The 224,302-nt window shown below is 62.6% G+C and carries 217 protein-coding genes, 1 tRNA gene and 1 pseudogene (1 of these 219 cut by a window edge); 130 read left to right on the plus strand and 89 right to left on the minus strand.

Features of this window, described 5'->3' with window-relative positions:
- The first annotated feature begins 555 nt into the window (after window positions 1-555).
- The 3 genes from JQ600_RS22620 to JQ600_RS22630 all read left to right on the plus strand — a co-directional run bounded on the left by JQ600_RS22620 (window position 556) and on the right by JQ600_RS22630 (window position 3,605).
- On the plus strand, window positions 556-1,764 hold the full coding sequence (locus JQ600_RS22620; protein ID WP_212490102.1) for a cytochrome P450: 1,209 nt from the start codon (window positions 556-558) through the stop codon (window positions 1,762-1,764).
- 250 nt (window positions 1,765-2,014) lie between these two features.
- On the plus strand, window positions 2,015-2,758 hold the full coding sequence (locus JQ600_RS22625; protein ID WP_212490103.1) for a dihydroxy-acid dehydratase: 744 nt from the start codon (window positions 2,015-2,017) through the stop codon (window positions 2,756-2,758).
- Window positions 2,745-3,605 carry a tetratricopeptide repeat protein gene (locus tag JQ600_RS22630; RefSeq protein ID WP_212392128.1) on the plus strand — a complete coding sequence of 287 codons (861 nt, stop codon included), beginning with the start codon at window positions 2,745-2,747 and terminating at the stop codon, window positions 3,603-3,605. The genes JQ600_RS22625 and JQ600_RS22630 overlap by 14 nt, the downstream gene beginning before the upstream one ends.
- 55 nt (window positions 3,606-3,660) lie before the next feature.
- Here JQ600_RS22630 and xth read toward each other — a convergent pair whose 3' ends face one another.
- Window positions 3,661-4,452 (minus strand): exodeoxyribonuclease III, encoded by a 792-nt coding sequence (gene xth, locus JQ600_RS22635; protein ID WP_212392127.1) that lies wholly within the window; start codon window positions 4,450-4,452, stop codon window positions 3,661-3,663.
- A gap of 157 nt (window positions 4,453-4,609) precedes the next feature.
- Here xth and JQ600_RS22640 point away from each other — a divergent pair, with 157 nt between their 5' ends.
- From JQ600_RS22640 to JQ600_RS22650, 3 genes are read left to right on the plus strand one after another with little or no spacing between them, the layout of a single operon-like run.
- The gene (locus JQ600_RS22640) at window positions 4,610-5,740 is read left to right on the plus strand and encodes an efflux RND transporter periplasmic adaptor subunit (RefSeq protein ID WP_212392126.1); all 1,131 of its coding nucleotides are present in this window, start codon (window positions 4,610-4,612) and stop codon (window positions 5,738-5,740) included.
- Window positions 5,741-5,743: 3 nt separating this feature from the next.
- Window positions 5,744-8,872 carry an efflux RND transporter permease subunit gene (locus tag JQ600_RS22645; protein ID WP_212392125.1) on the plus strand — a complete coding sequence of 1,043 codons (3,129 nt, stop codon included), beginning with the start codon at window positions 5,744-5,746 and terminating at the stop codon, window positions 8,870-8,872.
- A 17-nt stretch (window positions 8,873-8,889) separates the two neighbouring features.
- Window positions 8,890-9,729: an amidohydrolase family protein gene (locus JQ600_RS22650; RefSeq protein WP_249133105.1), complete on the plus strand. Its 840-nt coding sequence runs from the start codon at window positions 8,890-8,892 to the stop codon at window positions 9,727-9,729.
- A 6-nt stretch (window positions 9,730-9,735) separates the two neighbouring features.
- Here the strand turns inward: JQ600_RS22650 and erpA are convergent, their stop codons facing one another.
- Window positions 9,736-10,065: an iron-sulfur cluster insertion protein ErpA gene (gene erpA, locus JQ600_RS22655; protein ID WP_192739521.1), complete on the minus strand. Its 330-nt coding sequence runs from the start codon at window positions 10,063-10,065 to the stop codon at window positions 9,736-9,738.
- Between the two features lie 107 nt (window positions 10,066-10,172).
- Between erpA and JQ600_RS22660 the strand changes: the two genes are divergently transcribed.
- From JQ600_RS22660 to surE, 12 genes are all read left to right on the plus strand, one after another.
- Window positions 10,173-11,381: a deoxyguanosinetriphosphate triphosphohydrolase gene (locus JQ600_RS22660; protein ID WP_212392124.1), complete on the plus strand. Its 1,209-nt coding sequence runs from the start codon at window positions 10,173-10,175 to the stop codon at window positions 11,379-11,381.
- A 23-nt stretch (window positions 11,382-11,404) separates the two neighbouring features.
- A complete protein-coding gene (gene argS, locus JQ600_RS22665) occupies window positions 11,405-13,198 on the plus strand; it encodes an arginine--tRNA ligase (protein ID WP_212392123.1) in 1,794 nt (597 codons plus the stop codon).
- A 120-nt stretch (window positions 13,199-13,318) separates the two neighbouring features.
- Window positions 13,319-14,779 carry an SPOR domain-containing protein gene (locus tag JQ600_RS22670; RefSeq protein WP_212392122.1) on the plus strand — a complete coding sequence of 487 codons (1,461 nt, stop codon included), beginning with the start codon at window positions 13,319-13,321 and terminating at the stop codon, window positions 14,777-14,779.
- 47 nt (window positions 14,780-14,826) lie between these two features.
- The gene (nagZ, locus tag JQ600_RS22675; RefSeq protein ID WP_212392121.1) at window positions 14,827-15,849 is read left to right on the plus strand and encodes a beta-N-acetylhexosaminidase; all 1,023 of its coding nucleotides are present in this window, start codon (window positions 14,827-14,829) and stop codon (window positions 15,847-15,849) included.
- The gene (locus JQ600_RS22680; protein ID WP_212269933.1) at window positions 15,846-16,676 is read left to right on the plus strand and encodes a ScpA family protein; all 831 of its coding nucleotides are present in this window, start codon (window positions 15,846-15,848) and stop codon (window positions 16,674-16,676) included. Before nagZ ends, JQ600_RS22680 begins: the two co-directional genes overlap by 4 nt.
- A gap of 21 nt (window positions 16,677-16,697) precedes the next feature.
- Window positions 16,698-17,429 (plus strand): SMC-Scp complex subunit ScpB, encoded by a 732-nt coding sequence (gene scpB, locus JQ600_RS22685; protein WP_212392119.1) that lies wholly within the window; start codon window positions 16,698-16,700, stop codon window positions 17,427-17,429.
- 263 nt (window positions 17,430-17,692) lie between these two features.
- On the plus strand, window positions 17,693-17,932 hold the full coding sequence (locus JQ600_RS22690) for a twin-arginine translocase TatA/TatE family subunit (protein ID WP_192739514.1): 240 nt from the start codon (window positions 17,693-17,695) through the stop codon (window positions 17,930-17,932).
- A gap of 139 nt (window positions 17,933-18,071) precedes the next feature.
- Window positions 18,072-18,593, plus strand: a complete 522-nt coding sequence (gene tatB / locus JQ600_RS22695) for a Sec-independent protein translocase protein TatB (RefSeq protein ID WP_212392118.1) — start codon at window positions 18,072-18,074, stop codon at window positions 18,591-18,593.
- Entirely contained in the window at window positions 18,590-19,417 is an 828-nt protein-coding gene (tatC, locus tag JQ600_RS22700) for a twin-arginine translocase subunit TatC (RefSeq protein WP_212392117.1), read from the plus strand. The genes tatB and tatC overlap by 4 nt, the downstream gene beginning before the upstream one ends.
- Window positions 19,418-19,566: 149 nt before the next feature.
- Window positions 19,567-20,901 (plus strand): serine--tRNA ligase, encoded by a 1,335-nt coding sequence (gene serS / locus JQ600_RS22705; protein WP_212392116.1) that lies wholly within the window; start codon window positions 19,567-19,569, stop codon window positions 20,899-20,901.
- A gap of 11 nt (window positions 20,902-20,912) precedes the next feature.
- Window positions 20,913-21,419 carry a hypothetical protein gene (locus tag JQ600_RS22710; protein WP_212392115.1) on the plus strand — a complete coding sequence of 169 codons (507 nt, stop codon included), beginning with the start codon at window positions 20,913-20,915 and terminating at the stop codon, window positions 21,417-21,419.
- 91 nt (window positions 21,420-21,510) lie between these two features.
- Entirely contained in the window at window positions 21,511-22,278 is a 768-nt protein-coding gene (gene surE / locus JQ600_RS22715) for a 5'/3'-nucleotidase SurE (RefSeq protein ID WP_212269938.1), read from the plus strand.
- A gap of 173 nt (window positions 22,279-22,451) precedes the next feature.
- Here surE and JQ600_RS22720 read toward each other — a convergent pair whose 3' ends face one another.
- On the minus strand, window positions 22,452-22,829 hold the full coding sequence (locus JQ600_RS22720) for a response regulator (protein ID WP_212269939.1): 378 nt from the start codon (window positions 22,827-22,829) through the stop codon (window positions 22,452-22,454).
- A 256-nt stretch (window positions 22,830-23,085) separates the two neighbouring features.
- Here JQ600_RS22720 and JQ600_RS22725 point away from each other — a divergent pair, with 256 nt between their 5' ends.
- Together JQ600_RS22725 and JQ600_RS22730 are read left to right on the plus strand one after the other, a co-directional pair.
- Window positions 23,086-23,730 carry a protein-L-isoaspartate(D-aspartate) O-methyltransferase gene (locus JQ600_RS22725; RefSeq protein WP_409363352.1) on the plus strand — a complete coding sequence of 215 codons (645 nt, stop codon included), beginning with the start codon at window positions 23,086-23,088 and terminating at the stop codon, window positions 23,728-23,730.
- 110 nt (window positions 23,731-23,840) lie between these two features.
- The gene (locus tag JQ600_RS22730) at window positions 23,841-25,223 is read left to right on the plus strand and encodes a peptidoglycan DD-metalloendopeptidase family protein (RefSeq protein ID WP_212392114.1); all 1,383 of its coding nucleotides are present in this window, start codon (window positions 23,841-23,843) and stop codon (window positions 25,221-25,223) included.
- Between the two features lie 174 nt (window positions 25,224-25,397).
- Here JQ600_RS22730 and JQ600_RS22735 read toward each other — a convergent pair whose 3' ends face one another.
- Window positions 25,398-26,369, minus strand: a complete 972-nt coding sequence (locus JQ600_RS22735; RefSeq protein ID WP_212392113.1) for an ATP-binding protein — start codon at window positions 26,367-26,369, stop codon at window positions 25,398-25,400.
- Between the two features lie 178 nt (window positions 26,370-26,547).
- Between JQ600_RS22735 and yajC the strand changes: the two genes are divergently transcribed.
- The 5 genes from yajC to JQ600_RS22760 all read left to right on the plus strand — a co-directional run bounded on the left by yajC (window position 26,548) and on the right by JQ600_RS22760 (window position 30,982).
- A complete protein-coding gene (gene yajC / locus JQ600_RS22740; RefSeq protein ID WP_192739505.1) occupies window positions 26,548-26,913 on the plus strand; it encodes a preprotein translocase subunit YajC in 366 nt (121 codons plus the stop codon).
- A gap of 39 nt (window positions 26,914-26,952) precedes the next feature.
- Window positions 26,953-28,557: a protein translocase subunit SecD gene (secD, locus tag JQ600_RS22745; protein ID WP_212392112.1), complete on the plus strand. Its 1,605-nt coding sequence runs from the start codon at window positions 26,953-26,955 to the stop codon at window positions 28,555-28,557.
- A gap of 122 nt (window positions 28,558-28,679) precedes the next feature.
- A complete protein-coding gene (gene secF / locus JQ600_RS22750) occupies window positions 28,680-29,681 on the plus strand; it encodes a protein translocase subunit SecF (protein ID WP_212269943.1) in 1,002 nt (333 codons plus the stop codon).
- Between the two features lie 45 nt (window positions 29,682-29,726).
- Window positions 29,727-30,122, plus strand: a complete 396-nt coding sequence (locus tag JQ600_RS22755; RefSeq protein ID WP_212392111.1) for an Mth938-like domain-containing protein — start codon at window positions 29,727-29,729, stop codon at window positions 30,120-30,122.
- Complete coding sequence (locus tag JQ600_RS22760; RefSeq protein ID WP_212392110.1) at window positions 30,119-30,982, plus strand: phytoene/squalene synthase family protein; 864 nt, start codon at window positions 30,119-30,121, stop codon at window positions 30,980-30,982. Before JQ600_RS22755 ends, JQ600_RS22760 begins: the two co-directional genes overlap by 4 nt.
- On the opposite strand, the gene JQ600_RS22765 is transcribed toward JQ600_RS22760, so the two are convergent.
- The 3 genes from JQ600_RS22765 to JQ600_RS22775 form a co-directional block, all read right to left on the minus strand.
- The gene (locus JQ600_RS22765; RefSeq protein WP_212392109.1) at window positions 30,979-32,103 is read right to left on the minus strand and encodes a serine/threonine protein kinase; all 1,125 of its coding nucleotides are present in this window, start codon (window positions 32,101-32,103) and stop codon (window positions 30,979-30,981) included. The two genes, JQ600_RS22760 and JQ600_RS22765, sit on opposite strands and share 4 nt — an antisense overlap.
- 4 nt (window positions 32,104-32,107) lie before the next feature.
- Window positions 32,108-33,541: a methylenetetrahydrofolate--tRNA-(uracil(54)-C(5))-methyltransferase (FADH(2)-oxidizing) TrmFO gene (gene trmFO, locus JQ600_RS22770; RefSeq protein ID WP_212392108.1), complete on the minus strand. Its 1,434-nt coding sequence runs from the start codon at window positions 33,539-33,541 to the stop codon at window positions 32,108-32,110.
- Between the two features lie 135 nt (window positions 33,542-33,676).
- Window positions 33,677-33,829: a DUF1127 domain-containing protein gene (locus JQ600_RS22775; protein WP_016846063.1), complete on the minus strand. Its 153-nt coding sequence runs from the start codon at window positions 33,827-33,829 to the stop codon at window positions 33,677-33,679.
- An 840-nt stretch (window positions 33,830-34,669) separates the two neighbouring features.
- Here JQ600_RS22775 and JQ600_RS22780 point away from each other — a divergent pair.
- Window positions 34,670-34,933, plus strand: coding sequence for a hypothetical protein (locus tag JQ600_RS22780; protein ID WP_192739849.1), 264 nt, complete (start codon window positions 34,670-34,672; stop codon window positions 34,931-34,933).
- Window positions 34,934-34,990: 57 nt separating this feature from the next.
- On the opposite strand, the gene JQ600_RS22785 is transcribed toward JQ600_RS22780, so the two are convergent.
- Both JQ600_RS22785 and JQ600_RS22790 read right to left on the minus strand, forming a co-directional pair.
- Complete coding sequence (locus JQ600_RS22785; RefSeq protein WP_212269949.1) at window positions 34,991-35,806, minus strand: lytic transglycosylase domain-containing protein; 816 nt, start codon at window positions 35,804-35,806, stop codon at window positions 34,991-34,993.
- A gap of 275 nt (window positions 35,807-36,081) precedes the next feature.
- Window positions 36,082-37,011, minus strand: a complete 930-nt coding sequence (locus JQ600_RS22790; protein ID WP_212490104.1) for a DUF2189 domain-containing protein — start codon at window positions 37,009-37,011, stop codon at window positions 36,082-36,084.
- Between the two features lie 292 nt (window positions 37,012-37,303).
- On the opposite strand from JQ600_RS22790, the gene JQ600_RS22795 reads away from it, so the two are divergent.
- Entirely contained in the window at window positions 37,304-37,678 is a 375-nt protein-coding gene (locus tag JQ600_RS22795; protein ID WP_192739852.1) for a DUF3597 domain-containing protein, read from the plus strand.
- 81 nt (window positions 37,679-37,759) lie between these two features.
- Here JQ600_RS22795 and JQ600_RS22800 read toward each other — a convergent pair whose 3' ends face one another.
- Entirely contained in the window at window positions 37,760-37,924 is a 165-nt protein-coding gene (locus JQ600_RS22800) for a DUF1127 domain-containing protein (protein ID WP_212269951.1), read from the minus strand.
- 187 nt (window positions 37,925-38,111) lie between these two features.
- Between JQ600_RS22800 and JQ600_RS22805 the strand changes: the two genes are divergently transcribed.
- Window positions 38,112-38,900, plus strand: coding sequence for a fumarylacetoacetate hydrolase family protein (locus JQ600_RS22805; RefSeq protein ID WP_212392106.1), 789 nt, complete (start codon window positions 38,112-38,114; stop codon window positions 38,898-38,900).
- Between the two features lie 132 nt (window positions 38,901-39,032).
- Here JQ600_RS22805 and JQ600_RS22810 read toward each other — a convergent pair whose 3' ends face one another.
- On the minus strand, window positions 39,033-39,302 hold the full coding sequence (locus tag JQ600_RS22810) for a GNAT family N-acetyltransferase (protein ID WP_212269953.1): 270 nt from the start codon (window positions 39,300-39,302) through the stop codon (window positions 39,033-39,035).
- A 98-nt stretch (window positions 39,303-39,400) separates the two neighbouring features.
- Between JQ600_RS22810 and JQ600_RS22815 the strand changes: the two genes are divergently transcribed.
- On the plus strand, window positions 39,401-40,345 hold the full coding sequence (locus JQ600_RS22815; RefSeq protein ID WP_212392105.1) for a tetratricopeptide repeat protein: 945 nt from the start codon (window positions 39,401-39,403) through the stop codon (window positions 40,343-40,345).
- Window positions 40,346-40,489: 144 nt separating this feature from the next.
- On the plus strand, window positions 40,490-40,894 hold the full coding sequence (locus JQ600_RS22820; RefSeq protein WP_212392104.1) for an SPW repeat protein: 405 nt from the start codon (window positions 40,490-40,492) through the stop codon (window positions 40,892-40,894).
- 113 nt (window positions 40,895-41,007) lie between these two features.
- Here the strand turns inward: JQ600_RS22820 and JQ600_RS37265 are convergent, their stop codons facing one another.
- On the minus strand, window positions 41,008-41,136 hold the full coding sequence (locus tag JQ600_RS37265) for a hypothetical protein (protein ID WP_283813479.1): 129 nt from the start codon (window positions 41,134-41,136) through the stop codon (window positions 41,008-41,010).
- Window positions 41,137-41,349: 213 nt separating this feature from the next.
- Here JQ600_RS37265 and JQ600_RS22825 point away from each other — a divergent pair, with 213 nt between their 5' ends.
- Both JQ600_RS22825 and JQ600_RS22830 read left to right on the plus strand, forming a co-directional pair.
- Window positions 41,350-43,014 carry an acyl-CoA synthetase gene (locus JQ600_RS22825; RefSeq protein WP_212490105.1) on the plus strand — a complete coding sequence of 555 codons (1,665 nt, stop codon included), beginning with the start codon at window positions 41,350-41,352 and terminating at the stop codon, window positions 43,012-43,014.
- A gap of 35 nt (window positions 43,015-43,049) precedes the next feature.
- A complete protein-coding gene (locus tag JQ600_RS22830; protein WP_212392131.1) occupies window positions 43,050-43,907 on the plus strand; it encodes a PCC domain-containing protein in 858 nt (285 codons plus the stop codon).
- A 45-nt stretch (window positions 43,908-43,952) separates the two neighbouring features.
- Here JQ600_RS22830 and JQ600_RS22835 read toward each other — a convergent pair whose 3' ends face one another.
- Together JQ600_RS22835 and JQ600_RS22840 are read right to left on the minus strand one after the other, a co-directional pair.
- Window positions 43,953-44,210, minus strand: a complete 258-nt coding sequence (locus tag JQ600_RS22835; protein ID WP_212392102.1) for a hypothetical protein — start codon at window positions 44,208-44,210, stop codon at window positions 43,953-43,955.
- 1,147 nt (window positions 44,211-45,357) lie between these two features.
- On the minus strand, window positions 45,358-45,561 hold the full coding sequence (locus tag JQ600_RS22840) for a hypothetical protein (protein ID WP_212390565.1): 204 nt from the start codon (window positions 45,559-45,561) through the stop codon (window positions 45,358-45,360).
- 267 nt (window positions 45,562-45,828) lie between these two features.
- Between JQ600_RS22840 and JQ600_RS22845 the strand changes: the two genes are divergently transcribed.
- The 5 genes from JQ600_RS22845 (at window position 45,829) to JQ600_RS22865 (ending at window position 48,997) form a co-directional block, all read left to right on the plus strand.
- The gene (locus JQ600_RS22845) at window positions 45,829-46,041 is read left to right on the plus strand and encodes a hypothetical protein (RefSeq protein WP_212390566.1); all 213 of its coding nucleotides are present in this window, start codon (window positions 45,829-45,831) and stop codon (window positions 46,039-46,041) included.
- A gap of 157 nt (window positions 46,042-46,198) precedes the next feature.
- Window positions 46,199-46,741, plus strand: a complete 543-nt coding sequence (locus tag JQ600_RS22850; protein WP_212390567.1) for an SRPBCC family protein — start codon at window positions 46,199-46,201, stop codon at window positions 46,739-46,741.
- Window positions 46,742-46,743: 2 nt separating this feature from the next.
- On the plus strand, window positions 46,744-47,685 hold the full coding sequence (locus JQ600_RS22855) for a cytochrome D1 domain-containing protein (RefSeq protein WP_212390568.1): 942 nt from the start codon (window positions 46,744-46,746) through the stop codon (window positions 47,683-47,685).
- A 99-nt stretch (window positions 47,686-47,784) separates the two neighbouring features.
- Window positions 47,785-48,117 carry a PRC-barrel domain-containing protein gene (locus JQ600_RS22860; RefSeq protein ID WP_212390569.1) on the plus strand — a complete coding sequence of 111 codons (333 nt, stop codon included), beginning with the start codon at window positions 47,785-47,787 and terminating at the stop codon, window positions 48,115-48,117.
- A 181-nt stretch (window positions 48,118-48,298) separates the two neighbouring features.
- Entirely contained in the window at window positions 48,299-48,997 is a 699-nt protein-coding gene (locus tag JQ600_RS22865) for an alpha/beta fold hydrolase (RefSeq protein WP_212390570.1), read from the plus strand.
- Window positions 48,998-49,229: 232 nt separating this feature from the next.
- On the opposite strand, the gene uvrA is transcribed toward JQ600_RS22865, so the two are convergent.
- Complete coding sequence (gene uvrA, locus JQ600_RS22870; protein ID WP_212262791.1) at window positions 49,230-52,229, minus strand: excinuclease ABC subunit UvrA; 3,000 nt, start codon at window positions 52,227-52,229, stop codon at window positions 49,230-49,232.
- A 174-nt stretch (window positions 52,230-52,403) separates the two neighbouring features.
- Here uvrA and JQ600_RS22875 point away from each other — a divergent pair, with 174 nt between their 5' ends.
- Window positions 52,404-52,577 (plus strand): hypothetical protein, encoded by a 174-nt coding sequence (locus tag JQ600_RS22875; protein WP_212262792.1) that lies wholly within the window; start codon window positions 52,404-52,406, stop codon window positions 52,575-52,577.
- Here the strand turns inward: JQ600_RS22875 and JQ600_RS22880 are convergent.
- Entirely contained in the window at window positions 52,561-53,316 is a 756-nt protein-coding gene (locus JQ600_RS22880; RefSeq protein WP_212262793.1) for an outer membrane protein, read from the minus strand. The two genes, JQ600_RS22875 and JQ600_RS22880, sit on opposite strands and share 17 nt — an antisense overlap.
- Before the next feature lie 464 nt (window positions 53,317-53,780).
- Between JQ600_RS22880 and JQ600_RS22885 the strand changes: the two genes are divergently transcribed.
- The 5 genes from JQ600_RS22885 to JQ600_RS22905 all read left to right on the plus strand — a co-directional run bounded on the left by JQ600_RS22885 (window position 53,781) and on the right by JQ600_RS22905 (window position 60,180).
- The gene (locus JQ600_RS22885) at window positions 53,781-54,269 is read left to right on the plus strand and encodes a single-stranded DNA-binding protein (RefSeq protein WP_212390572.1); all 489 of its coding nucleotides are present in this window, start codon (window positions 53,781-53,783) and stop codon (window positions 54,267-54,269) included.
- Window positions 54,270-54,525: 256 nt separating this feature from the next.
- Window positions 54,526-54,924, plus strand: a complete 399-nt coding sequence (locus tag JQ600_RS22890; RefSeq protein WP_212490106.1) for a DUF2306 domain-containing protein — start codon at window positions 54,526-54,528, stop codon at window positions 54,922-54,924.
- Window positions 54,925-55,150: 226 nt separating this feature from the next.
- Window positions 55,151-57,880 (plus strand): DNA gyrase subunit A, encoded by a 2,730-nt coding sequence (gene gyrA / locus JQ600_RS22895; protein WP_212390574.1) that lies wholly within the window; start codon window positions 55,151-55,153, stop codon window positions 57,878-57,880.
- A gap of 797 nt (window positions 57,881-58,677) precedes the next feature.
- Complete coding sequence (locus tag JQ600_RS22900; protein ID WP_212390575.1) at window positions 58,678-59,346, plus strand: DUF1326 domain-containing protein; 669 nt, start codon at window positions 58,678-58,680, stop codon at window positions 59,344-59,346.
- 15 nt (window positions 59,347-59,361) lie between these two features.
- Window positions 59,362-60,180: a DUF2182 domain-containing protein gene (locus JQ600_RS22905; protein WP_212390576.1), complete on the plus strand. Its 819-nt coding sequence runs from the start codon at window positions 59,362-59,364 to the stop codon at window positions 60,178-60,180.
- A 596-nt stretch (window positions 60,181-60,776) separates the two neighbouring features.
- Here JQ600_RS22905 and JQ600_RS22910 read toward each other — a convergent pair.
- From JQ600_RS22910 to JQ600_RS22925, 4 genes are all read right to left on the minus strand, one after another.
- Window positions 60,777-61,418, minus strand: a complete 642-nt coding sequence (locus JQ600_RS22910) for a bifunctional 2-polyprenyl-6-hydroxyphenol methylase/3-demethylubiquinol 3-O-methyltransferase UbiG (RefSeq protein WP_212390577.1) — start codon at window positions 61,416-61,418, stop codon at window positions 60,777-60,779.
- A 114-nt stretch (window positions 61,419-61,532) separates the two neighbouring features.
- Window positions 61,533-61,889, minus strand: coding sequence for a hypothetical protein (locus JQ600_RS22915; protein ID WP_249136028.1), 357 nt, complete (start codon window positions 61,887-61,889; stop codon window positions 61,533-61,535).
- Window positions 61,886-62,062: a hypothetical protein gene (locus JQ600_RS22920; protein ID WP_192736102.1), complete on the minus strand. Its 177-nt coding sequence runs from the start codon at window positions 62,060-62,062 to the stop codon at window positions 61,886-61,888. The genes JQ600_RS22915 and JQ600_RS22920 overlap by 4 nt, the downstream gene beginning before the upstream one ends.
- Before the next feature lie 256 nt (window positions 62,063-62,318).
- On the minus strand, window positions 62,319-63,428 hold the full coding sequence (locus tag JQ600_RS22925; protein WP_249136029.1) for a phosphotransferase family protein: 1,110 nt from the start codon (window positions 63,426-63,428) through the stop codon (window positions 62,319-62,321).
- Between the two features lie 95 nt (window positions 63,429-63,523).
- Here JQ600_RS22925 and JQ600_RS22930 point away from each other — a divergent pair, with 95 nt between their 5' ends.
- Complete coding sequence (locus JQ600_RS22930; protein ID WP_212390580.1) at window positions 63,524-63,730, plus strand: hypothetical protein; 207 nt, start codon at window positions 63,524-63,526, stop codon at window positions 63,728-63,730.
- A gap of 409 nt (window positions 63,731-64,139) precedes the next feature.
- Here the strand turns inward: JQ600_RS22930 and JQ600_RS22935 are convergent, their stop codons facing one another.
- Window positions 64,140-64,397, minus strand: a complete 258-nt coding sequence (locus JQ600_RS22935) for a hypothetical protein (RefSeq protein WP_212262800.1) — start codon at window positions 64,395-64,397, stop codon at window positions 64,140-64,142.
- A 355-nt stretch (window positions 64,398-64,752) separates the two neighbouring features.
- Here JQ600_RS22935 and coaD point away from each other — a divergent pair, with 355 nt between their 5' ends.
- The 5 genes from coaD (at window position 64,753) to queA (ending at window position 67,951) form a co-directional block, all read left to right on the plus strand.
- On the plus strand, window positions 64,753-65,253 hold the full coding sequence (coaD, locus tag JQ600_RS22940; RefSeq protein WP_212490107.1) for a pantetheine-phosphate adenylyltransferase: 501 nt from the start codon (window positions 64,753-64,755) through the stop codon (window positions 65,251-65,253).
- 49 nt (window positions 65,254-65,302) lie between these two features.
- Window positions 65,303-65,866, plus strand: coding sequence for a peptidylprolyl isomerase (locus tag JQ600_RS22945; RefSeq protein WP_212262802.1), 564 nt, complete (start codon window positions 65,303-65,305; stop codon window positions 65,864-65,866).
- Between the two features lie 3 nt (window positions 65,867-65,869).
- The gene (locus tag JQ600_RS22950; RefSeq protein ID WP_212490108.1) at window positions 65,870-66,274 is read left to right on the plus strand and encodes a hypothetical protein; all 405 of its coding nucleotides are present in this window, start codon (window positions 65,870-65,872) and stop codon (window positions 66,272-66,274) included.
- Window positions 66,275-66,286: 12 nt separating this feature from the next.
- On the plus strand, window positions 66,287-66,751 hold the full coding sequence (locus tag JQ600_RS22955) for a peptidylprolyl isomerase (RefSeq protein ID WP_212262804.1): 465 nt from the start codon (window positions 66,287-66,289) through the stop codon (window positions 66,749-66,751).
- Window positions 66,752-66,874: 123 nt separating this feature from the next.
- On the plus strand, window positions 66,875-67,951 hold the full coding sequence (gene queA / locus JQ600_RS22960; RefSeq protein WP_212390583.1) for a tRNA preQ1(34) S-adenosylmethionine ribosyltransferase-isomerase QueA: 1,077 nt from the start codon (window positions 66,875-66,877) through the stop codon (window positions 67,949-67,951).
- 111 nt (window positions 67,952-68,062) lie between these two features.
- Here the strand turns inward: queA and JQ600_RS22965 are convergent, their stop codons facing one another.
- From JQ600_RS22965 to JQ600_RS22980, 4 genes are all read right to left on the minus strand, one after another.
- Window positions 68,063-68,653, minus strand: coding sequence for a DedA family protein (locus JQ600_RS22965; RefSeq protein ID WP_192736093.1), 591 nt, complete (start codon window positions 68,651-68,653; stop codon window positions 68,063-68,065).
- Window positions 68,654-68,894: 241 nt separating this feature from the next.
- Window positions 68,895-69,056 carry a hypothetical protein gene (locus tag JQ600_RS22970; protein WP_212390584.1) on the minus strand — a complete coding sequence of 54 codons (162 nt, stop codon included), beginning with the start codon at window positions 69,054-69,056 and terminating at the stop codon, window positions 68,895-68,897.
- 145 nt (window positions 69,057-69,201) lie between these two features.
- A complete protein-coding gene (locus JQ600_RS22975; RefSeq protein ID WP_212390585.1) occupies window positions 69,202-69,843 on the minus strand; it encodes a glutathione S-transferase family protein in 642 nt (213 codons plus the stop codon).
- 104 nt (window positions 69,844-69,947) lie between these two features.
- A complete protein-coding gene (locus tag JQ600_RS22980; protein ID WP_212262809.1) occupies window positions 69,948-70,973 on the minus strand; it encodes an aspartate-semialdehyde dehydrogenase in 1,026 nt (341 codons plus the stop codon).
- Window positions 70,974-71,248: 275 nt separating this feature from the next.
- Between JQ600_RS22980 and tgt the strand changes: the two genes are divergently transcribed.
- Window positions 71,249-72,382, plus strand: coding sequence for a tRNA guanosine(34) transglycosylase Tgt (gene tgt, locus JQ600_RS22985; RefSeq protein WP_212390586.1), 1,134 nt, complete (start codon window positions 71,249-71,251; stop codon window positions 72,380-72,382).
- Window positions 72,383-72,388: 6 nt separating this feature from the next.
- Here the strand turns inward: tgt and JQ600_RS22990 are convergent, their stop codons facing one another.
- The gene (locus JQ600_RS22990; RefSeq protein ID WP_192736088.1) at window positions 72,389-72,601 is read right to left on the minus strand and encodes a hypothetical protein; all 213 of its coding nucleotides are present in this window, start codon (window positions 72,599-72,601) and stop codon (window positions 72,389-72,391) included.
- Window positions 72,602-72,832: 231 nt separating this feature from the next.
- Here JQ600_RS22990 and cysK point away from each other — a divergent pair, with 231 nt between their 5' ends.
- The 3 genes from cysK to JQ600_RS23005 are packed head-to-tail and all read left to right on the plus strand — an operon-like array spanning window position 72,833 to window position 74,437.
- A complete protein-coding gene (gene cysK, locus JQ600_RS22995) occupies window positions 72,833-73,810 on the plus strand; it encodes a cysteine synthase A (protein ID WP_192736087.1) in 978 nt (325 codons plus the stop codon).
- Window positions 73,811-73,812: 2 nt separating this feature from the next.
- On the plus strand, window positions 73,813-74,052 hold the full coding sequence (locus JQ600_RS23000) for a BrnA antitoxin family protein (RefSeq protein WP_192736086.1): 240 nt from the start codon (window positions 73,813-73,815) through the stop codon (window positions 74,050-74,052).
- 22 nt (window positions 74,053-74,074) lie between these two features.
- Complete coding sequence (locus tag JQ600_RS23005; RefSeq protein ID WP_249136032.1) at window positions 74,075-74,437, plus strand: hypothetical protein; 363 nt, start codon at window positions 74,075-74,077, stop codon at window positions 74,435-74,437.
- A gap of 71 nt (window positions 74,438-74,508) precedes the next feature.
- On the opposite strand, the gene JQ600_RS23010 is transcribed toward JQ600_RS23005, so the two are convergent.
- Window positions 74,509-75,915: a caspase family protein gene (locus tag JQ600_RS23010; RefSeq protein ID WP_212390587.1), complete on the minus strand. Its 1,407-nt coding sequence runs from the start codon at window positions 75,913-75,915 to the stop codon at window positions 74,509-74,511.
- 198 nt (window positions 75,916-76,113) lie between these two features.
- Window positions 76,114-76,992 (minus strand): DMT family transporter, encoded by an 879-nt coding sequence (locus tag JQ600_RS23015; RefSeq protein WP_212262812.1) that lies wholly within the window; start codon window positions 76,990-76,992, stop codon window positions 76,114-76,116.
- Window positions 76,993-77,163: 171 nt separating this feature from the next.
- Here JQ600_RS23015 and JQ600_RS23020 point away from each other — a divergent pair, with 171 nt between their 5' ends.
- Together JQ600_RS23020 and JQ600_RS23025 are read left to right on the plus strand one after the other, a co-directional pair.
- The gene (locus tag JQ600_RS23020; RefSeq protein WP_212262813.1) at window positions 77,164-77,562 is read left to right on the plus strand and encodes a RidA family protein; all 399 of its coding nucleotides are present in this window, start codon (window positions 77,164-77,166) and stop codon (window positions 77,560-77,562) included.
- A 43-nt stretch (window positions 77,563-77,605) separates the two neighbouring features.
- Window positions 77,606-77,824, plus strand: coding sequence for a hypothetical protein (locus JQ600_RS23025; RefSeq protein WP_212262814.1), 219 nt, complete (start codon window positions 77,606-77,608; stop codon window positions 77,822-77,824).
- 88 nt (window positions 77,825-77,912) lie between these two features.
- Here the strand turns inward: JQ600_RS23025 and JQ600_RS23030 are convergent, their stop codons facing one another.
- The 4 genes from JQ600_RS23030 to JQ600_RS23045 form a co-directional block, all read right to left on the minus strand.
- Window positions 77,913-78,470: a hypothetical protein gene (locus JQ600_RS23030; RefSeq protein ID WP_409363326.1), complete on the minus strand. Its 558-nt coding sequence runs from the start codon at window positions 78,468-78,470 to the stop codon at window positions 77,913-77,915.
- The gene (locus JQ600_RS23035) at window positions 78,415-78,771 is read right to left on the minus strand and encodes a hypothetical protein (RefSeq protein ID WP_212037380.1); all 357 of its coding nucleotides are present in this window, start codon (window positions 78,769-78,771) and stop codon (window positions 78,415-78,417) included. The genes JQ600_RS23030 and JQ600_RS23035 overlap by 56 nt, the downstream gene beginning before the upstream one ends.
- Before the next feature lie 227 nt (window positions 78,772-78,998).
- Entirely contained in the window at window positions 78,999-79,598 is a 600-nt protein-coding gene (locus tag JQ600_RS23040) for a formyltransferase family protein (protein WP_192736080.1), read from the minus strand.
- Between the two features lie 148 nt (window positions 79,599-79,746).
- Window positions 79,747-80,385, minus strand: a complete 639-nt coding sequence (locus tag JQ600_RS23045) for a hypothetical protein (protein ID WP_212390588.1) — start codon at window positions 80,383-80,385, stop codon at window positions 79,747-79,749.
- 170 nt (window positions 80,386-80,555) lie between these two features.
- On the opposite strand from JQ600_RS23045, the gene JQ600_RS23050 reads away from it, so the two are divergent.
- Complete coding sequence (locus tag JQ600_RS23050; RefSeq protein WP_212490109.1) at window positions 80,556-80,951, plus strand: DUF5413 family protein; 396 nt, start codon at window positions 80,556-80,558, stop codon at window positions 80,949-80,951.
- Window positions 80,952-80,972: 21 nt separating this feature from the next.
- On the opposite strand, the gene JQ600_RS23055 is transcribed toward JQ600_RS23050, so the two are convergent.
- Window positions 80,973-81,215: a hypothetical protein gene (locus JQ600_RS23055; protein WP_212262989.1), complete on the minus strand. Its 243-nt coding sequence runs from the start codon at window positions 81,213-81,215 to the stop codon at window positions 80,973-80,975.
- Between the two features lie 149 nt (window positions 81,216-81,364).
- Between JQ600_RS23055 and JQ600_RS23060 the strand changes: the two genes are divergently transcribed.
- Entirely contained in the window at window positions 81,365-81,769 is a 405-nt protein-coding gene (locus tag JQ600_RS23060; RefSeq protein WP_212262819.1) for a hypothetical protein, read from the plus strand.
- Between the two features lie 60 nt (window positions 81,770-81,829).
- Here JQ600_RS23060 and JQ600_RS23065 read toward each other — a convergent pair whose 3' ends face one another.
- Both JQ600_RS23065 and JQ600_RS23070 read right to left on the minus strand, forming a co-directional pair.
- On the minus strand, window positions 81,830-82,012 hold the full coding sequence (locus JQ600_RS23065) for a hypothetical protein (protein WP_212262820.1): 183 nt from the start codon (window positions 82,010-82,012) through the stop codon (window positions 81,830-81,832).
- 452 nt (window positions 82,013-82,464) lie between these two features.
- The gene (locus JQ600_RS23070; RefSeq protein ID WP_212390590.1) at window positions 82,465-82,839 is read right to left on the minus strand and encodes a hypothetical protein; all 375 of its coding nucleotides are present in this window, start codon (window positions 82,837-82,839) and stop codon (window positions 82,465-82,467) included.
- Window positions 82,840-83,265: 426 nt separating this feature from the next.
- Here JQ600_RS23070 and JQ600_RS23075 point away from each other — a divergent pair, with 426 nt between their 5' ends.
- The gene (locus tag JQ600_RS23075) at window positions 83,266-84,867 is read left to right on the plus strand and encodes an alkaline phosphatase (RefSeq protein ID WP_212390591.1); all 1,602 of its coding nucleotides are present in this window, start codon (window positions 83,266-83,268) and stop codon (window positions 84,865-84,867) included.
- Between the two features lie 22 nt (window positions 84,868-84,889).
- Here JQ600_RS23075 and JQ600_RS23080 read toward each other — a convergent pair whose 3' ends face one another.
- The 3 genes from JQ600_RS23080 to JQ600_RS23090 are packed head-to-tail and all read right to left on the minus strand — an operon-like array spanning window position 84,890 to window position 87,483.
- Window positions 84,890-85,597, minus strand: a complete 708-nt coding sequence (locus JQ600_RS23080) for a DUF1045 domain-containing protein (RefSeq protein ID WP_212390592.1) — start codon at window positions 85,595-85,597, stop codon at window positions 84,890-84,892.
- Between the two features lie 27 nt (window positions 85,598-85,624).
- Window positions 85,625-86,818, minus strand: coding sequence for an alpha-D-ribose 1-methylphosphonate 5-triphosphate diphosphatase (locus JQ600_RS23085; protein WP_212490110.1), 1,194 nt, complete (start codon window positions 86,816-86,818; stop codon window positions 85,625-85,627).
- Window positions 86,815-87,483 (minus strand): chloramphenicol acetyltransferase, encoded by a 669-nt coding sequence (locus JQ600_RS23090; protein ID WP_212390594.1) that lies wholly within the window; start codon window positions 87,481-87,483, stop codon window positions 86,815-86,817. Before JQ600_RS23090 ends, JQ600_RS23085 begins: the two co-directional genes overlap by 4 nt.
- A gap of 198 nt (window positions 87,484-87,681) precedes the next feature.
- On the opposite strand from JQ600_RS23090, the gene phnC reads away from it, so the two are divergent.
- From phnC to phnE (JQ600_RS23110), 4 genes are all read left to right on the plus strand, one after another.
- Window positions 87,682-88,497 (plus strand): phosphonate ABC transporter ATP-binding protein, encoded by an 816-nt coding sequence (phnC, locus tag JQ600_RS23095; protein ID WP_192736070.1) that lies wholly within the window; start codon window positions 87,682-87,684, stop codon window positions 88,495-88,497.
- 76 nt (window positions 88,498-88,573) lie between these two features.
- A complete protein-coding gene (phnD, locus tag JQ600_RS23100) occupies window positions 88,574-89,512 on the plus strand; it encodes a phosphonate ABC transporter substrate-binding protein (protein ID WP_212262826.1) in 939 nt (312 codons plus the stop codon).
- Window positions 89,513-89,594: 82 nt separating this feature from the next.
- Entirely contained in the window at window positions 89,595-90,479 is an 885-nt protein-coding gene (gene phnE / locus JQ600_RS23105; protein WP_212390595.1) for a phosphonate ABC transporter, permease protein PhnE, read from the plus strand.
- Window positions 90,476-91,324 carry a phosphonate ABC transporter, permease protein PhnE gene (gene phnE / locus JQ600_RS23110; protein ID WP_212262828.1) on the plus strand — a complete coding sequence of 283 codons (849 nt, stop codon included), beginning with the start codon at window positions 90,476-90,478 and terminating at the stop codon, window positions 91,322-91,324. Before phnE (JQ600_RS23105) ends, phnE (JQ600_RS23110) begins: the two co-directional genes overlap by 4 nt.
- A 9-nt stretch (window positions 91,325-91,333) precedes the next feature.
- Here phnE (JQ600_RS23110) and phnF read toward each other — a convergent pair whose 3' ends face one another.
- A complete protein-coding gene (phnF, locus tag JQ600_RS23115; RefSeq protein ID WP_212262829.1) occupies window positions 91,334-92,062 on the minus strand; it encodes a phosphonate metabolism transcriptional regulator PhnF in 729 nt (242 codons plus the stop codon).
- A gap of 119 nt (window positions 92,063-92,181) precedes the next feature.
- Between phnF and phnG the strand changes: the two genes are divergently transcribed.
- Genes phnG through JQ600_RS23160 form a run of 9 tightly spaced genes read left to right on the plus strand, consistent with a single transcriptional unit; the run spans window position 92,182 to window position 99,109 of the window.
- On the plus strand, window positions 92,182-92,640 hold the full coding sequence (phnG, locus tag JQ600_RS23120; protein WP_212262830.1) for a phosphonate C-P lyase system protein PhnG: 459 nt from the start codon (window positions 92,182-92,184) through the stop codon (window positions 92,638-92,640).
- The gene (gene phnH, locus JQ600_RS23125; protein WP_212262831.1) at window positions 92,640-93,245 is read left to right on the plus strand and encodes a phosphonate C-P lyase system protein PhnH; all 606 of its coding nucleotides are present in this window, start codon (window positions 92,640-92,642) and stop codon (window positions 93,243-93,245) included. Before phnG ends, phnH begins: the two co-directional genes overlap by 1 nt.
- Before the next feature lie 2 nt (window positions 93,246-93,247).
- A complete protein-coding gene (locus JQ600_RS23130) occupies window positions 93,248-94,351 on the plus strand; it encodes a carbon-phosphorus lyase complex subunit PhnI (RefSeq protein ID WP_212262832.1) in 1,104 nt (367 codons plus the stop codon).
- Window positions 94,348-95,232 (plus strand): alpha-D-ribose 1-methylphosphonate 5-phosphate C-P-lyase PhnJ, encoded by an 885-nt coding sequence (locus JQ600_RS23135; RefSeq protein ID WP_212262833.1) that lies wholly within the window; start codon window positions 94,348-94,350, stop codon window positions 95,230-95,232. The genes JQ600_RS23130 and JQ600_RS23135 overlap by 4 nt, the downstream gene beginning before the upstream one ends.
- Complete coding sequence (gene phnK, locus JQ600_RS23140) at window positions 95,225-96,016, plus strand: phosphonate C-P lyase system protein PhnK (RefSeq protein ID WP_212262834.1); 792 nt, start codon at window positions 95,225-95,227, stop codon at window positions 96,014-96,016. The genes JQ600_RS23135 and phnK overlap by 8 nt, the downstream gene beginning before the upstream one ends.
- A 9-nt stretch (window positions 96,017-96,025) precedes the next feature.
- Entirely contained in the window at window positions 96,026-96,724 is a 699-nt protein-coding gene (gene phnL, locus JQ600_RS23145) for a phosphonate C-P lyase system protein PhnL (RefSeq protein ID WP_212390596.1), read from the plus strand.
- A 14-nt stretch (window positions 96,725-96,738) separates the two neighbouring features.
- Window positions 96,739-97,896, plus strand: coding sequence for an alpha-D-ribose 1-methylphosphonate 5-triphosphate diphosphatase (locus JQ600_RS23150; RefSeq protein WP_212390597.1), 1,158 nt, complete (start codon window positions 96,739-96,741; stop codon window positions 97,894-97,896).
- On the plus strand, window positions 97,893-98,483 hold the full coding sequence (gene phnN / locus JQ600_RS23155) for a phosphonate metabolism protein/1,5-bisphosphokinase (PRPP-forming) PhnN (RefSeq protein ID WP_212390598.1): 591 nt from the start codon (window positions 97,893-97,895) through the stop codon (window positions 98,481-98,483). The genes JQ600_RS23150 and phnN overlap by 4 nt, the downstream gene beginning before the upstream one ends.
- A 14-nt stretch (window positions 98,484-98,497) precedes the next feature.
- Window positions 98,498-99,109: a pyridoxamine 5'-phosphate oxidase family protein gene (locus JQ600_RS23160; protein ID WP_212490111.1), complete on the plus strand. Its 612-nt coding sequence runs from the start codon at window positions 98,498-98,500 to the stop codon at window positions 99,107-99,109.
- 465 nt (window positions 99,110-99,574) lie between these two features.
- Here the strand turns inward: JQ600_RS23160 and JQ600_RS23165 are convergent, their stop codons facing one another.
- Both JQ600_RS23165 and JQ600_RS23170 read right to left on the minus strand, forming a co-directional pair.
- On the minus strand, window positions 99,575-99,772 hold the full coding sequence (locus JQ600_RS23165) for a hypothetical protein (RefSeq protein ID WP_212262839.1): 198 nt from the start codon (window positions 99,770-99,772) through the stop codon (window positions 99,575-99,577).
- Window positions 99,773-99,936: 164 nt separating this feature from the next.
- Window positions 99,937-100,254 (minus strand): antibiotic biosynthesis monooxygenase, encoded by a 318-nt coding sequence (locus JQ600_RS23170; RefSeq protein ID WP_212390600.1) that lies wholly within the window; start codon window positions 100,252-100,254, stop codon window positions 99,937-99,939.
- 304 nt (window positions 100,255-100,558) lie between these two features.
- Here JQ600_RS23170 and JQ600_RS23175 point away from each other — a divergent pair, with 304 nt between their 5' ends.
- Window positions 100,559-100,732, plus strand: a complete 174-nt coding sequence (locus JQ600_RS23175) for a hypothetical protein (protein ID WP_212262841.1) — start codon at window positions 100,559-100,561, stop codon at window positions 100,730-100,732.
- 782 nt (window positions 100,733-101,514) lie between these two features.
- Here JQ600_RS23175 and JQ600_RS23180 read toward each other — a convergent pair.
- The 4 genes from JQ600_RS23180 to JQ600_RS23195 form a co-directional block, all read right to left on the minus strand.
- The gene (locus JQ600_RS23180; protein WP_212390601.1) at window positions 101,515-101,820 is read right to left on the minus strand and encodes a nuclear transport factor 2 family protein; all 306 of its coding nucleotides are present in this window, start codon (window positions 101,818-101,820) and stop codon (window positions 101,515-101,517) included.
- 467 nt (window positions 101,821-102,287) lie between these two features.
- Entirely contained in the window at window positions 102,288-102,632 is a 345-nt protein-coding gene (locus JQ600_RS23185) for a hypothetical protein (protein ID WP_212262843.1), read from the minus strand.
- A gap of 144 nt (window positions 102,633-102,776) precedes the next feature.
- Complete coding sequence (locus JQ600_RS23190) at window positions 102,777-102,944, minus strand: hypothetical protein (RefSeq protein ID WP_212262844.1); 168 nt, start codon at window positions 102,942-102,944, stop codon at window positions 102,777-102,779.
- 452 nt (window positions 102,945-103,396) lie between these two features.
- The gene (locus JQ600_RS23195) at window positions 103,397-103,582 is read right to left on the minus strand and encodes a hypothetical protein (protein ID WP_212262845.1); all 186 of its coding nucleotides are present in this window, start codon (window positions 103,580-103,582) and stop codon (window positions 103,397-103,399) included.
- A 274-nt stretch (window positions 103,583-103,856) separates the two neighbouring features.
- Between JQ600_RS23195 and cax the strand changes: the two genes are divergently transcribed.
- Both cax and JQ600_RS36965 read left to right on the plus strand, forming a co-directional pair.
- Window positions 103,857-104,960: a calcium/proton exchanger gene (cax, locus tag JQ600_RS23200; protein WP_212262846.1), complete on the plus strand. Its 1,104-nt coding sequence runs from the start codon at window positions 103,857-103,859 to the stop codon at window positions 104,958-104,960.
- A gap of 73 nt (window positions 104,961-105,033) precedes the next feature.
- Window positions 105,034-105,309: a hypothetical protein gene (locus JQ600_RS36965; protein ID WP_249136033.1), complete on the plus strand. Its 276-nt coding sequence runs from the start codon at window positions 105,034-105,036 to the stop codon at window positions 105,307-105,309.
- A 123-nt stretch (window positions 105,310-105,432) separates the two neighbouring features.
- Here the strand turns inward: JQ600_RS36965 and JQ600_RS23205 are convergent, their stop codons facing one another.
- Window positions 105,433-105,954, minus strand: coding sequence for a GNAT family N-acetyltransferase (locus JQ600_RS23205; protein ID WP_212262847.1), 522 nt, complete (start codon window positions 105,952-105,954; stop codon window positions 105,433-105,435).
- A gap of 160 nt (window positions 105,955-106,114) precedes the next feature.
- Between JQ600_RS23205 and JQ600_RS23210 the strand changes: the two genes are divergently transcribed.
- The 5 genes from JQ600_RS23210 to fabI are packed head-to-tail and all read left to right on the plus strand — an operon-like array spanning window position 106,115 to window position 112,507.
- Complete coding sequence (locus JQ600_RS23210; RefSeq protein WP_212390602.1) at window positions 106,115-107,263, plus strand: AI-2E family transporter; 1,149 nt, start codon at window positions 106,115-106,117, stop codon at window positions 107,261-107,263.
- Window positions 107,264-107,272: 9 nt separating this feature from the next.
- Entirely contained in the window at window positions 107,273-109,501 is a 2,229-nt protein-coding gene (locus tag JQ600_RS23215) for a DUF3141 domain-containing protein (RefSeq protein WP_212390603.1), read from the plus strand.
- Window positions 109,502-109,539: 38 nt separating this feature from the next.
- Complete coding sequence (locus JQ600_RS23220) at window positions 109,540-110,502, plus strand: phosphate acetyltransferase (RefSeq protein WP_212262976.1); 963 nt, start codon at window positions 109,540-109,542, stop codon at window positions 110,500-110,502.
- A 5-nt stretch (window positions 110,503-110,507) separates the two neighbouring features.
- A complete protein-coding gene (locus tag JQ600_RS23225; protein WP_212390604.1) occupies window positions 110,508-111,722 on the plus strand; it encodes an acetate/propionate family kinase in 1,215 nt (404 codons plus the stop codon).
- Complete coding sequence (gene fabI / locus JQ600_RS23230; RefSeq protein ID WP_212390605.1) at window positions 111,719-112,507, plus strand: enoyl-ACP reductase FabI; 789 nt, start codon at window positions 111,719-111,721, stop codon at window positions 112,505-112,507. Before JQ600_RS23225 ends, fabI begins: the two co-directional genes overlap by 4 nt.
- A 28-nt stretch (window positions 112,508-112,535) precedes the next feature.
- On the opposite strand, the gene JQ600_RS23235 is transcribed toward fabI, so the two are convergent.
- Genes JQ600_RS23235 through JQ600_RS23245 form a run of 3 tightly spaced genes read right to left on the minus strand, consistent with a single transcriptional unit; the run spans window position 112,536 to window position 114,309 of the window.
- Window positions 112,536-112,994, minus strand: a complete 459-nt coding sequence (locus tag JQ600_RS23235; protein ID WP_212262852.1) for a MaoC family dehydratase — start codon at window positions 112,992-112,994, stop codon at window positions 112,536-112,538.
- A gap of 13 nt (window positions 112,995-113,007) precedes the next feature.
- On the minus strand, window positions 113,008-113,658 hold the full coding sequence (locus JQ600_RS23240) for a 3-oxoacid CoA-transferase subunit B (RefSeq protein ID WP_212262853.1): 651 nt from the start codon (window positions 113,656-113,658) through the stop codon (window positions 113,008-113,010).
- 3 nt (window positions 113,659-113,661) lie between these two features.
- The gene (locus tag JQ600_RS23245) at window positions 113,662-114,309 is read right to left on the minus strand and encodes a CoA transferase subunit A (protein WP_212262854.1); all 648 of its coding nucleotides are present in this window, start codon (window positions 114,307-114,309) and stop codon (window positions 113,662-113,664) included.
- Window positions 114,310-114,571: 262 nt separating this feature from the next.
- Between JQ600_RS23245 and JQ600_RS23250 the strand changes: the two genes are divergently transcribed.
- A complete protein-coding gene (locus tag JQ600_RS23250) occupies window positions 114,572-115,030 on the plus strand; it encodes a potassium channel family protein (protein ID WP_212390606.1) in 459 nt (152 codons plus the stop codon).
- On the opposite strand, the gene JQ600_RS23255 is transcribed toward JQ600_RS23250, so the two are convergent.
- The gene (locus JQ600_RS23255; RefSeq protein WP_212262856.1) at window positions 115,008-115,691 is read right to left on the minus strand and encodes a helix-turn-helix domain-containing protein; all 684 of its coding nucleotides are present in this window, start codon (window positions 115,689-115,691) and stop codon (window positions 115,008-115,010) included. The genes JQ600_RS23250 and JQ600_RS23255 overlap by 23 nt on opposite strands.
- A 377-nt stretch (window positions 115,692-116,068) precedes the next feature.
- Between JQ600_RS23255 and JQ600_RS23260 the strand changes: the two genes are divergently transcribed.
- Complete coding sequence (locus JQ600_RS23260) at window positions 116,069-116,701, plus strand: response regulator transcription factor (protein WP_212465491.1); 633 nt, start codon at window positions 116,069-116,071, stop codon at window positions 116,699-116,701.
- Between the two features lie 35 nt (window positions 116,702-116,736).
- Here the strand turns inward: JQ600_RS23260 and JQ600_RS23265 are convergent, their stop codons facing one another.
- Window positions 116,737-117,294: an invasion associated locus B family protein gene (locus tag JQ600_RS23265; protein WP_249136034.1), complete on the minus strand. Its 558-nt coding sequence runs from the start codon at window positions 117,292-117,294 to the stop codon at window positions 116,737-116,739.
- Between the two features lie 97 nt (window positions 117,295-117,391).
- Entirely contained in the window at window positions 117,392-118,279 is an 888-nt protein-coding gene (locus JQ600_RS23270) for a S9 family peptidase (RefSeq protein ID WP_212390619.1), read from the minus strand.
- A gap of 187 nt (window positions 118,280-118,466) precedes the next feature.
- Here JQ600_RS23270 and JQ600_RS23275 point away from each other — a divergent pair, with 187 nt between their 5' ends.
- The 3 genes from JQ600_RS23275 (at window position 118,467) to JQ600_RS23285 (ending at window position 121,061) form a co-directional block, all read left to right on the plus strand.
- Window positions 118,467-118,703: a DUF1275 family protein gene (locus JQ600_RS23275; RefSeq protein ID WP_212390608.1), complete on the plus strand. Its 237-nt coding sequence runs from the start codon at window positions 118,467-118,469 to the stop codon at window positions 118,701-118,703.
- Window positions 118,700-120,430 carry a SulP family inorganic anion transporter gene (locus tag JQ600_RS23280; protein ID WP_212390609.1) on the plus strand — a complete coding sequence of 577 codons (1,731 nt, stop codon included), beginning with the start codon at window positions 118,700-118,702 and terminating at the stop codon, window positions 120,428-120,430. The genes JQ600_RS23275 and JQ600_RS23280 overlap by 4 nt, the downstream gene beginning before the upstream one ends.
- A gap of 196 nt (window positions 120,431-120,626) precedes the next feature.
- Window positions 120,627-121,061: a hypothetical protein gene (locus JQ600_RS23285; protein ID WP_212262862.1), complete on the plus strand. Its 435-nt coding sequence runs from the start codon at window positions 120,627-120,629 to the stop codon at window positions 121,059-121,061.
- Between the two features lie 42 nt (window positions 121,062-121,103).
- On the opposite strand, the pseudogene JQ600_RS23290 reads toward JQ600_RS23285, so the two are convergent.
- Window positions 121,104-121,693: pseudogene (locus tag JQ600_RS23290) on the minus strand (polyphosphate kinase 2).
- A gap of 71 nt (window positions 121,694-121,764) precedes the next feature.
- The gene (locus JQ600_RS23295; protein ID WP_212262863.1) at window positions 121,765-122,220 is read right to left on the minus strand and encodes a hypothetical protein; all 456 of its coding nucleotides are present in this window, start codon (window positions 122,218-122,220) and stop codon (window positions 121,765-121,767) included.
- Between the two features lie 194 nt (window positions 122,221-122,414).
- On the opposite strand from JQ600_RS23295, the gene JQ600_RS23300 reads away from it, so the two are divergent.
- The 9 genes from JQ600_RS23300 (at window position 122,415) to JQ600_RS23340 (ending at window position 133,963) form a co-directional block, all read left to right on the plus strand.
- Complete coding sequence (locus tag JQ600_RS23300; protein ID WP_212262864.1) at window positions 122,415-122,834, plus strand: hypothetical protein; 420 nt, start codon at window positions 122,415-122,417, stop codon at window positions 122,832-122,834.
- A gap of 166 nt (window positions 122,835-123,000) precedes the next feature.
- Window positions 123,001-124,908 (plus strand): HAMP domain-containing sensor histidine kinase, encoded by a 1,908-nt coding sequence (locus tag JQ600_RS23305; protein WP_212490112.1) that lies wholly within the window; start codon window positions 123,001-123,003, stop codon window positions 124,906-124,908.
- Between the two features lie 122 nt (window positions 124,909-125,030).
- Window positions 125,031-126,683 carry a DUF3300 domain-containing protein gene (locus JQ600_RS23310; RefSeq protein WP_212390610.1) on the plus strand — a complete coding sequence of 551 codons (1,653 nt, stop codon included), beginning with the start codon at window positions 125,031-125,033 and terminating at the stop codon, window positions 126,681-126,683.
- Window positions 126,680-127,612: a DUF2950 domain-containing protein gene (locus JQ600_RS23315; RefSeq protein WP_212262867.1), complete on the plus strand. Its 933-nt coding sequence runs from the start codon at window positions 126,680-126,682 to the stop codon at window positions 127,610-127,612. Before JQ600_RS23310 ends, JQ600_RS23315 begins: the two co-directional genes overlap by 4 nt.
- Window positions 127,613-127,631: 19 nt before the next feature.
- Window positions 127,632-128,060 (plus strand): hypothetical protein, encoded by a 429-nt coding sequence (locus JQ600_RS23320; RefSeq protein ID WP_249136035.1) that lies wholly within the window; start codon window positions 127,632-127,634, stop codon window positions 128,058-128,060.
- Window positions 128,061-128,229: 169 nt separating this feature from the next.
- Window positions 128,230-130,500 carry a formate C-acetyltransferase gene (gene pflB / locus JQ600_RS23325; RefSeq protein WP_212390611.1) on the plus strand — a complete coding sequence of 757 codons (2,271 nt, stop codon included), beginning with the start codon at window positions 128,230-128,232 and terminating at the stop codon, window positions 130,498-130,500.
- 13 nt (window positions 130,501-130,513) lie between these two features.
- On the plus strand, window positions 130,514-131,341 hold the full coding sequence (pflA, locus tag JQ600_RS23330; protein ID WP_212390612.1) for a pyruvate formate-lyase-activating protein: 828 nt from the start codon (window positions 130,514-130,516) through the stop codon (window positions 131,339-131,341).
- Window positions 131,342-131,366: 25 nt separating this feature from the next.
- Window positions 131,367-132,965: an aspartate:alanine exchanger family transporter gene (locus JQ600_RS23335; protein ID WP_212390613.1), complete on the plus strand. Its 1,599-nt coding sequence runs from the start codon at window positions 131,367-131,369 to the stop codon at window positions 132,963-132,965.
- 107 nt (window positions 132,966-133,072) lie between these two features.
- Complete coding sequence (locus JQ600_RS23340; RefSeq protein WP_212390614.1) at window positions 133,073-133,963, plus strand: formate/nitrite transporter family protein; 891 nt, start codon at window positions 133,073-133,075, stop codon at window positions 133,961-133,963.
- 213 nt (window positions 133,964-134,176) lie between these two features.
- Here the strand turns inward: JQ600_RS23340 and JQ600_RS23345 are convergent.
- The 3 genes from JQ600_RS23345 to JQ600_RS23355 form a co-directional block, all read right to left on the minus strand.
- Window positions 134,177-134,252: transfer RNA gene (locus JQ600_RS23345), tRNA-Lys, on the minus strand.
- A gap of 148 nt (window positions 134,253-134,400) precedes the next feature.
- Entirely contained in the window at window positions 134,401-137,217 is a 2,817-nt protein-coding gene (locus tag JQ600_RS23350; protein ID WP_212262872.1) for a glycosyltransferase, read from the minus strand.
- 189 nt (window positions 137,218-137,406) lie between these two features.
- On the minus strand, window positions 137,407-137,979 hold the full coding sequence (locus tag JQ600_RS23355; RefSeq protein ID WP_212262873.1) for a beta-1-3, beta-1-6-glucan biosynthesis protein: 573 nt from the start codon (window positions 137,977-137,979) through the stop codon (window positions 137,407-137,409).
- 343 nt (window positions 137,980-138,322) lie between these two features.
- Here JQ600_RS23355 and JQ600_RS23360 point away from each other — a divergent pair, with 343 nt between their 5' ends.
- Window positions 138,323-139,948, plus strand: a complete 1,626-nt coding sequence (locus tag JQ600_RS23360; RefSeq protein ID WP_212490113.1) for a beta-(1-6) glucans synthase — start codon at window positions 138,323-138,325, stop codon at window positions 139,946-139,948.
- Here the strand turns inward: JQ600_RS23360 and JQ600_RS23365 are convergent.
- A complete protein-coding gene (locus JQ600_RS23365) occupies window positions 139,908-140,288 on the minus strand; it encodes a hypothetical protein (RefSeq protein ID WP_212262875.1) in 381 nt (126 codons plus the stop codon). The genes JQ600_RS23360 and JQ600_RS23365 overlap by 41 nt on opposite strands.
- Window positions 140,289-140,429: 141 nt before the next feature.
- Window positions 140,430-141,854, minus strand: coding sequence for a hypothetical protein (locus tag JQ600_RS23370; protein WP_212390616.1), 1,425 nt, complete (start codon window positions 141,852-141,854; stop codon window positions 140,430-140,432).
- Between the two features lie 167 nt (window positions 141,855-142,021).
- Between JQ600_RS23370 and glmU the strand changes: the two genes are divergently transcribed.
- From glmU to JQ600_RS23390, 4 genes are all read left to right on the plus strand, one after another.
- The gene (gene glmU / locus JQ600_RS23375; RefSeq protein WP_212390617.1) at window positions 142,022-143,380 is read left to right on the plus strand and encodes a bifunctional UDP-N-acetylglucosamine diphosphorylase/glucosamine-1-phosphate N-acetyltransferase GlmU; all 1,359 of its coding nucleotides are present in this window, start codon (window positions 142,022-142,024) and stop codon (window positions 143,378-143,380) included.
- 988 nt (window positions 143,381-144,368) lie between these two features.
- Window positions 144,369-147,812 (plus strand): autotransporter domain-containing protein, encoded by a 3,444-nt coding sequence (locus JQ600_RS23380; protein ID WP_212490114.1) that lies wholly within the window; start codon window positions 144,369-144,371, stop codon window positions 147,810-147,812.
- Between the two features lie 204 nt (window positions 147,813-148,016).
- Window positions 148,017-149,843, plus strand: coding sequence for a glutamine--fructose-6-phosphate transaminase (isomerizing) (gene glmS / locus JQ600_RS23385; RefSeq protein WP_212390746.1), 1,827 nt, complete (start codon window positions 148,017-148,019; stop codon window positions 149,841-149,843).
- 97 nt (window positions 149,844-149,940) lie between these two features.
- Window positions 149,941-150,714, plus strand: a complete 774-nt coding sequence (locus JQ600_RS23390; protein WP_212390747.1) for a DUF502 domain-containing protein — start codon at window positions 149,941-149,943, stop codon at window positions 150,712-150,714.
- Window positions 150,715-150,855: 141 nt separating this feature from the next.
- Here the strand turns inward: JQ600_RS23390 and recG are convergent, their stop codons facing one another.
- The 3 genes from recG to JQ600_RS23405 form a co-directional block, all read right to left on the minus strand.
- A complete protein-coding gene (gene recG, locus JQ600_RS23395; protein WP_212390748.1) occupies window positions 150,856-152,964 on the minus strand; it encodes an ATP-dependent DNA helicase RecG in 2,109 nt (702 codons plus the stop codon).
- A gap of 168 nt (window positions 152,965-153,132) precedes the next feature.
- Window positions 153,133-153,756, minus strand: a complete 624-nt coding sequence (gene prfH / locus JQ600_RS23400; protein WP_212390749.1) for a peptide chain release factor H — start codon at window positions 153,754-153,756, stop codon at window positions 153,133-153,135.
- Window positions 153,753-154,943, minus strand: a complete 1,191-nt coding sequence (locus JQ600_RS23405) for an RNA ligase RtcB family protein (protein WP_212390750.1) — start codon at window positions 154,941-154,943, stop codon at window positions 153,753-153,755. Before JQ600_RS23405 ends, prfH begins: the two co-directional genes overlap by 4 nt.
- 385 nt (window positions 154,944-155,328) lie before the next feature.
- Between JQ600_RS23405 and JQ600_RS23410 the strand changes: the two genes are divergently transcribed.
- Together JQ600_RS23410 and mfd are read left to right on the plus strand one after the other, a co-directional pair.
- Window positions 155,329-155,619, plus strand: coding sequence for a succinate dehydrogenase assembly factor 2 (locus tag JQ600_RS23410; RefSeq protein ID WP_212390751.1), 291 nt, complete (start codon window positions 155,329-155,331; stop codon window positions 155,617-155,619).
- Complete coding sequence (gene mfd, locus JQ600_RS23415; RefSeq protein WP_212390752.1) at window positions 155,616-159,134, plus strand: transcription-repair coupling factor; 3,519 nt, start codon at window positions 155,616-155,618, stop codon at window positions 159,132-159,134. The genes JQ600_RS23410 and mfd overlap by 4 nt, the downstream gene beginning before the upstream one ends.
- Window positions 159,135-159,338: 204 nt before the next feature.
- Here the strand turns inward: mfd and JQ600_RS23420 are convergent, their stop codons facing one another.
- The 4 genes from JQ600_RS23420 to JQ600_RS23435 all read right to left on the minus strand — a co-directional run bounded on the left by JQ600_RS23420 (window position 159,339) and on the right by JQ600_RS23435 (window position 164,715).
- A complete protein-coding gene (locus tag JQ600_RS23420) occupies window positions 159,339-160,109 on the minus strand; it encodes a hypothetical protein (protein WP_212390753.1) in 771 nt (256 codons plus the stop codon).
- The gene (locus tag JQ600_RS23425; protein ID WP_212390754.1) at window positions 160,106-161,332 is read right to left on the minus strand and encodes a GGDEF domain-containing protein; all 1,227 of its coding nucleotides are present in this window, start codon (window positions 161,330-161,332) and stop codon (window positions 160,106-160,108) included. Before JQ600_RS23425 ends, JQ600_RS23420 begins: the two co-directional genes overlap by 4 nt.
- Window positions 161,333-161,423: 91 nt before the next feature.
- Window positions 161,424-162,929 carry a class I adenylate-forming enzyme family protein gene (locus JQ600_RS23430; protein ID WP_212490115.1) on the minus strand — a complete coding sequence of 502 codons (1,506 nt, stop codon included), beginning with the start codon at window positions 162,927-162,929 and terminating at the stop codon, window positions 161,424-161,426.
- Window positions 162,930-162,951: 22 nt separating this feature from the next.
- Window positions 162,952-164,715 carry an extracellular solute-binding protein gene (locus JQ600_RS23435; protein WP_249136044.1) on the minus strand — a complete coding sequence of 588 codons (1,764 nt, stop codon included), beginning with the start codon at window positions 164,713-164,715 and terminating at the stop codon, window positions 162,952-162,954.
- Between the two features lie 339 nt (window positions 164,716-165,054).
- Here JQ600_RS23435 and JQ600_RS23440 point away from each other — a divergent pair, with 339 nt between their 5' ends.
- The gene (locus tag JQ600_RS23440) at window positions 165,055-165,900 is read left to right on the plus strand and encodes an invasion associated locus B family protein (RefSeq protein WP_212270264.1); all 846 of its coding nucleotides are present in this window, start codon (window positions 165,055-165,057) and stop codon (window positions 165,898-165,900) included.
- 87 nt (window positions 165,901-165,987) lie between these two features.
- On the opposite strand, the gene hspQ is transcribed toward JQ600_RS23440, so the two are convergent.
- Window positions 165,988-166,320 carry a heat shock protein HspQ gene (gene hspQ / locus JQ600_RS23445; RefSeq protein WP_212031571.1) on the minus strand — a complete coding sequence of 111 codons (333 nt, stop codon included), beginning with the start codon at window positions 166,318-166,320 and terminating at the stop codon, window positions 165,988-165,990.
- Between the two features lie 134 nt (window positions 166,321-166,454).
- Between hspQ and JQ600_RS23450 the strand changes: the two genes are divergently transcribed.
- Complete coding sequence (locus JQ600_RS23450) at window positions 166,455-167,408, plus strand: AEC family transporter (RefSeq protein ID WP_212390756.1); 954 nt, start codon at window positions 166,455-166,457, stop codon at window positions 167,406-167,408.
- Window positions 167,409-168,314: 906 nt separating this feature from the next.
- On the plus strand, window positions 168,315-168,974 hold the full coding sequence (locus JQ600_RS23455; protein ID WP_212390757.1) for a hypothetical protein: 660 nt from the start codon (window positions 168,315-168,317) through the stop codon (window positions 168,972-168,974).
- A 49-nt stretch (window positions 168,975-169,023) separates the two neighbouring features.
- Here JQ600_RS23455 and JQ600_RS23460 read toward each other — a convergent pair whose 3' ends face one another.
- Window positions 169,024-170,214, minus strand: coding sequence for a UbiH/UbiF family hydroxylase (locus JQ600_RS23460; RefSeq protein ID WP_212390758.1), 1,191 nt, complete (start codon window positions 170,212-170,214; stop codon window positions 169,024-169,026).
- A gap of 134 nt (window positions 170,215-170,348) precedes the next feature.
- On the opposite strand from JQ600_RS23460, the gene pcsA reads away from it, so the two are divergent.
- The 3 genes from pcsA to JQ600_RS23475 all read left to right on the plus strand — a co-directional run bounded on the left by pcsA (window position 170,349) and on the right by JQ600_RS23475 (window position 172,877).
- Window positions 170,349-171,083, plus strand: a complete 735-nt coding sequence (pcsA, locus tag JQ600_RS23465) for a phosphatidylcholine synthase (RefSeq protein WP_212390759.1) — start codon at window positions 170,349-170,351, stop codon at window positions 171,081-171,083.
- Complete coding sequence (locus JQ600_RS23470) at window positions 171,080-171,814, plus strand: TerC family protein (protein WP_192736016.1); 735 nt, start codon at window positions 171,080-171,082, stop codon at window positions 171,812-171,814. The genes pcsA and JQ600_RS23470 overlap by 4 nt, the downstream gene beginning before the upstream one ends.
- 88 nt (window positions 171,815-171,902) lie before the next feature.
- Complete coding sequence (locus tag JQ600_RS23475; RefSeq protein ID WP_212438771.1) at window positions 171,903-172,877, plus strand: quinone oxidoreductase; 975 nt, start codon at window positions 171,903-171,905, stop codon at window positions 172,875-172,877.
- A gap of 174 nt (window positions 172,878-173,051) precedes the next feature.
- On the opposite strand, the gene JQ600_RS23480 is transcribed toward JQ600_RS23475, so the two are convergent.
- Both JQ600_RS23480 and JQ600_RS23485 read right to left on the minus strand, forming a co-directional pair.
- Window positions 173,052-174,248, minus strand: a complete 1,197-nt coding sequence (locus JQ600_RS23480; protein ID WP_212390761.1) for an acetylornithine transaminase — start codon at window positions 174,246-174,248, stop codon at window positions 173,052-173,054.
- A gap of 244 nt (window positions 174,249-174,492) precedes the next feature.
- Window positions 174,493-175,764 (minus strand): tetratricopeptide repeat protein, encoded by a 1,272-nt coding sequence (locus tag JQ600_RS23485; RefSeq protein WP_249136036.1) that lies wholly within the window; start codon window positions 175,762-175,764, stop codon window positions 174,493-174,495.
- Between the two features lie 155 nt (window positions 175,765-175,919).
- Here JQ600_RS23485 and JQ600_RS23490 point away from each other — a divergent pair, with 155 nt between their 5' ends.
- Both JQ600_RS23490 and JQ600_RS23495 read left to right on the plus strand, forming a co-directional pair.
- On the plus strand, window positions 175,920-176,876 hold the full coding sequence (locus JQ600_RS23490) for a hypothetical protein (RefSeq protein ID WP_212390762.1): 957 nt from the start codon (window positions 175,920-175,922) through the stop codon (window positions 176,874-176,876).
- A 577-nt stretch (window positions 176,877-177,453) separates the two neighbouring features.
- Window positions 177,454-177,984, plus strand: a complete 531-nt coding sequence (locus JQ600_RS23495) for a hypothetical protein (protein ID WP_249136037.1) — start codon at window positions 177,454-177,456, stop codon at window positions 177,982-177,984.
- Between the two features lie 8 nt (window positions 177,985-177,992).
- On the opposite strand, the gene rimO is transcribed toward JQ600_RS23495, so the two are convergent.
- The gene (gene rimO / locus JQ600_RS23500) at window positions 177,993-179,318 is read right to left on the minus strand and encodes a 30S ribosomal protein S12 methylthiotransferase RimO (RefSeq protein WP_212390763.1); all 1,326 of its coding nucleotides are present in this window, start codon (window positions 179,316-179,318) and stop codon (window positions 177,993-177,995) included.
- A gap of 113 nt (window positions 179,319-179,431) precedes the next feature.
- Here rimO and JQ600_RS23505 point away from each other — a divergent pair, with 113 nt between their 5' ends.
- From JQ600_RS23505 to JQ600_RS23525, 5 genes are all read left to right on the plus strand, one after another.
- The gene (locus JQ600_RS23505) at window positions 179,432-180,022 is read left to right on the plus strand and encodes an ANTAR domain-containing response regulator (protein WP_209837170.1); all 591 of its coding nucleotides are present in this window, start codon (window positions 179,432-179,434) and stop codon (window positions 180,020-180,022) included.
- Window positions 180,019-181,185, plus strand: coding sequence for a CmpA/NrtA family ABC transporter substrate-binding protein (locus JQ600_RS23510; protein WP_212264456.1), 1,167 nt, complete (start codon window positions 180,019-180,021; stop codon window positions 181,183-181,185). Before JQ600_RS23505 ends, JQ600_RS23510 begins: the two co-directional genes overlap by 4 nt.
- A 355-nt stretch (window positions 181,186-181,540) precedes the next feature.
- Entirely contained in the window at window positions 181,541-183,328 is a 1,788-nt protein-coding gene (locus JQ600_RS23515; protein ID WP_212390764.1) for a NirA family protein, read from the plus strand.
- 10 nt (window positions 183,329-183,338) lie between these two features.
- Complete coding sequence (locus tag JQ600_RS23520) at window positions 183,339-184,934, plus strand: sulfite reductase subunit alpha (protein ID WP_212390765.1); 1,596 nt, start codon at window positions 183,339-183,341, stop codon at window positions 184,932-184,934.
- Between the two features lie 198 nt (window positions 184,935-185,132).
- A complete protein-coding gene (locus JQ600_RS23525) occupies window positions 185,133-185,285 on the plus strand; it encodes a hypothetical protein (RefSeq protein WP_192736006.1) in 153 nt (50 codons plus the stop codon).
- 70 nt (window positions 185,286-185,355) lie between these two features.
- Here JQ600_RS23525 and JQ600_RS23530 read toward each other — a convergent pair whose 3' ends face one another.
- Window positions 185,356-186,267 carry a helix-turn-helix domain-containing protein gene (locus tag JQ600_RS23530; protein ID WP_212264464.1) on the minus strand — a complete coding sequence of 304 codons (912 nt, stop codon included), beginning with the start codon at window positions 186,265-186,267 and terminating at the stop codon, window positions 185,356-185,358.
- 168 nt (window positions 186,268-186,435) lie between these two features.
- Between JQ600_RS23530 and JQ600_RS23535 the strand changes: the two genes are divergently transcribed.
- The 6 genes from JQ600_RS23535 to JQ600_RS23560 are packed head-to-tail and all read left to right on the plus strand — an operon-like array spanning window position 186,436 to window position 192,455.
- A complete protein-coding gene (locus tag JQ600_RS23535; RefSeq protein ID WP_212490116.1) occupies window positions 186,436-187,662 on the plus strand; it encodes an amino acid ABC transporter substrate-binding protein in 1,227 nt (408 codons plus the stop codon).
- Window positions 187,663-187,692: 30 nt separating this feature from the next.
- The gene (locus JQ600_RS23540) at window positions 187,693-188,562 is read left to right on the plus strand and encodes a branched-chain amino acid ABC transporter permease (RefSeq protein ID WP_249136038.1); all 870 of its coding nucleotides are present in this window, start codon (window positions 187,693-187,695) and stop codon (window positions 188,560-188,562) included.
- Window positions 188,559-189,506: a branched-chain amino acid ABC transporter permease gene (locus JQ600_RS23545; RefSeq protein ID WP_249136039.1), complete on the plus strand. Its 948-nt coding sequence runs from the start codon at window positions 188,559-188,561 to the stop codon at window positions 189,504-189,506. The genes JQ600_RS23540 and JQ600_RS23545 overlap by 4 nt, the downstream gene beginning before the upstream one ends.
- Window positions 189,503-190,246: an ABC transporter ATP-binding protein gene (locus tag JQ600_RS23550; RefSeq protein WP_212390767.1), complete on the plus strand. Its 744-nt coding sequence runs from the start codon at window positions 189,503-189,505 to the stop codon at window positions 190,244-190,246. Before JQ600_RS23545 ends, JQ600_RS23550 begins: the two co-directional genes overlap by 4 nt.
- On the plus strand, window positions 190,239-190,964 hold the full coding sequence (locus tag JQ600_RS23555) for an ABC transporter ATP-binding protein (RefSeq protein ID WP_212390768.1): 726 nt from the start codon (window positions 190,239-190,241) through the stop codon (window positions 190,962-190,964). The genes JQ600_RS23550 and JQ600_RS23555 overlap by 8 nt, the downstream gene beginning before the upstream one ends.
- A 39-nt stretch (window positions 190,965-191,003) precedes the next feature.
- Window positions 191,004-192,455, plus strand: coding sequence for an aldehyde dehydrogenase (locus JQ600_RS23560; RefSeq protein WP_212390769.1), 1,452 nt, complete (start codon window positions 191,004-191,006; stop codon window positions 192,453-192,455).
- Here the strand turns inward: JQ600_RS23560 and JQ600_RS23565 are convergent.
- Window positions 192,443-193,396, minus strand: coding sequence for a helix-turn-helix domain-containing protein (locus JQ600_RS23565; RefSeq protein WP_212390770.1), 954 nt, complete (start codon window positions 193,394-193,396; stop codon window positions 192,443-192,445). The two genes, JQ600_RS23560 and JQ600_RS23565, sit on opposite strands and share 13 nt — an antisense overlap.
- Before the next feature lie 140 nt (window positions 193,397-193,536).
- Between JQ600_RS23565 and JQ600_RS23570 the strand changes: the two genes are divergently transcribed.
- The 3 genes from JQ600_RS23570 to ggt are packed head-to-tail and all read left to right on the plus strand — an operon-like array spanning window position 193,537 to window position 198,303.
- A complete protein-coding gene (locus JQ600_RS23570) occupies window positions 193,537-195,513 on the plus strand; it encodes a primary-amine oxidase (protein WP_212390771.1) in 1,977 nt (658 codons plus the stop codon).
- Between the two features lie 42 nt (window positions 195,514-195,555).
- On the plus strand, window positions 195,556-196,641 hold the full coding sequence (locus tag JQ600_RS23575) for a TRAP transporter substrate-binding protein (RefSeq protein ID WP_212390772.1): 1,086 nt from the start codon (window positions 195,556-195,558) through the stop codon (window positions 196,639-196,641).
- Between the two features lie 39 nt (window positions 196,642-196,680).
- Entirely contained in the window at window positions 196,681-198,303 is a 1,623-nt protein-coding gene (gene ggt / locus JQ600_RS23580) for a gamma-glutamyltransferase (protein ID WP_212390773.1), read from the plus strand.
- 5 nt (window positions 198,304-198,308) lie between these two features.
- Here ggt and JQ600_RS23585 read toward each other — a convergent pair whose 3' ends face one another.
- The 3 genes from JQ600_RS23585 to pxpB are packed head-to-tail and all read right to left on the minus strand — an operon-like array spanning window position 198,309 to window position 200,897.
- Window positions 198,309-199,079, minus strand: coding sequence for a LamB/YcsF family protein (locus JQ600_RS23585; protein ID WP_212390774.1), 771 nt, complete (start codon window positions 199,077-199,079; stop codon window positions 198,309-198,311).
- Between the two features lie 34 nt (window positions 199,080-199,113).
- Window positions 199,114-200,169 carry a biotin-dependent carboxyltransferase family protein gene (locus tag JQ600_RS23590; RefSeq protein WP_212390775.1) on the minus strand — a complete coding sequence of 352 codons (1,056 nt, stop codon included), beginning with the start codon at window positions 200,167-200,169 and terminating at the stop codon, window positions 199,114-199,116.
- On the minus strand, window positions 200,166-200,897 hold the full coding sequence (gene pxpB, locus JQ600_RS23595; RefSeq protein ID WP_212390776.1) for a 5-oxoprolinase subunit PxpB: 732 nt from the start codon (window positions 200,895-200,897) through the stop codon (window positions 200,166-200,168). Before pxpB ends, JQ600_RS23590 begins: the two co-directional genes overlap by 4 nt.
- Window positions 200,898-201,160: 263 nt before the next feature.
- Between pxpB and JQ600_RS23600 the strand changes: the two genes are divergently transcribed.
- Both JQ600_RS23600 and JQ600_RS23605 read left to right on the plus strand, forming a co-directional pair.
- Window positions 201,161-201,859, plus strand: coding sequence for a ribonuclease activity regulator RraA (locus JQ600_RS23600; protein WP_212390777.1), 699 nt, complete (start codon window positions 201,161-201,163; stop codon window positions 201,857-201,859).
- A 23-nt stretch (window positions 201,860-201,882) separates the two neighbouring features.
- Window positions 201,883-202,287, plus strand: coding sequence for a cupin domain-containing protein (locus JQ600_RS23605; protein ID WP_212390778.1), 405 nt, complete (start codon window positions 201,883-201,885; stop codon window positions 202,285-202,287).
- Window positions 202,288-202,501: 214 nt separating this feature from the next.
- Here the strand turns inward: JQ600_RS23605 and JQ600_RS23610 are convergent, their stop codons facing one another.
- Both JQ600_RS23610 and JQ600_RS23615 read right to left on the minus strand, forming a co-directional pair.
- Entirely contained in the window at window positions 202,502-203,350 is an 849-nt protein-coding gene (locus JQ600_RS23610) for a DUF2147 domain-containing protein (protein ID WP_212390779.1), read from the minus strand.
- A 187-nt stretch (window positions 203,351-203,537) separates the two neighbouring features.
- Entirely contained in the window at window positions 203,538-204,317 is a 780-nt protein-coding gene (locus JQ600_RS23615; RefSeq protein WP_212390780.1) for a transporter substrate-binding domain-containing protein, read from the minus strand.
- A 97-nt stretch (window positions 204,318-204,414) separates the two neighbouring features.
- Here JQ600_RS23615 and JQ600_RS23620 point away from each other — a divergent pair, with 97 nt between their 5' ends.
- Window positions 204,415-204,927, plus strand: coding sequence for a DUF1993 family protein (locus tag JQ600_RS23620; protein ID WP_212490117.1), 513 nt, complete (start codon window positions 204,415-204,417; stop codon window positions 204,925-204,927).
- 9 nt (window positions 204,928-204,936) lie between these two features.
- Here the strand turns inward: JQ600_RS23620 and JQ600_RS23625 are convergent, their stop codons facing one another.
- The 6 genes from JQ600_RS23625 to JQ600_RS23650 form a co-directional block, all read right to left on the minus strand.
- Window positions 204,937-205,464, minus strand: a complete 528-nt coding sequence (locus JQ600_RS23625) for a hypothetical protein (protein WP_212390782.1) — start codon at window positions 205,462-205,464, stop codon at window positions 204,937-204,939.
- Between the two features lie 248 nt (window positions 205,465-205,712).
- Complete coding sequence (locus tag JQ600_RS23630; RefSeq protein ID WP_212208656.1) at window positions 205,713-206,699, minus strand: hydroxyacid dehydrogenase; 987 nt, start codon at window positions 206,697-206,699, stop codon at window positions 205,713-205,715.
- Window positions 206,700-206,731: 32 nt separating this feature from the next.
- Window positions 206,732-207,832, minus strand: a complete 1,101-nt coding sequence (locus tag JQ600_RS23635) for an ABC transporter ATP-binding protein (RefSeq protein WP_212390783.1) — start codon at window positions 207,830-207,832, stop codon at window positions 206,732-206,734.
- Between the two features lie 4 nt (window positions 207,833-207,836).
- A complete protein-coding gene (locus JQ600_RS23640) occupies window positions 207,837-208,751 on the minus strand; it encodes a carbohydrate ABC transporter permease (protein WP_212031516.1) in 915 nt (304 codons plus the stop codon).
- Window positions 208,751-209,683: a carbohydrate ABC transporter permease gene (locus tag JQ600_RS23645; protein WP_212031515.1), complete on the minus strand. Its 933-nt coding sequence runs from the start codon at window positions 209,681-209,683 to the stop codon at window positions 208,751-208,753. The genes JQ600_RS23640 and JQ600_RS23645 overlap by 1 nt, the downstream gene beginning before the upstream one ends.
- 154 nt (window positions 209,684-209,837) lie before the next feature.
- Window positions 209,838-211,178 (minus strand): ABC transporter substrate-binding protein, encoded by a 1,341-nt coding sequence (locus JQ600_RS23650; RefSeq protein ID WP_212264495.1) that lies wholly within the window; start codon window positions 211,176-211,178, stop codon window positions 209,838-209,840.
- Between the two features lie 464 nt (window positions 211,179-211,642).
- Between JQ600_RS23650 and JQ600_RS23655 the strand changes: the two genes are divergently transcribed.
- Complete coding sequence (locus JQ600_RS23655) at window positions 211,643-212,392, plus strand: Spy/CpxP family protein refolding chaperone (RefSeq protein WP_212390784.1); 750 nt, start codon at window positions 211,643-211,645, stop codon at window positions 212,390-212,392.
- A 350-nt stretch (window positions 212,393-212,742) separates the two neighbouring features.
- On the opposite strand, the gene JQ600_RS23660 is transcribed toward JQ600_RS23655, so the two are convergent.
- From JQ600_RS23660 to JQ600_RS23670, 3 genes are read right to left on the minus strand one after another with little or no spacing between them, the layout of a single operon-like run.
- Window positions 212,743-213,144, minus strand: a complete 402-nt coding sequence (locus JQ600_RS23660; protein WP_212264499.1) for a VOC family protein — start codon at window positions 213,142-213,144, stop codon at window positions 212,743-212,745.
- A gap of 12 nt (window positions 213,145-213,156) precedes the next feature.
- Window positions 213,157-214,353, minus strand: coding sequence for an acyl-CoA dehydrogenase family protein (locus JQ600_RS23665; protein ID WP_212390785.1), 1,197 nt, complete (start codon window positions 214,351-214,353; stop codon window positions 213,157-213,159).
- A 27-nt stretch (window positions 214,354-214,380) separates the two neighbouring features.
- Window positions 214,381-214,536, minus strand: coding sequence for a hypothetical protein (locus JQ600_RS23670; protein ID WP_212390786.1), 156 nt, complete (start codon window positions 214,534-214,536; stop codon window positions 214,381-214,383).
- Window positions 214,537-214,746: 210 nt separating this feature from the next.
- Between JQ600_RS23670 and JQ600_RS23675 the strand changes: the two genes are divergently transcribed.
- Window positions 214,747-215,013, plus strand: a complete 267-nt coding sequence (locus JQ600_RS23675) for a PilZ domain-containing protein (protein ID WP_212390787.1) — start codon at window positions 214,747-214,749, stop codon at window positions 215,011-215,013.
- A gap of 9 nt (window positions 215,014-215,022) precedes the next feature.
- On the opposite strand, the gene JQ600_RS23680 is transcribed toward JQ600_RS23675, so the two are convergent.
- Both JQ600_RS23680 and JQ600_RS23685 read right to left on the minus strand, forming a co-directional pair.
- The gene (locus JQ600_RS23680; RefSeq protein ID WP_212390788.1) at window positions 215,023-215,991 is read right to left on the minus strand and encodes a tripartite tricarboxylate transporter substrate binding protein; all 969 of its coding nucleotides are present in this window, start codon (window positions 215,989-215,991) and stop codon (window positions 215,023-215,025) included.
- A gap of 87 nt (window positions 215,992-216,078) precedes the next feature.
- Entirely contained in the window at window positions 216,079-216,714 is a 636-nt protein-coding gene (locus tag JQ600_RS23685) for a DsbA family protein (protein WP_409363330.1), read from the minus strand.
- A gap of 138 nt (window positions 216,715-216,852) precedes the next feature.
- On the opposite strand from JQ600_RS23685, the gene JQ600_RS23690 reads away from it, so the two are divergent.
- From JQ600_RS23690 to JQ600_RS23700, 3 genes are all read left to right on the plus strand, one after another.
- A complete protein-coding gene (locus tag JQ600_RS23690) occupies window positions 216,853-217,911 on the plus strand; it encodes a M10 family metallopeptidase C-terminal domain-containing protein (protein WP_212490118.1) in 1,059 nt (352 codons plus the stop codon).
- A gap of 415 nt (window positions 217,912-218,326) precedes the next feature.
- Complete coding sequence (locus JQ600_RS23695; RefSeq protein ID WP_212264509.1) at window positions 218,327-219,040, plus strand: hypothetical protein; 714 nt, start codon at window positions 218,327-218,329, stop codon at window positions 219,038-219,040.
- A 75-nt stretch (window positions 219,041-219,115) separates the two neighbouring features.
- Window positions 219,116-224,302: part of a leukotoxin LktA family filamentous adhesin coding region (locus JQ600_RS23700; RefSeq protein ID WP_212490119.1), annotated on the plus strand (this coding region is incomplete at its 3' end). Its footprint extends 11,279 nt past the window's final position; the window shows 5,187 of its 16,466 annotated nt.

Consider the following 224,302-nt stretch of genomic DNA (forward strand, 5'->3'; position numbering starts at 1 on the left):
GGCAGCGACGGAGTCAACCAAGAACTCGTCTCCGGGGAGAGCACGGCATAAGCCGTAAAGCCATTGCGCAGGGAAGGCCGGGTGTTCTCCGCTGCCCTGTATGCTCGTGTGCAGCCTACTTAGTGCAAACCGCACACGGGACCGCGGGTGCAGCGCGCACCCGGTCTTCCCTGCGCCCTCTCATTGGAGGGCGGGAAGTTTCTGGCAAACCTCGGGCGCATCGCGTCGCGAGATTGCATAGACATATTCGGTTGTCGTCACCCGCCCGAGTGCGCAATTGCGCACGGGGTGCGGGTGACCCAGTATTCCAGAGACGCTGATGATTGAACCGATAAGCCGCGGCGTACTGGATCCCCGCCTGCGCGGGGATGACGGCATTGTGTGGAGCCGCTTTGTCGCCGTCATTGCGAGCGGAGCGAAGCAATCCATCGTTCCGCTCGGGAAGCATGGATTGCTTCGTCGCTATCGCTCCTCGCAATGACGTTACTCATTGGGGCTGGAATTATTACGTCGAGCTCGCATATCGGGCATCGGACTTCAGCGAAGGAACCGCACATGAGTTTACAGGCCGACTTCACCAGCCAGGAGTTCTTTCGCGACCCCGCCACCGCGATCGAGAAGCTGCGCACCACCGGGCCGGTGGTGGAAGTGCGCTTTCCCATCATCGGCAAGGTGTGGGCCACCACCACGCAGGCGCTCGCCGATCAGGTGCTCAAGGATACCGACACCTTCACCATCCGCCGCGACGATGGCAATGTCGCCGGGTTGCAGTGGTGGATGCCGGGCATCGTGCGCACGCTCGCCAACAGCATGCTGTCGATGGACGAGCCCGATCACAAGCGGCTGCGCGACATCGTCGACGAAGCGTTCCGCCGCCGTGCCGTGCTCGACATGGAGCCGCATATCCAGGCGATCGGCGACCAGCTTGCCGATGAATTGTTTGCCGATGGCACTCCGGCCGATCTCGTCGAGCGCTTTGCGCGCAGGCTGCCGCTGTCGGTGATTTGCGAACTGCTCGGGCTGCCGCTCGCCGACCGCGCCAAATTCACCGCCTGGGCCAGCGGCTTTACCCGCTTCACCGGCGCGCTCGGCTTTCTCGGCATGATGCCGAAGATTTTTGCCATGCGGCGCTACGTCGAGCAGCATCTCGAAACCGTCCGCCGGCAGGGCGGGCAGGGGTTGATCGCCGAGATCGTGCGCGTCGAAAAGGACGGCGGGAAGATCAGCCGCGACGAGATCGTGTCGATGGTGTTCCTGCTGCTGTTCGCCGGCCACGAAACCACGACGCATCTGATCAGCGGATCGGCGTTCGAGCTTCTGAAGAATCCCGGACTGCGCCACTGGCTTCGTGAGGACGAAAGCCGGCTCGATCTGGCGGTTGAGGAATTTCTGCGCTTCATCACGCCGGTACAATTCACCAAGCCGCGCTATGTGCGCCGGGATGTCGACCTCGGCGGCGTGCAGGTGAGGAAGGGCGACAAGGTCATGGCGATGCTCGCCGCCGCCAACATGGACCCGCAAGCCAATCCGCATCCCGAGCGGCTCGACCTGCAACGCAGGCCCAACCGCCACATCGCGTTCGGCACCGGGATCCATTTTTGCCTCGGCCATCAGCTGGCGCGGATCGAAGGCCGATGTGCGCTGAAATCGCTGTTCCGGCGCTGGCCCGAGCTGGCGCTGGCTGTCGATCCATCCGAAATCAAATGGCGCAAGCGGCCTGGCCTGCGCGCGATCGACCGGTTGCCGGTTGTGGTGATCAAGTAAACACGCGGTCCGGGTGGCGTAGGAGTGTAGCGGGTTTTTGGTTCCACAGCCTGTGCGGGTTGTGCCATCGATCGTTGCCCGCTTGCTACGATTGTTGCGTGGCCGCAACACTTCCTGAACATTTAACCGTCAAATCAGCCAGCTATTGCCTGCGCCGCTTTTTAGCCACACCCCTGCATGAAATCATGCCTTCATAGGCTGATGGCCACAGCGCTCGCCAAGACGAGTCGGCTGGGGAAACAGGTTCGCGATGCACGCAGGGACCAACATCAAGGACAGGCTGCCGAGCTGTCACGTGACGGCGGGACCCGCGCGCGCGCCGCAAGCCCAAGCCCAAGCCCAAGCCTATGTCGCAGCCGCCGTCATCGCGGCTTCCTTCGGCACCGGCAATGCTGCATCGCACTCGCCTGTGATCGCCAATCGCTGCCGCACCAGATTCGATTTGATCGACGGCGCCGAAATCTTCGCGGGAAAAATCTTCAAAAAGACTCCGTGTGCCGCGGGTTTGCAGCCGAGCGGCCGTTATGTTGCCAAAGACATGCAGGAAATTGGGAGCATATCGCTTCTGATGAAGACGCTGCTCGACAACGGCCACCTGCGCGGGAATTGCCTTACCGCCACGGGCCGGACGATCGCCGAAAACCTCAAGAGCGTAAAGCCGATGGCCGCCACCGGCGGTATCGTTGGCCAAAAAGATTTTGCGCAGGAAGGTGCGGTCGTGAAGGTCGCGGGCATGTCGAAGCCGATATTTTCAGGTTCTGAATTTTCAAGTTCTGTCCGCGGCTTGGACCGCGAAAAGAACGCCGCGGCGAGTCTTAACGTAAAGTTGACCGGCGCCGACGCCCCTGAACATGAGACCAAACGGCAGTCCCGAGCGACTAACTTCAAATCGGCTGCGCTGTGGAAGGACGCCCAAAGGACCGGGCAGGCGATGGATGGCGCTGTTTCCCATCCAGACGGTGCGCACGAGAAACAGTGTTATGCGGACATCTAGGCGTATCATTCTTGCGTTGATGTTAGGGGCCGCGCCGGTGGCAGGCTCCGGATTCGCGTTCGATGGTGCGCCGGTAAATCCCAAAGATGCCGCTCTTCCCGTGGTTTCCCAGCCCGCCGCACAGGCGTTGAACGCCCAGGCCTTGGGTATTCCAGGGGCAAAAAAGGCGATTCCGCCGGCAACCGCGGCGGCTGCCGCCTCCGCGCCGTCGCTGACCTCCCTGCAATACGCCGCTGAAGGCGGTCATCCCGTGGCCCAGTGGAAGCTCGGCCGGATGTATGCCAACGGCGATGGCGTCACCCAGGACGACCTGCGGGCGTTCGAATATTTCAGCCGCATTGCCAACCAGCACGCCGAGGATAGCCCGTCGGCGCCTCAGGCGACGATCGTGGCTAACGCGTTCGTGGCGCTGGGGCGGTATTATCTCAACGGCATTCCCAATTCGAAGGTCAAGGTCGACCGGGAGCGGGCGCGGGAGATGTTCTCCTATGCCGCGTCCTATTTCGGCAATGCCGACGCCCAGTACGACCTGGCGCGGCTCTATCTGAAGACCCCGGACGCTTCGCGGGAAGATTTCCGCTATGGCGCCCGCTGGCTTGGTCTGGCCGCCCAGAAGGGTCAGCATCAGGCGCAGGCGCTGCTCGGCCAGATGCTGTTCAATGGCGACCGGCTGCCGCCGCAGCGTGCGCGCGGGTTGATGTGGCTGACCCTGGCGAGCGAGAGTGCGGCGCCGGACGAGGTCTGGATCAAGGAAAGCTACACCCGGGCGATGTCGAAAGCCTCCGGCGACGACCGCGCGATGGCGCTGCAGATGCTCGAGCACTGGGTGCAGGGCCGCCGGGACTGAATTCCCGCCGCGGCTTGGTTGCTGCCGCGGCCTGGCTTGAGCGGCGCTTATTCGCTCAGGCGGTTTCGAGATCGAGATCGGCCCAGACCGGGACATGGTCCGACGGCTTCTCCCAGGCGCGCACGTAGCTGTCGATACCGACATTGGTGAGCCGGTCGCTGGCCTGCGGCGACAGCAGCAAATGGTCGATCCGAATGCCCCAGTTCTTCTGCCAGGCACCGGCCTGATAGTCCCAGAAGGTGTACTGGCCGGGGGCGTCGTTCACGGCCCGCAGCGCGTCCGTCAGGCCAAGCCCGAGCAGCGATTGGAAGGATTCGCGGGTCGCGGGGCGGAACAGCGCATCATTGGCCCAGGCGGCGGGATTGTAGACGTCCCGGGCTGCCGGGATGACGTTGAAGTCGCCCGCCAGGATCAGCGGCTCCTCCGCTTTAAGTCGCTCCCTGGAGTACTCAAGAAGCCGCGACATCCATTTGAGTTTATAGGGATATTTATCTGAATCCGCAGGATTGCCGTTGGGCAGATAAAGGCAAGCGATGCGCAGCACGCCCTTCTTCAGGGGAATCACGCCTTCGAGGAACCTGGCATGGGCATCCTCGTCGTCGCCGGCGAGGCCGGATTTGGTTTCCTCGAACGGCAGCTTCGACAACAACGCAACGCCGTTGAAGGTCTTCTGGCCGTGGGTGACGACGTTGTAGCCGAGTGCCTCGATCTCGAGCCGCGGAAAGGCGTCATCGATGCATTTGATTTCCTGCAGGCAGACGACGTCAGGCGCGCAGTCCTTCAGCCAGGTCAGGAGATGGTCGATCCGCTGCCGGACCGAATTGACGTTCCACGTAGCAATACGCATTGCAAAAGCCCGGATTGTAATCACACATTTTCGCTGCAGTGGCATACCATGTGCCGCGAGGCTGTGATAACTATCTAGAAATAAGGCGTAAAAGTCGCCGTCAAGGGGGTCGGGAGCAGCTGTCCCGCCCTTTGCGGACCGGCGGACGTGAAAAATTATGAAAAAGCGTAACTGGATACTTTTCGCCGGCATTATCGGCATTGCTGCCGTCGCGGCCTACACAACCCGCTCGTCGTGGATGGGGAGCAACGCCAGCGCACAGGGGCCGCAGCGCCCGCGCATGGTCTCGGTCGAACTGGCGAAGGCGGAGCGCAAGTCCGTGCCCGTCGATGTCGACGCCAACGGAACCGTCACGCCGATCTCCAGCGTGGCGCTGAAGTCGCGGCTGGAAACCACCATCGTGTCGGTCCATTTCCAGGACGGCGCCAAGGTCAACGAAGGCGACTTGCTGTTCACGCTCGATGCGCGCCAGATCGACGCCCAGATCGAGCAGGCCGAGGGGGTGCTGGCGAAGGACCAGGCCCAGCTCGAAGGTGCGCAGCGCGATGTCCGGCGGTACAGCGAACTGATCGGCAAGGGTGCCACCACGCAGGTCAATCTCGACAACGCGAAGACGACGGCTGACATCCTGGCTGGAACCATCAAGGCCGACCAGGCGGCGCTCGACAATCTGAAGGTCCAGAAAAGCTACACCACGATCCGCGCTCCGTTCTCGGGCCGGGTCGGTGCGGCTAACGTCAAGGTCGGCAATTTCGTGCGGCCGGCCGATCTCGCGCCGCTCGCCGTCATCAACCAGATGGCGCCGGTCTATGTGACGTTCGCCGTTCCCCAGCGCGTGCTGGTCGATCTGCGCGAGTCGATGGCGAAGGGGGCATCCGGGGTGACCGCGACGATCCCGGGTCATCAGCGCTCGGAAAGCGGCAAGATCGCGATGGTCGAGAACACGGTGGATGCCACCACGGGCATGGTCACCGTGCGCGGCATCATGAACAACGAGAACGAGACCTTGTGGCCGGGCACCCTGGTCGCGACCCGACTGACGATCCGCAGCGAAGATGCGATCGTGGTTCCGACGGTCGCCGTGCAGCGTAGCCAGACCGGCAACTTCGTCTTCATCGTCAAGGACGGCACAGCCAAGGTTCAATCGGTCACGGTCGATCGTACCTCGCAGGGCATGTCGGTGATTTCAGAAGGGCTCGCCGGCGACGAGAGCGTGGTGGTCGACGGACAATTGCTGCTGTCGGATGGAACGCGGGTCGAGCCGCGGGCGAAGAAGGCGGGGGCGTAGCCGATGACGCTCTCGGAGCTCTGCATCCGCCGGCCGGTCATGACGACGCTGATCACGGCGTCGATCATTGCGTTCGGCATCTTCGGCTTCCGCCTGCTGCCGGTATCGGCGCTGCCGCGGGTCGACTTCCCGACCATTGCCGTGACCGCGACCTTGCCGGGCGCGAGCGCGGATACGATGGCAGCCTCGGTGGCCGGCGTCATCGAGCGCCAGCTCTCGACCATCGCCGGCATCTCCTCGATGTCGTCGAACTCATCGCAGGGCTCGAGCCAGATCACGATCCAGTTCGATCTCAACCGCAATATCGATTCCGCCGCGCTCGACGTGCAGACGGCGCTGACCATCGCGCAACGCCGGTTGCCAATCGAGATGAGAATCCCGCCGAGTTTCCGCAAGGTGAACCCGGCCGATTTCGCGATCCTGTTCGTGGTGCTTGGCTCGTCCACGCTGCCGCTGTCGGCGGTCAACGAATATGGCGAAATCACCATCGGCCAGACTTTGTCGCAGATACCGGGCGTCGCGCAGGTCAGCGTCTACGGCGCGCAGAAGTTCGCCGTTCGCGTCCAGGCCGATCCGGAAGCCGCCGCGGCGCGCGGATTGTCGCTCGAAGACATTCGCGCCGCGGTTTCGGCCGCCAATTCGTCGACCCCGGTCGGCACGCTGAATGGACCAAAGCAGGACGTGGCGTTGCAGGCCTCCGGCCAGATGGACAAGGCGGCTGACTACAGCAAGATCGTGGTGGCCTGGCGCAACGGTTCGCCGGTCAAGCTCGATGAGGTCGCAAAGATCTACGACAGCGTCGAGAACGAGCGGATCGCAACCTGGCTGAACGACGAGCGCTCGATCGTGCTCGGCATCCAGAAACAGCCGGACGCCAACACGGTGGCGGTGGTCGATGGCATTCTGGCCAAATTGCCGGTGCTTCGGGCGCAGATCCCGCCATCGGTGTCGATCAACGTGCTGATGGATCGCTCGGTATCCATTCGTCAGGCGGTGGCCGACGTCGAGGAGACGCTGCTGATCGCGATCGGGCTGGTCATCCTCGTCATCTTCCTGTTCCTGCGCTCGGCGTCGGCGACCTTCATTCCGGCGCTTGCGGTTCCGATCTCGCTGTTCGGCACCTGCGCGGTGATGTACGCGCTCGACTATTCGATCAACAACATGACGCTGCTGGCGCTGACCCTTTCCGTCGGGTTCGTGGTCGACGACGCCATCGTCATGCTGGAGAACATCGTCCGCCATATCGAGCGCGGGATGCAGCCGTTTGAAGCCGCGCTGAAAGGCGCGCGCGAGATCGGCTTCACGATCATTTCGATCACGTTCTCGCTGATCGCCGTGTTCATCCCGGTGTTGCTGATGGGTGGCATCGTCGGCCGGGTGTTCCGCGAGTTTGCGGTGACGGTATCGGTCGCGATCATCGTGTCAGGATTCGTTTCGCTGACCTTGACGCCGATGCTGTGCGCGCGCGTGTTGCGGGCGCACGACCCGAACAAGAAGCCGAACATCGTGCTTCGCGTTTTCGAGGCGATGTTCGAATCCTGGCTGCGTGCCTATGAATGGACCCTCGACTGGGTGCTGGCGCGCAAGGCGCTGATGCTGGCCGTGACGCTGGCGACGTTGGGCGGCACCGTCTACCTCTATATGATCGTGCCGAAGGGCTTCTTTCCGCAGGAGGACACCGGCTTCCTGATCGGCGTGACCGAGGCTGCGACCGACACGTCCTTCGATGCGATGAAGGAGCGGCAGCAGGCGCTGGTCGCGGTGCTGAGAAGCGATCCCGCGATCGAATACATCAACTCCACCGTCGGCGCCGGCGGACCGAACACGACGGCGAATTACGGACGGCTGTTCATTGCGCTGAAGCCGAAGAAGGAACGCGACAACCTCACGACGATCATAGGGCGGCTGCGGGGCAAAGCCCGCCAGATTCCAGGCATGCAGGCGTTCTTCCAGCCGATCCAGAACCTCAATATCGGGGGGCGGATCTCCAAGAGCCAATACCAGTATGTGATGCAGAGCGGCGACACCGACTCGCTGTACCGGCTGGCGCCGGAAATGCGCGACAAGATCGAGAAGGTGCCGGGCCTGCTCGACGTCACCACCGATCTCTACATCAAGAACCCGCAGATGACGGTCGACATCGACCGCGAGAAGGCCGCGGTTTACGGCGTCACCGTCGACCAGGTTCGCAACCAGCTCTACAACGCCTACGGCTCGCGCCAGGTCGGCACCATCTACATGCCGTCGAACGACTACCAGATCATCCTGGAAGTGCAGCCGCAGTTCCGGGTCGATCCGTCCGACCTGTCCAAGCTCTACATGAAGACCCAGAACAACCAGACCATTCCGCTGTCGGCGGTGGCGAAGCTGGTTCCGACGGTGGGGCCGCTGCAAATCAACCATCAGGCGCAGCAGCCGGCGGTGACGATCTCGTTCAACCTCGCGCCGGGCTATTCGCTCGGGCATGCGGTCGACAAGATCACGACGCTCGAGCAGAGCTCCAACCTGCCGGCGACCATTGCCACCGGCTTCTCCGGCACGGCGCAGGTGTTCCAGGATTCGCTGCGCGGGCAGGGCGTCCTGATCCTCGCCGCCGTGTTCGCGGCCTTCGTCATCCTCGGCATACTCTACGAGAGCTTCATCCACCCGATCACCATCATCTCCGGCTTGCCGTCGGCCGGCATCGGCGCGATCCTGACCCTGATGCTGTTCGGAATGGAGATGTCCGTCATCGCGATGATCGGCATCGTGATGCTGGTCGGCATCGTCAAGAAGAACGCCATCATGATGGTGGACTTTGCGCTGGAACGCCGCAGCGTCGGCCTCAGCGCCGAGCATGCGATCCGCGAAGCCGCGCTGCTGCGTTTCCGCCCCATCATGATGACGACGTTCGCCGCGATCTTCGGCACGCTGCCGATCGCGCTCGGCGCTGGCGCCGGCGCCGAACTGCGCCAGCCGCTTGGCGTCGCCGTGGTCGGCGGTCTGTGCCTGTCGCAACTGCTGACGCTGTACATCACCCCCGTGATCTACATCTATCTCGACCGCATCGACCGCCGCCTGAAGCGCCGGCTCGAGCCGCAGCTCGAAGAAACCGACGGCGACAAGCGGCCGCACGTGGTCGCGGCCGAGTAATGGTCCCTGCGCGGGCAATGCAGACCGCTTTGGGGTGCGTTGTCGTCCTGATCGCGCTTGCGTGCAGTGCCGGGACCAAGGCCGTTGCGGCCGAGCCGATCGAAATCTTCGATGCGCATCTGCATTACAATTGGGAACCGAAGCCCTTTTACCAGCTCGACGAGGTGCTCGCGCTGTTCAAGAAGCATCGCGTCACCGGCATCCTCGCGACCAGCCGCCCGAACAGTGGAACGCATGCGCTGGTGGATGCGAAGGCCGATGGCCTGCAGGTCGTGCCTTTCATTCGGCCGTACCGCGTCCGGTCAGATATCCAGAGCTGGTTCGGCGATCCCGTGATCTTCGATCTCGTGCAGGACGAATTCAAGCGCGGCTACTACCGCGGCATCGGCGAATTCCATCTGTCGGGCAAGTCGGCGGAAAACGAGTGGGTGAAGAAGACCGTCGATTTTGCTGTCGCCAACGACCTCTATCTGCATGCCCATGCCGATGACGAGGCGGTCGAGATCCTGATGCGGCACAATCCGAAAGCCCGGATCATCTGGGCGCATACCGGCTTTGGGCTGTCGACCGATCGCGTCACGGCGATGCTGTCGAAATACCCAAAGCTGTGGGGAGAGTTGTCGTATCGCAGCGGCATCACCGACGGCGCAGGCAAGCTGACGGCTGAGTGGCGGACGCTGTTCGAACGCTATCCTGATCGCTTCCTGCTCGGTTCGGACACCTGGGTGCCGGAGCGCTGGGCGAGCTATGGTGAGATCATGGCGAGCTATCGCGCATGGCTGGCGCAGCTATCGCCAAAAATCGCCGAGCAGATCGCGAGCGGCAATGCGAAGGCGCTATTCGCCGCGCCGCGCTGATATCGCTCAGATCGAAAAACTGGTGCCGCAGCCGCAGGAGGCGGTGGCGTTCGGATTGACCACCCGGAACGACGCGCCGATCAGGTCGTCGACGAAATCGACCTCCGAGCCGGCCAGGAACGGCACCGATGCCGGATCGACCAGCACCACCGCGCCCTCGCGCGCAATCACCAGATCGTCCTCGGCCTGGGCGTGCTCGACGTCGAACTTGTACTGGAAGCCGGAGCAGCCGCCACCTTCGACGGAGATGCGCAGCATGGCGCCGTCGCCCTCGGTCTTGAGGATTTGCCCGATGCGGCGGGCGGCCCGCTCGCTGACGGTGATGGCAGTGGTCATGCGTGGTCTCCGGTCGAAGGCGTCATACCCAATTCATTTGGTATCCCGCGCTCCCCATAGTTAAGTATGTAATCTCGCAGAATCAAATGGATAAGGACTAAAAAAACGTGTCGGTCGGAATGGCTGCCCCCCGCGCGCTCTATGCCTGCGATCCCGATCGCAGCCGCGGCCGGCTGTTTACGGAGCCGCCGAGCAAGACCCGCAGCCCATTCCGGCGCGACTGCGACCGGGTGATCCATTCTACCGCCTTCCGCCGCCTGAAGCACAAAACTCAAGTCTTCGTGTTCCATGAAGGCGATCATTACCGCACAAGACTGACCCATTCGCTGGAGGTGGCCCAGATCGCCCGCGCGCTGGCCCGCCAACTCGGGCTCGACGAGGACCTCACCGAGACGCTGGCGCTGGCCCATGACCTCGGCCACCCCCCGTTCGGCCATGCCGGGGAGCGGGCGCTGGACAAATGCCTGCTGGCTCATGGCGGCTTCGATCACAACGCCCAGACCCTGCGCGTCGTCACCTCGCTGGAACATCGCTACCCCGAGTTCGACGGCCTCAATCTGAGCTGGGAATCGCTGGAGGGCATCGTCAAGCACAACGGCCCGCTGACGGAGCGGAGCGGGGCCCCGGCCGGGCGCTACAGCGACAGTGGGATCCCGGTCGGGATCGCCGATTTCAACCGCAAATATGATCTGGAGTTGTGGACCTACGCCTCGCTGGAGGCCCAGGTCGCAGCCTTCGCCGACGACATCGCCTATGACGCTCACGATATCGATGACGGCCTGCGCGCGGGCCTGTTCAGCGTTGACGACCTCAAGGTGATGCCGCTCACGGCCGCCATCATCGCCGACATCGGCAAGCACTATCCTGATCTCGATGACAGCAGGCGCGGGGCGGAATTGGTGCGCGAACTGATTTCCTACATGATCTCGGCTGTTGTGGCGGAGGCCGGCAGGCGGATCGAGGCCGCCAAACCGCAATCGGCCCATGATGTGCGCCACTGCGCTCAGCCGCTGGTCGCGTTTCCGCCTGCCGTGGCGGCGGAAGAGGCCGACATCAAGGCGTTCCTGAAGCTGCGGATGTACCGCCACAAGCGGGTGATGCGGGTGATGGGCGAGGCGGAGCAGATCGTGTTCGACCTGTTCGCGCGCTACCAGAAATCTCCGGATGACCTGCCGGCCGAGTGGGTCGAGGGCACCGAGCACGAGACCGAGGGCGAACGTATCCGCCGGATCGGCAATTTCATTGCCGGGATGACCGACCGTTTTGCCCTGACCGAGCATCAAAGGCTTTTTGACTCGACCCCGGATTTGCGTTAGGCGGCGGCCGAGGACTTCAAAAAATGGCCGAAAAACCCACTTCTCCGCACCTTTTTGCCGACGTGCTTGCGCGCGTGCACAGGATTTGTGCCGTGCTAGCGGCCGAGGAAAACTGGCCCGCCGGCATCGATTTCTCCCGCGTGGTGGTCGAGCCGCCGCGCGATGCGACCCATGGCGACATGGCGACCAATGCCGCGATGGTGCTCGCCAAGGACGCCAAGGCAAAGCCGCGCGATCTCGCCGACAAGTTCGCCGAAAAGCTGCGCGCGGACGATCTGATCGCCTCCGTCGAAGTCGCCGGGCCAGGCTTCATCAATCTCACCTTGAAGCCAGAGGTGTGGGCCGACGCGCTGCGCACGGTGCTGCGCGAGGGCGCTACGTACGGGGCGAGCGCGATCGGCGGCGGCGAAAAGGTCAATGTCGAATATGTCTCGGCCAACCCGACCGGGCCGATGCATGTCGGCCATTGCCGGGGGGCGGTGTTCGGCGATGCGCTGTGCAGCCTGCTGCAGTTCGCGGGCTATGACGTCACGCGCGAATATTACATCAACGACGCCGGCGCGCAGGTCGATGTACTCGGCCGCTCGGCGTATCTGCGCTACCGCGAAGCGCTCGGCGAAGACATCGGCGCGATACCGGAAGGCCTCTATCCCGGCGATTATCTCGTGCCGGTCGGGCAGGCGCTTGCCGCAGAGTACGGCGACAAGCTGAAGGCGATGTCGGAAAGCGCCTGGCTGCCGATCGTGCGGCTCAAGGCCATCGACATGATGATGGACATGATCAAGACCGATCTCGCCGCGCTCCACATCAAGCACGATGTGTTTTTCTCGGAGCGCTCGCTGATCGAGTCCGGCAACAACAAGGTCACCGAGACCATCGATTATCTGCGTTCCAAAGGCGATGTCTATGAAGGCCGCCTGGCGCCGCCCAAAGGCAAGGTGGTCGACGACTACGAGGACCGCGAGCAAACGCTCTTTCGGGCCACCGCATTCGGCGACGATGTCGATCGTCCGCTGATCAAGTCGGACGGCGCCTATACATATTTTGCGTCCGACATCGCCAACCACAAGAACAAATTCGATCGCGGTTTCACCAACCTGATCGACGTGTTCGGCGCCGATCATGGCGGCTACATCAAGCGCATGCAGGCGGCGGTGAAGGCCGTGACCTCGGGCAAGGCGGCCCTCGACGTCAAGATCGTGCAGCTGGTCAAGCTGCTGCGCGACGGCGAGCCTGTGAAGATGTCAAAGCGCTCCGGCGAGTTCGTCACCTTGCGCGAGGTGGTCGACGAGGTCGGCTCGGACGCCGTGCGCTTCATGATGCTGTTCCGCAAGAACGACGCGGTGCTGGATTTCGACCTCGCCAAGGTGATCGAGCAGTCCAAGGACAACGCGGTGTTCTACGTCCAGTACGGCCACGCCCGCGGCCATTCGATCTTCAAGAACGCCCGGGAACTGGTTCCCGACCTGCCGGAGAGCGATTTCGCCCGGGCGGCCTATCTCGGGGATGCCGCGGTGGAGCGGCTGACGGACCCTGCGGAACTCAGCCTGCTGAAGCAGCTGGCGCTCTATCCCCGGATGATCGAGGCGGCGGCGGTGGCGCATGAACCCCACCGAATCGCTTTTTACCTCTATGATCTCGCGAGTGAATTTCACGCGCTTTGGACCAGGGGGCGGGATTTGCCCTATTTACGCTTCATTATCACTAATGATGCACAGATTACGAAGGCGCGACTGGCAATGGTCCAGGGCGTCGTCTCGGTTCTGGCATCGGGCTTAGCCGTTCTCGGCGTCCACGCTCCGACCGAGATGCGGTAGGCAGGGGCGAAGGCCCTCACAATGGGGATTGTGAGGGTATCTGGCAGGGGCCAATTCGTATTTCATGGCTCGTATGGTCATGGCGGGTTGGCGCTGTCCCGAAGGGGATGCATCTTCACGATGGCTGATCGATATCAGGAACGACCTTTTCCTTCCGACGCCGACGATGATCGCGGCGCGAACCCGGCTGCCCCGGCGAGGGGCGACAGCGATCCGCTGGCGGAGCTGGCGCGGCTGATCGGGCAGTCCGACCCGTTCGACGGCAGCACCAAGACCCCGCACCCACTGCAGTCACGGGCCAACGTGCGTCCGCAATACGACACCGTGGACGAGGAAGAGGTCAGCGTGGCCGCGGGCCCGCCGCCATGGATGCAGCGCGCCAGGCACGATGCGCCGCCACCGCAACAGGAATACGAAGAGCCGGAGCCGGAATACCAGCCGAGCCCCGTGCATCCCTTGCACCGCTACGCCGCTCAGCAGCCGGCGGCACATGAACAGGACTATCACGAGCCGGCGCAGCAATACGCGGCTGAGCAGCCCGTGGATCCTTCGCGGTATGACGACGCGCTGTATGGCCAGCTCGAATCCGGGCAGCATGAATATGCCCGTGATCCGGCCTTTCCGGATGATCCCTACGCCTACCAGAGCGATTATGAGGAAGAGCCCGAGCCGCCGCGCAAGCGAAGCAACGGCTTGATAACGGTCGCCGCGGTGCTGGCGCTGGCTGTGGTCGGGACGGGGGCTGCCTTCGCCTATCGAACCTATGTCGGTTCACCCCGCAGCGGCGAGCCGCCGATCATCAAGGCCGACAACAGCCCGACCAAGGTCATGGCGACGCCCGGCGATGGCGCCGCTGGCAAGACACCGGACCGCATGGTGCCCGGCGATGGCGGCGAAAAGATCGTTTCGCGTGAAGAGGCTCCGGTCGACGTCAATTCCAGGTCCGGCCCGCGCGTGGTGTTTCCGCCGCTGAACCCGAATGGCAGCCCGCCCTCGGTCGCAAGCGTCTCTCCGGCCGCTCCGTCGCCCGCGACCGCCGCGAACGGCTCCCTGCCGAACAACGAACCGCGCAAGATCAAGACCCTTGCCGTGAAGGGCGACGCCGATAACGGTGGCGTTCCTGCAGGGGTTGCCGCGCCAGCCGCAAAGCCGGCGCCAGCTGCGCGTACGGCCGCGCCGGCGCCAGCCCCGGCCGCGGCGCCGCGCAACCCGTCATCCGCCAACGCCAGCGCCAATGGCCCGCTCGCTCTGACGCCGCAAGGCGGCGCAGCGCCTGATCCGGCGCCCACCCGTGTCGCCGCAACCAATCCGGCGCAGGCCGCGCCTTCCGGCGTCGGATACCTCGTCCAGGTCTCCTCGCAGAAGAACGAGGCCGATGCGCTGGCTTCCTACCGGGCGCTGCAAGGCAAGTATCCATCCGTGCTGGGGACACGTTCGGCTTCGATCAGGCGGGCGGATCTCGGCGAAAAGGGTGTCGTTTACCGCTCGATGGTCGGACCCTTTGGTTCGCAGGAGGAGGCGGCGCAGCTGTGCGGCAACCTGAAAACCGCCGGCGGACAGTGCGTCATCCTCAGGAATTAACGGCCGTTTCCTTGACCCGGGAGCTGTGAGGGGCCTAATCGGCCCCCATGAGCAGCCGCGCATTCATCACAGGCATATCCGGACTGGAATTGAGCGCCGACGAGCGCGCTTTTATCCGTGCCGAGCTGCCATGGGGCTTTATACTATTCAAACGAAACATTGAGACCCCCGCGCAAGTTGCTTCGCTTGTTGGCGAATTACGCGATTTGATCGGAAACGCCGAGGCGCCCGTCCTGATCGACCAGGAAGGCGGGCGGGTGCAGCGGCTCGGACCGCCGCATTGGCCGGTCTATCCGCCAGGCGCCGTCTTTGGGGCGTTGTACGACATTGACCCCAAGTTGGGCTTCAAGGCCGCCCGCTTGAGTTCACGGCTGATCGCAGCCGACCTGATCGACCTCGGAATCACGGTGGACTGCCTGCCGCTCGCAGACGTGCCGATCGCCGGCGCCGACGCTGTTATCGGCAACCGGGCCTATGGAACCGACCCGGGCAAGGTCGCCGCGATCGCTCGCGCCGTCACCGAGGGGCTCGAGCAGGGCGGGGTGTTGCCGGTCCTGAAGCACATTCCCGGCCATGGAAGGGCCACAGCGGACAGCCATTTTCGGCTGCCGACGGTTGATTCGACGAGGGAAGAGCTCGATCGGACCGATTTTGCCGCCTTCCAACCGCTGGCGGACCTGCCGATGGCGATGACCGCACATGTTGTGTTTAGCGCGCTAGACCCCGTCCATCCGGCGACGACTTCTGCGACAATCATCCGGCAAGTGATTCGCGGCGTAATCGGGTTCCAGGGTTTGTTGATGAGTGATGACGTGTCCATGAATGCGTTGGCGGGATCGATCGCCGAGCGGACCCGAGCCATCGTCAACGCCGGCTGCGACATGGTTTTGCACTGCAACGGCAAGCTCGACGAAATGCGCGATGTCGCAGCCGAGACGCCGGAACTGACGGGCGAGGCCCTCAATCGCGCCAACCGGGCGCTGGCCTCGCGAAAGGCGCCGCTGCCGCTCGACCGGCAGGCGGCGCGGGCTGAACTGGACGCGTTGATGAATCGGGTAGGGACGGTATGACGGCGGAGATTCTATCGTTTGAGACCGGACGGCCCGCCGCTGACGGCACCGACAGCGAGCCCTCGCTGGTTGTCGACGTCGAGGGCTATGAGGGGCCGCTTGACCTGTTGCTGACGCTGGCGCGGCAACAGAAGGTCGACCTGTCCAAGATTTCGATCCTGGCGCTGGCCGACCAGTATCTCGTCTTCATCGAGGCGGCGCGAAAGATTCGCCTCGAACTCGCGGCCGACTATCTGGTGATGGCGGCCTGGCTGGCGTTCCTGAAATCGCGGCTGCTGCTGCCCGAGCCGGCGACGCCGGACGGCCCGAGCGCCGAGGAGATGGCGACCGCACTGGCCAACCGGCTGCGCCGGCTGGAAGCCATCCGCGAGGCAGCCAACCGGCTGATGAACCGGCCGCAGTTCCAGCGCGATATTTTCCCGCGCGGCAATCCGGAATCGATCGCGGAAATCCGCCACCCCAAATTCACCGCGACCCTGTACGACCTGCTCACGGCCTATGCCACGCAGCGTCAACAGAAGGTGCTGGCAACGGTGCATCTGGCCAAGCGCACGGTGTGGTCGCTGTCGGAAGCGCGTGCCTCGCTGGAGCGGCTGGTCGGCGTGGCCGATGACTGGAGCTGCCTCGACGAGTATCTCCTCAGCTATGTCGTCGATCCCTCGCAGAAGGCGACGGTATTTGCATCCACCTTTGCCGCAGCGCTTGAGCTGGTGCGGGAAGGCGAGATGGAACTGAACCAGAAAGAGGCGTTCGCGCCGCTGTATTTTCGTAAGCGTCAGCCGCAGGCGTCCGGGGCGATGTCCGCTTCGGATCTCTCGGTCGAGTAAGTGGAAGAAGGAGACTTAGCCATGGCGAGCCTCGCGGAAAAGCGAATGGAAGAAGCCGAGGAACATTCCGTCGATCCCACGAACGAGCCCGAAGCGCGGCCCGAAGAATTGCGGCTGCTGGAAGCGCTGTTGTTCGCCTCCGCCGAGCCGGTCGATCAGGCGGCGCTGGCCAAGCGCATGCCCGACGGCGTCGACGTCAAGGTCGCCTTGGCGCAACTGCAGGCGGAATACGCCACGCGCGGCGTCAATCTGGTGCGGGTCGCGAACAAATGGACGTTCCGCACCGCCGGCGATTTGGCGTGGCTGATGACGCGGGAGAGCACGGAAACGCGGCGGCTGTCGCGCGCGGCCATCGAGGTGCTCGCGATCATCGCCTACCACCAGCCGGTGACGCGCGCCGAGATCGAGGAGATCCGCGGCGTGATCACCTCCAAGGGCACGCTGGATGTGTTGCTGGAGACCGGCTGGATCCGTCCCCGCGGCCGCCGCAAGACGCCGGGCCGGCCGTTGACGTTCGGCACCACCGACGGGTTCCTGTCGCAGTTCAGCCTGGAAGCGCTCGGCGATCTGCCGGGCCTGGAAGAGCTGAAGGGCACGGGCCTGCTGGATTCGCGGCTGCCTTCCGGCTTCAGCGTTCCGACCCCGTCGGACGACGTGGCGCTGCGAGAGGACGAGGATCCGCTGGATGCCGGCGACACCCTGGAACTCCTGCTGGCGCCGGCCGCCGAGCCGGAGACGCCGAGCGAGGGCTAGTAGGACTCGTCATTCCGGGATGGTCCGAAGGACCAGACCTCAGGTGCGCCATTGCGCACCATAGTTCGATGCTTCGCATCGCCCCGGAATGACGGTTATAGAAAAGCCCCGCTTATTCCTCGAAACCGGATTAACGGTAGCAATAATACGTAGTCGCGACAGCGATTTGCCGCGGCTTGGGTCCTTGTTTTTGACACCTCCCGGGCCTACCTTCCGGCAAAGCTTGGGCCGGTTGCCGGCCGTCTCTTTTGGAGGGTTGCAGGATGGGTTCGCTTAGCATTTGGCACTGGATCGTCGTGATCGCAGTGGTCCTGCTGTTGTTTGGCCGCGGCAAGATTTCGGACCTGATGGGCGACGTCGCGCAGGGCATCAAGTCCTTCAAGAAAGGCTTGCAGGACGATGACAAGCCTGCGGAAAAGCCTGCGGTCGAGCCGACCAAGACCATCGATCACAATGCGGCGCCGACGGCGGCACGCACCGATGTCGGCAGCAAGGCTGTCTGACGGTTTAGTCGTAGGCGCCCATCTGGCGTGGACCGGTGTCCGGGGAAGCCATGGACGCCGGTTGAGAAAAGACGTGGGCCGCCCCAAAATCTTGCTATTGAGATTTGGGTGGGGCGGGGTCGCGTAAGCGGAAATTTTCATGTTCGACATCGGGTGGAGTGAACTGGTCGTCATCGCGGTTGTCGCGCTGATCGCCATCGGCCCGAAAGAGCTGCCGGGCGTGCTGCGCATGGTCGGGCAATGGATGGGCAAGGCCCGCAAGATGGCCTCCGAATTCCAGGGCCAGTTCCAGGAAGCGATGCGCGAGGCCGAAATGGCCGACCTCAAGAAGAGCTTTGACGAGGTCAAGGACGTCGCGACCGGCATGTCTCCCACCAATCTGATGACTTCGCTGCAAAAGGACGTCGGCGACGCCTTGCAGATCGGCGACATCGACAAGCCCGTCAATTCGCAGGTGGAAACCTCGATCGGCGAAACCGTGACGCCCGAAATCGTCGCACCGACCACGCCGGCCGCCCCGACGGCCGAGACCTTTGTCGAGGCCGAAACCCATCAGGCTGCTTCCGAGCCGCTGGTGATTACGCGTGAAGTTCAGGCCGCGCAGCAGCAGGACATCGCGCCACCGGCGCCGGATATTCTCAAGGACGCCAAAGCGTCATGAGCGACGAAGACATCGAGGCCAGCAAAGCGCCGCTGATGGACCATTTGATCGAGCTGCGCTCGCGGCTGATCAAGGCGCTGCTGGCGTTCGGTATAGCCTTCATCTTCTGCTTCTTCTTCGCCAAGCAGATCTACAACGTGCTGGTGTGGCCGTTCGTCTGGGTCGCCGGCCCCGAGAATTCGAAGTTCATCTACACGGCGCTGCTGGAATATTTCCTCACGCAGTTGAAACTCGCGCTGTTCGGCGCCGGCTTCATCTCATTCCCGATCATCGCGACGCAGATCTACAAATTCGTGGCGCCCGGGCTCTACAAGCACGAGCGCGGTGCGTTCCTGCCGTATCTGGTGGCGACCCCGTTCTTCTTCGTACTCGGCTCGCTCCTGGTTTATTTCATCGTGCTGCCGATGCTGGTGCGCTTCTCGCTCGGCATGCAGCAGTCCGGCGGCGACGAGACCGCGCAGATCCAGCTGTTGCCGAAGGTCGGCGAATATCTGTCGCTGATGATGGGGCTGATCTTCGCCTTCGGCATCGCGTTCCAGCTGCCGGTGATCCTGACGCTACTCGGCCGGATCGGCATCCTCACCGCAAAACAGCTGCGCGAAAAGCGGCGCTATTTCATCGTGGTCGCCTTTGTCATCGCCGCCGTCCTGACGCCGCCCGACGTGCTGAGCCAGGCCTCGCTCGCGCTGCCCTTGCTGGTTCTCTACGAAGGCTCGATCCTCGCGGTCGCCCTGGTGGAGAAGCGGGCCGCCGCCGCAGCCAAGGGTGCGACCGGTACGCCGCCCTCCGCGACCCCGCCGCCCGCGGCCAATCCGGCCGAGTAGGGCCGCTTCGCCTGCGTTTGACCTGATCATCCCGACGGCGGTCCATGATTCGTCATGCCCGGGCTTGACCCGGGCATCCACGACTTGTTCTAAGGCAGCAAACACGTGGATGGCCGGGACAAGCCCGGCCATGACGCAGGAATTTGGCCATGCACGACATCAAATCGATCCGCGATAACCCGCAAGCCTTCGACGCCGGACTGAAGCGCCGTGGCCTGGCGCCGCTGTCGCCGTCGCTGCTGGCGATCGACGAAAGGCGCCGCGCGGCGATCCTGGCCTCCGAACAGGCGCAGGCACGGCGCAATGCGGCTTCAAAGGAAATCGGCGACGCCAAGAAGGCGAAGGATGAGGCGCGTGCATCGAAGTTGATGGCCGAGGTCGCCGAACTCAAGACCACGATGCCCGAGCTTGAAGCTGCGGCAAAGACGGCGGACGACGAGCTTGCAAAAGAGTTGGCCGCGATCCCGAACCTGCCGCTCGACGAAGTGCCCGACGGCGTCGACGAGCACGGCAATGTGCAGCGTCAGGTGTTCGGCAAGGCGCGCACTTACGGTTTTGCGCCGAAGCCGCATGACGATCTCGGCGGCGCGCTTGGTTACATGGATTTCGAGGCGGCGGCGAAACTGTCCGGCGCGCGTTTTGTCGTGCTGAAGAAAGGCCTCGCGCGGCTGGAGCGCGCGATCGGGCAATTCATGCTCGATCTCCACACCAATGAGCACGGCTACAGCGAGATCAATCCGCCGCTATTGGTGCGCGACGACGTGATGTTCGGCACCGGGCAATTGCCGAAATTCGAGGATGATCAGTTCTGGGCGATCAAGGGCGAACTGCTGGCGGCTCCGGATGATGGCCGCTTAAAGAGTGAACGTCTTGGCCTCATTCCCACGGCCGAAGTATCGCTCACTAACCTCGTCCGCGAATCCATTGTCGACGACAAGGAATTGCCGATGCGTCTCACGGCGCTGACGCCGTGTTTCCGTGCGGAGGCAGGTGCCGCCGGCCGTGATACCCGAGGCATGATCCGCCAGCATCAGTTTACCAAGGTCGAGCTGGTCTCGATCACCACGCCGGAGAACAGCCGCGACGAACACGAGCGCATGCTGTCCTGTGCTGAGGAAGTGCTGCGCCGCCTCGACCTGCATTATCGTGTCATGACGCTGTGCGCGGGCGACATGGGTTTCTCCGCGCAAAAAACCTACGACATCGAAGTGTGGATGCCGGGGCAGGGCGACGGCGGTGCTTATCGCGAAATCTCCAGCTGTTCGGTGTGCGGCGATTTCCAGGCGCGGCGCATGGATGCGCGCTATCGCGGGCCCGACGGCAAGCCGCGTTTCGTGCATACGCTGAACGGTTCCGGCACTGCGGTCGGCCGCGCGCTGATTGCGGTCATGGAAACCTATCAGCAACAGGATGGCTCGATTGCGGTGCCCGACGTGCTGCAACCTTATATGGGCGGCCTCAAAGTGATCGAGCACGACAAATAGCAAAGTCGAAAATGGCCCTGCATCGCGACATCCATTGGATCGGCCGGCAATGGGCTGTCACCGGCCTCGGGATGCAGTTGATCGACCAGAAGCTGAAGGGCTTCTTTGATATCGAGGTCCCGCAATTGTGGGACGAGGCGCTGATCGAAACCACGCGCGCAAAGGAATGGCTCAACGTCGCGGATTTCGACAAGGGGCTCGAGGTGGCGCGAAAGCGGTTTCCTCCGGGCAGCGTGACGTCGCCGCCGGCGGCGGCCACCCCAGCGCAGCCGGCCGCATTGGCGGCCGTTCCGGAGGCTCAGCCCGTTCCACCGTTGACATCAGTTGCATCCGCTCCGCCCATCGTAGCGGCTCCGGTTATCACATCGATCAAGCGGGTTATCACGACGCCTGCAGAACCGCTGCCGCAAGAGGCTGAAATGATCGAGCCGGCAAAATCGGCGCTGGGAAAATTTCAGATGCAGTTTCTAGGTTATGGCAAGTTCATTCGTCCCTGGCGGGTCCGAATGAAAGAGTGACGGTATTTTGGCGGTTTGCCTCGGCGGCGATAGCCGGATAATACGGCGCCCGGAAACCGGCCTCGACTCGAACCAGAAGGCATTTTGACGGATGCGCATTCTCTGCACCAATGACGACGGCATTCACGCTCCCGGTCTGAAGGTCGTCGAGGAGATCGCCCGCGCGCTGTCGGACGACGTCTGGATCGTGGCGCCCGAACTCGATCAATCCGGCGTCTCGCATTCGCTGTCGCTGAACGATCCGCTGCGGCTGCGTGAAGTCGGCCCGCGCCATTTTGCGGTGCGTGGCACGCCGACCGATTGCGTGATCATGGGCGCGCGCCACATCCTCGGTGAGAAGCTGCCGGACCTCGTGCTGTCGGGCGTCAACAAGGGCCGCAACGTCGCCGAGGACGTGGTCTATTCCGGCACCATTGCGGGCGCGCTGGAAGGCACCATTCTGGGCATCCCGTCATTCGCGCTGAGCCAAGAATTTTCCATCGACACGCGCCACGCGCCGCTGTGGGACACGGCGGTGAAATTCGGACCGGATATCGTGCGCAAGGTGATCGACGCCGGCGTGCCCAAGAACACCGTGATCAACGTCAACTTTCCGGCCTGCACCCCCGACCAGGTCAAGGGCATCCGCGTCACGCGGCAGGGCAAGCGCAATCTCGGTTTCCTGAAAGTCGACGAGCGTCACGACGGCCGCGGCAACCCCTATTTCTGGATCGGCTTCGAACGCGCCGCGGTGCTGGACACGCCGGCCGAAGGCACCGATCTCGCCGCATTGGCCGCGCGCTACGTCTCAGTGACGCCGCTGCGGCTCGACCGCACCGATGAAGCGTTTTCGGAAGCACTGACGACGACGTTGAAGTGAGACGAAGGCAGTCCTCCGTCGTCGTCCCGGCCTGGTGCGCAATTGCGCACGGGGGGCCGGGACCCATAAACACCGGCGATGATTGTGACGCTTGGTATTTGCTGCCCGGGGCAAACGATGGGACGCGGCGTATGGGTCCCGGCCTTCGCCGGGACGACAGCGGTTATATGCGGCTAAGCCGCAGCGCTCTTCAGCGCGCTGTTGATCATCTGCGCCAGCGTTTCCAGCTGAAACGGTTTTTGCAGGGCCGGGCGGTCGCGATATTCCTCGGGCAGGCCGGAGGAACCGTAGCCAGTCGCGAAAATGAACGGGCGGTTGCGCGCCTTGATCAGTTCGGCCACCGGCGTGATCACCTTGCCGTTGACGTTGACGTCGAGGATGGCGAGATCGAAGTCGGTCGATTGGGCGAGCTTGACGGCTTCGCCGATTTCGCCGGCCTCGGCGGCGACGCTGTAGCCGAGCTCTTCGAGCATGTCGGCCACCATCATCCGGATCATGACTTCGTCTTCGACGAGAAACACTGAACAGCCCTGCGGCCGCGTCGCCATCATGATGGAATCCTTGCCCTTCCCGAGCTCAAGGTTCGCAAATAACACCAGTCGGCGCAACGACAAGATGGGATAGGCCAAGGCCTGCGGCCCACCCGTCAAGAGTCCGATTTTCCGGGCTCTAACGCTGCTTCCGGACCCTGGTTCCGCGATCGGAACCCATTTTTGAGGAAATTCTTCCTTAAAGCTCTGGTGGCTATTGCATCCAATCTCTGCCGAAGCACTAGATGAATGGCCAGCCGTGACCCTTGAGTCGCTAATGTCGCAAGAACCGCCCGAAAAGATGATGTTCCAGCTGACCCTGCGGCGGCGGGGGATCAGCGACCAGACCATCCTGCGCACCATGGAAGAGGTGCCGCGCGAGACGTTCGTGACCGCTGCCGATCGCGGCCATGCCTATCGCGACAGCGCGCTCGGCATCGCCTGCGGGCAAACCATCAGCCAGCCCTTCGTGGTCGCCTACATGACCGAGCAATTGCAGCTGCAGAAGCAACACAAGGTGCTCGAGATCGGCACCGGCTCCGGTTACCAGGCCGCGGTCCTGTCCCGGCTTTGCAAGCATGTCCTGACCATGGAGCGGTACCGGACGCTGGCCGACAGCGCGCGCGCCCGGCTGGAAAAGCTGGGCTACGACAATATCGAGGTCCTGCTTGGCGACGGTTTCGATATCCCTGCTGGTGCGGGGGATTTCGACCGCATCATCGTGACCGCGGCAATGGAGCAAATTCCCGAACAGCTGCTGGCGCGGCTGGAGCCGGGCGGCATCCTGCTCGCGCCGGTGGGGCCGCATCAGGGCGTCCAGACGCTGGTGCGCGTCACGAGGACTGACGCAGGGTTCGATCGCAAGGCGCTGGTCGACGTGCGCTTCGTGCCGGCACTGCCGGGAATTGCCCGCGAACTGTAGAAGCACGGGATTGGCGGTTTCCGCCAACATCTTATTTGAAGGGTTAAGCGGTTATTTACTCGGGACGTGTTTACTCAAAAGAGTATTTTGTTGCGTACAAGTGAGTAACCATGTCCCGTGTCGCCGAGTTACTTCGCTCGCGTCGCATGCCGCAGATTGCGGTGCTGACGCTGATGTCGGTTGGCTTTGCCGGCTGCAGCGCCGATATGCAGACGCGCTTGTCCCAAAACACTTTATCAAACCCGTTCAACTATCAGCCGGACGCGACCGGTACGGTGCAGCAGGCGCCGGCGCCCCAGGTCGAGCGTCGCGAACTGCCGCAATATGCGCGGCCGCAAGCCCAGGCTCCGCAGTATCAGTCGCAATACCAGTCGTCGGCCTTGCCGCCACCGCCGCCCGTGGTCACGGCGCCGCGGTCCTATCAGGCCGCAGGCAACGGCGTGTCGGGAGGAGGCCGCGGGCTTTCGTCCTATACCCCGCCGGGTCAACCCAAGCTTGAGACCACCGCCACCGTTGCGCCGCGCTCGGTTGCCGCTGCGCCCGCACATGGCGGCACCACGATCATCGTCGGTACCAGCGACACGCTCGACATCCTGGCCAAGCGCTACAACGTTTCGCCGGCCGCGATCCTGCAGGCCAATGGTTACAAGGGACCGCGCGCGCTATCGCCCGGCCAGCAACTGATCATCCCGCGCCAGGCCGTCGCCGCCGCGCCCGCGCCGGCGGTAGCGCCGCCGGTCAGCAAGCCGGTCGCGGCCGTGGCAGGGCCGTCGAGCGTACACGTCGTCAATCGCGGCGATACGTTGATGAGCATTGCACGCCGCAACAACCTTCCGGTGGCGGATCTCGCCAAGGCCAACAACCTCGACACATCGGCCAAGCTCAGCCTCGGCATGAAGCTGACCGTGCCCGGCGCCAAGACCGCCGCCGCACCTGCGGCGCAGCCGGTTGCACCGGTGCAGCAAGTCGCAGCGGTCGCAGCGCCTGCCGCCAAGCCGTTGACACCCGCCGCACAGCCGCAAAGCGCGCGCCTGGCGCAGTCGACCGTCAATGTCGAGGAAAAACCGGCGGCCGAAGCGCCGGCGGTCAAGTCCAGCGAAGCCACTGGCGCGCTGCCGACCTTCCGCTGGCCGGTACGCGGCAAGGTCATCACGACCTACGGCGCCAAGACCAACGGCAAGGCCAATGACGGCATCAATCTGGCGGTGCCGGAAGGTACCCCGGTGAAGGCTGCCGAAGACGGCGTCGTCGCCTACTCGGGCAATGAATTGAAGGGTTACGGCAATCTCATTCTGGTTCGGCACTCCAACGGTTACGTCACCGCATATGCCCATGCGAGTGAGCTGATGGTGAAGCGCGGCGACACGATCAAGCGCGGCCAGATCATTGCCAAGTCGGGCCAATCGGGTGAGGTGGGGTCGCCGCAACTCCACTTCGAGATCCGCAAAGGATCTTCACCGGTTGACCCGCTTCAATTCCTGAACGGGGCGTGAGGCGCTCAAGAGCGTCCACATCCAGAACTGTCGTCGCCCGCCTTGTGCGCAATTGCGCACTGGAGCGGGTGATCCAGTATTCCAGAGACGCGTGATTGAGCCGAGAGGCTGCGGCGTACTGGGTCCCCCGCTTTTGCGGAGGACGACAGTCGTGTGCTGTTTGCGCGTAACGAACTATTTCTCCGTCAGCCGCACACCCAGCCGTCCCGCCAGCTCCTGCGTGAACTGCCAGGCGACGCGCCCCGAACGTGAGCCGCGTGTCGTCGACCATTCCAGTGCTTCGCGCTCCAGTTCCTCATCGGCAAGCTTGATGCCGTAATGGCCGCAATAGCCGCGGACCATCGCCAGATATTCGTCCTGGCTGCAGCGGTGGAAGCCGAGCCACAGACCAAAGCGGTCCGACAGCGAGACCTTTTCCTCGACCGCTTCACCGGGATTGATCGCGGTCGAGCGTTCGTTCTCGATCATTTCGCGCGCCAGAAGGTGCCGGCGGTTCGAGGTGGCGTAGAGGATCACATTGTCCGGGCGTCCCTCGATGCCGCCTTCGAGGACCGCCTTCAGCGATTTGTAGGAGGCGTCGTTGCCGTCGAAGGAGAGGTCGTCGCAAAACACGATGAAGCGGAATGAAGAGCTGCGCACCCGGTCCATCAGGCCCGGCAGGCTCTCGATATCCTCGCGATGGATTTCGATCAGCTTGAGTTTTTCGGCCGGCTTGCGCTTGAGGTTGATGTCGGCATGCGCGGCCTTGACCAGCGACGACTTGCCCATGCCGCGCGCGCCCCACAGCAGTGCGTTGTTGGCGGGCAGGCCGTCGGCAAACCGCTCGGTATTCTCGATCAGGATGTCGCGCATCCGGTCGATGCCCTTGAGCAACCCGAGGTCGACCCGGCTGACGCGCGGCACCGGCGCCAGCCGCCCGTCCGGGTGCCAGACGAAGGCGTCCGCAGCCCCGAACGACTCAGGCCCCGAGGTCGCCGGGGAGGCCGCGGAAAGGTGGTTCGCGATGGCCTCCAGCGCGTCCGCGATGCGCTCGGCGGTGGCGTCTTTGGAGGGGGCTGCCGGACGTTTTGTCGCGGATTTCGCAGTCCTCCGCGGGGCTGCTTTGAAGGTGGCGCGAGCCGCTGTTTTCTTGGGCTTTTTCGACATTTTCCCTGTTCCTGACCGCGCAGCCATAACGGGCCTTGGAAGCTCCCGCAAGCGGCCTAAATGAGGGGGCTGGCAGCGTTGCAATTGGGACGGCCGCCGCTATAGTCCGCGCGAATTTGCCCGGACCGGCCAGACGCTTGCGTCGCCGGTCGTTTCCCGTCTCACGAGGATTGTTCGAATGCTGATTACCCCTGCGTACGCCCAGGCTGCAGCCGGTGGCGATGCCAACAGCATGTTGATGTCGCTACTGCCGTTCGCACTGATCTTCGTCATCATGTACTTCCTGATTCTGCGCCCGCAGCAGAAGAAGATCAGGGACCATGCCGAACTGGTGAAAAACATCCGGCGCGGCGACACCGTCGTGACCTCCGGCGGCCTGGTCGGCAAGGTGACCAAGGTTGTCGACGACGACCAGATCGAGTTCGAGATTTCCGACGGAGTTCGCGTGCGCCAGATGCGGCAGATGATCTCCGGCGTTCGCGCCAAGGGGGAGCCGGCCAAGGAAAAGGCCGAAACCGCCAAGGACGAGACGTCCGCGAGCTGATTTGCGCTCTGCATACTCCTGATCTGACGGGTCAACTCGATGTTGTATTTCACGCGGTGGAAGGCGCTGGCGATCATTCTGACCGCCTTGGTGGTGTGCCTGTGCGCCGTTCCGAATTTCTTCCCCGAGGCCAAGGTAAAGACCTGGCCGAAATGGGCGCAGCGCCACATCGTGCTCGGCCTCGACTTGCAGGGTGGCTCGTCGCTGCTGCTGGAAGTCGACTCCAATTACGTCAAGAAGGAAAAGCTCGACCAGGTGCGCGACGACGTCCGCCGTGTGCTGCGTGAGGCCAAGATCCAGTATACCGGCCTCAGTGCCCGTGCCGATGTCGTCGAAGTGCGCATCACCAAAGACACCGATGTGCCGACCGCGCTGACCAAACTGCGCGAACTGTCGCAACCGCTTGGCGGCCTATTAGGGTCGAGCGGCCAGCGTGGCCTCGAGGTCGCTGACGGTGGCGGTGGGGTGATCCGGCTGACAGTCCCTCCGGCCGCGGTCACGGAGCGCATCCGCCAGTCGGTCGAACAATCGATCCAGATCGTCGAGCGCCGCGTCAACGAACTTGGAACGGTCGAACCCTTGATCCAGCGTCAGGGCATCGACCGCATCCTGGTGCAGGTGCCGGGCCTGCAAGATCCGACGCGACTGAAGGACATTCTTGGCAAGACCGCCAAGATGGAATTCCGGATGGTCGATCTGACGGTGCCGCCGGACCAGGCGCAACGGGGGAGCGTACCGCCGGACTCGGAGTTGCTGCCCAGCGCCGACCCGCAGTATCCGCAGCCCTATGTGATCAAGAAGCAGGTGCTCGTCTCGGGCGGCGACCTGATAGACGCCCAGCCGGGCTTCGACCAGCGCACCAACCAGCCGATCGTTTCGTTCAAGTTCAACAGCTCCGGATCACGGAAGTTCGCGGCGGCGACAACAGAACACGTCAAGGAACCGTTCGCGATCGTGCTGGACGGCAAGGTGATCTCGGCGCCGGTCATCCAGGAACCGATCACTGGCGGCTCCGGACAGATATCCGGTAACTTTACGGTGCAGGCCGCCAACGACCTGGCGATTCTGCTCCGCGCCGGCGCGCTGCCTGCGCCGCTGACCATCATCGAGGAACGCACCGTCGGTCCGGGCCTCGGTCAGGATTCGATCGAGAAGGGCGAGCTTGCGGCCTATGTCGGGTCGATCCTGGTCATCGTGTTCATGCTGGTGACGTACCGGCTGTTTGGCGTGTTCGCCAATATCGCGGTCGCCATCAACGTCGCCATGATCTTCGGCATCCTGTCGCTGCTGAACGCCACGCTGACGTTGCCGGGCATCGCCGGCATCGTGCTCACGGTCGGTATCGCTGTCGACTCCAACGTGCTGATCTACGAGCGCATCCGCGAAGAGTTGCGCGGCGGCCGCACCGCGATTTCGGCGATCGACGCCGGCTTCAGGCGCGCGCTGTCGACCATTCTCGACTCCAACATCACGACCTTCATCGCCGCCGCGGTGCTGTTCTATATCGGCACCGGGCCGGTGCGCGGCTTCGCCGTGACACTCGGCATCGGCATCATCACCACCGTGTTCACCGCGTTTACCCTGACCAGCCTGATCGTCGCCGGCTGGGTACGATGGAAGCGGCCGAAGACCGTGCCAATCTGAAGCATGATCCCGAAAAGTGGACACCGGTTTTCGGAACAGATCATGCTTCCAAACAGAAATAGAGCGACGAACATGATCCAGCTACGCTGGATCATGTTCGTGCTGACAATGCGGAGCCAGCTTTGACACAATACGTCCTCATCGGGCTGGGCATTCTGATTGCCGTGCTTACCGTGGTCGCCATATTCGATCTGCTGCCGCCGCTGCGGATCGTCCCCGACGATACGCATTTCGATTTCACGCGCTTTCGCCGTATCAGCTTTCCGATCTCGGCGGCGCTTTCGATCGTGGCGATCATCCTGTTCTTCACCCACGGCCTGAATTTCGGCATCGACTTCAAGGGCGGAACGTTGCTGGAGGTGCAGTCCAAGTCGGGCTCCGCCGACATCGCCACGATGCGTGCGACCTTGAGCAATCTCGGCCTCGGCGAGGTGCAGCTTCAGCAGTTTGGTGGTCCGGCCGACGTCCTGATCCGGGTTGCCGAGCAGCCCGGCGGCGACAAGGCGCAGCAGGATGCGGTGACGAAAGTCCGCACCGCCCTCGGCGACAGCGTGGAGTATCGCCGCGTCGAAGTGGTTGGACCTCGCGTTTCAGGCGAATTGCTGGCTTACGGCATGCTCGGCCTGATGCTCGCGATCTTCGCGATCCTGATCTATCTCTGGTTCCGGTTCGAATGGCAGTTCGCGCTCGGCGCCATGATCGCCAACGTCCACGACATCGTGCTGACGATCGGCTTCATGTCGCTCACCCAGGTCGATTTCGACCTCACCAGTATCGCGGCGCTCTTGACGATTCTCGGCTACTCCCTGAACGACACGGTCGTGATCTATGACCGGATCCGGGAAATGCTGCGGCGTTACAAGAAGATGCCGATGCCGCAACTGCTCAATGAATCCATCAATTCGACGCTGTCGCGCTCGATCATCACCCACGTCACGGTGACGCTGGCCTTGCTGGCGCTGCTGTTGTTCGGCGGGCACGCGATCCACAGCTTCACGGCGGTCATGATGTTCGGCGTCGTGCTGGTCGGCACCTACACCTCGATCTTCATCGCGGCGCCGATCCTGATCTATCTCGGCGTCGGCGAGCACCGCGACGCGCCGGAGAAGCCTGCAAAGAAGTAGGCGGGCATGATCCCGAAAAGTGGGAGCCGGCTTTCGGACAAGATCATGCCAGATCAAAACAAACCTTCCTCGGACGTACCGCATTTTCCGAGGTCGGCGCCGATCGAGGCCTACGGCAAGGGCGGTTTTGCGTTTGCCGACATGTCGCATCGCGGTTCGCTGCTGTGCCTGCCGGACGGCATCTGGGCCTGGGATGTTACAAAGCCCAGCGAAATCGATGAGCACTCGCTGGCGCGCGTCTTCAAGTCAGCCAATGCGATCGACACCCTGGTCGTCGGCACCGGCACCGACGTCTGGATTCCGCCCAAACATTTGCGCGAGGCGTTGCGTGCTGTGCGGGTGGTGCTGGACCCGATGCAGACCGGGCCGGCGATCCGCACCTACAACATCATGATGGGTGAGCGCCGGCGCGTTGCCGCCGCGCTGATCGCGGTGCCATGAGCGCAAGCGAGGCACCTAGGGATTCCGCCGGCTTCTGCGCCGACCTGGTGCGCACCCATGATTTCGTCCGCTACGCGTCGACGTTGTTCATGCCGGCTGCCCAGCGCCGCGCGCTGCTCGCGATCTACGCTTTTAACGCGGAGATTTCGCGGGTGCGCGAGCAGGTCAGCCAGCCGCTGCCCGGCGAGATGCGGCTGCAATGGTGGACCGACATGCTGGCCGGCGCGGGCCATGGCGGCATCGAAGGCAACCCGGTCGCGGCCGAACTGCTGCAGGTGATCCGCGACAACCGCCTGCCGGTCGACCCGCTGTCCCGCCTGATCGACGAACACCAGTTCGATCTCTACAACGACCCGATGCCGTCAATGGCGGCACTCGAAGGCTACATCAACGACACCTCGTCGGCGCTGTTTTCGCTGGCCGGGCGTATCGCGGCGCGGCCTTCGGAAGCGGTCGATCACCTCGCGCGCCACGCCGGTTTCGCCCAGGGCCTGGTGCAGGTGATCGAGAAGTTGCCGTGGGATGCGGCGCGGCGCCAGCTGTTCCTGCCGCTGCAATTGCTGCAGCAACACGGCAGCGGCGTGGAAGAGGTGTTTACTGGCAAGCAGACGCCGCAGGCGCGTGCGGCGATCGACCAGCTGATCGGCGAGGCGCGGGAGCATCTGGAAACCGCCTTCGAACTGCTCGCCAGCGTGCCGCCGGAGGTGAGGCCGGTATTCCTGCCGCTGGCGCTGGTCCGCCGCGACCTGAAGCGGATGTCGCGGGCCGATTCCGATCCGTTCGTGCCTAAGACCACGTCGCGATTGCGGACGCTGTGGACGCTGTGGCGCGCGTCGCGGTCGCCGGAGTTCGGCGGTTAGGAGTTTGCTCGCGTAGATGCGCCCGACGGCGAATCTATATCCGCCGCCTCGAAATTGAACCGGTCCCGCAAATTCTTGCGGCTCTCCAGAATGTCCTTCAGGAAAGCGCGGTCGGTGTCGTTCTTCATCATCGGCTCGATCAGGTCGAGCTGGTTCATCGCGACAAGCTGCAGGATCTCGGTGCGAGGCTTGCCGGCGCTGTCGCGCGGCAGCGCGTGCACGACCTGGATATGCTCCGGCGGTTTGACGCCCTTGGCGGAGGAAAGCTCGCTGCGCAGCTGCTTTTCGAGCGAGACTTGATCGGCCTCGACGAACGCATAGAGCCCGACGCCGGTGCGGCGGTCAGCAAAGGCGACGATCGCCGTGTCGCGCACGTCGGGGTTCTTCCGGATCATCTCGATCAGCACGGGCGCGTCATTGACCAGGCGACGGCCGCCGCCCTCCCGATCGGTGAAATTGAACAGGCCGCGGGTGATGGCCTGATAGACCTTCTTGCCGGTCATCAGCCAGACGCTGGCGACGACGGATTTGCGCGCCAGGATCTTGCGTTCCATCGGCGTCAGCGCTGCAGGCGCGTAGCTGCGCTTGTGTTTCAAGAGGTGCCGCAGATCCTCGTAGGCCGCGATGCGAAACAGCCGGCTGCGGCTCTTGAAGCAGGCGGCCAGCTGGAAATCGGTGAGATAGGCCTGCCCGTCGCTGCCGCGCAGCCAGTTCTGCTCCTTGGCGAGATCGTTATGGCAGATGCCGGCGCGATGCAGCTTTCGAAGCGCCAGCTTGGCCGAGCGGAAATAGCCGAGGTCGCCGTGGGGCTTGGCCATCTGCAGCGCGACGCCATCGATGAAGCCGCGCACCAGTGCCTGCCGGCCGGCCCACAGCAGCTTCGGGCCGACATTCAGGTCGCGCGCCAGCGCCAGCGCGCGGCGCTCGCGGGCGAACAAATGTCGGGCGAGGAGATAAGACCATACCGGCACCTGATCGAGCCGGCGCAACACCGCATCGACCTCGCCGGCGTCGCTTTTGAAGCGCCCGCGCTCGACGGTCGAAAACACGTCGCGCTTCAGCAGCACGCCTTCGGTCCATCGCGCCGACAGAATCGCGGCGTCATCCTTTGGCAAAGCCATGATCCTACGCCGCCGCTGCGACGCGCAGGTGATCGGCGATCCAGCGGTCGAGATCGGCCAGCGCCCGCGCGCTCATCGCCTGCTTCTTGGCGACCGTCTTCTCGTTGCCGCGCAGCCGTGTGCCGTCCGGCTTCTTGGTCGGCGGACTGGCAAGCGGCGGGAACAGGCCGAAATTGATGTTCATCGGCTGGAACGAACGCGGACCTGCGTCGACCGTCTCGATGTGACCGCCGGTGATGTGGCCAAGCAGGGATCCCAGCGCTGTCGTTGCCGGCGGCGGCGCCAGCGACTGCGCGCGCGCATCCGCCGCGGCATAGAGCCCGGCGATCAGGCCGATGCTGGCGGATTCCACATAGCCTTCGCAGCCGGTCATCTGGCCTGCGAAACGCAGCCGCGGCTGCGCGCGCAGCCGCAATTGGCCGTCCAGAAGTTTTGGCGAGTTCAGGAAGGTGTTGCGATGCAGCCCGCCGAGGCGGGCGAATTCGGCCCCCTCGAGCCCGGGGATGGTGCGGAAAACGCGCTGCTGCGCGCCGTGCTTCAGCTTGGTCTGGAAGCCGACGATGTTGTAGAGCGTGCCGAGCTTGTTGTCCTGGCGCAGCTGCACGATGGCGTAGGCCTTCACCGTCGGGTTATGCGGATTGGTGAGGCCGACCGGCTTCATCGGCCCGTGGCGCAGCGTCTCGTGGCCGCGTTCGGCCATCACTTCGACCGGCAGGCAGCCGTCGAAATAGGGGGTGTTGGTCTCCCAGTCCTTGAAGTCGACCTTCTCGCCGGCCAACAGATCAGCGACGAACGCGTCGTACTGCTCCTTGGTCATCGGGCAGTTGATGTAATCGGCGCCGGTGCCGCCGGGCCCGACCTTGTCGTAGCGCGACTGGAACCAGGCCACCGACATGTCGATGGAATCCTTGTGCACGATCGGCGCGATGGCGTCGAAGAACGCCAGCGCGTTCTCGTCGGTGAGCTCGCGAATCGCGTCCGCCAGCGGCGCCGAGGTGAGGGGGCCGGTCGCGACGATCACATTGCCCCAGTCGGCCGGCGGCAGTCCGGCGATTTCCGTGCGGTCGATCTCGATCAGGGGATGATCGTGCAGGGCACGGGTGACGGCGGCCGAAAATCCGTCGCGATCAACCGCCAGCGCGCCGCCGGCGGGCACCTGGTTGGCGTCTGCCGAGCGCATGATCAGCGAGCCCAGCCGGCGCATTTCGGCGTGCAGCAGGCCCACCGCATTGTTGGCGGCATCGTCGGAGCGGAATGAATTGGAGCAGACGAGCTCGGCAAGGCCTTCGGTTTGATGGGCCTCGGTCATCCGCACAGGGCGCATCTCGTGCAGGACCACGGGGATGCCGGCATTTGCGATCTGCCAGGCGGCTTCCGAGCCGGCGAGGCCACCGCCGATCACATGGACGGTGTTAGTTGGATTCTGGGCTGCGGTCATGCGCGCAGGGTTAGCGCGTTTTCTCGCCAAGTGCACCTGCGGCAATGGCGTTTTCAAAACAGGAATCCAGACTCAGATACGACAACGCCCGCAGCGAGGCGGGCGTTATCCGTTCGTCAGGCGGCTGACAAAGGATCAGCCGTTATAGGTCCCGGCTGCAACGCGCGGAATGTCCGAACGATCAAGGCCAATATCGGCCAGTTCGCGATCGCTAAGCTGGGACAGTTCGCTGACATTGCGCTGATAGTCCCGGAACGCCTGGATCATGCGGATGAGCGAGAGTAACATGGTAGTCTCCTTGAAATTACGATTCAGCTCTTGGAGGAAAGCCTCATCGTTGAAATGAATATAGCTGGTATTTTGCAGTGCAGAAGTTCCGATGTTGCGGTGCAGCTAATCCAAAAGCGCATGGCTAAGGTAAGATCCGATTAACCTTTCGGCAGGGCTGCCTCATCAAGTGGCCGAAGGGGTGTCTGGCCAGTCAATTGATACGAATTATCCTGTAAGATCGCGGCGTTGACGCAATCACGACACAACCATCACTGCTTGGTTCCGTGGTCTGAAATCGCCGCAAACGGACTTGAAACTCGTCGAGCCCGTCTCTCTGCGTAAGGAATTTCTGCATGCGTGATTCGCATGCACTCCGCAGTATAGAAATGAATTAAAAATCACTATATTGCCTGCGGACCGCACCACGCGTACCGCGACGGCCCAAGGCAGGGTCGCCGCCGGTGTCGTGCTTCGGCTGGCGAACTTTGCGCCGATCGCGGGTGACGACAGCTCTCCTGGCGCTAGACGAAGACGGTGCGAACAACCGATCGCGATGTGAATGCGACACCGCGCCAAGATGCGTTGGTCATCGTCACCGGTGTTGCACGCACCGTGGCGAGAACGAACGCTCACTGCAGCGCTGGATCGATCAACGCGCATGCTGCGCCGCGTCGTTACGCGGCTGTAATGAATTACGCAGCCGTAATGAAAAAGCGTAGTTTCGCATAAGCGCCTTGCATGCTGCGCTCAGCACCTCGCGCGAACGTTATTCCGAAATTTTCTGCAACCGGAAAACAATCATCGCGCAGATTCCGGCAATGACGCTGGTGCTGTCAAAAACAGAAAACGGAAAACAACATGCTCAATAAATTAATCGCAGCAGCCGCAATGGCTGCCATTGCCTACGCCATCGCTCCCGCAAACGCCGCCAAGGTGAACGCCGGCTGCAGCGGTCCCAACCTCGAAAAGACCGAGACCGCCATCGAAGCGATGGCGGACGGCGAGGGCAAGATTGTCGCGCAGAAGGAAATCGCCCTGGCTCAGGACGCCATGCTGAGCGGCAAGATGGGCGTATGCGGCGCGCATCTGAGCAAGGCGATGCACATAGGTACGGCGAAGTAGACGTATCCGGCGGAGGGCCTGTTGCCTCGGTGCCTGGCCCTCCGATTTCCCGATCCTTCAGGGCGCGCGCGCAAGCTGCGTCGCGAAATAGCCGATGGTCTTGGAATAGACCTCGCTCTTATTCCACTGCTGGATCACGGCAAAATTCGCGCTGCCGGGCTCCCAGTCCTTGCCGCGCTGCCAGCCATAGCTCTTGAGGTAGTTCGCCGTCGAGGCCAGCACATCGGGCGCACTGCGCAGCAGATCGCGGCGGCCATTGCCGTCGAAATCGACCGCATACTTGATGTAGGACGACGGCATGAACTGGGTCTGGCCGATTTCACCGGCCCAGGCGCCGCGCATATCCTGTGGTGAGATATCGCCGCGCTCGACGATGCGGAGCGCGTCCATCAACTCGGCCTTGAACAAGTCGGTGCGACGGCAATCATAGGCCAGCGTCGCCAGCGAGCGCAGCGTCGGGAATTTTCCGATGTTGACGCCGTAATCGGTCTCCAGGCCCCAGATTGCCACCAGCACTTCGCCGGGCACGCCATAGGCCTGTTCGATGCGCCCGAGCACCGATCCATATTGCTTGAGCATGTTGGCGCCGCGCGCGAGCCGGGGCGGGACCATGCGGCCGGAAAATTCCTCAAAGCTCTGGCTGAAAACCTTCTGCGAATGGTCCCGCGTAATGACGGCCTTGTCGAGCGCCACACCGGTCAGTCCGGTTTGAATGGCCGCCGGCGAAATTCCTTTCGCGGCGGCTTCCTTCTTGAAGTCTTCGAGCCAGCCCTCAAACGTGCCGGTGCCACAGGATGCTGCAATCGATGGGCTTGCCGAAGTCAGGAGGAGTGCAGCCAGCGCCAAAGTCCGAACAGAAACGCGAGAGGTCATAGTGTCGTTCGCTCCAAAGTCGATTCATGATCGACATTAGTCTCGACCACACCGAATGTTCGGAGCAACAGCGGCCAAAACAAGGCCGCCATTTCGCCGGCGCTGACACAAACGTGTCATCGGCACAGGCGCTCAATTCATAGGCAATTCTGAACCCGAAGGCCGAGGCCGTGGGGCGGCCTAGGTTGGTCTTGCGCGATGCTTGCATGAATGGACGCCAAACCGCCGGTCGACAACCGACCGGCGGTTTGAGATCTCGCTACCCGCTGTAAGGCCTATGCGCCTTCCTTGCGCCGCCAGGGAAATAGATTGGCCGGGAAGTCCGCCGCGGGCTTGCGCTCGCGCGGCGCGCGGGGTGGAAGCGGCTGAGGATTGAGTTCCGGTTCAATGGTTTCCCGGTAGAGATGCCAGGTGGCGTGGCCAAGCAGTGGAATGACGACGGCAAGGCCAAGGAAGAACGGCAGCGTTCCTGCAACCAGCAGCACCGCCACGATCAAACCCCAGACCGCCATCGGCACGGGATTTCGTGCGACCGCGCGCAGGGACGTCACCATCGCGTCGCCGGCGCCGGCGTGACGATCGAGCATCAACGGGAACGATACGACGCTGATGCAGAGCGCAACGATGGCGAACAGGAAGCCGACGCCACAGCCGACCACGATCAGCCACCAGCCTTGCGGCGTCGTCAGCACGCGCGTCGCGAAATCCCGCATGCCGGTCGCGCCTTCATAACCGAACGCCGCGATGTAGATCGCCTGCGCGGTGGCTACCCAGGTCACAAACAATGCCAGCAGGAGGACGCCGAGCCCGAGCATGGCGCCGAACGAGGGCGAGCGCAGCACCTGGAGCGCATCCCACGCAGACGCCTGTGCGCCAGTCTCACGACGGCGGCTCATCTCATACAGGCCCAGTGCAGCGAAGGGGCCGAGCAGGGCGAAGCCTGCGGCCAGCGGAAACAACAGCGGCAACACCGAGTAACCGAGCACCGTGCGCGCCAGCACCAATCCGAGCACGGGATAGATCACGCACAGGACAATGGCGTGACTTGGAACGGCCTTGAAATCCTCCCAGCCGAGCTGCAAGGCCCGGTGCAAATCGGAAAGGTCGATGGTTCGGATCACTGGCGCTTTCGCGGTTTCCTGTCCGCTCTGCGTCAGAGATGTGACATTGCCTTGATATGAGGTGCCTTGAATTGGAGTCGCCATGGTCGTCTCCCTTTGGCGGCCGCATTTTGCGCTCGCTGGAGGGCGCAAACGTGCCGTTTCCAAACATGATCACGATCAGGCCAGACGCGAAGACAGGGAAGAATAACAGGCCATGCCGCGAACTGAGCCAGCAGCGTACCCCCAAACCGGGACAATAGCACTCACGCTTCGGTGAATGTTTCATTGGCAAGCCACAATTCGCTGGCTAAACTACAAGGCGAGCCCGGCCTGGTGCTGCCGGTCAAACAGTGCCGCTAGCGACATACCTATTCAATTCCACTGGGAGCCAACGATGAGCATTTTCGGAAAAATCATGGGCGCGATTTTCGGTACGAAGGCAGACGCGGCGCCAGCTTCCGGCGGAGCGGCTGCAGGCGGAGCTGCCGCCGGCGGATCCGCAGCACCGGCGGCAACGATCGATGTTGCTCCGATCCTGGACAAGGCCGTGGCTGACAAGGGCGAGAAGCTGGCGTGGCGCACCTCGATCGTCGATCTGATGAAGGCGCTCGACATCGATTCGAGCTTCACGGCGCGCAAGGAACTCGCCAAGGAACTCGGCTATACCGGCGACAGCAATGATTCGGCGAGCATGAACATCTGGCTGCACAAGCAGGTGATGACCAAGTTAGCCGCAAATGGCGGCAAGCTGCCGCCGGAAATTCACTGACGCTTTCGTTCTGATCAACAGGCAAAAGGCCCGCGGTGACGCGGGCCTTCTTTCTTTTGGGATGCGCGCGAGAACGATCGTTCAGGGATACGGCCGGCGCCCGGTGTAGCGCGGGGCGGAGTTAGCAAGGTCGGCGCGGCTGATGCCGATGTCGCGGAGCATACGCTCGTCAAGCCGGCTGATGCTTGTGAGTTCGGAGCGGTAGCGGGCGTATCGCCTGATGGCGGCAATCAGAGAGATCAACATGGTCTTTTCCTATCGGGATGTGAGAGGCACCTTTGCGGTGCTGATGGCCGTTGGTCGCAAGCTGCGGCGACGCGGTTCACTGCAATGCAGCAAAGCGCAGGTGCCATGCAATTTGTGCGAAAACGCTGTAAAGACGGCGTTTGAACAGGAAACGCGGACCCAAGAAACGCGAACCAAGGAGACCATCATGAACAGCCTCGACCGCAGGACCATTCTAACGACGGGAGCGCTCGCATTGGCGGGGGCGGCGGCAAGCGTTCCCGCCGCTGCGCAGGCCGGCCCGAAGTCGATGTTTCCGGTACCGGCGACGACCATTCCGATCGTCGGCGAGACCGACGTGTTTCAGGTCCGCCGCATCTACTGCATCGGGCGCAACTACGCCGCGCATGCGCGTGAAATGGGGTCCGACCCGACCCGCGAACCGCCGTTTTTTTTCCAGAAGCCGACGGATGCAATCCAGAACGTCGCGGTCGGCAGTGTCGCCGATCATCCCTATCCCTCGCTGACCAAGAACTATCACTACGAGGTCGAACTGGTGGCAGCGCTCAAGTCGGGCGGCACCAACATCCCTGCGGAGAAGGCGCTCGATCACGTCTATGGCTATGCGCTCGGGCTCGACATGACCCGGCGCGATCTGCAGCGCGCGTTGGGCGACGAGAAGAAGCCCTGGGAGATCGGCAAGAGCTTTGACCGTTCTGCGGTGCTCGGCCCGATCCACCCCGCCGCCAAGACCGGCCATTTCACCAAGGGCGCAATCTCGCTGGCGCTGAACGGCGCCGTCAAGCAGAACTCCAACCTGCAGAACATGATCTGGAGTGTCGCCGAGCAGATCGCCAAATTGTCTGATGCCTTCGAGCTGAAGGCTGGCGACATCATCTATTCCGGCACGCCGGAAAATGTCGGTCCGGTCGTGAAGGGTGATGTGCTGCTGTGCAAGCTCGAAGGGCTGCCGGATATGTCGATCAAGATTGTGTAGATGTTGTCGTCCCGGCGAAGGCCGGGACCCATACGCCGCAGCTTCTCGATTTTGATAGGTTGTGGTTGATACCTTTCGCGATAAGGACGGCCGGTGGTTATGCGTCCTGGCGTTCGCCGGGACGACAAGGGATTACCCCGTCAAATCGGCGAACTGCGGATTCTTGTGCAGATAGTCGACAACAAAACCGCAGCCGGCGATCACCTTGTGGCCGTCGGCGCGGATCAATTCCAGCGCACCCTTGACCAGTTCGGAGGCAATGCCGCGGCCGCGCAGCGCCCTCGGAGTTTCGGTATGGGTGATGATAACAGCCGACGGGGTCAGCCGATAATTCGCAAACGCTACCGCACCCTCAACATCGAGTTCGAAGCGGTTTTGGGCTTTGTTGTCGCGGACGGCCATCGAGGGGTTCCCATGCGGTTCACCTCAATCATCTAGGCATGTGAACCCCGTGATGCAAACGAGCGACCAACGGGAAAATCGCTTGCCGGGGTGACAACATGCGAATTTTGACCTGCCTGACCGTTTCGCTGCTGGGCGCATCCCTGACGTTCGCGCAACCGCCTGCCGCATCCGCCGAAGGCGACCGGAACTGGCAGGCCTGCACCGGCACGACGAGCGCGCCGAATGAGAGGGTGACGGCCTGCAGCGTCGTGATCGATGGCAAGACCGAGACCGGCAAGAGGCTCGCCGGCGCCTATTGCAACCGCGGCCATGGCTTTACCGAGAAGCGTGAGCTCGACGCCGCCATGGCCGATCTCAATGAGGCGATCAAGCTCGATCCGGACTATGCCTGTGCCTATTCCAATCGCGGACGGGTCTATGCCTTCAAGCGCGATCTCGATCACGCCATGGCAGACTATGACGCGGCGCTCCGCATCGATCCGACCTTCGCCTTGGCCTACAACAACCGCGGCGACGCCTGGTTCGGCAAAGGCGACCTCGATCGCGCGCTGACCGACTTCGACGCCGCCATCAAACACAACCCGTCGCTCGCCATCGCCTATGGCAATCGCGGCTATCTCCATCATCGCAAGCGCGACACGGCCCGTGCGATCGCCGACTACAGCGTGCAGTTCAAGCTGAAGCCGGACGTGCTGGCCTATATCAACCGCGGCAATGTCTACCGCGATACCGAGCAACTGGAGCGTGCCGCCGCCGATTACGGCGCGGCGGCGAAAATCGCACCGACCGATGCGCGGGGCTGGCGCAACCGCGGCATGATCCGGCTGTACCAGGGCGATACCAAGCGCGGCATTGCCGATTACGACAAGGCGTTGCAATACGATCCGGCCGACGCCTATTCCTGGAATAACCGCGGCCAGGCCAAGATGCGGCTGGGCAACAAGGCGGGAGCGATTGCGGATTTCCGCAAAGCCCTGGAGATCAAGCCCAGCCTGCGCACGGCCCGTGAAGGCCTGCAGCAACTTGGCGCAGTCCAATAGATGGTTCGTGGTCTTGCAACCGGTTAGGGTGTACCTACGTCTTTTGCAAGACATACGCCCCGATGCGGCCGGATGTGGTTCGAGATCGGAAATGTCAGGTATGGCCGGCCGCTGACGTATGCCTCTTTTCAATGGGAGGTTTACATGTCGGACTTTCGTTTCTTCAGTAAGCATCGATCGTGGGAGGACTGGTTCGGCATGCTGCTTGGCGTGTTGATCGTGGTGTCGCCCTGGTTTCCCCTGCAGCCGGCCAACGAGGTCATGACCGCCGATCGCAGCACCATGATCCTCAACACGTTCGTGGTCGGCATGCTGGTATTCGGCCTCGCCCAGCTGGAATATGTCGCATTGCAGCGCTGGGAGGAGGTGGCGGAGATCGTCCTCGGACTCTGGCTGATCGCTTCACCGTGGATTTTCGGCTATTCCGGCGACGCGTTTCTACCGGCCTGGCACGCGATACTCGGCGCAATCGTGGCTCTGCTCGGCGCGCTTCAGCTGTGGCAGGATTGGCGCCTGAGCGACCAGGAACTCGCCAACCATCCGCAGTAAATCTTGCCACGGACCTGCCGGTCTGTGAGCGGCAGGTCCGTTGGTCTTCGGCGAGGTGGGGCGGCCAGTAACTGCCGGATCGGCCCACGGCTCCGGTTCAGGAAATCGGGAGGTCAGCGCACGCCGGTCCCCTTGCAGCGCTGGCATTTCACGACGTTGTCGCCCTTCTTCACCAGGCCCTTGCCCTCGCAATTCTTGCATTTCTGCTTCTTTTTGATGTTCGGGCCTTTTTCATTGGCCATCATGATCTCCCAGCGGCGTTTTTGGCTGGGGGCACCATGAGCCAGCCCTTGAGCCGCGTCTATAACCACGCAGCCTGAACCAGCATCGGGACGCCTGGACGCGCTGGCAGAGGCCGGGCTTTCTGCTAACGTCCGGCCGGGGACGTTCAGATCAGGTTTGAGAAGCGTAACGATGATGATTTTGCTTGGCTTGTGCAGTGCGGCGGTGCCGACATGACGGGAACCGCAACCGCAGCCGCAACCGCAACCGCAACCACAGCCGCGCCGCGCGGAGGCCTGGCACGGATGTCGAACCGGGTGATGAATCTGGCGCATCTGGTGACCCAGAACGCCCGCCGCCATGGCGATCGCACCGGCTTTATCTACGGCGACCGGACCTGGACCTGGCGCGAGATCGACCGCGCCGTCTCGGCGCTGGCGGCGGCGCTTGCCGAACGCGGCCTCGCCAAGGGCGACCGGCTGCTGGTGCATTCCAAAAATTGCGACGAGATGTTCTGGTCGATGTTCGCCGCGTTCCGGCTCGGCGTGGTCTGGGTGCCGACCAATTTCCGCCTGATGCCGGACGAGGTCGCCTATCTCGCCACCGCCTCCGGCGCCAAGGGGTTTTTGTGCCACGGCGATTTCCCGGAGCATGCCGCCGCGGCCGCCAACCCGGCGCTGGAGTTCATCTGGCGGATCGGCGAGGGCGCCTTTGGCGAGAAGTCGGTGAGCGCCGCCATTGCGGCGCATGCGGGCGAGAGTTTTGCCAATGCCGCGGTCGACTACAACGACCCCTGCTGGTTCTTCTTCACCTCCGGCACGACGGGACGGTCCAAGGCGGCGGTGCTGACCCACGGCCAAATGGCCTTTGTGGTCACCAACCATCTCGCCGACCTGATGCCCGGCACCACCGAGCAGGACGCCTCGCTGGTGGTGGCGCCGTTGTCGCATGGCGCCGGCGTGCACCAGTTGGTGCAGGCCGCGCGCGGGGTGCCGACCATCCTGCTGCCGTCGGAAAAATTCGACATCAACGAGGCGTTCCGGCTGATCGAGGCGCATCGCGTCAGCAACATTTTTACGGTGCCGACCATTTTGAAAATGATGGTCGAGCATCCCGCGGTCGACCGCTACGACCATTCCTCGCTCCGCTTCATCATCTATGCGGGGGCGCCGATGTACCGCGAGGACCAGAAGGCCGCGCTGAACAAGTTGGGCAAGGTTCTGGTGCAGTATTTCGGGCTCGGCGAAGTCACCGGCAACATCACGGTCATGCCGGCCAATCTGCATGATCCCGAGGATAGCCCGCATGCGCGGATCGGCACCTGCGGCTTCGAGCGCACCGGCATGCAGGTCTCGATCCAGGGCGATGACGGGCGCGAACTTAAAGCTTTCGAGACCGGCGAGATCTGCGTGATCGGCCCCGCCGTGTTCGCCGGCTATTACGACAACCCCGATGCCAACGCGAAGGCGTTTCGCGACGGCTGGTTCCGCACCGGCGATCTTGGCCATATGGACGAGGAAGGTTTTGTCTACATCACCGGCCGCGCCTCCGACATGTACATCTCGGGCGGCTCCAACATCTATCCGCGCGAGGTCGAGGAGAAGATTTTGACCCATCCCGGGATCGGCGAGGTCGCCGTGCTTGGGGTGCCCGACCCGTTCTGGGGCGAGGTAGGCGTTGCCGTCTGCGTCCCGCGCGAGGGCGCCGCTGCGGTGAGCGAGGCGGAACTGGCCGCGTTCCTGTCGCCGAAGGTGCCGCGCTACAAGATGCCGAAGCGGTTTTTCTTCTGGGAGGCGCTGCCGAAGTCCGGCTACGGCAAGATTCCCAAGCGGCTGGTGCGCGACGAACTCGAGGCGCGCGGGCTGCTCGACCTTACCAGGGAAGACGCGCCACGATGACGGCGGCGAAGGCAAATCGGCCGGCGCCCGAGGCGATGCGAAGCATCGTCCAGCCTGGTCCTCCGAACCCTGAACGCATCCAGTGGGTCGAGGCGCGCGGCCGCGCCTTCTCGTTCACGCTCGAGGCCGGCCTGCCGCTGCTGGAAGCCGCGCGCCGCGGCTTTGCCGAGGCCGGATTTGCCGGCGGCGTGCTGAGCATGCGGGGCGGGGCGCTCGGGCCGTTTGCCTATGTGATGCCGGCGCTGTCGAAGACCGGCGCCAATGCCGCGTTCTACAGCGACACCTTCCGGTCCGAAGGCGTCACGCAGCTGAAGTTCGCGGCGATGACTCTTGGCGAGCGCGACGGCGCGCCGTTCTTCCACTGCCACGGCCTGTGGACCGAGACCGATGGCGACCTGCATGGCGGCCATATCCTGCCCGAGGAGAGTATCGTCGCCGAGCCGTTCGCGGTGGAAGCGTTCGGGATCGATGGCGCTGTCTTTACCGCCGAGGTGGATAGCGAGACCAATTTCAAATTGTTCGGGCCGGTGCCGCGCGAGGCGACTGGTGCCGACACCACGAGCCGGGCCTTTGCGCTGCGCTTGCGGCCGAACCAGGATTTCGCGTGCGCGCTGGAAGCCTTTTGCCGGCAGCACGGAATCTTTCACGCTCGCATTCATGGCGGGGTCGGCAGCACGATCGGCGCGCAGTTCACCGATGGCCGATCCGTCGTACCGTTCGCGACCGAGCTTGCGATCCGTTCGGGCACCATCGCGTCAACCGCCGACGGTACGCTGGAGGCGACGCTTGATATCGCGCTGGTGGATTATCTCGGCGGCATCGCCGAAGGCCGGCTGATGCGCGGCGACAATCCGGTGTTGATGACAATGGAGCTGGTGCTCGAAGTGCTCTGATCAGCGTGGGAAGGCTGGTAATCCAGCCTCCCACCTGAACGACGTTTAGTAGCAGACCAGCTGGCGCTTGGCGACGTAGCCGATGCCGGGGACGAACGCGGTGCGACGCGCGTAGTAGCAATCGCTGGCGTAGCCGGTGTCGCCGATCAGGCCGATCGACAATCCGCCACCCCACCAGCCGTGGCTGTGGTGGTGGCCACCGCCGACAACGCCGGGCTTGATGATGGTGAGGGCACTGGCCGGGGAGGCTGCGGACACGGCAAGCGCGGCGGCAGCGGCAGCGATGAGTACGAACTTCTTCATGACACTTCCTCTGTTGGCCCGGCGCGATTGTCGCGTGGGCGTTTTCACAACGGCCGCTCGCTGGATTGCTGGCGTCCTGTTTGCGGGAGGTTGGTGGCGGGAAAAGTTCCATGGGTTCACGGAGCAATCGGCATCATGTGTGAGTTGGATCACGGACGAGATCGAACGTTGTGGGTTTGTCCTGAACCTTTTTGCTGGGTGAGAGATGCAGATGGCGTGCATCTCGTGCGCGAGGTTCTGATTCACATTTCAAACAGAGACGATCATTCAGATATATGTTGCTGTCGTCCCGGCGAAGGCCGGGACCCATACCGCGTGATCTCTCAATAGTGGCTCGATAGCAGAGACCTTCCGCAAAACTACTCCCTGGGGTTATGGGTCCCGGCCTTCGCCGGGACGACGCGGGAATAGCTTCGCATTCTCGCGGCACATTGCGCCCGAGGCTTGCTCGAAATCTTCCGCCCCCAGAATTCAGAGGGCGCAGGGAATGCCGGATGCGCGCTGCACCCGCGGTCTCGTGTGCGAATAGTGCAAAGAAAGCTGCACACGAGCATACAGGGCAGCGGAGAACATCCGACATTCCCTGCGCAATGGCTTTACGGCTTATAACGCGCTCTCCCCGGTGAGACGGCCTCTATTGCCACCGTCGCCCCTCGGAAGCGTTGGCTCCCGAAAGACTTGACGCCGTTACGGGCGCCAGGACCACGCGCTTTCGCCGTACGCATCAGCCGCGACCGTCAATCGCAACATCAGCGTCCACCGCAACCCGTCCCTCGTCGTGACGACGGCCGACGCCCCTCTGAGTGGGACGGGATGGCAAGAATGTGCCGGTGATTTGGGTCGAAGGAAAGGGAAATATTTTTGATTTTCGGAAATTTAGGACTTGACACAAATTCCGTAAATCAGAACTGATGTGCCCGACGGGTTGATTTGTCGCAGCCAGTCATTGCGAGCGGAGCGAAGCAATCCAAGCCTCGGCCTGGCGCAATATGGATTGCTTCGCTGCGCTCGCAATGACGGAGAGAGCCCGTAGCCCGGATGAGCAACGCGATATCCGGGTCTCGTCTTTCCCGCATCTCGCTGCGCTCATGCGCGCTACGAAACTACCTGAGGAGACCGCCGACAGAGCAGGCCTTCAGAGCGCCTGTTACTTCAAATTCTGGGCGATGCCGTCGAGGGTCTGGGACCATTTTGAGCTCATGTCCGACTGGGCCTTCGATGTCCGCGTATAGATGTTGTTCGCTTCCTGAAGCGCGAGCTGAAGTTGCTGACCAAGGTCGGACCGTCCGCCGCTGACGCCGTTCAGTTCGTCCGTTGCGAGTTCGCGAATGTCGTTGTTCAGATTGGCCATGTCATTCCCCTCTTTGTCTCTGGCGAGACCATTCCCGCCGCGATGATAAGGGCTACGCGATGCGGTCGCGCCGCTCCGTGACTTCGGGCACATTCGAGAACTGGCGGGGCTGCGTTCTGGGGCAAAAGCTCCCGTTGCACACCGGGTGAACTTGAGCCTGCCGACCGCGACTAAGGGAACATGTGAGCGAGCCTTTAGACCAAGCCGCCGCCGTGGTGTGCTGCCGCTCTCAATAGCCCCGTGAGAATGAAGTCGGAGACGCTTGTCATGAATGAATGGATATCTTCGCTGGTCACATGGTTGCCGTTCCTGGCGGCGATCGCCGTGTGGTTCTGGTTCGCGCGCCGCAACGGCATGCAGGCGCGCGGATCGTCCGGCTCGACCATGATCGAGCTTTACGAGCAGCAGGTCGCGGAGACCCGGCGGATGAATAGGTTTCTTGAACGGATCGCGGCGTCGCTGGAGAAGCGGGAGAAGTAGGGCGCAACAGCGAGGTGTATTGCGCACGGGCGGTGCCTCCAGGTGGAATACGCCGCGCGTTTCGGCGGCGCCACAAACCAGCCTCCTTTGGTATGAAAATGCGTTGCCATAACGCCGCCGCGCGCCTGCGCGGCCATAACGACCAAGAGGAAACGACATGAGGACGACGACCGCGAGGGTGGGGGCCGTAGTGGCGGCGCTGGCAGTGATGGGGGTAGCCTGGGCGCACGGGCCGACCCGTCAGAAGGTGCGGGAATCGATCGAGATCAACGCGCCGCCGGCCAAGGTGTGGGCCGTGATCGGCAATTTCCAGGACATGAGCTGGCTGCCGCCGGTCAGCAAGACCGAGGGCGCGAAAGGCAACGCGATCGAGGCCACGCGGCGTCTGACGCTGGCTGACGGTGCGACCGTCGATGAGGAACTCTACAAGTACGATGCCGAGAAGATGACTTATTCCTACCGGATCACGGCCGTCGACGTGAAGGTGCTGCCGGTCACCAACTATTCGTCCACCCTGACGGTCACGCCCAGCGCCGACGGCAAGGGAAGCAGCCTGGAGTGGGCCGGCGCGTTCTACCGCGGTTTTCCCAACAACGATCCGCCGCCGGAGCTGAGCGACCAGGCCGCCGTGAAGGCGGTGAGCGGGCTCTATAAAGCCGGCCTCGAGGCGCTGAAGAAGAAGGTCGAAAGCGGAAGCTGATCGTGCGGGCCATCGTCCTGGCGGCTGCGGTCGCCAGCATCGGAACGGTGTGGGCCGCCCGGGCTGAGGAGGCGTTTGTCACCAATCAGCTCAGCGAAAATCTCACCGTCGTTGACCTCGCGACGTCACGGCCGGTCGCGACCATCGCGATCGGCGGCAAGCCGGCCGGGGTTGCCATCACGCCGGATGGACGCTTCGCCTATGTGACGAGCCCCGACGCCAAGGCGCTCACCGTGGTCGATGCCGCCGCACGCCAGGTCGTCGGCAGGATCAACGTCGGCGGTGGTCCGCTCGGCGTTGCGGTGGCGCCGGATGGCGGCGCGGTCTATGTCGCCGACTGGTACGCCGCGGCGGTGCGGGTGATTGATCCGAAAGAGCAGCGCGTGATCGCCGATATCGCGGTCGGCGCATCGCCGTCGGGGCTTGCGGTAACACCGGACGGGCGGCTCCTGCTCTCGGCGGACCGCGATGCCGACAGTGTATCCGTCGTGGATACCGCGACGCGCGAACGCCGGGCGGTCATCAAGGTCGGCACGCGCCCCTTCGGCATCACGATCGATGCGGACGGCCGGCGGGCCTACACCGCCAATGTCGGATCGAACGACGTCTCCGTGATCGACATCGCCGAAAGCAGTGAAATCGGGCGCGTGAAGACGGGCCTTCGCCCCTACGCGGTCGCACTCGCCCAGGGCCGCGGCTTCGTCAGCGACCAGTATGACGGCACCGTCAGCGTGTTCGATCTCGCAACGCTTGCGCCGGTCAAGCGCATCAATGTCGGCGACTATCCGGAAGGGATCGCGGCGACGGCGGACGGCAGGCAGATCATCGTGGCGAACTGGGAGAGCAACTCGATCAGCGTGATCGATGCGGTCGAGCTGAAGGTGACCGGCGAGATCAAGGTCGGCGACGGGCCACGGGCGTTCGGGATGTTCTTGCGGCGGTAGTCGGCACTGGGTGGTGCTCCGCGGCAAGCGGACGCGCGCGCAGGCCGGGCTCGTTGGTGCTATGATTGGCGGGAGAACAGAGAAAACAGGGAGGATGCCATGCAGCATACCCTGGTGCCAAGTGATCGCGTCGAGCACGCGAACGTCTACGGACGAGACGGCGCAAAGCTCGGCACGATCGAGCGGCTGATGCTGGACAAGGTGAGCGGAACGGTCGCGTATGCCGTGATAAGAACCGGCGGGCTGCTCGCCACCCACCACCATTATCCGGTGCGGTGGGACGAACTCAGGTTTGATCCCGCGCGTCAGGCCTTCGTGGTCGAGCTGACGTTGGACGACCTGCGCGCCGGCCCGTCCGAGTTCGATGAAGACGGCTTCGACTGGGGCGACCGCTCAAGATCGTATCGGCACCCGCATTATTGGACGGTGTAGGGGGCGGGGTTAGCCAACCCGATGCTCGCGGGTAGGAGAAGCCGCGGATTACGCTTCGCTGATCCGGCCTACGCTCGCCGTCCTTCAATGTGGCACGGAGGCTGCCACTTCAGGCGCGGGACGACAAGATGGTGCCAAAAGGGTAGGTTGCGCCGACCGGATCGATAACGGGAGGACGACCATGACCACCTTCGTTCTCGTCCACGGCGCCTGGATGGGCGGCTGGTGCTACAAGCGGGTGGCGCGGCTGTTGCGCCAGGCCGGGCACGAGGTCTATACGCCGACTTTGACCGGCCTCGGCGAGCGCGCTCACCTGATGAACCGTGCGATCGATCTCGACACGCACGTTCAGGACATTGTCGGCGTCATCCGCTGCGAGGAATTGTCGGACGTGGTGCTGTGTGGCCATTCCTACGGCGGCATGGTCATCACCGGCGTCGCCGAGATCGCGGCGAAGATCCGCTCCCTCGTCTATCTCGACGCCTTCGTGCCAGAGAACGGCAAGTGTCTGTTTGACTATGCGCCGGCCAAGCGATCGGGACAGATGCGTGACGACGCCGCGCGGAACGGCGAAGGTTACAAGATCACGCCGCCTCCGGCCGCTGCTTTCGCCGTCAATGCCCAGGACGCCGCCTGGGTCGATGCGATGTGCGTCAAGCAGCCGCTGGCGACATTCGAGCAGAAGCTCGAAGTCAGTGGCGGGCAGGTACCGAAGCGCGTGTACATGCTTGCCGCCGGCTGGGAGCCGTCGCCCTTCCAGCAATTCGCCGCGCGCTTCAAGGACGATCGAGGCTGGCAATTCGTCAGCTTCTCCTGCGGGCACGACGTGATGATAGATCAACCTCAGGAACTTGCCTCCGCGCTCATCGCCGCCGCTTAGGGAGGCGCGCACGGTGCTTGGTGGCTGCCCGAAGCGGGGCGAGACTAGGACGCAATGCTCACGAGCAGCAACTGCGTCGCTTTAGCAGCAAAGCGGACTTCAACTTCGATGCGCCGCGCCACCGGGGTTATGACTACACGGACTAATGCCAGCGTTGGTCGCGCTCTTCGGGCTGCTTGTTGTCCGCCAAACGCTTGGGTTCCTTATACTTTGACGGGAACAATCAAAGCTCTCACTCCGCCGCCTCACTCGCCCCCGCACTCTTCCTCGGCTTCCCCGCCGCCCGCTTCAGCACCGGCTCCAGAAACTTGCCCGTGTAGCTCCGCGGCGCCTTGACGATGTCCTCCGGGGGGCCCCAGGCGACGATTTCGCCGCCGCCGTCGCCGCCTTCGGGGCCGAGGTCGATGACCCAGTCGGCGGTCTTGATGACTTCGAGGTTGTGCTCGATCACGACGACTGTATTTCCCTGCGACACCAGCTCGTGCAGCACTTCCAGGAGTTTGGCGACGTCGTGGAAGTGAAGCCCGGTGGTGGGTTCGTCCAGGATGTAGAGCGTGCGGCCGGTGGCGCGCTTTGAGAGTTCTTTTGCCAGCTTGACGCGCTGGGCTTCGCCGCCGGACAGCGTCGTGGCCTGCTGGCCGACATGGATGTAGTCGAGGCCGACGCGGTGCAGCGTTTTGAAAGTTTCGCGGACGCGCGGGACGGCCTTGAAGAACTCGGCGGCTTCCTCGACCGTCATGTCGAGCACGTCGGCGATGCTCTTGCCTTTGAACAGGACTTCCAGCGTCTCGCGGTTGTAGCGCTTGCCCTTGCAGGCGTCGCAGGTGACGTAGACGTCAGGCAGGAAGTGCATCTCGATCTTGATGACGCCGTCGCCCTGGCAGGCCTCGCAGCGGCCGCCCTTGACGTTGAAGGAGAAGCGCCCGGGCTCGTAGCCGCGCGCCTTGGCTTCGGGCAGGCCGGCGAACCATTCGCGGATCGGCGTGAAGGCACCGGTATAGGTCGCGGGGTTGGAACGCGGCGTGCGGCCGATCGGCGACTGGTCGATGTCGATGATCTTGTCGATATGCTCCAGCCCCTCGATGCGGTCGTGCGGCGCGGCGCCCTCGCTGGCGTTGTTGAGTTTTCGCGCGATGGCCTTGTAGAGCGTGTCGATCAGGAGCGTCGACTTGCCGCCGCCGGAGACGCCGGTCACGCAGGTGAACAGGCCGAGCGGAATTTCCGCCGAGACGTTTTTCAGATTGTTGCCGCGGGCGTTGATGACCTTGATGGTGCGGCGATGGTTCGGCGGCTTGCGCTCGGGAATCGCCACCGACAATTCGCCGGTGAGGTACTTTCCGGTCAGCGACTTCGGATTGGCCATGACCTCGGCGGGCGTGCCTTGCGCCACGATGTGGCCGCCATGCATGCCGGCGCCGGGGCCGATGTCGAGCACGAAGTCGGCGAGGCGAATGGCGTCCTCGTCATGCTCGACCACGATCACGGTATTGCCGAGGTCGCGCAGCCGCTTCAGCGTCTCCAATAGCCGCGCATTGTCGCGCTGGTGCAGGCCGATCGACGGCTCGTCCAGCACATAGAGCACGCCGGTAAGACCCGAACCGATCTGGGAGGCGAGGCGGATGCGCTGGCTTTCGCCGCCGCTTAGCGTGCCGGACGAACGCGACAGCGTCAGGTAATTGAGGCCGACGTCGAGCAGGAACGACAGCCGCTCGCGAATCTCCTTCAGCACGCGGATGGCGATCTCGTTCTGCTGGGCGTTGAGCGCCTTGGGCACGCTCTCGAACCATTCGCCGGCGCGGCGCACCGAGAGTTCGCTGATCTCGCCGATATGCTTGCCGCCGATCTTGACGCACAGCGCCTCCGGCTTCAGCCGGTAGCCGTGGCAGCCCTCGCAGGGGATGTCCGAGAAATACTTTGCCAGTTCCTCGCGCGCCCATTCGCTTTCGGTCTCGCGAAAACGGCGGTTGAGGTTGGTGATGACGCCCTCGAACGGTTTCTTGGTGTCGTAGGAGCGTACCCCGTCCTCATAGGAGAACTTGATCTCGTCGTCGCCGGAGCCGTGCAGGATCGCGGCCTGCGTCTTCTTCGGCAGGTCCTTCCACTTGGTGTCGAGCGTGAACTTGTAGAACTTGCCGAGCGCGGTCAGCGTCTGGATGTAGTAGGGCGAGGACGATTTGGACCAGGGCGCGATCGCGCCCTTGCGCAAGGTCAGCTCCTTGTCGGGGATGACGAGGTCCTCGTCGATATGCTGCTCGACGCCGAGGCCGCCGCAGGCCGGGCAGGCGCCATAGGGGTTGTTGAAGGAGAAGAGCCGGGGCTCGATCTCGGGAATGGTGAAGCCGGATACCGGGCAGGCGAATTTCTCCGAAAACAGAATCCGCTCCGGGCCGCTCTTGTCGTGGATCTTTGCGGTCTTCTTGTCGGACTTCTTTTCGGACTTCTTTTCGTCGTCGGTGCTGCCCGCGGGCGCGTCGGCGTATTCGATCACCGCGAGGCCTTCGGCGAGCTTCAGCGCGGTCTCAAAGCTTTCGGCGAGGCGCTGGCCGATATCGGGGCGGACCACGATGCGATCGACGACGACGTCGATGTCGTGCGGGAATTTCTTGTCGAGAACAGGCGCCTCGGCGAGCTCATAGAAGCTGCCGTCGATCTTGACGCGCTGAAAGCCCTTCTTGAGGTATTCGGCGAGCTCCTTCTTGTATTCGCCCTTGCGGCCGCGCGCGACCGGCGCCAGCAGATAGAGCCGCGTGCCTTCCGGCAGCGCCAGCACGCGGTCGACCATCTGCGACACCAGCTGGCTTTCGATCGGCAGGCCCGTCGCGGGCGAGTAGGGCACGCCGACGCGCGCCCATAGCAGGCGCATGTAGTCGTAGATCTCGGTGACGGTGCCGACGGTCGAGCGCGGGTTTTTCGACGTGGTCTTCTGCTCGATCGAGATCGCCGGCGACAGGCCGTCGATCTGGTCGACGTCGGGCTTCTGCATCATCTCGAGGAACTGGCGCGCATAGGCGGAGAGCGACTCGACGTAGCGGCGCTGGCCCTCGGCATAGATGGTGTCGAAGGCGAGTGAAGATTTGCCGGAGCCGGACAGACCGGTGAACACCGCGAGCTTGTCGCGGGGAATCTCGACGTCGATGTTTTTCAGATTGTGCTCGCGCGCGCCGCGGATCGTTATCGCGCGCGTTCCCGAGCCGGCGTTGGTTTGGCGCTTCGCCCTCAGCACTTCATCCATATCGGCATTTCCAGGCGCGTGGAGGCGCGCCACGTTGGGCGCGCATGGCCAGGGAAGACCTAAGCCGGGCGCCGATGGCAGAAAGCTGGAACGTAGGAAGAACGGGGCGGGATTTCCAGTGCTCGCAGCGAGCCATCAACGGTTTGTTTTGCAATGAGTTGCCAAGGGATCGCAATGGCAGCAGATGGCAGCGGAGCCGTGGGCGGAACCAATGCGCTCAAGCAAAATGCGCTCAAACAAAAAGGCCACCTCAAAACAAAAATGGCCACCTCAAAACAAAAAGGCCGGCGCGAGGCCGGCCTTTTCATCAAATCGTTTGGTGCAGCGAAGCTCAGTACTTCGCGATGACCGGGCCGCCCCAGCGATAGTTGACGCGCACGGTCACGAGATCGACGTCCTGGCGGATGCGTTCGCTGAAGGTGCCGCCAGCCACATTCGTAAAGGTGGCGGTTCGGTTCCCCATGAACAGATGATCGTATTCGACGGCGGCCGACCAGTTCGGGGCGAAGCCGTATTCGAGGCCGACACCGACCACGCCACCCCAGCGGTTGTCATCGTTGGACGAGGCGATCAGAGCGTTGCCGACAGTGGCATTGACGCGATAGCGATCGGCGGTCACAGCCGCACCGCCCTTGACGTAAAACAGGACGTTGTTGGCGGCGTAACCGACCTGACCGGTGAGCAGGCCGAACGCGTCGACCTTCGAGCGAATGGTCGTTCCCGCGCCAAAGCCCACGGGTCCAAGGCTCACGCTGCTGCCGCTGAAGTCGGCCCAGTTGCCCTGTCCTTCGACGCCGAACACCCACGTGCCAGCCTGCCAGCGATAACCGATCTGGCCACCGGCGGTGCCGCCGCTTGCATCGTGGCAACCTTCGCTGGCAACGAACACGCCAGCGCCATTCAAGGCGTCCCAGCACTTGCGGCTCGTACCCCAACCACCGTTGGCGCCGACGTAGAAGCCGCTCCAGTCGTAAATGGCCGCGATCATCGGGGGCGCCTTGGTGTAAGGACGCGCAGCGAGATCAGCCGCAGCGGCGGGAGCCGCAAAGGCAACGAGAGCAACCGTACCCAGCAAAAACTTCTTCATTTGAAATAGTCCCCAGTCCTTTGTCCGCTTCCCGTTGGTCCCGAAGCGTTTTCGTCCAAGACGCGAGCGCCGCGCCGTTGGATAAATCCATACGCCGATTCAACCGGAAATGCCGTCTCCGAAATGCAACACTCGCGGGCGAAGTGTGGACCCTTCAAGGTAATGATTTGTTTAGAATATCCGTCGCGCAGCGCCGGCCACGGCACGGTGCGAATACCGAAATACCGGCCGGGCGTGGATGACCTGAGGTTGCGTAGAACAAAACTGGAACAATGCCGCGGGCAATGCTATATGTGGATAACCGCTGCTTTGCCGAGGGATCGCTAAGTCGGGGCGCCATCGGGCGTATAGGGTCGTCTCAAATGTCCCTGACAGGATGAGGCGGCCAATCCGGCGGCCCGTGCCGGCCGATTGCAGCGGTCGCGCAGCAGTTTTTTGGTACCGATTTTGAGTGGAGAGCGACGATGGCGGGAAGCGTGAACAAGGTGATCCTGGTCGGAAACCTCGGCAAGGATCCGGAAATCCGGCGGACACAGGACGGGCGGCCGATCGCCAATCTGAGCATCGCGACTTCGGAAACCTGGCGCGACAAGGGCACCGGCGAGCGCAAGGAAAAGACCGAGTGGCACCGCGTGGTGATCTTCAATGAAGGGCTCTGCAAGGTCGCCGAGCAGTACCTGAAGAAGGGCGCCAAGGTTTACATCGAGGGCGCGCTGCAGACCCGCAAATGGACCGACCAGAGTGGGGTCGAGAAATACTCGACCGAAGTGGTGCTGCAGGGCTTCAATTCGACCCTGACCATGCTCGACGGCCGCTCCGGCGGCGGCGGCAGTTTTGGCTCCGACGATTCCAGCGGCGATTTTGGCGGCGGCCAGGCCACTTCCGCGCCGCGCCGCGCGGTAGCCGCCGGCGCCGGCCGCAACAACGACATGGACGACGATATCCCGTTCTGATCGGGGTCTGTCAGACCAACCGGGTTTGCATGCTGTCCAAAAGACAGCGGGTTCGCGCAAGCTCGGTTGGCTCGTGTGTATTCTTAAAAATCTGATCCAACGGGTTGATTCCATGGGCATGCGCTTGTGCGATGCAACATTCTGACTCGCGTCTATGTAAATGATATTTACATTAGGATATTGATTTAACGTTTTTCGTCTTGCGTTCGGCGATCGCGCGGGCCGTCGCCGGATGGAACCTTGGGGAGCGCCCGTCATGAGCTTCGCGCCGCTGCTGGATGCCGCCCCCGCGATCCCGCTTCATGCCTTTGCGGCGATGGCGGCCTTTGCGCTTGGCGTGGTCCAGTTCGCGGCCCCGAATGGAACGCTGCCGCACCGGACGCTTGGCTGGATCTGGGTTGGCCTGATGGCCGTGGTCGCGATCTCCTCGTTCTGGATCCACGAGATCAGGCTGCTGGGTCCCTGGAGCCCGATCCATCTGCTGTCGATCTTCACACCGATCATGCTGGTGCTCGGCGTCTGGTACGCACGCCGGCACAAGGTCCGCGGCCACAAGATCACGATGATCTCGATCTTTGCCGGCGCGCTGGTTGTTGCGGGGCTGTTCACCTTCGTTCCCGGGCGGATCATGCACGCGGTGGTTTTCGGCCAATAGGCGACGCTGAGAACACCGGTTTTGACGAGCTGGATTTGGCCGCGGAGACGGCCGTATCGGGGGCCCGGAAATGGCTGGCGCGATGACTTGCCGGAAGGGCGTCGCGGGTCCTGTAAGTCCATGAAAAAACGAAGGGAAAAACAGCTGGCCGGGAGCGCCTTGGGGTGGTTAAAAGCACCCCGATACGCTATATGATTCCCAGCCTAGAACTGACCGGATTCCCCCTTTGTCTGATAACGATGAGAACAAGCCCGGCGAGCCGCCGGCGCCTTCCGATATTCGTCCCGTTTCCATTCTGGACGAGATGAAGCGCTCCTACCTCGATTACGCCATGAGCGTGATCGTGGCGCGTGCGCTGCCGGATGCCCGCGACGGCCTGAAGCCCGTGCATCGCCGCATTCTGTACTCGATGTACGAGCAGGGGCACACGCCGGACAAGAAGTACGTCAAGTCCGCGCGCGTCGTCGGTGACGTGATCGGTAAGTATCATCCGCACGGCGACCAGTCGATTTACGACGCGATGGTCCGGATGGCGCAGGAATTCTCCATGCGCGTGCCGCTGATCGACGGGCAGGGGAACTTCGGCTCGGTCGACGGCGATCCCCCGGCGGCCTACCGGTATACCGAAGCGCGCCTGACGAAATCGGCGCTCGCCGTGCTCGGCGATATCGACAAGGACACCGTCGATTTCCAGGCCAACTACGACAATTCGGAGAGAGAGCCGTCGGTTCTGCCGGCCAAGTTCCCGAACCTCCTGGTCAACGGTGCCGGCGGCATCGCCGTCGGCATGGCGACCAACATCCCCCCGCACAATCTCGGCGAAGTCATCGACGCCTGCACGGCGCTGATCGACAACCCCGCGCTCGGGATCGACGACCTCATCAACATCGTACCCGGCCCCGATTTTCCGACCGGCGGCATCATCCTCGGCCGCCAGGGTATCCGTTCGGCCTATCACCTCGGCCGCGGCTCGATCGTGATGCGCGGCAAGGTCGCGATCGACACCATCCGCAAGGACCGCGAAGCGATCATCATCACCGAAATTCCCTACCAGGTGAACAAGGCCACCATGGTGGAGCGCATCGCCGAACTGGTGCGCGAGAAGAAGATCGAGGGCGTCTCGGACCTGCGCGATGAATCGTCCCGCGAGGGCCTGCGCGTTGTCGTCGAACTGAAACGCGAAGCGGTGCCGGATGTCGTTCTGAACCAGCTCTATCGTTTCACGCCGCTGCAATCGAATTTCCCGGCCAACATGCTGGCGCTGGATTCCGGCCGCCCGCAGACCATGAACCTGAAGGACCTGCTGACGCTGTTCATCGCGTTCCGCGAGCAGGTCATCACGCGCCGGACCAAGTTCCTGCTCAACAAGGCCCGCGACCGCGCCCACATCCTGGTCGGTCTGGCCATTGCCGTCGCCAATATCGACGAGATCATCCGCGTGATCCGCGCCTCGCCCGATCCCACCACCGCCCGCGACAGCCTGATGGCGCGCGACTGGCCGGCGCGGGATGTCGAGGCGATGATTACGCTGATCGACGATCCCCGGCACCGGATGGCGCCTGACGGCACTGCGCGGCTGTCGTTCGAACAGGCCAAGGCCATTCTCGACCTCCGCCTGCAGCGCCTGACTGCGCTGGGCCGCGAGGAGATTTCCGAGGAGCTCGACAAGCTCGCGGTGGAGATCGCCGACTATCTCGAGATTCTGCGCTCGCGTGCGCGGGTGCAGGCCATCGTCAAGGCCGAACTCGCCGAGGTGAAGGCCGATTTCGCCACCCCGCGCAAGACCGTCATCATGGAGCAGGAAGACGAGGTTGAGGACGAGGACCTGATCCAGCGCGAAGACATGGTGGTCACGGTCTCGCATGCCGGCTACGTCAAGCGCGTGCCGCTTTCGGCCTACCGGGCCCAGCGCCGCGGCGGCAAGGGCCGCGCGGGCATGCAGACCCGCGACGAGGATTTTGTCTCCAGGCTGTTCGTGGCCTCGACCCATACGCCGGTGCTGTTCTTCTCCTCGCGCGGCCAGGTCTACAAGGAAAAGGTCTGGCGGCTGCCGATGGCTGCTCCCAACGCGCGCGGCAAGGCGCTGATCAACATCCTGCCGCTGGAGCAGGGCGAACGCATCACCACCATCATGCCGCTGCCGGAGGATGAGTCCTCCTGGGGCAATCTCGACGTGATGTTCGCCACGACCGGCGGCAACGTCCGCCGCAACAAGCTGTCCGATTTCGTCGATGTCCGCCGTTCCGGCATCATCGCCATGAAGCTCGACGAGGGCGAGGCGATCGTCGACGTGCAGATCTGCACCGAGCGCGACGACGTGCTGCTGACCGCCGCCGGCGGCCAGTGCATCCGCTTCCCCGTCACCGATGTGCGCGTCTTTACCGGCCGCACCTCGATGGGCGTGCGCGGTATTGCGCTTGCCGAAAACGACAGGCTGATCTCGCTGTCGATCCTGCGCCATGTCGAGACCACCTCGGACGAGCGGTCGGCGTATCAGAAGATGCGCCGCGCGGTGGCCGGCGAGACTGGCGCCGAAGAGCCCGCCGATGTCGAGGCCGAAGAGACGTCAGGTACGCTCCAGCTCTCCCAGGAGCGCTATGCCGAAATGTCGGCGCAGGAACAGGTGGTGCTGACCGTATCCGTCAACGGCTACGGCAAGCGCACCTCGTCCTACGAATACCGCACCACGGGTCGCGGCGGCAAAGGCATCGTCGCGATGTCGGTCAACAACCGCAACGGCAAGCTGGTGGCCTCGTTCCCGGTCGAGGACAGCGACCAGATCATGCTGGTGACCGACAAGGGCCAGTTGATCCGCTGCCCGGTCGAGGGCATCCGCATCGCCGGCCGCTCGACGCAAGGCGTGATCGTGTTCGACACCGCCGAGGACGAGCACGTGGTCTCCGTCGAGCATATCGGCGACGACGGCGAGAATGGCGAGAACGGCAATGGCGGCTAGCGCCCTGTCAGGGCGCGGTCTCATTTCAGCGGAGCCAAATTCGGTTTGACGCGAGCTTGACGGAAGCCAGATTGCTGGGCGTTCGTTAATCGTGTCGGGCGCGCCACGCGCCGCTATTTCTTCGTTGCGGCATCCGCCGGAGCGCCCGGGACAGCGCGCGGCATCGATCGCGAACCAGGGTGCATGGTGATCGTGTGGCTGGACAAGTAGGTGGCGCACGTGCTGCCGCTCAATAGCGATGGGCCGCTGGCGGCGTTCTTCGACGGCTTCATGACGAGACGGAGCTGAATGCAGCGTGCAATTTGATTGGGACCGGATGCCTGCAACCGGACCGAGCCTGCGTATGTCCGTTGTTCGGGGACGACCGGAAGTGACCGGCACGCGGCCAGCCGACGCGACTGACCCTTAGCTGACATCGAGCCTAGTCAGTCACAGGCCGGTTGGGGCGATTTGTCGCTCAACCGTGCGGTAGCAAAGTGCTAGGCTAAACCTAACGCCAGCGTGTTCTTCGGGAAGGCATGCGACGGCGCTAGTTCATCATTGATTGGCGGTGCATTGGCAATTTGGCCGCTGGCAGCGTACCGCATCGGGTACTTAGGTTGTGTCGGTTTCTCTGACGCACTCCTAATGCTGCCAGATCCGAGAAGGTCGGAACATCGAATGACATTGGGAAGTCAGCATTGAAGATTGGGCTGCCGACGATGTTTGGCTTGAGAGATGACCTCGCGGTTCACCTTTCCAGGCGGGGTCCTGCGAGAAATGGGAGCTGAGTTTTCGGGAGCGAAGAGGAGGATTTCATGGCTGGACGTGATTGGCGCATCGAAGCTAAGTACGTTGAATACTGCAGTTGCGACCTTGGCTGTCCATGCGAGTCGATGGCCGATCCGACATACGGGATCTGCACCGGCTTAGTAGCCTTCAAGATCGACAGGGGCCACTGCGAGAAACTCAGTCTCGACGGTCTCGCGGTGGTGGCCACTTTTTACTTTCCCAGAGCCATCCACCACGGCCACGGCGTCTTACAGCCGATCATCGACGAGCGTGCCAACGACGCGCAGCGGGACGCGCTGTTCTATGTCCTGTCCGGCGAGGACCAAAAGGCCGGCACGATGTTCCAAATTTTTTCAACCATTATCGAGACTATCAAGGACCCGCAGTTCTCGAACATCACTTTTGAATGGGACTTGGCAAAGCGCACCGCACGCATTGAGGTGCCGGGCTTTGTCAGGGCCAACAGCGAGCCGATCCGCAATCCGGTGACCGACGAGGAGCACCGCATGCTGACGGTGCTGCCCAACGGCTGGGTGTTCCATGAAGCCGAAAGCGCCGCCGGATTCGCCAAGGGGATCGGCGCGATCAAGTTCGATCTTAACCGCCGGCACAGTTCGCTGGCTAATGTCGCTTGGGATCCGAACGGACTCGTCCACTCCTACGACGAATACAAGCAGAAATTCGGACGGCCATAGACGACCTCACTGGCGATGAAGCTGCTGCCGTCGATGCTCGAAAAGGTACTGCACCGCGACCGGGTGATCGTGGGGGCGGGGTTGCTCTCGGTCATCGCGCTGTCGTGGTTTTGGGTTGCGCTCGGCGCCGGCATGGACATGAGCGCGGTCGAGGTAACGCGCATGCCTCGAGACATGGTGATGACGCCGGCGATCTGGACGGCAGGCTATGCTGCGCTGATGTTGTTGATGTGGTTTGTGATGATGGTAGCAATGATGCTGCCGAGCGCCACGCCGATGCTGCTAATTTTCGCGCGCGTCAGCCAGCGTGAACGAGCGGCTGAGCGGCCGTGGGTCTCGACCGGCATCTTTGCCTCAGGGTATCTCGCAGCTTGGGCCTGCTTCAGTGCGGGGGCGGTCGCGATGCAGTGGGGGCTGGAAGAAAGCGGACTGCTGTCGGCAATGATGGTTACCACCACGGCCTGGCTCGGCGCCGCGATCCTGATCGCCGCCGGGCTTTGGCAGTTTTCGCCGATCAAGCATGCCTGCTTGCGCCAGTGCCGTTCGCCCGTCAGCTTCCTAGCCGCCCACTGGCGTGTCGGACGCGGTGGTGCATTCCGTATGGGCCTGACACACGGTGCCTATTGCCTAGGATGCTGCTCGTTCCTAATGGCGCTGCTGTTTTTTGGCGGTGTTATGAATCTTTGGTGGGTCGGGGGGCTCGCAGCGCTCGTCCTGCTCGAAAAGACTTTGCCGATCGGCCACTGGCTGGCCTACGCCGTCGGGGGCGCGCTGGTTGTTTGGGGAGTATGCCTGGTGGTGAGCGCCAGCAAGCACTTGTTTGACCTTCTTTGATTCCGAGTGCTCTCGCATGAGCACTCCATCTAGTCGCGTTGCAGTGCTACGACGTCTGGTTTCAGGGATAGGCCGGGCTCATGAAGGGGTAGGGCTGGACTTCCGTTCTTGGCACGAAGCAGATCTGCCGGGGCGGCCTAGCGACGTCCGCTCTTTTGGATACAACGGACCTCGCAGTTCTGCGCGCGCCTAAGTCCAGAAAATGACCCATAGCCGACATGACGGCTGGACCCACCGATGTCAATGCAACGGCGGACGTGGAGCGGGCAGGTCAGAATTTTCGTGTGAGCGGTAATTGCCGGAGAGCCCAAATTGCCTCAAGTGGCATTTTGCGGGCCCCTTATTCGGCAGCTTACCGCTGTCTCGCGTCCGCATTCGCCCATCTTGGACGTGACGCCGAGGCGCACGCGGCGGCGGCGAGTGTGCTTGAGCACGATCCCAATTTAACAATAACCACATACATCGCTCGCGGCGGACGATCAAACGCGAAGCTGTTTATCGAGGGCCTTCGGAAAGCGGGGTCGCCCGAGTAGCTCTGATGCTTGTTCCGGCAGGGAGCACACGAAGCCGCGTTGTCGGTTTATCGGATAACCCAGTCAGCGCTGTTTCGGTGCTCGAAGCGCGTATAGCCTTTGATAGATCATCGGCTCTGGCATCCAATCAAGCAAGGTGTATCCAAGTGGCAGCTTGATCAGGCTGGCGATAATTCGAGATGAAGGCGGATGCCAGTAAACGGACAGGTTATGAAATTTAAGGGGAGCGAACCCCAGAGTCGTGAACTCGTGCATCAATCGCTTGTGACCGAAGTGTCTTCTGTAGTCGACGATTGGACCCGAAAGCAAAAGTATCTTGCCAGAATGTTCCTTGGCGACCTTCTCCAAAAACGCTTCTCGCTCCGGTAGGGACAGATAGTAGACGCATTCGAGGGCTGCGATGACGTCGTACCCCTCGAATGAGGCTTGCAAAAAATCAACGCTCTCAAATCTGGCGTTTGGCAGGCTTAGCGATTTGGCGCGAGCAATTGCTACATCGCTGATGTCGATGCCAACCACCGATCGTGCTTTGTCAAAGATAGCTTGCGTCAAGTGGCCTTCGCCGCAGCCGAGCTCAAGAACGGATTTGTCCCGGATGAATGGCTTCAGGCATCGGCGCAACACCTTGTCCCTGAATTGGGCGTGGGAAATATGCCAGGGGTCAGGGGTCGCGTAATAGAGATTGAAATCTGCAGCCGTTCGCATGGCTGGTTTCCGCTTGGTTGAAAGACAAGCAATCTTCCCACTCGCCAAGAACGAATTGTCTGTGGCGCGTTGGCGAGATCCCGGTGCTTCAAGCCTTGCCTTTGGCGGCAACGCCTATTGCATGCTCACCCTTTCGCGCCATCGCGCTTCGAAAGTATCAAAGTCCTTCAGTGCCCAGGCTTGGGAGTCCAATGGATTGCCGGACTTCTCTGTGGCCGCGGTTGTAACTTTTCCGGCGGAAACGGGTTGCGGGGATGCTTCCTTGGGCCATTCCAGCAACGATTTCGACAGCATGGGCTTGCCTTCGTACCAGCACTTTCGTCCATCGATCAGACGATAGGACCACCAACGCCCGTGCGTATTTGACGGCGTCGCGGCGCTGCATTGTTGTTTGGCCTGCGCGTTTGGCATCCCAACTGGCAAGAGCGTAGCAATCCAAACGGCCAAGGCGATTGGTGGGAGTTTTCTCATTTGCGCACTTGTTGCTGCAAGCGGCTTACAGCGACTACCAAATCGGGGCGGCCGAGAACTTCCACCAAGCTGTCGAGGATAGTTTCATTGTTCTGCGGCCAGGGCCGAAGGTAATCTTCCAGTATGCGTTGCGCTTCGCTAATCGCCTGAACAGTCAATTGTTGATCGGTCATGTCTTCTTACCCATCAAACAAAACGCGCCCCGCCGAAAGCGGAGCGGGAAATCAAGACCCTTTTGGGAATTATCCCCGTTATTCTGCCTTATTCGATCAATTTTTGTTTCAATGTGGAGGGGGTCGTGTGCGACCGTGGCGCGGCATGCACTATCTGGAGGTTGTGCGACCGGACCAATACGTGGCGCACGTTCCTTCGCTCAATGGCCACAGGCCCCTGGCAGCGTTCTTCGATGCTCACGACGCCAACGGGCGGTTAGCGCCAATCGACGCTTTCCAACTCCCGGGTAAGTTCGGCAAGCCCGTCGTGCATGCCGAACCGCGCCTTCCAGCACCATAGCTCCAGCGTGCAGCAGAGCCGGTAGAGGTCGATCGTTTCCTGCAAGTTCGGGCGCTCGATGACGCCATATCCGGCAAGCAATCCCGACCGCTTCAGTGCGTCCTGCGGCTTTTCCTGCGGTTTGAAGTAGTAGAGCGCCTTGGCAATATCCAACAGCGGATCGCCGGCTGTGGCGTTTTCGAAATCGACGATGCCGGACAGAAGCGGTGCGCGGCTTGACGTCACCAGCACGTTTCCGGCGTGAAGATCGTAGTGACAAAGGCGAGGGACGACCGCTCCGTCGAGCAGATGCCGGCGCGCGGCAATGCCGACCCTGAGCCGCTCGGCTAGCGCGGGATCGCCGGCGCGCTCGCCGAACTCCGTCAGCTTCCGCTCGAACTGGGAGGACATGTAGTTGCTGTTGGTGGCGTGAGGCGTCCAGACGCCGTTCGGGCCGATATAGCCGAAGCCGTCGAGCGTGATGTCGTTGATCTCGCGCAGGCTCGCGCCCATCTCGGCGTAGATCGCAAACAGCTCTGCGTCCGGCAGTTCCGCCTCGTGCCCGCCCAGCACCACTCCGTCGAGCTTGTTCATCAGGACGAAATGGAGGTCGATGACCGACCGCGTATCGTCGGCGACGAGGATGCGGGGAACAGGCGTGCTGATACCGCGCAGAAGGCCCAGCACGTACACCTCTTTCGCCATCTTCCACGCCAACGACGCCGGATAGACTTTGAGAATGTAGGAAGAGGCATCTGCCAGCGTGATCTCGAATATCGCGCTGATCTCTCCGCCGCGCAGCTCGGTGGCGCCTACTACGGAAGAATGGGGGGCGAGGCGACCCGTGATCGCCTGCGCCTGGTCGATCGAGATTGCCAGCCGAGGCTTTAGCGGCGTTGGCGCGTTGTCCGGCATGGACGTCGATTCCAGCGACTTTCTTTGCCAAGCGAATAACACGGGTGAAGCGAAGCACAGCCGGGGAAAATTCTCGTCGCGTGGGGGCCGGCACGCACGAAAACGTGTGCAGGCCCGGGAACGCTGCGGCATTCGAGAGCCTGGTTCCACCGCACCAAACTTTTGCCAAACGTCACCGCTACCTCGACCGCCGGCTGGCGGTAGCGATAAAATTGTGGAACTCAATCATGTCGGCATACCCGAGCGTCACAATCGATAGAGAGCTGCGTCATCCAGGCGTCGAGGAAACTCGTGTAGAGACGGCGGGCCGATCCGATCTCGGCGGCGTCTTCGTCGCCGCACTTTACGCTGCGCTCGTCGTTCCCTTGATGACGGGGTGGTTGTACTTGCTCGGCCTGTCGTTCTGGAAGGTCATGATCTGGATGATTGCTTGATCATGCCCGATTGTCTGTCCGGCCCACTCAGGCCCTGCGCGCGGAGCACATGAGATGCTGGACGTCCTTGCTATTCTGGTTTTGCTCGGGGTGGCCTACGCTGCTGGATATTACACGCGTGACCGTATGTCCCGAAAACGGCGTGAGAGCGCCCGCAGATGGAAGAACTACGTAGAGGCGGGACGGCCGCTTCCCGCGAATACCAACCAGGCTCCCGCCAAACAGGCGCATGGCGATCTCGCTCAAATGCTGGGCCGCTGGGATGACAGGGCCCGAGCGCGTCGATCGCAGCAATGATCCTTCTGGAAATGGTTGCTGACTGCTTCCTGAAACGCCGAAGTCCCCGGGGGGCATCCCGAGGACTTCAAATCAGAGCAATCTGACGGCTAATTAGTGGGGGCAGCGACCCTTATGGGGTGCGGTCGGCGGTAACCAGGCGCGCTTCCCGGATCAACGACTTGGAACCGGCAGCGCGGAGGCAGGAAGCCTCGAAATTCGGCCAAGCCTGCTGCGAGCAATCCTTGCCAACGGTGCGGATGTCGAGGCGGTCACCCTTGGCAAGCGCCTGCGGCACGCTGGCTTCAACCGAGGGGGCAAAGCCGGGCAAAATGGTCAGTGCGGTGGCGATGAGCGCGGCAAAGGTGATTGCGGAAAGTGCCTTGATCATGACGGTCCCCTGTCATGGGCCGTTCGGCCCGTCGTTTCGTTGGATGGATGTGTACCTAGGCGGCGTTTCCGGGTGTCTTCGCCAAGCCCAAAAATGGTTTCGTCCGGGCCGAGTTTTGTTTCGTCGCCCCGATGGGACGAAACATTGCCGGCTCGCCTAAGCAGACGCGCCGACCCCAAAAGTGGTTCATTGGCCGATCCCAAATAAAAAGGCGGGTTTGCGGGGAACCGGAGCGGTTTCGAGCGAAGCCTGCCCCGGGCTTGATCCGGGGAGGTACCGGTTCGCGTGAAGAAAACGCGTCAAAACAAGAGACTGGCCCGCTTGCCGGGCCGCCCGGGGCGGGTTAGGAGGGTTCATGCCCCGTATCGCGCTCTATCCCGGCTCTTTTGACCCCGTCACCAATGGCCATCTGGACGTGGTCCAGCACGCTGTGACCCTGTGCGACCGCCTGATCGTCGCCGTTGCCGTCCATCCCGGCAAAAAGTCATCGCTGTTTTCGACCGAAGAACGCCTGGAAATGCTCGAGGAGGTATGCGCGCCCATCGCGAAGAGCGCCGGTTGCGCCTTTGAGGCCTCCACCTGCGACAATCTGACAGTCGCGGCGGCCCGGGCGGCCGGCGCCACCATCATGATTCGGGGCCTGCGCGACGGCACCGATCTGGACTACGAGATGCAGCTTGCCGGCATGAACCAGACCATGGCGCCTGAGGTGCATACGGTGTTCGTCCCGGCGTCGCCGGCGGTCCGCCCGATCACCGCCACACTGGTGCGCCAAATCGCGGGCATGGGCGGCGACTTTTCCGCATTCGTGCCGCCCTCGATCGCAGCCAAACTCAAGGCCAAATTCGCCAGCTAGCGCCCGTCCTGCGCTCGCAAAGCCTTACTCTCTCGATCCCGGAGTTTTCATGATCCGCATTCTCGCTTTTGTCGCCGCGCTCCTTTGCGCGGCTCCCGCGATCGCCCAGCCGCTGCCGGCCAATCTCGACAAGGCCAATGCGGTCGTGATCGACACGACGAAAGGCCGCATCGTGATCAAGCTGCGGGCCGACCTCGCGCCCCAGCATGCCGAGCGCATCAAGCAGCTGGCGCGCGAGGGCTATTACAACAACGTGCCGTTCCATCGCGTGATGGACGGCTTCATGGCGCAGACCGGCGACGGCCAGAACTTCAACGGCACCGGCGGCTCGAAATATCCGAACCTGAAGCAGGAGTTCTCCAAGGTGCCGTTCACCCGCGGCATCGTCGGCATGGCGCGGCGCGGCGACAGCGTCGATACCGCGAACTCGCAGTTCTTCATCATGTTCGCGGAAGGCTCGAGCCTGAACAACCAGTACACCGTGATCGGCGAGGTCGTGTCCGGCATGGATGTGGTCGACAAGCTGAAAAAGGCGCCGCCGGGATCGTCCGGTGGACAGGTCACCGACCCTGACAAGATGGTGAAGGTGCAAGTCGCATCCGATATCAAGTGAGCGATGGCGACGTCGCGCAGCAAGCCGTTCCTCGGATTTGCCGCGCTGCTGTTGTACCTGGTATCGACGGTGCAGGCCTCGGCACAACCGCTGCAACTCGACACACTCAAGGACATCTTTGTGCGGCTGCAGTCGTGCTGGAAGCCGCCGCCGCTGTCGCAAGCCAACCCGATCGACATCACCGTGGTCGTCAGCTTCAACCGCGCGGGCGTCATTCTCGGCCAGCCCAGGATTACCTATGAATCGGAACACGCCAGCGATAACGACCGGCTCAAATACCGCATCGCGGTGATGGAAACATTGCAACGCTGTACGCCGTTGCCATTTACCGAGGGACTGGGCGGTGCCGTTGCCGGCCGGCCTCTGGCGATCCCTTTTCGAACCCCGCAAACGTCCACCCAAACCTGATGAGAGAAGAGCATGGCAGCCACAGAAAATACTTTGATCCTTGAGACCACGCAGGGTCCCGTCACCATCGAGATGCGCCCGGATCTGGCGCCGGGCCACGTCGCCCGCATCAAGGAACTGGTGCGCGAAGGGTTTTATGACGGCATCGTGTTCCATCGCGTGATCGAGGGCTTCATGGCGCAGACCGGTTGCCCGCAGGGCACCGGCACCGGCGGCTCCGGCAAGAAGCTGAAGGCCGAATTCAACAAGGAGCCGCATGTGCGCGGCACCACCTCGATGGCGCGCGCCGCAAGCCCGGATTCCGGCGACAGCCAGTTCTTCATCTGCTTCGACGACGCGTCCTTCCTCAACGGCCAGTACACGGTCTGGGGCAAGGTCACTGACGGTATGGAGAACGTCGACAAGATCAAGCGCGGCGAGCCGGTGCAGAACCCGGACAAGATCGTCAAGGCGCATATGGCTGAAGACGCGGCGTAACGCCGCCGCCGTCATTCCGGGGCGCATCGAAGATGCGAGCCCGAAATCTCGAGATTCCGGATTGCCGCGTTTCACGCGGCCTCCGGAATGACGCTGAGAGGCAACGCTGGAGCGCATTGCGCCATGCGCACCGATCTCTTTGACTTTGAACTGCCCCCCGCCAGCATCGCGTTGCGGCCCGCGAGCCCGCGTGACTCTGCGCGGATGCTGGTGGTGCAGCCGGGTGGCGCGTTGCAGGATCGCAGCGTCGCCGAGCTGCCGCAATGGCTGCAGCCTGGCGACCAGCTCGTCGTGAACGATACCAAGGTGATTTCAGCCCAGCTCAAGGGACGCCGCATCGGCCGCGAGACCGAACCGAAGATCGAGGCAACACTGATCAAGCGGCTCGACGGCTCGCGATGGCGGGCGCTGGTCAAGCCGGCCAAGAAGCTGGCGCCGGGCGACGTGGTGCGCTTCGGCAATGAAGGCAAGGTCTGCCTGCTTGGCCATCTCGATGCCGAGGTCGAGGCCAAGGGCGAGGAGGGCGAGATCACGCTGTCGTTCTCGTTTCATGGACCCACGCTCGACCAGGCCATCGCCGACCTCGGCACGCCGCCGCTGCCGCCCTACATCGCCTCCAAGCGCACGCCTGACGATCGCGACGCTGCCGATTACCAGACCATGTTCGCGGCCAATGAGGGGGCGGTCGCGGCACCCACCGCAGGGCTGCATTTCACGCCGGCGCTGGAGGAGGCGCTGCGCGAGCGCGGCGTCGGACTGCATCGGATAACGCTGCATGTCGGGGCAGGGACCTTCCTGCCGGTCAAGGTGGAAGAAACGTCGGAACACCGGATGCATGCCGAATGGGGCTCGATCTCGGCCGAGACCGCCGCCGCCTTGAACACGGCCCGTGCCAAAGGCGGCCGCATCGTCGCGGTCGGGACCACATCGTTGCGGCTGCTCGAAAGCGCGGCCGCCGAGGACGGCGCCATCCAGCCGTTTGGCGCGGAGACCGCGATCTTCATCACGCCGGGCTATCGCTTTCGCGCGGTCGATATTTTGCTGACCAACTTCCATTTGCCGCGCTCGACGCTGTTCATGCTGGTGTCGGCGTTCAGCGGCTTGGAGACGATGAAGCAGGCCTATGCGCACGCGATCGCCAGCGGCTATCGGTTCTATTCCTATGGCGACGCCTGCCTGTTGTTTCGCGCGCGGGAGTGAGTGATCGACGCTAGTTGTTCTTTTGACGCGTTTTCTACCGCAGATAAGTTTACGCAATCTGCGTAACCTCGATTGCTATGCGAACCGGTATCCACTTCGCTGGAAAACGCTTTAGCTTCGCTCGACGGCGCGCTCGAGCTTCTTGCTCAAGAACCAGGACAGGCCGAGGAACACGACCAGCAGCGCGAAGGCCACGCCGGAGGAAGCATCGCTCATCATTTTCTCCGAGACCTGACCGAAAGCGTAGCCGGCCGAGACCACCGTGCAGGACCACAGGCCCGCCGCGACGAAATTGAACGCCAGGAAAGTGGACCAGGGCAGTTGCGATATTCCATACGCAAAGCCGGCGACGCCACGAATGCCGTGCGGAAAACGATGAAACAGGATCATCCAGGCATAGTGACGGTCGGCCAGCCGGGCTGCGATCTGGACGGCACGTTCCAGCCTCGGAAAGGATACGAGCCAGCGTGTGCCATAACGCCGCCCGATCCAGAACCGGATCACGTCACCGGTGAAGGTGCCGAGCCAGCAAACCATGATCAGCGTGCCGAAATTCAGCGCGCCTGCATGCGCGGCGTAGCCTGCGAACAGCGTTAGCAGCAGGCTGTGCGAGGCCGCATAAGCAAACATGAGGCTGTAGGCCGCATCGCCGTGCTGGCGTATGAGATCGAGAAACGACGCTAGATCGGTCGGAAACAGCAAATCAGCCCCGCTTTGACGACTATCCCCCGGTGACACGTCCTGTCGCCCGGGGGACCAGCCCAAACGCTACTACGCTGCGGGAGCATTTGAAAGCAAAAGGCAGGCTGGGTTTATGGGCATATTCGCGCAGGGCGCAGGGTGGCCAGAACGCAGCGAACCCACCAACACATGTACGCTGTCGCGTGCCTAGGGGCGCAGGAAACGCGCTACAACGGCGGTCTGTCGGTCGTTCATATGTCGATCAACGCGGCTCGCTCGGCTTGTCCCGCTCCCGACCTTCGGCGGCTTGAGCGGCGCATTCATTCATGCCGTGGCACTTGCTCTTGTAATAATAGTACCACGATCCGGCTATGGCGCAGATCAAGACCAGCCCGAGGAGATAAGCCCACATTCGCTTCGGCATCGTCAGCCTTCAAGTTCGGTAGCGATCGCGAACTTAACCACGATTCGCCGCGAAGCCAGCAGGCGCGCCGCGCCCCTCATCGATGTCAGGAATTTCTCATTTCCGGCGACGCAAAGGGCGCTTCGGCTCGACGGCACGCGATCGGTCAAATCCAGGGTTCTTGCAAATGCTCCTGTTGCAGCGCGCGTTGAACCGCAGGTCTTGCCAGAATGCGATTCATGTACGGACCGACATGGGGCCAGCTTGCTCCCGGACGCGGCATTCCACGTGACCATCGACACAGGGTAAGCGCACAAGCGTCAACTGGCGAGTAAGTATCACCCAACAACCACGGGCCACCGTGAGATTCGAGCGCACCGTCGAGCATATCGAACAAGCCATACACCTTCTGTTCAGCACACGCTCGCAACTCGGGAAACATTGCTGGATCGTTGGCCCATTTATGGGGATGCAGATACATCGATAATGCAGGCTGTAACGTACTCGAGGACCACATCAGCCACTTATAAAAGTGCGCGCGTTCGCCAGTCCCTATAGCCGGAGCCAGCTCACAACCCGGATAGGTATCGACCAAATGCAGGCAGATGGCTGCGGATTCGTACAAGACCAGGTCATCCTGCACGAGGACCGGGACTAGACCGTTTGGATTCAGTCGGAGATGATCGGGTCCCTTGTGCGCGCCGCCGCTCAGATTGACAAAAATGAGCTGATAGGGAGCGCCAATTTCTTCGAGCAATATATGCGAAAAGAGGCTGATGAATCCGGGATAGTAGTAAAGCCGTATCATCAGCGATCTCCTCGCGAACAAAAGCGAGCATGCTTCGTCGCATGAAAATGATGCGCGAAGCGTGGAGTTGGTTAGCGACGTCTAACCTACTCCACGCGTTCACCTCACGCCATCGCGCGCTGCGGCAGCAGCTCCGCGATCTGGACGGCGTTCAGGGCGGCGCCCTTCAACAGCTGGTCTGCCGAGACGAACATCGCGATCGAATGGCCTGTGGGATCGCTGAGATCCTTGCGGATGCGGCCGACCAGCACGTCGTCCTGGCCTGAAGCGTCGATCGGCATCGGGAAGTAATTCTTCGCCCGATCATCGACGATTCTGACACCCGGCGCCTTCGACAGGATTGCGCGCACCTCGTCTTCCGAGATCGGGCGCTCGCATTCAAAGGTGATGGCCTCGCAATGCGCGCGCAGCACCGGCACCCGCACGCAGGTGACGCCGATCGCGATCTTCTCGTCCTCGAAAATCTTCCGCGTCTCCTTGATGACCTTGGTCTCTTCGTCGTTATAGCCCGTCGCCGGATCGATCGCGGTGTTGTGGCTGAACACGTTGAAGGCGTAGGGAAGCGGGATCACCTTGGGCGTAAACGGCCGCCCCTCGAGGTTGGCGCGGGTCGATTCCCTGAGTTCCTCCATCGCCGCCGCACCGGCGCCGCTGGCGGCCTGATAGGTCGAGATGATCATGCGCTTGATGCGGTTTTGCCTGTGGATCGGCCACAGCGGCACCAGCGCCGTGATCGCCGAGCAATTCGGATTGGCGATGATGCCCTTGTGGTCGCGGATGCGGCCCGCGTTGATCTCGGGAATGACCAGCGGCACGTCCGGGTCCATCCGGAAGGCGGACGAATTGTCGACCACGACGGCGCCCGACTTCACCGCGATCGGCGCATACTTCTTCGAAATGCTGCCGCCGGCCGAGAACAGGGCGATGTCGACGCCGTGGAAGGAGTGCGGGGTGAGCTCTTCGATCACCACCTGCTCGCCGCGGAAGTTGACGGTCTGGCCGGCCGAGCGTGCGCTCGCCAGCGCCTTCAGCTTGCCGACGCGGAAATTGCGCTTGTCCATGGTGGCGATGAATTCGGCCCCGACGGCGCCGGTCACGCCGACAATGGCCACTACTGGATCGTTGCTCACGTTCGTCTTCCTTTGGTTTGAGTAGGCTGCAGGCAATAAAAAAGCCCCGGTCCTTTTCAGGCGGGGCTTCGGTTCAGATGATGCGATCGTTCGACTACGCGCGCACGGCTCCCGAGCCCCCCAAGGGTGCTTTGGTTTTCGCGGTACGTTTGGTGGTCGCGTTCATGGGGCGGACTTATGCGGGAGACTTGTGCCGCCGTCAACGGGTTTTGGAGGGAAAAAGAGGCTGAATGGCCTGTTGAACAGGGCGCATCTGTTACGCCATAAGCTCACCCATGGACGTTCCCAATCATTTCGAGCTGCTCACCACCTGCGGCCAGGCCCGGCTCGGCCGGCTCGCCACCCCGCACGGCATCGTGCGGACGCCGGCCTTCATGCCGGTCGGCACCGCGGGCGCGATGAAGGGCATGCATTGGCGCGAGGTGCGCGATGCCGGCGCCGATATCGTGCTCGGCAATACCTATCATCTGATGCTGCGGCCGGGGGCCGAGCGGATCGCCGCCCTTGGCGGCTTGCAGAAATTCACGGGCTGGCAGGGGCCGATGCTGACCGATTCCGGCGGCTTCCAGGTGATGTCACTTTCAGAGCTGCGCAAGGTGACAGAGCACGCCGTGACCTTTCGCTCGCATATCGACGGCGCCAAGGTCGAGCTGTCGCCAGAACGATCGATCGAGGTGCAGCGGCTGCTCGGCTCGGATATCGCCATGCAGATGGACGAATGCGTGCGGCTACCGGCCGAACGCGCCGACATCGAACGTGCGATGCAGCTCTCGTTGCGCTGGGCCGAGCGCTCAAAACGCGCCTTCGAGAGTGCGCCTCCCGGCTACATGCTGTTCGGCATCGTGCAGGGCGGCGACGTGCCCGAACTGCGCCATGTGAGCGCGCGCGGGCTGGTCGAGATCGGGTTCCACGGTTATGCGATCGGCGGCCTTGCGGTCGGCGAACCCCAGGCGGTGATGCTCGCCATGATCGAGGAGACCGCGCCCCGGCTGCCGCAGGATCGTCCGCGCTATCTGATGGGCGTCGGCACGCCCGAAGATCTGCTGGAGGCGGTAGCGCGCGGCATCGACATGTTCGACTGCGTGATGCCGACCCGCAACGGCCGGCACGGCATGGCATTTACCCGCTTCGGCCAGATCAATCTGCGCAATGCCCGTCACGCCGACGATCCGAGGCCGCTGGACGAGGAGAGCACGTGGCCGGCGACGCGCGAATACTCGCGCGCCTACCTGCATCATCTGGTGCGATCAGGCGAGACGCTGGGCGCGATGCTGCTGTCGGAAATCAATATCGCGTACTATCAGAGTCTGATGCAGGGCATGCGGGACGCGATCGGCAACGGCAGCTTTGAAGCGTTCAAAAAACAAACGCGCGCCGAATGGGCGCGCGGTGACATTGCTCCGAGGTAAAGGACCTCAGTTACAGGCGAACCTCCGGATCGAATGCTTGGTCACGAAGCCGTAACCGCAGGTATCGCAGGTCCAGAGATAACCGATGACGTTGTCATACATGTAGGCGGAAGCTTCCGCGGCCACCATGGAGTCCGCACATACCGGGCAGGTCGGTAAATCACAGCCACGCGGGTCGGGCCTAGATGCGACGGACAGGACTTCAGCAACTGCTGGCATCGTGACCTCCTTGCGATCTGAAGCGGAAGCTCAACTCACGACGAAAGTATAAACCGATTTATTTGACGTTGTCGCAACACAAATGCGTTGGAACGACGTTATCGGCGAACTTTCGATTTTGCGATGCAGCGAATTTTGACTCTGACGTTTCGGACTTGCGCATCAGCTCGGCCACCTCCTAAGTAAGAGAGCCCCGAATTCCGGGCATATTATCACTATAGGAGCGTTGTGATGGAGGCATCGTCAGCCACGGGTGCAGTGCACCGTCCCGGACGGGGCAGGGTGTTCGACAGCATCGTCGATGCCGTCGGCGACACGCCGATCGTCCGCTTGCGCAAACTGCCGCAAGCCCACGGTGTCAGCGCTACCATTTTAGCTAAACTTGAATATTTCAACCCGGCGGCAAGCGTCAAAGACCGCATCGGCGCGGCGATGGTGATCGCGATGGAGAAGGCCGGCGTGATCAACGCCGACACCGTGCTGATCGAGCCGACCTCGGGCAATACCGGCATTGCGCTGGCCTTCGTAGCGGCCTCACGCGGCTACCGGTTGAAACTCGTAATGCCGGAATCGATGTCGATCGAGCGGCGCAAGATGCTGGCCTTCCTCGGCGCCGAGATCGTGCTGACGCCGGCGGCGCAGGGCATGAAAGGCTCGATCGCGACCGCCGAAGAGCTGGTGCGCACGACGCCGAACGCCGTGATGCCACAGCAGTTCAAGAACCTCGCCAATCCCGAAATTCACCGCCGCACCACCGCGGAGGAAATCTGGAACGACACCGGCGGCAATATCGATTTCTTTGTCGCTGGCGTCGGCACCGGCGGCACCATCACCGGCGTCGGCCAGGTGCTGAAGCCGCGCAAGCCTTCGCTGCGAGTGATCGCCGTCGAGCCCGAGGAAAGCCCGGTGTTGTCGGGCGGACAGCATACGCCGCACAAGATCCAGGGCATCGGCGCCGGCTTCATTCCGGACATTCTGGATCGTTCCGTGATCGACGAGATCGTCAAGATCAACTCGGCGACCGCGATCGAGATGTCGCGCGCGCTGGCCCGCAACGAAGGCATTCCGGGCGGCATCTCCTCGGGCGCGGCGATCGCCGCGGCACTTGAGATCGGCAAGCGGCCGGAGGCCGCCGGCAAGACCATCCTCGCCATTGTGCCGTCATTCTCCGAACGTTATCTGTCGACCGTATTGTTTGAAGGAATTTAGCGATGGCGGACCAGCCGAGACGGCCGAGGACCCTGAACGACGCCCGCAGCGAAGCCGAGGCGGCGTTCAAGCGCACCACCACCAAGGTGGTGGAGGCACCACCGAAGCCGACGGCGCTTCCCGGCGTGAAGGAACTGGTGTCGCTGCGCATCGACCAGGATGTGCTCGAATATTTCCAGGAAGGCGGCGCCGGCTGGCAGGACCGGATCAACGCGGCGTTGCGCAAGGCCGCCGGCAAATAGCCCTCGAAACAGATACGCGCGAATGCGTCCTGTCCTCGCCCGCTTCCGGCTGGTTGTCCTGAGCTGCTTCGGATTGGCGATCGGCGGCTGCCTCGCCGATCCGGCGAGGGCGGATCAGGCGCCGTTCACCTGCACGATCCTGCCGGGCGAGGAGATCGCCAGCATCGCGATGACGAACCCGCTCGCCAGCGACGCTTCCTGCATCGTCACGTGTAGATTCTCGACCACCAAATACGACAACAATCCGCAGATCACCTGTGCCAAGTCGGTGCCCTCGGGCAAGGAAGTGGAGATGTGCCGGCTGACGTCGGGCGGCGACAAATTCGTCAAACTGACCGGAGGCAACGCGGACTGCTTGGGGCTGTCCAACCCCAGTTCCGAATGAAAAAGCCCGGGATGATCCCGGGCTTTTTGCTGTCGATTGTGCGTAGGGCTTTCGCTCGAAAACGCTATTCCCTAGCGAAGCATGCCGCCCATGACGCCGCCGATGAAACGGCCGGCACCCGCCGGATCGGGGCCGCCGCCACCGCTGTGTTGACGCTGCGGCTGCGGTTGACCACCGCCACTATTGGCGCGGCGGCGCGGCTTTTCCTCGTCGCTGGAACTTGCGGTCGGCGGCGCCGCCACGATCTCGGTCAACAGGGCCTTGTGCTGCAGCCTGTTGAGGTAGCCGCTCTTGGGGTAGCCGCGGGCGGCCTGCCAGCGCGTGATCACGGCCCGGGTCGGTGCATCGAAGGTGCCGGACATTTTGGTGTCGAAGCCGAGACCGTTCAGGCGGCGCTGGACGTCGCGGCGCTGGCCCTTGTCGAGGCCAATCTGATCCTCGGTGGTCTGGTTCGCTTCGTCCTTGAACGTCGCCGGATCGATGCCGGTGGTCAGGTTGCGCGTGGCGTTGTCCGGTTTGCTCTCCAGGGAGGCGATCCGTGCCAGCGCCAGCGATTTGAACTGACCGTTGGGATAGCTCGACACGTAGGCGTTGAGCTCTTCCGCCTTGTTGGAGTCCTTGATCGAGCGCCAGAACTCGAGTTCGACGTCGCTGCCCGGTGCGGCGGCGACCACCGCCGGCGTGGTTCCGGGCGCGGCAGGCGCGGGCGCACCGTTGAGGTAAACCGCACCGGTCAGATTGGTGTTGCCCCAGGGCAATTGACCCTTGTTGGTTTCCTCCTGGACCTGCGCGCGGACCTTGGTCATCGCCTGCTGAAGCTCGACGCCGGGCTGGGTGAGGTTGGCGAGCAGCGCGCGGGTGAACGGGCTATTGCCGCCTTCCTTGCCGTCAAGCGCGGTCTGGCCGGGGCCGGTCGCAAACGCGATCAGCGTGCCTTCGCCGGATTTCATTTCGGCAAGGCCAGTCTGCACCGACACGCTGCGGGTGGACGGCGCGTTGGACTTGATCTTGGCGGCGAACGGATTGTCGCGGCAGGCATCGAGCAGCACCAGCTTGACCTTGGCGTCGCTCATGGTCTGGTCGAGCGTGAGATCGATATTGATGGCTGCGCCGAGCTTGACGTCCATTTCCGATTTGATGTCGGCGTCGATCGGCAGCAGATAATTGGTGCCGCCGATGGCGATGCCGTGGCCGGCGTAGAAGAACACTGCCACGTCGGCGCCCTGCGCCTTCTTGCCGAAATCGAGCAGCTTTTCCGTCATCTTGTCGCGGGTCAGGTTGGAGCCTTCCACCACTTCAAAACCGACGTTGCGCAAGGCGGCTGCCATCGCCTTCGCGTCGATCGACGGATTGGGCAACGCGGCGACGTTCTTGTAGGTGCCGTTCCCGACCACGAAGGCAACCCGCCTTTCGGCACTGGCGGCGCCGGCGGTGAAGACCATGCAGATCAGGGAAAGGACGAGGGTTGGGAAGCGCATCAGAAAAATCCCCCTGGCAGAATCGAAAAAGATTTCGGCGGCAACATTGGCCGCAGGTTACACGAAAAAAATCACACCGCGCCAGAAAAATGGGGAGCTTGCCCAAGTCCCTGAAGCCGTGCGATTCGCCGTTAAGCTATTGAATCTACCCGAGACCTCGTGCGATCCAGATCACAATTTGGTGGGTAAAATCCGAATTCAGGTTGCTGCCCGCGCGGGAACCGGATTGGTCGCGCGCAAGTTCAGCAGATTGCCGGCCAGGATCAGGATGGCGCCGAGCACGGTGAACAGGTCGAGCCGCTCCGCATAGATCAGCCAGCCCGCGGTGGCGGTTAAGGGAACCCGCAGGAAATCCATCGGGATCACCACCGTCGCATCGGCATGCAGCAACGCGCGTGCCATGCAGTAGTGGGAGAACGTGCCGCAGAAAGCGATCACGACGACCCAGCCCCAGGCGTTAGCCGGCGGCCACGTCCAGACGTAGAGCGCGGGAAAAAACCCGGCCACAGATTGTATCGCCAGCATCCAGAAAATGATCGCGACCGAATGTTCGGTCCGGGTCAGCGATTTGACCATCGCGATCGAGATGCCGAAGCCGACCGCGGCCGCCAGCGCAATCAATTGTCCGGGATTGACCTCGCCGGTCGCCGGGCGAACGATGACAATGACGCCGACGATGCCGAGCACGATGGCCGCGACCTTCCAGACCGTCATCCGCTCGCCGAGAAACATCGCGGCCAGGATCGCGGTCCAGATCGGCATCGTGAATTCGATCGCCACCACCTGACCGATCGGAATCAGCGTCAGCGCGAAAAACCAGCCGAGCTGCGCGCCGTAGTGAATGAGGTTGCGCGAGATGTGCATGTGCAGCCGCGCGGTTTTCAGGATGGCAAATCCGCCATTGGCGCGGATCATCGGATACAGCAGGAAGAAGCCGATGATCGTGCGCATCTCCATCAGCTGGAACACGTTCAGCTCGCGCATGCCTTCGCGGCCGGCGACCACCACGATCAGCATCAAGGCGAGCCAGCCCGACATCCACAGTGCAGCCAGTGATTTGGAAGGTGTGCGGTCCATGCGCTAGCGGCTGAGTTGGGCTGACTTAGAGGGGCAGGCGGGTATCGGCGAGCGCTCGGCGATTTGCAACGTGCAAATCTGCGGACGCAGCGATGCGCGGGCGCCAATTTCGCTCTGGGAGGCAGTGCGGGATCGGTGCTAAGGATCGGCCCGTCTCAGGAGGACTTATCCATGCGTATCCTACAACCGGCCGAATGGTCGAAACCCCGCGGCTTTTCACATGGTGTCGAGGTCGATGGTCCCGGCAAATGGATCGTGCTGGCCGGCCAGACCGGCGGCGACGAGAAGGGCGACTATCAGCCCGACATGGCCGCCCAGGTCGGCACGGCGCTGAAGCGGATCATCAAACTGCTTGGCGAGGCAGGGGCTGGTCCCGAACACATCGTTCGCCTGACCTGGTATCTGACCAGCCGCAGCGAATATGAGGCGGCGGGCGCCGGGATCGGCGCGGCCTGGAAGGAAACGCTTGGTCGCAACTTCCCGCCATCGACGCTGCTCTACATCGACGGACTGGTCGATGTCAGGGCCAAGGTCGAACTCGAAGTCACCGCTTACGTGCCCAAGTCTTGAATCGGACTTAAGGCGCGCTCGAACAACACAGGAAACATAGACCATGACCAACCGCTCGACTTCAGAAGCCCGATCGACTTCAGCGAGTTTCGTGACGGCCTTCGCAACCGGCTGGCCTGAAGCCCAACCCGACATCATGGTGCTGTCGCTTACGACCCATAACGGGGTGCAGGATTTTGCCTTCAACAAGGAACAGGCCCTGCTGATCGCAAAGACCATCAAGGAGACTGCTGCGAGGCTGGAGAAGCCCAAAACCGGCTAGTAACCGCAAATACCGCTCCTAACGAAAATCGCCCGCTCTTCAGCGGGCGATTTGGTATTTGCGACAGGACGGGCGGACCGCTGCGGCTTTACTTCGAAAGCGAAATGTTGGCGGCGCGGAACTGGCTGTCGGCCCGGATGCTGACGGACTGCTTGTTGCCGGCTGTCTTGAGCGCGATGTTGGCGTTGAAACCGACGGTGACGGCCGTGACCTGGAAGTTGCCGCCGCCGCCGCGGCCCTGCAGGCTGCCGGTAATGCCGCGGCTGGTTTCGCTCCACTGCCCGACAATCGCGCCGCCCTGGTCGACCACGTTGGCCGTCAGATTGAACCTATAGGCGTCGCTCGCGCAGGTGAGGCTCATGTCCATCTTGACGCCCGCAACGTCATAGACCGCGCGGCAACGGATGCGTTCGTTGGATCCGTCGTCCAGCGTGACGGTGCCGCCGCCCGCCCACTTGCCGGCCATGCCGGCGTAAGGCCCGGAGGACTGGGCGTAACTTGCTGGTACTGCAAGCGAAGTCATGAAAAACGCGACGGCTGCAATTGTCAGCCGCCGCGGATAGGCGAAGAATTCTGATGTTCGGCTTGTCTTACTGACGGGACGCTTCCCATCGACCGCTACACGGTACACCAGCTGATGCCCCATTCCATTTCCCCGATCCGGAGTTGCCACTGAGTTGACCGTTCGCATATGCACCATTGATCGAGACTCGCACAAGTCCCCCGGAACTGACGGTGCCGGAAACCGGAGCGCCGGAGCCCGTTACCTTGCCGTCGCTGACAGTGACGGTTGAGGCGGTGCGCGCATCGCAACTGCCGGTTTTGGTGACGACGGTAACCTGCCAAAGCCCGTCATAGGGCTGCTGGGCGGCGGCGGGAGCGGCCGCGAAGGCAGCGGTGGCAAGAAACGAAGTCAAAAACAGCTTGCTGATGCGGTTGGAACGCATGGATCAAATCCCCGAAAGGTGTGTGTGATGAGCGCGTTATCCGGTCACAATGTGTTCAAACTTTGTTGCGCCGCAATAACGCAGAAAGTTCCTAACAATTCAAACACATCAAGGTGAATCCCGTTCCGGCCTCGGAACGAATAAATGCGCGAAATGGGCTTCGATTCGGGTCATGATTCGGGTCCGGGATGCTTAACTGGCTGAAACGGATGGGTTTCCTCGTTCGGTCAGTGCTTGGCGTCGGAAAGCTTTGGCGCGAGGGTGGCGAATTGCTCGTCCTGGGGCCGGGCGGGCAGGGTCTTGTGGATCCTGGCGTAATCGATGACTTCGCCGAGCAGCTTTTGGCCCAGGGGAGCCAGCGCGCGCTCCCAGAGCTCGCGTGCGGTCTCGCCTTTCTTGACGAAAACCCACTCCTGCGCCGCGATCGCGCCGGCGTCCATCCGGTCGGCGAGGTGATAGATGGTGCCGCCGGCGATCGGATCGCCTTCCTTGATGGTCCATTCGACCGCGGCGATGCCGCGGTGCCGGGGCAGCAGCGAGGGGTGATAGCCGATACCGCCGAGCTTGGCGACGGCCAGTGCCTCGCGGGTGATGCGGGCGTGGCTGTGGGCGGTCACGATCAGGTCGCTGTCAGGGGCGATTTCCGCCGCGGTGACGAATCTGGCGTCGGCCTGCACGACGACCTCGACGCCAGCGGCCCTCGCTGCGGCCGCCAGCCGGTCTTCGTTATCGTGGACGACTATCCTCGCGATTTCGACGCCGTGTTCGCGCAGCATGGTGAAGGTCGTCACGCCGAAATGGCGGGAGCCGACGAGGGTGATCCGCATATGTTCCGTCCGTCGTTAGTCAGGCCGATATGCGGATAGCACACCAAAGCCGTCAGACTCGCCGCCGGGGTCGGCGAGTCCGGGTTATCAACAGTCAGGGTTATCAATGAAAGGGCGCGCCGGGCAAGTCGGCGTGCCGACGCCGCAGTTAGTTCCTGCCGGCGCAGCTCGGGTAGGGCGCGGGCTCGCCGGGCACGATCGGACAGACACGAATCGGCTGCAATTGGCGCAACCGCGCCAGCCATTTGGTCTCGTCAATTGCGCTTCGCCCAGTCGCCGGCGCGCGTTCGGCCCATTGCACCGTGTAGTAATCGGCGCTGCCTTTGACGGTGATGATGAGCGTGGTTTCGCTGTGTTTGTCGGCGCTGGTTTCGACCCGGCCGCAGCTTGCCACTGCGACATACGCATCTTGATCGCCGAATTTGGTCGCGCCAAATCCTTGCGCTGCGAAGGTGTCGGGACAGGCCGACTTGAAGCCACCGACCATCGAGCCCGCAAAGCGCTCCGGCGAAACCCCGGCGTTGCCGGCGGCCCCCTTGGCGCCGGTCACCGTGATCATCTGGGTCCAGCTCTTGACCGTCTCGCCCTTCAGCACGGCCTCGCGGACATAGTTCGTCCCTTTGGTGTTCTCGAACACCGTGGCGAAACTGGTCGGCAACGAAAAGGTGACGAGTTGACCGAAGATCGGCGAGATCACCTTGAACGCGGTGGGGGCCGGATTTTGGGCCGATGCCGACGTCGCGAGCAGCGCGCACAAGGCCGCCGAGAAAATCGTCACTCTCGTCATTGGCAGCTTCCTGGCCGACTTCGCCTTGCAATCCGCGCGTCCGATCATAGGCCCGCGACGGCGCACCGACCAGCGTGAGAGCGGTCACATCGGGAGAAACGACGCGGCGATACGTTCGCAAATCAAAGCAGGCCATCAGGCTGCACGAGATCTCATAAGGAACGTGCCACATGAAACGCTTTGTGATTTTTGCCGCGGTTGCGCCGCCGCTCGGGTTCATCGTCGCGTGCTGGGTGATGCTCCAGATCGCCAACTGGGTTGCCGGCGGTCCGAGCACGTTCGACCTTGCACAAGTCGTGATGCTGCCGACGGTCTATTTGGTCGGTCTGATTCCAGCGCTGCTGACCGCGTGGTTCGACCATGTGCTGGTGAAACGCGAGATGCCGTACCGGATCGCGCTGACGGCCTTGTTTGCGTACTTCGTCAGTTACGTGCCGCTGGTTGGCGCATTCCGGATGGGATTCATCCACGAACCATCCGTGGTGCTGCTCGGTGTTGTCGGCGCGGTGCCGGCTGCGGTGTGTTCGTGGCTGGCGATGGAGCGCAGACAGCCGGTTGGCGCGTGATCCCCAAGGAATCTCCAAGGGTCAAGTCAGGATACGAAGCTCCGGCCTACCGGGGGTGCGGGGCTGGCCCTTGACCGGCTGTGACTGACGCGTCGCCACCAATTGAAGCTGGGTTCGCAGGTCGGCGCTGCATTGCTTCATCTGATTGCGCAGTTCGCGGCGCGTAAAGGCGGTGAGGGAGGGATCGGCCAGCTGCTGCCAGGCCGAGCGCAGCCATTCCTGCAGGGCGCGGATATCATTATCAAGGATTACGGGCTGGTTCATGCCGCCGAATCTCCGGATGTGATCGCCGCCAAGTTAGGTCTGATTCGTTTACAGATGCCTACTCCGGTAAATGACGGGCGCGACCTTTACCCCCGGAACGAGCGCCCCACATAAACGTTGGGTCCGCAGCTTTCCCCCCTGGAGATTCAATGTCCGGCCATTCGGCGCTTGTTGGCTTCGCAATGCTGGTCAGCCTGATCGTGCCCGGCAGCGCGTTCGCGCAGTTTCCGCCGCCCGCCGGCTCGGCCGGAGCGGGCAATTCTGCGATCAGCGGCATACCTTACGGTCCGGCCAATCCCAGCGTGGTCGGCGACCCCAGCGGCATCGGAAATGCCTCCCGGATCCCGCCACCCGGCACCAACAGTCCTGCGCCGTCTCCCAGCTACGGTTCGGTCAACGCGTCGCCCTCGGGTTCGCGCGTGGTCGTGCCACCCTATGCGGGCGCGTCACAACGGATCACCGTTCCACGCCAGGGAAGGTCAAAAAGGCCACCCGTGCGCCCGCGCGGCCGGGTTGAGACCAGCACGTTCACCGGGATCTGTCGGGGCTGCTAGCGGCGCGTTGCCACGGGACGCGGCCTTGGGACAAGGCCATGCGTCGCGCCGGAGCCCTGCCTAATGCGGTTGCAGATCGCTCGCCTTCCAGCCGGTGGAAAGCACAAGGAACAAGGCGCGATACGCGTGGTAGCGCGCGGCGGGCCGGGTTTTCTCCCGTCCGCCTGCAATCATTTTCCCGCTCTGATCGCGCACTTGCCAGCAAAAGTTCCGGCGGCGCTTGAAGATGACAAATTGCAGCATCGGAGCCCGGAACACCGCGCGCGGCCCATTATTCCAAAGAAAATGCGAGCAATGCATGTTTCGGTTCATGGCGTGCGCTGCTCCGATTGAGAGCGGGAGGAACGTTCAACGCGTTATGGCCGATTCTCTTCCAAAATATCCGATTCGCAGGCTTGATTGCGGATCGTAGGGGCTGGCCCAGGCGGGTTCGGTATTGTTGCCGACCGGTGCGGATTCCAGCGATTCCAAGAATGAAACCCCCGCCGGCCTGTGAGGATCGGCGGGGGCGAATGGGAAAGATGGTGCGAGGCTGGGGGTTGCCCAGGTGTCGCGCCAAGGACCCGCGTGAAATCAGCCCTATCGAACAGTTCCGGGCAAGACGATTTTGTAAGCAGTGCTGCCTGCGTTTCGTGCACGCTGCGCCAACGCGCGATCTTTGCGCGCGATCTTGGCGGCATCACTCGACCAATCGATCACTCCGCGATGAATGACGTCGTCTTGGTCCCGGAATCGTAGCGCAGCCTGAGCACGTTGAATTTGCACAGGTTGACGTTCTTCCAGAGCACCGATTCATCGTAATTCGCCCAATCCACCTTGATGTTCCAGACGCAGCCGTCCTCGTCCTCGTCCTCATCGAATTCAACGTAAGCGGTGTCCTGGTTCTTCAGGGTCTTGTCGAGTTCGTTCTCCCATTCGTCGAGGCCGTCATCGGGCGAATTGAAACCCAAAAACTTGATCGCATAGCCGGTCTCGTTGATGACCGAGACGTTGCGGTTGTCAGCCCCTAAGGCGGGCGCGGCGGCGAGCGATAGTCCAAGCACAATCAACGCGGATAAAATCGTTTTCATTTGAAATGCTCCTGGCGGCACAAGGCGTGCGGCGACGCGTTTAGCAACCTTTGCGTTCGCGGTCCTCTCACGCAGCGCACGATGATCGTAATCTGGACATCCGTATTCGTCCGGGTTAGCGGCACACGGCTTCGCAATCTATAACGGCGTCGCTAACAGCGGGGGGCAGGGCATTCACTCATCACAGTGAACGCCTTTCCACTGGAGGCTCACGAGGCCCGGACTCCTAGGCACTCCGGGCCTCGTCTACCTCACCCACACATCCGCATATCCGCTCAGCAACCGACGGCGATCTTTTCACCGCTGAGATTGCGAACACTTTCATTCTGCAGCTTCCGCGCGGGTTCATCCGACTGTCGCAAAACCTTCGGGCTGCGGTCAATTTGGACGGGCACCCTTCGTCGCGATTCGACGAGGGCGCCTTCAATGCCGATTGGAATACGCGCGAAGCAAGACCTGACTGGACAGGGCTTGACCAGACGTCAATTGCTGGTTCGGACTGCATCCACCGCTGCGGTCGCAGCATTGGGAAGCGTTGCCAAACCTTATCTCAGCCGCGCCGCGGATCGTCCGCACATCGCCAGCGGGATCGCGTCGGGCGACGTCTCGGCCGATTCCGCGGTGATATGGGCAAGGGCCGATCGGGCCGCGCGCATGCAGGTGGAGTGCTCGATCGACGAGAGCTTCAAGTCCATCCTTCGCGTCGCATCGTCGGAAGCGCTGCCCGAGCATGACTTCACCTCGAAGCTTTTGCTCGAGGGCCTTCCGCGCGGGCATGATATTTTCTATCGGGTGCGTTTCGCTGATATCGGCGAGTCCAGGATTTCGGGTGAGGCGCAGGTCGGCCATTTCCGCACCGCGCCGGTGGCACGACACGCGGTATCGTTTGTCTGGTCGGGCGATACTGCCGGCCAGGGCTGGGGCATCGATCCCGCCCGCGGCGGCATGCGGACTTACAAAACCATGCTCGAAAATCGCCCGGACTTTTTCATCCATTCCGGCGATCACATCTACGCCGACTGTCCGATCGAAGCCGAATTGAAGCTGCCGGGCGGAGGCTTGTGGCGGAACATCGTCACCGAAGACAAATCCGTCGTTGCCCACAGCCTCGCGCAATATCGCGCCAACTACAAATACAATTTGCTCGACGAAAATCTGCGCGCCTTCAACGCGCAAGTGCCGATGCTCGCGCAGTGGGACGATCATGAAGTCACCAATGACTGGGCGCCGATCGGCACCGCTGACGAGACCGGCTACGCCGAAGACGGCAGCTCCCACCTGGTGGCGCGGGCGGCCCGCGCGTTTCATGAATTCATGCCGATCCGCAACCTGGCTGGGCAGGCGGGGCGGATCTATCGCAAGGTCGCCTATGGGCCGCTGCTCGACGTCTTTCTGATCGACATGCGCAGCTATCGCGATTCGACCGGGAATAATCGCGACGACCGCAGCGACACCTGCATTCTCGGCCCGGCGCAACTGGCCTGGCTGAAGCGTGAACTCACGGCCTCCGATGCGACCTGGAAGGTCATCGCCGCCGACATGCCGATCGGATTGATCAGCGAGGATGCGATTGCGCTTGGCGATGGGCCGCCGGAGCGGCGCGAATGCGAGATTGCCGATCTGCTGTCCTTCATGAAGCGCATGGGTGTCAGCAACACAGTGTGGCTGACGGCCGACATGCACTATACGGCCGCGCATCGCTACGATCCGAACCGCGCGGTATTCCAGGATTTCGAGCCGTTCTGGGAGTTCGTCTCCGGGCCACTGCATGCGGGGACCTGGGCGCCCGCCCAGCTGGATAATACGTTCGGACCGGCCGTGGCGTTCCAAAAAGGCTGCAGCGCGGAGCAGGGCGAAAACCTCGCGCCATGTTTCGGACTGCAGTTCTTCGGCCGGGTCGATATCGATGGCCGATCGGAGGTCATGACGGTAACCTTGAAGGATGTCGACAATCGGGATCTATGGTCGGTGGATATCGACCCGCGGCCGGATGGACGGCAGAAGCAAGTGCTGTCTCAACACATCTGACGCAGCAGCAATGTGGATGCGTCTAACTCTGGCCTGGCAGGAGGACGTACTGCCTGGCGATCCGGAAGCGGGAATCCGCGCTGTCCTGACGGAATAGCGCAAGCCTGTCGATCGCGAGGGTCTCGAGGCCGAGCGTGGAAAAACTGTTTCTCAGCATCGCCAGAACGGTCTCCAGGCGGCTTGCGTCGAGCCGGCCGGTCAGCGTCATGTGGAAACGAAACTCTTCCATCACGTAGGGATAGCCCCAGCTGTCGAGATGGGCGCGCTGCGCCGATGTCAGCCGGGAAGGATTGCGGCGCGCACGGTCCGCTTCGGTGAGCGGCGTGCGGAACGCATCGAATTCGCTGACGCAATCGGCCGCAAGGCGGATCAATTCCGCCGGCGGATCAGCCGGGATTACCGCAATGAAGCCACTGATGGAGCCGACCACCGGCCTGATGACCGGAATCGCCCGGGGCGTTGCGGCGAAGGCGGCACACGCCGCGAGGAGTTCGGCTTCAGTCCTTCCTTGTGCCAGCGAGAAGGGCGCCTTCAGCGTGGCGTGAAAGCCGTATTTGCGGGGATCGGCCGTCAGGTTGCGCCAATCCGGCGCAGCGCTGGCGACGTCTTCCGGAAACGGCAGGTCTTCGCCGCCAAAGGCGTCATAGCCAAGCATTTGCGCGCCGAAGCGATTGAGGTCGCTGGCCTGCACCGGGGCGTAGTAGATCGCGTAACGCGGATAATTCGACATTGGCACAGGATACAGGATAGAGGCGTGTCAGGCGGCTGTAATCGCCTTGCGCGGAGCGAGGGTCGAGTTGCGCAGGCGGCCAGCTTCCGTCAGATGCACCAGGCGTCCCGCGGCCATGACGGCGACGACACGCGGCCGCAACGGCAGCTTGTCATCAACGAAGATGATGTCGGCACGCTGGCCGGTGGCAAGAACGCCGCGATCGGTGAGGCCGGCGGCCCGGGCGGGGGCCGACGATATCAGCTGCCAGGCTTGTGCCAGCGGCAGCACGCCATCGGCAGCGAGACGGAACGCTGCCAATAGCTGCGCCGGATAATAATAGTCCGACGCCAGCACCGAGCATAAACCCTTGGCGATCATGTCGGACGCCTTGGTCCAGCCGGTGTGGCTGCCGCCGCGGACGACATTGGGCGCGCCGAACACGATGAAGTCGCCGGCCTCTGCCGCCTCGCGCGCGGTTTCCTCGTTGACCGGAAACTCGGCGATGCCGACGCCCTGCGCCCGAAACGCCTTCCGCATCTCGGGGCTTTCGTCGTCATGCGACAGCATGCGTACATTGGCGTCACGCGCCGCTTTCGCCAGCCGGGCGATTGAGGCCGGCACCTCGTGCGCGCGGCCAACGACGCTCGTCACCAGCAAATCGAACGCCTCGTTCGAAAGCCCGGTGCGTTCGACCATGCGGCTGCGCTTTTGCGGCTTGTCGAGGTTGGCGACCGTCCCATCCATGTGGTCGTTGAATGCGAACAGGTCGATGCGCCCGTCCGACAACCATTCGCTGATCTCGGATTCGGCGTCGAGATTGTAGGTCTCGTGGCGCAGATGGAAGCGGGTGTCGGCCGAAAGCTGCGGCCGCATCGACTCGATTGCTTCCAGCAACCGCCTTGCGTTGTCGCCCGAGCGCAGGCCCGGCTCCCACGACCAGGTCGTGCCGTGGTAGACTGTGGTGATCCCGTTGCTGATCGCCTGCCGGTCGCTGTCACCAAGGGCGACGTCGATCGGGAAATCGACGCCCGGGCGCGGCATCATCTGCCGTTCAAACGCATCGCCATGAAGATCGACGATCCCCGGCAGCACCAGCAAGCCGCCGGCGTCGATGCCCGGCGAAGCGCGGCCCTGGTCGGCGCCGATGGCGCTGATGTCACGGCCTGCGATCCGCAGCGAGGTCTCGTGGATTTCGTGGCCGAGCAGGGCTCGGCCGCCTTCGATGAAAATGTCAGTCACGATGCTGCACCCTGATGCCTGATCTGCGCGCGGACGGAGCCCGCGCCTGCTTCGTATTTTGCCAGAAAATCCTCGACCGTGAGCTTGCGGAAATCGGGTAGGGCGCGGCGCAGCGTCTCATGGTCCCAATTCCACCAGCCAAGCTCGGCGAGCCGACCGGCGACATCTTCCGAGAACCGCCGTTTGATCGGCCGCGCCGGATTGCCGCCGACGATGGTGTAGGCCGGGACGTCCTTGGTCACGATCGCGCCGGCGGCGATCACCGCGCCGGTGCCGACGTTGCGGCCGGGCAGGATGATCGCGCCATGCCCGATCCAGACGTCATGGCCGATATGGATGTGGTGCGCGCGCCGCCATTCGAAGAACCCGGCGTCGTCGCTCTCGCCGGGAAAATAGGCGCTGGCCCGGTACGTGAAGTGCGCCTGCGTCGCGCGGTGCATCGGGTGGTTGCCGGGGTTGATCCGGGTCATCGCCGCGATCGAGCAGAATTTGCCGATGGAAGTGTAGGTGATCTGGGCGTCGTTGACGACGTAGGAATAGTCGTCCATCGACACTTCATGCAGGATCGTGCGCGCGCCGACTTCGCAATAGGCACCGAGCCGGGTGTCGTGCAATTTCGCCGTGGGATCGACGGTCGGGTCGACTGAAAGCATTTTGCCGGCCATACGGGCGTCTCTCCGCGACAAAGATGGTGTCACGATGGCACCTCATCAACGGGCATGATGACATCTTCGTGACGGTTGCATGACTGATGTCGCGGGTGTTCGCGGGTGTGGACGGTCGCTGCACCGTGTCGCGGTTGTCACACAACTGTAAAATCCAATCGTTAGCGATGGTCCACGGTCGGGATTCTGGAGCATTGCATGCTGGTGGTGGAAGGTTTGACGTGCCGTTTCGGCACAAAAGCCGCAGTGGATGATGCGTCATTCTCAATCGCGCCCGGTAGCTTTGTCGGCGTGATTGGCCGCTCCGGTGCCGGCAAGTCGACGCTGCTGCGGATGATCAATCGCCTCGCTGAGCCTTCCGAAGGCCGCATCCTGTTCGAAGGCGTCGACGTCACCGCGCTGCGCGGCAAGGATTTGCGGCAATGGCGCGCCCGCTCGGCGATGATCTTTCAGCAGTTCAATCTGGTCGGCCGGCTCGACGTGCTGACCAATGTGCTGATGGGGCGGCTCGCCGAAATACCGTCCTGGCGTTCGCTGACGCAAACCTGGCCCGAACGGGACAAGGCGCTAGCGATGTCGGCGCTCGAGCAGTTCGACATGGCTTCGCTTGCAGCCCAGCGCGCCGACCAGCTTTCCGGAGGTCAACAGCAGCGGGTCGCGATCGCGCGTGCGCTGGTGCAGGAGCCGGATATCATTCTCGCCGATGAGCCGATCGCTTCGCTCGATCCACGCAACACGCGGATCGTGATGGATGCGCTGCTGCGCATCAACAAGCATTTCGGCATCACCGTGATCTGCAATCTGCATTCGCTCGACCTGGCGCGGACCTATTGCGACCGCCTGATCGGCATGTCCGCGGGCCGCATCGTGTTCGATGGGGCGCCGGCGACGCTGACGGATCTCATCGCGCGCGAGCTTTACGATCTCGAAGCCAACGACGTCATGGGCGCTGCACCCGCACATGCGCCTGGTGGTGCTGCCGTCCCTGAGCTGGGCACTGCGGCGGCGGCCTGAGCGTTCTTCTGTAACAGGGCGGCCGATTGCAAACCTGCAAACGGCCGAAAAAATCAACACAACAAGAGGGCACACCATGATCAATCGTCGTATCGTTCTGGCCGGCGCAGCCGCGCTGGCGTTTTCGGCCTCCGCCGCCTCTGCGCAGGACTGGAAGGGCAAATATCCGGAACTGACCTTCGCCGTCGTGCCGGCGGAAAACGCCTCGGGCGTGACCGAACGCTGGGCACCGTTCGTCGCCTATCTATCCAAAGAGCTCGGCGTGAAGGTCACGCTGCGCATTGCCAACGACTACGCCGCCGTCATCGAAGGCCAGCGCTCCGGCAACATCCATATCGCCAGCTACGGCTCGGCGTCGTTCGCGCGCGCGCGGATGACCGGCGTCAAGACCGACGCGTTCGCTAACGACATCAATGCCGATGGCTCTACGGGTTATTACTCGGTGTTCTTCGTCAAGGCGTCGAGCCCGTACAAGAACCTCGACCAGCTGAAGGGCAAGAATCTCGCTTTGGTCGATCCGAATTCGACGTCGGGCAACAACGTGCCGCGCTTCGAGCTCGACAAGCTGGGCATCTCCGATGCCGACACGTATTTTGGCAAAGTCGTGTTCAGCGGCAGTCATGAGAACGCCATACTGGCGCTCACGCAGGGCACCGTCGAAGTCGCCGCCAATCAATGGACCACCGACAACGACTCCACGCTGGCCCAGATGCTGACCAAGGGCATGCTAAAGAACGCCGACGGCACAGTGATGAAGAAGGATGATTTCCGGATCGTCCATAAGTCTGCGCCCATTCTCAATGGGCCTTATGCTTATAATTCGGACCTTCCGGACGGCCTGAAGGCCGCCATCGCCAAGGCGTTTGCGGATGCACCGGCCAAGGACAAGGCCGCCTTCGACCGTCTTTCCGACGGCCAGAAAAAGGCATTCAATCCCGCCACGACAAAGGATTGGGACGGCATGATCGACCTGATCAAGTTCGTGGACAATCTTCGCAAGAAGAAGGCGTCCTGATCGATCGGCGGAGCGAGACCAGGCCGGGTCCATGCGACCCGGCCTTTTTCCGTTCAGGACATAACCGGCACAGCAGCCTTCCATGACATCAGCCGTATCCATCCTTCCAGCCCAGCAACTCGCGGTGCTCAACGACGCTTATCGTGCGGCGGTGGCGCGCAAGCGGCTGCGGATGACGCTGGCAACGGCGGTATTCTTCGCGGTTCTCGTCATCGCCGGGATCGGGGCCGAGGTTAATCCGGTAATTTTCGTCAACAAGATCGGAAATTTCGTCAGCTACTTCGACCGCATCGGCACGCTGGAGAGCGGCACGCGGGTCTGGGCCGATATCGGCGAGTGGTTCTGGGGCTGGAAAAAATGGCTGGCGCTGCTCGGCGAGACCGTCCTGATCAGCTACGTCGGTACCCTGGCCGGGGCGATCCTCGCTTTTGCGCTCAATTTTCTGGCCGCTGAAAATACCTCGCCGGCGCCATGGCTGCGATTTACGGTTCGCCGCCTGATGGAGTTCTGCCGTACCGTTCCGGACATCGTGTTTGCGCTGATCTTCGTGATCGCGTTCGGTCTCGGGCCGATGGCCGGGGTTCTTGCTATCATGATCCATTCGGTCGGTGCGCTCGGCAAATTGTATTCCGAAATCGTCGAGAACATCGACATGAAGCCGGTCGAGGGGGTCCGATCGACCGGCGCGAGCTGGATATCGTGCATACGCTTCGCCGTCGTGCCGCAGGTCGCGGCGGGTTTTGCCAGCTACACGTTGCTGCGCTTTGAGATCAACGTGCGCGGCGCTTCGGTGATGGGTTTCGTCGGCGCCGGCGGCATCGGCCAGGAACTCGTCGTTGCCGTCAGGAAATTCTTTTATTCCGACGTCAGCGCGATCCTGCTGATGATCATTGTCACCGTGTTCCTGATCGATATCGGTACCGGATGGGCGCGCGGGCGGCTGTTTGGCAGGGAGGCGCGGGCATGACACGGTTGCCTGCGCCTGACTCCGGGGATTTGCGCGGCCGCTATCCCGAGGTCTTTGACCGGCCGGTTTCCTCCCGTCTCGCGATCCCCGCGATGCTGCTGGCTGCGTTCGGGATCTTCGTGTTCGGGCTGGTCGAGCTGGAGTTTTCGCCGGCGCGGATGCTGGCGGGGCTGAGCCAGCTCGGCTGGATCACGATGATGATGATCCCGCCCGATCCCGGCAGTTCGCTCCCGGTCTATCTCGTTGCGCTCGGTGAAACCCTGTCGATCGCGCTGCTCGGCACCACGCTTGCCGCGTTGCTCGCGCTGCCGGTCAGTCTGCTGGCGGCAAAGAACATCGTTCCGTCGGGTATCTTCCGGTTCCCGGTTCGCCGCTTTCTCGATTCGATCCGCGGCGTCGACACGCTGATCTGGGCGCTGGTCTGGATCAACGTCGTCGGCCTTGGGCCGTTCGCGGGCGTGCTGGCCATTGCGGTGGCGGATTTCGGCGCGTTCGGCAAATTGTTCTCCGAAGCGATCGAGGCCGCCGACCGGAAGCAGGTCGAGGGCATCCGGGCCTCCGGCGGCAATGCGCTGCACGAAATACGGTTTGGGCTGATGCCGCAGGTGCTGCCCGTCATCGCAGGGCAGGTGCTCTATTTCATCGAATCGAACACCCGCTCGGCTACGATCATCGGGATCGTCGGCGCCGGCGGCATTGGATTGCAGCTGGCCGAGCAGATCCGGGTGCTGGAATGGCAGAAAGTCTCATTCCTGATCCTGATGATCCTGGTCGCGGTGGCGGCGATCGACTGGATTTCAGGCAAGCTGCGGTTTGCGATCATCGGCCAGCGCGCGGTGGTCTGATCCAGCGATCTAATCGCTTTCGACGATGAACTCGACGCGCTCGGCGGCGAAGCGCGAGCGCTTGGTTACGATCGGCTGGCCGTCGGGATCGACGTCGGTGCTGTCGACCACCAGCACCGGGCGGCCGAGCGCGAGATCGAGCCGTGCGGCGTCGCTGGCGTCGGCTATGGCGGCGGTGATCCGGGTGGACCACCTGCGGTAATCGCGGATGCCGTAATGTGCGACCAGCTTGGTCATCGAGCGCACGCTGGCGAAGACCTGTCCCGCGTCAGGGAAGCGCTCGGCGGAAAGCCATGAGGTGCTGACGCAGATCGGTGTCCGGTCGGCCAGCCGCAGCGCCTCGATCCGGACCAAGGGTGCGCCCGTCTTCAGCCCGAGTTCCCGCGCCAGTTCACGTGTCGCGACATCGTCGGACGCTTCGATCAACTGGCCGCGCGGTTCATGGCCGCCGGCGCCTACGATCTCGGAAAACCGCGTCCGCGAGCGCAAGGGATAGGCGAGGCGCTGGGTCTCGACATAAGTGCCGCTGCCGCGCTCGGCGCGCACCAGCCCGCGTTCGGCGAGCGTCGCCAGCGCCCGGCGCACGGTATGGCGGTTGACGCGATAGGTTTCGGCGATCTCCATTTCACCCGGCAGCTTTTCGCCCGCGGCGAAGCGGCCCTCCGCAATGGCGCGTTCGATCCCGTCGGCGACCTGCCGCCACAACGCCACACCGGTGGCCGCATCCTGCATGCTCATGGTGTGAATATATCCGGGACGGTCATCCGAAAAAACAACCCTGTTGTCACCAAACAGTCATGGCGTTTGGTTATGAAGTTGTCTATTAGCATAGACAACTTGATTCCGGCAAGGTGGATATGACGGCAACCGAGAACGACAAGCAGGCGCAGCGCAAGGCAGTCATGGCGGTGCTGGCGCATTCCGATCCATCAGAGATATCCGGCCGTCTGGCGGCGATCACGCTGCCTGATCACGAGAATCTGCGCGAGCCGGAGAACGGCCTCGTGATGGTGCGCGGCCGTATCGGCGGCGACGGCTCTGCCTTCAACCTCGGCGAAGCCACGGTATCGCGTGCGGCGGTGCGGCTTTCGACCGGCCAGGTCGGATTCGGCTACACGCTCGGCCGCGACCGCGAGAAAGCGCGGATGATCGCGCTGTGCGACGCCATGGTGCAATCGGATGAATTCGCCGGCCTCATCGAGACAAAGGTGATCGCGCCACTGTGCGCGGCAATGACCGCCACGCGGAACCGCAAGGCGACCGAGGCTGCGGCGACGCGGGTCGATTTCTACACCTTGGTGCGGGGAGAGGGTTGATGACGACGGTTGCCGAACTGCCCGCAGGATTTGCCGACAAGGTGCTGTCAGCGCAATCGACCTTCCGCTCGGTGATGGATGCGATGGCGCGTCCCGGCAGCGTGCAGCGCATTGCGGCCGTCGCCGGCACGCCCGCCGCGATGATGCGCGGCACCGCGGCTATTGCGCTGACCCTGTTCGACCATGATACGCCGATCTGGCTCGACAGCCGGATGTCGGAAGCATCCGATGTCGCCAAATGGCTCAAGTTCCACACCAGCGCGCCTGTGATCGCGGATTCCTCGATCAGCAGCTTTGCCCTGATCGGTAGTCCCCGCGAGCTTCCGGCGCTCGATCGTTTTGCGTTCGGCAGCAATGAATACCCGGATCGTTCGACGACGTTGATCCTGCAGGTCGACAGCCTGTCGCAGGGGCCCGCCCTCGAACTGCGCGGCCCCGGCATCGACGGCACAGCGATCCTGCAGGCCGCGATCCAGCCCCATGATTTGTTCGAACGGCTTGCCGTCAATGTGCCTCTGTTTCCGCGCGGCATCGATGTCGTGCTGGTCCATGACGATGCAATTGTCGCGATACCGCGCACCACGCGGTTCGCGAGGGGAGGCTAGACATGTACGTTGCCGTCAAGGGAGGCGAACGCGCCATCGAGAACGCCCATCGCCTGCTGGCGCATGAGCGGCGCGGCGACCGTGACGTTCCCGAGGTTTCGCTGTCCCAGATATCCGAGCAGTTGTCGCTCGGCGTCGACCGGGTCATGACCGAGGGCTCGTTGTACGACCGCGAACTCGCGTCGCTCGCGATCAAGCAGGCGCGCGGCGACATGATCGAGGCGATCTTCCTGGTCCGCGCGTTCCGCGCCACCCTGCCGCGCTTCGGCGCTACCGAGCCGGTCGATACCGGCGCGATGCAGGTGCGGCGGCGGATTTCCTCGACCTTCAAGGACATTCCCGGCGGGCAAATCCTCGGGCCGACTTTCGATTATACCCATCGTTTGCTGGATCCTCAGCTTGCCGAGGGGTTTTCTCCGGAAACGCCGGAGACGAGCGAAGCGTCGCTCGCGGCGACGCCTCGCGTGACCGACATTCTCGGCCGGGACGGCCTGATCGAGCCGTCGCCTAAGGCAGATGCGGAGACGCCGGTCGGCGACCTCACGCGCGAGCCGCTCAGCTTCCCGGCGGACCGCGACCTGCGCCTGCAGAACCTGGCGCGCGCCGACGAAGGCTTTCTGCTGGCGCTTGGCTATTCCTCGCAGCGCGGTTACGGCCGCAACCATCCGTTTGCCGGCGAAATCCGCTTCGGCGAAGTCGAGATCGAATTCATGGCCGAGGACGTAGGCTTCGCCGTGCCGCTCGGCGCGATCGCGATGACCGAATGCCAGATGGTCAATCAGTTCAAGGGCTCGGCCACCGAAGCGCCGTGTTTCACGCGCGGCTATGGGCTGGCGTTCGGGCAGAGCGAGCGCAAGACCATGTCGATGGCGCTTGTCGACCGCACGCTGCGCGCCCGCGAACTCGGCGAGGAAGTGATCGCGCCGGCCCAGGACGAAGAGTTCGTGATGTCGCATTCGGATAATGTCCAGGCGACCGGTTTTGTCGAACATCTCAAGCTGCCGCACTACGTGGACTTCCAGTCCGAACTCGGCCTGCTGCGCAAATTGCGCAAGGAGTTCGCCGAGGCCACGGAAGCGCCGCCGATGCAGGAGGCTGCGGAATGAACGCGCCGAGGTATAATTTCGCCTATCTCGACGAACAGACCAAACGGATGATCCGCCGCGCGATCCTGAAAGCGATCGCGATCCCCGGCTATCAGGTGCCGTTTGCCAGCCGCGAGATGCCGATGCCCTATGGCTGGGGTACCGGCGGCGTGCAGGTGACCGCGGCGATTCTCGGGCCCGACGACGTGCTGAAGGTGATCGACCAGGGATCCGACGACACCACGAACGCGATCTCGATCCGAAAGTTCTTCGGCAAGACCGCAGGCGTTGCGACCACGACCGCTACGGCTGACGCCACTGTGATCCAGACAAGGCACCGGATTCCCGAAGCGCCGCTGCATGGCGGGCAGGTGTTGGTCTATCAGGTGCCGATCCCCGAGCCGCTGCGGTTCCTCGAGCCGCGCGAGACCGAAACCCGGCGCATGCATGCGCTCGGCGAATACGGCCTGATGCACGTCAAGCTCTACGAGGACATCGCGCGCTTCGGTCATATTGCGACTTCCTACGCCTATCCGGTGAAGGTGAACGCGCGTTACGTAATGGACCCGTCGCCGACGCCGAAATTCGACAATCCGAAGATGGACAACTGCCCGGCGCTGCAATTGTTCGGCGCCGGCCGCGAGAAGCGGATCTACGCGATCCCGCCGCATACCACGGTGGTCTCGCTCGATTTCGAGGATCATCCCTTCACGCGCTACCGTTTCGACGCGCCCTGCGCGCTGTGCGGCGCCGGCGATTCCTATCTCGATGAAATCGTCACCGACGACAAGGGCGGCCGGATGTTCGTCTGTTCCGATACCGATTACTGCGAGAGCCGCCAGTTGACCGGTCATCGCGGCAGCGAAAGCGCGGCACCGCACAAGGAGAGGGCGCATGGCTGAGCAAACTCTCGACGATCAACCGCTGCTGGTTGCCGAAAACCTCGGCAAGACCTATGGCCGGCTGATTGCCTGCCGCGACGTGTCCTTTGCGCTCTATCCCGGCGAGGTGCTGGCCGTGGTCGGCGAGTCCGGGTCGGGCAAGTCGACGCTCTTACAACTGCTGTCGGCGCAACTGGCGCCGACCGCGGGCAGCGTCTCGTACCGGATGCGCGACGGTGTGCTGCGCGATCTCTCCGCGTTGGGCGAGGCCGAGCGGCGCTTCCTGTTCCGCACCGATTGGGGCTTTGTGCATCAGGACCCGGCGCAGGGCCTGCGGATGGCGGTCTCGGCGGGGGCCAATGTCGGCGAGCGGCTGATGGCGGTGGGCTGGAATCACTACGGCCGCATCCGCGACACCGCATCATCCTGGCTGGAGCGCGTCGAGATCGACACCGACCGCATCGACGATGCGCCGCGGACCTATTCCGGCGGCATGCGGCAGCGGTTGCAGATCGCCCGCAATCTCGTCACCGAGCCGCGGCTGGTGTTCATGGACGAGCCGACCGGCGGCCTCGACGTGTCGGTGCAGGCGCGGCTGCTTGATCTGATGCGCAACCTCGTCAGCGAATTGGGTCTCGCGGCCATCGTCGTCACACATGACCTGGCGGTGGCACGGCTGCTCTCGCACCGCGTCATGGTGATGAAGGGCGGCCGGGTCATCGAAACCGGGTTGACCGATCAGGTGCTCGACGATCCCCGCGAACCCTACACCCAGTTGCTCGTCTCCTCGATTTTGCCGGCATGAGTTAGGCCAATGAATGCGATGATCGACATCACCAACGCCGAAAAAACCTTCACCATGCATCTGCAGGGCGGGGTCGAACTACCCGTCGTGCGCGGGGTCTCGTTCCACGTTGTATCAGGCGAATGCGTGGTGCTGTCGGGACCGTCGGGCGCCGGCAAATCCTCGATCCTGAAGATGATCTTCGGGAATTATCGCTGCGATGGCGGGCGGATCGGCATCCGCCACCAGGGCACCGTGATCGATCTCGCCATCGCCGAACCGCGTCAGGTGCTCAGCGTGCGCCGTTCCACCATCGGCTATGTCAGCCAGTTCTTGCGGGCGGTGCCGCGGGTGGCGACCATCGACGTGGTGGCCGAGCCCCTGATCGTGAACGGGATCGTCCGCGCAGAGGCGCGCGCGCAGGCCGGCACGCTGTTGCGCCGCCTCAACATTCCTGAGCGGCTGTGGGCGTTGCCGCCTTCGACGTTCTCGGGCGGCGAGCAGCAGCGCGTCAATATCGCGCGCGGCTTCATTTCCGATCTGCCGATCCTGCTCTTGGACGAGCCGACTGCGTCACTCGACGCCGCCAATCGCGCCGTCGTGGTCGAATTGATCGATCAGAAGAAACATCAGGGGGTGGCGATGGTCGCGATCGTCCATGACGACGAGATACGCCATCTGATCGCGGACCGGATCGTCGATGTGACGTCGTTTGCCTCGGCGGCATAGGGAAGAGAAGTGAGATGAGCGCAACGAAGCACGAAACCATTTTGGGCAATGCCGGCATCATCCTCGCCGATCGCGTGATCGCGCGCGGCTGGGTCGCCATTGCCGATGGCCGCATCGCCGAATTCGGCGAAGGCGATGCCCCCGGGCGAGCTGTGGACGCCGCCGGCGACCTCATCATGCCCGGCCTGATTGAGCTGCACACCGACCATCTCGAAGCGCACTACGTGCCGCGGCCAAAAGTGTTCTGGGATCCGATCGCCGCGGTCGTCTCCTATGACGGACAGCTTGCCACCTCGGGCATCACGACAGTCTTGGATTCGCTGCGGGTCTGGCGCGAGGACGGCGCCGAGGAGGTCGATGGCAGGGCAGGCATACTCGCGAAGGCGATCACGACGGCGCGTGAGGAAAATCTGCTGCGTGCCGATCACTTCCTGCATCTGCGCTGCGAAATCCCGATGCCGAGCGTCGTCGAGGAAGCCAAGGAACTGATCGACCGGCCGGACATCCGGCTGATGTCGTTGATGGACCACACGCCGGGACAGCGCCAGTTCCGCGACGAAGTGAAGCTGCGGGACTATTATCGCGGCAAGGGCGGCGGCATGACGGATGCCGAGCTCGACGTGCTGTTCGAGCGGCGCTTTGCCTATCAGAAGACCTATGCCGCGGCCAATATGCGCGAAATCGTGGCCCTGGCGCATCAATACGCGATACCGCTCGCCAGCCATGACGACACGACAGAGGAAAATGTCATCGACGCTGTGCGCGACCGCGTCGCCGTGGCCGAGTTTCCGACCACGATGGAAGCCGCGCGCGGCCTGCACCAGGCCGGCATCGGCATCCTGATGGGCGCGCCGAACGTGGTGCGCGGCGGCTCGCATTCCGGCAACATCGCCGCCGTCGATCTCGCCCGCGAGGGGCTGCTGGACATCCTGTCGTCCGACTACATTCCCTCGAGCCTGTTGATGGCCGCCCTGCAATTGCCGCGGCATGTTCCCGCCATTGATCTTGCTTCTGCCGTACGCACCGTCACCAAGACGCCGGCCGAGGCCGTGGGGCTTTCGGACCGCGGCGAAATCGCGGTAGGCAAGCGCGCCGATTTGATCCGGGTGCATGTGGCGCGCGACATCCCGGTGGTGCGCAGCGTCTGGCGGGAAGGGCAGCGTGTGGCATGACCGACACTCTCACCACATCAACAGGCCATTCGGACGCGATCGGTCCGGGCCGGCTCATTCTGGTGGTCGGGCCGAGCGGCGCCGGCAAGGATACGCTGCTTGGGCTGGCGAAAGCAGCCTGCGCCGATGACGGCAGCATCGCATTCCCGCGGCGCGTGATCACGCGGCAGGCCTCGGCCTCCGAGGACAATGAAGAGGTCAGCGCCGGCACTTTTGAAGCGGCGCTGGCGCGTGACGAGTACGCCATGCACTGGGAAGCGCACGGCCACCGCTATGCGATATCGCGGGCCATCGACGACGAAATCCGCGCCGGGCACGCTGTTGTCGCCAATGTTTCGCGCACCATCATTCCAGCGATGCGCCAGGCCTATGCCGACGTCACGGTGATCTCGATCACCGCGCCGCCGAACGTTCTTGCGGAACGCCTGGCGATGCGCGCCCGCGGCAGTGACGGCAAGATCGAGCACCGGCTTAGTCGGACGGTGGACGAGGCCGCGCCTGACGTCACCATCGTCAACACCGGCAGCGCCGAGTTTCACGCGCGTCAGCTGGTGCGGGCGATCAAAGGCGAGAAGTGGGACGAGTAAACGGGGGGACGCAAATGTCTGTCATCACGACGATCGAGCAACTCGAAGCGATCTATGGGTTTCCCGGTGAGGCCTCGACGGTCAAGGTCGCGGACCGCGTGACGGCGTCCTATCGGGCGCTGATGGATCAGTCGCCCTTCGTGGCGCTGGCGACCTGCGGACCGGAGGGGCTGGATTGTTCGCCCCGCGGCGATCTGCCCGGCTTCGTGCGCTTCCATGATGAAAAGACACTGATGATGCCGGATCGCCGCGGCAACAACCGCTGCGATTCCCTGCGCAATATCGTGCGAGACCCACGGGTGGCGCTGCTGTTCCTGATCCCGGGCTCGGGCAGCACGCTGCGCGTCAACGGCCGCGCGCATGTTTCCGCCGAGCCCGAGCTGCTGGCGTCGTTCAAGATGGACCGCAAGGCGCCGCGCACCGTGATCGTCATGACGGTGGACGATATCTATTTCCAGTGCGCTCGCGCCATCGTCCGCGCCGATCTCTGGAATCCCGACAAGCGCGTCGATCCGAAGACCTTGCCGACACCAGGCGATATTCTGGCCGAGATGAGCGACAACACCGTGGGCGGCGAGAAATACGACCGCGAATGGCCGGAGCGCGCGCGTCAGACGATGTGGTGACGGCCGGTTCGGAAGCGCCGTTCGCTTTCCGGTTTAACAGCTGCGCCTCTACTCCGGCAGGTCGGTTTCTCTTCGCTGATTTCCGCAGATGCGTTGCTGCGTTGCACGGGGGCATGGGCCGCTATCCTCATCTATTTGGGGGATGCCGCCCGGCTTGACCGGCCTCACGATTATCGTGACACTTCGGGTCGCCAGTCTCCGAAGGGGCGGGGATGGCATTTCCAATAGGGAGGTTTTGATGATCCGTTTTTCAGCTATCGTTGCAATTGCGTTCGCGCTCGCTGTTTTCGTCGGGGGATCGCTTGCGCAGGCCCAGAAGGCCTCAGACCCAAAGAGCCAGCCCGGTAGCGGCCAGTGCCGGCTTTCAAACGGGCAAAAATGCTAATCTGATTCGACCAGCCAGCGCGTAGCGTGGTTGTTCTGGGCTCGCCGGCCCTGCCGGTGAGCCCATTTTCGTAGCCGGTACTACCCTTGATTCGTTACCGCGGGGCCCTGACTTGTGGGGCTGTTGATGAAAGCATTGAACCGCAGCGAGGCCTCGGCAAATCTCTTCAGAAACTCGGCCGTGCTCGCCTCGGCTTCGGGCAAGACATTGTCCACAAGCCCGCCACCCGCAACGGACCCAAGTTCCTCAACGCTCAGTTCGCGATTTTCGCTGTCCATTGTCTCGCACCATTTTTGCAATGTCTCGCAGGCTCCGATCATGGCGGACCACAATCAACGGAGATGTGACGTAAATCACGAAACGAAAGAGGCCGCCGGAGCGGTGGCTTCTTTCACGGGTTCTTGCCCGGTTGAGTGTTCTGAATGGGTCGGCCGGACGGGCGCTAGATTCCGTGGCTATGCCGTATCTTCAGAATCTGAACGGACTTCGGAAGCTCCATCAGAAAATCCTTGTCGCGCTCCAGATGATGGATCCTGGATGGGTCTCCGCCCGTGAACCTGCTCATCGATTCCAGGCTTTCCCAATACGAGATGGTGACAAACTCGGTCTCGTTTTGTCTGTCCTCCCTGAACGTCTGGACGGCAAGGGCCTTCTCGATCAGCGGCTTGATGCCGACCTCGTAATTATAGGCCTCGTACGCGTCTGCCACGTCTGGATTGGTCCTGCCGCGCCAAATGCGGGCGATCTGGGGTTTGGTCATGTTGCGCCTCCGGTCGGAAAACCCGCTTCCGGAAAAACCGTTCCAACAACCCAAACGGGATTCGTCCCTGTTGGGGGCCTGGCATCTGGGCACCTGAACCGGTTGTTAAGAATTCTGCCGGACGAAACAAGCTTGAAACAATCGCGAAACGAAATCGCCATGAACCCCTCGAAATCTCGGTTCGACTAACCCTCGAACAGGAGATGATGACGATGATTAAAGTTGGTTCAAAGGAAGAAGTTGCCCTGCTGCTCGCATTGTTTGGCGTGCTCGATCTGCCGGTTCAGGCGCCGAAGAAGCGCAAATGACACTGCTGGTCGCCCCACTGTTGTTTGTCTTGCTGGGCGTCGGGGCTGTCAAAGCCAAAAAGGCAGGCCTCTCTGGTTGGGAGGTCGTCCTCATGGTCGCCGTCGGCAGCCTGTGCATTCTCGTGGTGACATTGGGAATCCTGATGTGGGGATTTCGCAACTTCGGTTAATTCCGATTGATCAGCCATACGCCTGCGCTGCTAAGCGTCTAAAAGTTGTCATCGGCGCAAAATGTGGATGTTATCGTTTCCGAGGGGCGCCTGTGGGTTGCCGGGTTGTTAGCTATGTGGCCGTTCCTGCCGGCCTATTCGGTCCAAATGCGCTCTCCGCACTGCTTGCATTCAAACATATGAGTGACAACTCCGCTTTCAGATTCCATGATCGTCTTGAGAAGAGTGAGTTTCCCTGCGCAGAAGCGGCAGTCATGGTTTGATTGATCCCGAGCAGTGGCGATCTTCTCAGCTCGAAATAACTCCATGACGCCCCCTTTCCACAAAGGGTAGGGTACGGAGCGCCGGTTTCGTGAGGCGTAATTGGGCAACAAGTCTTGCCCCGGGCGACAAAGTTACAGGCGAAGGCCGGTTGTCCACAGCAATCCACCGCCGCGCCGCCACGCTCGGGTCGTCAACCTTCGTGCCGAAGGAAAAAGAGCCGCAACGCCTTTTGCCGTCAGACGGCCGGCAACCGCCGCCGCCGGCTGCTTCAAAGTCGCCCTAGTTTGCTCTGTCGGGAACCGGACTTTAAGTGATAGATTGGGTCATCATCGGAATGAGCTTGGCAATTACCGATGCAGCCGGTCAAACGTATCGCGCTTCGTTTTTTGGGTGGCATGATCGCGGATCAATGCCGCTTCGGCTGCGTCCCTACGAAGTTTTTCGAGCGAGGCTTGATAATCCTTCACGGGTTTTCAGTCCCGGTGGCTGCGACCTAGTTGTTGAACAGAGCGCACCGACTACGCCGAAGCGACCCGTCGGGATTGAACGTAAGAACCCGCTTGCAAAATCTCATCCGACGCGCGGAAGTGCAGGACAACATCGCTGCCGTCCCATTGCAAATCGATGAGATCGCCGGCACGCGTTTCAACGAACCGTTGATGCCAGTACGCAGTGATAGCGCGCGTGCAGCGCAATTCTTTCTTGCCCCCACAGTCGCATTGCAGGGAAGCATCATCGGCATAACAATCAACAATTAAAAGGTCGCCTGCACGATAGGCATCGAGCCAATCAATCGCGATTGCTATCAGATCAACGGAAGACATCGTCCCATATCCACGCCCGCACGGCTATCATTGCGCGCTCGAAGCGCGCGCAGATATGAGCAAAATTACGCGAAACTCGCTTGTTAACGTGCGCCGACTTTTTGTTGCTTTGCCTCAACCGCGAATGGCACAAACTGCACATGCCAAGGGATGCAAGCGGGTATATCGTGTTGAATTCGCGAACAATGCCCCGTGAGAGCACCGTGCCATGGCAATCGAATTCCTCTATCGCGCAGGCATCATCGCCCTTGGCCTGATAAACGTCGGGCTGGTTGCTGTCCTATTGTTCGCAGGCCGCTAAAGCCGCAGCCGGCGACTTAAAAATAGCGGCTCATCGCCGGATGCATCCGCTCATGACGTCCAGTGCACTAAACGGCCGCCGTCATGGGCAGGGTCTCGGATGTGTGCCTGACTTGACGCTGGCAGCCGAGCGCCGTGCCACCGGCGCACGGCCGCCTCAACACGGATTAGTAGCGCGGGCAAACCCAGTTGCCGTAGGTATCGTAGCCGCAGCCGCCGCCGTAATAGGCCCCTGCCGCCGCAGCGCCAACAGCAGCCGCGCCGACCGCTGCCGCACCGTAGCCCCGACGATACCCGTAGCCGCCATAACCGTAGCGACCGCCGCGCACTGCGACAGCGCCACCCCGAGCGCCTCGAACTGCGACCGCGCCGCCGCGGTAGCCACCACCGTGAAATCCGCCACCACCGCGATAAGCGCCACCGCCGCGACCACGGGCGTAGGCATCGTCTGGGATCAAACTGGCGGTGAGCAGAACAAGTGCCGCAAAAGCAGCAAGAATATAGCGAAGCATGGCTGAACCTCTTTCTACAAACCCTGCCGGACAGGAAATTGCTGCGCTGTCAGTGTGGGGCATTGATGTAGATCAACGGAACTTTTGCCTAAATTCATGGGGCGAGATGTCGGGTGCTGGCGGGGCTGGAACGCAAGCGGCGGGTCAAGGGCGGCGCGGCGCTCCGGCTTTATCTGCCAGCGCGATCTGGTTCGCTTCCGGGGTGAGGCCGGCGCTGTCAAGTGCGGCGCGCCATGCCGGCATCCCGATTACGACTGAAAGTGTGGGGCTGGCGATCAGATAGACGGGCGAGCCACCCTCGCGGAAAGCCATTTCGATATCGGGAAGGAACCGTGGTCTTAAGCGACGGGGACCGCAGCGTACCATGCTGTGCTCAAGCGTGGAGAATGCAATGGCTCCCCTTGGCCTGCCCTGAGATCAGCGCGTTCACGCACGCCTGCAAGCGCTGGACCGGAGTGACCCCAAGCCAGTGTAGCGGTTATCGGCCGCGGGACCGGCGTCGGGATTTTCCTTCGACAGGCATCAGGTCGCCACGTGCCCGTCACTATCCGCCGCAGTAAAGGACAACGGCGATTTCAGCCGCGTTCAGCCGCGACAAATGTACCGAACCAAACCCACAAAGATCGTCAGCGCAATGCGGTGCCAATCGAGGCGCCCGCATCGTTCAGAAGAAACACCGGGTGCCAGCGGAATTTGCGCGGCGCTCAGACGAAGCGGCTGATCGAGGAGCTGTGGGCAACCGTCGGTGTAAATCAATGGCAGTTTCAATCACTCTTGGTCGAACGTCGCGGGTGCCGATCCAGGCGAAGTCTTTGCGCTCGCATGCGCTTAATCTCGTCGTCGAGAGCGTCCATTTCCTCAGTGCGTCGCGCGTTCTTGGATTTCGGCGCATCGGCGGCGCGCAGTTTTTCCAGTGCTTTCTCAACAGAGAGTTTCGGTGTTTCGGCCATGGCAAACCTCATATCCGAGCGAGACACGTTCGGCCCCCATACAACCTCGTAGCGGCGCCGGCTACCGTCAGAACTGACGCGGCGACCCGAATTAGTCTTGGCGATCGCGAAGCTTGCTCCCAGTGCTTCAGATACTGCGCAGGCGTCCGTTGATCTAGATCAACAAGAATGTGCGGCGACGAGTTTTCTTACGCCCCGATGCCCGCCGGGATCACCAGCAGGAGAGGATCCGGAAGGCAACCGGACGGCCCTATTCCGAGGAGCGGCCAACACCATGAACTCTCTGCTAAGGGAGATCCGAGAGACTCCGTTGCTGTGGATGCTGATATTTGTGCCCGCCGTGCTGATCGCAGCCAAGGTTGTGCCGACCGCCCATACGCTCCTGTTTGTGCTCGCAGTTCTCGCAATCGTTCCGCTTGCTGCCCTTCTTAGTCATGCAACCGAAGCCGTCTCCGAAAAGACGGGTGACGCAGTCGGTGGGTTGTTGAATGCAACGCTTGGAAACTTGACCGAGTTGATTATCGCTGTCACTGCGCTGCGAGCCGGAGAGTACATGCTGGTGAAGGCGTCGATTGCCGGCGCTATCGTCACCAACTCGCTTTTCATGCTGGGAGCCTCCTTTATGTTGGGTGGCCTCAGGTATCATGTTCAGGAGTACAATCGTGCAGGAGGCAGGATGCATTCGGCCTTGCTGTTGATGGCGACCATTGCGCTCCTTGCTCCGGCAGCGGTCTCCGAACTCGATTTGGCGCGCGGCGAGGTGATGGCTCAGAATTTCAGCGCCGCCCTGGCCATCCTGCTCATCGTGGCTTACGGATTGAGCTTGCTTTTCTCGCTAAAGACCCACAAGGAACTCTTTGCGAGCGAGGATCACGGCGAGGCGGGGGAAACAAAGTGGCCGATCAACCTAGCGGTCGGAACACTCCTCGCTGTTACCGTGTTGGTGGCGCTGGTAAGTGAAATTTTCGTTGAGTCGGTGCAGCACGCGGCGACGACACTGGGGATGAGCCCGGCTTTCGTCGGGTTCATCATCGTCGCCCTGGTCGGTGCTGCAGCTGAAATGGCCGTGGCCTTTTCCGCGGCGCGCAAGAACCGCCTGGATATGAGCGTTAGCATCGCGCTCGGAAGCGCGTCCCAGATCGCGCTGTTTGTAGCACCGGTGCTGGTGCTCCTGAGTTACGTCGTCGGGCCCAAACCAATGGATCTGCAATTTTGGCCCGGTGCCGTGACCATGGTGATGATCGCGACCGTGACGGCGACCTTCGTTACGAACAGCGGTCGTTCGGCATGGTTCATCGGCGCTCTGTTGATATTCATCTACGCAATATTTGCCATGACACTCTATATGGTTCCGCCCGGATCGCACGGACTGGCGTAATGTAAGGAGTGTTCGATCCTGTAGGAATGAGCGCCGCAGTGTACCGGTTTGAGGGCAACGAAATAGGCGCGACATGCGACTAGGCTCCTACAGCTGCTTCACTGCGTTTCTAGCCATTATCTCGTGCACGTCTCATAGCGCGATCGCGCAGAGCCTTACGCCGTTCCGCTATGAATCCCAGGCGCAACGCCATTGTCCCGGGGACATGATCGTCTGGCTCGATTTCAGAACAGGACGCTATTACCTCAAGGGCCAGAGGCGTTACGCGTCGGGATATACCGGCAGCTTCGTATGCAGGAATGAGGCCCGGAATAGCAGCTACCGGCGCTCGCCCTTGGGCTTGAGGTAGGCCTGAACCGTCGTGAACGAACGCGCCGTGTCTTCCGCGACCTCTCGACACCGCAGTGCGCTCCACGCGCCCCGTGCAGGTTCAGGTCCGGACGGGGCAGTTATTGTCGCGCTGAAAGTGTTTCTAACCGAGCTTCAGTACCAGATGGAGTGTCTGCGGGTCTCGGCGCGCGGCGGGCCTGAAGCCGAACTTTCCGAATACCTTTATCATCGCTGCGTTTTCGGGCAGAACTTCTGCCGTTAATTCTTGCAGCCCGGCATCGCGCGCGAACTTGACGAGATGACGCATCAGGATCGAGCCGATGCCTCGGCCTTGCCAGGTATCGACGACGACAAATGCCATCTCGGCCCGCCCGGGCTCGAAGACAATGTAACGGCCGCCTCCGGCAATCACCTTGCGACTGGCTTCCTCTGTGATCGCGACAATCGCGACATGATTCTTGAAATCGACGTCCATGAAGAAGGCGCGCTCCTTCTCCGAGAAGTGGCGCTTCATGACGAAGAAGCGGCGCTGCAATGATTGCGCGCTGGTCTTTTCGATCGCAGCGAGCATGTCTGCTTCGTCCTCCCGCCGGAGCGCGCGGATTTCGACTTGGCTGCCGTCGCGCAGCAGCTCGCGTCCGGTGTAGTTGATCGGCTCAGACATCGGGCCTCATGTGCTGGCGAACAAGGCTGCCGTCTCGATCGACGTCCGCCGATGAAGCCCGGGCCCGGATTGCGGTCGTTTGATTTGGATCAAGACTTCAGCGCGAAAAGCGGCCGGTAGCTTGACGACAGCATGCCCACTCCCAGATGAGGGCGCGTCCTTGAAAACCTTTCGCCAGCTCCGGTCCGGAGAGGACCTCATCCAGCTTGCGATCCGGCTCGGATTGCTCGCTTTCCTGGTCTACTGGACGTTCGTTCTCATCCGTCCCTTTGTGCCGATCCTGGCCTGGAGCATCGTACTCGCCGTCGCGCTCTATCCTGTCTTTAATCTCCTTTCCAGGCTTCTCGGCGGTCGTCCGAGGCTCGCAGCGGCAATTCTCACCGTCATCAATCTCGCCATCGTCATCGGGCCGGCGACCTGGCTTGGCTTGAGTGCAGTGGAGGGAGTGAAGGATTTCGCCGCAAATCTGAGCGCTGGTAACCTGGCGGTTCCATCTCCGCCGGACGGCGTCAAGAATTGGCCGCTCATCGGTCCTCAGCTTTTCGAGCTCTGGAACCAAGCGTCCGACAACATTCGAGCGGTCCTGCGCGAGGTGGTGCCCCATCTGAAGCCGTTGGCTGGCACCATGCTCGGCCTCGCGGGCAATGCCGGCGTGGGAACGTTCAAGTTTCTCCTGTCTGTGGCGCTGGCCGGCTTTCTCTTTCCCTACGGCTCGCAGCTAGTAGGGGCGGGCAGGGGCTTTCTCCATCGCATCGTGCCCGAACAGAGCGAACATTTTCTGGAACTGGCGGGTACGACCATACGCGCGGTATCCCAGGGCGTCATCGGCGTCGCGATCATCCAGTCCCTTCTGGCGGGCATTGGCTTCAAGCTGGCAGGCATTCCCGGCGCCGGCCTGCTGGCCTTCGTGGTTATGATCCTGACTATCGTGCAGATCGGCGCGGCGATCGTCCTGGTTCCCGTGATCGTCTGGATCTGGATCGACAAGGACTTTACCACAGCGGTTCTGATGACGGTGTTCCTGGGCATCGTCGGCATACTCGACAACATCTTGAAACCGCTCTTGATGGCGCGCGGCCTGACGACGCCGACGGTCGTCATCCTCGTCGGGGTGATAGGAGGAACGCTCGCGCATGGAATTGTTGGTCTCTTTATCGGACCGATCATTCTCTCCGTGTCCTGGGAATTGACGGTCGCCTGGATACGCATCGATCGTACCGACGCGACATTGCCGGATCGACTTTCGAACGTTGACATAAATCAACGTTCGATGCCGCGAGGCTCGTTGAGTGAACTTCCCGACAAGTGAGGTTGAAACATGGCGATGGACAAAGCAACGTTGCCGGGCGGTCCGATGTCAGGGCTAGTCGCTTCGGCTGTAGAGTACATGATGGACGCTGGCCAGCGCAGCGTCCTGTTCCTGGACGTCCTGCGTCAACGCGGCGATCAGTATCGGGAACACGTCGCGCAAACGGCACCGCATGTCCTGCAATACTCCGCCGAACTGATCACCGACGGCCGCAAGCTGGATGAACCGGTGAATTATGCGCTCGTGCGCATCATTCCGCCCAAAGGCGTCGAAATAGATCTCGACCGGCGACCGTTCATCGTGGTCGATCCCCGCGCCGGGCATGGCCCGGGAATCGGGGGATTCAAGGCGGACAGCGAAATCGGCGTTGCGATGAAAGCGGGTCATCCCTGCTATTTCATCGGATTCCTGCCCGAGCCGATGCCTGGACAAACAATCGAGCGCATCGCGCGCGCCGAAGCCGTGTTCATCGAGACGGTCATCAGCCGCCATCCGCAGGCCGACGGCAAGCCTTGCGTGATCGGAAACTGCCAGGCCGGCTGGGCCGTCATGATCCTGGCGTCGCTGCGGCCGGAACTGTTCGGACCCATCATCATTGCAGGCGCGCCGCTTGCCTATTGGGCAGGCGTGCATGGCAAAAACCCGATGCGCTATTCGGGTGGCCTGCTCGGAGGAAGCTGGCTAACCGCGCTGACGAGCGATCTCGGAGCCGGCAAATTCGACGGCGCCTGGCTCGTGCAAAACTTCGAGAGTCAAAATCCTTCGAACACGCTTTGGACCAAGCAGTACAACGTCTATTCAAAGGTGGATAGCGAGGCCGACCGATATCTCGAATTCGAACGCTGGTGGGGCGGGCACGTCAATCTGAACGCCGAGGAAATCCAGTTCATCGTCGATGAACTGTTCGTCGGCAATAATCTCGCCGCCGGTCGGATCACGACGTCTGACGGTCAGCCGGTCGATTTGCGCAATATCAGATCACCGATCGTGGTATTTTGCTCAAAGGGGGACAATATTACCCCGCCGCAACAGGCATTGGATTGGATCCTCGATCTCTATGCAGACGTCGACGAAATCAGGGCCTACGGTCAGACGATTGTCTACACGGTTCACGAGAGTGTCGGCCATCTCGGCATTTTCGTTTCCGGCGGCATTGCCAAAAAGGAACACGCTGAATTTTCCAGCAATATCGATCTGATCGATGTCCTGCCGCCCGGTCTCTACGAAGCAACTTTCGAGGCCAAGGGCACCGATACGACGAATGCCGACCTCGCCGCCGGCCAGTGGGTGATGCGCTGCGAGGCGCGGACGCTCGACGACATCCGTGCCATGGGCGGCAATTCTCCCGAGGATGAGCGGCGGTTTGCCGCCGCCAAGCGCGTTTCGGAAATCAATCTCACGGCCTACAAGAAGTACCTCCAGCCCTGGATCAAGGGCATGGTGAAGCCTCAGGCAGCGGAGATGATGCGCAATCTGCATCCGTTGCGGCTTCAGTATGAAGCTTTCAGCAGCCGGAATCCGTTCATGGCGATGGTGAAGTCGCTGGCGGAGCGGGTGAGCGAGGATCGCAAGCAGGTCTCGACAGACAATCCCTTCGTTGCCTTTCAGGAGCAGATCTCCAAGCAGATCGTCAATGCGCTGGACAGTTGGCGGGATTCGCAGGAGGCGCTCAGCGAGGCGACCTTCCTTGCGGTCTACGGCTCGCCGGCGTTGCAAGCGGCTGTCGGAATCGACCCGCAATCGGCCCCATCGCGCCGGCAGGAAATGTCTGCAGCACACCGTGAAATGCTCCAGAGGCGGATAGCCGAGCTGAAATCCAAAATCAGCGAAGGCGGCCTTCGCGAAGCGGCCATTCGCGGTCTTCTGTATGTCGGGTCGGCGAGGGGGATGGTGGACGAGCGGAGCCTAGAAGCATTGCGCAACGTTCGCCGTAGCGACTCCGGAGCGCGGCTAACGCTGACAGAGTTCAAGATGCTGGTCCGCGAGCAATTTTTCATGCTTCTGCTGGATCAGGAGGGAGCACTGGCCGCGATACCGAAGCTCTTGCCCGACAATGCAAAAGCACGCCAGGCGGCTTTCGCAGCGATTCGCGAAGTGCTGTCCGCGAGTGCCGCAATATCGGGAGAGGTCGCGAAGCGTCTGAAGCGTGTTGCCAAACTGTTCGGCGTCGATGCGGGCGAATTTTCGGATAAGGCTTCGAAGGGCGCCCCTTTCGATCCGAAGGCGAAGGCATCGTAGCGTTTACTGGAAAGATCCGGAGCGACATCATGAAAGCCATGCCAGCCGATTCAGGAAAAGCGCGCTCTCCGAGCAAGTATGACCGTCTGATCGCCGCGGCCAAGGCGGTGCCACCGGCGCCGACCATTGTCGTGCATCCCTGCGATGAAACCTCGCTGCGCGGCGCCGTCGACAGCGCGGCGGCGGGCATTATCCGGCCGGTGTTGGTCGGGCCTGAAGGAAAAATCAGGGATACGGCCAGCAAATACGGCCTCGATATTTCCGGCTTCGAGATCGTCGATGCCCTGCACAGCGAGGCCGCGGCTGCAAAGGGTGTTGAGCTCATCCATGCCGCCAAGGGCGAGATGCTGATGAAGGGCAGCCTGCACACCGACGAGTTGATGCGTAGCGTCACGGCAAAGGTGGACGGCCTGCGGACTGACCGGCGGATCAGCCATGTGTTCGTGATGGATGTGCCGGCCTATGCCGAGACGCTCTTTGTAACGGACGCGGCCATCAACATCTTTCCAGATCTCGATGCCAAGCGGGACATCATCCAGAACGCGATTGATCTCTATACGCAAGCCGGCTTCGGCAAATCACCTCGTGTGGCGATCCTGTCCGCCGTCGAAACCGTTACCTCCAAGATTCCATCCACGATCGAGGCAGCGGCGCTCTGCAAGATGGCGGATCGCGGGCAGATCACCGGGGGCGTGCTCGACGGACCACTTGCCTTCGACAATGCGATCGATGTGGAAGCGGCACGGATCAAGGGAATCAAATCCGAGGTTGCCGGCCGGGCGCAGATCCTGCTCGTTCCCGACCTCGAAGCCGGCAACATGCTGGCGAAGAATCTCGCCTACTTCGCCAAGGCGGATAGTGCCGGCATCGTGCTCGGCGCCCGGGTGCCCGTCGTTCTGACGTCGCGTGCGGACACAGCGCGCGCGCGGATGGCGTCCTGCGCGGTTGCGGCTCTCTATGCAAATGCAAGGCGCCAGCGTGCTCCAAATGTTGCCGCGTGATTGCCATGGATACGATCCTCGTCGTCAATGCTGGCTCCTCGAGCGTCAAGTTCCAGATCTTTTCGGTCGAGGGAGAGGGAAAGCTAAAGCGGCTGATCAAGGGCCAAATGGATGGCATTGGCAGTCGTCCTCGCTTGCGGGCGAGTGGCGCGGACAGTGATCCATTGGCCGACCGCGCCTATCCGATCGAAGCGGTTCCGGATGTTCCGGCCGCGATGGGTATCGCAGGCGGATGGCTGCGCGACGAACTTCGCATTAGCCCGATGGCCGTCGGTCATCGCGTCGTTCATGGCGGTCCGGACTTTGACCGGCCGGTGCTGATTGACCACGGCGTCGTAGCCCGGTTGGAGCGGTTCGTCGCGCTGGCCCCGCTTCATCAGCCGCATAATTTGGCCCCGATCCGGTCGCTGCTGGCCAATTTTCCAGCTCTTCCGCAAGTGGCCTGTTTCGACACCGCGTTTCACCGCACGCACGACGCCGTGGCTGACTACTATGCAATTCCGCATCAGCTTCATGCCGAGGGCGTGCGGCGTTACGGATTTCACGGTCTCTCATACGAATATGTCGCGAAGACCTTGCCGCAAGTCGCACCCGCAATCGCAAAGGGGCGGGTGATTGTCGCCCATCTCGGTAGCGGCGCCTCCATGTGTGCGCTGAAGGGGGGACGCAGCATTGAGAGCACCATGGGGTTCACCGCCCTCGACGGGCTGCCCATGGGAACGCGCCCGGGGCAAATCGACCCTGGGGTCCTGCTCTATCTGATCTCCGAAAAGGGAATGGCGGCCGCCAATGTCCAGAACTTCCTCTACCGCGATTGCGGATTGAAGGGGCTCTCGGGCATCAGCAACGATATGCGTGAACTGGAAGCTAGCGAGGATCCCAAGGCGAAACTGGCGGTCGACTATTTCGTTTATCGCATCGGCCTCAACGCCGGCATGCTTGCGGCCGCGTTGCAGGGGCTGGACGCTTTCGTCTTTACCGCCGGTATCGGGGAAAACTCGGTGGCTATCCGGGCACGCATCGCCGACCAACTGAGGTGGCTTGGGGTGACCCTCGACGAGGCCGAGAATTCCCGCCACGCGCGCCTGATATCCCGTTCCGACAGCCGTATTCCGGTCTACGTCATACCGACCGACGAGGAGCTGATGATCGCGCAGCATACATTGTCGCTGCTGTTGAACACGCCATCGTCCAGCGCCAGGCATGAGAGGGTGTCATGATTCCCGTATTCCCGGATTCCAAGGTCGCCCTGAAGGGCAAGAAAGGCCTGATCGTCGGCATCGCCAACGACCAATCGATCGCATGGGGGTGCGCCAAGGCCTTTCGTGCACTCGGGGCTGATCTCGCCGTGACCTATCTGAACGAGCGTGCCAAAAAATACGTCGAGCCGCTCGCACAGGCATTGGAGGCGCCGATCTTCATGCCAATGGATGTCATGGTCGAGGGCCAGACGGAGCAGGTGTTCGAACGGATCGGGAAGGAATGGGGCCAGCTCGATTTCCTGCTGCACTCGATCGCCTTCTCTCCGAAGGAGGCGCTCCATGGACGCGTGGTGGACGTCGGCCGCGACGGCTTCCTCAAGACGATGGACGTTTCGTGCTGGTCGTTCATGCGAATGGCCCATCTGGCCGAACCGTTGATGAAGAATGGTGGAACCATGTTCACCATGACCTATTACGGCAGCCAGATGGTGGTGGAGAACTACAATGTGATGGGTGTGGCGAAAGCGGCGCTCGAAGCAGCCGTTCGCTACATGGCCGCGGAGCTGGGCCCGAAGGGCATCCGCGTTCACGCGATTTCACCCGGGCCGCTCGCCACGCGCGCAGCGTCGGGGATTCCCGAATTCGACGAACTGATGGACAAGGCGCAATCGAAGGCGCCGGCGCGCAGTCTCGTCAGTATCGACGACGTCGGCAACGCAACCGCATTTCTGGCGCTCGACGGCGCCAAACTCATCACGGGCGGCGTGCATTATGTCGACGGCGGCTATCACATCATCGACTGAGTGCGTTTGACGCGGTCCGCCGCGCCGCCTAGCGATAGTGCAGGGCGATCAGCTCGGCGACGCACGCGGGGCGCTTGCCGCCCTCGATCTCGATCACGAGATGATAGTTCACGCGCAAGCCATCCGGCGGCACGTCTTCCGCTTCCGCGACCGTAACGCGGCCGCGCAGCCTTGAACCCGCCGGAACCGGCGCAAGATACCGTATCCTGTCCGCCCCGTAGTTCAGGGTGTTGCGCAGACCTTTCAGCCCGATCACCGATCGAATGAAGAGCGGCGCGAGCGCGAGCGACAACAGTCCGTGAGCGATGGTGGTGCCGCCTGGCAACTCCTTCTTCGCGCGCGCCTGGTCGATATGGATCCACTGCTCGTCGCAGGTCGCTTCCGCGAACTGGTTGATACGTTGCTGCGAGACTTCGACCCAGTCGCTTGTGCCGATCTCGGTGCCGAGAGCGGATTTGATCTCGTTGAAGTCGCTGAATATCCGCATGCTCGTTACCTTGTCAGATCCTCATTTCGGGGACCGTATCGGGAATGACGAGCTCGGCATCCGTTACGGCGATGACCTCGGCGATGCTGACACTCGGCGCGGTTTCCAGCAGGGTCGCTTTACCCTCCGGGAAGGCGATGACGGCCATGTCAGTCACGACCAAACTTACCGGCCTTGTCGACGTCAGCGGCAGGGTACATTTGGCGACGATCTTCGATTTGCCCTTAGCAGCATGCTGCATGGCGACGATAACCCGCTTGGCGCCGCTGACGAGGTCCATTGCCCCGCCCATGCCCGGCACCATCTTGCCGGGGATCATCCAGTTGGCGAGATGTCCATGCGCGTCGACCTGCAGGCCGCCGAGGACCGTCACATCGACATGGCCGCCGCGGATCAATCCGAAGGATATCGCGCTGTCGAAGGTGCTGGCACCCGGCAGAGCGCTGATCGGGCGTCCGCCCGCGTCTGTCAGAAGCGGATGAGCCATGCCTTGCTCCGGCACCGGTCCTGTACCGATCAATCCGTTTTCCGACTGAAAGAACACCGTAAGCTCCGGTGGAACGTAGTTGGCGACCAGCGTTGGAATGCCGATCCCCAGGTTCACGAGATCGCCGGTATGGAGCTCCCGCGCGACGCGCCGGGCGATGATCGTCTGTGCATCCATGGTTCACCTGTTTGTAATCAGGTAATCGACGAGCGGCGCCGGGGTCATGACGTGATCGGGTGCGATGACGCCCACGGGCACGATGTGCTCCGCCGTTACGATCACGGTGTCGGCCGCCATCGCCATCACCGGGTTGAAATTGCGTGCGGTCAGCGCGTAGGTGAGGTTGCCGAGGTAATCGGCCAGAAAGGCGTGGACCAAAGCAAATTGCGCCCGCAGCGCAGTCTCGAGCAGAAACGTCGTTCCGTTTACCTCGATCTGGCGCTTGCCTTCGGCCACCGAGGTGCCGACGCCGGTTGGCGTGAGTACGCCTCCGAGACCGCAACCACCCGCGCGAATGCGTTCGACGAAGGTCCCTTGGGGTACGAGGTCGACGGCGAGCTGATCGGCCAGCATCTGCTGCTGCGCCTTCGGATTGAGGCCGATGTGGCTTGCGGTGAGGCGCGAGACGAGTGTCGCATCGAACAGTTTGCCAACGCCTTTGCCGGGTACCGCAGCGTCGTTGCTGATCAGCGAAAGACGGCTCTTTTGTTGCCTGACGACCTCGTCAAGCAGGCGCTCCGGCGTTCCGACGCCCATGAACCCGCCGACCATGATGCTCGCCCCGGCCGGGATCATCGCAACGGCTTCTTCGACGGAAACTGCCCTCATGATTGAAACTCCAGTCGATCAATGAAAGGGCGGAAGTAGCAGCGATGATGAGGAGGGCCGTCGCCACATCTTTGATCTGCGTCAAGGCTTTCCGCTATTCCGCGCAGGGAATGGTAATGTCGACGCCTTTGAGCGCTTGCGCCCATAACGGGCGAATCTGCCACAAGGCGGCGGGTGTCTCTACCTCAAAGAGTTGAAGTCAGTTCCAAGGCCGGCAGAGGCGCTTGATGGCCCTTACCGGTCCCTCCAGCAAGAGAAAGCGATGGCGCTTCAATTCCTGATCGGCTTCGTCGTCAGCGTGATCAACATTATGATCCATGCGCTGGTGACAGTCGGTGCGGTCGGCATTGCCCGCTCCGCGGGATTGCGGCACCGCGAGCGGCCGAGATTGCACTTGATGACCGTGATGGTTGGAACTGCGGCGGCCCTGATGGTGGCGCACACGCTGGAGGTCTTTGTTTGGGCGCTAGCCTATTCGCTCGTCGGTGCGGCCCCTGCCGACAGCGATCTGCTCTATTTCGCCTTCGTAAATTACACCACCCTCGGTTACGGAGATATCACGCCTGTACAAGCCTGGCGACTGACCGGGCCGATGACCGCAATGAACGGTATCCTGATGTTCGGCTGGTCAACCGCGGTTCTGTTCGAGGTGCTCCGCAAGACGCTCGAGCGCTTCGCGTCGATCGGCGCTCCCGGTTTCAGTTCTGCAGATCGAGGGTAGCGAGCTGCCGTCGATTCAGAAGGACAATCTGGCGCTGATTGCTGCCGATGAATCCGATGATGCCGTGTTCATGCAGCCGCGATAGTGCACGAGACACCGTTTCCAGTGTCAGCCCCAGATAGTCGGCAATGTCGCGCCGCGACATCGGCAGTGGCATGACGCCTGCCGCCGTAAGTCGTCGGTCCATCTCGATCAGGAAGGCGGCGACGCGCTCCAGAGAAGTCTTGCGACCGAGCAGCAGCATGTGGTTCTCCGCATGCTGCAGATTGTCCGTGGTCATGCTGAGCAGGTTCCGCGAGACCATGGCATCGCTCTCCGCCACCATCTCGAGGCTCCGCCGTTTGATCAGGCGAACCGTGGTGCTCACGATCGCCTCTGCCGTAAACCGATGCTCGTTTCCGTTTTCCAGTCCGAAGATGTCGCCGACGAGGTGGAATGCGCCGATCTGGCGACGGCCGTCCGAAAGCAGCTTGTAGCTTCGCACTGCGCCCGTCTTGACCTGATAGACGTAGTCCGCAGGCTCCGTTTCCCCGTAGATTTCGGTACCTTTCTTGTAGGTAAATTCGTTTAAACTTACTTTTGGATTTGAATCACTCGTTATTCCGAGTTCGCCGAGAGAGGTGGGACGGGGGGTCGGATCGGTCGTGATACGGACAAACATGACCAACTCCTGTACGGTAACCCGTTATTGGGCGTGGTCGGCCTTCTGAATATTTTGTGGGAAGGTATGCGCTCCGTTGGGGTAGCTAATCTTCTGCGAAGGCAACATTTTTTACTATTGTCTGAAGGTTCATTGTACCAAAGGACAGGTCTATAATACGGCGCCAGAGAAGACAGCTCTCGGGACGGATACCGTCCCCTGGTCTTGGCGTTTGAATGTTCTGCTATGCCAACGTTTTTGGGCAGTAGTGTTTGATCAGATCGATTGCTCGCCGCCGCAAGGATGCAGCATGCGCTGGAGACGATCGCGATGGATGTGGGCCCCAACCCCTCAGGTGGGAGCGAGATGTCAGTTCGAGTGACGGCTAGGAGGGGACATTGCCTGGCCTTGTTTACGTGGTGGATGACGATGCTTCGTTTCGGACAGCGATTGCACGCCGGCTGAAATTTGCTGGCTATGACGTCGAAACATACGCATCGGCCCAACAACTGCTCGATCGTCTGCCGGCTTCTGAAAAGCCCGGATGCATCCTGCTTGACGTGAAATTGCCCGGACTGAACGGGCTGGAGTTGCAAAGCCGCCTCATCGAGCTCCGGTCGATCCTGCCGATCGTCTTCGTCACCGGCCATGCCGACACCCCGACGATCGTACAGGCAATCAAGGCAGGCGCCGAGGATTTCCTGACCAAGCCGGCATCATCAGAGCAACTGCTCGCAGCGATCGAGCGCGCCTTGGCGCGCTATGAGTTGGCACGCAGCCAACGAGGCGCGCTAGATACGGCTCTTGCTCATCTTGCGACACTGACGCCGCGTGAGCGACAGGTCTTCGATTCGATCGTGCGCGGCAAGATCAACAAGGAAATTGCCAGGGAACTGGGAACGACCGAGCGCACGGTGAAAGCGCATCGTCATGAAGTGATGGAAAAGATGCAGGTGCACTCGCTCGCGGAACTGGTCTCGAGCGCGGAACGGCTCGGCCTTATCGGTCGCAACGAAAGTTTAGGCAGCTAGCCGGCGTGCAGCGAAATCCTGGCGCAATTGTCGCCTCATTCGTCGATGTCCTGTTCGAACGTCTGCGCTGGCGCTCCCTGATGGGCCGGCGCAAACTGACCAAGCGGCAGCGACGTGGAGAGCGTCAACAGGCTCGAATCCACGAATTCTAGTCGCAGCGTCTGACCCGAAGCCATTTCCTTGACCATCTTTGGATCTGCCATGCTGCCCGCGATGCAGGCATTGGTGAGGCACCAGGTATAAGGCACGAGATGGGGCTCGCCTTGGTCGATCGTAAGCTTGACCGGCGTCGGCAGATACATGCCGACGGGGGAGAACACCTGCAGCCGTGCAGTGGCGTCGCCTTCACGCTCGACGATATCGACGCGGACCGCCACCTGGCCGGTCGCGAACGTGCCGGTAATCGAAATCCGACAGATCATTTTTGCGCCGCCTGGCTTGAAGCACAGTTTTTTCCAGCCTCCATAAGCGATGTCCTTTACCTCTCGCTGCCCGCGGGGCGCAATTTCGGTGTCCGCAGGTTTCGGCGCGGCGGTCGGGTCTGGTTGTGACGCAGCAGGCCGGTGAGATGCCAGGCTCGCGACAGCAGCCAACAATAGGGCCACGAAGGTGGGGATCGCACAATTGCTTCCGCGGTGCGGTTCGATGCGATGTGAGCGTGACATGGGTGGCCTCCAAGCGTGGCGTTACCTATCCCTGTTCGTCGAGAAACTTCGTCACGAGCGGCGACCAGATCGGTATGGCATCGTGAGAGCCGATAAAGAAATGTCCATCGTTACCGAATGGCGGCACCAAATGGTACTCGGCCTTGCCGCCAGCTGCGGTAAAGGCCTCGTGCATGCGTTTGGACAGGGTAGGGCCGAAGAAGGTATCGTTCTCGATGTAGATCCACAGCATCGGCACCCGCGATGTGCGGCCGAACTCACCGGTCACTTCCACCAGTTTGTCCGGCGCGCAATTGTTGTTCGGCTTGCCGTCTACACGTCCGCCACGGCCGGCGGCGAAGGTGATGATTGCCTTGACCTGGGGCGGGTTCAGGCTTGAAAGCGCGATCGAGGCCCAACCGCCGGCGGATTGCCCGACCACAATGACGCCGTTCGGCACGATGCGCTTCTCGGCGATCATGTAGTCGATGATCCAGAGGTCAACCTGCGCAACCGCAAGGCCAGGAGCGCGGAAATTGGGATTGCTGCACTTTCCGACTTTCGAGAAGAACGGGCCGTAGAGTCCATGCTCGGGTATGTCGATGGCCGCGGCGCCGTAGCCGGTGCCGACGGGGGCCACCACGAGGTAGCCGCGTTTGGCAAACCACTTGGCGGCATCGCGAAACTCCACAAGAGGAAAAAAGCTGCGGCCGGTCGGGGTCATTGAAACGCCATGGTTCATGATCACGAGCGGGAACGGCCCATCGCCGACCGGCCGCACCAGGTAGGCGAACATCGGAAGCGGCAGCGGCAGCGCCCAGATCTCTTCCTGGATAGGGCGCGACGTGGCCTGATCGTCCGCACGCGATGGCGTGATCAGATTTGCGAAAAGCAGCAGTAACGTAGCGAGGCCCCGGAAGCTCTGCTGACACATGTCACGACTCCCTCGATGTGGCGACCTGCGCAAATCTAACCAACGAGGCAACGCTGGAGATGGCCTGCCTGACAGTGTCCATGGTCGCATTCCCCCGGCGCATCTATCGATCGTGCATCAATTTGAATCCCGGAATTCGTCGAAAGCTTGATCCAGATCAATTCGCGTCGGGCTCGAGGTGTCGCCTATGATCACCGGCAATCTGCGCCAGGCGACTGAGGGAGTGTTCGCCGTGGTCTCCGGGCAACTCGGCTCGCTTCACCGCCCCGGCATCCTTGCAGCATTGTGCGTCGCTTTTGGTATTGGGGCGGCTGTCGGCGCCTACGCAATGAAGCTTATCCCGGACCTCGCGATTGGCCTGCCCGTGCTGGTGCTGCTGGTCGTCCTGTTTCGCTGCGAGACACTCAATGAGGGGCGCCTATGAAGTCGCGCTCGTTTCCGCGAACGGGCTGGACACGGATTTTTCCGCCGTTGACCTGGCTTGCTGAATACAGGAGGGCTTGGTTACGCCATGATGCGATCGCCGGCGTGACGCTCGCCGCCTATGCGATCCCGGTGTCACTGGCCTATGCGGGCCTTGCCGGGTTGCCGCCCCAGGTCGGCATTTACGGCTACATGCTTGGCGGCTTGGGCTACGCTCTCCTTGGATCGTCCCGCCAGCTTGCGGTCGGCCCAACCTCCGCAATCTCGCTCATGATCGCCGGCAGCGTCGGGGCGCTCGCCGGAGGGGACGCGATGCGCTTCGCACAGATCGCGAGCCTTTCGGCATTCGCGGTGGCGCTGCTTTGCCTGATCGCCTGGCTTTTCAAGCTCAGCATTCTCGTCCGTCTGGTCAGCGACAGCATTCTCGTCGGCTTCAAGGCGGGGGCCGGACTCACAATCATCATGAGCCAGTTGCCGAGCCTGTTCGGCGTGGCCGGTGGTGGCCACAACTTCTTCGACCGGGCCATCAGGCTTGCAGGGCAGGTCGGCGACACCAATCTGCTCGTATTGGCAATTGGAGTTGCAGCGATCCTGCTCCTGCTCCTCGGTGAACGGTTTTTATCGGGCAGGCCGGTCGGGCTCGCCGTGGTGGCGCTGTCAATCCTGATGGCAACCGTGTTCGCCCTTCCGGCACTGGGCGTACCTGTTACCGGAAACATCCCGGAAGGATTGCCGGCTTTCGAGGTGCCCACTTTCGGGATGCTGGAATTCCAGGAGTTGTTTCCAATAGCGGCCGGATGCCTGCTGCTGGCCTATATAGAAGGTGTTTCGGCGGCCCGGAGCTTTGCCGCAAAGCATGGATACAACCTTGATGTCCGGCAGGAATTTCTGGGGCTGGGGGCCGCCAACCTCGCGGTTGCGTTTGGCCACGGCTATCCCGTGGCCGGCGGATTGTCGCAATCCGCCGTCAACGACACGGCGGGAGCGCGCACGCCCCTGGCATTGGTGTTTTGCTCGTCTGCCCTCGCACTCTGCTTGCTTTTCTTTACGGGATTGCTGACCAACCTTCCCAAGGCGGTGTTGGCTGGCATTGTCTTTGTTGCCGTTTACAGACTGGTCGACATCCGCGCGCTGCTTCGCATGTGGACAGTAAGCCGCATCGACTTCTATGCCGCGGTTATCGCGCTGGTGTCCGTGCTGCTGCTCGGGATCCTCCAAGGTGTGCTGCTCGCCGCCCTTGCATCCATCTTCCTGCTGCTTGGGCGGGCGTCGCAGCCCAACATCGCGTTTCTCGGGCGACTTCCTGGATCGGGCCGCTATTCCGACAGCGCCAGGCATGAGGGTGTGGAGCCGCTGGTTGGTGTCATCGCGTTCCGCCCTGAAGCCTCGCTGCTCTACATCAATGCCGAGACGATTCTGGAGACGGTTTTGAGGGCGCTGCGAAAATCGTCTGACGTCAGGATGGTTGCCTGCGATCTTTCGGCATCCCCCTACATCGATCTGGCCGGGGCACGGATGCTGCTCGATCTCCATGACGAGCTGGCGTCGCGTCACGTAGCGTTCTGCATCGTCGGTGCCCATGCGCAGTTGCGTGACCTGTTGCGGGCGGAAGGGCTGGCGGAGAAGACGGACAGCAGCGAATGGCTCCGCACACTCGACAGTGTGCTGGGCGAGAGCAATGCCAGCGAACGATCCGGTCTCCGTGAGGGACGGTCGCCTGGACCGTGAAGCGCGGCATTCGTCGCAGCTTGGCGAGTTCGAGTCGAGGGAGTGCGCCCCTTGACTTGGATCAAGGGAGTGGGCGGGCAGTGGGTAAATGTCCAGCGACGCCAGTCCCGTATAGACCGGATCGATCCGTTCTCTCCCTCTCGGTCCGTTCGAAGCTGCTGGCTTTCGGAGCGTGACACTTCAGAGGAATAAACGCATGAAAAAGTTTGGCATAAGCGTCGCCCTGGTTGCCTTGCTCGTGGGCGCGACTGGTACCAGTACGCCATCCCGAGCTGAAACCGGCCAGGTCGCGGTCGTCTTCACCAAAGGCGGGTTCATCGTCGGAGTCGGAGGCGGCGAGGGTGTGCTCGTGCTCCGAGGCAAGCGCTATCCGTTCACCGTATCCGGCATGAGCGTCGGCTTCACCATCGGAGCCTCGACCACCAAGCTTGTCGGACGGGCCCTCAATCTGAAGGGACCGGCTTCGATCGAAGGCTCGTATGGCGCTGTCGGAGCAGGTGGCGCCGTTGCGGCTGGCGCCGGAGGTGTTCAATTGCAGAATGCCAACGGCGTCATCCTGCAGCTGAGCGGCCCGAAGGTCGGCGCCGAAGTATCGGCTGCAGTTGGCGGGGTAACGATACGTTTGAAATAGAGCCGAACCGGTCGGGCCGCGCAATTGCGCAGCCCAATCTGTTCAGTAGCGCTCTGCCACGAAAGTCATCTCGCTCGAGCCAGCCTGGTCGTCATAGCGTCCTTTGCCGGAACGCTTCGGCAGTTTGACGTTTTCCTTTTGCACGCGCTTGTGCGGGATCAGATCCATCGGGCTCAGCTTCCATTGCCGCAGCGGATCGTTAATTCTGGCCTTGAAGCGGCGCTCCTGCTCGTCCATTCCGACCTTGAGTCAGAGCTTGATCAGGATGACGCCGCCCTCGATGATGTACTTCTCCATCTGGGGACAGAGCAAAAGGAATCGCTCGTGCCGGCGCGGTTGTACCAGCCGCGGTCGAAGATCACGATCTCGCCTGCAGCCGGAAAATGCTGCATGTAGCGCTGAAGAAACAGTTGCGTCTTCTCGCGATCCGACGGCGCCGGCAAGGCGGCCACGCGAAACACGCGTGGACTGACCGTTTCCGTGATCGCCTTGATCGTGCCGCCCTTGCCAGCGGCGTCCCGGCCCTCGAACAGGATAATGACCCGAAGCTTGTTTTCTTTCACCCATTCCTGGAGATGGCGAAGCTCGACCTGGAGCTTTCCCAGTTCTTTTTCATAGTCCTTGCGTTTCATTCCTTCCGTGTGTCCGTCGGCGGACGTGGTCACCGTTCCGTTGTTTCAAGCCAGATCCGCCCGAACTGCCCTCAGTCTCCCCAGGCAATGGTGATGGCGACGTCGCCTGGAACACCTCCCGAGTAATCGATGATCTGGTAGCTGATGCGATAGCCGCGCGGTTTCAGGTAGTCGGTCCAGAGCTGGAATATTTCCTTCGGAATCCCCGTCAGTGTATTCTCCCAGCCCGGCTCCTGCTGATTGATGGCGCGGCCCTTGTCGGTGCACAGCGTGTTGGGGAACCGATAGACCTGCACTTCCGTCAATCCGTTTCGCACCGCCCGCTGGATAACGGCCGAGGCGAGCTGGATCTTTTCTTCCTCGGATTTGCCCGACGGACGGCTCAGCCGCTCGATCAGGACGCGTTTTTCGGTTTCGGCGGCAGCGGCAAGGCGCGCGTATTGTTCTGCCTTTTCGGCCTCCTTGAGGGCGGCTTCCGTCCGGATCTGTTTCACGCTGGGAATGAGATTATCGATGCTGCCAGGCATGATTGATGGCTCCTGAGTGGGTGTTCTGCCTCTGCGTTGCCAAAGCTAGGTGACGGCGACGTCGTTCCCTTGATCCAAATCAAGCAATTCGCATCGGGGAGGCCCGCACTGTTTCGCGCGGTCTGCGCGAACGGCCAGTTCCGGCTTGGGAGAGGGCGTTGAGCGGTCACTGACAGGGGCTCGAGAGAAATCCAATGACTGTGCTTCGAAACCTGGCCCTCGCGGCGGCAGTCTCACTCTGCTCTGCCTTGCTACCACCGCATCGGGCGAATGCGTTCGAGCTCACCGGTGCATGGGCCACGAGTGCGGACCAATGCGCCAAGGTGTTCACCCGCAAGGGACGCGCAAACAGGGTGAGTTTCACGAATTTCTCCGGCGTGTACGGTGGCGGCTTCATCGCCGAATCCGATCGCCTGAAAGGCAAGCTTGAAAATTGCCTGATCAAGTCGAGGAAGGAGGATGGTCAAACCATCAACCTGGTGGTCGCTTGCGCCTCAGGCATCATGCTTTCAAACGTCCAGTTCTTCCTGAAGGTGATCGATGACAACACCATCTCCCGGGAGTTTCCAGGCATGGAAGGAATGGATGTGAAGTATCACCGCTGCCAGATCTAGCCGCAGGAGCTTGCTATTGCTCCTCCTGCGTGCAGATCGGAGGACGCCTGCGGTCGGGTCACGACGCGCTGTTAACGTCGTCCGACCCGGCTGAGGGGTTGGCTGCAGTGTCGCTCGCGCTGGGAATGTGCTCGAATGCAGCCGTTCGAACTGCCGGGGTAGGTGGATGAGCGCACGCGTCCCGACCGCAGCGATCAACCCGGGCTGGCCAGTCCTGGCCGTCCGTCTCTGCGTCTGCCTGTTGGTCCTGGCAGCCATGCTGCCCGGACCGGCAAGCGGCGAGCCGCGCGGCGAACCCAAACGTGTGCTGATGCTGCACTCGTTCGGGCGCGACTTTCTGCCGTGGAGCGCATTTGCCCGCACCATCCGGACCGAGCTCGAGCAGCAATCGCCGTGGCCACTGGAGCTTCAGGAGCACAATCTACTGTCGGCACGGGTCAACAACCCGGGACCGGAAGCGCCGTTTGTCGACTATCTGCGGTCACTTTACTCCGGCCGTCCGCCGGACATCGTGGTGAGCATTGGCGCACCTGCGGCCCGGTTTGTTCAGAAATATCGGGCACAGCTTTTCCCTGAAACGCCCATGGTGCTGACGGCGGTCGAGCAGCGACTGGTGAACCGAACGGACCTGACCGACAACGACACCGTGATCGCGGTCTACAACGATTTCTCAGCCTTTTTCGACAGCATTCTTCAGGTCCTGCCGGACACGCAGACGATTGCCGTGGTCATAGGCGCCTCGCCCCTGGAGAAATTCTGGCTCGAGGAGGTAAAGAGGGAAGGCAAGCCCTTCGAAAGCCGGGTCGCATTCGTCTGGTATGCCGATCTCTCCTTTGCGGAAATACTCAAGCGGGCGTCGATGCTCCCGCCACATACTGTTCTGTTCTGGGGCTTGATGTCGATCGATGGTGCAGGTGTCGCCCATGAGGGCGATCTCGCCTTGCGCAACCTTCGTGCGATCGCCAACGCCCCGATCTTTTCTTTCCAGGAAGCCTATTTCGGCCGAGATACCGTCGGCGGCCCGATGCATTCAATCAACGAATCGAGCGAAAGAACCGTCAATGCCGCCATCCGCATTCTCGGTGGCGGGAAACCAGCCGATATCAAGGTGCAGCCGATCGGATTTGCATCGCCAAAGTACGACTGGCGGGAGATGCAGCGCTGGGGCATCAGCGAGAGCAACCTGCCCCCGGGGAGTGAAATCTTGTTTCGTGAGCCCGGCATATGGGAGAGATATAGTTGGCAGCTGTCGCTGATTGCGTGCGTAATCCTGATCCAGGGAGGGTTGATCGGCGGATTGCTCCGTGAACGGAGTCGCCGCCGTTTCGCCGAAGTCGAATCGCGTCAACGCCTGGCGGAGCTTGCACACCTCAACCGCTATTCGGCTGTCGGCGAACTGACGACTTCGATCGCGCATGAGATAAATCAGCCGCTTGGCTCCATCCTTACCAACGCCGAGACGGCCGAACTCATGCTGAAGAGCTCTTCACCGAATCTCGATGAAGTCAGGGAAATTCTCGTTGACATCAAGCGTGACGATCAGCGCGCCAGTGAAGTGATACGTCGCCTACGCAGCGTGCTGAAGAAAACACCTTTTGAAATGCGAGATATCGAGCTGAACGAGACGGTACGGCAAGTGATCGGATTTGTCGCAGCCATGGCCCACGGCCGCGATATCGCACTGAAGTGCTGCACGGCCTCGGCGGGCCTGCACGTCAAGGGCGATGCTGTTCAGCTGCAGCAGGTTTTTCTGAATCTGATGATCAATGCGATGGATGCGATATCCGAAGTGGAGGCGAAGAAGCGCGAAGTTTGCGTAACCACGAGCCTTTCGGGCGCCAGTGCGGAAATCAGGATTAGCGACACCGGCGCCGGTATCGCGACCGGCGATCTCAAGAAGGTCTTCGATCCGTTTTTCACGACAAAGCCGCAAGGCATGGGCATGGGACTTGCGATCGCCCGCACCATCGTCGAAGCGCATCACGGACAGATTTCTGCGGAAAATCAGCCGCTCGGCGGCGCGCTTTTCACAATCAGGCTTCCGATCGCTCGCGATCGATCAACGTCGGCCTGATATACGCCCGCCACGCTGCTCTTGCGGCGCAGCAAGGCGGTACCGCAGGTTCCTTGATCTTTATCAAAGAACGACCTCGCCTCGGACCGATTCTTGCCGCGATGAGCCCAAGGAGGGGCGTGATGTTCCGCTGCGGCAAGACCCTTATCGCACTCGCGTTGCTAATCGCGAATCCTGTCGCCGTCTCCGCTCAAACGACCGACAATCCGCCTGCTCCGAGTAGTTCGGCGCAACCGACCAGCCAACAGCCGCCGAGTGCGGAACTGCTGAAGCCCGAACAACTCGAGGCGCTGGTTGCGCCGATTGCACTCTATCCCGACGAGTTGCTGGCAAATGTGCTGGCGGCATCGACCTATCCGCTAGAGGTGGTACAGGCCGATCGTTGGCTCAAGGAACACAAAATCTTGAAAGGCGATGCGTTGAAGAAGGAGGTCGAGAAGCAGTCGTGGGACAATAGCGTCAAGGCGCTCACGAGCACCGCGGACGTCATTTCGATGATGAGCGATAAGGTCGACTGGACCAAGAACCTCGGCGATGCCGTGCTCGTGCAGCAGCCGGATGTGATGGATGCGATCCAGCGCCTCCGCTCCAAGGCCTATGACAACAAGAAGCTGGTCACCACCAAGCAACAGAAGGTCAGCGTTCAAACCCAGGAAAACAAGCAGGCGATCGTCATCGAGCAGGCCGATCCCAATACGATGTACGTGCCGTACTACGATCCGGCGACCGTTTATGGAGCCTGGCCTTATGCGGAATATCCACCCTATTACTTCGGGTACCCGTCCTATATCGGCGCCGGAGTGATCGCGGCCGGTCTCGCCTTCGGTACAGCCTGGGCGATCGGACGCTGGGGCAATTACTGGGGCGGTGGATTCAACTGGGGCAACCGCAACGTCTACGTCAACCACTTCAACAGGACGACCAACATCGGGAACAATTGGCAGCACAACCCGGCGCATCGCCAGGGCGTGCGATACAACAACGCGAACGTTCAGCAGCGCTTCGGTAACAACAACCTGAAGGCGGGCGCCTCCAATCGGATGGATTTCCGCGGCCGCGACGGACAGCAGGTGCTTCGTCCAGGGCAGGATCGGCCGGGCGCTGGCGATCGGGCAGGTGATCGCGTCGGCGACCGGGCGGGGGACCGTGGTGGCGATCGTGTCGGGGATCGCGGCGGCAATCGGCCGAGCACGGCGGATCGTGCCAAAGCCGGCGGCGGAGATCGTGCCAAGGCGGCCAAGGGTGGCGGCGATCGCGCGAAGGCCGCCAATCGCGGAGGTGGCGGTGGCCGCGGCTCGGCCATGAATGTGTCGTCGGGCAGGGCTGCTGCGGCGCAATCGGCCCGTGGCCGGGCAAGTATGGCGAGCATGGGCCCGCACGGCGGCGGTCCGAGCTTCGCCGGGCGGGGCGGCGGCGGTGCGGCATTTGCCGGTGGAGGAGGTGGCTTCCGCGGCGGCGGAGGTGGCGGCGGCTTCCGTGGTGGTGGTGGCGGCGGCGGAAGGCGCTCCGACATCGAACTGAAGCATGATGTCGTCCTGCTCGGTCATCTCGCTAATGGTCTCGGCTATTACCGCTTCAGCTATCTCGGCAGCAGCAAGCCCTATGTCGGCGTCATCGCGCAGGAAGTGCAGACCGTGGCGCCAGAGGCCGTGACCCGCGGTCCGGACGGCTATCTCCGCGTCCGCTACGAACAGCTGGGATTAAAACTGCGCTCCTACACCGACTGGCTTGGTAGCGGCGCAAAGATTCCGACTCCAGCGGAGGTCTTGCCATGATCATGCTTAAACCGCTCGGTCGCGCGGCTTTGGTGGGCATCGCTGCAATCGTGGCAGTGGCGCTGTTGACCACTTCTGTGTCCCGGGCGCAGCAGGCCTATCCCTCGCCGGAGGATGCCGCGGCGGCGCTGGCTGCCGCAGTCAAGACCGGGACGAGGAGCGCGATACTCAAAGTCCTCGGCAAAGACGGGAAAGACATTGTCGAGTCCGGTGATGACGTTGCCGATGCTGAGATGCGCCAGCGGTTCCTGTCCGCCTATGACGCCAAACATTCCATCAAGGCCGAGGGAAACAAGAAGGCTACGCTCGTCCTCGGCGCGGACGATTTTCCATTCCCGATTCCCTTGGTGAACAACAGGACGGGCTGGGAGTTCGACCCGGCTGCGGGGCGTATCGAAATTCTGTATCGTCGCATCGGACGCAATGAACTGGACGCGATTCAAACCTCGCTGGCTTACGTGGATGCGCAGAACGAATATGCCGAAAAGGATCGCACCGGCGAGGGGGTAGGGGTCTACGCACAACACATCGTCAGTAGCCCGGGCAAGAAGGATGGGCTGTTCTGGCGCGACGATCGCGAGCCGAGCCCGCTGGGCGAATTGGCGGCGCAGGCCTCTGCCGAAGGGTACAAGGTCGGAGAGCAGGCGGCACCCTACCACGGCTATTATTATCGAATTTTGAAGGGCCAGGGATCCAACGCGCCGGGTGGAGCTTTGAACTACGTCGTCAAGGGGAAAATGATCGGCGGCTTCGCGCTGATCGCATACCCCGCCGAGTACGGAAATTCCGGCGTCATGACCTTCATGGTCAATCATGCCGGTACCGTCTACCAGAAGGATCTCGGAACACGTACCGATAGCATCGCCAAGCGCGTTTACTTGTTCGACCCGGATCAGACCTGGAAGAAGGTGGATGTGGCGGCTCCTTAAGCGCAGGAAAGCTGAAGCGATGTCATGGTTGGTTCGGATCGCTGTGGTCGCGCTTTTCGCCGCTGTTCTTCCGGCGACATCGCTCGCGCAGGCGCCCGGCTATGTTCGCGTCAAGCTTCTCAAGGCGGGCTTGATGGTGGGCGCCGGTGGCGGCAGCGGCGTCCTGACGTACCGCGGTCGCGACTATCCGTTCCGAGTATCCGGTCTCAGCCTGGGTGTAACGGCTGGAGCATCGGTCAGCCGGTTGGAAGGATGGGCTTCGGGCATTAGGCAGGTCAGCGACTTCGCCGGTACCTATAGCTCCGTCGGTGGCGGGGGCACCTTCGTCGGTGGATTCGGAGGCGTTCAGTTAGGGAATGAGAAGGGCGTAAAGATCGCCCTGCAAGGACCCCGGGCAGGGATGGAGTTCGCCGCGAACCTCAGCGAGGTCAGGATTTCACTGAAATGAGTTCACTCAGCCGCCGTCGGGGAGTCCCGTTCTTGCTACGATCTTTCATTTGCTTGACCTAGATCAAAGGTGGAGGTGCCAGCGCTCCGATGGTCAGGCCACGCGCCGAATTGCGACGCTGCACATCGCGGGCGCCCAACCAATCAGTCTAAGCGGTGGGAGAAGCACCATGAAGGCAAGCGCAGCCCTGAGGAAGGAAGCTGATGCCGGAGATTGCTGGAACGGTTTTCGGCCTGGAGACTGGCTCAGCTCCATCAACGTTCGCGACTTCATCGTCCGCAACGTGACGCCCTACACAGGCGACGAAGCTTTTCTCGCCGGACCGTCGCAGCGCACCAAGGCCGTCTGGGCGAAATTGCAGCCGTATTTCACCGAGGAAAGAAAAAAGGGAGTGCTTGCGGTAGATGCTCAAACTCCCTCGACATTGCTTGCCCACAAGGCCGGCTATATCGATCGTGACAACGAAATCGTCGTGGGTCTTCAGACCGACCAGCCTTTCAAGCGGGCGATTTTTCCCTTCGGTGGGTTGCGGATGGTCGAGGCGGGCCTCAAGGCCGCGGGCTTCGAGCCCGACCCGGCTGTCCACAAGGCTTTCACGAACTACCGAAAATCGCATAACGACGGCGTCTTCGACGCCTATACGCCCGAGATCATGAATTGCCGACGGTCCGGGATTATCACGGGCCTGCCGGATGCTTATGGCCGCGGCCGCATTATCGGGGACTACCGGCGGGTAGCTCTTTACGGGATCGATCGGCTTCTCGAGGCCAAGCGTGCCGAGCGTAAACAGATCGACGGCATGTGGCCGAGCGATGACATCATTCGGCTGCGCGAAGAACTATCCGACCAGATGCGCGCGCTCGAGGACCTTGCTTCGATGGCGAAGCTATACGGCCACGACATATCGAAGCCCGCCCACAATGCCCAGGAAGCATTCCAATGGACCTACTTTGCCTATCTGGGGGCGATCAAGGAGGCCAATGGGGCGGCAATGTCCATCGGACGCATATCGAGCTTCCTGGACATCTACATCGAACGGGACCTGAAGGCGGGCGTTCTCGACGAAGGCAGAGCTCAGGAACTCTGGGATCAGCTGGTTCAGAAGCTCCGTATCGTTCGTTTCCTGCGTACGCCCGACTACGACGCGCTATTCAGCGGAGACCCCTATTGGGCGACCGAGTGTGTCGGCGGTATGGATCTGGACGGGCGCACGCTGGTGACCAAGAGCAGCTATCGCATGTTGCACACGCTTTCAAATCTTGGCCCGGCACCCGAACCGAACATTACGGTTCTCTGGTCCAGCCATATGCCCACAACATTCAAGCGCTATTGCGCCAAGGTCAGCCGCGATACGTCATCCCTTCAGTACGAGAACGACGATCTGATGCGTCCGTTCTGGGGTGACGATTACGGCATTGCCTGCTGCGTTTCAGCGATGCGCCTGGGCAAGCAGATGCAGTTTTTCGGCGCCCGCGTAAACCTGGCGAAGGCGCTGCTGTACGCGATCAATGGCGGCCGCGACGAGGTCTCAGGCGAGCAGGTCGCCCCCGAAACGCTGCCGGTCGCGGGCGACTTCCTCGACTACGACGACGTGATGGCCAAGTTCGATACCACCATGGAGTGGCTGGCACGCACATACGTGCACGCGATGAACTGCATCCACTACATGCACGACAAGTACTTCTACGAACGCCTGGAGATGGCGCTTCACGATCGCGACATTCTCAGAACCATGGCATTCGGCATCGCCGGCCTCTCGGTGGTGGCCGACAGCCTCAGCGCGATCAAGTACGGAAAGATCCGCGTCGCCCGCGATGAGAAAGGATTGGTGGTTGACTACCAGAACGAGGGGAACAAGGCGACGCCGCAGTTCGGCAACAACGATGACCGCGTCGATCAAATCGCGTCGGACATCGTCACCAGCTTCATGGGGAAGATACGAAAGCACCCCACCTACCGCAACGCGACGCACACACAGAGCGTGCTCACCATCACTTCGAACGTGGTGTACGGCAAGGCTACGGGAAACACCCCCGATGGCCGCCGCAAGGGCGAGCCGTTCGGGCCGGGCGCAAATCCGATGCACGGCCGGGACAGCCATGGCTGGCTCGCCTCCTGCCTGTCCGTTGCCAAGCTTCCTTACAAGGACGCACAGGACGGCATCAGCTACACGGTCTCCGTCGCTCCACAGAAGGCGCACCTGTCCGAGACTCAGTTGATCGATGAAGCCGTCAAGGCGTTCGACGTCTATTTCGATCGTGGCGGGTTCCACATGAACCTGAACGTGATCGACAAGGACACGCTCGAGGACGCCATGAAGAACCCGGACAAGTACCCGCAGCTCACCATTCGAGTCTCGGGCTACGCCGTCAACTTCGTTCGTCTGACGCCGGAGCAGCAGCGAGATGTGATCAGCCGCACTTTCCACGGCCAGATCTGAATCGAGGTGCACCATGTCGACGGTGCAGACACTTGAACCCGGAAGCCGTCATGACCTCCGGGTAGGGATTTCACCCGACGCGCCCGACGAAAGCCAGTTCAAGGACGAGAAGGGCGCGTTCGGATATTGCCATTCCTACGAAACCTCGTCCCGATACGACGGGCCGGGGCTGCGCGTGGTGCTGTTCGTCTCCGGCTGCCTCTTGCGCTGCACGTACTGCCACAATCCGGATACCTGGCATCTGAAGGACGGGACCTACGTTTCGGCCGATCACGTGCTCCGTCGGCTGGGCGATTTCGCGCCCGCCCTTCGCTCGCTCGGCGGGGGCCTGACCATTTCCGGCGGCGAGGCGATGGTCCAGTTGGCGTTCACGCGGCGGATATTCGCCGGCGCGAAAGCAATGGGCCTGCACACGGCCATCCAGACCTCCGGATTTCTGGGCGATCGCGTCGATGAAGAATACCTGTCGAACATTGACCTCGTCCTGCTCGACATCAAGAGTTCGGATCCCGAGACGTACCGACGGGTGACGGGCCGCGATCTCGCGCCGACGCTGCGCTTCGCCGAGCGGCTGGCTTCGCTGTCGAAGCCGACGTGGATCCGCTTCACGCTCGTCCCCGGAGAGACCGACGATCCCGCCAACGTCGAGGGCATCGCCCGGTTCGTCGCGCCGATGAAGAACGTTGAATGGGTCGAGGTGCAGCCGTTCCACCAGATGGGCGCCTTCAAGTGGAAGGCGATGGGGCTCGACTACAAGCTTCTCGATACTCCGACGGCCGGCCGGGAGCTGGTGGATCGGGTGATCGGGCAATTCCGCGCGGCAGGCTGCCGGGTGCGCTGACGACAGACTGGGGAGACCGGACATCATGTTGGACCTTGTTCGCGAGATCATCGGAAGTCAGCCGATACTGACGGCGTTTCTCGCGATCGGGTTGGGCTACCTGGTCGGTCAGATCAGTATCGGGGGATTTTCTCTCGGCGTCGGCGCCGTTCTTTTCGTGGGCCTTGCCATCGGTGCGTTCGCCCCCAAAGCCCAGATCATTGGACCAATCGGGCTGACAGGACTGATCATGTTCCTGTATGGGATCGGGATCCTCTACGGCAGGCAGTTCTTCGAAGGCATGTTCGGCGTCGGGCAGAAGTACAATCTGCTGGCGCTTGTCGGATGCATAGCCAGCTTGATCGTTGCGCTTGGGCTCGGGCACATTTTCGGTATCAAGATCGGACATACGCTCGGCATCTATGCCGGATCAATGACGAGCACCGCCACACTCCAGGCTGCGCTCGACGTTATGAAGAACAAGGATCCGTCGATCGGCTATTCCATTGCCTACCCCTTCGGGGTCATCGGTCCGATCCTGTGCATTTACTTTATGACCCAGATCGTAAAGCCGAAATTTCCGGCCAAGGCGCAGCGGTTCCACATGGGCGAAATTTCAATCGGTGAAAGCCATGCCGGAAAGCGACTCGACGAACTGACGACGGCGCTCGGCGGTGTGCGGGTCACGATGGTTCGAAAGGGCGGACACAACTTCGTTCCTGCAGCCGATACCGTCTTGACCGCGGGCGATGCCATTCTCGTGGTCGCGGAGGAGAATGAAGCAATTGCCAGGGCGGCCGCCACGCTTGGAAAACTGGAGCCCGGCCGCTTGGCCAGCGACCGCGCTGATCTCGACTACATTAGAGTCTTTGTCGGCAAAGCCGGCGTGGTCGGAATACCTCTTGCCGATCTCCCGATGCCGACCGGCTATCCAACCCATTTATTGCATGTCCGTCGTTATGATGCGGACCTCGTGCCGGCGCCGGACCTGATGCTCGAATTCGGCGACCGGATCGGGATACTGATGCCTCCGGACCGCAAGGAGGAGATTCGGCGCTACTTCGGCGACACGGTGAAGGCGGCGGCCGAATTCAGCTACGTCTCGCTCGGGCTCGGAATGGTCATGGGTGTCCTACTTGGGCTCATTCCGATTCCGATTCCTGGAGTAGGCGTGGTGACGCTCGGTATCGGAGGAGGACCGCTGATCGTCGCTCTCATCCTTGGCAAATTGCGGCGCACTGGCCCAATGCTCTGGACCATGCCGCTACCAGCGAACATCGTCTTGCGAAACTTCGGACTTGCGATGTTTCTTGCTACCGTCGGCGTCAACGCAGGGCAGCCCTTTGTTCGAACCGTCGCGGAATCCGGGTTCACAATGCTCTTTATCGGGGTTGCCGTTCTTCTGACGACGGTGTTCATCGTCCTGCTGGTCGGCCACTACGTTCTGAAGATCCCGTACGACGACCTAGTGGGCGTGGCATCCGGGGCGACAGGGAATCCGGCGATTCTCGTCTATTCGACCAAAATGGCGCCCACGGAGCGGCCCGACATCGGCTACGCCATGATCTTTCCTTCCATGACGATAGTGAAGGTAATCGCCACGCAGATTGTGGGCCTCCTCATGGTTGGCAGCAGCGCCGGCTAGGTGACTGATCAGAACCGGGCCCTTGCCATGGTTCATTCATGAACAGGATCTCGCAGATCGACGGTCCTGGTGAAGATCGCTCGCTGGGCAGGCACGGGAGACACGGAATGGCTGATTGGGCATCCCCGCCGCAACCACCGATCTTCAATTTGAATGCGTACAGCCCGGCTGAGATCAAGGAGGCGGTCGAAAAAGTCGGAGTCAAGAAGACGAACCTTCCCTTTCTGGCTTCATTTATGCTGGCGGTAATCGCAGGGGGCAGCATCGGACTAGGCGCGCTTTACTATACCGTCATCGTCAGCGATGCGGGGCTGAGCTTCGCCGCGGCGCGTGTGATGGGCGGAGTGGCGTTTTCGCTCGGGCTCGCCATCGTTCTGGTCGGTGGAGCCGAACTCTTCACGGGAAACAATCTGATCGTGATGGCTTGGGCGAGCGGACATGTGACGACGAAGGAAATGCTGCGCAACTGGGTCGTCGTCTATTTCGGTAATCTGATCGGCGCGCTCGGACTTGTCGTCCTGGTCTTCCTTTCGCATCATCTCGAAATGAATGGAGGCCGCGTCGGCCTGTCGATATTGAATACGGCTGTCGCCAAGATCCAGCCCGACGCCGTGACGTTATTCTTCAAGGGAGTTTTGTGTAACCTGCTCGTTTGCCTGGCGGTGTGGCTTGCGTATGCCGGCCGGTCGGTTACCGACAAGATTGTTGCGCTCCTATTTCCGGTCTCCGCCTTCATCGCCGCTGGGTTCGAGCACTGCGTCGCCAACATGTATTTCCTGCCTTTGGCCTGGTTGATGGCGCGAACAGGCAATGTCCCTCCTGATTTCGACGCGTCAGTCATCACAATGGCGGGCATCATTCACAATCTGGTGCCGGTCACGCTCGGCAACATCGTCGGTGGTGCCGGCCTCGTCGGCGCAATGTATTGGATGATCTATCGGGCAGCCTTCGGCAAGGGCGGCAAGCGCAATGCTACTCATGGCAACGAAGGTTCATGAAGTAGCTGCCAAGAATCGTCTATCGCGTCGGAACGGGTTTGTAGTCGCCGCAATAGACGATGAGCCCGACGATCGCATTTCCCCGAGCGTGATTTTCTGCTCGCGCTTCACTCGGAGATTGCGGCAACTGATTTGCCCACACAGTGCCCACACAGACGATTTTCGAGAGGGGTGATGAGAGGAAGAAAATCGGTCTAAGTTATTGATTTTGCATGGTGAGCGCGGAGGGACTCGAACCCTCGACCCCATGATTAAAAGTCACGTGCTCTACCGCCTGAGCTACGCGCTCACTCGACGCGCTGTGTAGGGGGCGGACCCCTGCGGGTCAATAGCGCCGGCGCCAGAAAATGTTGGGCTGTGCGATCCAAATTCCTGAGGTTCGGCTTGCGGTTAGTCCGGCTTCTTCAAGCGGGCTGCGCCGATGGATTCACCGTCCGTTAATTGGCTTCCCGGCGAATCTCGGATGCCACCGGCTGGGAGGGGCGCGCGACCGTCGGCAGCCGGACCGGGCGGATCCCGATCAGTTCCGCCGTGCGCACCGCGCTGTTGCGCCAGAAGGCGAACGAGTTGGTGCGGGAGTTCTCCAACAGCGCAATCGCGACCGCGGACAGGAACGGCAGGCTTTGCAGCACCAGTACGCCAGCGAACACGTAGATTTCGTGCACCTGCTTGGATCCGTTCGTGACCACCAGCACGGCAGCGCCGATCAGAAGCAGCACGCCGATCACGGCCTCCCAGAACGCCTGGAATTCGATCGACATCCGCGACAGGCCGCCCTTGGAGGTGCGGGCAAAAGCGAGGTGCTCCGTTATCAGGCCCTGGGCGACGGCGCGCGACACGGTCCACTGCACGCTCATCGCCGCGATCATGGCGCCCAGCATCTGGCCGGCCTTGATCTTCACGCGCAGGCGATAGAGCGCGATGAAATGCACCAGCGAGACGACGAAGGAGGCGATGATCGGAAACGTCAGGATCTTGTCGGGAATGGCGATGTCGGCAAACGCCACGATCGGAACCCAGATCAGGTTGAGGATCGCAACCACCACGCCAAGGCTCTCGGCGCCGAGCCAGTTCAGCCAGCCGAGCGAAAATTCCCGGCGTTGATCGGGGCTAAGCCGGCTCGCGCCGGGCAGGAAGCGCCGCCAGTGCTTCTTGACGATCTGGAAGCCGCCGTAAGCCCAGCGGTGGCGCTGCTTCTTGAACGCTTCATAGGTGTCGGGGAGCAGGCCCTCGCCGTAGCGGACGTTGGTGTAATGCGTCAGCCAGCCCTGTTGCTGGATGGTCAGCCCGAGATCGGTGTCCTCGCAGATTGTGTCGCTGGACCAGCCTCCAGCCATATCCATCGCGGAGCGGCGGATCAGGCACATCGTGCCGTGCACGATGATCGCGTTGAACTCGTTGCGCTGGACCATGCCGATGTCGAAGAATCCGGCATACTCGCCGTTCATGATGTAGTGCATCAGCGAGAGGTCGCCGTCGCGGTGCTCCTGCGGCGCCTGCACCAGGCCGACGCGGGGGTCCGCGAAGACAGGGACGAGGTCCTTCAGCCAGTCCGGATGCACGACATAGTCGGCGTCGATGATGCCGATGATTTCGGCGTCCGCCGCGGTGCGCTCCATCGCGATGCGCAGCGCGCCGGCCTTGAAGCCCTGCACCTTCTCGGCGTTGATGAACTTGAAGCGTTCACCGAGCGCACGGCAATGATCCTGGATCGGCTGCCAGAATGCCGGGTCGGGCGTGTTGTTGATGATGCAGACGCATTCGAAGTTCGGATAGTCGAGCCGGGCCACCGCGTCGAGCGTCTGCTTCAGCATCTCGACCGGCTCGAAATAGGCGGGAATGTGGATCGACACCTTCGGGAAGGTGACGTTCTCGCCGATGGTGGCGGGCGCCAGCGGCGCGCTCTTGGTGATCAGCCGGCGCGGGCCGCGGCCGAAGGCGACCGCCGCGATCTCCTCGATCCGCGCCATCGCGATCAGCACCAGCGGCACCAGCAGGATCAGGCCCAAGGTCAGCGCGAAGGCTGAGCCGAATACGAAATAGTGAGTATCCCAATAGGCGAATACGGTGGCAGTCCAGGCGCCGACGCCGTTCGCGGCCGCCGACAGCATGACGGTCTGCATGACCGTCGGCCGGTCGAGGCGCAGGATCGGCAACGACAACAGAATGCCGACCAGCAGCGCGATGAGCGCCAGCTTCCAGTAGTTCACATTCACGATCGGGCCGGTCCATGCGAATTTGGGTTCGCGCGAAGCATCCAGGATGCCCCAATAAGGTCCGACACCGCCTTCGTTGAATTTCCAGGGCTTATCGATCGCCTCGACGATGTTGTAGTCCATGCCGATGGCGTCGGCACGGGTCACGAAATTGCGCAGCACCGACGCCTGCTCGAACGGACCGGGCTCGGCGTTCCGCAGATTGTAGCCTGCGCTCGGCCAGCCGAATTCGGCAATGACGATACGCTTTCCCGGGAACTGGTCGCGCAACAGTTGGTACATGGCGACGGCCTGGTCCACCGCTTGTTTGTCGGTGAAGTTTTCCCAATAGGGAAGGACGTGCGCGCCGATGAAGTCGGCGGAGTTGGCCAACTGCGGATAGTCGCGCCAGATGTTCCAGATCTCGCCTGTCGTCACGGGAACGTTGACGGATTTCTTGATCCGCTGGATCAGCCGTCCCAAACGAATGACGTTGTTTTGCGCCGTCATCCATTTCACCGCTTCGGCCCGCTTGTCTTCAGGCTGCGCTTCCGCTTCCTGAAGCCGCTGGGCTTCCTCGCGAACGATGCGTGCGCCTTCGGAGTCCAGGTCCGCTGGCGACACAAGGTTCTCGATCGGGACTTGCTCGCCCCGGTAGATGGTTTCGTTGCCGACGACGACCCCGATGACGTTGCTGTTTTTCCGCGCGAGATTGATGACCGCCTCGATCTCGCGCTTGTTGCGGTCCTTGTCCTTGTCGATCCAGGCGCCCACCGTAACCTTGAGGCCGAACTCAGCAGCAATTGCCGGCACCAGTTCGTTGCCTTCGGTCGACGCGTACAGGCGAATCGCCCGTGTCAGCGTCGAGAGTTTTTTCATATCGGCGCGAATCTTCTCCGCGTCGCCGTCAACGACGACGTGCTCCGGCTCAAACGGCGTGTAGGAGAGGCTCGGCAGATTGCCCCGGAAATCGGGCGCTGGCCGCTTTTCCTGGAACAGACCCCACAACGCAGCATGAGCTGCGGTCACAAACAGCAGAACGGCGACGACGACGCGCATCGGCGGCTAAACCATACGGGGCCCAAATGAGGGGAAAGCGAACCCGTCCCCTAGGTTCGACCGACAACGCGGCTTCATGAGGATAATCCTGCCGCACAATTTAACAACTGGTATGACGCCATGGCGTTTTAAGGGCGCGGACGATTCAAACGCTGAAAAATTTGAATCGTTCCCGGCAGTTACGGCCGGTTACTTCGCCGGCGTCGGGCTGGCGCTGGGGGCCGGCGAGGGCGCTGCCGCTGGCGTGGGAGCTGCGTTGCCGGCGGTCGGGGGTGTGGCCGGGCTGGCCGCCACCGCAGCCTGCGGTTGGGCCGCCGGATTGATCCAGCAGGCGTGAACCCGGTCGTCGAGGCTCCTTGGCACCTTGTCATCGATCTGTCCCCCGAAGCGGGTCAGGCAGCGGAACGTCGCCTGGACATGGCCGCCGGGGCAACCGAACCGGTCATAGAGGTCCAGATGCCGGAATGCCGTATCAAGGTCGTCGCGCCACATCAGGCGGACTACGCGCCGGCCGAGCCAGACGCATTCCGGGTTCCCGCCGGGGCCGTTGATGACCTGCGAAGCCTCACCGAATTCATCGGTTTTCCGCTGATTATCCTTGGTCGGGTCGGCCGGATTGGCCGCCGGGGGCTTGCCGGACTGGTCCGGGGCGGGGGTGCCGCTCTGGGCGAAAACCCCGCCTGTGCCGAGCAGGAGGGCAAGGCCTGCAACGGCGAGATGGCGCAAAACCGCATTCTTGAGATCAGGCCCACTGCGACGCATACATTCCCCGACTTGTTTCATGGCCACTGAATTCCCAAAAAGGCAATTCCCGCGGCCCGTGATGGCTTGGCTAGTTGCCGTCCAAATAGGTCTCCAATGCGGCGGAGACACTGCCGGATTCCCATGACCGTTATTTCGGTTTTTGTCCAGCAAACTCACAACTTTATCGTGGCGTGGTAAAATCGCCGCAGGAAGGTCGGCGGGAAGACTTGGATCGAGAGGACTTGGATGAAGTCTTAGGTGAAGACTTTAGGGGGAGACTTGGGTCAGGTCTTTGGATTAGGTCTATCCTGGACTTGGCAGAACGCCGGTGACCGGCTAATCGACGGTCCCCGCCCGGAGGATGGAACCGATTTCTCTTCGTACGCCGCTGGCGCTTCTCCTGACATCGCTAGGTATGATCGCAGCTTTGTGGTGGTGGTTGGCCACCCCGATCACGCTTGTGCGCGCCCCGATCGATCCCTACGCCAAATTGCAATGCGTTTCCTACGCGCCGTTCCGCGACGGGCAGACGCCGCTGATTCCGACCACGCATATCAGTGCGGAACAGATTGCGCAGGATCTGGCGCAACTCGCCAAGATCACCGACTGCGTGCGCACCTATTCGATCGAGAACGGCCTCGACCAGGTTCCGGCACTCGCCGCCAAGGTCGGGCTCAAGGTCATGCAGGGCGTCTGGCTCAGCAGCAACCGGATCAAGAACCTTTCGCAGATCGCGATCGCGGTCGGCCTGACCAAGCAATATCCAGGCGTCATCACCGCTCTGGTGATCGGCAACGAGGTGCTGCTGCGCGGCGAGATGACGACGTCGGATCTGGCGGCCTACATCCGCGGGGTCAGGCCGCAGGTCACCGTTCCCGTCACCTATGCCGATGTCTGGGAATTCTGGCTGCGCAACCGTGAGATCTACGACGCGGTCGACTTCGTCACGATTCATATCCTGCCGTACTGGGAAGACATTCCGGTGCGCGCGAAGTTTGCCGCCTCCCATGTCGATTCGATCCGCAAGCGGATGGCGGTCGCCTTTCCGGGCAAGGAAATCCTGATCGGCGAGACCGGCTGGCCCAGCGCCGGGCGGATGCGCGAGGGCGCGCTGCCGTCGCGCACCAACCAGGCGCGGGTGGTTTCCGAAATTCTCGATCTCGCCAAGCGCGAAGGATTTCGCGTCAATCTGATCGAGGCCTACGACCAGCCTTGGAAGCGCCAGCTCGAGGGCACCGTCGGCGGCTATTGGGGCCTGATCGACGCGGCGCAGCGGGCGGTGAAATATCCGCCAGGCGAGGCCATCAGCAATTTTCCGTTCTGGAAGCTGCAGATGGGATGCGGCATGGCGCTGAGCTTTTTCGTGTTTTTCGCGGGCTGGCTGACGTTGCGGCGGCGACCCTGGCAGCCGCGGCTGGCCGCCTGGCTTGTGGTCGGCACCTCAGCGACGATCTCCGGCATGCTGCTCGGCGTCGCCGCCGACAAGATGTTCTACGAGAGCTACGGGACCGGCGGCTGGCTGCAATGGGGGGCGCTGCTCGCGGCCGCGATCGCTTCACCGATGCTGTGCGCCAACGCTGCGATGTCGGGACGGCCGCTGCCGACCTTCCTCGAATTGCTCGGTCCGCGCGACGGCCGGACCGGATCGGTGCTGTCGGTGCTGCTCGGCCTGACGCTGGTTGTCGCCACGCTGATCGGCGCGGCGACCGCGCTCGGTTTTGCGTTCGATCCGCGTTATCGCGACTTTCCGTTCGCGTCGCTGACCATGGCCGTGGTGCCGTTCGCCGCCTTGATGCTGGTCAACCGGCCGAAAGAGGGCACTCGCCCGATCGCCGAATCGGCCTTTGCCGGACTGCTCGCGGTGGCCACGCTCTATATCGGCTTCAACGAAGGCCCGCAGAACTGGCAGGCGATGTGGACCTGCGCGATCTACTTCCTGCTCGCGCTTACGCTGTGGCGGGCGCGGGCCGTGCAAATCCCAAAATAAGCAGCCCGATCGCGATCCCCGACAGCGCGACGTTATAGAGCACGATCCCGAGCCCGGCTGCGATCAGGCCGCCGGTCAAAAGCACGATCGACGGCCGCATCACGTGAAGCACCGCGATGATCAGGGCGACGATGCCGAACACCGAATTCTTGAACAGGGTGGTGGCGAGCGTACGGGCCTTGCAGATCATCGTCTGCAGGCCGGCGTCGCACGCCAGCGCGACGGTGGAGAACTCGACCGCAAGATAGCGCAGATACAGCGCGTAGCCGACGGTGACGAAGCCGACCACCAACAGGAACTGCACCTGATAGGGCGTCAGCCGGAACGGAATTTTTTTCACAGCGGCATTTTCTCGAGCGTGGATGGATGGCGGGGCGAATATGGTCGGGAATGGCCGCCGGGACAAGTCACTGCAGAACATTAAGGAGTGTCACAAGCAGATCAGAGTCTGACCGCAACCCATTGTATTACAATGAAATATCTATTGGCCTCTCTTGCCGAACCAGGACGAGACCGCCGATGTCGATGTTTCCGGTCGCTTTGGCGGCTCCTCCGCGACGACGGCCGCTCGTTTCGCCACCGCACCCCGCCGGCGCGGCGAAGGTTTTGCGCCCGGTGCAGGCGCGGGGTTGTCACCGGTCAGCGACAGCCGTTGGCCGTCGAAGATCGCCGTCTCGCAGTTCCGCTTGTTTTCGGTCAGGACGGCGCAGATCCGGGCGGCAGCTCCGGCGTCGTTGATGGGACCGGCCACCAGCCGAAGCTGCATGCCGAGCCCGTTGGTGCTTTCCTTGATCACGATGATCGGGCGGAGCGCGGCGAGCGGCGCGTTCGATCTTGATTTCAACAGCCCGCGCCACAGCGCGCGCAGGCCGGGGACCGAATTGGCGGTGCCGAGATCGACCCCGAATTGGGTCCGTTGGACCGGGACCTTCGGGGCGGTTTCCTCGTCCGCCTCGGCGTCCGTGGCCGGCGCGGCCGCCATCACTTCCGGGATCGGGCTCGCTGTCACCGGACTCAGGGGTCTGGTGGGTTCGATCAGTTTGGTGGCGGACGGATCGGGCGGCGCCATGAAGGATTGTGAGGCGACCAGCGGCGTAGCCGGCGTCGCAGCGTCGGCCTTCGCAACTTCGATCTTCACGGTATCGATTTTCGCAGTATCGGACTTTACCGCTTCAGGCTTTAGCGGTTCAGGCTTAACCGCCTCAGCTTTGGCCAATTCAGGTTTGGCGGCTTCAGACCTTATCGGATCGGTCTTCTTTGCTTCGATCTTCGGCAACTCGGGCTTGATGGTTTCCTTGGCGGTCTCCTTGCCAATGTCTTTGGCCGAATCCTTGGCAACGGATGAAACCGCCGCCGGACCCGGTTCGGCTGGGCCTGGATTGGCAACGGGTTTGTCAGGTATTGCCGCCGCCGTCTGCGTCGCCACCGGCGCGACGGTGGGGGCGGGAGTTTGCGCGGCTTGGGCTTGGGGCTCGGCAGGCGAAGGCGCTGCCGGGGCCGGCGATGTCGCGGCGGAATTCTGGCGGGCGATGGACCCGGTCACGGAGTCCAGCCCGCGTTCCAGGCCGGTGACGCGGGTGTAGAGCCGGTCGCGATCGCTGTTGAGCGTATCGATGGCCGCGGCGAGCCGTCGCGCCTCGCGTTCCGTTTGATTGGCAACATTCTGGATCTGCTGCGCTCGCTGGCCGAGATCGGCCGCGGCCATCTGGTCGCGCTTCCATCCAAACTGGGTCTGGTTGGCCATCACGGCGACGACGACCGCGGCCACCGCACCGACACCCCACGATCCGAGCCGCCACAGCGCGCGGCGGTCGAGATCCTCTTCCTCGGCCAGCAAACCGCTCAGCACGCCGCCGGTATTGTCCGTCTCGAGGCCGCCAGCGCGATGGTCGGAATTCTTGGCCAAACGTCTTTGGCCCTCCCGAGGCCCGCCGAATCACAGGTCAAACATTAACAGGAATTCTGCCATGATCTTGAATCCGGAACTTTGCGGGACGGCGAATCGGGTTTCCACTCACAGCGAAAACACCTAAAGACGGCGCCGGCGCATTTTTTGATATTTGAGGACTTCGCATGACTGCTCGATCCAGCCTGACGGTGGTGCTCGCGGCCGGCGAGGGGACGCGGATGCGGTCCTCGCTGCCGAAAGTGCTGCACCCGGTGGCCGGCCAGTCGCTGCTGGCGCATGTGCTGGATGCCGCCCCGAAGGGCGCGGGCGCCTCGCTCGCCGTCGTGATCGGCCCCGATCACAAGGCGGTCGCCGACGAGGTTGCGCGGATACGCCCCGATGCCGCGACCTTCATCCAGCGCGAACGCCTCGGCACCGCGCATGCGGTGCTGGCGGCCCGAGAGGCGCTGGCGCGCGGCGCCGACGACCTGATCGTCGCCTTCGGCGATACGCCTTTGATATCGGCCGAGACGTTTGCGCGAATGCGCGCGCCGCTGGAGAAGGGCGCAGCCCTCACCGTGCTCGGTTTTCACGCCGCCGACCCCACCGGTTACGGTCGCTTGCTGATCGAAGGCGATCACCTGGTGGCGATCCGCGAGCATGCGGATGCCAGCGCCGAGGAGCGCAAGGTCACGCTGTGCAATGCCGGGGTGATGGCGTTCGACGGCAAGAAGGCGCTCTCGATCCTCGATCGGATCGGCAACGCCAACAGCAAGGGCGAGTATTACCTGGTCGATGCCGTCACACTCATCAGGGACATGGGATTGGAGGCCGTCGTGATTGAAACCAGCGAGGATGAAGTGCGCGGAATCAACACCAAGGCGCAGCTTGCCGAAGCCGAAGCTGTCATGCAGGCGCGGCTGCGCAAGGCAGCGCTCGACGCCGGCGTGACGTTGATCGCGCCGGAAACCGTGCATCTCGCCGCCGACACCACCTTCGGCAACGACGTCACCATCGAGCCGTTCGTGGTGATCGGCCCCGGTGTCACCATCGCCGACGGCGCGGTGATCCATTCGTTCTCGCACATCGTGCAGGCCTCGATCGGCAAGAAGGCGTCGGTCGGCCCGTATGCGCGGCTGCGGCCCGGCACCTCGCTCGGCGACGGCGCGCGGGTCGGAAATTTCGTCGAGACCAAGGCCGCTCACCTGGAAGCCGGCGTCAAGGTCAACCATCTCTCCTACATCGGCGACGCCCATGTCGGCGCCAATTCCAACATCGGCGCCGGCACCATCACATGCAACTATGACGGCTTTTTCAAGCACAAGACCACGATCGGCGAGGGCGCTTTCATCGGCACCAATTCGTCGCTGGTGGCACCGGTGAAAATCGGCAAGGGCGCCTATATCGGCTCGGGCTCCGTCATCACCAAGGACGTGCCCGACGATGCGCTTGCCGTCGAGCGCAGCCCGCAGAACAACCGCGACGGCGGCGCGGCGCGCTACCGCGAGATGAAGCTGCGGGCGAAGGCGAAGAAGGAAAGTTGAGCGCGAGGCGACGAGCTCTTTCCACTTGTCGTCCCGGCCTTGAGCCGGGACCCATACCGCGTGATCTCTCGATGAAACTTCGGTAGCAGAGAGCCTTCGCAAAACTACTCCCTGTGGTTATGGGCCCCCGATGCGCAATTGCGCATCTGAGCTCAAGCCCGGGACGACGGCGGTGTTTGTAGTTGCGCCATCACCCAAACGTAAGTTCGCATTCTCGCGACGCGTTGCGCCCGAGCTTTGTCTAGAAATTCTCCGCCCTCTCGATTCAGAGGGCGCAGGGAAGACCGGGTGCGCGCTGCACCCGCGGTCTCGCGTGCGGTTTGCACAAAACAAAGTGCACACGAGCATACAGGGCAGCGGAGAACACCCGGCCTTCCCTGCGCAATGGCTTTACGGCTTATGCCGTGATCTCCCCGGAGACGAGTTCTTGGTTGACTCCGTCGCTGCCGGTTCAGCTTGCGCTTCTCCGACAGCTTGACGCCTGCAACGGGCGCCAGGACCACACGGTTTTGCCGTACGCCCGTCCGCGCCGTCGTCTCAGCGCAAACCAGCGTCCATCGCAACCCGTCCAACGTCCGTGACGACGGCCGACGCCCTTCTGACCAGGACGGGATGGGCATAGATGTGCCCCTGATTTGGGTCGAAGGAAAGGAGAATATTTTTGATTTGCAGAAATTTATGACTTGACATCATTTCTGATAATCGCAACTGATTTGCCCGTCGGGTTGTTTTGTCGCACCTTTACCGCCCGGCGATATCGCTCGACGGACATAACGCTACCATGTCGTGCGGTCCCCTTCGGCAGATGCCCGCAAAAGTTGCAGCCAATTGTTGCGCCCCTGTCACACCACCGGCAAATCGACCGGACACGCGAGGAAACCCGGGGGCGCGTTATCCGGCGCTGCTACAGTTCGATTCTAACTGTTTTTCTTTTCGGTACGGCTGCGCCAGTCCTGTCGACCGCAGGCGTTTAGCTAGGAAATTTGAAATGCGCTTCCTGGGGTTCGTTGGGCGGTCGGACGGACCCCAATTCGCTGAATGCACGACGCTCTCTCCCCCGCGCCGCCGCTCCACGCTGCTGGCCGGCACGGCGTTTACCGGCGCGTTCGTCGCCGCCATCGTGGCTTATCCCCAGGGCGCGCTGGCGGCCTGCCTCGGCGAGAGCACGGCCAGCGTGACCTGCGATGCCGGTAACCAGGCGACCGCCGGCGCGCTCACTACGACCTTTAACGGCACTACCATCGTCGACAACAATGCGGGCGGCAAGATCGACGCTGGGGGTGCGTTCGCGAACGTCACGGCGGCGGGCAGTCTGACCTTCAACAACAACGACACGACGTTTGGCATCACCAACATTGCCGGCTCCGGTGTCACGCTCCTCAACAACTTCGGCGCCGTTACCTATATCGGAAATGCCGCTGTCACCGGGGCAGCCGATGCGATCACGGCAAGTTCGGCCAGCGCAGGAAATGTGACGGTCACCAGCAACGCGACGGCGCTCGGCACCAGTAATTCAGGCATCTCGGCTAACAAGACGGCAGGTAGCGGCGATATCCTGGTCAATGGCAGCGGCGCTGCGACCGGCGCGGATTTTGGCATCGTCGTCGGGCATAGCGGCACCAGCGGCGGCATCACGATCAGCGGGAGTGGCGGCGCCACCGGCACGGCCATTGCCGGAATCGGTGTCAGCATCTTCACGGCGACGAACGCGTCCAGCATCCTGATCGACCGTTCCGGGACCGTCACCGGCGCCTCGGGCATCAGCGCCAGCCACGCCGGCACCGGCAACATTACCGTCACCGGCGGCAGCCTCGTTTCCAGCACGGCCGGCACCGGCATCGAAGCGAAGCAGCTCAACAACGTCGCCGGCACCAACGGCTCCGTCACGGTGGGCGGGTCTGGCGACGTCAACGCCGTCGGCGGTTTCGGTATCACCGCGGAGGTCATCGGTACCCTCAATTCCGGCAGCGTCACGGTCAACCGCACCGGCAACGTGACGGCCACAAACGTCGGCATCATCGCCTCCGCGAGCGGCGGCGGCGACGTTACGGTGAGCGGTGTCGGCAACGTCAACTCCACCGGCGGCTCCGGCATTTTCGCAAGCGCCACAGGCGGCAATGGCAATGTGCTGGTCGCGCCTGCAGGCACCGTTACCGGCACCACGTTCGGCATATTCGCGTCGTCGTCCGGCACGGGAACGTTGACCTTAACCGTCGCGAACAATGTGACGGCGACGGTGGGCAACGGCATCAGCAACGCTACGGCTGCCGGACTCAATACCGTGAACGTCACCGCCGGGACGATCCAGGGGGCCCAGTACGGCATTCTTGCCACTTCGGGAACGGGCAACATCAACATCACGATTGGCGCCGGCGCGGCTGTGGTAGGCACGGTGGTCAGAGGCGTGTCTCTCACCGGTGGCACCGCCAACACGGTCGTCAACAATGGCACGATTACCGGTGGTCTCGGTCTTGTCACCACCGGAGGATCGACCGCGGTCACCAATACCGGCAGCATCACCGGCACCAACGGTACCGCCGTTGTCCTGGGCGGCGCCAACAATTCGTTCCTGATGAGCGGCGCGGGCGCCTCGCTGACCGGCAATGCGATCGGAGGCGGTACGGGCACGTTCCGCTTCGGCGGCAATGCCGACAACAGCTTCAATGTGAGCAAGATCCTCGGCGGCTGGACCTTGCTCGATAAAACCGGCACCTCGAACTGGACGCTGACCGGCACTAGTTCCTACGCGGGCGCGGTCACCGTCAACGGCGGCACGATGAGCGTCAATGGCAACATGTCGTCGGCGTCGACCTTCACGGTGAATGCCGGCGGCACGCTCGGCGGCAGCGGGATTGTCGGCGACACCATCGTCAACGCCGGCGGCACGCTGGCGCCGGGCAATTCGATCGGCACGCTCTCGGTCAGTGGCAGCCTGACGATGGCGGCGGCCTCGACCTATCTGGTGCAGATTTCGGGGACGGACAGCGACAAGACCAACGTGACGGGGACCGCCACGCTGGCGGGCAAGGTCACGGTCGATCCGCTGACGCGCGTCGCCACGACGACGACCTACAAGATTTTGACGGCGGGCACCGTCAGCGGCACGTTCAGCTCCGCAGGCTTTCTCGCCGCCAACAGTTTTGCGACCAACGCGCGGCTGAGCTATGTCGGCAATGACGTCCTGCTCACCGTCGATCCCGGCCTGCTGTCGCCGAACCTGCCGGCCGGTGCCACCATCAACCAGAAGAACGTCGCGGGTGCCATCGACAACGCGCTCAATGCCGGCGCGACCATGCCGGCGGGCTTCAACGCGTTGTTCGCGCTGGCCGGAACCGGTCTCGGCAATGCGCTGACGCAGGTCTCGGGTGAAACCGCTACCGGTTCGCAGCACACCACGTTCAACGCCATGAACCTGTTCCTGGGCTTGATCACCGATCCGTTCATTGCCGGGCGTGGCGATCCGATCAGCGGTGGTGGCAATCCGAATGCGTATGCGGAGGAGGGGAGCCTCGCCTACGCTGCCAAGCGCAAGCCCGCCGACGCGCTGGCCGCGATCTACACCAAGGCGCCGCCGGTTTCCCCGGTGTTCGAGCAGCGCTGGAGCGTCTGGGCCGCAGGCTTTGGCGGGTCGCAGACGACAAGCGGCAATACAATCGTCGGATCGAACGACACCCGCAGCAGCCTCGCGGCCGGTGCGGTCGGTGCCGACTATCGTATCTCGCCGAACACGCTGGCCGGTTTTGCGCTCGCCGGTGGCGGCACCAATTTCAGCGTCAACGGATTTGGCTCGGGCCGTTCCGACCTGTTCCAGGCCGGTGCGTTTATCCGGCACACTATCGGTCCGGCCTATATCACCGGCGCGCTGGCCTATGGCTGGCAGGACGTCACCACCGATCGCACGGTGACGGTCGCCGGCATCGACCAGCTGCGCGCGCAGTTCAACGCCAATGCGTGGTCGGGCCGCGTCGAGGGCGGCTATCGTTTTGTCAGCCACGGCTTTGGCTGGACGCCGTACGCTGCCGGACAGTTCACGACATTCGAATTGCCCGCCTACGCCGAGCAGGCGATCGTCGGCGCCAACACCTTTGCGCTCGCCTACAACGCCAAGAGCGTCACCAGCACCCGCAGCGAACTCGGCCTGCGCACCGACAAATCATTCGCAATGCCGAACGGCATCTTCACGCTGCGCGGCCGCGCCGCGTGGGCGCATGACTACAATCCGGACCGCTCGATCGGCGCCACGTTCCAGACGCTGCCGGGCGCATCCTTCGTCGTCAACGGTGCGCGGCAGGCCGCTGATGCGGCGCTGGTGACCGGTTCCGCCGAGATGAAGTGGCTCAACGGCTGGTCGATCGCCGGCACCTTCGAGGGCGAGTTCTCCAACGTGACCGAGAGCTATGCCGGCAAGGGCGTGGTTCGCTACGCCTGGTAAGGCGGGCTGAGAGGACGCATTGCCCTCCGCGGCGCGTTCGCCTAAGTCCATCGGACGCCGTTTACCAATGGCAAACGTTAAGCTTTCCGCTTAAGACTGTCTCAATCCGCAATAATTATTGAGTAGGTAGGCGGCGGCGTTTCCCGTTAAGGGAACGTGGCGTTGCTTCGGCAAATTTTCGACGATTTGGGGATATTAAACCGCATGTGCGGCATTGTCGGCATTCTCGGACGCGCTCCGGTCGCGGAGCAGTTGGTGGATTCGCTCAAACGCCTGGAATATCGCGGCTATGATTCGGCCGGCGTCGCCACGCTGGAAGGCGACCATCTGGCGCGGCGCCGCGCCGAGGGCAAACTCAAAAACCTCGAAAAGCGGCTGGAGGCCGAACCGCTCGCCGGCCATACCGGGATCGGGCATACCCGTTGGGCCACCCATGGCCGGCCGACCGAGAACAACGCGCATCCGCATGCGACCGAACGCGTCGCCGTGGTCCATAACGGCATCATCGAGAATTTTCGCGAGTTGCGCGAGGCGCTGGAGAAAAAGGGCGCGGTCTTCAAGACCGAAACCGATACCGAGATCGTGCTGCATCTGGTCGACAATCTGCTCGCCCAGGGCATAGGTCCCGTGGAAGCGGTGAAGGCGGCGCTGTCGCAGCTGCGCGGCGCGTTCGCGCTCGGCTTCATCTTCGCCGGCGACAATGATTTGATGATCGGCGCCCGCAACGGCCCGCCGCTGGCGATCGGTCACGGCGACGGCGAAATGTATCTGGGATCGGACGCGATTGCGCTCGGTCCCCTGACCAATACCGTCAGCTATCTCGAGGACGGCGACTGGGTGGTGCTGACGCGCAAGGGCGCCACCATCTACGACAAGGACAATGCGATCGTTCATCGCGACGCGATCAGGCACACGGCGTCGAGTTCACTGGTCGACAAGGCGAACTACCGCCACTTCATGGCCAAGGAAATCCACGAACAGCCCGAAGTGGTCGGCCATACGCTGGCGCGCTACGTCGACATGGCGACCGACCGCGTGATGCTGCCGGTGACGCTGCCGTTCGATTTCAGGGGTGTTCAGCGCATCGCGATCGTCGCCTGCGGCACCGCGAGCTATGCCGGCCATATCGCCAAATACTGGTTCGAGCGGCTCGCCCGCGTGCCGGTCGAGGTCGATGTCGCCTCGGAATTCCGCTACCGCGAGGCGCCGCTGCGCAAGGGCGATCTGGCGATCTTCATCTCGCAGTCCGGCGAGACCGCCGACACGCTGGCGGCGTTGCGCTATGCCAAGTCGCAAGGCGTCCACACGCTCTCCGTGGTCAACGTGCCGACCTCGACGATCGCGCGCGAGAGCGAGACGGTGCTGCAGACGCTGGCGGGGCCCGAGATCGGCGTCGCCTCGACCAAGGCGTTCACCTGCCAGCTGATGGTGCTGGCCGCGCTGGCTGTTGCCGCCGGCAAGGCGCGCGGCGAATTGTCCGACGAGGATGAGATCAAGCTGGTCCATGGCCTCGTCGAAATTCCCCGCCTGATGGCCGCGGCGCTGACGACCGAGCCGCAGATCGAAAAGCTGGCGCGCGACATCGCCAAATGCCGCGACGTGCTCTATCTCGGCCGCGGCACCAGCTATCCCCTGGCGCTGGAAGGCGCGCTGAAGCTGAAGGAAATCTCTTACATCCACGCCGAGGGCTATGCCGCCGGCGAGCTCAAGCACGGCCCGATCGCGCTGATCGACGAGAACATGCCTGTCGTGGTGATCGCGCCGCATGACCGGGTGTTCGAAAAGACCGTCTCCAACATGCAGGAGGTCGCCGCCCGCGGCGGCAACATCATCCTGATGACCGACGCCAAGGGGGCGGCGGAGGCGACCATCGAATCCCTGGTCACCATCGTGCTGCCTGACATGGCTGCGACCTTTACGCCCATGGTCTATGCCGTTCCGGTGCAGCTTTTGGCCTATCATACCGCCGTGGTGATGGGCACCGACGTCGATCAGCCGCGAAATCTGGCCAAATCGGTCACGGTCGAATAGCCGCAGGGGCGGGCTTGCCGGCATCTCGGGCCTTCAAAAACCTGCTAGGATGGCTTAGCTGGAACAAGACCGGCTGCCCCCGCGACCTGGAACCGCAATGAATCCCCAAGATCTGCCCCCGTCCACCCCGGCCGACGCCCCGCCGGAAGCCCCACGCGGGCTAATGGCCCGTTTCCGCAACTATTTCCTGACCGGCCTCGTGGTCGCCGGACCGATCGCGATCACCTTCTATCTGACCTGGTGGTTCGTCACCTGGGTCGACAACCTGGTCCGTCCCTTCGTTCCGACCGCCTACCGGCCGGAAACCTATCTGCCGTTCGGGCTGCCGGGTTCCGGGCTGATCGTCGCCGTGATCGCGCTGACGCTGCTGGGTTTCCTGACCGCGAACCTGATCGGCCGGACCCTGGTCGACCTCGGCGAACGGCTGCTCGGCCGCATTCCGGCGGTGCGTGCGATCTATCGCGGCCTGAAGCAGGTGTTCGAGACGCTGTTCTCGGGGAACGGATCGAGCTTTCGCCGGGTCGGCCTCGTCGAGTTTCCCTCGCCGGGCATGTGGTCGATCGTGCTGATCTCGCAATCGCCGAGCGTCGACATCGCCAACAAGCTGCCCGGCCAGGATGAGCACATCTCGGTGTTCCTGCCCTGCGCGCCGAACCCGACCACGGGGTTCTTCTTCTACGTGCCGAAGAACAAGATCATCGAAATCGACATGAGCGCCGAAGACGCGGCAACGCTGATCATGTCCGCGGGCGTGGTGCAGCCGGGCTCCGATCCGCAGAAGAAGATCGCGGCCTTGGCCGCTACCGCGCAGGCCGCGCGTGTGGCGAGCGCCGCCAATGCAGCCACGCTGCAGCCGGCGAAGGTGGAGTAGGGCACCGTCTCTCTCCACGTCATTGCCTGCGACAAACGCAAAGCGTTTGCGCAAGGGAGCCCTTGCGACGAAGCAATCCATCTATCCGTTATGCCGCGCGATGGATTGCTTCGCTTCGCTCGCAATGACGGGGAGGGGCCGTCACCCCGCCCCGATCAGCGGGATCGCCTCATCCCGCTCGTACAGATACAGCAAGCACCGCAGCGCTTCGCCGCGGTCGCCCTTGAGCTTCGGATTGTCCTTCATGATCCGCAGCGCCTCGTCGCGGGCCTGGGTGATGAGCTGGCCGTGGACTTCGGAGCGAGCGATGCGGTAGCCGGGCAGGCCGCTTTGCCGGATGCCGAGCACGTCGCCTTCGCCGCGCAGTTTCAGGTCCTCCTCGGCGATCCGAAATCCGTCCGACGTTTCGCGGATCACTTTCAGCCGCGCGGTGGACATCTCGTTGAGCGGTTCCTTGTAGAGCAAGAGGCAGGTTGACGCCTCCGAACCGCGGCCGATCCGGCCGCGCAATTGATGCAATTGGGCGAGGCCAAACCGTTCGGCGTTCTCGATCACCATGATCGACGCGGCGGGGACGTCGACGCCGACTTCGACCACGGTGGTCGCGACCAGGAGGCCGATCTCGTGGGCGGCGAACTGCGCCATCACGCGGTCTTTTTCGGTGCCCTTCATCTGGCCGTGGACGAGGCCGACGCGGTCGCCAAAACGTTGCTGCAGGCGTTCGAAGCGCTCGGTGGCGTTGGTGAGGTGCTCGATGCCCTCGGCCTCGGATTCCTCGACCAGCGGACAGATCCAGTAGACCAGCTTGCCGGCTTTGAGCGCACGGCCGACGCCGTCGATGACTTCGTCGAGCCGGCTGTTGGGGACGGTGCGGGTATCGATCGGCTGGCGGCCGGCCGGCTTTTCGCGCAGTTCCGAGACGTCCATGTCCCCGAAATAGGTCAGCACCAGCGTGCGCGGGATCGGCGTCGCGCTCAGCACCAGCACGTCGACCGTTTCGCCCTTGTTGGTAAGCGCCAGCCGTTCGCGCACGCCAAAACGATGCTGTTCGTCGACCACGGCGAGCGCCAGCGCCTTGAAGGCGACGTCGTCCTGGATCAGCGCGTGGGTGCCGACCAGGAAATCGATCTCGCCGGATTCCAGCTGGGCCAGGATTTCGCGTCGCTCCTTGCCCTTTTCGCGCCCCGTGAGGATCGCCACCCGCATGCCGGCGCGTTCGGCCAGCGGCGTGATGGTCTTGATGTGCTGGCGCGCCAGGATTTCGGTCGGCGCCATCAATGCTGCCTGCTTGCCGGCCTCGGTCACGGCGGCGGCCGCGAGCAGGGCGACCACCGTCTTGCCCGAACCGACATCGCCCTGCAGCAGCCGCAACATCCGCACCGGCTGGCGCAGATCTTCGGTGATGGCGGCGACCGCGTCGCGCTGCGACTTGGTGAGGGCATACGGCAGCGCATCGATGATCCTGCTGCGCAGGTGGCCGTCGCCGGCGTGGCGGTCACCGGCCGGACGGCGCAACTGCGCGCGCACCAGCGCCAGCGCCAGTTGACCCGCCAAAAGTTCGTCGAAGGCGAGCCGCGACCAGAACGGGCCATCGGGGAGAATGTCCGTCAGCTCGACCGGGACATGAACACGGGTGAACGCTTCCCGGATGGACGGGAAGTGGCAGCGGCGTACGACTTCCGGACTGATCCATTCGGGCAGTTCGGGGAGCTTTTGCAGCGCCTGGGCGACCGCGCGGCGCAGCGAGCCGAGCGCGAGGCCTTCGGTCAGGGGATAGACCGGATCGATGCCGGTCAGTTTCGCAAAGGCCGCTTCATCCACGATGTTGGTCGGATGCACGATCTGGGGAATCCCGTCGTACATCTGCAAGGTGCCCGACACGTAGCGCTTCTCGCCTACGGGAAGCAGTTTTTCGACATAACCGGGCTTGGCGCGGAAAAACGTCAGCACCACGTCGCCGGTGTCGTCGCTGGCATAGACGAGGTAGGGCGTGCGGGAATTGCGCGGCGGCGGCGGCCGGTGGCGATCGACGGTGACCTCCAGCGTCACCACGGTTCCCTGCACGGCTTCACGGATCTTTGGCCTCGCGCGGCGATCGATCACGCTGGCCGGCAGATGCAGCAGCAGATCGACCAGCCGCGGTGTCTCGCTGCGGCCGAGCAGATAGCGCAGCAATTTGTCCTGCTTCGGCCCGACGCCAGGAAGCGTCGTGACCGGAGCAAACAGCGGATTGAGCAGAGGAGGGCGCATTTACTGGTCCGTCATGCGCGGGCTTGACCCGCGCATCCATCATTCTTCGAAATGAATCTTACGAAGCAGATGGATTGCCGGGTCAAGCCCGGCAATGACGAATTCTTCGAGCAGGAAGGGTTGACGTTCTCCCGAACGGATCCCGCCTGGCGCTTTTTTGGTGTCGGACTACGATGCCTGAAAGGCGGAGCCCTTGAACCGCTTGACCGGGCTGCCGCGCTCGAGGCGATCATGCGCCGCATGCGCATCATTCCGGGCCGTGATCGCTTCGAGTTCGCCCTGCAGCCTGATCAGTGCCGCAATCCGCTCCAATGCCAGCGCCTTGTTCCGATGTTGCGAGCGTTCCTCGCGCGCCACGACGGACAGGCCGCTTGCGATGTGGGTCGCACGCACGGCGCTCTCGGTCTTGTTCTGATGCTGACCGCCGGGGCCGCCGGCCCGGAAGGCTTCAAAGCGAACGTCGTGCGCGGCCAGCGCTTTCGGCGCTTCGGGCGGCGCCGGAAGTTCGAAAACACCAATGAACCAGTTTTTGCGCTTGTGATGTGGCCGCAGCGGACTTTGCACCACCCATTGGATCGAACCGATCCACGGCCGAGCAAAGGTCGTAGCCGCGTCTCCGTGAATCACGACGATTGCCGAGGCTGGACCATGCCCGTCCGGATTCGGCCCATTCACGCAATCGGTATCAAGGCCGAGCGAGGTCGCTTCGGCGGTGAGCGCCGCGACAGCCTTTGCGAGCGCGATCCGGCATTCCGCCGGACCGCGTCCGCTGGTGAGGAGAAGCCGGATCATCGGCGATCCTCCTTCCAGGATTTTTCGCGCTTGCCGCTGCTTGCGGCGATGCTGGATTGCGCCTTCTTGAACGTCACGAGCGGCCGGAACGTCGCCACCACGCGCGCCAGGCCGAACTCGACGAGATCGGCGATGACGCGATCGATGTTCTTGTAGGCCTCCGGCGCCTCCTCCACGAGCAGGCCGCGATCTCCGCAGACGACGATGCCGCCATAGGGATTGCGCTCCAGCCGTGCCATGTCGGATTTCTTGCCCCGCACGCGGCCGTGCATGGATGCCCGGTCGTACTTGCGGCCCGCACCATGCGCGAGCGAGGCGAGCGCCTCGGTTCGCATCGGAGCTAGCGGCTCGACCAGATAGGACAGCGTCCCGCGCGATCCCGGCACCGGCACCAGCCCGCGGTCGGAAGCCGCCGCGCCCTTCCGGTGCAGCATGATGGCGTCACCGGGATTGCCACGACGCTCGACCATGTTATGCGCCAGGTCGTTGACAGGACGCAGTTCCGCACGCGCCGCCGCTGCGGCTCGCTCTGCGATGATGCGACGGTTGAGCCTGGCCCATCGCACGGCGTGATCATGCGCGTCCATGTAGGACCCGCCGTCTTCACTCGCGGGATCAAGCGCTGCCTGCCCACTCGACAGGACGCGCTCCAGGATCGAGTAACCGAGGCCCCGCGAGCCGGAATGGACCAGGATAAAGGCCTCATCCCGGTCCAGCCCCGCCTGCGCGGCCGTCTCCGGTGCAAGGATTTCCTCGATCGCCTGGATCTCGCAGAAATGATTGCCGCCGCCGATGCTGCCGAGCGAAGCATCGAACAACGTGGCGTCAAGACCGGCGTCGGCGAGGACGCCGGCGACGTCGCCGTCCCAGGGTTGGTCGAGCGAGCTCAAGCGGTCGGCCAACTGGTCGAGCCGCAGCTTGCGGGCTGCGATATCTAGCGCAAACAGTCCCATGCCGCAGCCGATGTCGGAACCGACCAGTTGCGGATGAATGCTGTCAGCCAGAATGGCGCAACCCACGGGACCATATTTGCCGGGATGCAGATCCGGCATGGCGGCGACCGCGCGGACTCCAGCGAGTGCAGCGACCTGTTCCAGTTGAAGCGTGGCGTTGCCCTCGATCCAGGATTTGGACGAGGCGAAGACGTGGATCGGCGCACGGCCGTCCATCTTGGGAGAAGTGCCCATTTGAAAGCTTTCAGAAAGATTTGGAATCGTCGACGCGCACAGCACAGCTATCGCTGACTTAAGCGCGTGATTTCCCAAGCGGCGCGGCTAACGCACGCGCCCTCAGGCGATGCCCTCGACGGGGCGGCGAGACAACGTCATCGAGCCTTCTCCCTGTTGATCGTGCCAAAATCGGCCACCGATCGCGCAGATCAGATACCGGCGAAACGCAAAACCTGCAAGTCCGCCGCGACCTCCTGTTGTCGCACGCCAGAGGCGCGAGGTTCACGTGCATCAAGTTCACTTGGATTTGCGCCGGAAACGCTACTGACATTCGCTGCGGCCATGGCTATATCAACCCCGCCCGGCACGTCCGGGCTTTTGGCGTTCGGATGGGAATGGGACAATGACGGGTTCGACACGATCGAGCGATGGGCTCGATGACCGCCGCAAGCGGCTTTTGTTTCGCTGCTGGCATCGGGGCACCCGTGAGATGGATCTCATCCTCGGGCGCTTTGCCGATGCCGAGATCGCTGATCTGTCTGATGGCGACATGGCCGAACTGGAACGGCTGCTCGAGGTGCCCGATCCCGATCTCTATGCCGCGCTGACGGGCGAAAAGCCGCTCGATCCCGAATTCGCCAGCGCGTTGTTCGACCGCATCAAGGCGCGTCGCGCCGTGGACCACGACGCATGAAGTCACCGGTGAAATCCCCCGCTGCGCTGCTGGCCCCCGGCCGCGCGCTGACCTTTGCCAATGTCGCCGAAGGCGCCGAGGGTCTCGTCGTTGCCGATCTGGCGCGCGCGGTCGCTGCCAAGCCGAAGCCGCCGGCGGTGAGCCTTGCGGTGGTGTGCCGTGACGGTCCCCGCATGCAGCAACTGGCGCGGGCGCTGGAGTTCTTCGCACCCGATTTGCCGGTCATGCAGTTTCCGGCCTGGGACTGCCAGCCCTATGACCGGGTGTCGCCGCATGGCGGCGTCCTGGCCCAGCGCCTGACCACGTTGGCGCGGCTGTCGCGGCTTCAAGGCAGCGACAAGCCGCTGATCGTGCTGACTACGGTCAACGCCATCGTCCAGCGCGTTCCGGCGCGTGAGGTGGTGGCGGCGCAGGCGCTGTCGGTGGCACCCGGCCACGTCGTGCCGATGGACTCCATCGTCGCCTGGCTGGAGCATAATGGCTACAACCGGTCCTCGACGGTGCGCGAGCCCGGCGAATACGCCGTGCGCGGCGGCATTCTCGACCTCTTTCCGGCTGGGCTCGATCAGCCGGTCCGGTTCGATTTCTTCGGCGACAGCCTGGAATCGATTCGCACATTCGACGCCGAAACCCAGCGCACGCTGCTCGACATGCGCGCGCTCGATCTGGTGCCGGTCTCCGAATTCCAATTGGTCACCGAGACCATCCGCCGCTTTCGCATGGGCTATGTCGCGACCTTCGGCGCGCCGCAGCGCGACGATCTGCTGTATGAAGCCGTCAGCGAAGGCCGCCGCCATCCCGGCATGGAGCACTGGCTGCCGCTGTTCCAGGAGCGGATGGACACGCTGTTCGACTATCTCGACGGCGCGCCGGTCGCGATCGAACCGCAGGGCGAGGACGCCGCCCGCGAACGCTTCAAGCAGATCGCGGACTATTATGAAGCACGCCGCGAGGCGCTGGAGCATCCCGGGAGCGGCGCGATCTACAAGCCGCTGCCGCCCGATCGGCTGTATTTGACCGAAACGGAATGGACGACACGATTGGAAGAAGCCGCGCTGGCGCGGCTGACGCCGTTCGCGGTGCCCGACGACAGTTCTGACGTGTTCGATGCCGGCGCGCGGCAGGGGCGCAACTTCACGCCGGAGCGCGCCGATAGCTCCGTCAACGTGTTCGAAGCCGTCGTCGCCCATGTGCTGGCGTTGCAGGCGCAGCGCAAGAAGGTCGTGATCACGCTGTGGAGCGAGGGCTCGCGCGACCGCATGGGCAGCATGTTGCGCGATCACAAGCTGCTCAACCTCACCAGCGTCAACACCTGGCGCACGGTGCAGGCGACCCCGCGCAACGAGGCCATGCTGGCGGTGGTCGGCATGGAATCCGGTTTCGAGACCGACGACGTCGCCGTCATCAGCGAACAGGACATCCTCGGCGACCGCCTGGTGCGGCCGCGCAAGGCGAGCCGCAAGCTCGACAATTTCATCTCTGAAGTCACGAGTCTGGCCGCCGGCGATCTCGTCGTTCATGTCGAGCACGGCATTGGCCGCTTCATCGGGCTGCAGACGCTGGAAGTCTCCGGCGCGCCGCATGACTGCCTCGAGCTGCATTACGCCGCCGAAACAAAACTGTTCCTGCCGGTCGAAAACATCGAGCTGCTGTCGCGCTACGGCTCCGACCACGCCAACGTCGAATTGGACCGCCTTGGCGGCGGCGGCTGGCAGGCGCGAAAAGCAAAACTCAAGAACCGCATCCGCGAGATCGCGGGCGAACTGATCAAGATCGCGGCCGAACGCCATCTGCACGAAGCGCCGAAAATGCCGGTGCAGCCGCATGTCTATGACGAGTTCTGCGCGCGCTTCCCCTATGAGGAAACCGAGGATCAGCTCGGCGCCATCACTTCGACGTTGAAGGACCTCGAAAGCGGTCGCCCGATGGACCGGCTGATCTGCGGCGATGTCGGCTTCGGCAAGACCGAAGTGGCGCTGCGCGCCGCGTTTGCCGTGGCACTCGATGGCAAGCAGGTCGCCGTGGTGGTGCCGACCACGCTCTTGGCGCGGCAGCACAGCAAGACGTTTGCCGAACGGTTTAGAGGTTTTCCCGTCAATGTCGCACAGGCCTCAAGGCTGGTCGCGCCGAAGGAACTGACACAAGTCAAGAAGGGGCTTTCGGAAGGCAATGTCGACATCGTCGTCGGCACCCATGCGCTGCTCGGCAAGGCGATCAAGTTCAGGGATCTCGGCCTGTTGATTGTCGACGAGGAACAGCACTTCGGCGTCAGCCACAAGGAGCGGCTGAAGCAATTGCGGGCGAAGGTGCATGTGCTGACGCTGAGCGCGACGCCGATCCCGCGCACGCTGCAACTCGCGCTGACCGGCGTGCGCGACCTCTCGATCATTGCTTCACCGCCGGTGGATCGTCTCGCGGTCCGCACCTTCGTGGCGCCGCATGATCCCCTGATGATCCGCGAGGCGCTGCTGCGCGAACGCTACCGCGGCGGGCAGGCGTTCTATGTGGTGCCGCGCATCGAGGATCTTGCGAGCGTAAAAGACTTCCTCGACAAGAATGTGCCTGAAATGAAGGTTGCGGTGGCGCATGGCCAGATGCCGCCGACCGTGATCGAAGACATCATGTCGGCGTTCTACGACGGCAAATACGACATCCTGCTCTCGACCACGATCATCGAATCCGGGCTCGACATTCCCTCGGCCAATACGCTGATCGTGCATCGCGCCGACATGTTCGGCCTGGCGCAGCTCTATCAGCTGCGCGGCCGGGTCGGGCGCTCGAAACTGCGGGCCTATGCGCTGTTCACGCTGCCGGCGCAGCAGAAGATCACCGGGCAGGCCGAGCGGCGGCTCAAGGTGCTGCAATCGCTGGAGACACTGGGCGCCGGCTTCCAGCTTGCGTCCCACGACCTCGACATCCGCGGGGCCGGCAATCTGCTCGGCGAGGAACAATCCGGCCACATCAAGGAAGTCGGCTTCGAGCTTTATCAATCGATGCTGGAAGAGGCGATCCTCAACCTCAAGGCCGGCGTGGTCGAGCCCGCCGCCGACCGCTGGTCACCGCAGATCACCATCGGCATGCCCGTGCTGATCCCGGAGGATTACGTCAACGACCTGGCGGTGCGGCTGTCGCTGTACCGCCGGCTCGCCGATCTCGAGACCGACGAGGAGATCGACAATTTTGCCGCCGAAATGCGCGACCGTTTCGGCGTGCTGCCGGACGAGGTGCGCTATCTGTTCAAGGTCGCCGCGATCAAGGCCTATTGCCGAAGGGCCAATGTCGAGAAGGTCGATGCCGGGCCGAAGGGCGCCGTCATCAGCTTCCGCGACAACAAGTTCGCGCAGCCGGACCGGCTGGTGTTCTTCATCCGCCAGCACGGCCAGGCCGCAAAAGTTCGCCCGGACATGAAGGTGGTGTTCCTGCAGGTATGGAAGACGCCGGAAGAACGGCTGATGGGCACGACCGAGATTTTGCGCCAGCTCGCCAACCTCGCGGAGAACAAGAAGGCGGCGTAGCGTTCCGGACCATTCCCGTCATTGCGAGCGAAGCGAAGCAATCCATCGTGCCACAAAACAAGCATGGATTGCTTCGTCGCTTTGCTCCCTTGCGCAAACGCTTCGCGTTTGTCGCAGGCAATGACGGATCCGCCTACGACGCAGCGCGATCAGTGATGATTGGTTCCGCGTGCGCGCCGCGTTTGCCGCGGCAGGAGTGGCGCATCAGCTCGACAATCCCCGTGCAATCGGGGGCGCCTGTTTCGAGGCTTTGCAGCTCGCGATCACGACCCTCGGCGATATGGACAGCCCGCTGGTCTTCTTGATTGTTATCGCGCCATCTCCAGCGGTGGCTACGTCGAGCTTCACCTCCAACCTGGCGAATCCGCTGATCTTCCCGTTGGACACGGATGATATGAGCGTGTGCTCGGGCGAGTATGTGGCCTTGCTGTGCGCGGTGTACTTAAGCCAGCTGTACCAGCGGGAGCCGCTGACGTTCGGCATTTTTCCCAACACGCCGGTCGATTCCCACGAATAGCTGACGCCGATGAAATCGATCGCCAGGTGCACGTGGTCGCCGGGCGCGAATGTGCCACTCAGCGTCGCGGTGTCGCCGCCCTGGTCGAACAGCTTACGGGCCTTCGCCTCGAATTCACTGCAGTTGGCCGAAGCGGCGGTAGCAGGTTCCGTGCCGCCGTTTGCCTTGTTGAACAACGACAGCCCTCCCGCAAGGGCAAGGACCATCGCAAACAAGGCGATGTTCCGAGCTTTCCAGGCTGGCTCCGCGTTATTCGTCAACATGGCCGCTTCCTCGACGGTGTGGGCGCAACGCGCGCGCCCGCCGGCGTAGGCGGCGAGCACATCGATCCTGTGTCGCTCCAGCCGCCCTGCGGGTTCATGAACGATACAGGAGGATGTCTCACCATGGTCCGTGGGGACTTTGGGATCGGCCCGTTGGGTTTCCACTTCTTCGAAGACCCGATCCGAGGCCTTCACGACGCCGCGCGATGCGCCTCTTCGCCGAGGCGCGCGAGCAGCGCCTTTGCGGAATCCTTCGACTCCAGCGCCGCGACCGTCACGGTTGGTTCTGCGCGCGTATCGCGCTTGCCGTGGCTGGTGTGGCGCATGACGCTGGACAGCCGCCGCGCGATCGTATGCGCGGTCTTGAGGTCGGTTTCGGCGAAGGCGACCACGACCGATCCGTCATCGCAAACGGCGCCGAAATCCATCCGCCGCATCAGCCGGCTGATGATGCGCGCGCCGTCGAACTGGGCGCGGGGATGGGCGGGGTCGAAGGCGAAGCGCGCAACCGACAGGCCGCCGCCGCGTTGCTGGGTCTGGTAGACGGCGCTGGCGAAGTCGCGCTCGAAGGCGGTTGGTGTGAGCAGGCCGGTGCGGGCGTCGATCAGGCCCTCGGCGTCGATCGAGCGCAGGATCCGGCTCAAATGCGCTTCGAAGGCATGCTGGCGGATCAGCGGCAACGCGGTCGCCACCATTTGTACAGGCTCGCCACTGAGGATTTCGAGGTTCGGCAATTCATAGGCCGGCAACAGATCGCCTGACGTCACCACCACAGGCAGATGGCGGAAGCGGGCGTCTTCCGCCAGCACGGTCAGGAAAGCATCGACCACGCGCGGGCTAAAGCCTTCGCTGAGCACGATGCCGTCGATGTCGCGCGCATTGAGATGCTTCGCCGCAGCCTCGATGCTCAGCGCGCCGACCACGCCGGTTTGCTCGCCAAGCGAGACCGACAGCGTGGGGTAGGCGCCGCCGCGGCCGACCAGCAGCACCGTGGCATCCCGGAAGGTGTCGATGTCCGACAGCGCGATCCGGGTGGCCGGCACCAGCCGGCGCATCACGGTCGCGTGCAGCGAGCGGACACGCAGCGCGGCGCGCAGGCGCGCGACGAGGCGGCTGGAGTCTCCCTGGCTCTGGAAAAACGGAATGGCGTTTTCAGGCAGCGTTATCTGTGGATCGACCGCGATCAGCGGCAGATAGGGTTGGTGGGCCGCGATCGGCGCGGCGAGTGCGGCAAGCGTGGCCTGATCGACGTCGGACGCCGCGGCCAATACGGCCGCAGGCTGCAGCTGTTCGACCGCGCGACCTGCGTCCGCCCATTCGGCCTCGACGACCGGAAACAGCTTTGCGACATCGAGCGCCGCGGCAAACGATGGCCGCCTTGCGGTCGATACGACGAGGATCGGGCCTTGCTGGGACATCTGACAACTCGGATCAAGCGCGCCATTTATGAGAGCGCGATCCTAGTTTGCCGGGCTTAATGCGGCGTCAACGCAAGCCGCGAGATTGCGCTCAGGTGGAATTGGCCCGGTCGCGAAACGCTTCGACCATCAACGGGTTAAGCCCGAGTTCCGTCAACGCGTCGCGGGCGCGGGCGTTGTCCTGGGCGCGGCCGGCAAGCCGATGGCCGCTAAGGCGATCCGGCAGTGCCGTGAGCAGCGCGCCTTGCCCAAGCCGGCGCGCCCATTCCTGCAGGTCCTGCGCCAGGAAGCGGTAGCCGCCAACCGCCATGATACCGGACGGCGGCGCGGTGATGTTGATGGCGCCGGTCGAGCGGTCGAGCCGCGCGGAATAATCGGTGTCGACGTAATCGCGCGGCGGGGCTGCGATCAGCGAGTCGCTGGGTGGCGGCGGGGGCGCATAGGCCGCGACCGGGATCATCGGTCCGCGCAGCCCCAGGGTGCCCCGCGGGGTCAGCAGGATGTCGCCCGCGATCGAGGAGCCCGGCAGTTCGCGCGGCGCGCCGTGCGGTCCTGACTTGATCAGGGCGGGCGAACCATCGTCCGCAATCCGGCGCGCCGCGAACAAACCGACTTCGCCGAACAGATAGACGTCGGTCAGCGTCGCCTGCTGGGCCGACCAGGACGCGCTCGACATCACCTGTTCCGGCGCGCGCCACAACCCGATGACGTTGCGCAGGGAGGGCAGGCTGCCCGCGAGGTCGAGTTCGTCCAGCCGCAACGCCAGTTGTGCCGGGGCAATCAGCGTATCACAGGCATGCTCGTTGATCTGCTGCTCCAGGATCTCTTCGTCGAACGGATGGTGCAGCACCAGGGTTCCGCCCGACAGCAGCCAGACCGTCAGCGTCGATGCGAGGCCGGCAAACGACATCGGCGAAAACGCCGACAGGATCGTTGCGCCCTGCGGCACGTCGCTTTCGAGCGAGACCGAGAGTCCTCCGGCGATCAGGCCGAGATGGGCACGCGGCACGGGCCGGAAACCGTCCGAGGTCAGATCGAACGAGATCAGCGCCGCCTTGCGGCCATCCTGGATCACCGCGCGCGCGGTTGTCGATTCCCGAAGGATCGCGTTATCGAGCGAGGCCATGCCTTCCGGCAAATCGGTGCCGAAGCCGCAGACATGGCGGATCGAAAACGCTTCAGCCGCGGCATTCATGGCCAGATCCGAATAGACGATGCCGTCGACCTTGCTTGTGGTGACGATCGCCCGCGCCGCGGTGCGGTTGAGCGCCATGGTCAGTTCCGCCTGTCGCCACAGCAAGGGCAGCACGGCGACCACCAGTCCGGCGCGATAGGCGGCCAGAATTGTCAGCGCGAATTCGATGGTGTTCGGCAGCTGGACCGCGATGACGGAGTTGGCCGGCAATCCGGATTCGATGAAATGCGCTGCCAGCGCGGAAATGGCGCGGTCGGCCTGCGCATAGGTGAGGCGCTTCGGCGTCTGGCCCGTGACGCGCGGCTTGTTCGGAGGATCGATCAGCGCCGTCGCATCCGGCTGCCGTGCCAGCGAGCGCTTGAACAACGTATCGAGCGTGGGCGAAGCGGCTGGCTGGGTCACGGCGTCACTTCAATGGCTTGCGTCATTTGGGTTGCGCGTCCGGTCTGTGCCACCACGTCTCCGGCAGGTAGCCCGTCAAGGCGATGGTTGAAGGTCGTTCTACCCGATTCCATCGCGCGATCCATTGCTCGGCGACGTTAAACAACGGGATAGCGTAGAAGCCCGACATCAGGGTCCGGTCCAGTGCCCGCACCGCCGAGACGAATTCCGGCCGCTCGCGGGCCTCCAGCAGCGCCGCGATCAGGGCGTCGATCGCCGGATCCTTCGCGCCCATGTAGTTCCTTGTGCCGGGGATATCGGCGGCCTGGCTGCCCCAATAGAACGACTGCTCATTGCCGGGTGACAGCGACTGGTCCCAGCGGTTCTGCAGCATGTCGAACTCGTAGCCGAGCCGGCGCTGGTCGAATTGCACCGGATCGACCGCGCGCACGCTGGCCTCGATGCCGGCGCGTTTGAGGTCGCGGCTATAGGCCAGCGCGATCCGTTCCTGATCGCGCGTCGTGACCAGGATCTCGAAGGTGAGGGGTGCTTTGGTCGCGCGCTGGCGCAGCACGGTGCCGTCGAGCACGTAGCCGGCCTCGGACAGCAGAGCGAGGGCGACCCGCAGCGCTGCGCGGTCGCGGCCTGAACCGTCTGACACGGGCAGGCGGAAGCTGCCGTCGAGAATATCAGGCGGAATATGCGCGAGGTAGGGTTTCAACAGTTCGCGCTCGCGCGCATCGGCGGCGCGGCCATAGGCTGATAATTCCGACCCTGCGAAGAAGCCTCCGGCACGCGTGTAGAGGCCGAAGAAGTAGTTGCGGTTGATCCATTCGAAATCGAACAGCAGCGTCAGCGCACGCCGCACGCGGACGTCGGAAAACAGCGGACGGCGGGTGTTGAACACCAAATACTCCGACGGCTGCGGCATCCCTGGCTTGATGATGTCGCGGATCAGCTCGCCGCTGCGGGCGGCCGGGAAATCATAGCCGTCGTGCCAGCGCAGCGGCTCGGCTTCATTGCGGAAATCATAGAGCCCGCGCTTGAAGGCTTCGAACTGGCCGTTGGACTCGCGGTAATAATCGAACCGGATCTCGTCGAAGTTCCACAGGCCCCGGTTCGCCGGCAGGTCACGGCCCCAATAGTCGGGGTTGCGCCTCAGCGTGACGCTGGCGCCGGGGCGCACCGCAGTGACGCGATAGGGACCGGAACCGACCGGTCCGGTCATGGTCGTGTCCTCAAAGGTTTCGGGATCGACCGCATGGCGCGGCAATACCGGCATCAGGCCGAGGATCAGCGGCAGTTCGCGGTCGGGCGCGCCGCCGAAATCGAACCTGATGGTGAGCGGGTCGGGCGCCTCGGCCTTGGCGACCTTGGCATAATACTGGCGATGGTTGGGGCGGCCGCGGTCGCGCAGCAGCGCCCAGGAAAACAGCACGTCGTCGGCCGTTACCGGCTTGCCATCCGAGAACCGCGCCCGGGGATCGAGATGGAACGTGACATAGCTTCTGATGTCGTCGGTCTCGACGCTCCTGGCGAGAAGCCCGTAGAGCGTGAAGGCCTCGTCATTGCCGCGGCTCATCAGGCTCTCGACGACAAAGCCCCTGATCTGCTGCAGGGCGAGGCCTCGGACGATGAACGGATTGAGGCTGTCGAAGGTGCCAAGCAGACCCCAGACCAGCCGGCCGCCCTTCGGTGCATCGGGTTTGGCGTAGGGCATGTGGGCAAAATCGGCCGGCAGGGCCGGCGCGCCATGCATGGAGATCGCATGGCTTTCCCCGGCGCGGGCGTTGCCCGCGAGCGCCATCGGCAACAGGCCGAGCGCGAGCACAACGCTGGCGAGAATACCAAGCCGGATACGTCCAACGGCTACCATCTGCACGCGCGGATTTGATTCGGGGTCACACACCAGTGAGCTTTACCATAGGCCTTGACCACAGGCCTCGGCGTCCACCGGGACCGCAGCCAAAGATGCTTGTCGGCATTGATCTTTTCGTCCGCCGCTGTATTGAAGGCGTGCAATTGACCAGGGCGGTGACGCCTGTCACGTATCCGCCTCAATTGACTAGGAGACAGCCGCCCAAACGGCTAGGTGTCGGTGCCTGCAGCGGTTTCGGGCGCTCCCGTTCAGAAAGGGTTTTCCGCAATGAATTTCCGTATCTTGGCCGTCCGGCCGCATGGGCGGGTTGCCGCCTTGTTGGCGGCGACGGCATTGTCCGCGACGTTGCTCGTCGCGGGTGCGCAGGCCCAAACCCCGGCTCCGGCCCCCGGTGCCCCCGCAGCGGCGCCCAAGGAGGCCCCGAAGGCCGCTCCCAAGGCTGCCCCGAAAGCAGCCCCGAAGGCCCAAGCGCCCGCCGCCCCGAACGCCCAGCCGGCCCCGCCAGCGGCCGCCGGCGGCGCTCCCCCCGCAGGCGGTCAGTCGCAGGACCAGCAGGTCCAGCTGATTTACGCGCCCTGGACCAAATTCTGCCTCAAGGGGCAGGACGCTGGCGCCAAGCAGGTCTGCTTCACCGGCAAGGACGGACGCATCGAGTCCGGCCAGCCGGTCATCGCTGCCGTCATCATCGAGCCGGAAGGCGAGCCGAAGAAGATCCTGCGCGTGACGCTGCCGCTCGGCATGCAGCTCGTGCACGGCACCCGCGTGATCGTCGATGCCAATCCTCCGGCGCAGAGCCCCTATGTGATCTGCTTCCAGAACGGTTGCATGTCGGACTACGAAGTGACCCCGGAACTGCTGGCCAACCTGAAGAAGGGCCAGAATTTGGTGGTTCAGGCGATCAACTCCAACGGCGCCCCGCTAACGCTGCCGCTGCCGCTCGCCGAATTCGCCAAGGCCTATGACGGCCCGCCGACCGACCCCAAGGAATTCGAGAAGACCCAGCAGAAGTTGCAGGAAGAGCTGCAGAAGCGGGCTGAAGAAGCGCGAAAGAAGCTCGAGGCCAACCCGCCCGCTGGCGGCGCGCCGGGCAATGCCAATCCGGCGGCCAAGTAACGCCGCTTCGATCGACAAACAAAAAGGCGCCCTGGTCCGGGCGCCTTTTTCGTTCAGGAGAAGATTTGTAGCCTGGATGGAGCCAGATCAGTTCAGCGAGGGATTGCGCGGACGATAGCCGCCGGACTTGTCCTTGACGAAGATCTCGGCGACCTGCGAATGCCGGATCGGTTCGCCGGAATCGTCGGGTAGCAGGTTCTGCTCCGAGACGTAGGCGACGTATTCGGAGTCCGAATTCTCCGCCAGCAGATGATAGAACGGCTGATCCTTGTGCGGCCGAACGTTCTCAGGGATCGACAACCACCATTCCTCGGTATTGTTGAATACCGGATCGATGTCGAAAATCACGCCCCGGAATGAAAACACCCGGTGACGGACGATCTGACCGATCTGGAATTTGGCGGTGCGCGCTTTAATCATACCTCGTCGAATAGACCATGATTGTGGCCGATGCTAGGGGCAAAAGGTTGAATTAGCTCTCAAGTCCGGCTGGCACATCCGGCGCCAGCCCCAAGAAAACATTGACGAAACGCTGAAGAAAAGACCCCCATTGCATGGCCGATATCCTCAATCTGGCGATTCCCTATTTCGGGGTGATCTTCATCGGCTTTGCCTGCGGCAAGACCAGGGGGCTGCCGGAGGCGGGGCTGGCCTGGATGAATTTCTTCCTGCTCTACGTGTCGCTGCCGGCCCTGATGTTCGGCATCATGGCCAAGACGCCGTTTTCGGAACTCAACAACCCGCCATTCCTGATCGCGACCACGCTCGGCACCGTGATCGCCTTCATCGTTGCCGTGGTGACTGGCCGGGTCATCGGCGAATTGTCGCTGCGCAAGGCCACTTTGGCCGGGCTGGCCGGCGCCTATGGCAATATCGGCTATATGGGCCCGGGGCTGGCGCTCGCCGTGCTCGGCACCAAGGCGGCGGCGCCGACTGCGCTGATTTTCTGTTGCGACAGCATTTTCCTGTTTTCGATCGTACCGATCCTGATCGCGTTCACCGATCGCGAGCATCGCTCGCTGCTGCACACGCTCGGCATCGTGGTGCGGCAGATCGTGCTCAACCCGCTGATCATGTCGGCCGGCGCCGGCGCGCTCGCCGCGGCGCTGCATTTTCGTCCCCCTGTCGCGATCGACAACACGCTGGTGTTTTTGCAGAACGCCGCGGCACCGACGGCGCTGTTCGTGCTGGGTGTCACCGTCGCGTTGCGCCCGTTCGATCGCGTGCCGTGGGAGGTGCCCGGCGTGATCGCGGTCAAGCTCCTGATCCATCCGCTGATCGTGTTCGGCCTGATGCTGCTGTTCGGGCCGTTCGCGCAGCCCTGGGCGGCGACCGCGGTCCTGATGGCGTCACTGCCGCCGGCGCTCAACGTGTTCGTGATCGCGCGGCAGAACAACACCTGGATCGAGCCGGCGTCGGTCGCCGTCCTGATCGGAACCTTCGCCTCCGTCGTTACGCTGACCAGCGTGATGTGGTTCATCCAGAGCGGAAGGCTGGCGTTTCCTTGAGAATAACCACGCATGGCTGACGCTATGCAACGCGTTCTGATGAAACCAAATTTGAGACCGACGAAACAATCTTCCGGGATCGACGAAGACGGCTTGAAACAATCGCCGTTCAGGGTGGCTACATCAGACACTGGGAGCCACGTGTGAAGAGCGAACCGATCGAAGCAGACATCAGAGCAACCCATATTTGGCGAACGGCCCAACGCCGCCGGGCGACGTATTTGGCCACTCTGGTCGACGAACCAACTGATGACGCGGGATATGTGATGGCCAGAAAATTGGCGATTCCCAGTGTACTAGCCTCGGGGGTGATGGCGGTGGCGGTGTGGGCACTAGCTTGATCTCCGGTCCTCCCGGTCACGATGCCGTCAACCCTCGAACAGGCACGGGCGCGCTGATCCGGCGCGCTCCTCAAGCTAAGCTGAAGCCGGCTCGCGCTGAACGTCTTCCTCAAGAACGGGTTTGCTGCGCCAAGGCAGGGTCAAGACCGGGAAGAATCGTGATGCCTTCCTGATCACTTCCAGATGAATAAGCTGCGATCTGTGTACATCTGTTGTCGCTGTCCTTGCCCGCTGCATGCGGAAGATCAGCGGCGACGAAGCATTACTTATCTTCCCGCACCGAGACCGTTTTATCGAGGCCGTCGCCGTAGTACACGGCGCATTCGCTTCGAGCATATGAGCATCGTCTCGATGGCCCGGTGATAGGTCCCTATGCCATCACACCGGGCGGCATCGGTAATACGTTCACACAAACCTTCATCATTGCGCCGACAGGTTCGGCGTTGGAATTTTGAGAAGTGCAATGTTGGATTGGATTGTTAGCGTAATTCACGACCCCAACTCACCGATTTGGTTTTCCAGGGATATTTTCAGGAGTGTTTTCCAGTCCCTCTTGGGAGCAATCGTGTCTGCGCTGCTGGTGGCTCCACTGACGGCGCGCTGGGTCGCATGGGAAACGACACGCAAGTGGCGTCCCGCACGACGCGTCGCGTTCCGTGATATCGAACATGGCACCAGCCTGATTTGCAATTCGTTCGCGGACTGGAGCACGATTGGAAGAAAACCGGAATCGGAGAATGATCTGCTGTTGTCCTGTTGGTCCATTTACACGGCCATGTCGGAGGGGCACGAAGAGATGAAGAAGGCCTATGCGGACTGGTCCGACTTGTGGTCGCCGCAACAGGCATCAGCAATTATCAGCTTCTTGGAATACGTTTCCGACCTATGCCATAACGTCGAAAACGAGAGCAATCTGATCAGTCGCATCATTGATTTTGACGAGCAGCCTGATCAACTCAAAAAAGGCGATCGCTGGGAGACGGTTACTCCGCGATGGGTTGAGTCCGGCCAACTGCCGAAGTTGGATGTAGGTGCCATGCGGTCAAGGCTCAACCGACTTCGAGCAAGCTGCTCTGACCGCGCCCTCGTAAAAATATTCGATGATTGCAACGAAGCTCTAGGCGGCTGCGATCAAAAGGCCATGGACAATCTCCAAAAGGCCTGTCGCGAAGCTATGCTGGAAAAGGCTCGTATAATTGAAATAACATTCACCGAGAAAGCATGATTTACGTTGCGGAGCACGGGGCCGGCCTCCGATTTTACGGGTTTACTTCCTAGCCCACGCGCTTCCATGTCGGCGCGAGGCCTTCGCGCATCGCCAGCCGCCGCAGCGGACCGAACGAGCCGATCAGATGCAGCCCCACCGCGCGCAGCGACTGCACCGGCAGGAAGTCGCTGAGCAGCGAGCGGTTGGCGAGGTCGATGGCAAACATCCGGCTGGCGACATCGGCGCGACGGGCGGATTGATAGCGCGCCAGCACCTGCGGCGCGCCCGGATCCTCGCCGAGCGACAGGGCTTGCCCCGCGATATCGGCGATGTCGGCGGCGTCGCGCAATCCCATGTTGAGACCCTGCGCGCCGATCGGCGGCAACACATGGGCGGATTCGCCGACCAGCGCGACGCGATGGCTGGCGAATTGTCTGAGGCTTTCGATCGAGAGCGGAAACAGGTTGCGCCCGGGCTCGACCCGGACGCTGCCGAGAATGGAATGCGATTGCTTTTCCGCGGCGTCGGACAGTTCGTCGTCGCCGAGCGCCATCAGCCGCTCTGCTTCCTTTGCCGCGGAAACCCACACCACGCTGCTGCGGTTGCCGGGCAGGGGCACGAACACGCATGGCCCGTGCGGGGTATGAAACTCGGTGGAGATATTCTTGTGCGGCCTTGAATGGCTGATGTTGAAGGTTAATGCCGACTGGTGCAGGTCGCGGCGCTTGACGTCGATGCCGGCGGCCTCGCGCGACAGGGACTGCCGCCCGTCGGCGCCGATCACCAGCCGCGCCGACAGCGACCCGCCCGCACGGGTGTGGATGGCAACCATCGCATCCTGCGGATCGACGCCTGCCGCCTCATCGTCAAATCGCGTCAGGCCGGACAATTCGGCGGCACGCTCTTCCAGCGCGGCCATCAGCGTCCGGTTGTCGATATTGTAGCCGAACTGGTCGAGGCCGATTTCCTGCGACGAAAACCGCACTTCCGGCGCCCGGATCAGGCGGCCGGTGTCGTCGACGAGCCGCATGGTCCGTAACGCCGCGGCCTGATCCCGGCAGCGGCGCCAGACATCCAGACGTTCGAGCAGATCGGTGGAGGCGCCCAGCAGCGCCGTGGTGCGGTTGTCGGCATAGGGGGCGCGGCGGGCGAGCAGAGCGGTCCTGGCACCGGTCTCCGCCAGCGCGATGGCGGCGGTCAGTCCCGCCGGTCCGCCGCCGATCACAACGGTGTCATAAATTGGCGATGCATCGTTCATATTGGAACAATTGACATTCCCGGCGGCATTTTCAAGTCATTGACCTTCTTAAATGTTTCCACCGATTTGCGCGGCGGAACGCCGCAAGCGCCGGTATGCAAATCGGGGCGATTCCTGTTAGCACTGCCGGAGCAATGGACCAGACACAAGAACCAATAGCATCTCCCGCTACGACCCGGATGCGGACGGCCGCATTTGGCGTCCACGTCTTCACGGCGCTCGGAGCGGGCGTCGGCCTGATTGCGATGCTGGAAGCGGTGCGCGAGCACTGGGCCGCCATGTTCGGCTGGCTTGGCGTCGCGCTCATCATCGACGCCATCGACGGTCCGCTCGCGCGCAAATTCGACGTGGTGCGGCTGCAGCCGAACTGGTCGGGGGAGGTGCTCGACCTCGTGGTCGATTTCATCACTTACGTGTTCGTTCCGGCCTACGCCATCACCGCGAGCGGCTTGCTGCTGCCGCTGGCGGCGCCGCTGCTCGGCATCGGCATCATGACCTCGAGCGCGCTCTACTTTGCCGACCGCCGGATGAAGGCGGCCGACAACCATTTCCGGGGCTTTCCGGCGGTGTGGAACGTCGCGGCATTCTACCTGTTCCTGCTGCATCCATCGCCGGCGCTTGCCACACTTGGCGTAGCGATCCTGATCGCGCTGACCTTCGCGCCGTTCCACGTGTTGCATCCGATCCGCGTCGTGCGCCTGCGCTGGCTGACACTGTGGCTGCTGGCGGCATGGGCCGTGCTGGCGGCCTACACCATTGCCTGCGACTTCGCCGTGGGCATTCCCATTACCGTCGGACTCTGCGCGATCGCCATCTACGTCGCCGGCAGCGATGCCGTGATCCGCAAACTGAAATCGTTCAAGGCATGATGGAATTACTGACCAGCCCGGAAGCATGGGTGGCGTTGCTGACGTTGACCACGCTCGAAATCGTCCTCGGAATCGACAACGTCATCTTCCTGTCGGTGATCGTCTCAAGGCTTCCGCCGGAGCAGGCCAATCGCGCGCGCCAGATCGGTTTGCTGCTGGCGCTGGTGTTCCGCATCATGTTGCTCAGCGTGCTGGTGTGGCTGATCGGCCTGACGGAACCTGTGCTGACCGTGAAAAGCGTGACGCTGTCCTGGCGTGACATCATCCTGATCGGCGGCGGCATGTTCCTGATCGCGAAGGCGACGCATGAAATTCACGCCGAAGTGGAGGCGCGCGAGGCCGAGCCCGAGGCCAAGCCGAGCGCGAGCGTATTCTTCTGGGTGATCATGCAGATCATCGTCGTCGACATGGTGTTCTCGCTGGATTCGATCATCACCGCGATCGGCATGGCGGAGGATATCGAGATCATGGTGGCCGCCGTCGTGATCGCCTGCTTCATCATGTACGTTTCGTCAGGACCGGTGGCGAAGTTCGTGGCCGATCACCCCACCACCAAGATGCTGGCGCTGGCGTTCCTGGTGCTGATCGGCGTGGCGCTGGTGGCGGACGGATTCAAATTCCACATCCCGCGCGGCTACATCTATTTCGCCATCGTGTTCGCGGCCGCGGTCGAATTGTTCAACGTGCTGGCCCGGCGCAATCGCAAAAAAGTAGTCAAACAGCGGGTTTAGGCCCCCGCGAGTTGACAATACGGCCTTGATGGCTTTCGCTCCGCCACGAGCCGGGGCGCTTGAAGCCGATACCGAGGGAGAAAAGGTCATGGTCAAGGCCGTGCGCGTGCACAAGGTAGGGGGGCCGGAAGCCCTGGTCTATGAGAGCGTCGACGTGCCGGCGCCGGGACCGGGCGAGGTCCGCATGCGCCAGCACGCCGTCGGCCTGAACTTCATCGACGTGTATTTCCGCACCGGTCTCTACAAGGCGCCGGGGCTGCCCTTCATCCCCGGCAATGAGGCGGCGGGCGAAGTGGTGGCCGTCGGTCCTGGCGTCACCAATTTTCATCCCGGCGACCGCGTCGCCTATTATTTCAACCTCGGCGGCTACGCCTCTGAACGCGTGATCCCGGCGGACAAGCTGGTCAAGCTGCCCGACCACATCACCTACGAGCAGGGCGCGGTGCTGATGCTCAAGGGCCTGACGGTCTGGTACCTCCTGCACAAGACCTTCAAGGTCGAGCCCGGGCATCGCGTGCTGATCCACGCGGCCGCCGGCGGCATCGGCCTGCTGGCCTGCCAATGGGCGAAAGCGCTCGGCGCGCATGTGATCGGCACCGTCGGCACCAAGGCGAAAGCCGACCTCGCGCTCGCCAATGGCTGCGACCACGTCATCCTCTACAACGAGGAGGACTTTGTCGCGCGGGTCAAGCAGATCAGCCGCAACGAATTGTGCGACGTCGTCTATGACGGCGTCGGCAAGACCACGTTCCCGGGCTCGCTGTCCTGCCTGCGGCCGCGCGGCCTGTTCGTCAGCTTCGGCAATGCCTCGGGCCCGGTGCCGCCGTTCGCGCTCGCCGAACTCAACAACCACGGCTCGCTGTTTGCGACGCGGCCAAAACTCAACGATTACGTCAGCACCCGCCGCGAACTGCTGGAGGGCGCCGATACGTTGTTTGCCGCCGTCATCAACGGCAAACTGCACGTTCCGATCAACCACGCCTATGCGCTGAAGGACGTCGCCAAGGCGCACACCGACCTGGAGGGCAGGGCGACGACCGGGGCGATTATTCTTCGGCCGTGAGGTCTCAAACTCTTTCAATTGGTGTCGTCCCGGCGAACGCTCAGATGTGCAATTGCACATCGGGGGACCCATACCGCGTGATCCATCGATAGAAAAAAGGCGATAGAGACCGCCTGCCATTACAACGGCCGCGGCGTATGGGTCCCGGCTCAAGGCCGGGACGACGACTTAGATCTACGCCACCATCCGCGCGGCGCCCATCTGGGTCAGCACCGAATCCAGACAATCGATCATCATCGAGATATCCTCGCGCGTGACGTTGAGCGCCGGCATGAACCGCAGCGCGTCCGGCTGCGGCGAGTTCAACAGCACGCCTTCCGCAAATGCCTGCGCGACGATCGAGGCGCCGATCGGCAGTTTGAGATCGAGCGCCAGCAATAGCCCCCGGCCGCGCACGTTGCCGAGACCGTGGCGCGCCGACAGTTTCTGCAATTCGCTTTCCAGGAACAGACCGGCGTCAACGGCTTGCTTCAGGAAGTCGGGTGTTGCGACGTGTTCGAGCACCGCAAGGCCCGCGGCGCACATCAGTGGATTGCCGTTGAAGGTGCCGCCCTGGTCGCCGTGCTCGAAACAGGACGCATATTCGGTCGCCAGCAATGCCGCCAGCGGCACGCCGCCGCCGATGCCTTTGCCGAGCGTCATGATGTCGGGCTCGATCCCGGCATGCTCGTAGTGAAACAGTTTTCCCGTCCGGCCCATGCCGGTCTGGATCTCGTCGACGATCAGCAGCAGCCCGCGCTCCTGGGTCAGCGCCCGCAACTCCCTGAGGAATTGATCGGTCGCCGGCCACACGCCGGCTTCGCCCTGCATCGGCTCCAGCATGACCGCAACGGTCTTGCTCGAGATCAGCCGCTTGACGGAATCCAGATCGTTGAGCTGCGCCTTGGGAAAGCCGGTGACCTTGGGCTCGAACAGCGACTCGAAAGCCTTCTTGCCCGACGCCGACATGGTGGCGAGCGTGCGGCCGTGGAAGCCGCCAACAAAGGTGATGATCTCATGCGCGCCGCCCTTGTACAGCGTACCAAATTTGCGCGCGAGCTTGATGGCGCCCTCGTTGGCTTCCGCCCCCGAATTCGCGAAGAACACCTGGTCAAAGCAGCTGTTGGCGACCAGCGCATTGGCGAGCTTGAGGCTGGGTTCGTTGAAGAACGCCGGGCTCGGCGTCAGCAGCAGTTTTGCCTGCGCGGCAATCGCGTCGGCGACGATGGCAGGCGAATGGCCGAGGCAATTGACCGCCCAGCCTTGCATGAAATCGAGATAGCGCTTGCCGCTGTCGTCCCACAGATAGGCGCCTTCGCCCTTGACGAAGACGGTGGGGGGCCGCGCGGTGATGTTCATCAATGCGTCGAACGGTTGGGTAACGTTGGTCATGTCGAGCTCCTTCTTGGGTTTTGGGGAAAGGGCAGGCCGAAACGCAAGAAGGCCGCACTTTTCGGGTGCGGCCTTCTCGAAAACGTTGCTGAACTAGTTGATCAGCGGTGTCGTCGGACATGGCGCAGCCCATCATCGTCGCAAGAGCGACGACGGAAAGCTGCGCGGCGGTTGGTCCGGTTCAATGTCATGGCGCAGGCCCATACAGCCGAATGGCCGGCCCTGTCAAGCGGGGAGCTGGTCATCACTCGATCTCATAGTGGCGGAATTCCTCTGATATGTCGGCTTTGATCGCCCTGGCGGCGGCTATGTCGCTCTCTGCGCCGCTTTCATCGCCCTTTTTCCGCTTGGCTATGCCGCGGCCATACAGCGAGTTCGCCAATTTCGGATCGACGCCGAGCGCAACCGTGAAACCGTCGATCGCCGCGTCGAATTGGCCGAGCTTGAGATAGCAGAAGGCGCGGCTGTCGAGCGTCTGGGCATCGTCCGGCCTGTGCCTCAGCGACTCGCTGCAGTCTGCAAGTCCTTCCTGCGGACGGCCGAGAATGGCCCGTGTCAGGCACCGGGCGTTGAGCGCGGCGGCGTATTTCGGATTGAACCGGATCGCCTGGTCAAAGTCGGACAGCGCCCGTGAAAAGTCGTGACGGTCAAAGTGAAGAAGGCCGCGCGCATAGGCATCGCGATATTCGTCAGGCGCCAGCCGCAGCGATTGGTCCAGGTCGGCCAGCGCGCGTTCGATATCGCTTTTGCCCCTGAACAGGCGCGCCCGGTTGCCATAGGCGGCGGCGTAGTTCGGATCGAGCCGGATTGATGTGTTCAGGTCGGCGAGCGCGCGGGCTTCGTCGCCGTGATTCCAATAGGCGGTGCCGCGGTTGAAATAGGCGAGTGCGAATTTCGGGTCGAGCTTGATCGCGTGATCATAGTCGGACATCGCACGGCTGAACTCGTTGATGTCACCATAGGAGTTGCCGCGGTTGTTGTAGTACCAGGGATCGATCGAATTGAGCCGGATCGCCTGATTATAATCGGCGATCGCCTTTTCTGGTTCACCCTTGTCGCTGTAGGTGATTCCACGGTTGAACCAGGCGAACGATCCCTTCGGATCGAGCGCGATCGCGCGGTCCAGGTCGGCGATGGCCCTGTTAACCTCGCCCTTGCGACGCCAGGCTTCGCCACGGTTGGTGTAGGCGCCGGCAAGCTTCGGATTGCGCCGGATCAGTTCGCTGAAATCGGCAATGGCGCGGTCGCTGTCGTTCTTGGTGAGGTAGTTGGCGCCACGATTGAGGTAGGCGCCGACGAGGTCTTTTGGCTTCGTACCTTTCGCCGCGATCACGCCGGTGCAGCCCGCGATGATCTGGTCAGGGGTGGCCTTGCCACCGCTAAAGCATGAGCTTCGGGCCATCGCCAGGGGAGACGGTGCCTTCGCGAAAGCCGGCATTGCGGTGAACAGGGTCACCAGACACAGCATGGCCTTGGCGGCAGGGAAACCAATCTCAGTCCTCTTGAAACTCGCCATCATCGATCTCGCGCTGACCCGCGTTGCCAATCTGAAAATTGTCTCCCTTTGTGACCGGAAGGTCCGGCTTGGTTCACATTCCAGGCTTCGCAATTGAACCGGCTCGATAATGGAGCCGACCAAGGCGGGCCCACCAACCGCACAAGGTCATCCCAGTGTCCGACGACTATTCCTATCCCATCGATATCGACAGCATCCGCAGGGCATTTCCGCCGGGCACCGAGGCGCCGCCGTTGCTGATTGATTTTGCTGGCTGGCTCAAGGGGCGAGATTGGGGCAATGCCGGCTGCTACGAGCTTGTCGGAGACTTTTCCGACAATGCGCCGATCGTCGACGGCAGCCCGCTGCGCGACCAGTTCGCGCTGTTTGCGCGGTTGCCGGAAGGCTCTGTCGTCGGCGCCTGGTACGGGGCCGGCACCAGCGTCGCCAATGCGCCGATCGTGGTGCTGGGCTCCGAAGGCCAATACGAAATCATCGCGGCTTCGCTCGAGGGTTTGCTGGCCAAGATCGCAATCCAGCGATTTGAGGAAGACGTGATGTGGACCGACTTCACCCCGCATGAAGATGCCGAGGATGAGACGGACGAACTCGCCGATTGGTTGGCCAAACGTTTCCGCGTGAGGGACCTCAGGAGTTTGACGGAGCCGCCGACCGGACTGCCGGACTTCGGCCAATGGATGGAGAAATGGTGCAGGGATCGCGAGGCGTTTTGGGAAAAGCATCCGGCGATGACTGGGCTCGCGGAGCAGTTGGTTGCGCACCGGCCACCTGGCAAGACGCCATGGGATCGCACGATGTTCGAGGTCGCGATCGCGGGCCAGCAGTATCAGGTGCGCGTGCTAGATCGGGGCCGCCAGCCGATCGAAGAAGTCGTCGCGATTGAACCATTGCTGCGCGGTCTGCGCGACGACATGTGGCGCGCACAACCCGATCTCGGCCTCTGGTATTCTATGTCGTTTTCGATGGGGGCCGATGGCCGCATCCTGCCGCGCTTCGACTATGAGACGCGTCCGGCGATCAATGACGTTCCCGTCGCAATTGCCGAGGCGCGAACCGACCTTGTTCGCGCACCCCGGCCGGAACGATGGGTGCCGGCCTGGCTGTCGACTTGAGCGGATGGCTCAGAATCCCGCGACGCTGCCGTGCATGGCGGAGGGTCTTTGCAGTGGGGTGGCCAGAGATGCCAAAGACAAGCCTGCGACGCGACGCATCGCAATTGCCCGCGACCGCCGATCCGGTATTCTAAGGCAATAGTACCGGGAACAAGTACTTGGCAGTATCGATCCAATTCCGAGAGCTCTGCGCGATCCCGACCGTGCCAGGTTTTTCGCTCGTCAGGAGCGCTGTCGCGAATGACGGCTCACTGCTATTCCTGTTTGCGGAGACGGCGACCGCCGAGTCTCTCGCCGCGACCTACAAGCGAGGCATCGGCGTGTTTCCGCGAACCCGCACGGAGATAGCGACGGGGCTTTGTCTGGTGAGGATGACGTCGATGGCGTCGCACACGATCGAGCTTCCTGAACTCGATTTGACCTTTCCCAGGTTGACGTTTTCCCTGATGGACGAATCCTTGTTGCGGGGCCGAGGTGCGCGTGGCGAAGCAACGATGATTTCGACCTCAACGGTGCCATCATCCTACCCGAGACGGGCGCGGCAACGCGAATACTGTTGGGAGACGGAATAAGCTCGATGCAAATCGACAGTCTTGGCCGCATCTGGGTCGGTTATTTCGATGAGGGTGTGTTCGGCAATTTCGGTTGGGGAGGCCGGGACGGACCCCCTCCCGTCGGTTGCTCTGGGCTCGCTTGCTTCTCAGCTTCAGGTGAGAAAATCTGGGAATTTCCGGGGAACCCGATCTACGCAATTTCAGATTGTTACGCGCTCAACGTTTCCGGCACCGATGCTGCGATCTTTTTCTACACGGATTTTCCGCTTTGCCGGATCAGCGGTAACTTTGAGCTGACCTATTGGAAGCCAAAACTGGCGGGCTGCAACGCATTCGCAATCTCCGAAACGGAGGTTCTCTTTTCCGGCCAGTACAATGATCCGGCCGATGCTGCGTATGTCGGAAGGCTGGCGTCAGGAGGGTTGGGCGAGACCAAGCGGGTACGTCTATTGATGCCGGACGGGTCAGGTCGATCCGGCGGGCAATTACTAGGGCGCGGCAACTCCCTCTACCACTTCGACGCCGAGAAGGTGTGTCGGCTAAGTCTGGACTAGCAAGGCGCTCAAAACCCCGCGACGCTGCCGTGCAGGTCGTATTGGTCCGCACGCTCGATCTTGGCGGTGACGATTTCGCCGACTCGTAGCGGCCGGCGGCTGGAGACGTAGACCGCGCCGTCGATCTCGGGCGCGTCGGCCTTGGAGCGGCCTTTCGAGACGGTCGGACCGACTTCGTCGATGATGATCTGCTGCCGCGTGCCGACCTTGCGCTTCAGCCGCCGTGCCGAGATTTTCTGCTGCCGCGCCATCAGCGCGTTCCAGCGCTCCTGCTTGATCTCGTCGGGCACGGGATTGCCGATCGCATTCGAGCTCGCGCCGGCGACCGGTTCATATTTGAAACAGCCGAGGCGATCGATCTCGGCTTCCTCGAGCCAATCGAGCAAATAAGCAAAATCGGAATCGGTTTCGCCGGGGAAGCCGACGATGAAGGTCGAGCGCAGGGTCAGCTCGGGACATTGCTCGCGCCACTTCTTGATCCGCGCCAGCGTCTTTTCCTGCGCCGCCGGGCGCTTCATCGCCTTGAGCACTTCCGGGCTCGCGTGCTGAAAGGGAATGTCGAGATAGGGCAACACCTTGCCCTCGGTCATCAGGCCGATGACTTCGTCGACATGCGGGTAGGGGTAGACATATTGCAGCCGTACCCAGGCACCGAGTTCGCCGAGTTCTTTTGCGAGGTCGAAGAACTTGGCGCGGACCTGGCGGTCCTGCCACGGGCTCTCGGCATATTTGATGTCGATGCCGTAGGCTGACGTGTCCTGCGAGATCACAAGCAGTTCCTTGACGCCGGCGGCGACCAGTTTTTCTGCCTCACGCAGCACGTCACCCGCCGGGCGCGACACCAGGTCGCCGCGCAGCTTCGGGATGATGCAGAAACTACAGCGATTGTTGCAGCCTTCGGAAATCTTCAGGTAGGCGTAGTGCCGCGGCGTCAGCTTGACGCCCTGCGGCGGCACCAGGTCGAGATGCGGATTATGGACCGGCGGTAGCGCCCGGTGCACCGCGTCCAGCACGCTCTCATATTGCTGCGGACCCGTGATCGAGAGCACACCCGGATAGGCTGCCTCGATCTGCTCGGGTTCCGCGCCCATGCAACCGGTGACGATGACCTTGCCGTTCTCGGCCATGGCTTCGCCGATGGCGCCGAGCGATTCCTGCTTGGCGCTGTCCAGGAACCCGCAGGTGTTAACGATAACGATGTCGGCGCCGTCATGCTTGCGCGCCAGTTCATAGCCTTCGGCCCGCAGCCGCGTGATAATGCGCTCGGAATCCACCAGCGCCTTGGGGCATCCCAATGAAACAAAGCTGATCTTGGGCGCGGCGGCCTGTTGCATATCTTATCTGCCTGATTGATCAGCACGAGCTAGTCCCAATTGCCCACAATTACAAGGCTTTGCGCGGGACCATGACGTGCTATGGATGGGCCCGCCGGGTTAAGAGTTGATCGATGAGCGCTGAGTCGTCACCGAAAATCGTCATTGTCGACGAAAGCCCGATCCGCGCGGCCATTCTCGAAGAGGGGCTGCGGGAGGCGGGCTTTACCCGCGTGGTCCATATCAGCGAAATGCAGAGCCTGCTGGCGCGGATCTATTCCGAAGACCCTGATGTCATCCTGATCGACCTGGAAAACCCCAGCCGCGACGTGCTGGAGGCGATGTTCCAGGTCAGCCGCGCCGTGCGGCGGCCGATCGCCATGTTCGTCGACCAGAGCGACGCAGCCTCGATCCAGGCCTCCGTCGATGCCGGCGTCTCCGCCTATATCGTCGACGGCCTGAAGAAGGAGCGGATCAAGCCGATCCTCGACCTCTGCATCTCGCGCTTCAATGCCTTTTCCAAGCTGCAGGACGAGCTCGACCGTACCAAATCGGCGCTTGAGGAACGCAAGGTCATCGACCGCGCCAAGGGAATCCTGATGAAAGTGAAGGGGCTCACGGAAGACGAGGCCTACGTGCTGATGCGGTCCACCGCGATGCGCGAAAAGAAGAAAATCGGCGAGATCGCGCAGTCGATCCTGACCGCGTCGGAGCTGCTGAAATGACCACACCGCTGCATATCGGCTTCATCCCGCTGGTTGACGCCTCCGCGCTGATCATTGCCGTCGACAAGGGCTTTGCCGCCGCTGAGGGGCTCGATGTCACGCTGACGCGCGAAGTGTCGTGGTCCAATGTGCGCGACAAGCTCAATATCGGCCGGTTCGACGCGGCGCACCTGCTGGCGCCGGTAGCGATCGCCTCGAGTCTCGGCCTCGGCCACGTCAAGGTGCCGATCGTGGCGCCGTTCAATCTCGGGCTCAACGGCAATGCGATCACGATATCGCCAGCCCTGCATGCGGCGATCATGGGCGAAATCGACGGCGACCCGCGCAATCCGCTGGTGACGGCGCAGGCGCTCTCTCGGCTGGTGGCTGCGCGGCGCAAGGCCGGCGCGGAGCCGCTGACGTTCGGCATGACGTTTCCGTTCTCGACCCATAACTACCAGCTTCGCTTCTGGATGGCGGCGGGCGGGGTCGATCCCGACGAAGACGTCCATCTGGTGGTGCTGCCGCCGCCCTACATGGTGGACAGCCTGGCCAACGGGCATGTCGATGCGTTCTGCGTCGGCGCGCCCTGGAATTCGGTGGCCGTCGATCTCGGCGTCGGTCACATCCTGCACTTCGTCTCCGACATCCTGGTGCGTGCCGCGGAAAAGGTGCTTGCGGTCAGGCAAAGCTGGTCAGACAAGAATCCGGAAGTCCTGGCGGCCTTGATCCGGGCCGCCTCGCGCGCCGCGCATTTCATCGAGCAACCGGACAATCGCAGCGAGGCGGCGCATATCCTCGCGAAGCCGGAATATATCGGCGTCGATGCCGAAGTGATCCTGCGGACGCTGGATGGCCGGTTGAAGATTTCCCCCGACGGCAAGATCCGCGAGAGCAGCCGCTATCTGCTGGTCGGACGCGAGGGCGCCGCGCGGCCCGATCCCGCACAGGCTGCCTGGCTTTACGCCCAGATGGTGCGCTGGGGACAGACGGCAATGCGGCCGGACGCGCTCAAGACCGCAATGGGGGTGTTCAGGCCGGATCTCTATGACGCCGCCATGGGACAGCCAGCAAAGCTCGGTAACGGTTCCGACGCGGTCGGCGCCTTTGCCGGTCCTGCCTTCACCCCCGACGATATCGCCGGACATCTGGCGGCGTTCGAGATCGGTCGCTGGAAGCCGTGACGGCTTGACCTTGATGAGGCAAAACTAGGCATTGATATCAACTGCCTAATAATTGAGCTGACTGCCTTCCAAGTCGCTGTGAAGCGAGCTTCAGAGTTTCCCCAGCCTATTTTCAACGCTTTGATATTTCAAATAAGTTTTACGAAATCGGTTTGGCACGCAACTTGTATGTTGCAGTGCAGCCAAACCGACGCGGATGTCGGTCGGCTCAAGTCCAAGATGGATTTCCGCAGCAACGAAGCTGGTCGGACCGAACAGGAGCAAAAGCCCGGCACCGCGGCTGCGCCGAGTTCCAAACGGTCAAACCCATTCGTTGACGCCACCGATCGTGGCCGCAGGAGCTTCGTCACGTCAGATGAAAATGGAAACGCTCACAGTCGACTTTACCGACGAGCAGAAGCGCTACCTCGAAGGCTTCACCACCGGCCTGCAGATCAGCAGGGTCGGGCGCGGGCTCGGCGGCGGTTCGGACAGCAAGGCGAATGCCGAGCCGAGCGGGCCTGAGGCCGCGCACGTCAAGGCGCAGGACAGGGTTACCGCCTCCGGCAAGAAACTCGTCGAGCAGGAAAAGTGGAAGCGCGAGGAGCATCCGTTCGATGCCTATCCGCGCCTAAAGCAACAGGCGCTGGTCGATGCGCGGCCGTCGCCGGCGGACAATTTCCGCTGGCGCTATTACGGCTTGTTCTATGTAGGACCGGCGCAGGACTCCTACATGTGCCGGCTGCGGATCCCGAACGGCATCATGAAGCATTGGCAGTTCGCCGGCATGGCGGACCTCGCCGAACAGCTGTGCGGCCCGTTCTGCCACGTCACCACGCGGGCGAATTTGCAGGTGCGCGAAATCCCGCCGAAGAACGCCGTGGCACTCATCGAAGGCATTCAGGACCTCGGCCTGTGTTCGCGCGGCTCCGGCGCCGACAACATCCGTAACGTCACGGGGACGCCGACGGCGGGGATCGATCCGCAGGAAATTCTGGACACCCGCGAATACGCCCGCGAGTGGCATTATCACGTCCTGAACGACCGCTCGCTGACGGGGCTGCCGCGCAAGTTCAACGTCGCCTTCGACGGCGCCGGCAAGATCGCGGTGCTCGAAGACACCAACGACATCGCGTTTTCCGCCGTCGAGGTGAAAGACGGTTTTGGCGTCGAGCCCGGCGTCTGGTTCAAGCTCGGCATCGGCGGCATCACGGGCCACCGGGATTTTGCCGCCGATACGGGAATCATCGTCAAGCCGGCCGATGCGACCAGGGTGTCGGATGCCATTGTCCGTGTTTTCATCGATCTCGGGGACCGCACCAACCGGCTCAAGGCGCGTTTGAAATATGTCATCGACGGCATGGGGATGGAAAAATTCCTTGTGCTGGTCGAGGAGAAACTCGGCGACGCGTTTACGCGCGTGCCGGCGGAGGCGCTGGCGCCACGGCCCAATTTCGAGCGCACGGCCCATATCGGCGTGCACAAGCAGAAGCAGGAAGGCCTGAACTGGATCGGCGTCGCACTGCCGCTCGGCAAAGTGACCTGCGAGCAGATGCGCGGCCTCGCCAGGATCGCGCAGGATCTCGGCGATGGCGATATCCGCCTTACGGTCTGGCAGAACCTGCTGATTCCTGGTGTGCCCGACGACAAGGTCGCGCTGGCTACGGCCGCGATCGAAGCCATCGGGCTGGCGATCGGGACCTCTGAACTCCGCGCCGGCCTGATTGCCTGCACCGGCCGCGCGGGCTGCAAATTCGGCCTTGCCGACACCAAGCGCACGGCCGCCAGGATCGCGGATTGGTGCGATCCGAAGGTGCCGATCCAGACGCCGATCAACATCCACCTCACCGGCTGCCACCATTCCTGCGCGCAGCATTACATCAGCGACATCGGCATGATCGGCGCGCGTGTCCCGGTCGGCGATACCGACGACACGGTCGATGGCTTTCATGTCTTTACGGGCGGCGGCTTCGGTCCGGACGCCGATGTCGGGCAGGAAGTGTTTCACGACGTCACGGCGGAGGACGTGCCTGTCTATGTCGAGCGGCTGTTGAAGGCCTATCTGGCGCATCGCACTTCGCCTGATGAAACCTTCCTGACGTTTGCGCGCCGCCATGACGGCGAGACGTTGCGCAAGCTGGCCGACGCCCAAGTGTCCTCGTGAAGGTGTCCTCATGAACCAGATCACGCCGCCACCCAAGATCGAGATCATTCCCTCCAGCGCGCCGTTCTCCGAAGCGCAGCGCTCGTGGCTGAACGGGTTCTTTGCCGGTCTCTTGTCCGACGCGCCGACGCCGTTGTCGGCCGAGCAGGGCGCCGCCGTCATGGAAGGCGGCGAAATCGATGACGACGCGCCGTGGCACGACCAGACCATGCCGATTGCCGACCGCATGAAGCTCGCGGAAGGCCGTCCATTGCGGCGGAAGATGATGGCGGCGATGGCGCAGCAGGATTGCGGCCAGTGCGGCTATAATTGCAACGACTATTCGGACGCGATCGCCGGCAAGACCGAGGCGCGGCTCAATCTCTGCGTCCCCGGCGGCAAGGAAACCGCCCGGATGCTGAAATCGCTGTATGAGGAACTGGACAAGGCGCCGGCCGCGTCGCCATCGGCTGCTGCCGCACCCGCCGCCGCAGCGCCGGCGGTCGTTGGCGAACCCGGACGTTCGCGCGACAATCCCGCGCCGGCAAAATTCCTCGGGCGCTATCTGCTCAACAAGGGCCAATCGGAAAAGGAAACCTGGCACATCGACTTCGACCTGTCGGGCTGCGGGCTCGATTATGTCGTCGGCGATTCCTTCGGCATCTTCGCCCGCAACGATCTCGGCAATGTCGATCAGATCATTGCCTTGCTCGGCGCCTCGCACACCACCAAAGTCCGCGGCAAGACCTTGCGTGAGGTGTTGCTCGACGATGTCTCGCTGGCGCCGGCGCCGGATTCGCTGTTCGAACTGATCTCCTACCTCACCGGCGGCGCGCAGCGCGAGAAGGCGAGGGCGCTGGCGCAGGGCGAGGATCCCGACGGCGATGCCACGACGCTCGACGTGATGGCGGTACTGCAGAAATTTCCCAATGTGCGGCCGCATCCCGAAGCCTTCGTCGAAGCGCTGGAAGCGTTGCAGCCGCGGCTCTATTCGATCTCTTCCTCGCACAATGCGACGCCCGGCAAACTGTCGCTGACGGTCGACTGCGTTCGCTACGTCATCAACAAGCGCAAGCGGCTCGGCCTTGCCTCCACCTTCCTCGCCGAACGCATCCAGCCCGGCGACGAGGTCAAGGTCTATGTGCAGAAGGCCCACGGCTTTGCGCTGCCGGAGGATCCGAAAATTCCGATCATCATGATCGGGCCGGGCACCGGCATCGCGCCGTTCCGCGCCTTCCTGCATGATCGCCGCGCCACTGGCGCGCCCGGCAAGAACTGGCTGTTCTTCGGCCATCAGCGCAGCGACTGCGACTTCTTCTACCAGGACGAACTCAACGCGATGAAGACGTCGGGGCTCTTGACGCGGCTGTCGCTGGCGTGGTCGCGCGACGGCGACAAGAAGTTCTACGTGCAGGACCGCATGCGCGAAGTCGGCCGCGAGGTGTGGACGTGGCTCGCCGAGGGCGCCAACGTCTACATCTGCGGCGACGCCAAGCGGATGGCCAAGGACGTCGAGCGCGCGCTGGTCGATATCGTCGCCCAATTCGGCGCCCGGTCCACCGACGAGGCCGTCCTGTTCGTCGCGGAACTCAAGAAAAAGGGCCGGTTCCAGCAGGACGTTTACTAACGGGACTACAATCGTAACCCGGCGGGTTCCAATTCGCTCAAATCGGCCCGAATAAAATTCTCGCCCGAATTGGGTCGAGAGAATTTTTCACTGGAAAGTGAGTCCGGAGGAGGGTCCGCATCACTATTTTTAGGGCCCGCTTGCAAGTTGGCGCGAACGATATTCCATATGCAGCCCATGCTGCGTTGGAGATCGACGATGCGCGAACTATCGGCGGAAGCCCGCCTGCACCTCTATGCACGTTCCCTGTCCCGGCGGACCGGAACCGGATTCCATACCGCCGCGCTCTACGGCTCGTTCGCGCTCATCGCCGCCATCGTGTTCAGCTCGCTCTCGGTTCATCCGTTCTAATTTGAAGCGTTCTTTTTTTGACGCGTTTTCTTAACGCGAACCGGAATCCACTTCGCTCGAAAACGCTATGTTACGGCCAGGCCGCGTAGGACGCGCCGCGCCGTATCTGCTCCAGTCGAGAACGACGTCGGTAGACGCCCGGCGAAACACCCTGGTGCTTGCGAAAGAACCGGCTGAAATATCCGGGATCACGAAATCCAAGACCGTAACCGATCTGCTCGACCGGAAGATCGAGTTGCTGCAGGCGCGTGCAGGCCTCCTCGATCAGTCGCAGATGCACGACGGCGCGAGGGCTGACGCCTTTTTCGCGTTTGCAGTGGGCGTGCAGCTTGTCTTCGGTAACGCCCAGCGCGGCGGCATAGCGCGCGACCTGCCAGCCATCGCGGTAGTGCAATTCGACCATCTGGAGAAAATTTCCGACTAGGCGGGTGCCGTCACCCCGGTGCGCGGCTTCGTCGGGCGCTTCGCCTGAGATGACGGAGCGCCACAGATGCAGGCAAAGCAGCAGCACATGCGATGACATCATCGTCGCGGTGCCGCGCCCGGGAGAATGCAGTTCGCGCACCAGCGCATCGCAGCCATGGATCACGGCGTTGAAGGCTTCGCCGACCTGTCCCGCCTTCAAGAGCACAAGCCGGTCGATGGTGCGGCGGAGGTGAAGCGCCTCGGCGCTGCCGGCGACGGTTTTGGTGAGAAAGTCTTCGGAGATCGCGATCAGATAGCCTTGCGCGCCGGCTTCGACCTGCAGATCGCCCTCGAGATCGGCCGGCAGCCACAGCAGCGCCGGCGCCTCAAATGCGACATGGGTGCCGCGTAGCGCGACGGCGCCGCGCCGCGCCTCGATCACCATGAGGTGGGAACGGCGAAGTCCGCGCTGACGAATGACCCATTGGGCCGGCGCAAGGCTGGCGGAAAACCGCTCCGCATGGAGGGCCGGAATCGGCTTCTCCGCAAAGGCTTCCAGCCCCGAACCCAACTGCATGGCATCCCCCAACCGTGACAATCTACCGCTTGTCCCAAGCGCTCTTTGACGGAAGGATACAATCAATCCCCGGATACGTCCAATTCTATGCCCCGAGCGCTCCCATAGGCTGCATCCGGTCGAACGCCGCTCCAAGGCGATGGACGCAAAAGTCTCTGGGAGGAGAACATGGGGTCATCAGTCACCCGCTTCGCAGCGGGATTACTCGCCGTCACCGGGGCGGCCCTTCTCGCAGCCGATGGGCCGGCGCTGGCACAAAGCTCGGTCAAGATCGGTTACGCGCTTTCGCGCACCGGTCCCAATGCTGGCGGTGCCGCGGTGACGACGCTGCCGAACTACGAAATGTGGGTGAAGGAAGTGAACGCCGCGGGCGGCCTGAAGCTCGGCGACAAGCGGGTGCCGATCGAGGTTGTCCAGTATGACGATCGCTCCAGCGCCGAAGAAGCGGCGAGGTCGCTCGAGCGGCTGATCACCCAGGACAAGGTCGACTTCATCCTGCCGCCCTGGGGCACCGGCCTCAATCTGGCGGTCGGGCCGATCCTGAACAAGGCCGGCTATCCGCATCTCGCATCGACCGCAGTGACCGACCGCGCGCCTGAACTGGCCAAGCGCTGGCCCAACAGCTTCTGGCTGCTCGGCACCAGCGCCGGCGCCGCCAACACGCTGGTGGATCTCTTGGTCAAGCTGCGCACCGAAGGCAAGATCGGCGACACCGTCGCCATGGTCAGCGTCGCCGACGGCTTTGGCATCGACTTGTCGGGCGCCGCGCGTCCTGCACTGGCAAAAGCCAATTTCAAGCTGGCCTATGACAAGACCTATCCGGTCGGCACCCAGGACCTCAGCCCGATCGTCAACGAGGTCAAGGCGCTCAATCCGGATGTCTTCATCGCCTTCAGCTATCCGCCGGATACGCTCGGGATCACCGAACAGGCGCGGATCGCAAGCTTCAATCCAAAAATCTTCTACACCGGCGTCGGTACTGCTTTTCCGCTGTTCAAGCAGAAGTTCGGCGCCAATGCGCAGGGCGTGATGGGGATCGGCGGCTGGAGCGGCGACAGTGCGCCGATCAAGGATTACCTCGCGCGTCACAAGGCGGCATCGGCGAACGGCGCGGAGCCGGATCGCTGGGCCAGTGCGGTGACCTACGCCAGCCTGCAGATGCTGCAGCAGGCGATCGAGCGCGTCGGCAAGATCGACCGTGAGGCCGTCATCAAGGACCTGCAGACCGGGACCTTCGATACCATCATCGGCAAGGTCAAGTTCGAGAACAACCTGCCGACCAAATATTGGTGGGTCGGGCAGTGGCAGGACGGCGAATTTTACGGCGTCGGCCCGGCCACCAACGAAGGCGCGCGTACGCCTGTTGTCCCGAAGCCGGCATGGAAGGCGCCGTGATCGGCGATTGGTCCAGACGGCACTGAGTAAATGACGAACGCCATCTTCACCGGCCTGATGCTCGGGGGCATGTACGCGCTGATCGCCATGGGGCTGACGCTCCAATATGGCGTGGCGCGGATCATGAACCTGTCCTACGGCGAGTTTCTCGTCGCGGCGGCCTTTGCGTCCTATTGGCTGTTCACGGGATGGGCATTGAACCCGTTGCTTGGACTGGCGCTCGTCATTCCCGCCGGTTTCGGCGTGAGCCTGTTGCTGTACCGCGTCCTGCTCACGCCGCTGGTGCGCCGGGCAAGGACGCGGGGCGCGCTCGAAGTCGACAGCATTCTGGCGACCTTCGGCATGATGTTCATCGTCCAGGGCATCATGCTGTCGATGTTCGGCGGCGCTTACTTCAGCTACTCCTTCCTCGCGATCCCGGTCAGCCTGTTCGGCGAAATCCTCGCCTTGAACCGGCTGATCGCATTCGGCCTGGCAGTCGCGGTCGGCCTTGCGCTGTATTTGGCCCTGACCCGCACCCGGCTTGGGACCTCGATCCGCGCGGTTGCGGTCGACCCCATGGCCGCACAGCTGGTGGCGATCGATGTGCTCAGGACTTCCGCATTCGCATTCGCGCTCGGCGGCGCGCTGGTGGCGGCGGCCGGCGTCCTGATCAGCATGTTTCTGACATTCAGCGCTTCGTCGGGCGTGATCTTCACCATGAAGGCGCTGATCGTGGTTGTCATGGGCGGCGTCGGCAATCTGCTCGGCTGTCTCGTCGCAGGTTTGGCGCTGGGTCTGAGTGAATCCTTGGTCGCGACCTTCGTCGATCCGGGCCTGACGCTGGCGGTGAATTTCGCGCTGTTCCTCGGCGTCCTGCTGGTCAAGCCGGCGGGGCTGTTCGGGAGGGCGCAGCGATGAGCGCAATGCGCCTTGCCGCCGCGCTCGCAAGCTGCGCCGGCCTTACCGTGCTGGCGCTGCTGCCGATGTACGTCGATGCCTATTACCTCGCACTCGCGATCGGGCTTTTGCAATTCACGGTGCTCGCGACCGCATGGGGGCTGTTCTCCGGACCGACGCGTTATGTCTCGCTGGCGACGACGGCGTTTTTCGGGGTCGGCGCCTATACGGTCGCCGTGCTCGGCGAACTGCTTTCCTGGCCGCTGGTGCTGCTGATCGCGACCGTGATCGGCGCACTGATGGCCGTCATCGTCGGCCTTTCCACGCTGCGGCTCAGCGGCCTGCATTTCGTGATCTTCACGTTCGGGTTGGCCGAACTCATTCGCCAGCTCGTGATCTGGTACGAGGTCAACAAGACCCGCGTGCTCGGCCGCTACGTGTTCGTCGACATCACCCAGAAGGATATCTACTGGCAGCTTCTCGTGCTTGCGGTCGCGGTGTTCGTGATCGGCTGGCTGATCGCGCGCTCGCGGCTCGGCTTTGCGCTGCGCATCATCGGCGAGGACGAGACCGTCGCAAAACATTGCGGGATCAACGTCACCGTCGCCAAGGTGACGCTGTTCACGATCAGCGCCGTCTTCATGACGTTGGTCGGCGCGATCATGGCGCCGCGCTGGACCTATATCGAACCCTCGATTGCGTTCAACGCCACGATTTCCTTTGAAGTCGTGATCATGGCGCTGCTCGGCGGCGCGCACCGGCTCTGGGGGCCGGCGCTCGGCGCCATTCCGCTGACATTGCTGTTCGAGTTCCTGGCGGCGCGGTTTCCGACCGCCTCGACGCTGATCATGGGCGTCATCTTCCTGCTGATCGTGTACGCGCTGCCCGCCGGCGTCGTCGGCCTGTGGGATAACTTCAGGCGGCAATGGCGGCCACAGCGCACCGGGCAGGGGGTCAAGGCATGACGGCCGCAGCCTCAACCGTTCTCGAGATCAAGGGTCTGGTCCGGGCGTTCGGCGGCCTTGTTGCCGTCAATGCGCTGGATATGACGGTCCGCTCCGGCGAGATCGTGGGACTGCTCGGTCCGAACGGATCAGGCAAGACCACCGCGCTCAATCTCGTCTCGGGCGTGCTGCGTCCGGATTCCGGCGCGATCCACTTCGCCGGACACGACATTGCCGGCATGGCGACGCATCGCATCGCGCGTCTTGGCCTCGGGCGTACCTTTCAATTGGTCCGCGTGCTCGACGGCATGAACTGCGCCGAGAATGTGCGGGCGGGCCTTGCCTTCCATCCGGCACGCTTGGCGCGCAGCGAAATGGATGTCGCTGCCATCCGGTTGTTGGAGCGGGTCGGGTTGAAAGATGCCGATCAGCGCCTGGCAACCGAGCTGACCTATATCGACCGCAAGCGACTCGAGCTGGCACGCGCGCTGGCGCTGAAACCGCGGCTTCTTCTGCTCGACGAGTGGCTGGCCGGACTCAATCCCTCCGAGCTTTTGATCGGCATTGCGCTGATCCGCTCGCTGAAAGACGAAGGCCTGTCGATCCTGCTGGTCGAACACGTCATGGATGCGATCCGCTCGCTTTGCGATCGCTGCGTGGTCATGAACAGCGGCCGGAAGATTGCCGAGGGCACTCCGGACGAGGTGTTATCAGATCCCGCCGTCATCGAAGCCTATCTGGGAGCGGTAGCCGATGCTTGAGGTAGCGGATATCAGCGTCGCCTACGGCCAGCATCGCGCATTGACGGACGCCGCGCTGAACGTGGGCCGCGGCGAAATCGTCGTCATCCTCGGCGCCAATGGCGCGGGGAAAACCTCTCTGCTGAAAGCCTTCGCCGGGATCGTGGCCTGCCTTCCCGGCAAGCGCGTCACGCTTTCGGGACGCGATATCTCCGCTCTTCCGGCCCACGAGATTGTCGAGGCTGGTCTGGCGCTGGTGCCGGAAGGTCGCGGCATCTTTGCCGATTTGACGGTCGCGGAAAACCTGTTGCTGGGCGCCAACCCGAAGCGCGCGCGTGACGGGGAGGCTGCGCGGCGGGAGCGGGTGCTGTCGCTGTTTCCGCGCCTCGGTGAACGGCTCGGACAGACGGTGCGGACCATGAGCGGCGGCGAGCAGCAGATGGTCGCGATCGGTCGCGCGCTGATGTCCAATCCCGACGTTCTCCTGCTGGACGAGCCCTCGCTCGGCCTGTCGCCGCTATTGGTGCGCGAATTGTTCGCAAGCCTTCGCAAGGTGCGCGAGAGCGGCGTCGGTCTGCTGCTGGTCGAACAGAACGCGCGCGAAAGCCTCGCCATCGCCGATCGCGGCTATCTCATCGAGAACGGCAAGATCACCGGCAGCGGCACGGGGACCGAGCTGATGTCTAACGATGCCGTACAGCGTGCCTATCTCGGCGGAATTGTCGCAAGCGCGGTTTGAAATTCACGAAAATAACCTGAAAACACGGAGGATCACGCCATGAACCAGATCAGTCTGCTGCTCGAAAACCAGGACGTTCAGGCTGTTGACGGCGTCACGTTCGATCGCCTCAACCCCATCACGGGTGAAGTTGCTACTCGCGCTTCCGCCGCGCAGATATCCGATGCCAAACGCGCTGCCGATGCAGCCGCGGCCGCGTTCCCGGCATGGTCGTCGACCGGACCGGGCCTGCGCCGAAAGATCCTGCTCAAGGCCGCCGACGCGCTCGAAGCCAAGACGGCGCAGTTCATCGAACTGATGGCGACTGAAACGGGTGCTACCGCCGGCTGGGCCGGGTTCAATGTGGGTCTTGCCGCGGGGATGCTACGCGAAGCCGCCGCGATGACGACGCAGATTTCGGGCGAGGTGATCCCGTCGGACAAGCCGGGCTGCATCGCGATGGCGGTCCGGCAGCCGGCCGGCGTCGTGCTCAGCATCGCGCCCTGGAACGCTCCGGTGATCCTCGGCGTACGCGCGGTGGCGTTACCGCTCGCATGCGGAAACACGGTTATTCTGAAGGCCTCCGAGATATGTCCGGGCACCCACCGCCTGATCGCGGAATGCCTGCGCGATGCCGGTTTGCCGCCCGGCGTGGTCAACGTCATCACCAACGCACCTGAAGATGCACCTGATCTGATCGAGGCCCTGATTGCGCATCCGGCCGTGCGCCGTATCAATTTCACCGGCTCGACCCGTGTCGGCCGGATCATCGCCCAGACGGCGGCAAAATATCTCAAGCCAGCACTGCTCGAGCTCGGCGGCAAGGCGCCGCTGATCGTGCTCGATGATGCGGATATCGATGCCGCGGTCGCTGCTGCCGCTTTCGGCGCGTTCATGAACCAGGGACAGATCTGCATGTCGACGGAACGGATCGTGCTCGACAACAAGGTCGCCGACGCCTTCGTCGCCAAGCTGGCGACCAAGGCCGACTCGCTGGTGGCGGGCGATCCGCGCAAGGGCGGCACGCCGCTGGGGTCGCTGATCGGCGCTGATGCCGTCGATCGCATCCAAGGTCTCATCAAGGACGCGGTGAGCAAGGGCGCGCGTGTCGTGGCCGGCGGCCGGTCGGAGGGGACGTTGATGTCGGCCACCGTGCTCGATCACGTCACCTCGGTCATGCGGATCTATGGCGAAGAATCGTTCGGTCCGGTGGTCAGCATCGTGCGTGTAAATAGCGTCGATGAGGCCGTACGGGTCGCGAACGACACCGAGTATGGATTGTCAGCGGCAGTGTTCGGCCGCGATATCGCCCGCGCGATGGACGTCGCCAAAAGGATCGAGTCGGGCATTTGTCATGTCAACGGGCCGACCGTGCACGATGAAGCGCAAATGCCGTTCGGGGGTACCAAGGCGTCCGGCTATGGGCGTTTCGGCGGCAAGGCGGGCATTGCCGAATTCACCGAGCTGCGCTGGATCACCATCGAGACCGGTCCGCAGCATTATCCGATCTGAGTTTGGGCTGACATCACGCCGCGGAAATCCCGCGGCGTGACGCCAAAGAAACTCTTGAACGTCCGGGTCGCGTGCGCGCCGTCGGCGAAACCGCATTGCATGGCGAGCGCCGCAATTGAAGTTTGCGACAGGGCAGGTTGCTGCAGCAGGTTTCGAAAGTGGTCGACGCGCAGCTGGAGCACGTGGCGTTCAAACGTCGTCTGGTGGTCGGCGAAGATGCGATGCAAGGTTCGCTCCGAAACGCCGAACGCAGTTGCAATCGCCGGAGCCGGCCGGATCGCCGCAATGTTCGCCCTCAGATAGGTGTCGATCAGGCCGAACAGCTCGGTGCGGGTAAGCCCGTGGTCGTCACCGGTTGCAAGACGAAGCAGGGTCGACAGATAAGCGGCGATATCCGTTTCGGCCTGGCCTGGCCGCGCATCCGACAGATGGATGGCCGCGCGAATGAAAGCCGCGATCGAGCGCGCGATGGCGCCGGACAGAGGGACGGGTCTTGCGCATAGTCGCTCGGCTTGCGGAAACATCTGAAGCAGCGTCGCGGCAGGAACTGTTGCGATCAGCACTTCGGAACGCTGTTCGGGTCCATCGAGCCGATCCTCGAACGGCCGCCGCGCGTCATAGAGTACGCCATATCCCGGCTCGATCGTGCCTTCGTTGCCGGCCTGCGCCATCGAGCTTCGGCCGCGGCGCTGGAAATCGAACATGAACTCGTCCGAGCCCGACTTGCTGACGAGCTTTGCGTCGCGGCTGTAGCATTGCGGGCTGCTGTCGAAACGCACGAGCTTGACGCTGCCGAGTTCCACGAACTCGAAGTGACCGCTGACCCGCGTCGGACCGATCGGCCTGGTCTCGATATGGGCGAATGAACGACAGATCGACTCGGTCCAGAACGCCTGGCGTTCGGCGGGGTGGATTTGGTCTGTCGAGACGCTGATCGGCATCGAGGATGCGGTTCCACAAGGTGATGGCTCACCGTCGCCCGAATTCGGTCCGGCTGGCAAGATCGAAAAGCTGGCAGGTTCATTCAAGACGCTGCACCCTGGTTACCCTAACGTGCGGTCCAATGTTGCAAGGTGTGAATATGGACCTGACGAGAGAACCGGCCGGTACGGCCGTCACGCATCCCCTCGATCCGCTCAGCGAAGCTGAGGTGGTGCTGGCCTCCGATCTGCTGCGGGCCGCCAAGCAACTTGGTCCGGATACCCGCTTCTCCCACGTCCAGCTTGAGGAACCGGCCAAGGCCGACATCCTGGGTTGGACATCAGGCACCAATTTGCCGAGGCAGGCGGCGGTCACGCTGTTCGACTGCAAGACCGGGGCGACCCATATCGCGACCGTCGATCTCGGGTCACGGCAGGTGACGGCATGGCGCGAGCATCCGACCAAGGCGCATCCTTATGGCCAGCCCCCGGTCACGATCGAGGAGGTGTTCAAGGTCGGCGACATCGTCAAGCGTGATGCCGGATGGCGACACGCGATGAAGCGTCGCGGGCTGACGGACGAAGACATCGAGCTGGTCCAGGTCGATCCGTTCTCAGCCGGTTACTTCGACCGCGACGTCGAGAAGGGCCGCAGGCTTGTCAGTGGGGTTTCCTTTTGGCGCCGCGATATCAAGGACAATGGCTATGCCCATCCGATCGAGGGCGTGGTCGCGCTGGTCGATCTGATCGAGGACAAGGTCGTCCAGCTCGTGGACGAGCCGGAAATCGTTCCGATCCCGAAGCGGTCTCGCAACTATGACCGCGCGTCGATCCCGAAAATGCGCGAGGACGTCAAGCCTCTCGATATCGTGCAGAACGGCGGCCCGAGCTTCTCGGTCGAAGGTTGGAAGGTCTCGTGGCAGAATTGGTCGTTCCGCGTCGGCTGGACCGCACGCGAAGGCCTCGTGCTGCATCAGATCGGTTTCAACGACAGCGGACGCGAGCGGCCGATCATCTATCGGGCCAGTGTCAGCGATATGATCGTGCCCTATGCCGATCCGACCGCGAACCATTTCTGGAAGTGCGCATTTGACGCCGGCGAGTACGGTTTGGGCAAGCTCGCCAATGCGCTGGAGCTTGGCTGCGATTGCCTCGGGCAAATCCATTATTTCGACGTTCCGGTCGCCGACGATTACGGCAAGCCGGCTGTCATGAAGAACGCGATCTGCCTGCACGAGGAGGATTACGGCATTCTCTGGAAGCACTATGAATTCCGCAACGAGACCTTCGAGGTGCGGCGCTCCCGCCGTCTCGTGATCTCGTTCTTCACGACCGTCGGCAATTATGATTACGGCTTCTACTGGTATTTCTATCAGGACGGCACGATCCAGCTTGAAGTCAAGCTGACCGGCATTATCCAGACCGCGGCGGTAGCGCCCGGTCAATCCTATCCCTGGGGTGGCATGGTCGCGGAAGGGCTGGGCGGTCCGACGCACCAGCACTTCTTCAACGCCCGCCTGCACATGATGGTCGATGGCGAGCGCAACAGCGTCACCGAGTACGAATTCAAGCCGCGGCCCTTTGGCAAGGACAATCCATACGGCAACGTGTTCGACACCACAGCGCGAACGCTCGCGTGCGAACAGGATGCGGCCCGCGAGGCCGACGGCCGCACCGGGCGCTACTGGAAGATCATCAATCCCAACCAAACCAACAGCGTCGGCGGGCCGACCGGGTACAAGCTGCTGGCGCATGCGGCGCCGGTGATGCTGGCGCAGGAAAACTGTTACATGACCGCGCGCGGTGGCTTTGCCACCAAGCACCTCTGGGTCACGCGCTATGCGCCCGACGAACGCTATGCCAGCGGCGAATTCCCGAACCAGCATGCCGGCGGTGACGGTCTGCCGAAATACGTGGCGCAGAACCGCGCGATTGAAAACGAGGACATCGTGGTCTGGCACACTTTTGGCGCCACCCATGTCTGCCGGCCCGAGGATTTTCCGGTCATGCCGGTCGAATATGTCGGGTTCGCCCTCAAGCCGAACGGATTCTTCGCCGAGAATCCGGCGATGGATTTGCCGCCTGATCGCAACGACGCAAGCCGCGACGTCAGGGAGAAGGGGGCGTGCTGCGCCTGACACGCGACTGGTTTCGCATCCGATCCAAACAGGAGATGGGCCATGAACCGCAGGAAGCTTCTAAAGGGCGCCGGTCTTGCCGCCGCCGCAACGGCTGTCAGCGCGCCCGCTATCGCACAGTCGGCTCCAACGGTGCGCTGGCGGCTGACGACGTCGTTCCCAAAATCCCTCGATACGCTCTACGGCGCGTGCGAGATGTTCAGCAAGGCCATGGCCGATCTGTCGGAACAGAAGTTCCAGATCAGCGTGTATGGCCCGGGCGAAATCGTGCCGGCGTTCCAGGTGTTTGACGCGGTCGCCAACAACACCGTCGAGATGGGGAACAGCGCGTCCTACTACTACATCGGCAAGGATCTGGCGTTTGCGTTCGGAACCGCCGTACCATTCGGGCTCAACACGCGGCAGATGAACGCCTGGCTCGCCTATGGCGGCGGGCTCGAACTCATGAACGACCTCTACAAGCCTTACGGCATCTACGGCCTGCCGTTCGGAAACACGACCGCGCAGATGGGCGGCTGGTTCCGCAAGGAGATCAAGACGCTCGATGATCTGAAGGGCCTGAAATTCCGGGTCGGCGGCGTGGCCGGACAGGTGCTGGCCCGCATCGGCGTCGTGCCGCAGCAGATTCCGCCAGGGGATATCTACCCCGCACTCGAGAAAGGCACGATCGACGCTGCCGAATGGATCGGCCCCTATGACGACGAGAAGCTCGGCTTCCTGAAGGTCGCGCCCTATTACTATTATCCCGGCTGGTGGGAAGGCTGCGCCAACGGCTTTCTCTACATCAACACGGCGAAATGGGCGGAGCTTCCAAAAATCTATCAGGACATGATGACGATCGCGGCCGCGCAGGTCGCGGCCGACCTGACCGCCAAATACGATACCCGCAACGCCCAGGCGATCAAGCGCCTGGTGGCCGCCGGCGCGCAGCTTCGGCCGTTCTCGACCGACATCCTCGACGCCTGCTTCAAGGAGACCAATGAGCTGTTCGCCGAGGTCGCGGCCAAGAACGCCAGGTTCAAGGCCCTGAACGACTCCATGACGGCGTTCCGCAACGAGCAATATCAGTGGCATCAGGTCTGTGAAGCCACCTACGACAATTACATGATCCGGCGAAGCCGCGGCTAGGCTGACATCGCCGGCGGCCCGCCAGAACCGGAGACGCATTTGGATATCAGCACCGGCCGACCGGTTTCGCTCGCGCCTCGCGGCATGGTGACGTCACCGCATTCGCTGGCCTCCTCAGCCGGCGTCGATGTGCTGCGTGCAGGTGGATCCGCCATCGATGCCGCGATTGCCGCCAGCGCCGTGCTGGCGGTGGTCTATCCGCACATGACGGGGCTTGGCGGCGATGCGTTCTGGCTCGTGCATGACGGTGGTAGTGGCGAGATCAAATACCTCAACGGCGGCGGCAAGGCGGCAGCGGGGGCGTCGCTGGCGGCAATGGAGGGGAGAGGGCTGAAAGAGATTCCGCTGCGCGGGATCGTTCCGGCCACGCTGACAGTGCCGGGCGCGGTCGCGAGCTGGGGCGCGGCGCATGAGGCCCTTGGCCGGCTGCCGCTGCAGCGCGTGCTCGAATCCGCGATCGGCTATGCGCGCGACGGCTTTCCGGCCACGGGGCGGCTGGCGAGCTTCATCGCGATGATGCGCGACGATCTCGTTTGGCAACGCGAAGCCGCCGGGATTTTCTTGCCCGGTGGTGCGGTGCCGTCCCCAGGCACAAGGCTCACCAATCCCAATCTGGCAAGGACGCTTGAAGCGATCGGGGATCATGGATGGTCCGGCTTTTACGAGGGGCCCGTCGCCGCTGAAATGGTGCGCTTCTCGCAAGCGCAAGGCGGTTTCTTTCAGCCCGGAGATTTCGAGGCGCAAAGGGCGACCTGGGGTATGCCGCTGACTGGCCGCTACCGCGACGTCACCATTTTCAACACGCCACCGCCGACGCAGGGCTTCACCGTGATCGAGATGCTCAATCTGCTCGAGCCGCTCGAACCGCACCGCATGGACCTGCTCGGACCCGACCGCCTGCATCTGATGGTGCAGGCCAAGCAGATCGCCTATCATGATCGCGATCTCGTGCTCGCCGATCCCGCCTTTGCCGAGGTGCCCGTCGAGACGCTGATCAGCAAGGACTACGCGCGCAAGCGGGGCCGGTTGATCGATCCGGCGCGCGCACTGAAATGGGATGAGGTGCCGTCATTCGGCAGCCTGGCCGGCGATACCGTCTACATCGCCGCGGTCGATCGCGACGGCAACGCGGCCTCGCTCATTCAGAGCCTCTATGGCGGGTTCGGGTCATGCGTGGTGGCGGGCAGCACCGGCGTCGTGCTGCAGAACCGCGGCGCGTACTTTTCGCTCGATCCAAATCATCCCAATCGCCTCGAACCCCGAAAAATCCCGCTGCATACGCTGATCGCGTCGATGGCCAAGCGCGACGGCAAGCTCTGCAGCGTGCTGGGCTGCATGGGTGCCGACGGTCAGCCGCAAATCCAGCTGCAACTCTATTCGGCGATGATCGATCACGGGCTCGACATCCAGGAGGCAATCGAATTGCCGCGGTTCCTGTCCGGCCGCTTCGGGCTCGGCGAAGCGCGCGACACCCTGCACATGGAAAACCGCTTTCCCGCGGACACGATCCGTGCGCTGGAACAACGGGGCCACATCGTCCATCGCTGGGCCCCGTGGGAGGAGATGGCCGGCCACGCCCATGGCATCACTATCTCATTGCACGACGGGACCTTGAGCGGCGGTTCGGACCCACGCAGCGACGGCGCCGCGATCGGATACTGAAAACGTCAGTTCGCGGTCTTGAACGGCGCCACCGCGATCCCGGCTTCCTTCAACGCCTGACGCACGCCACGCCCGATCTCGACCGCGCCTGGCGTATCGCCGTGAATGCAGACGGTATCGGTGCGCATCTTGATCACCTTGCCGGTCACCGAGACCACGGCGCCGTCCTGCACCATCCGCACCACGCGGTCGGCAATCATCTTGGGATCGTGCAGCACCGCGCCCGGTTTCTTGCGCGATACCAGCTGGCCGTCGTCTTCATAGGCGCGGTCGGCAAACACTTCGTGCACCATCGGCAGGTTGGCGGCTTCGCCCGCGGTCACCAGCTTGGAATTTGCGAGCACCACGAAAATCAGATTGGGATCGACCGCTTTGATGCCGTTGGCGATCGCCCGTGCGGTCATGTCGTCCTCGCATGCGACATTGGAGATCGCGCCATGCGCCTTGACGTGGGTGACCTTGTGTCCGGCCGCGGTCGCAATCGCCTGCAGCGCGCCGATCTGGTAGGCGATCAGGTTCTCGATCTCAGATGATTTCAGGCCGGGCATCGGGCGCCGGCCAAAACCGTGCAGGTCGCGGTAGCCGGGGTGAGCGCCGACGCTGACGCCGCGCGCCTTTGCAATCTCGACCGTGCGGCGCATGATATCAGGATCGCCGGCATGGAAACCGCAGGCGACGTTGACCGAGGTCGCAAGCTCGATCATCGCGGCGTCATTGCCCATTTCCCACGCGCCAAACCCTTCGCCGAGATCGCAGTTGAGGTCGATGGTTGTCATGATGATCGTCCGCTTTTGATGAGTGGATCTTGAATTAGTCCGGTCCCGATACGTCCGCAGGCGACGCGACCTGCCAGGTGGCCGCATCGACGGCGCTGACGGCATAGCCGGCGACATTGGCATCTTGCAGCGCGTCGATGTTGAGATCAAAGCTTTCGATTGGCCGCAGGCGGTCGGGCAGGGAACGCAACAAATCAGCGAACTGGCGCGCTGCGGCCTGGGCTTCCGCCATGCTGACGGCCTTGAAGCGAAAGGCGCGCCCGGCCGGCGTCTGCGCAAACCGGGCGAAGTCGGCGGAAATCACCGTCGCGATCTTGGGATAACCGCCGCTGGTGCCGCGATCCGGCATCAGCACGATCGGCTGGCCGTTGCCGGGAACCTGCAGGCTGCCGTTCACGGTGCCGTCGGAAACGATATTGTGGCCGTGCAGGTGCTTGATGACGGGGCCTTCGAGCCGGTAGCCCATGCGGTCGCTGGTGGCCGATATCTTCCACTCGCTGTCGATAAACAGATTTTTGGCATCGTCGGCGAATTCGTCATCCTGCGGCCCCCAGACCACGCGGATCGGCGCCTCGCCTGTGGCCGGCAGTTCGATCCGGCGTTCGGGCGCGCCGCTGGCAGTCGCCGTCTGCAATTCGTCGCCGCTCTGCAGCGGGCGCGGGTAGGGACTGCCGAGCCCGGCGCGGGCGTTAACGGAGAGGCTGCCGAAGTCAGGTTCGCCGGCGATGCCGCCCTCGATGGCGAGGTAGCTGAACGAACCGCTGCGGGCAAAGCCAAGCGTCAACGTCTCGCCGTCGGCCAGCGTCGCAGACGTATCGACCGCAACCGGGCGCCCGGCGATATCGCCATTGCGTGACGCACCTGACAGCGCGATGCGGACCACGCCGCCGCGCGCGGTGAAGACCGCACCAAAAGGGCCGATCTCGACAGCGGCTGCAAACAGCTCGTTGCCGACCAGCGTGTTGGCTGCCGCCAACGCCAGCCGGTCCATCGCGCCGCTCGGCACCAGGCCATAGCGCTGGGAGCCGGGGCGGCCGCCGTCCTGTACCGAACTTGCCGGGCCGATCGAGGTGATGACGAGCTTGCTCATGACGGCATCAACTCGGCCACGATTTCTCCCGCTGCCGCGGCGCGGTCCTGCTCGGCAAAGGTTTTGGTGTCGACCGGCACGAACGTAATGGCGTCGCCGGGCTCCAGCAGGAAAGTCGGATCGCGATGCAACTGATAGGTTCGAACCGCGGTCTGTCCGAGCAGGTGCCAGCCGCTGGGGCCGGCCAGGCATTGCACGCCGGTCTGCACGCCGCCGATCGAGACCGTGCCGGCCGGCGTCAGCAGCCGCGGATTTTGGCGCCGCGGCATTTGCATCGAGGCCGCCAAGCCAGAGAGATAGGACCAGCCCGGCGTGAAGCCGATCATGGCGACGCGGTAGTCGCCGGAGACGTGCCGCGCCACGATGTCGTCGGGCGTCGTCTTGAGCGTTTTGGCGACGTCCTCGAGGTCGACGCCGTGCTCGCCGCCGTAGACCACAGGGATACGCCAGCGCCGGGTCTTTGTCGTTGCCGGTACCGGCAGCTGCGCCAGCGCCAGAATCTGCTCGCCAAGTGCTTCAAATGAAATTCGCACGGGATCGTAATGCACCAGCAGCGAGCGATAGGTCGGCACGGTCTCGGTGACGCCCTCGACTGGCGTGGCCGCCATCGCGCGGTCGAGCGCCAGCACCCGCCCGTTGGCGGCATCATCGATGTTGCGGGAAAATTCCACCGTGATGGCGCTGTCGCCACTGGGCAAAAGGCGGGGCGGGGGTAGCGTCGCGGCCATGGCCTCGGTACTGCCTCAGGATCTGTCTTAGGACTGGCTAGGGACTGCCTCAGGGACTTTTGGCTGAGATCAAGCTGTAGCGTGTTTCGCGCGCCAGTGGAATTCGCTTCGTGCGAAATCATTGAGCAAGTTCAATAAATTAATCTGCATGGCGTTGATAAGCTGTTGTGATCGCACTCCTTCGAACGAGCCCTTGACGCGATGCCTGCGCCCCGCAAGATGCGCTACCTCTTGATCCCTCCCATTGGAGCGTTGCCTTACCGATGTCCCTGACCCCTGAAGCGATCGCGACCCTGTCCCGCGTGTCCACTGCCACCATCACCACAGTCCTGCTGAAGAAGGGCCTGCGGAACGTCTGGATGCGCGGCACCAAACCGTTGCGCCCGGGACAGCCGCGGCTGGTCGGGCCGGCCTTCACGCTGCGCTTCGTGCCCGCGCGCGAAGATCTCGCCACCCCCGAGTCATGGTCGTCGCCGATCTCCACCCGGACTGCGATCGAAGCGATGCCGCAGGGCTGCATTGCCGTGGTCGATGCTATGGGCGTCAAGGATGCCGGTATCTTCGGCGACATCCTTTGCGCGCGCATGGTCAAGCGCGGGGTCGCGGCGCTGATCACCGATGGCGTCGTGCGCGACGTCGAGGGTGTGCTTGGCACCGGCCTGCCGGTCTGGTGCGATGGTTACGCGGCACCACCGTCGGTGGCCGGGTTGACCTTCGTCGGCTGGGGCGAGCCGATCGCCTGTGGCGGGGTTGCGGTATTTCCGAACGACGTCGTGGTTGCCGACCAGGACGGCGCGGTGCTGATCCCCCAAGCGTTCCTCGACCTCATTCTGGCCGAAGGCGCCGAGCAGGAGCGGATGGAAGCCTGGATCGTCAACGAAGTGAACAACGGCGCGGCGCTGCCCGGCCTCTACCCCATGAATGCCGAGACCAAGGCGCGCTACGCGGCAAGCAAGAAATAACGTCAACAAAGCGAGGTAACGCCATGGATATCCACGTCTCCGGCTCGCGGCCGACGCGCAAGGCTCCACCCGACTATTTCACCGGTACGGTCTGGCAGGACCCGATCATCGCCACCGAGGCGCCGGCGCGGCTGGTTTCCACCCGCGTCTCCTTCGAGCCCGGTGCGCGTACGGCGTGGCACTCGCATCCGCTCGGGCAGACCCTGTATGTGGTTTCCGGCATCGGCCGTGTGCAGGCCGTGGGCGGACCGGTCCGGGAAATCAGGCCCGGCGACGTCGTCTGGATCCCGCCCGGCGAGAAGCACTGGCATGGCGCCTCGCCAACCAACGGCATGACCCACATCGCGATGCAGGAAGCGCTCGACGGCAGCTACGCGACCTGGATGGAGAAGGTCACGGACGCCGAGTATGCGGTGAAGGTCGGGTAGCTAATGATCTCTGTGCCCCGGACGCTGCGCAGCACGAAGTGATGCGCTGGCGTGGGTCCCGGCTCTGCGCTGCAGCGCCAAGCGCGCTGCAGCGCGTCCGGGACACTCAGGCTTGAACCGGATTGGTTGACAGCCCGACGCGAGATGGGAAACCGCAAACAAAAGGCCCCGCCGGCGAAGGCGGGGCCTTGGCTGAATGTGCGTCGTTGGCGCGTCAGTTCACACGGGTCCAGGTCTGGCCACCGCAGAACATGCCGCCGAAGGCGCAGCCCTGAACGCGCAGGCTGTCGGAGCTTTTCAGCGCGAGGGTTGAATCATAGGTGCTGCCGGAATTCGGATCGAAAATCCGGCCGCTCCATTTGTTGTCCTTGCCGGGCTTCATGTTGATCAGCACTTGCTCGCCGTTGCGGTTCGACTTCTTGTCGACGGAGTAGCCGCAAAGATTGGGGCCGCATTGTTCGATCCGGACCTTGCCTTCCTTCTCTTCCGTCAGCCAGACGCCAAGCGGCGAGTTCGCCGCCTGCGGGGCCGCCGGCGGCGGTGCGGGCGGCGGCGTTACCGCGGCGACGGCAGGCGCAGGCTTCGGCGCGGGAGGCGGCTCTTGCTGGACCTGCGGGGCGGGTGCGCTGGGCGGCAGTGGAGCGGCCGGCACAGTCACCGGCTCCGCCGCCGGGGCAACAGCGACAGTGGCGGTCGAAGGTTCTGCCGGCGCGGTCGCGACCGGTGCGGGAGCTACAGGAACGGGTGCAGGGGCAGGCGGCACAGCGGCCTGCTCGGCGGGGACAGGCGCGGCGGGAGCAGGTACGGCGGGAGCGACCGTGTCGGGCGGCGTCTTGGAGTCCGTCTTCGCCTGTTGCGGCGACTGCTTGCGCGGACGATCGCGATCACCGTCCTCGTTGCGCGAGCGTTTGGCCTTCGGCGTATTGTCGTAGACGCCTGGGATCTGAACGGTGCCGCGATCGGGATCGATCCGGATGGTGCGGCCGCCGTAATCGAAGGTGTACTGCGCCTGCGCGGCACTGCTCGCCAGCAAAAACGCGGCGATCGCCAGAAGCTTCTTCATGATGACCTCCTGAGCAGGGAATCCCACCCCCCGAAGCTACGCAATGGCAGCTCGCAAAACGTGATCCAGATCACTTTCAAATGATAAGTCGTGTACTCGCGGCTTTGGTTCAATGTCGCCCGCGCAACCTAATTTGCCCCCGACAGACGGTCAATTTGCGGCGAAAATTGCATATTTTGCCGGCCGATCAATCGAACCAGGCGGCGTAGATTTTCCTGAAGCTGCCGTCCTCTCTCGCAATGTGCAGCCACTGATCGACGAAGGCTTTCAGTGCGACGTCGCGCTGCAGCCAATAGGCCTTCTCGGCGAAGTCGAACGGCTTTTCGGGATGCACCGCGCACAGCACGCCGGGATGCAGTTTCTGCTGATACAGCGTCTCCGACGAATCCGTCATCATCAGGTCGGCATTGCCCTTGGCGATCTCGTCGAAGATCGTGACGTTGTCGTTGTGGAGTTTCACTTCCGCGTTCTTGACGTTGGCGCGGGCAAACCGTTCGTTGGTGCCGCCGGGATTGACGATCACGCGCGTGCCTGTTTTGTCGATGTCGGCCATGGTTTCGTACTTGCCCTTGTCGGCGCAGCGGGCGATCGGCGTCTTGCCCTCACGCATGATCGGCGTGGAGAACAGGCCCTTCTTCTGCCGATCAAGCGTGATCGATACGCCGCTCATCGCGACGTCGAAATTGTCGGCCTCGAAATCCTTCATCAGTTGCGGCCATGCGGTGTGGACGAATTCGACCTTGACGCCAAGCGCCTTGCCAAGCGCTTCCGCCATGTCGACGTCAAAGCCGCTGAATTTCGACGTCGTCTTGTCGAGATAGCTGAAGGGCCGGTAGTCGCCGGTCATGCCGACCCGCAACGTGCCGCGCTTGATGATGTCGTCGAGGCGGGAAGGGGCCGGCTGCTGGGCATGGGCTGACATCGTCAACAGGGCAGCCATGCCCAGACCAAATAGCATTCGAAACATCAGTTCTTCTCCGCCGGTGAATTCGATGACACCTTGGTTGTGTTAGCGCAGGATTTAGACCAGATGCCCGCGCCGTACCAGCCGGAGAAATCCAATCGTGACCATCTCGCTTTGTGAAACGTCAGTCGATGTTTTCGTGCCGTATCTCGGCAATCTGTCGGTCTTGCTGGACCACGCCTCAGCCTATGCCAAGGCCAAAAACAGCGATCCGGCGATCCTGCTCAATTTGCGGCTCTATCCCAACATGTACAACCTGACGCGCCAGGTCGGGGAGGCCAACCGTCACGCGGTGGTTGCGTGCGCGCTGCTGGCCGGGCGCGAGCCGCATGTTTTTCCAGAGGCCGAGCCTGATATTGCGGAACTCCAATCGCGTATCGCGGCAGCGATCGCCTTTGTGCAGGGCCTGCCGCGCGCGGAGATCGACGGCGCCGCAGACAAGGAGGTGGTGTTTACATTCAGGAGCGGGGCGACACGCAAATTCACCGGGCGGTCGTTGCTGCTGACATTCAGCGTGCCGCAGTTCTTCTTCCACGTCACTACGGCTTACGACATCCTGCGCCACGCCGGCGTGGATCTCGCCAAGAAGGATTTCCTGGGGCCGCCGAGATAGCGCGTCCGATTACGCCTCGCCGCTGTCTTTGCGCACCAGATTGGCGACGGCGGCGCGTCCTGTCATTTCGCTTTTCAGTTGGTCGAACCGGCGCCGCGCATCGGCTTCGCGGTCGTCGACCAGCTGGATCGCGGCATCCTTGTTCATCGGTCCGCTGACAATGGGCGTTGAATTCTCGCCAATGGTCTCGTCGACGTAATAGTCGCCATCGTCCTCGCGGACCGTCCATTTGAAACGGATCGCGGCCATCGGTCCGGGCCCGACCTTGGAATAGCCATCGGCCTCGAACGGTAGAAAGACCTCAGGCGGCGGGGCGGCCTCGATCGGCGCGGCGGTCTCAAGCGGCGGAGGAACCGCGAGCGATGGCAGTGCTTCGATCGGTTGAAATTCTTCGAGTGGCGGAGGTTCGAGCGGCGGAGGGGTGGCCGCCACCTCTTCAACGGCAGGCCGTTCCCGCTCGCGAGGGATCACGGGCGGCTGATCGAGAATGCTGGCGATCGCCGCCAGGGCGTTGTCGGTCGGGTCGTTTTGGCTCACGATTCGGCCTCCGGATCGAACTCCGTCTGCGGAATCGGTGTCCCCGTTGCCGCCCGGTATCTTTTCCTCGCTTCCGAATGAGGCTGAGTTTTGTCCGTTCAGACGCAAAACCGGCTATGCCGGGCGCGGACCTGTACGGTTAGCCCGCAATACGGAATAAGGGTTCCTTATGGTAGGGCCGGTATGAAAACATCCCGGGCGGCCGCTCGATGGTTCAGCCGTCGCCCGGTTTGATCATGCCGGATCGGTCAGAGCACGTCCTGATTGATGACGTTCTGACGCAACGGATCGCCGTCGAGAACGCTCAGGATATTGCGTGCGGTCTGTTCGCTCATGCGATCGACGGCTTCCCTGGTCACACCGGCGACGTGGGGTGCGAAGATGACGTTCGGAAGCGCGAACAGCGAATGGCCGGCGGGTGGCGGTTCCTGTTCGAACACGTCGAGACCGGCGCCGGCAAGTTTGCCGGACACCAGCGCGTCATGCAGCGCGGGTTCGTCGATGATGCCGCCGCGCGCGGTATTGATCAGATAGGCGGTCGGCTTCAGCCGCCTCAAGCGCGCGGCATTGATCATGCCGACGGTCTCCGGGGTCTTCGGGCAATGCAGGCTGACGAAGTCGGCGCGCGGCAGCGCCGCGTCGAGATCGGTGACTGGCTCGCAGCCGGCGGCCTTGATGTCGGCCGCGGGCTTGTAGGGATCGAAAACCAGCACGTTCATTTCCATCGCCTGGCAGCGCTTGGCGGTGCGGGTGCCGATGCGGCCGAATCCAACGATCAGCACGGTCTTGCCATAGAGGTCGTAGGGCAGCATGCCGAGCCTGCTCGGCCATTTGTTGTCCCTGACGATGGAGTGCATTTCCACCGCGCGTTTTGCCAATGTCAGCATCATGAACAATGCGCACTCGGCAACGGAGGGCGAATTCGCGGTGCCGGCGACCATCAGCGGCACTTTGCGGCGGCTCAACGCCGGCACATCGACGGCATCAAAACCGACGCCGATCCGGGTCACCACCAACATGTCCCTGGAAGCTTCCAGCTCCGTTTCACCGAAACGGGTGCCGCCGAGGGCGACGCCATGGACCGGCGCATGCTCCTTGAGCTTCGCCTGGAAATCCGGCTGCGAGATCATGTTGGGGAATTCGACGAGTTCGATATCCTCGCGTGCGTCGAGCAACGCACGCCCCTGCTGTGACATCGATTCCGTGACGAAGATTTTCTTCTTGTTGGTCGCCATTTCCTGCCCTTGGGTAACTGTTGTCTCCGCCGTCAAATGACGGCGCCGCTCACCTCGTTTAGCAGGTGCATATTGTTGAGGTCCACTGCCAATCGGAGCGGGGCGCCATCCTGTGCGCCGGCGTTGGGGTTGACCCGGCCGCAAACTTGCGTGCCGTCGATCGGGAAGTAAATCAGCGTTTCCATTCCCATCGGTTCGGTCACATCGAGCACAGCATCGAAGTTCTCGACACCCGGCTCGGCATGCGGGCTGGCTTCCGTGATGTGCTCGGGCCGCAGCCCCAGCAGCAGCTTGTCGGTCCGCGACACGCCTTGGTATCTGGCGGCGCGTTTAGGCGGCAGCGGGAAGGCGAGACGGTCGGTGATCCGGGCGTGCAGCTTGCCGCCGGATTCCTCGAGCCGGCAAGGAATGAAGTTCATCGCCGGCGAGCCGATGAAGCTCGCGACGAATTTGGTGGCGGGATTGTGATAGAGCTCGTTCGGTGTTCCGATCTGTTCGATGCGGCCATGGTTCATCACCACGACCCGGTCGGCGAGCGTCATCGCCTCGACCTGGTCGTGGGTAACGTAAACCGTGGTGGTGCGGACCTTCTGATGCACCTTCTTGATTTCGATCCGCATCTGGACGCGGAGCTTGGCGTCAAGGTTGGACAGCGGCTCATCGAACAGGAACACCTTGGGGTTACGCACGATGGCGCGGCCCATGGCGACGCGCTGGCGCTGACCGCCTGACAGCTGCTTCGGCTTGCGGTCGACGAGTTCGACGATGTCGAGCATGCGCGCGGCTTCGTCGATCCGGGTCTTGATCTCGGCCTTCGGATAGCGCTTCAGCCGCAGCCCAAACGACATGTTTTCCGCGACCGTCATGTGCGGGTAGAGCGCGTAGTTCTGGAACACCATGGCGATGTCGCGGTCCTTTGGCGGCACGTCGTTGACGACGTCGCCTCCGATCATGATATCGCCGTCAGTGATGTCCTCTAGCCCCGCGATCATCCGCAGCGTGGTCGATTTTCCGCAACCCGACGGGCCCACCAGCACGACAAACTCATGATCGGCGATATCGAGATCGATGCCACGCACCGCCTCGACGTCGTCGTACTTCTTGACAACCTTGCGCAACGTCACGTCAGCCATGAGTTCAACCCTTTGTCGCACCGGCGGTCAGGCCGGCAATGTAATAGTCCATCAGGAACGCGTAGATGATCAGCGGCGGCGCGGCGCCGAGCAGGGCGCCGGTCATGATCTGGCCCCACGCGAACACGTCGCCCTTGATCAAGGTCGTGACGATACCGACCGGCAGCACCAGTTGATCCGTCGATGTCGTGAAAACCAGCGGATAGAGAAACTGCGCCCAGGAAACCGTGAAGGCGAAGATGGTCGCGGCGATCAGGCCGGGCAGGGCGACGGGAATGAAGATCCGCGTCAGCGTCTGGAACCAGGACGCGCCGTCGATGATCGCGGCCTCGTCGAGCTCCTTGGGGATGGAGGCGAAGTAACCGATCATGATCCAGGTGCAGAACGGCACCGTGAGCGTCGGATAGATCACCAGCAGCACGTACCATTTGTTGATCAGCTGGATCCCGGTCAGGTCGCCAAACGCGACGAACATCTTGAACAACGGGAGAAACAGCAGCGTTTCCGGGATGAGGTAAGTCAGGAAAACCCCGGTCGCGAGCGTTGCCGAGCCCCAGAACCGCATCCGTGCCAGCGCAAAAGCCGCGGGCACGCTGATCAGCATGGTGATGGTCACGACGAAGATCGAGACCAGCGCCGAGTTGCGGAAGAAGGTCAGGAACTGGTTCGATGTCAGCAACTCGACGTAGTTCGACAATGTCGGATGGTAAACCCACCACGGGTTCGTCGCCGCGGAGATTTCGGCGCTGGTCTTCAGCGACGTGATTACCATGTAGAGCGGGGGCACCAGCGCAAAGACCGCGAACAATGTGAGGAAGAAGTACGACCATCGCAGCGCCCAGGTGCGGTCGCGGCTCATGCTGCGCAGTTTGACGGGGCGGGTCGGGGCGGCCTTGTCGATCACGACGGTGCTGGTCATCAGGATTCATTCCCGCGTTTGTTGATGTCGCGCAGGATGAACACCGCCGCGATTGCGAGTATCGGCACCATGAACAGCGAGACGCTGGCGCCGAGCGGAATGTCGCCGCCCTCGATACCGATGCGGAATGCCCAGGTGGCGAAGACATGGGTACGGTCCAGCGGGCCGCCGGCGGTCAGGATGCGCACGATATCGAAATTGGCGAAGGTGACGATCACCGAAAACAGCGTCGTGATCGCGATGATGTTGCGCATCATCGGCAGCGTCACGTACCAGATGCGCTGCCACCAGTTGGCGCCGTCGATGGCCGCGGCCTCATAGAGCTGATCGGGCACCGACTTCAGCGAAGCCAGATACATGATCATAAAGAACGGGGCGCCGAACCAGATATTCACCAGGATAACCGAGAATCGGGCCCAGCCGGTCTCGCCGGTCCACGGAATCCGGTCGACGCCGACGCCGGCCAACAAATAGTTGAAGGCGCTGTACGACGGATCGAACAGCCACAGCCACGCCAGCGTGCTCATGGCCGGTGGGATGACCCAGGGCACTAGCAGCATGCCGCGCCATTTGCGCTGCCCCTTGGCCGGAATGTTGTGGACGAAGTGGGCCACGATGAAGCCGATCAAGGCCTTGAAGAAGACGGCGGTGATCGCGAAAATGCAGGATTGCTCGACCACCAGCCAGAAGGTTTCCCGCTTGAACAGGAACTGGAAGTTTCCGAGCCCGATGAAGCGCTGCATCGACTTGTTCAGGGTGGCCAGATGCAGCGAGTAGAAGGCGGGATAGATGACCAGCAGCGAGATCAGCAGGATCAGCGGCAGCGTCATCAGGAAGGCTGCGGTCGACTTGCGCTTCAGGGCGGTTCGTAAACTGGCGCGCTTGCGCGCCGTTCGCGGAGCGGCGTTACGCTCAATCGCGACATCAGCCATGATGCATCTTCCTCGCGAGTTTCATTCAGAGCAGGGTGGTTTCCTCGTCGAGAAGCCGGCGCCGCGCCGGCTCCCATCGTCTCGGCAGGCGGATGCACGCCGCCACGGCCCAAGATCCAACCGAGATCCGACGGGCCGCGGCGACGAAATCGCCTCAGCTACGCATGAAGCCTTCGAGTTCGCCTTCCGCCCAGGCCAGCGTCTTCTCCATGGGCTCGCCCCGGTAGAAGCGCACGCACATCTTGGTGAGCGTCGCCTGGGTGTAGATCTGCTGGGCGACCTTGGGCGGCGCGGGCGACGCCGAGATCGAAAGCAGCTGGTGCTTGTGCGGATTCGGATAGTGGTAGAGCGTGCCCTTCGGCGGACCTTCCTCGGCCCATGTCTTCAGGGTCGTCAGTTTCTCGAAGGCCGGCAGGTCGTAGCCGCCGCTCGCCGCCACCATTTTCTCGACCGCATCCGGCTGCGACAGACGCGTCAGCACGCTCTTTGCCGCCTCCTTGTTCTTGGAGAAGCTCCAGACGCTCCAGAAGTAGGGCAGGAACGGCGCGAAGCGGCCCTTCGGACCGACCGGGAAGCCGTGGGTCCAGCATTGCTCCGCGATCTGCGGCGCATCGCGCCTGGCGACGGCCCACGCGCTCGGCGGGTTCATGATCAGGGCGCCTCTGCCCGAGACCAGCCACCTGTTGTTGGAGCCGTCGTCCCATGACGGCGCGTCCGACGGCAGGAAAGCCATCAGCTTTTTGTAATATTCGAGCGCCTGCCGCACGTTGTCGTTCTTGACGACGACGTTGCCCTTGGCATCGACGACCTCTGCCCCGAAGGCCAGGAAGAACGCCCCGACGGTATCGACGGAATCGCTGGTCTCGCCAAGCCCGATGCCGAAGGGAACGCCGCCCTTGTGACAGGCCTCCGCCGCCTTCAGGAATGTGTCCGTGGTCCAGCCATCGGCTTTCGGCGCCGAACCTGCCGGGTACATCGCCTGGACGTCGATGCCGGCGTGCTGCTTCATCAGATCGATGCGCGAGCAGGGGCCCTTGATCTGGCTGCCGACGCAGGCCGGAACGCCCAGCCATTTGTTGCCGGCCTTGCCGAGATACTGGACGGTGCCGTTGACTTCGCCGTTCTGCTTGATGAGCCCCTCGACCACATCATTCATCGGCTCGAGCAATTCCGCCTGGGCGTGCGGCCACCAGGTCGGCATCGCCAGAATGTCATGGCCCGCCTTCGCCTGGGCTTCGGCGGCGATCGTCAGGAGGTTCTTGTTACCCTGGCTCGGAATGTAGTCGATAGTGACCTCGACCTTTTCCTTCTCGGCCCACTCATTGACAATATCGGTAGAAGCCTTGTTGGCGCCGGGTACCCAATGGTCCCAAAATCCGATCGATAGCTTGCCGGCGGCGTGCGCGCCGCGCACGTAGGGTGCGGTCACGAGTGCAGCCGATGATAGCGCTGTCGCAGCGATGAATTGGCGTCGAGTAAGCTTCTTCCGTGTCATGGCGTTCCTCCCTGGATGGGCCAATCGGATGTGAAGAAATTCCCGTTCTTGCTTTTTTATTCGGCTCCGTTCGGGCGCCGCGGATTTTTCATTATTGACGATCAGAGCAGAATTGCCAGCGTCTGTCGAGAAATCACGTAGGCGCTGTCCTAGAACTAACGTTGCGTGCAGATCGAAGGCAGCGACGACCGTTAGCCCGTTGTCTACCGCTCATTGCTGACTCATGGCGCGGAATATTGCGTTGCACATATCGAACTCAGCGGAGGGGGTGAGGATGTGAAATAGCGCCGCAGGTTCCCCTACCGCGTGTCCAAATTGGGATACGCCGCCGTTTTCATCACCGGGATGACCGGGCGCGCCAGGTAGACTCGCGCGGCGCGAAAACGATAAAATCGGATTCGGCCGCGATCCTTGGCCCAGCACCACCACGCCGGAAACTCACGATCGACCATGGAGACCAGACAATGACCAGCCCGACATCGAAGCTGCGCGCGCGGCTCAGACTGTGCGCAGCCCTTGGGGTGGCCGCCCTTATGCTGTTTAGCGCGTCGCTCACGGTGGAGGCACAGGTGGTTGAGGGGGTCCAAAAGGGCGCCCGCGAGGGGAACAAGGCGGCCGGACCGGTCGGCGGCGTGCTTGGCGGCGCTATCGGCGGTGTCGTGGGGGTGGTGACCGGTGTGACCGGCGTCCTCACCGGCGGCGCACAACAGCAACAGCAGCAAGCGGCCCCGCCGAAGGGCGGCAAACAGGGCGATACCGCAAAGCAGGACGATGCCGCAAAATCCGGCAAAGCGGCCAAGGGGACAAAGACGGCAGCGAAGCAGCCGCAGGTACTGACCCAGACCGGTGCACCGCAAATGACGGCCGAACAGATCGTCGTCAACAGCGACGCCAATATCGAGCGCATCAAGAAGCAATTGAATCTGACGCCTGAGCAGGAGAAGAACTGGTCCGGCTTCAACAGTGCGATGCACTATCTCGGCCATAATGGCGCCGATCGCCTCAATCTGCGTATTGCACGAGCCAAACGCGATCCGCCCGACGACATCATCGAGCAGATGCGGAACGAGGCCCAGTTTCTCAATGACCGCGCCGTGGACCAGCGCAACGTGGCCGATGCCGCCGAGCCTTTGTTTGCAAGCCTGGACGAGAAGCAGAAAAAGATCTTCATCCAGGAAATGGTCAATCTGAGCCACGAGCGCGGGCTGGATTAGCGCGCGATCCCTGACGCGTTGGCATGAGAACATCATCCGCCCCGGATCAAGTCCGGGGCGGGCTTCCGCACGACAAAGGGGTATGCCCCGTGGGCGAATAGCCGGGCACGCATGCCCTGGGGTAGGTGAAAGGCGAGGCACCCGGCTATCCTGCCGCAGCGGCGCGGCGGGTTCCAATCGCCACGCAATGATGAAGAAACCCTGACGGGATCGCGCCCGACTGATGGCTGACTTGCGGCCTTGTCGGGAACCGCTAACGCAAAGCCGAAATCAAAAAGCCGGAATTAAAACAAGTTCGGCCAGCGCCGGGGCTGGCCGAATAGTCGAACCCTGCTCGCGGCGGTGGCCGGTTACGCCTTCGGGAAGTTCAGCTCCACACCGACGCCGTCGGGATCGTAGAGGAAGAATTGCGTATCACCGGTTCGCGGCACGATGCTCTCCCGGAATTTTACGCCTTTGGCCTGCAGGCGCTTGCGCACGCCGTCGACGTCAGTCGCGGCAAAGGCAATGTGGTCAAGCCGCCCGGTGTCCTCGTATTTCTTCTCGGTGCCGCGCACCACGATGCCCTCGCGCGGCTGACGCGTACCCATCAGGTGCACGGTGGCGGTGCCGCCGGAGTAGAGCCAGTAGCCGGGGAAACCGAGCGGCGGACGGTCGCCGTTCTCCAGTCCAAGCACGTCGCAGTAGAAGTCCTTGGTGCGTTCGAGATCGGAAGGTTCGATGGTGTAGTGCTGTAATCCGCCAAGTCCCATGGTTTGTTCTCCTTAGACAAAGGTGAGATCGACATCGACGCCCATCATCCAGGCGCCGACGGTTTCAAAATGTCTGATCTGGCCTTGCAGCTGCTGGGTCACGGTGTGGATGTCGCGAAAGCGGCGCTCCAGCGGGTGGCCTTCGAAGATTGCGGTGGCTCCCGCCGCGTTGTAGGCGAAGTCGACCGCCTCGCGTGCCTTGTGGATGGCGTTGGTGGCGGCCATGCGGACGGTGATGCGCTGCGCGACGGTGATGCTGGCGCCGGCGACGAGGTCCTTCCAGATTTCGGCCATCGACTGCAGCACGAAGCCGCGTGCCGCGCGCAGATTGACCTCGGCCTGGGCGAGGCCGGTCTGGACCACGGCGTTGTCGCGCAAGATGCCTTTGGCGCCACGCGGCACCTTGTTGCGCGCCACCTCGACGAAATCATCGAGCGTGCTTCGGGCGATGCCGCAGGCGACGGCGGCAAACCCGACCTGGTAGCAAGTGCCGGCCCCCATGCGATAGAGCGGGCCGCCTTCGCGGCATTCCCGGTCGAATTCACGGGTGATGGAATGGTCGGACCTGACGAAGAAGTCATTCAGCGCGAACTGGTCGCTGGCGGTGCCGCGCAGGCCGACCGTGTTCCAAATGTCGGTCCATTCGACGTCCTCGGTTCGCACCAGCATGGTACGCTCCAGCGGCATACCGTTGGCTTCCAATCGGGGAGTGCCATCCGCCGCAAAGATCGGACAATGCGCGCCGAGCCAGGTCGCGTGCCGACCACCGGAGGCAAAGGCCCACACGCCGGTGACCCTGTAGCCGCCCTCGCATTCGATCGCGCGGACCTTGGGCCCGGGACCCCAGGCCAGCACCGCGCGCGGATCCCCGAAGATCGCGCGCGCCACCGGCAGATCGAGATAGGCCGCCGACATCGCACAGCCGCCGGCCTGGCTGAGGCACCAAGCCGTGGATGCATCGGCCTTGGCGATGGTTTCAATGACATGGAAGAAGGTGATGGGATCGGTTTCGATCCCGTTGGTCGAGCGCGGCAGCAGCAGACGAAACAGCTGCGCGTCGTGCAGCCTGTCGAGCAACGCCGGCGGCAGCCGGCGCTTATTCTCAATGTCGTTTCCGGCTGCCGCCACATCGGGACGAACAGCCTCGGCACGGGCGATGATCGCCCGGTCACCGGCAAGGTCGGCAGCAGTCGCGATCAAATTATCCAAGCCTCCATCGACGCCTTGTGTTCAAGACTATGCCTGCCGGACTCTCGCCGCCGACATATTCAGCCCGTCGGCCAGTTCCTTGTCGATCTGCTCGATCGACTTGCCCCTGGTCTCGAAGCCGATGAAATAATACACGATGCCGGCCATCAGGAACCAGCAACCGAGACAGACGAACGCTGTCACCGCCTATCGAAAAAGGGTATCGCCGGGCCGTCGCGAGCGACAAGCCCATGAAGACGCGGAGCACATCTGCGCAGAAGCGATGGAGGAGCATCCTGCCGCTCCCGCACGTCTCGGTCCATCGTCGCCAATCGCGCTGCGGTGCACACACGCCATTTGCTTAAGGTTTCTCGGGTAGTTAGATAGGTCGAGCGATATCCACGGCCGGAGCGCATGGAAGAAAAGCGAAAATATCCGCGAACCGAGATCGAGGAGCCCGCCTATGTCTCATCAGGCGGCTCCGTGATGCGTTGCGTGGTGAGGAATATTTCGCTCGAGGGTGCGGCGATCGACGTCGAGAACCCTGCATTCGTTCCGCAGCACTTCCGCCTCGTGATGGCGAAGGATTCCTCGATCGTTCATGAGTGCCGGGTCGCCTGGATCAAGAAGAACCGGATCGGCCTCACGTTCATGAATGTCGTACAGAAACCGCCGGAATGAAGTGACGCGTCACTCAATCCTGAGCTTCGCGTCACGTACCACTTTGCCCCATTTTTCCATTTCCAGCTTGATACGGGCGCCGAACTCCTCCGGCCGGTTTGCGACCGGCTTGAATCCGAGCGCGGTCAGGCGCTCCTTCACGTCTGCCTGCCCGACTGCCTTGGCTATTTCGCGATAGAGCAGATCGACGATTTCTTTCGGCGTTCCCGCCGGCGCAAGGATGCCCGTGATGGTGTCGGCTTCCTGATCCTTGATGCCCTGTTCGGCAAAGGTCTGCACTTCAGGCAACTGGGTCGCGCGCTCGCTTGCGGCAACGCCGAGCGCGCGCAATTGGCCGGCCTGCACCGCCGAAAGGGCGGGCGGCAGCGCGGTGAAAGCGATCGGCGTGTGCCCGCCGACGGTTGACTGGATCGCAGGCGCTGCGCCGGTAAACGGCACGTGCACCAGGTCGAGGCTGAACGCCAGCCGAAACAGCTCGCCCCCCAGATGCGGCGTCGAACCGACGCCGGGGCCGGCAAAACCGTACTTGCCGGGATTGTCACGGATCAGCTGCACCAATTCCGGAAGCGACTTGGCCGGCACCGACGGGTTGACCACCACCACGTTCGGGGAAACCGCGACCAGCGTCACCGGCGCGAAATCCTTGACCGCGTCGTACGGCACCTTGGCGTAGAGGCTGGGATTGACCACAAAGCCGGTGCTGACGACCATGAGAGTGTAACCATCGGGGGTCGCGCGGGCGACCTGGCCGGACGCGGTGTTGCCGCCGGCGCCGCCGACATTCTCCACAAAGAATTGCTGACCGAGCGCATCGGAGAGCTTTTGCGACACCATCCGCGCGATCACGTCGGTCGGGCCGCCGGCGGGAAACCCGACAACCACGCGCACCGGGCGGTTCGGATAGCCCTGTGCCGAGGCTGTCGGGACGGCCCCCAGCAGCAGCGCGGCAGCGAGCAAGATTTGCAGAACGGCCGCCATGACGCCCCCCGGATTTTATGTTTGTTGACGCCATCATCAACGACGGCGCGCCGCAGAACAAGGGGGAGGTGTGGAGCGGCGCAGTCGTTATTTCTTCAGCAGCGGCTTGATCCGCTCTTCGAGTTCCTCGAACGACATCGAGCCTTTCAGCCGCTCACCGTTGAGGAAGAAGGTCGGCGTTGAATCGACCTTGAGCGTTTCATGGGCGTATTTCTGATCCGCCGCGAGCTTGTCGAGCATCGCCTGATCCCTCTCGCAAGTCGTCACGTCCTGTTCGCTCATCCCGTTCAGCTTGCCGACGAAGTTCAGCGTTTCCTTGGTCTGCGCGATCAGTCGGCCCTGCAGCTTGAACAAGGTCTCGATGACGCCGAAATATTTTTCCGAATCGTTCCTGGCGATGCAGCGCGCCAGCATCGAGGCCGCCGCAGCCGCGACATCGAGCGGGAACTCGCGGAACACGAAGCGGACCTTGCCGGTGTCGATATATTTGGAGCGCAGCATCGGAAAGACGTTCTCGCCGAAGGCGGCGCAATGCGAGCAGCTCATCGACGCGTATTCGGTGATGGTCACCGGCGCCTTCGGCGATCCGATCGCGATGTCCGGCAGCGACACCGGCCTGGCGACAGCCGCCGCCATCGCGCTCTGGGCGACGGCGGGGCCTGCGAAAAACGGCGCGGTGGAAGCGAGCAGGGCGACAAAAGCGATGCAGCGAGGGGCGTTCAACGGGCTATTCCAAATTGATGGGCGGGGAGAGTCTATCCGGTTCTTCCGTGTCTGAAATTATCTATATTCTTCAACAAGCAAAGACGAAAGCCGGATGAGTCACAGCAGCAATCGGTCCGCGTGGAGCTGCGCGCCGTCATGGCCGCCGCCAAAATCCCTGGTCAGCGCTTCGTCGCCGATGCGTGCAGCAAGCGTCCTGACGTTGATGGAGTGGCTGCAAACCTCTCAGGGTTTACTGCTGCGGAGATTTCGACACTTCCCGGAACTTCCGACCTCACCGGCCTTGCCGTCGATCTCGGTGACGGGAGCGACACGGTATCCCTTGCCAACGGCATCAATTCACTTAGCGCCATCGGTATTGAGAACCTGAACGGCAGCGACTTCGGTGGCACGCCGAGCGACGATACGCTGACGCTTCTCAACACCGTGTCGGGCCTCAATGTTCACCTGGGCGACGGCAGCAATACGTTGGGCAACTTGTTTGGCGTCAACGTCGTCAACGGTAGTGCGTCCACTGATACCCTGACGATCTCAGGACAAGCGGGCGGCACGTTCGATCTCGGCGATGGCACCGATACCGTGACGTTCAATACAAACGTCTTCAATACGACGGTACTCAACACCGAAAACATCAACGGCAGCTCGACTTTCGACGAGATGATCATCGGCAACACTCGGGCAACACGACGATCACCGCGGGCGGGGGGCGCCGATTGGGTCACGGCCAGCGCTGGTGATGACAATGTCCGCTTCACCAGCACGGCGGATTCGGCCGCGGGCGCGGGTGACACGGTCTATTACTTCGATGCCAACGACGACACCTTCAACTTCTCGGGTATCAGCGTTTCGGGTGGCCACATCGAGTATGTCGACAGCGGGGCTTTTGTTAGCGGTAGCCAGGCTTCGGCGCGCCTGCAGAACTTCGGTCCGGATAACGACTTGCTCCAGATCGACACCAATGGTGACGGGACAGCCGATATGGACATCAGCCTGCAGAACTACACGGGCACGCTGAATAACAACCCTTCCTGCCGAACTAAGGGAAGTCGGCGCACATCACGCAGCCAGATCCGGAAGCCGCGCGCCAAGCGCGGCTTCTTCGCATTCTGCAACTGGGGCGCCGCCGTCTGCTGGGTTTTTGAGTTGGCGAATCCCGATTTTTCGATGCCGCGCGAGTGTGCGCCGCGTGAGAAATGAGGTGATCTGATCGTGCGCCGAATGAGAATCGGCGCCGTTCGAAATCTCGCCGCCACCGACATTAACGATCGACAGGTCTGCCTGAACGCCGCCGGGCCGAACATTCCCAAGCATTGAAATCCGCTCGCGGCGCTGTCGCTATAAGCAGCTGATTTGTATCACTATTCCAAAATTCTCTGATGGCATTTGGCTCGACCGTCGCAAGCGCGCAGCATGCCACATCAGTGCGCACTCGTGTCGGGCCTACCACGCATCCGCGCCGAAATTAGCCATCGGTGCTCATTCTCCCATCGCCGCTATGTTCGGTGTGGGGAACGCGGTATTGTTGCTGGGTAAAGAGGCTAATTGCTAATTTCCGGTTACCGAATTGCGGCATTGCCTAAAATTTATGTCTGGTGTTTCGGAAGGTTTTTAAATGCGCAAGATTTCGTTGTTCCTGGCATTTTGCGGTATCGCATCTGTCGTAGCCGGCCCGGCGTATCCACAGGGCACGCCCAAGCAGAAGGCAGTGCCGGCGCCAAGGCCAGCAACCCAAGCCGAGGCGACGGTACCAGCAGTGGCGGCGGCCGATGAAAAAGCCGCCAAAGCGATCGATGGATTCCGTTCTTCGAAATTCGGCATGAACGAGGCGGATGTCCGCGCGGCGATCACCAAGGATTTCGGCGTCAAGCCGGATGCGATCAAGTCGCAGGACAATCCGGCCGAACTGACCCGCAGCGTATTGCTGGCCGTTCCGGACCTGCTGCCGAGCGGCGGGATCGCCGAAGTATCCTACGTGTTCGGCTACAAGTCGAAGACGCTCATTCAGGTCGGCACGGTCTGGTCGAAAGGGACGGATCCGGCGATGACGCCGGAGAAGCTGTTCTCGAATGCCAACATTCTCCGCGCCCACTTCCTGGGCGAAGGCTTCAAGCCCGATACCATCGCCGTCAACACGCCCGTCGCCGGCGGCGTCCTGATGTTTCGCGGCAGCGATGCCAAGGATCGATCGGTGATCCTGCTGCTGCAGGGAACGTTCGAGACGAAGGAGAACAACCAGCGGATCCTGACCCCCACCGGCCTGCTGCTGTTCTATGTGGCCGACACCAAGAGCCCCGACGTCTTCAAACTCCCGCCCGGTCAGTTCTGATGTCGTCTCGCTCCGGATCAACCCGACGCATGGCCGCCGGTCGCTCGCTCTTGTCACCAGCGAAGGTGAGCTGACATGCGTATGCCGCTCTCAGCCAGAAGCGAGGGTGGTTTGACGTTGCGCAGGTTCTCGCGCCTGCGTTTCGTCTCGTTGATCTGCATTGCGCAGATGACGATCCTGCCGTTGCTCGGCACTGGCCTTCGGGCGCAGACGGCCAACGTGATCATTCCCGACGGTCGCACGGGAACGAGCCTGCAGACGTCGGGCAATGTCACCAACATCACTACGACCACCGTATCCGGCGCCAACGCGTTCAACTCGTTTTCGCAGTTCGGCGTGGGGCAGGGCAACACCGTCAACCTGCAGGTGCCCAACGGCAGCCAGAACCTGATCAATATCGTCCGGGACGCGCCGGCTTACGTCAACGGCACGCTCAACTCCTATCAAAACGGCAAGATCGGCGGCAACGTCTACTTCGCCGATCCCTACGGCTTCGTGGTCGGCAAGACCGGCGTCGTCAATGTAGGCAGCCTGAACGTTTCCACGCCGTCGAAGGAATTCACCGACAGCATCATCGGTGCCTCGGGGCAGATCAACAACGCCGCCGTGAGCAGCCTGATGAACGGCTCGTTCCCGATCTCGCCGGACGGCAATATCCGGATTCTCGGCCGCATCAACGCTGCGGACGGTGTCCGGCTTACCGGCCAGAACGTCTTCGTCGGCGGCGGCAGAAGCCAGCGCGAGCGGGTCAACCAGGAACACGCTTCCAAATTCGCGGCCTCGGTCAATTCCAAGGGCCTGCGCAGCGCCAGCGCCATCACCGTCCGCAACGGATCGATCCATATTGGGGCGGTCAACAACGCAACCATCTCCGGACGGCTGACGGCGCGCAGCCGCACCACCACGCCGAGCACGATCACGGTCACCGCCGGAAACAACATCCAGCTCGGCAAGACGGCCAGCCTGAGCACTGCCAGCAAGACGGGCGACGCCGGCAACATCACGCTGAAGGCCACCAGCGATCTGACCGTGAAGAGCGGCGCCCGGATCAACGCCAGCTCCGCCACGGGTAACGCGGCTGTTGTCGATCTGAGCGCCAACGGCATTGTCGAAATCGCCAATGGCGTCAAAATCAATGTTGCCGCACCCAACGGCAATGCCGGCAAGCTCATCCTCGATCCGACGGACATCGTTGTCGGCGCGACCGAAGGTGTCGCCGGTGTCAACATGTCGAATGCCACGGTCGCGGCCGCGATCTCTGCGCTCAACGGCACCGGCACGTTCACGCTTCTGGCGAGCAACTCGATCACGATCAATGGAAACGGCGTCGTCGACGGCGGTACCACCGTCAATGTGACGCTGAATGCGCCGACGCTGAACCTGCTGGCGGGCAGCTATGTCAGGGGCGATACCGTTGCTCTGACTTCGACTACCTCTGGCGGCCAGGTCAACATCAATGCTGCCAGCACTGGCGGCGCTCAGGTTTTGACCAACACTGCACTGCAGATTACTGCGTCGCGGGTGGTTCTCTCCAGTACCGCCGACATGATCGTCGGCAGTGGCAGCACCAGCGCCAATACCGCCGCGGCCGGCTTTGTGTCGAATGCCACGATCGCTCGCTACGCCGGCGCTGTCGGCAGCGGCGCCACTCTTTCGCTCAGCGCGTCGTCGCGGATCACGGTCGATTCCACCGGCGTTGTCGACGGCCGCCGCATGGCCGGCGCCGTTTCGAATGCCAACTCGGTGGACAACATCGTATTCACCGCACCGACAATCAACATCGACAGCGGCGGCCAGGTCCTTGCGCAGGCGGTGAATACCACGGGCACCAACGCTACCAGCTTTACTTCCGGCCGGGTCATCATGAATGCCTTCGGCGCCGGTTCAGGTATTGACGTATCCGGTACCGTTAGAGGTGGCTACCTCGCCTTCAGTACCGATCAGGCCTCGATAACCGTGGGATCGACGGCCGTCATTGCCGCCGATCCGTCGCGGTACGTCAATTTCAACGGCCCATCGATCAGCGTAAACACCGGGGCGAGCATCAGCGCGGGCACTGTCGGTTTCTTCTTCGCCCAAAGCGCGCTCACCGTTGGCGGCAGCTCGCTGACAGGCGGCAACGTCGCCGCCAACAACGGCCAGGGCGGCCTGCTGTCGAACCTGATGGTCGCCAGATACATCGCGGCGGTAAACGGTTCCGGAACGTTGTTGCTGTCGGCTCAGGCCAACACATTGAATCTGAACACCGATGCGGTGATCAACGCCGGCAGCACGATGAAGGTCGCGCTGCAGGCCCGGACGCTCAACGTTACGTCGGGCGCGCAGATCACCGCGGGCGCCGCCGCGTTTGCCTTCGACCAGGACAACGTCATCATCGGCAGCTCGGCCGACCCCAGTGCCGGGAGCGCCGGGTTCGTGAACAACACCCAGATCGCCTCGTTGATGCTGGCGCTTTCCGGAACCAGCGCATTCGAGATTTCGGCGAACAATTCGATCACCCTGAACGCGACCGCGGTCATCGATTCACGCTCGCTGAACGCCTCGCAGAATTCGCAGGCCAATTCGCGGAACGTTACGTTGAGCGCGCCGACGATCACGATGGCCCAGGGATCGAAGATCCTTGCCCAAGCTGTCAATTTCGGCGGCTCCACCTTCACCAGTGGTGCTGTCACGCTCAACGCGAGTGCGAGCGACAATAGGTTGTCGGGCCAGGCGACCGCGGTGACGGGAATTACGATCGACGGTCAGATCACGGGCGGCCATATTACGATCAACGCGACCTCGACCGCCGTATCGAGTTTCACAAGCTCAATCCTGGGGATGTTCGCGCTCGTCGGCGAAAGCGTTGCGCCGGCGCTGCTCGGCCTCAATGGCGGCTACGTCGCGGCGAGTGCGACGGCAACGGTGAACATCAACAGCCACGCCAACATCAACGGCACCGGCCGGGTTTTGATCAGCGCGAACGGCTCAGAGCTGGCGGAGGATCCGGTCCTGGCGGGGCTCGTGAACTTCATGCCGTTCAGCGCGGCGGTGGTCGTCGGCAAGATCGACGCGAACGTTTCAACCAACGTGGCATCCGGCGCGACGATTTCCGCCGGTAGCAACCTGTCCATCCTTGCCACCAACGACGCGACGATGAAGGTGTCTGCCGTCTCGGCAGGTTCAGCGCAGTTTGTGGAGACTGTCGCTTATTCCAAGGTTTCCGTATCGACCCTGGCCAACGTTGCAACCGGCGCCAACATCAGCGTCGGGACGGTCAACGCGGGCGGCAACACGTTCGCGGTGCGTGCGCTGAACAACAACAGTTTCTCGACGTCGGCGACGTCCGTCGCATTGAGCACGCCCAGCGCCAGCGGCGGCGTCGGCGGAGCGCTGGCGATCAGCGATATCACGACCTCGGCTACGGCATTGTTGGGAGCCTCGCTCGGCACCAGCGCCAACCGGCTGAACGGTTCGGTGGTCGTCGAGGCGACATCCAACGGCAAGCTCAACTCGACCATGGCCTCGACCATCGTCGGCACGCCGGCCCTGGTCGGCGCCCTGCAGGAAGCGATTCTTACGACCGTCTCGCCGCAAAGCATGATCTTTGCGATGATGGGCCCGCTGGTCTCGGCGAGCTTCAACTTCAAGGCTGCGGGGGCGATGTCGCTTGCGAACAGCACGCAGAATGCGACGGCCGCGATCAAGCAAAACCCGAGCGGCGGCGCACCCAGCATTTACACCAACGGCAATGTCGCTGTTGTCAGCAATGTCATCGACGTCGGCGTCCGCAGCAATGCGACCGCCAGTGCGATTACGTCCGATGTGTCGGCCGGCGAGGGCGTCGCGATCAGCGCGGCCGTCGCATGGGGCACCTTCAACCACAATTCCAACGCCTATATCGGTGGCGGTACGCTGATCAACGCGCCGAACATCGGCGTCACTGCGAACACCTATTTACCGATCACCAACACCTGGTTGCAATGGGCCGGACTCGGTGAGGTGATCAGCCATCTCAACGGCAATCTCGGCGTCGGCGGCAATATCCTGACCAGCTACGCCAATGCGACCTCGGATGCCGGCGATACGGTTGGCATTGCCGGTTCGCTGAACAATTTCATGGTCAACAACAACACGACCGCGTGGGTCGCGACCGGAGCGAGCCTGAACGCCACCTGCAGCATCGCGACCTGCGGCAACGGCGCGTGGTCGGCGTCGACCTGGAGCGGCACGCAGGACTTCAACGCGACCCTGGCCATCGCGGCAAACACGTCAACGAGTTCGATCAATGCCGCCGGGAATGTCGGCACGCTGGGCTTTCTCCCGGGCAATACCTCCGGTGGCTCCTCGCTGGGCGGCGCACTCAACCTCGTTCAGTTCTCCAGCAACACCATCGCCGGTGTTGCCTCCGGGGCTTCGCTAAGCTCCGCCGATAACATTTCCATCGATGCGGTCACAACCGACCTGTTCTTCGGTGTGGCGCCGACATCCGGCAAGGCTGCGGGCGCTCTGTCGCTGAACGGAATCACGTCGATCGCGCTGGTCAGCAACAAGACGCATGCATCGATCGGCATCGGCGCCCACGTGTCTTCTCCGACTGTCAACGTCCATGCGGCGCAGGATCTGTCGATGCTGTCGATCGCCGGTGCGGTCTCCCTCGGCGGCGCGTCCGCGGTCGGTATCGCCGTCGCCTATCTCGGAGCGAACACCGATACGGCCGCCTATATCGGAGAAAATCAGAGCGACATCACGCCGGGTCCCTTTAGCGCCAACGATCCGTTCTCGGGTACCGGCGGAGGCAACGGCACGATTGCCGTGGACCATCTGGCAGTCAGCGCGACGACTTCCGGACGTATGACAGCGGCTTCGATCGCTGCGGCGATCTCCGAGCCGTCGGTCTCGGACTTTGCCAACAAGGCCGGAGCCGTCGGTGCCGCCGCGACAGGCGGAGCCGATGGTGTCGGGATCGCAATGGCCAGGATCAGCCAGTCCTCGGGCGCGTCAAGCGATGGCTTCTCCATCGACATCGCGGGCAGTTCGTCGATCAGCGACGTCTCGCTGGGAACGAAAGCATCGGTCACCGGTGTGACCATCAACCGCTTCACGGGGTCGAGCACAGCGGCGAGCACGCTGGTCCAGGCGCTCAACGACACGGTCCTCAACAACGGTTCGGGCTCCGCTGCGGCCAACCTCGCAGGGTCCGCGGCATCGGGAAGTGTTGCGGTCGCGGGCGCCATTGCGGTCGCCATGTCGAACAACGCCACGGTGGCCTATATCGACAAC

The sequence above is a fragment of the Bradyrhizobium sp. AUGA SZCCT0176 genome, from assembly GCF_018130145.1.
Classification (GTDB): domain Bacteria; phylum Pseudomonadota; class Alphaproteobacteria; order Rhizobiales; family Xanthobacteraceae; genus Bradyrhizobium.

Bases quoted from the DNA above. Each gene is read 5' to 3' on its own strand.
- JQ600_RS22620 (WP_212490102.1), top strand. From the start codon at position 556: ATGAGTTTACAGGCCGACTTCACCAGCCAGGAGTTCTTTCGCGACCCC.
- JQ600_RS22625 (WP_212490103.1), top strand. From the start codon at position 2,015: ATGCACGCAGGGACCAACATCAAGGACAGGCTGCCGAGCTGTCACGTG.
- JQ600_RS22630 (WP_212392128.1), top strand. From the start codon at position 2,745: ATGCGGACATCTAGGCGTATCATTCTTGCGTTGATGTTAGGGGCCGCG.
- xth (WP_212392127.1), bottom strand. From the start codon at position 4,452: ATGCGTATTGCTACGTGGAACGTCAATTCGGTCCGGCAGCGGATCGAC.
- JQ600_RS22640 (WP_212392126.1), top strand. From the start codon at position 4,610: ATGAAAAAGCGTAACTGGATACTTTTCGCCGGCATTATCGGCATTGCT.
- JQ600_RS22645 (WP_212392125.1), top strand. From the start codon at position 5,744: ATGACGCTCTCGGAGCTCTGCATCCGCCGGCCGGTCATGACGACGCTG.
- JQ600_RS22650 (WP_249133105.1), top strand. From the start codon at position 8,890: ATGCAGACCGCTTTGGGGTGCGTTGTCGTCCTGATCGCGCTTGCGTGC.
- erpA (WP_192739521.1), bottom strand. From the start codon at position 10,065: ATGACCACTGCCATCACCGTCAGCGAGCGGGCCGCCCGCCGCATCGGG.
- argS (WP_212392123.1), top strand. From the start codon at position 11,405: ATGGCCGAAAAACCCACTTCTCCGCACCTTTTTGCCGACGTGCTTGCG.
- JQ600_RS22670 (WP_212392122.1), top strand. From the start codon at position 13,319: ATGGCTGATCGATATCAGGAACGACCTTTTCCTTCCGACGCCGACGAT.
- nagZ (WP_212392121.1), top strand. From the start codon at position 14,827: ATGAGCAGCCGCGCATTCATCACAGGCATATCCGGACTGGAATTGAGC.
- JQ600_RS22680 (WP_212269933.1), top strand. From the start codon at position 15,846: ATGACGGCGGAGATTCTATCGTTTGAGACCGGACGGCCCGCCGCTGAC.
- scpB (WP_212392119.1), top strand. From the start codon at position 16,698: ATGGCGAGCCTCGCGGAAAAGCGAATGGAAGAAGCCGAGGAACATTCC.
- JQ600_RS22690 (WP_192739514.1), top strand. From the start codon at position 17,693: ATGGGTTCGCTTAGCATTTGGCACTGGATCGTCGTGATCGCAGTGGTC.
- tatB (WP_212392118.1), top strand. From the start codon at position 18,072: ATGTTCGACATCGGGTGGAGTGAACTGGTCGTCATCGCGGTTGTCGCG.
- tatC (WP_212392117.1), top strand. From the start codon at position 18,590: ATGAGCGACGAAGACATCGAGGCCAGCAAAGCGCCGCTGATGGACCAT.
- serS (WP_212392116.1), top strand. From the start codon at position 19,567: ATGCACGACATCAAATCGATCCGCGATAACCCGCAAGCCTTCGACGCC.
- JQ600_RS22710 (WP_212392115.1), top strand. From the start codon at position 20,913: ATGGCCCTGCATCGCGACATCCATTGGATCGGCCGGCAATGGGCTGTC.
- surE (WP_212269938.1), top strand. From the start codon at position 21,511: ATGCGCATTCTCTGCACCAATGACGACGGCATTCACGCTCCCGGTCTG.
- JQ600_RS22720 (WP_212269939.1), bottom strand. From the start codon at position 22,829: ATGATGGCGACGCGGCCGCAGGGCTGTTCAGTGTTTCTCGTCGAAGAC.
- JQ600_RS22725 (WP_409363352.1), top strand. From the start codon at position 23,086: ATGTCGCAAGAACCGCCCGAAAAGATGATGTTCCAGCTGACCCTGCGG.
- JQ600_RS22730 (WP_212392114.1), top strand. From the start codon at position 23,841: ATGTCCCGTGTCGCCGAGTTACTTCGCTCGCGTCGCATGCCGCAGATT.
- JQ600_RS22735 (WP_212392113.1), bottom strand. From the start codon at position 26,369: ATGTCGAAAAAGCCCAAGAAAACAGCGGCTCGCGCCACCTTCAAAGCA.
- yajC (WP_192739505.1), top strand. From the start codon at position 26,548: ATGCTGATTACCCCTGCGTACGCCCAGGCTGCAGCCGGTGGCGATGCC.
- secD (WP_212392112.1), top strand. From the start codon at position 26,953: ATGTTGTATTTCACGCGGTGGAAGGCGCTGGCGATCATTCTGACCGCC.
- JQ600_RS22755 (WP_212392111.1), top strand. From the start codon at position 29,727: ATGCCAGATCAAAACAAACCTTCCTCGGACGTACCGCATTTTCCGAGG.
- JQ600_RS22760 (WP_212392110.1), top strand. From the start codon at position 30,119: ATGAGCGCAAGCGAGGCACCTAGGGATTCCGCCGGCTTCTGCGCCGAC.
- JQ600_RS22765 (WP_212392109.1), bottom strand. From the start codon at position 32,103: ATGGCTTTGCCAAAGGATGACGCCGCGATTCTGTCGGCGCGATGGACC.
- trmFO (WP_212392108.1), bottom strand. From the start codon at position 33,541: ATGACCGCAGCCCAGAATCCAACTAACACCGTCCATGTGATCGGCGGT.
- JQ600_RS22775 (WP_016846063.1), bottom strand. From the start codon at position 33,829: ATGTTACTCTCGCTCATCCGCATGATCCAGGCGTTCCGGGACTATCAG.
- JQ600_RS22780 (WP_192739849.1), top strand. From the start codon at position 34,670: ATGCTCAATAAATTAATCGCAGCAGCCGCAATGGCTGCCATTGCCTAC.
- JQ600_RS22785 (WP_212269949.1), bottom strand. From the start codon at position 35,806: ATGACCTCTCGCGTTTCTGTTCGGACTTTGGCGCTGGCTGCACTCCTC.
- JQ600_RS22790 (WP_212490104.1), bottom strand. From the start codon at position 37,011: ATGGCGACTCCAATTCAAGGCACCTCATATCAAGGCAATGTCACATCT.
- JQ600_RS22795 (WP_192739852.1), top strand. From the start codon at position 37,304: ATGAGCATTTTCGGAAAAATCATGGGCGCGATTTTCGGTACGAAGGCA.
- JQ600_RS22800 (WP_212269951.1), bottom strand. From the start codon at position 37,924: ATGTTGATCTCTCTGATTGCCGCCATCAGGCGATACGCCCGCTACCGC.
- JQ600_RS22805 (WP_212392106.1), top strand. From the start codon at position 38,112: ATGAACAGCCTCGACCGCAGGACCATTCTAACGACGGGAGCGCTCGCA.
- JQ600_RS22810 (WP_212269953.1), bottom strand. From the start codon at position 39,302: ATGGCCGTCCGCGACAACAAAGCCCAAAACCGCTTCGAACTCGATGTT.
- JQ600_RS22815 (WP_212392105.1), top strand. From the start codon at position 39,401: ATGCGAATTTTGACCTGCCTGACCGTTTCGCTGCTGGGCGCATCCCTG.
- JQ600_RS22820 (WP_212392104.1), top strand. From the start codon at position 40,490: ATGTCGGACTTTCGTTTCTTCAGTAAGCATCGATCGTGGGAGGACTGG.
- JQ600_RS37265 (WP_283813479.1), bottom strand. From the start codon at position 41,136: ATGGCCAATGAAAAAGGCCCGAACATCAAAAAGAAGCAGAAATGCAAG.
- JQ600_RS22825 (WP_212490105.1), top strand. From the start codon at position 41,350: ATGACGGGAACCGCAACCGCAGCCGCAACCGCAACCGCAACCACAGCC.
- JQ600_RS22830 (WP_212392131.1), top strand. From the start codon at position 43,050: ATGCGAAGCATCGTCCAGCCTGGTCCTCCGAACCCTGAACGCATCCAG.
- JQ600_RS22835 (WP_212392102.1), bottom strand. From the start codon at position 44,210: ATGAAGAAGTTCGTACTCATCGCTGCCGCTGCCGCCGCGCTTGCCGTG.
- JQ600_RS22840 (WP_212390565.1), bottom strand. From the start codon at position 45,561: ATGGCCAATCTGAACAACGACATTCGCGAACTCGCAACGGACGAACTG.
- JQ600_RS22845 (WP_212390566.1), top strand. From the start codon at position 45,829: ATGAATGAATGGATATCTTCGCTGGTCACATGGTTGCCGTTCCTGGCG.
- JQ600_RS22850 (WP_212390567.1), top strand. From the start codon at position 46,199: ATGAGGACGACGACCGCGAGGGTGGGGGCCGTAGTGGCGGCGCTGGCA.
- JQ600_RS22860 (WP_212390569.1), top strand. From the start codon at position 47,785: ATGCAGCATACCCTGGTGCCAAGTGATCGCGTCGAGCACGCGAACGTC.
- JQ600_RS22865 (WP_212390570.1), top strand. From the start codon at position 48,299: ATGACCACCTTCGTTCTCGTCCACGGCGCCTGGATGGGCGGCTGGTGC.
- uvrA (WP_212262791.1), bottom strand. From the start codon at position 52,229: ATGGATGAAGTGCTGAGGGCGAAGCGCCAAACCAACGCCGGCTCGGGA.
- JQ600_RS22875 (WP_212262792.1), top strand. From the start codon at position 52,404: ATGGCAGCAGATGGCAGCGGAGCCGTGGGCGGAACCAATGCGCTCAAG.
- JQ600_RS22880 (WP_212262793.1), bottom strand. From the start codon at position 53,316: ATGAAGAAGTTTTTGCTGGGTACGGTTGCTCTCGTTGCCTTTGCGGCT.
- JQ600_RS22885 (WP_212390572.1), top strand. From the start codon at position 53,781: ATGGCGGGAAGCGTGAACAAGGTGATCCTGGTCGGAAACCTCGGCAAG.
- JQ600_RS22890 (WP_212490106.1), top strand. From the start codon at position 54,526: ATGAGCTTCGCGCCGCTGCTGGATGCCGCCCCCGCGATCCCGCTTCAT.
- JQ600_RS22900 (WP_212390575.1), top strand. From the start codon at position 58,678: ATGGCTGGACGTGATTGGCGCATCGAAGCTAAGTACGTTGAATACTGC.
- JQ600_RS22905 (WP_212390576.1), top strand. From the start codon at position 59,362: ATGAAGCTGCTGCCGTCGATGCTCGAAAAGGTACTGCACCGCGACCGG.
- JQ600_RS22910 (WP_212390577.1), bottom strand. From the start codon at position 61,418: ATGCGAACGGCTGCAGATTTCAATCTCTATTACGCGACCCCTGACCCC.
- JQ600_RS22915 (WP_249136028.1), bottom strand. From the start codon at position 61,889: ATGAGAAAACTCCCACCAATCGCCTTGGCCGTTTGGATTGCTACGCTC.
- JQ600_RS22920 (WP_192736102.1), bottom strand. From the start codon at position 62,062: ATGACCGATCAACAATTGACTGTTCAGGCGATTAGCGAAGCGCAACGC.
- JQ600_RS22925 (WP_249136029.1), bottom strand. From the start codon at position 63,428: ATGCCGCAGCGTTCCCGGGCCTGCACACGTTTTCGTGCGTGCCGGCCC.
- JQ600_RS22930 (WP_212390580.1), top strand. From the start codon at position 63,524: ATGTCGGCATACCCGAGCGTCACAATCGATAGAGAGCTGCGTCATCCA.
- JQ600_RS22935 (WP_212262800.1), bottom strand. From the start codon at position 64,397: ATGATCAAGGCACTTTCCGCAATCACCTTTGCCGCGCTCATCGCCACC.
- coaD (WP_212490107.1), top strand. From the start codon at position 64,753: ATGCCCCGTATCGCGCTCTATCCCGGCTCTTTTGACCCCGTCACCAAT.
- JQ600_RS22945 (WP_212262802.1), top strand. From the start codon at position 65,303: ATGATCCGCATTCTCGCTTTTGTCGCCGCGCTCCTTTGCGCGGCTCCC.
- JQ600_RS22950 (WP_212490108.1), top strand. From the start codon at position 65,870: ATGGCGACGTCGCGCAGCAAGCCGTTCCTCGGATTTGCCGCGCTGCTG.
- JQ600_RS22955 (WP_212262804.1), top strand. From the start codon at position 66,287: ATGGCAGCCACAGAAAATACTTTGATCCTTGAGACCACGCAGGGTCCC.
- queA (WP_212390583.1), top strand. From the start codon at position 66,875: ATGCGCACCGATCTCTTTGACTTTGAACTGCCCCCCGCCAGCATCGCG.
- JQ600_RS22970 (WP_212390584.1), bottom strand. From the start codon at position 69,056: ATGCCGAAGCGAATGTGGGCTTATCTCCTCGGGCTGGTCTTGATCTGC.
- JQ600_RS22975 (WP_212390585.1), bottom strand. From the start codon at position 69,843: ATGATACGGCTTTACTACTATCCCGGATTCATCAGCCTCTTTTCGCAT.
- tgt (WP_212390586.1), top strand. From the start codon at position 71,249: ATGGACGTTCCCAATCATTTCGAGCTGCTCACCACCTGCGGCCAGGCC.
- JQ600_RS22990 (WP_192736088.1), bottom strand. From the start codon at position 72,601: ATGCCAGCAGTTGCTGAAGTCCTGTCCGTCGCATCTAGGCCCGACCCG.
- cysK (WP_192736087.1), top strand. From the start codon at position 72,833: ATGGAGGCATCGTCAGCCACGGGTGCAGTGCACCGTCCCGGACGGGGC.
- JQ600_RS23000 (WP_192736086.1), top strand. From the start codon at position 73,813: ATGGCGGACCAGCCGAGACGGCCGAGGACCCTGAACGACGCCCGCAGC.
- JQ600_RS23005 (WP_249136032.1), top strand. From the start codon at position 74,075: ATGCGTCCTGTCCTCGCCCGCTTCCGGCTGGTTGTCCTGAGCTGCTTC.
- JQ600_RS23010 (WP_212390587.1), bottom strand. From the start codon at position 75,915: ATGCGCTTCCCAACCCTCGTCCTTTCCCTGATCTGCATGGTCTTCACC.
- JQ600_RS23015 (WP_212262812.1), bottom strand. From the start codon at position 76,992: ATGGACCGCACACCTTCCAAATCACTGGCTGCACTGTGGATGTCGGGC.
- JQ600_RS23020 (WP_212262813.1), top strand. From the start codon at position 77,164: ATGCGTATCCTACAACCGGCCGAATGGTCGAAACCCCGCGGCTTTTCA.
- JQ600_RS23025 (WP_212262814.1), top strand. From the start codon at position 77,606: ATGACCAACCGCTCGACTTCAGAAGCCCGATCGACTTCAGCGAGTTTC.
- JQ600_RS23030 (WP_409363326.1), bottom strand. From the start codon at position 78,470: ATGGGGCATCAGCTGGTGTACCGTGTAGCGGTCGATGGGAAGCGTCCC.
- JQ600_RS23035 (WP_212037380.1), bottom strand. From the start codon at position 78,771: ATGCGTTCCAACCGCATCAGCAAGCTGTTTTTGACTTCGTTTCTTGCC.
- JQ600_RS23040 (WP_192736080.1), bottom strand. From the start codon at position 79,598: ATGCGGATCACCCTCGTCGGCTCCCGCCATTTCGGCGTGACGACCTTC.
- JQ600_RS23045 (WP_212390588.1), bottom strand. From the start codon at position 80,385: ATGACGAGAGTGACGATTTTCTCGGCGGCCTTGTGCGCGCTGCTCGCG.
- JQ600_RS23050 (WP_212490109.1), top strand. From the start codon at position 80,556: ATGAAACGCTTTGTGATTTTTGCCGCGGTTGCGCCGCCGCTCGGGTTC.
- JQ600_RS23055 (WP_212262989.1), bottom strand. From the start codon at position 81,215: ATGAACCAGCCCGTAATCCTTGATAATGATATCCGCGCCCTGCAGGAA.
- JQ600_RS23060 (WP_212262819.1), top strand. From the start codon at position 81,365: ATGTCCGGCCATTCGGCGCTTGTTGGCTTCGCAATGCTGGTCAGCCTG.
- JQ600_RS23065 (WP_212262820.1), bottom strand. From the start codon at position 82,012: ATGCTGCAATTTGTCATCTTCAAGCGCCGCCGGAACTTTTGCTGGCAA.
- JQ600_RS23070 (WP_212390590.1), bottom strand. From the start codon at position 82,839: ATGAAAACGATTTTATCCGCGTTGATTGTGCTTGGACTATCGCTCGCC.
- JQ600_RS23075 (WP_212390591.1), top strand. From the start codon at position 83,266: ATGCCGATTGGAATACGCGCGAAGCAAGACCTGACTGGACAGGGCTTG.
- JQ600_RS23080 (WP_212390592.1), bottom strand. From the start codon at position 85,597: ATGTCGAATTATCCGCGTTACGCGATCTACTACGCCCCGGTGCAGGCC.
- JQ600_RS23090 (WP_212390594.1), bottom strand. From the start codon at position 87,483: ATGGCCGGCAAAATGCTTTCAGTCGACCCGACCGTCGATCCCACGGCG.
- phnC (WP_192736070.1), top strand. From the start codon at position 87,682: ATGCTGGTGGTGGAAGGTTTGACGTGCCGTTTCGGCACAAAAGCCGCA.
- phnD (WP_212262826.1), top strand. From the start codon at position 88,574: ATGATCAATCGTCGTATCGTTCTGGCCGGCGCAGCCGCGCTGGCGTTT.
- phnE (WP_212390595.1), top strand. From the start codon at position 89,595: ATGACATCAGCCGTATCCATCCTTCCAGCCCAGCAACTCGCGGTGCTC.
- phnE (WP_212262828.1), top strand. From the start codon at position 90,476: ATGACACGGTTGCCTGCGCCTGACTCCGGGGATTTGCGCGGCCGCTAT.
- phnF (WP_212262829.1), bottom strand. From the start codon at position 92,062: ATGAGCATGCAGGATGCGGCCACCGGTGTGGCGTTGTGGCGGCAGGTC.
- phnG (WP_212262830.1), top strand. From the start codon at position 92,182: ATGACGGCAACCGAGAACGACAAGCAGGCGCAGCGCAAGGCAGTCATG.
- phnH (WP_212262831.1), top strand. From the start codon at position 92,640: ATGACGACGGTTGCCGAACTGCCCGCAGGATTTGCCGACAAGGTGCTG.
- JQ600_RS23130 (WP_212262832.1), top strand. From the start codon at position 93,248: ATGTACGTTGCCGTCAAGGGAGGCGAACGCGCCATCGAGAACGCCCAT.
- JQ600_RS23135 (WP_212262833.1), top strand. From the start codon at position 94,348: ATGAACGCGCCGAGGTATAATTTCGCCTATCTCGACGAACAGACCAAA.
- phnK (WP_212262834.1), top strand. From the start codon at position 95,225: ATGGCTGAGCAAACTCTCGACGATCAACCGCTGCTGGTTGCCGAAAAC.
- phnL (WP_212390596.1), top strand. From the start codon at position 96,026: ATGAATGCGATGATCGACATCACCAACGCCGAAAAAACCTTCACCATG.
- JQ600_RS23150 (WP_212390597.1), top strand. From the start codon at position 96,739: ATGAGCGCAACGAAGCACGAAACCATTTTGGGCAATGCCGGCATCATC.
- phnN (WP_212390598.1), top strand. From the start codon at position 97,893: ATGACCGACACTCTCACCACATCAACAGGCCATTCGGACGCGATCGGT.
- JQ600_RS23160 (WP_212490111.1), top strand. From the start codon at position 98,498: ATGTCTGTCATCACGACGATCGAGCAACTCGAAGCGATCTATGGGTTT.
- JQ600_RS23165 (WP_212262839.1), bottom strand. From the start codon at position 99,772: ATGGACAGCGAAAATCGCGAACTGAGCGTTGAGGAACTTGGGTCCGTT.
- JQ600_RS23170 (WP_212390600.1), bottom strand. From the start codon at position 100,254: ATGACCAAACCCCAGATCGCCCGCATTTGGCGCGGCAGGACCAATCCA.
- JQ600_RS23175 (WP_212262841.1), top strand. From the start codon at position 100,559: ATGACACTGCTGGTCGCCCCACTGTTGTTTGTCTTGCTGGGCGTCGGG.
- JQ600_RS23180 (WP_212390601.1), bottom strand. From the start codon at position 101,820: ATGTCTTCCGTTGATCTGATAGCAATCGCGATTGATTGGCTCGATGCC.
- JQ600_RS23185 (WP_212262843.1), bottom strand. From the start codon at position 102,632: ATGCTTCGCTATATTCTTGCTGCTTTTGCGGCACTTGTTCTGCTCACC.
- JQ600_RS23190 (WP_212262844.1), bottom strand. From the start codon at position 102,944: ATGGCTTTCCGCGAGGGTGGCTCGCCCGTCTATCTGATCGCCAGCCCC.
- JQ600_RS23195 (WP_212262845.1), bottom strand. From the start codon at position 103,582: ATGGCCGAAACACCGAAACTCTCTGTTGAGAAAGCACTGGAAAAACTG.
- cax (WP_212262846.1), top strand. From the start codon at position 103,857: ATGAACTCTCTGCTAAGGGAGATCCGAGAGACTCCGTTGCTGTGGATG.
- JQ600_RS36965 (WP_249136033.1), top strand. From the start codon at position 105,034: ATGCGACTAGGCTCCTACAGCTGCTTCACTGCGTTTCTAGCCATTATC.
- JQ600_RS23205 (WP_212262847.1), bottom strand. From the start codon at position 105,954: ATGTCTGAGCCGATCAACTACACCGGACGCGAGCTGCTGCGCGACGGC.
- JQ600_RS23215 (WP_212390603.1), top strand. From the start codon at position 107,273: ATGGCGATGGACAAAGCAACGTTGCCGGGCGGTCCGATGTCAGGGCTA.
- JQ600_RS23220 (WP_212262976.1), top strand. From the start codon at position 109,540: ATGCCAGCCGATTCAGGAAAAGCGCGCTCTCCGAGCAAGTATGACCGT.
- JQ600_RS23225 (WP_212390604.1), top strand. From the start codon at position 110,508: ATGGATACGATCCTCGTCGTCAATGCTGGCTCCTCGAGCGTCAAGTTC.
- fabI (WP_212390605.1), top strand. From the start codon at position 111,719: ATGATTCCCGTATTCCCGGATTCCAAGGTCGCCCTGAAGGGCAAGAAA.
- JQ600_RS23235 (WP_212262852.1), bottom strand. From the start codon at position 112,994: ATGCGGATATTCAGCGACTTCAACGAGATCAAATCCGCTCTCGGCACC.
- JQ600_RS23240 (WP_212262853.1), bottom strand. From the start codon at position 113,658: ATGGATGCACAGACGATCATCGCCCGGCGCGTCGCGCGGGAGCTCCAT.
- JQ600_RS23245 (WP_212262854.1), bottom strand. From the start codon at position 114,309: ATGAGGGCAGTTTCCGTCGAAGAAGCCGTTGCGATGATCCCGGCCGGG.
- JQ600_RS23250 (WP_212390606.1), top strand. From the start codon at position 114,572: ATGGCGCTTCAATTCCTGATCGGCTTCGTCGTCAGCGTGATCAACATT.
- JQ600_RS23255 (WP_212262856.1), bottom strand. From the start codon at position 115,691: ATGTTTGTCCGTATCACGACCGATCCGACCCCCCGTCCCACCTCTCTC.
- JQ600_RS23270 (WP_212390619.1), bottom strand. From the start codon at position 118,279: ATGTGTCAGCAGAGCTTCCGGGGCCTCGCTACGTTACTGCTGCTTTTC.
- JQ600_RS23275 (WP_212390608.1), top strand. From the start codon at position 118,467: ATGATCACCGGCAATCTGCGCCAGGCGACTGAGGGAGTGTTCGCCGTG.
- JQ600_RS23280 (WP_212390609.1), top strand. From the start codon at position 118,700: ATGAAGTCGCGCTCGTTTCCGCGAACGGGCTGGACACGGATTTTTCCG.
- JQ600_RS23285 (WP_212262862.1), top strand. From the start codon at position 120,627: ATGAAAAAGTTTGGCATAAGCGTCGCCCTGGTTGCCTTGCTCGTGGGC.
- JQ600_RS23295 (WP_212262863.1), bottom strand. From the start codon at position 122,220: ATGCCTGGCAGCATCGATAATCTCATTCCCAGCGTGAAACAGATCCGG.
- JQ600_RS23300 (WP_212262864.1), top strand. From the start codon at position 122,415: ATGACTGTGCTTCGAAACCTGGCCCTCGCGGCGGCAGTCTCACTCTGC.
- JQ600_RS23305 (WP_212490112.1), top strand. From the start codon at position 123,001: ATGAGCGCACGCGTCCCGACCGCAGCGATCAACCCGGGCTGGCCAGTC.
- JQ600_RS23310 (WP_212390610.1), top strand. From the start codon at position 125,031: ATGTTCCGCTGCGGCAAGACCCTTATCGCACTCGCGTTGCTAATCGCG.
- JQ600_RS23315 (WP_212262867.1), top strand. From the start codon at position 126,680: ATGATCATGCTTAAACCGCTCGGTCGCGCGGCTTTGGTGGGCATCGCT.
- JQ600_RS23320 (WP_249136035.1), top strand. From the start codon at position 127,632: ATGTCATGGTTGGTTCGGATCGCTGTGGTCGCGCTTTTCGCCGCTGTT.
- pflB (WP_212390611.1), top strand. From the start codon at position 128,230: ATGAAGGCAAGCGCAGCCCTGAGGAAGGAAGCTGATGCCGGAGATTGC.
- pflA (WP_212390612.1), top strand. From the start codon at position 130,514: ATGTCGACGGTGCAGACACTTGAACCCGGAAGCCGTCATGACCTCCGG.
- JQ600_RS23335 (WP_212390613.1), top strand. From the start codon at position 131,367: ATGTTGGACCTTGTTCGCGAGATCATCGGAAGTCAGCCGATACTGACG.
- JQ600_RS23340 (WP_212390614.1), top strand. From the start codon at position 133,073: ATGGCTGATTGGGCATCCCCGCCGCAACCACCGATCTTCAATTTGAAT.
- JQ600_RS23350 (WP_212262872.1), bottom strand. From the start codon at position 137,217: ATGCGCGTCGTCGTCGCCGTTCTGCTGTTTGTGACCGCAGCTCATGCT.
- JQ600_RS23355 (WP_212262873.1), bottom strand. From the start codon at position 137,979: ATGCGTCGCAGTGGGCCTGATCTCAAGAATGCGGTTTTGCGCCATCTC.
- JQ600_RS23360 (WP_212490113.1), top strand. From the start codon at position 138,323: ATGGAACCGATTTCTCTTCGTACGCCGCTGGCGCTTCTCCTGACATCG.
- glmU (WP_212390617.1), top strand. From the start codon at position 142,022: ATGACTGCTCGATCCAGCCTGACGGTGGTGCTCGCGGCCGGCGAGGGG.
- JQ600_RS23380 (WP_212490114.1), top strand. From the start codon at position 144,369: ATGCGCTTCCTGGGGTTCGTTGGGCGGTCGGACGGACCCCAATTCGCT.
- glmS (WP_212390746.1), top strand. From the start codon at position 148,017: ATGTGCGGCATTGTCGGCATTCTCGGACGCGCTCCGGTCGCGGAGCAG.
- JQ600_RS23390 (WP_212390747.1), top strand. From the start codon at position 149,941: ATGAATCCCCAAGATCTGCCCCCGTCCACCCCGGCCGACGCCCCGCCG.
- recG (WP_212390748.1), bottom strand. From the start codon at position 152,964: ATGCGCCCTCCTCTGCTCAATCCGCTGTTTGCTCCGGTCACGACGCTT.
- prfH (WP_212390749.1), bottom strand. From the start codon at position 153,756: ATGATCCGGCTTCTCCTCACCAGCGGACGCGGTCCGGCGGAATGCCGG.
- JQ600_RS23405 (WP_212390750.1), bottom strand. From the start codon at position 154,943: ATGGGCACTTCTCCCAAGATGGACGGCCGTGCGCCGATCCACGTCTTC.
- JQ600_RS23410 (WP_212390751.1), top strand. From the start codon at position 155,329: ATGACGGGTTCGACACGATCGAGCGATGGGCTCGATGACCGCCGCAAG.
- mfd (WP_212390752.1), top strand. From the start codon at position 155,616: ATGAAGTCACCGGTGAAATCCCCCGCTGCGCTGCTGGCCCCCGGCCGC.
- JQ600_RS23425 (WP_212390754.1), bottom strand. From the start codon at position 161,332: ATGTCCCAGCAAGGCCCGATCCTCGTCGTATCGACCGCAAGGCGGCCA.
- JQ600_RS23435 (WP_249136044.1), bottom strand. From the start codon at position 164,715: ATGGCGCTCGCGGGCAACGCCCGCGCCGGGGAAAGCCATGCGATCTCC.
- JQ600_RS23440 (WP_212270264.1), top strand. From the start codon at position 165,055: ATGAATTTCCGTATCTTGGCCGTCCGGCCGCATGGGCGGGTTGCCGCC.
- hspQ (WP_212031571.1), bottom strand. From the start codon at position 166,320: ATGATTAAAGCGCGCACCGCCAAATTCCAGATCGGTCAGATCGTCCGT.
- JQ600_RS23450 (WP_212390756.1), top strand. From the start codon at position 166,455: ATGGCCGATATCCTCAATCTGGCGATTCCCTATTTCGGGGTGATCTTC.
- JQ600_RS23460 (WP_212390758.1), bottom strand. From the start codon at position 170,214: ATGAACGATGCATCGCCAATTTATGACACCGTTGTGATCGGCGGCGGA.
- pcsA (WP_212390759.1), top strand. From the start codon at position 170,349: ATGGACCAGACACAAGAACCAATAGCATCTCCCGCTACGACCCGGATG.
- JQ600_RS23470 (WP_192736016.1), top strand. From the start codon at position 171,080: ATGATGGAATTACTGACCAGCCCGGAAGCATGGGTGGCGTTGCTGACG.
- JQ600_RS23475 (WP_212438771.1), top strand. From the start codon at position 171,903: ATGGTCAAGGCCGTGCGCGTGCACAAGGTAGGGGGGCCGGAAGCCCTG.
- JQ600_RS23480 (WP_212390761.1), bottom strand. From the start codon at position 174,248: ATGACCAACGTTACCCAACCGTTCGACGCATTGATGAACATCACCGCG.
- JQ600_RS23485 (WP_249136036.1), bottom strand. From the start codon at position 175,764: ATGGCGAGTTTCAAGAGGACTGAGATTGGTTTCCCTGCCGCCAAGGCC.
- JQ600_RS23495 (WP_249136037.1), top strand. From the start codon at position 177,454: ATGCAAATCGACAGTCTTGGCCGCATCTGGGTCGGTTATTTCGATGAG.
- rimO (WP_212390763.1), bottom strand. From the start codon at position 179,318: ATGCAACAGGCCGCCGCGCCCAAGATCAGCTTTGTTTCATTGGGATGC.
- JQ600_RS23505 (WP_209837170.1), top strand. From the start codon at position 179,432: ATGAGCGCTGAGTCGTCACCGAAAATCGTCATTGTCGACGAAAGCCCG.
- JQ600_RS23510 (WP_212264456.1), top strand. From the start codon at position 180,019: ATGACCACACCGCTGCATATCGGCTTCATCCCGCTGGTTGACGCCTCC.
- JQ600_RS23515 (WP_212390764.1), top strand. From the start codon at position 181,541: ATGAAAATGGAAACGCTCACAGTCGACTTTACCGACGAGCAGAAGCGC.
- JQ600_RS23520 (WP_212390765.1), top strand. From the start codon at position 183,339: ATGAACCAGATCACGCCGCCACCCAAGATCGAGATCATTCCCTCCAGC.
- JQ600_RS23525 (WP_192736006.1), top strand. From the start codon at position 185,133: ATGCGCGAACTATCGGCGGAAGCCCGCCTGCACCTCTATGCACGTTCC.
- JQ600_RS23530 (WP_212264464.1), bottom strand. From the start codon at position 186,267: ATGCAGTTGGGTTCGGGGCTGGAAGCCTTTGCGGAGAAGCCGATTCCG.
- JQ600_RS23535 (WP_212490116.1), top strand. From the start codon at position 186,436: ATGGGGTCATCAGTCACCCGCTTCGCAGCGGGATTACTCGCCGTCACC.
- JQ600_RS23540 (WP_249136038.1), top strand. From the start codon at position 187,693: ATGACGAACGCCATCTTCACCGGCCTGATGCTCGGGGGCATGTACGCG.
- JQ600_RS23545 (WP_249136039.1), top strand. From the start codon at position 188,559: ATGAGCGCAATGCGCCTTGCCGCCGCGCTCGCAAGCTGCGCCGGCCTT.
- JQ600_RS23550 (WP_212390767.1), top strand. From the start codon at position 189,503: ATGACGGCCGCAGCCTCAACCGTTCTCGAGATCAAGGGTCTGGTCCGG.
- JQ600_RS23555 (WP_212390768.1), top strand. From the start codon at position 190,239: ATGCTTGAGGTAGCGGATATCAGCGTCGCCTACGGCCAGCATCGCGCA.
- JQ600_RS23560 (WP_212390769.1), top strand. From the start codon at position 191,004: ATGAACCAGATCAGTCTGCTGCTCGAAAACCAGGACGTTCAGGCTGTT.
- JQ600_RS23565 (WP_212390770.1), bottom strand. From the start codon at position 193,396: ATGCCGATCAGCGTCTCGACAGACCAAATCCACCCCGCCGAACGCCAG.
- JQ600_RS23570 (WP_212390771.1), top strand. From the start codon at position 193,537: ATGGACCTGACGAGAGAACCGGCCGGTACGGCCGTCACGCATCCCCTC.
- JQ600_RS23575 (WP_212390772.1), top strand. From the start codon at position 195,556: ATGAACCGCAGGAAGCTTCTAAAGGGCGCCGGTCTTGCCGCCGCCGCA.
- JQ600_RS23585 (WP_212390774.1), bottom strand. From the start codon at position 199,079: ATGACAACCATCGACCTCAACTGCGATCTCGGCGAAGGGTTTGGCGCG.
- JQ600_RS23590 (WP_212390775.1), bottom strand. From the start codon at position 200,169: ATGAGCAAGCTCGTCATCACCTCGATCGGCCCGGCAAGTTCGGTACAG.
- pxpB (WP_212390776.1), bottom strand. From the start codon at position 200,897: ATGGCCGCGACGCTACCCCCGCCCCGCCTTTTGCCCAGTGGCGACAGC.
- JQ600_RS23600 (WP_212390777.1), top strand. From the start codon at position 201,161: ATGTCCCTGACCCCTGAAGCGATCGCGACCCTGTCCCGCGTGTCCACT.
- JQ600_RS23605 (WP_212390778.1), top strand. From the start codon at position 201,883: ATGGATATCCACGTCTCCGGCTCGCGGCCGACGCGCAAGGCTCCACCC.
- JQ600_RS23610 (WP_212390779.1), bottom strand. From the start codon at position 203,350: ATGAAGAAGCTTCTGGCGATCGCCGCGTTTTTGCTGGCGAGCAGTGCC.
- JQ600_RS23615 (WP_212390780.1), bottom strand. From the start codon at position 204,317: ATGTTTCGAATGCTATTTGGTCTGGGCATGGCTGCCCTGTTGACGATG.
- JQ600_RS23630 (WP_212208656.1), bottom strand. From the start codon at position 206,699: ATGGCGACCAACAAGAAGAAAATCTTCGTCACGGAATCGATGTCACAG.
- JQ600_RS23635 (WP_212390783.1), bottom strand. From the start codon at position 207,832: ATGGCTGACGTGACGTTGCGCAAGGTTGTCAAGAAGTACGACGACGTC.
- JQ600_RS23640 (WP_212031516.1), bottom strand. From the start codon at position 208,751: ATGACCAGCACCGTCGTGATCGACAAGGCCGCCCCGACCCGCCCCGTC.
- JQ600_RS23645 (WP_212031515.1), bottom strand. From the start codon at position 209,683: ATGGCTGATGTCGCGATTGAGCGTAACGCCGCTCCGCGAACGGCGCGC.
- JQ600_RS23650 (WP_212264495.1), bottom strand. From the start codon at position 211,178: ATGACACGGAAGAAGCTTACTCGACGCCAATTCATCGCTGCGACAGCG.
- JQ600_RS23655 (WP_212390784.1), top strand. From the start codon at position 211,643: ATGACCAGCCCGACATCGAAGCTGCGCGCGCGGCTCAGACTGTGCGCA.
- JQ600_RS23660 (WP_212264499.1), bottom strand. From the start codon at position 213,144: ATGGGACTTGGCGGATTACAGCACTACACCATCGAACCTTCCGATCTC.
- JQ600_RS23675 (WP_212390787.1), top strand. From the start codon at position 214,747: ATGGAAGAAAAGCGAAAATATCCGCGAACCGAGATCGAGGAGCCCGCC.
- JQ600_RS23680 (WP_212390788.1), bottom strand. From the start codon at position 215,991: ATGGCGGCCGTTCTGCAAATCTTGCTCGCTGCCGCGCTGCTGCTGGGG.
- JQ600_RS23690 (WP_212490118.1), top strand. From the start codon at position 216,853: ATGGCCGCCGCCAAAATCCCTGGTCAGCGCTTCGTCGCCGATGCGTGC.
- JQ600_RS23695 (WP_212264509.1), top strand. From the start codon at position 218,327: ATGCGCAAGATTTCGTTGTTCCTGGCATTTTGCGGTATCGCATCTGTC.